Below are 230,686 nucleotides of genomic sequence, written 5' to 3'. Positions count from 1 at the left end.
GAACATGATCTACGACGAATCGGACTATGACTATGAAGAACCGGAAGAAGCGGATCTGGACGAAAATGAAGAAGAAGAACAAGGATAAACGGCCGGCTCAAAAAGCCCGATCTATTCGCGATGGCGAAAGGTCGGGCTGCTTGCTTTCGAGCTGATCGTACTGTTGACGAGAGGCTATCGACCCTGTCCAATCGCAGCTTGTTGCTCATCCGTTGTTTTCTGTGCGCGTTCCTGCAACATCTCGTAGAATAAATCTTCGTCGAACGGGAAGTCCACCCAGCCATCCGTCCAAGTTGACAGCAGCATGGCGTTGGATAGCAAGAGCCCGTTGATGCCTTCTTCGCCGGGAGCGAGAAGCGGTTTTCCATACAGAATCGCATTAACCCAGTTTTGGGTTACGCCCTGGTAGCCCGTAATCGGCCCGTTCGTCGGGATTTCGCATTTCCAGCATTCCGGAGCTCCCCACATTTCCTTTTGCTCCCGATTGAACTGCGATTCCGGCGTACGAAGGCGCCAGAACGTAAGTATTCCGTTTTCGACGACCAACTTGCCTCTGTCTCCTACGATTTCAAAACGATTAGAGCCGGGAGTTTCGCCTGTTGTCGTAATAAATACGCCCGTGGCGCCATTTTCATACTCGACAAATGCCGTGACCTCGTCCTCCACCTCGATATTGCGATACTTGCCAAAATAACAGAACGCCCGCATCCGCTTTGGCATAAGTCCGGTTGTCCACTGCCATAAATCCAGATTATGGGGAGCCTGATTGATCAGAACGCCGCCGCCTTCCCCTTCCCAAGTCGCTCTCCAGGTCCCGGAGTCGTAATAGCTTTGGGTACGGTACCAGTCCGTAATAATCCAGTTCGTGCGCCGTATTTCTCCAACTTCCCCGGACATGACCAGATCCCGCAGCTTCTGATAAACCGGAAAGGTGCGTTGGTTGTACATCATGCTGAATGTTTTCCCGGACTCGCGGGCAACTTCATTCATCTGCCTCACGTGTTTGGTATATACGCCGGCCGGCTTCTCGCATAGGACATGCAGCCCGGAACGGAATGCTTCAATGGCGATTTCGGGATGGGCATAATGCGGTGTTGCTATGACTACGGCATCGATGACGTTGTCGCGAAGCATGCTTCGCCAATCGGAGTAAAGCTTAAGCTCGTCGTTCAAATTTTCTTTTGCCCAGAGCAGACGCTCTTCGCGAACATCGGAAACCGCCGAAAGGACGGCCCCGGCGACTTCGCCTTTTGACAAATAGGTTGCGTGGTTCGTACCCATGCCCCCCAAGCCTACAACACCGATTCTAACCTGATTCATAATGTTTCTCCTCTCGGTTTTTCTCTTGATTCTCCAACGCGGAAGCTTGCTTGCGCTGTACCAGCATAGCATTTTTGACAATCAGCCACTTCTCTGGTATTAATGGTTTTGACCGCCTATTTTACTTAGGTTGGTATCCTCAAGGATAAACGGCTGGCGCCGTCCTATCGGTGCATCGCCGGGAGATGGTTAGATGACGCATCGCTACACGACTTCGTATCCGATTCAAGTCGGGTATTCCGAAACGATGATTCACGAAGCTGCATTTCACGCGCATACCGAATATGAAATTTATTATTTTCATCAGGGCAAATGCACCTACTTGATCGGCGATCAGATCTATGTGCTGGCCCCCGGCGATTTAATCTTGATGCACGGCATGACCCTGCATTGTCCTAAAGTGGATCCCGAATTGCCTTACCGGCGAACGATCATCCATTTTGACGCAAAATATGTCCAATCGATGCTGCACGCCCCTTTTTCGTTAAATGCGCTTGAACCGTTTGAAAAATTGCGGAACCACCGGTTCCATTTGACGGAGAGCGAGCAGGCGTACGTGAAGCAATCGCTTGAGCTGCTTGAAAATTTGCAAGGACAGGCGCAAGGCGTAAGCCAGCATCGTTTTCACGCCCTGTTTCTGGACCTTCTGTATTTTATCTACGGCTTATCCCAGAAGCCTATGGAAAATCAAATCAGCAGCTTTTCCCAGAAGGAACATTATGTGCAGCAAATTGTCGCGTATTTGGAACGCCAATACCAGGAAGACATCGACTTGGATATGCTGCAGGAGCACCTCCATATCTCCAAATATTACTTGGTGAAATTATTCAAGGAAGTAACGGGGTTTACGATTTTTAATTATTTGTACCAAAAAAGGATCAATCAAGCCAAAGTACTGTTCATGATCGAAAAAGGGATCACCGTATCCGAGGTTTGCTATCGGACAGGCTTCAAAAACCCGGCTCACTTCAGCCGGCTCTTCAAACAGATCGCAGGGTGCACGCCGGATCAATTTCGCAAAAGCTCGAATCCGCCCCTAAAGAACAATGCGAGATAAGCCTGGCGGGATAATAAACAATTTCAAACAAGCTTCCTTTCTCGGTATCTTGCTACAATAGGAGAGAATGACACTGGGGAGGGATGATGGACGTTGAGAACAAAATTCGCGGCTCAATTATTCACGCTGCGCGCCGAACTGGAAAAGGATTTTATCGGCACGCTTCGCACGCTAAGGGGAATGGGATGGCACGCCGTGCAAATATCCGGTCTATACGGAAACGATCCTGCCGATATCGCCAAGGTTCTTCAGGAAACGGGACTGCAAACGGCGGGCATGCATATCGCGCTCGCCGAGCTGCAAAACAATCTGGAAGAAATACTGCGAAGAGCGGAGCTGTTCCGTACGAAGGATCTGGTCGTTCCTTATTTTCCGGCGGACCAGCATCATGAAGAGGGCTACAGGAAGCTTAGACGGGACATGAATGAAATTGCCGCGGGGCTTGCCGGCCAAGGATATCGGATCAGCTACCATAACCATGCTTTTGAATTCGATACCGTAATTGACGGCAAATCCGCGTTGGAATATTTGCTTGAGCCTGCTCCGGATAACCGGATACTCGCCGAGGTTGACGTGTATTGGGTGAAGCGGGGAGGGCAGGATCCCCTTTCTTTCATACAGCCGTATGCGAACCGGATGCCGATCATTCATCTGAAGGATATGTCGGATGACGGAAACCAATCGACCGTAGAGGTTGGCACCGGGCAAATCGACTTTATGCCGATTCTCAGCTGGGGGGAACAAAACGGGATCGAGTGGTACGCAGTCGAACAAGACGAGTGCAGAAGAAATCCGCTCGACTGTCTTGCAACTAGCCTCGAAAACCTCTGCGCCTTGGCCGGAAAAATGTAATTTCGCTTCATGGTGCGTTAACGCTGCGAGGCGGCCGCAGGTTCATGCTGGCCGCCTTTTATGCTCCTTAAATGCCGTTTTTCGCCCGTAGTTCGCGAAGTCGGGAATTATGCAAGGTCGATTGCGAAATTGTCGATGACTAGCGAGCCCCGGTCCCCGTTATTTTTGACAATCGCGATGTAATAATCACCGTAATCTCCCGTAGCAGCTTCGGCCGTGAACCGGTTCAAGCCCGCCTGAAGCGCCACATTCAGCTTCTCCTCTTCGGAACCGCCTTCCGCCGTTCGGACAACGATCGAATATTGCCCGTTCCGTTCGGCCTTATAGTCAAAAGCAAACCGGTATCGGGTATTCGGTTCAAGCTTGATCGTCGACGGCAGCGTGCGATATACTTCGCCGGCCTGCTCATCCATCGTCTTCAGCGACCATCGTCCTTCGATCGTATCGTCGGTATATCCCTCATGCCGCTCCGACAAGTGCGTCCTTCCGATTCGCATTCCGGCGCTGACGAACGGCCACCAGCCTTCATCGACATGCTCGAAGTCTTGGAAGAACCAATGATTGTGTTTCGTTGGAGGTTCAATCTCCCGTACTCGCACGTCGTCGAAGTTGACATAGGAACCGGTTGTTCCCGCTTCCGCCTTCAAATAAAGCAAAGGCGTGCTTGATTTGCCGCTGATGTCTTGCGGCACGCTGAATATGACCCGAAGGCGTTCGTAATTTGTGCCGCGCTTATCGGAGTCGACATTACAATTAAGCACCTCCGTAAAGTCCGTGCCGCTCGACACCTCCGCTCCGCCGTATCCGCTAACGCCGATCGACGCTTTGCGCCCTTTCGACACTTCGACCCAGACGGACGCAGCGTACGTTTTACCCGGTTCCAGCCCTTCAAGCTTCTGGCTCACGATCCCGTCAGCGCCTTCGTTGCCGGCGATCGACAAATACGATTGGCCGTAGTCCGTCGCCCGTATTTGAATGTGATCGCAATCGGCATACGTTGACGACTTGCTCCATGCCTGGAAGCTATGGCTGTCAAAGCCCGGGTCGCGGACGAACCCGCCCTCGCCCCAATGCATCTCGCTTAAGGCAGGCGCTTCCGTCTTGTAGATGACATATGCAAAATTGGCCTCGGCTTCGATGCCGATTGTGTCGTTCGTTACGGGGATATCCCGCAGGAATTGACGGCCTGTTGCCGTCAACCGGTACAGCTTCACGCAGGCCAGGTCGGACCAGCTCGCAGGGAGCACCCATTCGCTGCGCCCGCCTTCCGAATTCCAATGGTACACTTTATCCTCCCGATGCGGGTCCCAAGGAATGAACATCGTATCTCCGTCGGCGATTTTGCGGCCATGGCGATATATTTTCGCGACGCCGTCTTCCATCTTGCTGACGACTCCGCCGGCGAATTGCGCCTCATGCTCCGTCCATTTCGACAGCGGGAAGTGCATCAAATACCGGTAAGGCAGCTGCTTCGTATAGAACGATTGCACGACCGCATACAGATCCTTCTCCTTCTGCCAGCCCATGAATCCGTTGTCGCCGTACCGCGGATAACCGCCGCGAAGCAGCGGATCATGCTCGTATGCGTCTTTCTGATGATGATGAACGAATCGGGAGATGCGGCTATCGCCGCTCGAATCGTGCTGCCACATCGAATCGCGGTCGAGCGAGTCGGCATCCTCCGTCCAGATCGCAAAGTCTCGTTCGCGCAAATGCCGGACGAGCTCGTACGCCGTCCAATGATCGTCTCGATACGTGTCGACGTAGACGAAGCCCAAATTCGGCACTTTGGCCTTCAGCTCGTCGAGTCGGGCGGCAAACCGATCGGTCAGCATATCGGCCTCGCGGTCGATGTGCACCGACTGATCGAGCCAGCGCCAACCGTCGATGTCGGATATAATCGCTTCTTCATAGGCCTTCGCTTCGGGGTAGGTTTCCGTATGGTTGATATGAGCCCCGATTACTGTGTTGTATTGCCTCGCGCGGTCTACCAATACGTTGAGATCCCGGGTACCCCCCGCCCGTTCGTTGATTTTCCCGTAGTCAGGGTGTCCGCTATCATGGCCTTCCGACTGATACCCTTTCAATTCGATCATCTGCCCGAACCCGTCGGTATACAGATACAGCTTCTTCACGTTGTCGAGAATGCGCAAGAAAGGAAATTGCGCCAAGCTGCCGAAGTTCATGGCGATATGCGCATAGCTTTGTCGCAACTGCTCCGCTCCCGGAATAACAGGAATCAAGTCACGCAACGCGATCGCGCCGTCCTGCCAATCGACGACGCCGTCGCCGTTCAAGTCGTCGGCGATGGCCACTTTCGCCCAAGGCAGCTCCAGCAATTCGCCATCCGGCCTGCGGTACGTCCAGTAACTGCTCCACAAGCCGGTACTCCGGTAATCGCCGCAGTCCATCGTTCGCACCGCGATTTGCTTTCGGTTCATGATCGCATTCGTGTCGATGGCGGCGGCCAATAAGTCGGTGTTCATAATCGCGATGCCTCTGTTCCGCTCGACAGGGTCTGCCGGTTTTTCGGCCAACGTAACGAATTCATCGCGCAAAACACCTTCGCAAGAGCTAAGATGAGCGCCGGATTGCGTGCTGCGGCAGGACACGAGGCTGTGACCGGGAAATTCGACGGTATAGACGCGAAACAAGCCATGTTCACGTATGCCGGCGATGCGCAGCTGCAGCACGTTGTGCGCAAGCTCGAATACGATAGTCATCTCCACTGCCAGCTGAGGGAAGATGAGCACATATTCAACCGTCGAGCCGCTTGTTGCCGTGAGCGCCACTTCCGGCATATAAGGCTCTCCGTTCAGCTCCACGTCGGAACGCTTTAATTCTTGGCCGAACAACTGAGCGCCGTTCGAATTCCAGCGGTACGCCTCAACTCGGGGGAATGCAGCGTCAAGTGTGACGTCAAGCACCGACGACGATAGCTGCACCGGCGCAAGCGCCATCGCTGGAGGGGCTTCCGCAATGCGAGTGATGCTGCTGTGTGTTTCGATGTGCTCAAAGCGGCCATGTCCGTCTCCGATCGTGTGTTCGAATTCCCCGCCGCGCCAAGCGATAAAACCGGTCTGCCCCGCCGTCGCTTCAGCCAGCTCGGGAACGTGTACGCTGAACGATTTGTATCCGTTGACCGATACAGTGACAACGTCGCCCTCGTATCGGATCTTGATCCGATATGGCTTGCCGGTGAACATGCGCGGGGCATGGGTGTACAGCTTACCGGTTAGTCCGCCGGCGGTTCGCCATACCCATACGCTGCGCCCCCACATGTCGACCAGCGTCTCGCAAGCAATTGCCGTCCACGCGTCAGGCGACGCGTATCGGATGACCGCGCCGATGCAGCCCGCGTTGTTAAGCGGCGTCATCGTAAACTCCAGCTGCCCGGCGACTGCCGTTGGCGAGTTCTCATCCACCGCGATCGCGACGCCGCCGCCGGCTTGCAACTCGATAGCTGCTTCTGTATTTGCTTCGTCTGCCGATCCATTGAACCGGCGAAAGCTGATTTGCTGGTTCTCCATTGTGCCTACACTTCCTTGCTTAAGGTTGTCATCCTTATACCTTCTCGCTTATTTCATTCAGCGATACGCCGCAAACTTCCGCACAAGCGGAGTATCGACCGATTTGGTTACGGCAAATCGCAGCTTCTCTGCAACAACCGGCTCGAACCGCTGGATACGCTTATGACCGATGGAGATGCCTCCGCACAAATTGATCCATTCGCCGTTGACCCAGGCATCGATCGCATATTCGCGCACTCGTTCGCCTTCGGCGATTTGTTCCATCACTACGACGGTGTCGACTTCCGTCGGCGCCGTCAGCTCCAGAATCGTCTCCGCGCCGGATCCGCTCGTTTCCGCAACCGCCTGGTCGAATTTGCGCTTGATTTCTTCGCCGAACGCAGTAAACTGCTTCACGTCGGCATCGGGAACAAGCCCCCGATTGTCGATGACCATGCCAATCAGCAAATTCGTATTGCAGCCGACCGAATTTAAATAACAATCCGTCAACTCCTCCACCGGGTAGAGCAAGTCGTCTTCGTTCGGCGCCCAGAACCATTGGTTCGGCTTCCGGTTCGGCATATCCGCTTCGGCCGGCGCCCAGACGGCTCCGTCGGGATTGCCATTGCCGAACAGAGGACACTCCGCATGCCCGGCATAATTGGTTACGATATCAGTCGTGCTCCAGCACGGATGCGGCGCGACACCGTCCTCGTTGCCGATCCAGCGCAGCAGCGACGGGAACTCCTTCGGCCCCTGGAAGCAAACCGCCTGCGGCTGCAGCCGCAGGAGCACCGAACGGACATCCGGTCCGCCTTGCTCGGGCGGCAGCGTACCTCCGTCGAACCAAATTTCGAACAGCTCGCCGTAATTCGACCACAGCTCGGTTACTTGCTTAATGACCATCTCGTTGTAGAGGCGCTGCTCTTCGGCATCACCCGATTTCACGAGCCCCGGATTGTCTACGCCAAAATAGGCGTTGGCGGCCACACTGTAATACAATCCCGGCCGCACGCCGTACTTCCGGCACGACGCAATGAAGTCGCCGACGATATCGCCTTGGCCGTCTCGCCAAGGCGAGCTTTTGACGCTATAGCCGTGCGCCTCGGTCGGCCACAGGCTGAAGCCGCTGCAGTGCTTCGCGACAAGCACGGCATAACCCGCGCCGGCAGCCTTGGCAGTGAGAATCCATTGATCGGTGTCGAGCTCGGTCGGGTTGAACACGGAAGGGGACGGCTGGTAACCCCATTGTTCCCGCCATTCGTATCCCGGTTCGAACACCTGCACATCATAATGGATAAGCACGCCCAGTTCGGCGTCCGCCCACTCCAGCTGCTCCTTGGTCGGACGCGGGCTTCTGCTGCCGCCGATCCCGTTAGCCGCATTTTGTTCCATCGCCCTCGTCATATCAAATCCTCCTATCGCTTTAACGAATAAATGTCCATAATATTACGAAAGGAATTGCCCAGCAGCTTCTATCGTCTTGTTTGAGTTTCTCCTATGTCGAAGAGCTATCGAAGATAGATACTCATAACCAAGACTCGCTGCTAAGCAATTCCCTTTCTCTAATGCATTGAGTATTTATTGACGTCGCTAAATTTCACGATCGCTTAATTCGCTTTCACCGTTTCCGCCTCGCCGCGCATGAACACTCTTACGCTCACGGAAGGTTTCGGATCGCCTTCGAACTTGCAGCTGAACGACACCGTCTGACCGCCGTTTCGAACCGTAGGCGCATCGGCGGATGCTTGCACCGTGCGAATCAGGTTCCAGTTCTGGTCATAGACCTTTCCGATTCGATCTCCGTCGCACACCAGGTATTGGTTCGCATGAATTTCGGTATCGAAAGTCATATAAACGCCGCCCGTATTGAACGAAGGACGCTTGACCGACGCGTCCTCGTTGCCGTAGGACGGCTGCACGCGCAGGATGAATCTGAGCGGCTGGTCGGCATACTTGTTGAAGAACGCCCAGTCCGATCCTCCCGGTTGTCCAGGCTGAAGTTCAGTCGGGCTGCAAACAAGCGGCTTCGTAATGTTGACCGGGTACAACTTCCACTCGCCTTCGCCAACCTGCTCCAAATGCCAGTCGCCCTTCGGATCGCGCAGCCGCTCGCGCTGCTCCGGCGTAAACGCTTTGGCTCTCCGCGCCGATTCCCAGATGCGCACAGCCGTAAACAAGTCTTCAATATTGCCATTGCGCTTCATCACCGGCATATCGGCAACCAGGGCGAAGCCTGCGTTAAATCCTGCCGCCTTGGACAGCACCCACTCGATTTCATCCAGCGTCGTTGCTTCAAACTGATCGGAAACAGAACGAACGAGGAACCAGCCAAGCATGGAAGGAATGAAGTTGCGGGCAAAATAACGCTGGTTGCTAAGTCTCCACTCCAGCTGCCCTTCGCGCGTCGAAGCGCCCCACGGCTCTCCCCAGTTGAAGCGGGTGAACACATGCCACAAATAATTAGGGCCTACAATGCTCGCATCATTGATGACGCCATCGCCCCAATTGTCGTAGCACATCTTAACGAAGCGGCCGACTCCGTAATCGTCATGCCCTGTTGCATACAAGCCTTCCAGCCCGTCAAATGAAATTTGCTTCAAGCCGGTCTTGGTGAAAAGCTCGACGATGCGTTGGCTATACTCGTCCTGCAACACGATATCCGGGAAGAATACATCGTACCCGTGATCCCATAGTCTGCCGATTTCCGCGCCGGCCTCGTGCGCCGAAACGGCAGTGCCGTTCACGCCTCGACGTACGCCGACAAGCTTCCATGGAGCGCTTTCGGTTACGCCGTCGTATTCGATCAGCTCACTGCCGATCTTGGCCGAGCGGCGGAACAAATTGGCGGTGAACGGCTTCGGATCGCTCACTTCGATCTCATCAGCCGCCTCGCCGATCGTTGCAACCAGGCTCGCTTTGCCTGCCAGCTGAAGCCGCTCATGGGGCACCGGCGTCACATAAGGATCGTTCAACGTTGTAAAGTTGGACAGCGTATGAACGCCGACATGCACGCCTTCGCTCTCCGCAAGCTCAACGCAGCTTCGCATTCCCTCGTCGCCGCTCGGGAAGTCGTTTTTCTTAAGCGTAAAATGCCCCCATTGGCCGAACGGATCCGGATGATATACATATTTCAAGCCGGCCATCTTCGTAAAACGCACGGCATCGGCCATTGTCGCTTCCGTGAAATGAGTGATCAAATACGATTGGTTTGCCGCTGGCGATGTTTTGCCCCATTCCCCTTCAATCATCGGATGAGGGAGACCTTCCCCGAGCTCAATCGCTTCAATCGTAGGCAATACATGATCGAGAGAACAGCCGAACAACGCGATGCTCGACCCGGCGATGAACGCGTCGTCACCGCTAATCGGGGCCACCTCGATTTCAGGCATGTTCCATGCCGCACGGTGAGCCGCGACCGAGCGATTTCTCGAGAAGGCTTGCAGCATGCCGCCGAGTCTTGTCGGCCATGCGGTACTCACGCAATATTCGAATTTCGTCTCAGCGGGCATTTCGGTATAATAATCCATGCCTGACCCGATTAACGAATTCTCATGCCGGACAACCTCCAGCCTTTCGATTTCTACTGGCCAGCCACCGACCGTCTTCAAATTAAGCGATTGAATGCCGATTGCAAATTCGCCGTTATGCACGACGCCAACCGACTCGCCGACCGATCCGGTAATCGAAGTCATGAAGGGACCCCAGACGACAGCATCGACATCCGCGCCTTCCACGCGCAAAATTTCAAACATTGCATACTGCGTTTTGCTTTCGACTACAACATCCACAACCGCCCCGGATGCATACTTCAGCGTTACGACCCGAGACATCTCGTCATAATGCGCATTCGAAGGCAACTCCGTACTGCCGCCGATCACAACCCGCACTAGCGGCATCGCATGCTGTGCCGATTCGTACCGCTTACCGGCAGCTCCATCGACAAGCCCCGCAACGATTCCTCTATCATTCAATTGAAGTGTTAAATTGCCCGCTTGAAAATTCCACATGTCCATCCATCTCCTTGACTGAAATCATCCTAATCATGATCATTATCTCAAATCGATCTCTCGCTTGATTTGCATAAATCGAAGATACATTTACAAATTTTAAAGACGATGTGTCCCCACGGGTGTAACAGTAACTTAAGCAAAAGTGCCCTTTCAGCGAAGAAAGGGCACTTCGAACAACGCGCGCATTGACATTTCCTCGCCGCAGCAAGACCGTTCAACGCGTTTATTTCAAGTTTTCGTCGTATACTTTTTGCGCTTCTTCCAGAACCGCGTCGCCACCCATCTTTCTCCACTCGGCCACGAAGTTGTCGAACTCGCTGAGCGACTTGCGTCCGGTGATGAAATCGATGTAGGTGCCCAGCGTAAACTGTTGCAATTTGTCCTGTGTTTCGTTATAGACCGGTTTGTTGAACGGGGCGAGAATATCGATATTCCGCGTCCCTTTCGCACGGGTATCCTTCGCCAGCTGCCGCATGCTTTCGTCCGACGTATACGACGTCTGGAATTCATAATCGTTGAAGGAGCCGGCCATCGAGTAACCGCCAATGCCCGCTTTTTTGCGCTCCTTCTCATCGTTATACGGCGGGATCATTTCGACCGTCCCTTTGTCGCTAACTTTCCAATGCTTGCCCTTCTCGCCGAACTGCATCAGCTCGTAAATTTCCGGATCAAATTGAGTTGCTTCGAATACTTGCATATATTTGATCATTTTATCCCGGTCTTTCTCGAGCTGCTTGCCGAACATGACGCCGGACGCATACGCCGGGTTATATTGGGACATGCCGTATTTTCCATCCGGACCCTTCACGCCGCCGACAATCGCGAAATTGAAGTCCGGATGCTGCTTCTTCAGCTTGTCGTACCACTGCTCGCCGCCGAGGAACGCGTTGCCCGGCAGGAACGCCCACCAATAGAACTCGACCGACCCGACTTTGTCGGTCAACACTTTGTCCTCGACGTTGTTGCCTTTGTTCACGACGAATTCGGGGTCGATCAATTCGTTCTTGTACCAGCGGTTCAGCACTTCGAGCGCCTGCTTCGCGCCCGGTTCGATTTCACCGCGTACGATTTTGCCGTCCTTCTCAACGAAAATGTTCGGATATGCATCGAATGCGCCGAATACCGAGCTGAACATGCTTTCAACACTTCCGGCCGATCCGGTGATGCCGTACGTATCCTTCTTGCTGTTGCCATCCGGATCGTCATTGCGGAATTTCGTTAAAGCGGCTTCCATCTCCTCAAGCGTTTCAGGTGTTTTATCGATACCGACTTTCTTCAGCCAATCCTCGCGAAAAGCGAGCTGCATGCCGTCAATGCCGATATCCCAAATGACCGGCAAGCCGTAAATTTTGCCGTCCCTGCGCACATATTTGAACGGATCGTCACCGAGGAATCGTTTCAGCCAGCTAACGTATTTCGGCATATTTTGTTCGATGAGCTCTTGTGGAATTTCGGCGGCAACGTCCTGCTGCAAAAACTTGTCATAGTCCGGAAAAGACGGTTCCTTCCACCAGTCGGGAATATCGCCCGAAGAAATCATCAAATTGAGCTTTTCTTTCATCCCTTCGCGTGTCGCCGCGATAAAATCGATGTCGATGCCGAATTTCTTCTTCAACGCGTCGATGCCTGGCGATTGCATAGCTGCGTTATCGTCCAGATTCCAAAACGTCAGCTTCGCAGGGGCTTGCGTTTTTTGTTCGCCGTCTTTCGTTTCGGCAGCTTGCTTGTCCCCGTTTTCCGTACCGGATGATTCGCTTTTGCCGCAACCCGCCAGCAGCGATACGAGCAGCACGGCAGCGAGCGCTCCATTTAGCCATCTTTTCTTTTTCAATCGAACCAGCCCTTTCTTATTTTATTTATCTATTTAAAGGGGTTACCCTTTAATAGCACCGATCATGACGCCTTTCACAAAATATTTCTGAATAAACGGATAGACGACCAGCATCGGTATGATCGAGAACATGATCACCGTCGACTGCAGCTGCCTGCCGGAAAACTCCGTTTTGTTGCCGATATTTTGGATGACGCTGTTAATGTCAGCCATGTTGTTTTGAATGATGATTTTGCGCAAAACGATTTGCAGCACTTGTTTCGTCGGATCGGAAATATAAATCATACTGTCGAACCAGGCGTTCCAATGGCCTACCCCAACCCACAGCGCAATCGTCGCCAGCACCGGCTTCGATAACGGCATGACGATTTGGGTGAATATCCTTACGTACCCGGCGCCGTCAACGCGCGCGGACTCTTCCAGTTCATCCGGAATCGAGCGGAAAAAGTTACGCATAATCATCACGTTAAACGCGCCGATCATCCCCGGCAAAACAAGCGACCATATCGTATTGAGCAAATGCAGCTCCTTGATCAGCAAATACGAGGGGATCGTCCCGCCGCCGAACAGCATCGTGAACAGAATGATGCTCGTAAACGTCCGGTTCCAGGGCAAATCCTTTTTTGCAAGCGGATAAGCGGTAATCGCCGTAAAGAAAACCGATAGTCCCACGCCAAGCACCGTACGGATAATCGTGTTGAAATAACCGGACCACAAGGCGTCGAACTTGAACGCCAGCTTGTAGCTCTCAAAGGAAAGCTGTGTCGGCAGCAGCACGATGCCCGAGGAATAAGCCGTGCTGTCCGTCCCCGCTCCGTCCAGCGAAATGACGACCTGCGACCAGAACGGATACAACGTGCATAACACGATGACGGTTAGAATCAAGTACAATATGGCGTCGAATATTTTGTCACCCGTTGATTTTTTTACGTTAATCATTGCCCTCGCCTTCCTTCGTCCGCCGTATTACCATAAAGCATGCTCCTTGCCGCCGATCCATTTCACGATCCGGTTGACCACGATGATCAGGACGAGCGCGACAACCGATTTGGACAACCCGACCGCCGTCGCATAGCTGTAGTTCATATCGATAAGGCCTTTGCGGTAGACGTAAGTGTCGATAATGTCGGATACGTTATACACTTGGACATTGTACATGTTGAAAATTTGGTCGAAACCCGCGTCCAGTATGCCGGACATCGACAGGATCAGCATGATGGCAATGACCGGCACAAGCATCGGGATCGATATATACCACATCCGTTTGAAACGGCCCGCACCGTCGATGACCGCCGCCTCGTACAGCTGCGGGTCAATGCTCGATATTGCCGCAAAATAAATGATCGACCCCCAGCCGAAGCCTTGGAATATACTCGTCACCACGAGAATCGTTCGAAAATAGCGAGGGTCTGCAAGGAACAAAGTCGGCTCTCCGCCAAACACTTTGATGAGTGCGTTAACCGGACCTTCCAGCGAAAATATCGTGAAGAAAATGCCCGCCATTACAACCCATGAAATAAAATGCGGCAAATACGATATCGTTTGCACGACTTTTTTGAATTTCATATTCGTTACTTCGCTAAGCAGCAGAGCGAAAAGTATCGGCACCGGAAAGCCGAAGATCAGCTTGTATAAGCTGATGACGATCGTATTTTTCAGTACGGTGTAAAAATACGAGTCATGGAATATTTTTTCGAAATGCGTAAAACCCGCCCAAGGGCTGCCAAGTATGCCTTGGGTTATTTTGAAATCCTTGAACGCCAGCAGCACGCCGTACATCGGAAGATAATGAAAAACGATGTAATAGATGAGCGCCGGAACCATCATGACTAGCAGCACGCGATATTGCTTATATTTTTTGCGCTTTTCTTTTTTGAGTGAATATTTCGCATTCACGGCCGCCACAGGTTCGTTCATTGCTGTTGTTCCCTCCCTCATGTAAGTGCTTCCGTTTGGATAATCAACACTATAGCACGGGGTTTCGCAAAAAGAATTATCAAATATTTTCGAAACGATTCAATATTTTATGATGTTGAAAAAAGCCCGTCCGGCGGGCGGATCAGGTTGGGGGCATGGCGTGGCGGGGTAAAAAATTGAAAAAAAATTGCAACGTAAGTCTTTGGGCAATTTGGTATCTACCTCCGTCCGCTGTTCAAATCGTGTTCCGATGAATGGATCAAGTGGTAACAACACGATTTGAAAAGGCGGATCGTAAACTCTCCGGCACATACCAAATTTGCTACTCTACGTTGCAATTTTTTTAAAACCACCGCCAACGAATGCACAGCACCGCCTGACCGCCCGGCGGGCGGGCTGAGGAGGGAGGGGCCAAGAACCGGAGGGCCGAGGCATGGGCGGCCGGATCATGAGGGTAGGTCAAGGGCCAGTTTCGGGATCGTGACGGTCATGACGGTGCCCTCGCCCGGCTTGCTGCTGATGGAGATGCCGTATTCGGCGCCGAAGCGCAGCTGCAGCCGCTCGTTGACGTTCTTCAGGCCGTAGCCGGCCGACGTCTGCGTAAGTATCGAATCGGCCGTTTCCTGCACCATGCCGGGTCCGTTGTCCTCGATCGCGAATACGATCGTCTCTTCGCGCACCCAGGCACCGACCTGCAGCAAGCCGCGCCCCGACGGCTTCTGGTTGATGCCGTGCTTGATCGCATTTTCGGCGAGCGGCTGCAAGATCAGGTTAATCGTCGTAAAGCCGTACACCGTTTCATCGATCTCGTACATCACGTCGAAACTATATTCGCTCATCACTTGGATGATCTCGATGTACGATTTGATGTTCTCCAGCTCATCCCGCACGGGAATGATGTTGTTGCCCCGGTTCAGCGCGGTCCGGTAAAACCTCGACATCGAGGTGACGACATGGCTGATGTCGTGCGCATCGCTCTTCAGCGCTTTCCAGTTAATAAACGACAGCGTGTTGTACAAAAAGTGTGGGTTGATCTGCCACTGCAGCGCCTTCAGCTCCGCTTCTTTCTGCACGATTTTGCTGCGGTACGACTCGTCGATCAGCTCGTTCAGCCGGATCAGCATATTGCCGAACCGGTTCGTGAGCTCGCCGATTTCATCCTTCGACCGGCTGTGCACTTGCAAGTCGAGTTCCCCCGTTTCGACCCGCTTCATCATCGCGTTCAACCTATAAATACGCCGAATCATCGTTTTGGAGAAAATCGAAATAATGACGAGCAAGCTGACGATGCAGACGAGGATCACGATCATCGTGGCGTTAATAATTGTCCCGGCATTCGGCGACACCTGCGCCGCCGGAACGAAGCAATAAATCGTCCAATTCGCCTGCGGCACCTTCTTCTTCACGAGCAAATAATCCGTCGCCCCGATTTGCACCGTTCCTTCGCTCAATTGCTGCATGGGGATGGACTCGAAAGCCGACGCCCGCGCCGCATTCGGATTGGCATAAATTGTCCGACCTTGTGCGTCCGCGATAACGATCCCGTAATCGCCGGCCATGTCCGCCACGTTTTTGAAGAAGCTCTCTCCGTTAATTTGCATATATACGATATTGCGATGTGCGGTAAACAAATTCGGAAACATCCCCGTCACGAACAAATTTTCGTCGTAAAACCAGTGATTTTCGCTGCTTGCTCCTTTGATCGCTTCGGCGTACCACGGCTCTTGCTTTACCCGTTCAGCCGAAAGCACCGATTCTCCGTACTCGGGTACATAATTTTGCGTGTAGAACGTAACTTGCTCGATATCATTGTCCAAATTCGTCATCATCGTGAAATACGGCGTCAAATATTCCTTCAAATCGCGGGACAAATTGACAAGATCGAGATAATCGTTGTCCACGATTTTCTGAAACGTTTTGTTGAACACGATGGAACGGATCGTCCGATTGTACCGTTCGATCGAGTTGTTCATGCTTTCAGACAATGTATTCAAGTTTTTATCGATGCCTTGAAGCGCTTGCAAATTCAGCATTTCCTTCGACTGGTCGTACGCATAGATGCCCAGCACCAGAACCGGAATGAGGATCACGGTCAAATACGATAAAAAAAGCTTATGCTTGAACCGCAGCCGGTTAAACATCCCATAGATCGCCCGCTGCATGCGTTAAGCCTCTTCCCTGAACTGGGACGGCGTCTTGCCGTAATGGTTTTTGAACAGCGAGCTGAAGTACGGGAAGTTGACGTATCCGACATCTTTGCCGATGTCGACGATCTTGCGGTTCGTCGTCAGCAGCAATTGTTTCGCTTGCTCCATCCGGAACAGCGTAATGTACTTGTTGATGCTGATTCCTTTTTGCTTCTTGAACAAATAACTCAAGTAGCTGGGCGATAAAAATACTTTTTCCGCGAGTGAATCCAGCGACAAATCGGAAGCATACTCGCGCTCGATCGTCCTGACGACTTCTTCGATCGCCTTGGACGTCGAGTCCCCCGCCGATTCAACGGGCACCTCGTTCTCTTCCAAGATCGACAGCACGACTTTGCGCAAATCGCTCAGTTTTGTCGTTCTATATATTTTTTCCAAATTATCCTTAAACTGATTCGCGTTCTTCTTGGCGGAAGCGTCGAAAATCGCTTTGACGATTTCCGTACAGACGTATTTGACGTAGATAACGGAAAAATGATCGCTGTTCTGCAGCATATCGAACAACTGGTCGAACCGGAGTCTTGCCATATCGTAACGGTTGCGCTGCAAATTACCCACCAGCTCCTCCAGCGCTTCGGTCACTGCCGTCGTCATGTCGGTTGAAGCGAATGAGGCCCTGTTCGCCAGCAGTACCGTGCTTTCGTCGAAGAAAAACTTGTTTTCGAGCATCGTTTCCATCGCGTTATATTCCTTGTACAGCTGCTTCGCATCTTCAACCAAACCGCTGACGACGACTGTCATGTCGCGGCTGTACATTTCGCGGAACCACCGAATCAGATGTTGGCCAAGCTCCGTCAGCGTTTCCTTCGATTCCTCCTCATAAGCTTCCACAAGCAGCAAGCTCTGAAATTCGTTCAGATGAACCAGGTCGAAGCCGCGCCGGATCAAGCCCGAAATCTGCCGTTCGAAATCAAGATCGAGCCGGTCGAAAAATCGGCCGCGTGAGTCGAGCATCAGCATGCGTACGTAACGGTACCCGTCGAACCCGGCGACCGGGATCGGCAGCTCGTGTTCTTGCTCCTCCACCTCAGTTTTGCCGATGATGAGGTCAGTCAGCAGCTTCTGCTTCTCGTAGCGCACTTCCTTGCGGTACGATTCCTCCAGCCGTTCCTGCTGCGCCTTCGTTTGCCGTTCTTCTTCGCACAATTGGATGACCTGGGATACGACTTTAATAAACTCGCTCACCTGTACGGGTTTCAGAATATACCGGATCGCCTTTAGATCGATCGCACGCTGCGCATATTCGAATTCGCCGTAAGCGCTCATGAAGATGACCTTGATCGGCCGTCCCATCTCCCGCACCTTCTCAGCCAGCTGGAGACCGTCCATCCCCTTCATCCGGATGTCGGAAAATAAAATGTCGACTTCATGCCTCTCGATATAATCAAGCGCGCTCTCTCCGCTGTCCGCCTCGGCGATTGCCAGGTCGAAGCCGTATTTATCGACCAGGAACTTGACCCCGTCCCGTTCGAACTTATCGTCGTCCACGACGAGCATGTTCAGCATACCGCGTCCCCCCTATCCCCGTAATCGTTTACATCTGGAGTCTATCACAGGTGGCCGCATGAAAAAAAGCCCCGATTCGGCGGGGCCGAATCCGGGACTATGCGAGTCGTTTTAAACGCGCAACAACTCGGATATAAATATTTTCATGCACCTTTGACGTTAATACTAACCTTCTTGCTGCGAATCGTTTGTTATGCTTCCACTTCGCCGACCATACACGATGGCGAATACAAAGCCACCGATCAAAATAACCGCCATAAACAGCAGCATCATATTGCTGTACAGCATCGCGGCTGCATCCGTCACGCTTGGGAGCGCCGGAAAATCGAGCCATCGCCTCGTCAGCAAGCCTCCGACGGCGGCAACGCCGATCCCTTCCGCCAAGAAGCAGGCAAGGTTCAGCAAGCCCATGCCGGAGCCGGCTTCCTCGGGGCTCAATGCTTCGGCGACGCTTGCGGAAACGACTGTTTTCACAAAAGAAAGCCCGCCGAACGTCACGATGAGCGCTGCGGAAATTAGCCACGGCGTTCGATCCGCGAACAACGCGGCACCAAGCAAGCTAGCCCCGATCATGCCAACGCCGATCAGCAGCACGAAGCGGTATCCCAGCTTGTCGACGAGCGTCCCTCCGACGATGCCGAACAAGATAACGCTCACGGTGCCGGGAAACAGGACGCCGCCGCCGATGACGCTTGTCGCCATCTGATGCACGTCTCTCATCATGTACGGCACCATGGAAATGTAACCCGCCACCGTTCCCAATAGGACGGCGCCGGCTGCTACGCCCGCGATATACTTTTTCCTATTGAACAAGGCAGGCTCGATAAAAGGCGAGCTTGCACGGCAGATGTGCCATGTGAATCCGCCGAAGATCAGCGTGCTTGCGGCGAGGAATAGCCAATGGGACAGCGACGCGAATAACGTAAACGCCACGATTCCGGCAGTCAATAGCGAAGCACCTACCACGTCGAATCGCCCTTTCCGCGAAGGTTCCTCGGGCAACGAACGAAGGATGAAAGGAAGCGACAGCAGCGCCATGAGCGGCAGCACGAACAGGAAGGACCAATGCATGAAGTCCGACACGGCGCCTCCGATGACCGGCCCTGCCGCTTCGCCGAACGCAACGGTCGATCCGATCATGCCGAAAGCTCTGCCTTGTCGGCTCGGCTCGACATATCGCGCGACCATCACCATGATAAGCGCCGGGATGGCCGATGCCCCCGCTCCCTGGACAAATCGCGCAAGCAGCACGAAGCCGTAGGAGGCATGCAGCAAAGCGCCGAGCAGCGATCCTCCTCCGTAAACGAACAGGCCGATCACGAGCAGTTTTTTCGTTCCGGTTCGGTCCGAAATTTGCCCGTATAATGCCGTTCCGACGGCAAAGGAAAGCATAAAGCTCGCATTGATCCAGTTGGCCGCCGAAGGCGTTATGCCGAGCTCCGCCGCAATATCGGGCAGCGAAACGTTAAATACCGTTTCGTTGAGCACGCTGAAAAATGCGAGAAAGCTAAGCCAAACGATTGATTTCGAAAAATTGCCTGTAATTGATCTTTTCAACTCCATATTCCCCTTCATCTAGGGGAATCGCGCAGTTTACCGGGCCAACGATGCGTTTTCCCCTATGAAATGGGCCCTCTTTCGACTTTGTACCTCATCCTAACGCCTCCAAAATGAAATTAACATCGATGATACTCATGTTCATCGTCATCATCTTCTTAATCTTACCGCAACCGGGTCGGCTAGGTTGGTAATTTTTCGCTATAATCATTTTGCGACTTCCTTATTTCGCCGCTTGGGCTAATTTTGCGCTTCCCAAGGCTGCACCGGCCAGCAGACTAACGAAAACGAATAAGGCTGCAATGAGAAAAACTTCGCTTAGCGCATGGCTGAATACCGCTTGGAGCACCTTTAAATCCGCTGCGGACAGGGATGAGCGGAGCCCTTGGTCCAACAGCGATTGCGGATTCGATAAGCCGTGCAACGAATCGGAGCCTGATGCGCCTGACTGCTGCAGTCCGGAAGCCATGCTCCGCGTCATGAGCCCTCCCAATACGCTGACCCCAAGCGTCCCGCCGATTGAGCGGAAAAATTGGTTCGAGGAGGTTGCCACCCCGCGTTGATGCCAGTCCACCGCATGCTGCGCCGCCGTTCCAAGCGTGGGAAAAACGGCGCCCATGCCGAGTCCCGCAACGATCATGAATATGACGATTTCGAGCCGACTCGTGTCCAAGCTCATCTGGGAGAAGAGCAGAAACCCGGCCAATGTAAGCGCCAAGCTCGGTACGAGGATCGCCCGATACGAGACCTTCGTCATCCATCGCCTACATCCCATCGTGGTGACCACCGTCGCGAGCATAAACGGGGTCAGGATGTACCCGGTCACGGACGAGCTCACGCCGATGACGCCTTGCACGAACAGCGGCAAATACGCAATGGCGCCGAACATGCCCGCGCTGACGAAAAATCCGGCGATATTGCTAATCGAGATCGTTCGAATCGCGAACAGCCGAAGCGGGATGATCGGCTCCTTCGCTCTCGTTTCCGCCCAAATGAATATTCCGAGAAGCGGCGCTCCTGCTGCGAACAGTCCTGCAATCGGCGCAGAATCCCATGCGTATTCATTCCCGCCCATGACTAGGGCTAGCAGCAAAGCGACAATCGCTCCGGTAAGCGTAACTGCGCCGAACCAATCGATGTGGCGTTTGCCGGCGGCGTCCCGCTTTTCTTCGAGCGATAGGGCTAGGATCAGAATTGCAGCTGCGCCAAAAGGAATGTTGATGAGGAAAATCAAGCTCCAATTCCAGCCGACAAGCAGGCCCCCAATGGCCGGGCCGCAAATCGTAGACGCCGCGAACACGGTGCTGAACAAACCCATAAACTTCACCCGCTGCTCAGGCGGGTAGATGTCCGCAATGATCGTGAAGGCGATCGGCATGAGCGCGCCTGCCCCCAATCCTTGCACGCCGCGGAACACGACTAGCTCCATCATCGATCCGGCCAAGCCGCAGAGCAGCGACCCGATCAGGAACAGCAGCAGGCCGATGAGGAAAATCCTTTTGCGGCCGAACAGATCGGCGATTTTCCCGTAGATCGGCATCGCGGCCGTAGAAGCCAGCATGTAAACGGAAAATACCCAGCTGTACAACGACAGACCTCCTAGCTCTTGCGCTATGGTCGGCATCGCCGAAGCTACGATCGTTTGGTCCAACGAAGCCAAAACCAATCCGATAAGCAGCCCCGCCGTAATCCGTTTGGCTTTACTTTTTTCAATCGACAAAATCGCCACCTCCGCATATAATCGACACTGTGTTGTTTTTGCAATGCTGCGTTGATTATGTTAAGCGTCATGGCGGAAAGCGGCAACCGGCAATAATTCCGAATCCGTCGCATATTCGACAGATCGTCGTGATTTGTCGTTGTAAACCAAAATGTTAGACGAAGGAGACCGTTATGTCGACCAAGGAAACGACGACAGACCTGCGGGTTCAACGGACGCACCAGCTTATCAAAGAAGCCTTGATCTCCCTTATGGAAGAACAAGGCTTCGATCGTACGACCGTACGAGACATTACGGCGCGCGCCGCGATTAACCGGGCAACGTTTTATTTGCACTATCAGGACAAATTTGATTTGCTTCAAAAAACCGTCGACGGGATGATGCGGCAATTGGAACAAGCGATGCAGCTGCCCCCTGATTTTTCGGCAGACCAGCTCAATATGGACGCGGATGTCCCGCCACAATCGTTCATACGCCAGTTCGAGCATTTGGCCGCCAACTCGAAATTTTATAAAGTGATGCTAGGTCCGAACGGCGTTCCCGGGTTTGCGGGCCGCATGGAACACGTCATTCAGGACGCGCTGTTCGAGCGGCTATCGTTAACCCAGCCGAGCGAGCAGAACTTGAGCTTGCCGCGCGAGCTCATCATCCGCTATGCGACGTCCGCCCATATCGGCCTCATGAAGCATTGGCTGGAAAGCGACATGCCTTATTCGCCACGGTACATGGCGACGCAGTTGAAGCGGCTTCATATGCTTGGGCCGACGCGTGTCAGCATTCAGACGCTACCGGGCGATACCTCCGTAAAATAACGCTCGGAGCGCCGCGGTTGCCCGCTATTTCAATTTGCTGAAAAATCCGTTGGAAGAACCGATATATACGCCATCCTCCATGCTTGTCACGAAGCCGAACGTGCTTAAGCGCCCTTGTGTATCGAGATAGTCGAACCGATGGTCGGCAATGCGGGCCGCGGTCAAATTTTGCGGATCGATTTCATAGAGCGCTTGTTCAACAGAAAACAGCAGCTTGCCTCTGCTTATGGCCGGTTGGGAGAATGGCTGATATGGTCTTTTGATGCCGGGGCTCATTGTCGAAGATATAGGTTGGCCTGTTTTGACGCTCAGCGTGCGAATTTGTCCATCGACAGCGACAGTCAGAACGTCACCTGTCAAGCTGCCGACATTCACTCGGCCGTCCAACTGCCATAAGATTTTGCCCGTTTGCAGATCCAGCAGAGACGTCTTAAATTTAGAATCGTTGCCGTTATCCTCCCGATCCACCAGCAAGAACAACTTCTCGGTCAGCGGGATCACCTGCCGGTTATCGTTCAGCCGAACCTTTGCAGCCGAGACTATCCCGGTGTTCAAGTCCACGCGGGAGAGGCCAAGCCCAAATGGCAACCACCTATAGGCTGGCTTATGCCGCCGCAAATCCCGTTCGTCAAAGGCAAAACTTACATTGAAATTAATGGAATACAACAATGTATCCCTATTGACCTGTTCTTCATGGCGCCATTTCCGCTTGCCCGTTGCGGGATCGTAAGCCGCGAGTCCCCTCTCCAGGCCTTCATTGATCAAAATGACCGGGGAAGACAGTCGATCGGGAATCAGCGTTTCGCCCGCACCCAGCTTCCGGCTCCATAATAGCTTGCCGTCCGTTTCACGGTACACAAGCAGTTGCGCATCTTCTGCCCGCTCAAAGTGGCGTTTTTCGATTACAACAACACCAGCGGCCTTGGATACGATCAACTCGTAACCGTTGTATTTCGGATCTTGAGAGTTGTATGTTCTGCTCCACGACACATTGCCAGTTGTGGCATTCTTAGCGGCAATCGTTTTTATCCCTCCTTTACTGTTGTACACGATGACATGCTTCCGGTCGCCGGAAATAAATGCGTCCAACAATTCCGGACCGGCATCGAATGCCCAACGCTTCTTCCCGGTCGCAGCATCCAAGGCGTATATTTTGCTATCGTAATGCATGCCGCTGAAGCCGCCGTCATCGGCGAGAACGATCAAACTATCGCCCGCCCGGCCAAGCAAAAAGTTGTAGGCAAGCTCACTCTGGAAGCGCCAAGCTTCCGGGAGTTGCTTCACGGGTGATAGTGTCTTGTCGGTTTTAGCAAAGCTAATTAAGCCCTCTTCGTTCAGCAAGTATTCCGTTGCGCCGTCCTGTATTCCTCCTGCCGCTTCCAAGTACTTCACCCGATACACGGTTCCATCCTCTTTCCACGTAACGACGGCTTGCTCGGAGCCTTTACCGTATCGCCACTCCTTCAGCACTCTCAGCGGATCGCCGGAGGAATTTACCGCTTCAGAGTATTCGGTCGCTTCAGGGTCACCCAGCAGCTTCCGCACTTTCGCTTGCGGATCGCCGAGTCCTATATTGCCCAGCACCGCCGCTCTCATATATGACGTAGAGTTCGGCTGATTTTTGGCAGCTTCGACGTCGCTTGCACGCAGCCATGCCTCTTGCAATTCATGACCATAACCTACGCTGACCTTCAGCCAATCGCCGTATCGTTTCAACGCATGCACCCGTTCGCCTTCGCTCACTTTACCTATCATCGCGTAGTCATACGGATACAGGGCTAACGGCGCCGTTTTTTTCGTTATGTACTCCGCCGCCGACAATACGTCCATTGTTTTGGCCGCTTCCGGTGTCAAATACCAAATCGGCACCCAGCCAAGTTTGTATTGATTTTCGATACGGGCAAAATGCTCCGTTAATGCCGTGACCCGGTACGTATTGCGAGGCTGTGCCATGAAGATGACGTCCTCTCCCAAGGCAATTGGCGCAACATGCGCCGCTGCCGCGCGCGTTGGCTTGACCGTATCGCCGATACGGATTCCGTACTGCTCCGCTAACTTGTTGTCTTCCGACGCGAGTGGTTTAGCGTCCGGCTGATCACCGGATACGTACGATTGAATGACGCCTTGCTCGTCCCGGTACAAAGCGATCCAGCGGGTTGCTTTTTCATCGACCCACTCCACGAACAGCTGCACCGTCACCTCCCCTTGGCGCAAGCCTTCGTAATCCGCATCCGTCGTATACCCTTCTCCGTCCGCCGAAGGCGTAAAAGTATAGCCGGCTTTGGCGAAATCATAACGCGAATAAGGGCGTACGATCAGCTTGCCGTCGTCGAACCAATCCTTCTGAAACGAATAGCCGGCATAACCGATGACGGCGTCGATGCTGCTTTTATTCATACCTCCGCGAATATCGCGCATAATAAGCTGTAATGCTTGTTCCAGCGGCAGCTCGACAGGCTTCATTTTAACGACCTGCGCATGTTCGGACTCCTGAATGCCACGATCGGCTCCGGCACCCCGATTCGTCTGAGCTCCGCTCGGTTCGCCGTTCAAGCTTTGCTCCTTCGCCCCGGGAGAAACCGGCGCAGCTTGTTTCATTGCCGTTTCTCCGCTGCATCCGGCCATTGCCGCGCCGATTAACGCTGCCGCCACCGCCGCTGCCGTATAACGGAACACCTTCATCATATCGACCTCCAACCGATGGAGTATACAACATTTTACATATATATTTGACGAAGGTATCAGACGATCGGTTGCGCAGGAACAAATAACTTGACGAATGAACATTGTAATTATATACTTACATTAATTTAGTAACTATATTTTAAGGAGGTAACAAAAGATGATTCCTGCATTGTTTCTGGCCCACGGTTCCCCGATGCTGGCCATCCAAGACTCGGAATATACCGAATTCCTTACCCGGCTCGCCAAACAATATACGCCCAAAGCGATCGTTATTTTCACGGCCCATTGGGAAAACGAAACGACCACGATCTCGTCCACGGATGATACGTACGAGACGATTTACGATTTCGGCGGGTTCCCCGACGAATTGTATCAAATCCAGTACCGCGCCAAAGGTTCCACGGAGCTGGCGGCACGAGTAGGCAAGCTGCTGGAGAGCAAAGGCATCCCTTCCCGGACGAACGCAACAAGAGGACTTGACCACGGTTCATGGACGCTGCTGCACCGCATGTACCCGGAAGCGAACATTCCGGTTGTGCAAATTTCGGTCAATCCATATCTTCCTCCGCAGCAGCAATATGAAATCGGAGCTGCCTTGCGAGAGCTCGGCGCGGAAGACATTATGGTCATCGGCAGCGGCGTGACGGTCCATAACCTGCGCATCATCAAATGGGGCCAAACGACGCCGGAGCCATGGTCCGTCGAATTCGACGACTGGTTGATCGACCGGATCGAGCACCGGGATCTGGACTCGCTGTTCCGCTACGATGCGCTGGCGCCGCACGCCCGCATGGCCGTACCGCGCGCCGAGCACTTTGTCCCGCTGTTCATCGCGATGGGGGCCGGCGCGTCGCAGCCGCAAGTCATCCACCGCAGCTACGAGTTCGGCACGCTCAGCTACCTGTGCTACCAGTTCTGATCAAGGACCATCCTTCCGTGATTCGATTGAAAAAATAACTGGAAAATATGCATCTAATTCGTGATAGATCAGAGGGTGGACAAAAATAACTGGAAAACATGTATGTAAATTTACGATATTCCATCGGAATCTCCTATTCCCCAGAAAATAGATACATGTTTTCCAGTTAATTGCCCCAAATCGGCCGAGATGGCCAAAATTAACGGCATGTTTTGCAGTTATTGTTAAGGTGCGTGAGGAGTCGTGACTCTGAAGTTTATGCTTGGCTTGTTCCGCAGAAACCTCCAAAAAAAGCCGCTTCGCAGGCATTACGCCCGCGCAAGCGGCTTTTTTAATGGTTCGTCGTCGAAAGGGCTTCGGTCAGAAGCTCTTTTCTTATTCTTTCACGGAACCTAGCATGATGCCGTGGATAAAATATTTTTGCAGGAAAGGGTAAACGAGCAGGATCGGTACCATCGAAATGACGATTTTCGCCGCATCGAGCGTTTTGTTCGACAGCTGTCCGATCATCTTCAGTTCCTCGGTCGTCAAGCTGCTAATGTTGACCTGCACGACGAGTTGCTGGATGTACGTTTGCAGCGGATAGTTTTCCGCTTTGGTCATTAGGATCAAGCCGTCAAAGAACGAGTTCCAATGCCCGACGATGCTGAACAGCGTAATCGTCGCCAGAGCCGGAACGGAAAGCGGCAAGTACAACCGGAACAGCGTGTACCAAGGGCCCGCTCCGTCCATGAGCGCCGCCTCGTCCAGGTCCTTCGGGATGCTGCGGAAAAAGTTGACGAGCAGGATGACGTTGAACACGGGCACGGCCGTGGGCAGCACAAGCGCCCAAATCGTGTTGAGCAGCCCGTAAGATTTGATCGTAATGAACCACGGAATTAATCCTCCGCTGAACAGCATCGTCACGATCAGAAACCACATGTAGACGCTTCGCATCCGGAACTGCTTCGTGCTGCGCGACAGCGGATAAGCCATGAGCGCCGTCAGGATGAAGTTGAGGCTGCCTCCCAGCAGCACCCGCTCCAGCGACACGCCGAACGCATGGAAAAAACGGTTGTCGGCGAGCAGCTTCTCGTAAGCGGTTAGCGTGAACTCGACGGGATGCCAGGTGACCATACCCGCCGCCACGACCGACTTGTCGCTGAACGATACGGATATCGTATACCATAACGGCGCGACGCATAATAAGGAAACGGCCGCAAGGACGAGCACGATGGCGGTGTCGGCAATGCGGGACGATAATGTTCGATTGATAACCATCAAATCACCAACTTTGCGATTAGAAAATGCGGTAATTGGCGAATCGGGACGCCAAGCCGTAAGAGACCATGATCAGAATGAAGCTGATGACCGATTTCAGCAAGCCCACCGCCGTTGCCAAGCTGTACTGGGCATCGACGAGACCGGCACGGTACACGTAAGTATCGATAATATCGGCCGATTCATATACGACCGGATTGTACATGTTGAAAATTTGGTCGAAGCCTGCGTTCAGCACGTTCCCCAAGCTTAGCGTAGCCAGCAGGACGACCGTCGATTTCAAGCCCGGCAGCGTAATATACCGCGTTTGCTGCCAGCGAGTCGCTCCGTCGATGACCGCCGACTCATACAGCGACGGGTTGATGCCGGTGAGCGCCGCCAAATAAATGATCGTGCCGAAGCCGAATTCCTTCCAGACGTCGCTGCCGACAATGATTGCCGGGAACCAGCTGTTGCTCGCCATGAACATGATCGGCTCCACGCCGAACACGCCGAGCAGCTGGTTAATAATGCCTTGCGTCGAGAACATGTCCACGACGATGTTCGCGAGAATAACCCAGGACAAGAAGTGAGGCAAATAAACGAGCGTTTGCACGCTCCGCTTGAACCATTTGACGCGTGCTTCGTTCAGCAGCAAGGCGAAGGTGAGCGGTACGATCATGCCCGCAATGATTTTCATCAAGGCGATAAACACCGTGTTTACGAAGATCGTCCGGGAATCCGGCAGGTTGAACAAAAATTGAAAATGCTCGAAGCCAACCCATTCCGAGCCCCAAATCCCGCGACGGGGCAAAAAGTCTTTAAACGCGATGACAATGCCGAACATCGGCACGATGCTGAACAGAATCAATAAAACGATGCCTGGCAGCAGCATGACATGGTAATGTAACGCCGTATTGTCTCTTTTCATCATTTCACCGACCCGTTAACGTCGGACATGCGGCACCGGACGTTACGCCCGGCGCCTCCATGTCTTTCGATTTATTTGCTGATGGCATCCGTCACTTCTTGCGTAATGACGTCCCCGCCCAGCTTGTTGAACTGGCTCACGTAGTCGTCGAACGCTTCGAGCGGCAAGTTGCCCATAATGATTTTCAGGAACGTTTCCGTTTGCAGCTTCGAAATCGACGTCCATTTCGTTTCCATCGATTTGGTTTTGCCGTAATACAGGTTGCGAATCTTGTTCATCGGCTCAAGCAAGGCTCCGCCGCCGACTAGATAGGAGTGCGACGGCTGCCACACTTCAAGCTCGGAGGTCGGATTTTCCTTATATTTCTTCACGATGTCAAGCAGGCGAAGCGCCTCCATATCGAACTGCGACGTATCGGTGTTGCCCTCGAAATATTGGCGGAATTGCGCCGTCCGGCGCGTTACGGCATCGGACCAGTCGACGACAAGACGAATCGGTTCGTAGCTTGGGTTCAGCGTGTTGCTGATGTTGACGAACTCGTCGTCGAAGTTGGCGTTCAGCACAAGCATCAGCGCTTCCGGATGAGCGAAGCCTTTTTTGAGCACGACGTACGAAGGCGAAATATTCGTCATTTTGCCGTTGAATTGGCCTTGATCGTCAAGCGGTACCGGGAAAGCCTGCCAATCCGCTTTCGGGTCGACCTTCACCGCGTCGGCGATCGGTCCGCCCCACGGCGACCACCATTCGCCGAAGAACATGCCGGCTTTACCTCCGGCTACAAGCTCGTTCGTATCTTTGCGAAGCGCGAACTCCTTGTCGAGAATGCCGTCCGCGTACCACTGGCGCAGCTTCTCCAAACCTTTTTTCGTTTCCGGCGTCGTTGATCCGTTGACCACTTTCCCGGAAGCATCCTTCACCCAAAAATCGGGATAAGCGTGATATGCGCTGAAGATGCTGCCGAAGCCATGCGTATAATACAAATCAGGAGAGCCGGTCAAACCGATCGTATCGGCTTTTCCGTTGCCGTCCGGATCTTGCCCAATGAACGCTTTGGCGACTTTTTCGAGATCGTCGACCGTCTTCGGCACTTCCAGATTAAGCTTCTTCAGCCAATCCATGCGAATCCACAGCAGTTCCACGCTGTCGGCTTCGAAGACGGAACCCGGAATGGCCATCAGCTTACCTTCGAACGTGGCGTTTTTTAGCGCCTGGTTGTCGCCGCTTTGATAAATATCTTTGTAAACCTTGCTGGCGTATTTGTCGTAAACATCCGTCAAATCTTCGACCATATCGGATTCGACCAGCTGCTTCAGCTGCATCTCGTTGACGATCATCACATCGGGGATATCGTCGCTCGCGATCGCCACCTGCAGCTTCTGATTGTACGAATCGCCCGCTGCGCCGGTTAACGTCGCCTGGAAGCTGACGTTCGTTTTTTGCTGGAGATACCTAGTGAAGGCGTTGTTGTCGATCGTATCGCCCTCCGGCAAGCTTTTATCCTGCGGATTGACCGATTTGGCGATCGTCATCGTGACCGGCTCTTTCATTTTGCCGTCAACGACCGAGCTTTCGTCCGCTTTCGTTCCTCCGCCATCAGTACCTTGACTCGCGTCGGCGTTCTTCTGATCCGCGTTTTTGTTTTCTTCGGCTTTGCCGCATGCCGTAACGAACAGCATGGTCACCAGAAGCACCGCCGTCAACCATTTGCTCATTGCTTTCATGACCGAACCCCTTCCTTAACGGTGAATGTAATGTTGCAACTTCATTGTAGTCCGGAATTGTCCCGGCGAAGGATTCATTCGGTTGCCGGGCAGGTGCACATTCGATTTGTTTTTCTTCGCACGATGCCGCACAATACCGCGCAATGCCGGCTAAACCTCGAAATAAACGATCAAATATGTACCGATCAGACGATGAAAAATAGACTCCGCTTCGGCAGAGCCATGTTATTTTGATAAGTTGGCGCCCGCCCGGTATTCGCTGGGCAGCACCCCCGTTTGTTCGCGGAACAGCTTGCTGAAATATTTTTCGTTCGGATAACCGACCTGAGAAGCGATCCAATAAACCGGCTTGTTCGTTTCCTTGAGCAGTGTCTGCGCCCGGCTTATGCGCATGCTGCGCACGTAATCGTTGAAGAACGTCCCGACGATGTCCCGGAAGCATTGGCTGAAATAACTGGGGCTCAAATGAACCTCGCCGGCGACATCCTTCAGCGTCAGCTCAAGGCTCAAATCGCGCTCGATCAGGTCGACCGCCTTCATGACGCTCGTTACGATTTCGTCCGAATACGCCGACTTCATCAGCCTGCCTTGCAAGTACGTCCGAACGTGCTGGAACCATGATTTCCAGTCGGCCCAATATAACGCCGGTTCGGTGCGCCCCACGGACGACGTGTCGGCGAAGACGTCCCACTTCGACTGTGCGAACTGGAACAGCCCTTCCACCTTGGATAGCGGAAGCCGCAGCGTCTCGAACCGCTCAATCGCGTGTTGAAACAACGTGTCGTCCGTCACCCATTGAAGAGACGATGCAAGGTCGCGCAGCTCCCGGACCGATGCTTCATCGGCCGGCGCTTGCTCCGCCGCATCCTGCAGCAGCACCTTGTAGGCCGACTGCCCCGGCTTGTAGTCGTAGCAGAACGCCCCTGCGCGATATTTCCGCAGCTTGCCGGACACCGAAGGATCGCCGATGCTTACGTCCTTGTCCAGCACTTCGATCCATAACCACTGCTCGTAGCTCCGTTCCGATTGAAACCACGGCAGCACATCGCCAGGGCGACTCTCATGCTCCGCATAAAGCCAGAAGTCCTCATCAAGCGGGATGAGCGTATCGCGTTCCTCCGCTTCCGGCTTGAGCATTGCCTGATCGCCCCGACTCCGCGGATTGGGCAGGATGCCGAACAAGCGCCCGTTCGCAGCGCACGATGCCATGTCCGGTTCAACTGCAGGAGCGCGAACAGGAGCCTGCACCTCTGCAAACGCCATCCTGCCATTCCGTTCAAAGCGAATCCGGTTCGTAATCCGGGCCAGCACCTCGCTCATCTGCTCCTTCTGCAGCTGCACCTTGGCGATATAGTCGATCGCCCCAAGGCGAAGCGCCTCCTGCACATATTCGAAATCCTGGTGGAACGTCAGCACGACGATCCAGACATGCGGGTAATGCTCCCGAACATGCCGCATCAGGTCGATGCCGGACATTTTCGGCATGGCCAAGTCGGTAATAAGCAGCTCCACCTCGTGATCCTGCATAAATTGAACCGCTTCCTCCCCATTGGCGGCCTCCCCGACGACGTCCATGCCGAAGTTCGCCCACGGCATCATGAGCAGAAGCCCTTTGCGCACCAGATGATCGTCTTCAACGAGCAGTACTTTCATGCCCGATCTCCTCCTTGTTCGTCGCCGGCCGTTACCGGCAAAATAATAATCATCGCCGTTCCTTCCCCTTTGCCGCTCTCGATGCGGAATTCCGCTTCTTCGCCGTACTGGAACCGCAGCATCCGCAGCACATACTGCACGCCGATCCCCATGCCGGACTTCTTCCGCTCCCCTTCGGATTCGCTCAATAGCCGTTCGATCTCATCCTCGGCGAGTCCGACTCCGTTATCGGTCACCTTGATCATGATCGACGATTCCCCTTGGCGTCCGACCTCCACCTTGATGACGCCGTCGTCTCCGACGCCGTGGTACAATGCATTTTCTACGATCGGCTGCAAAATAAAACGCGGAATGTGCAGCGCAAGCACCGACGGCTCGGCATCGATCCGGACGTTAAACGTGAAGTTGTAGCGAATGCCCTGCAGCTTGACATAATCTTTAAGCGCGTCGATTTCGTCGCGCAGCGTGGACGTTTCGCCTTTGCCAAGGTTGTAATAAACGAGTCGATTCAGTGTGGAAACGAGCCGATCGATCTCGTCCTGGCCGTTCATGCGGGCGATCCAGCGGATCGTGTCCAGCGTATTATGGATGAAATGCGGGTTGATTTGCAGCAGCAGCTTATCAACCTCCAGCCTTGCCTTGCGCTTCTCCTTCTCGCGGATGTCGCTCATCAGCTCGGCGATTTTAGCCCGCATGTACGTAAATTGACTCAAGATCACGTCAAATTCGATGAGCCGCGTTAATTTCGGCTCCGTCGGACGATCGTTGTCAAGCGATAGAACCGCTTTTCCGATTCGCGTTAACGGCCTATATACGGTACGCCAAATGATCCAAACGAACAACAAGCTGATGCCAAGCGTCACGCAGGAGAACAAGACGATTCGTGCGAACCATGTCCTCGCCTCCTTCTCGAACAGCTCCTTCCGTATAAGGCCGACAATCGTCCAGCCGAGCTCGCTTCGCTCCTCGAAGGCATAATAACCTGCTTGCTCGATCGTTTTTTTGCTTTGCTCCCCATACAACGAGCCGACCGGAAAGCGCTCTCTATTCTCGCTGTAAGCGACCTCGCCCGAATTGTTTACAAGTACGTAATCGATGTCCATGCCGGATTGCGTATCTTGAAACGTTTGCTCGACAACCTGGTTGTTCGACTCGATGTAAATATAAATATCGTTCAGTTCATACAGATTGACCTTGCGCGACAAAGACAGCACGAAATGGTCGTCGACGCCGCTCCCGGTCCGGTGCGGGCCATAATAAGTCATATCCTTCTGCTGCGACAGAACGGGCAGCTTTTGTATCGCGAACTTGCTGCGGATCGGATAATTCTGGAACATATATTGTCCCGAATCGGCATTGAAGTACACCATGAGCGAAATATTCGGATTCGTCGAAAAAATAAAGCTCAATTCTTCGCCGACTTCGTTCTCCGCAAACTTGCGGTCGAGAATGCCATTTGCGGTCAAAGAGTTGTACAGGCTCCGCCCGACCTTGCCTTCAAGCGCCAACTGTTGCGATACATGCTTCAAATTGCTTAAACTATTCTCAAGCGTCATTTTCACTTTCACGAGATTGTCTTGGATGCCTCCCCGCACTTTGTTGTTCTGCAAGGAGTTCAAGGACAAATATGAAGTCCAGCTAATCAATAAAATGGGTACAATTGAAATAAATAACAAAATCACGATCAACCGCTGCTTGAGCGAATCGATCCATCGGTACCTGACCCCTTGTATATGGTCGGACATGCTTGCGATCACCGTTCCTCGTCGTCAAGATTGCCTATAATTATAAAACAACATGCGGCACAATCAACATTTATTTGATATCCGCAACGGAGGGGCCTCATGAAGCATTATAAATTGCGCACCCATCTCACCTGGGCTTTCGCCGTCATCGCGATCATTCCGGTTCTCGTGCTGGGCGCCATTCAAATCAAACAGATTTATGATTTTACGCGGCAAAATAACATTACGCAAATGAACGCCACCCAACGGCTGGCCGATGCGGTCGAAACGTACGTCCAATACCGCCGCAACGCCGTCGAAACGCTGGCGACGACGATCAGCGCCTCCCGCACGCCTTACCGGGACAGGCCGGGCATTACTCTCAAGCTCGAATCTGTCCATCAAAGCTTGGCCGGCTTCCGGAACCTGTACGTCACCGGCCGGGACGGCATCGTAACGGCGGCTTCGCCGGAAACGGACGCCGCGGGGCAATCGCTGATCGGCGCCGATCTTGGCCGGGACGTCGGTCAGTCTAGCACCGACGGCGGGCCGAAGACGATCATATCGCCGCTCTTTCTCGGGAGAGAAGGCGGCAAAGACCCGATCGTTGCGATCACGACGCCGCTCTACAGCGAAGAAGGGCGCCACGACGGATACGTCGTCGGCATTCTCGACATCCGGCAGTTGGAGCAGCTCGTCGTCAAATACGATTACGGCCCGGACGCCTACCCTGTCGTGCTCGACGGCCAAGGACGGCCGGTCTACCATCCGGACGGGGCGCTGGTCCGGTCGCTCGCCGACCTGTCGGAGGAACCGGCGGCACGGCAAGCGGCTCAGGAGCGGACCGGCACGGGCAAGTTCCTTTCCGCCGTCTACGGCCGGGACGAGCTTGTTACGTACCGGGCCGTCGACAGCCTGAACTGGACCGTATGGGTCGCCCGCTCCTACGGCTCCGTCAATGCCGCGTTCATGCAGACGTTGACCTCGGCGGCGGCGCTGCTGCTGCTGACGCTGCTCGTGACGATCGCGCTCGGCTCCTATTTGGCGAAGCGGCTGAACGGCACGATTCACGAGCTGGTCGAGTATTCCGACCGGCTCGCGAACAACGATTTTGCCGCGCCGCAGCAGCGGAACGGCATCGGATCGCGCGGCTCCCCGTACGAGCTCAACCTGCTGGCGGGCCGGTTCTTCCGGATGGCCGAGCAGATCAGCGAGCATCGCCAGGCGCTTCTGTCGCTGAACGCCGGTCTGGAGCAGCGGGTCGAGGAGCGCACCCGGCAAAACGAACAGCTGCTGCGCAGCATACGTCAAGAGCATGCGACGCTGCAAGCCGTGCTGGAGAGCATGTCGGACGCGATCGTGCTCGTCGACGACGCCAAGCAGGTCGTCTACGCCAACCGGAGGCTCGCCGACATCTTCGGCATCCCGGCCGACAGCCTTGCGGAGCTGGACGAGGAGCGCCTGTTCCGGGCGATTGCCGACAGGCGGATCGCGCCTGAGGAAGAGAACGGAGCGCCTCTGTTCCGGATTCGCACCCTGGACGGCAAAGAAAAATATATTTACGGCGCGACTTTCTTCGTAAAGGGCGAAAACGGCGTGTTCGGACGGGGGTATGTCTGGCGCGACATGACGAAGGAGCACGAGGTCGACCGGCTCAAAACCGACTTGATCTCGCTCGCCTCCCACGAGTTCAAGACGCCGCTGACGAGCATCCGCGGCAACGTCGAAACGCTGCTGCGGCCGGACGCCGAGTGGGACGAGATCTTTAAACGCGAATTGCTCGAGGGCATTCGTGAGGATACCGCCATCATCCAGCGGCTGATCGAGGAATGGCTTGACATCTCCCGGATCGAGGCCGGCGTGCTGCAAATCCAGCGCGGGCCTGCGCGGCTTTCACCGATCGTAGAGAACGCCTGGAAGCGGCTGCCGCACGATATCGCGGACAATGCCACGCTCCAATTGGAGCTGGACGAACAGCTCCCGATCATCGACGCGGATAAAAGCCGGCTGGAGCAAGTTTTCGTCAACCTGTTCACGAACGCGATCCGTTACAATGCGAGCCTTCCCGTCATACGCGTCTCAGCCGCCGTGAATGACGGTTTTGTCGCCGTCCGCGTTCAAGACAACGGCATCGGCATCGGCGCGGAGCATCTTGGCCGCATCTTCGACCGGTTCTACCGGGTCGACGTCTCGGCAAGCCGCCAAACAGGCGGAACGGGTCTCGGTCTTGCGATCTGCAAGGGAATCATGGAAGCGCACGGGGGCACAATCACGGTGGAGAGCACGGAAGGCAAAGGCAGCGTCTTTACCGTGTCCGTGCCGATTTACGATATGAATACGGGGGAAGCGTGATGAAAAAACATAAAATCATGATCGTCGACGACGAGCCAAAAATCGTCCGGTTCATCTCCGCCAACATGAAATCGCTTGGCTACGAAACGATCTCTTGCGCAAGCGGAGCCCAGGCGCTCGAGCAAATCGACCTGTTCGACCCCGATCTCATCCTGCTCGATCTGAACATGCCGCAGATGGACGGACTCGAGACGCTTCGCCGGCTGCGCGAATTTTCGAGTGCGGCCGTCGTCATCTTGACCGCGTGTGGCGACGCCACCGACAAAGTCACCGGGCTGAATCTCGGCGCCGACGACTACTTGACGAAGCCGTTTGCGCTGGACGAGCTGTTCGCCCGCGTGAATGCCGTCTTGCGCAGAACGGACGGACGCCAGACTGCGACCGGCTTCGGGGCGAGCGAAATCGGGGTCGGGCCGCTAACGGTCAACCTGGCGCAGAGGCGGATCTTTCATGGCGCGGAGGAAATCAAGCTGACCGACACCGAATATAAGCTGTTCGCTTTGCTGCTTCAGCATGCCGGCAAAGTGATGACGCACGAGCAGCTGCTAAGCGAAGTATGGGGCAGCGAATACCGCGACGACGTCGAATATTTGCGAGTCGCGATCGCGCGCATCCGCCAGAAGCTGAAGCAGGCCGATCCGACGCTGCAAGCGATCGTGACTTATCCCGGCGTCGGCTACATGCTGGAGGCTTGAACGCCGCTTCTGGCTCGCCTCCTGCAAGAAAAAAGCCGTTCAACAAGCGTATTCGCATGTTGAACGGCTTTTCCATATATCGTTGCTTTGCGTGTTATTTCCCCGTTACGGTAACTTGCTGCGCGGTCGCCCAGCCGCCGACCGGCTCAACCGTATAGGTCGCACCTGGCGTCAGCTTGCCGCCGTTCGTCAGCTCGAACGTGCCCGTCGCGCCCTTGCGGGTCGTTACCTTGTAGGCGGCAGTCAGCTTCGTGCCGTCCTGCGCTGTCAGTGTAATGCTGCGTCCGCCGAACAGCTCGTCTTGCGGGTCCTGCGCAAGCGTTACGGTCAGCGTCGTTTCGCTTACCACATCCACGGATTGAATGACGAGCGGCGCGATTTCTTTCGCCGTAAACGTCGGGCTGGCAATGGTCGCCCATTCGGACGTCACCGTATATTTCACGCCCGGTTTCAGCGTCTGTCCGGCCGGCAAGCGGAATTTCGGCGTTTGACGGCCGTCGGTCGCTTGCGTGAACGGCACGTACGAAGCGATAATCGGCTCGCCGCCCTCCGGCGTGACGGTCACCTTTTTGTCGCGCATCGACGAGAGGATTTCGTATTTTTTGCCTTTGTACATATTATTTTCATCCAAAGCGAATTCTAATCCGCCCCGAGTACCGGCATACGCTTGAATCACGTTGCCGTAATCCGTTACGCCATCTTCCAGACGGGATTCCACCTGAATCGTATCGTTTGTCGTTTGCGCCGCCGAACGGAGCGGAATTTTCACGTCGCTTCCTTTGAACGAAGCCGCCTTCTTCCCTTTGTAGGTCAGCGTGTATTCCGTACCGGCCTGATGCGGCGTCGTCGGTACGATATAGGTTGCTTTCGCCCCCGTTTTCAGCTGCGGCACGTTCAAAATCGCCATGCCGTTGTCGAATACGAAGTTTTGCTTCGCTTGCGCCAGATCGACATCCGCTTTCGTTAACGGCGCGGAAAACGTCACTTCCAGCGTAATGGCGTTCAACACTTTAACGTTGGTTACTTCTGCGTGGATGGACTTGTTCAGCTGCATCGCTTGATAGATGATGTAGGCCGTTTCCGCACGAGTCGCATTTTTGTCGGCTGCATAATTTTCTCCTAGCATGGCCTGCAATTCAGCGGCATCCACCTGGAGTACAGCGGCTACCGTTTTAACCAACAGCTCTTGGGTGATCGAAGCTTTAGGCGAAAATGCTCCCTTGTCCGCCGCGATGGCCCCGTTGCCGATTAATCCGGTCGCATAGCTGTAATACCAGTCCTTCTTCGTGACGTCGGTTAACGTAACGCCTTGCCCTTTCGACAAATCAAGGCCTAGTCCAAGCGAAACCATCTTGGCGAACTCGGCGCGGTTTACCGTATTGTTCGGCTGGAACCGGTTTTTGTAGCCGGAAACGACGTTTTGCTTCGCCAGCTCGACGATCGCCGATTCGTATTTGCCCGTTTGCTGCAAGTCGGTAAAGCCCGCCGCCGCATACGATACATTAGCCGCTAGCGGCGACAATACGAAAGTTGCGGCGATGGCTGCCGCGACGATGGATTTGGTTCTGACCTGCTTGTTTTTTGTCATGTTCGACACTCGCTTTCTGTATGGTGGATTGTTGTTGAGGAACATCTTGATTTCTTGCCTGAATCCAGAATACTTCGTCCCCCGTTGCAATGTAATAAAAATGCGAAACGCGACATTACAAAAACATAACAGGCCGAATAATCGATCGAGCTTGTCCCACTGGAGAAGCGAGACTGCCTCTTGTCGATTCGGATCACGCTCGCGACCGCAGTGGCTTCTTAAACCGATAGCACGACAAAGTCCCCGTCCGGCATATACCGGCGGGGTCCATTTATTCCGCGAGCGTCTGCCGGCGGAGTTCATTCTATTCCGCGAGCGATCTGCCGGCGGGGTCCATTTATTCCGCGAGCGATCTGCTAGCGAAGAAGTCTTGGGGGAAGATCTTTTTGTCAATATCCCCTTCGCTCAGAAGGAATGTTTTACATTTTTATACAGACGGTTTGTGAAGGGCAGTTAAGATCCCCCTTTTGTCGATATCCCCTTGACTCAGGAATCTTCCATGGACATAGTGAGCATTCTTAGTCCCAAGTCAAATCTCATGATGCGACTTTACATCGTAATTCTGAGCAACCCCCCCTCGGCAATCTTAGAGGTTGCCCAGTGTCGACACACACACCTCGCTGTACGGGTCCAGAGTATGAAACGTACATTTTTTCGCTTACCTGAAAATCTAATGATGTTACGTTTCCGTTTCCTGAACGAAAGGGATTTCGACAAAAGAGATTCACTGCAGATAGTTTCCTGAACGAAAGGGATATCGACAAAAGAGATTCATCGTAGATATTTTTATTAGTTGTTTGTAAAATATTGTATTTATTATTCACAGTCTGCCCCGCCATCGTAAAAAAAGACCCGCCGCGGATTTCGCCGGGCGAGTCTTGGTTATATGAGTGCATTAAACGACCTTGGATGCGATCTCGCGTTTGAATTGCTCGATGGCCTCGTCCGTGTCGATCGTGTAGCCGCATTCGAGGCCGATAAAACCGTCAAATCCGGTATTGCGGATCGCCTGCAAAATGTTGACGTAATTCAGCTCGCCGGTGCCCGGCTGCTTCCGCCCCGGATTGTCGGCGATGTGGTAATGGTTGATGCGTCCGATATAATTCGTTGCATTGCGGATGACGTTGCCTTCGGTAATTTGCTGATGGTATACGTCGAACACGAGCTTCACATGCGGGCTGTCGACCTGGTCGATGACATCGACCGACTCGTCGCTGCGCTGCAGGAAGTGCCCTACGTGATCGACAAGACCGTTGAGCGGCTCGACCTCCAGGACGACGCCGGCTTGCTCGCACAGCGGCGCAACTTGCTTGAGCGTCTCGACCATGTTGGCCCGCTGCACTTCGCGCGGCACGCCCGGCATTTCGTTGCCCGTTTGCGTAATGATCGATTTGACGTTTAATATTTTGCACGCCTCGATCGTTTGTTTGATGCCGTCGATGTACTGCTCGCGCAGCGATGCGTCCACCAGGTTGAAGTAACGGGCGCATGTGCCGGAAATGCCCACGCCGATACGTTCCTGCTCCTTGGCGATTTTGGCTAGGTCGAGGTCCCACCAGCCGTAGTATTCAAGCCCGTGAAAGCCGTGCTCCTTGATTTTCTCCAAATGGTAAACGGCGTCCTTGCCCGGATATGCGCCGATACAAAGCGAATATTTCATGAGAAGTTCCTCCTCTTCGTACAATGGTTTGCCGTTAACCCAGCCGTACCGGTTGACCCGTTACAGCGGAGACGTTGGCCGCGATCGTTAATTCATGCGTTTTCAGCGAGTCGGCGTAATCCGATAGAATACGCGATGCATCTCCCGTACGAAGGGCGTGCACGAACGCTTCGTCCTCGACGGCATACGGATTGTTGTCGTTGCGTACTTCTTTTGTGTCCCCCGGAACGATATCCTTCAAGGAATCGCCGCGGATTTCCAATACGCCTGCATCCGTGTACAAATCCAACCCGACGTGATGCCCGATCGGCAGCAGGCACGTATTCGAGATGGTCGCCACGCTGCCGCTTGCCAGCTTCATCGTAACGGTCGCCACGTCGGCGACTGTAGTGCCTTCCACTTTGCCTGCCATAACGCGCCGGCCTTCCGCCGCATAAACCTCCGTTACCTCGCCGCACAAATAGCGGAGCAGGTCGGCAATATGCGTCGTTTGCTCGACGAATTGCCCGCCGGAGCCATCCTGCTTACGCCACCATGGAACCATCGGCATGCCACCCATCCAATAGCCCAGCGCCATGCCGAGCGTGCGCTCCTTCAGCAATTCGCGCGCTTGCTGCACAGTGGACGAATAACGCCAGTGGTAGCCGACCGACGTAATCAGCTTCTTCGCGCTAACCGCCGCCGCGATGCTCCGCGGCACTTCGTTGTCGATGCCCAGCGGCTTCTCGACCAGAAACGGAAGTCCGCGCTCGACGACGAGCGACTCCGCTTCTCCGTGCGCCATCGGCGGCACGCATATGTAAACGCCATCAAGTTTCCGATCGTCAAGCATATCCGTCACTTTGTCGTAGGCTCTCGCATCCGTCCAAGCCGCTGCGGCCGATTCGGCGCGGTCCTTGGCAACGTCGTAGAAAGCGCTTACCGTCACGCCATCCATTTTCGCCAAGTTGTTCAAGTGGGCATGTGCAATGCCGCCGGTCCCGATAAATCCGAGTTTCACGCTCATGAAAAAACTCCTCCTTCGGACTCCTCTAATAAATGGTTTGATGAGACAGGTACAACTTTCCAACCAAATTATAACCTCGCCTCCGGGGGCTGAATATAACAATATATTTGCCTCGGGTAACACGATATTGTCATGAGCGCACATCTGAAACGCTCGCTTTCCCCTAGGGTACGATGCATGCCCGTCGCATTTACGAAACAATCACAAATGGGTATTGAACCAATCTAAGATTCGCCGAAGATAATCTTTCTTGTTTGTCTCCTTCCACCCGATCGGGGCATGGCCTTCCCCGTGGTAAAGCACGTATTCGGCGGTTTTGCCGAGCCTGCGTAGAGCGGCATACATCGGTCCCGCCTGAGCCGAGCAAACCTCGTCTTCCGTTCCTTGCAGGATGAGCACAGGCGCTTGAATGCGATCGAATTCGAAGATCGGCGAGTTGCGTACGTACTTTTTGGGATTTTGCCAAAGCGTCTCTTGAAGGCCAGGCTGCCCGCCTTCCACATATCCAAAAAAATAATCCTGCGCCCGCGGATCAAAATGTGTCGCCTTACTGATTAGATTCGCAAAACCGGCCGAAACGACCGCCGCTTTAAACCAGCGTAGACGGGTAATCGCGACCATCGTATTGTATCCGCCGAACGAATGACCGATGATGCCGATTCGTTCCGAATCGATTTCGGCATGCGATACGAGCGCCTGCATCGCGGCATCTAACCCTCTTGCGATCGCGTCGGCAGGTTCGTCTCCCGTAACGGGCACCTCGGGTAGAAATACGGCATAGCCATGCGAGGTCAACAGATGATGATTTTCAAGCGAGAAGGGCGAGCATCCGAAATACCGAAGCCGCTCCGACATCCTCTCTCCAGCGTAAACCCGAACGATGACGGGAACCGGTCCTTTGACCCTGTTAGGCAGCATCAATACTCCCTTCACTTGCACATCTCCGAGCTGCCATTGCAAAAGCTTGACTGAGCTCAAACGGTCCGAGGGAATGCCCGGATTGAGCTCCCACGCCAGCTCGATTTGTTTCGTCTCCATATCCAGCATGCCTGCGAACACCGGCTCATTTTCGGACTCGGCAAAATAAATCAATTTTTCTTTGTCATCCACCCTGCCCATTGTCGCTCCCCCGACCATCCACGAATAAATCTTCCGCGGCTGCTCCAAAATGCATTCCCGCTGTCCGCTTAAAAGATCAACCCGGTAAAAGCCGCACAGCATCTCTCCAGGCTCGAGAGTTTGAACGATAACGCACGTTTCATCCATGGTGACTGGCGCCGAAACAATGTTCATCACATGATGATCCCACTCCGGCTCAACCTGCGTGATATCACCCGTCTGATGGTGATAATGCCATAAACGCCTCCGTCCTAACAAAAGAACGTCGCCATCTCGCAACGGAATGGGCGGGCAATGCGGATGAAACTGTATTTTCTCCGAATAAGCCAGCCTTCTAGGAGCAGACGCCCCGGTATGGACGGATACCGCCCACAAACCCCCATCAGCGAGCGCCCCCGAAGTGGTGTAGATGATGGACCGGTCGTCGACCCAAGCGAACGTGGGATGCTCCATTTTTACGCCTTGCGCAATACATCGGGGACTTCCGGTTAATGTCGAATGAATCGGCGTTACCCATAGGTCGTAAGTCAATTGTTGACTGCCCATCGATTCTTGGACAGCCCTACTTGCAAAGGCCAGCATCGTACCGTCAGGCGAAATCGCCATTTCTATAGGGTGGAGGCCTTCGGCGAGAACTTGAATCTCCCCCGACATGATGTTGACTTTGACAATATCCGCCCGGTAGCGGTTCACAAACGTAAGCGGCGAAGCATCCGAGTCCGCCGTTTGCCCCTTTTCCGATCTATACACCGAAATCGGATCGATTCCACGGGGCTCTATCGATGGCGGGCCAAACACCGATTCATCGACCTCTTCCGAAGGCATCGCCTTCAAGATTAGAGCATCGCCTTCAAGCGTCCATACCGGGTACTCGAAGCCATAAAAAGGGCGAGCGACGCACTCGCCGACTCGCCTTGCTCCCGTCTCTTCGCTCCAAATCCATATGCCTGCCTCGCCGCCCAAATCGCAATAAAAAGCGAGCTTATTCCCGCTCGGCGACCATACCCCGGACCAACTGCTGCAATGGGGATCAGGGATGATTTCAAATCCAGTTTTTTGCCGTAAGTCGTACAGCCATTGCGAGCACCCGGCATTTACCGACGAAACTCCTTTCGAACCCGAGTGGGGCCTGGACGAGGAAAGCGTGACCGACAACCATCGCCCGTCCGGCGATAATCGCGGCGGCAAGCCAATCGCCGGGGTTTTCATTTGTATCAAGCTTTCGATGGATAAAGATGACATGCAAATAACCTCCTACATTCATTTTTTTATAACAAAAAAAACCGGCCGACACACATCCAAGATGTGTTCGACTGGTTTTTTATGCCACCTTATTTAAAAATGCTTCGGAATAACGCCTTCCGGGATTTCCCCGTCCATGTCTAAATAATAATGCCGAATCGGCTTCAAATTGTCGTCAAGCTCGTAGACAAGCGGCGTGCCGGTCGGAATGTTCAGATCGACAATGCCGTCCCCGGAGACGTTGTCCAAATATTGGATCAATGCTCTTAAGCTGTTGCCGTGCGCCGAGACAATCGCTTTTTTGCCCTGTTTCAGAACGGGTACGACATGTTCGTTCCAGTAGGCCACGACGCGTTGCTCCGTGTCGAGAAGATTTTCCGTAAGCGGAACCTTGATGCCATTATACTTCGGGCTTGAAGCCTCGTATCTAGCGTCGTTTGGTTCCAGCTCGGGAGGCCGAGTGTCAACGGATCTTCTCCACAGCTGAACTTGGTCATCGCCGTACTGCCGGGCCGTCTCCGCTTTGTTGAGTCCTTGGAGCGCGCCGTAATGCCGCTCGTTCAGCATCCACGATTTATGTACGGGAATCCACATCAAATCCATTTCGTGCAGCACAATCCATAACGTGCGGATCGCTCTTTTGAGAAGTGAAGTAAAGGCTACATCGAACGCATACCCGTTATTCTTCAAAATTTCGCCCGCTTGCCTCGCTTCCTTCAGACCTTGCTCGGACAAATCGACGTCGGTCCAGCCGGTAAACCGGTTTTCCAGATTCCACACGCTTTGTCCGTGACGGATGAGTACAATTTTGATCATTGTACATCCCCCTTCCAGAACGATGATGTTTGGATGTGACGGACTGTTTCTTCTTTACTATTTTACCACACCTGTCAAGTTATTCAAGTTGCCGCTGCGGGCCAACGTGGATTTCCCGATTCGCCAGAACGGGTATACATGATTTTGTTCATCGGATCCCCTCTTCCTTTTTCATGTTGCTCACAATGTCTCCGCACATTTCCACGCATTCCGAGCAGATGTATGCTCCATGTCCCCTAATAAGTCGCCAAACATCATCCTGATGCATGCCGCAAAAAGAGCAGCGCACTCCCGGCCTACCTTCAACTCTGGTTACGATGTCTCTCGTGCCGATCACTTTTTCAGTTCCGAATAACGAATCGATCGAACAACGAAACAATGCGGAAAGCTTCGGCAGTAGGGCAATATCCGGGGTAGCAAGCCCGGTTTCCCATTTGGAAACGGCTTGTGCTGTAACGCCCAATAAATCTCCCAGTTCTTGCTGCGTCCAGTTTCGTTCGGTTCGTAGCGTTCTTATGCGCTCATTCACTTTATTGACATCCTGCATGCGGCCACCTTCTTTAATGTAATGTATTGCTTTCATCATTACATAAGTGGTATTGCCTGACAACATAAGCAAAGTTGTATGTATTCAACTGCTGGTTGAAGGCAGTTGTTCTATACCTCCGTTTTCCGACCAAAAACAAAAAACCGCGTTCTCCCGCGGCTTTACGATAGTCCTTATTTCTTTTTTGCTGAATCCGGGCTTTTTCGTTTGGTGAAAGAGTAGAACAGCGCAATGCGCCGGTCCCTCTCTGTTTGTTTGGTTACTAGATATTTGCGAAACGGGATTGAATGTCCCGAAACTCGTGCACGAAATCGACCGGTATCATCGGATCCTCCGTTTCAATTTCACGTTGATGCTGTTTCAGCAACCGGCTGGCTTCTTCGTTCAATCGGGTTACATCGTTGGTTTGGTGAAAAATGATATAGTTGAGCGTGTGACGCAGCTTAATGAAATCCTGCAAATAGGCGATCTCATCTTCAGTCACCGTGTTCGCTCCCAAATAACCCTTCATAAAACAGCGAAACAACGTTGTGCAGTATTCCGCTTTATTCTCGAATTCCCTGGGAGGGAAGCACAATGCATAATATAACGCAATCCCGATATCGTTAACAAAATAAGTGTAGCTGCAATCGTCAAAATCAAATAGATGGATGATTCCTTCATGCAAGTAAAAGTTTCGATTGTGGATATCCGCATGGACGAGCCCGTAAGTATCCTTCGTTCTAGGCAAGGCATGAAGCCGTTGCATTCTTTGCTTTACAAGAGGTTTCATCACGTCGCCGGGCTGAAGATATTTATCGGCTTTGAGTTGTTCTTCATCTTCCCATTCCTGGCGTTTGTACGCCGGGGAACTTAACGTATACTCCTTGGTAGCATGGTGGATTTTCCCCAGTAGTTCCCCCCATTTTTCGAAAAGCGATTCATCCCAAACTTCGGCTGTGATCGGTGTTCCCGGCGCTTTTTCGTAAGAAATCGCCAGAAACGAGCCTTGTCCCGCCGGGATCTCTTCTACCATTTGACCTCTCGTTGAGGGAACTGCTCGGGAAACGGACAGTCCTTGGTCCGCCAAATGGTTCAGCCATTCGATTTCGCCTAAAATGTATGGAATCGACCTTCTCAGAGTGTGCGTGATCTTGAGAATATATGATTTGCCGTTCTTCCTGTACTCGTAAACAAAGCTTTCAAAACCGCCAACGGAACGGACTTGATCTGCCGGAATGCCGTATCTTTGTATCGCTTCAAGCCGTATTTGCTCGGTGAACTGCTTTTGAATGGCTGGTATCATGCGGAATCGGATCTCCTTAAGTCGATTGTTCGTTTAGTTTATCAGACTTCATTGATCAAGAAGTACGGGAAGAATGTAATATACAAAAACAATCCCAAGGAGTAACGCCCGATCCCGACAAAAAGAAAACCTTTCCCGCATCCATCGGGAAAGGCCTTGAAAAGTATCATCTACGCAAAAGCAAGCTCAAAACGCTGTCCCGCCGCCACTGGCAATACGATTAGCCTACGGCACTCCGACTCGGTCGGAATCCCGGCATCGGTGCCGTCGCATAAAATGCTGACCACCTTTTGCCCTTGCGGTATGCGGATACGATGAGCGTTGTCGNACTGGCAATACGATTAGCCTACGGCACTCCGACTCGGTCGGAATCCCGGCATCGGTGCCGTCGCATAAAATGCTGACCACCTTTTGCCCTTGCGGTATGCGGATACGATGAGCGTTGTCGACATCCGCCCGCAGGACGAGCCGTCTGGCACGGCCGCCGCGCCAGACGAGATCGAGCTCGGCGCCGCCGCGTGCGCGCAGGCCGGTAAATTCGCCGTCCTGCCACGCCTCCGGTAGCGCGGGCAGCAGCTCGATTTCGCCGGCGTGGCTCTGCAGCAGCATCTCGGCGATACCCGCCGTACCGCCGAAGTTGCCGTCGATCTGGAACGGCGGATGCAGGTCGAGCAAGCTCGGAAGCGTCGATTTGCGCAGCAGCGTTAATACGTTCGCATAAGCTTGCTGCCCGTCGGCAAGTCTCGCCCAGAAGTTGACGATCCACGCGCAGCTCCAGCCCGTATGGCCGCCGCCGTAAGCAAGCCGGCGCTCCAGCGTGCGCCGCGCGGCTTGCGCCAGCTCCGGCGTATGCCGCAGCGTTATCGCATCCCCGGGATGCAGCGCATACAGATGCGAGATGTGCCGATGTCCGGGCTCGGCTTCCTCGTAGTCCTCGAACCATTCCAACAGCTGGCCGTGCTTGCCGATGCCCTGCTCCGGCAGGCGGCCGAGCGCATCCGACCACGCCGCGCGCAGCTCCGCGTCCAACCCAAGCCGTTCGCCGGCTTCGATGCATTGGCCGAACAAGCCGCGGATGAGCTGCGTGTCCATCGACGGGCCCATGCATACAACCGCCTTCTCGCCGTTCGGCAAAATGTATTCGTTCTCCGGCGAAATCGAAGGTCCGCTAAGCAAAAGCCCCTCCGGCGTTTCGTGCAGGTAATCGAGGTAGAACAGCGCCGCTTCGCGCATGATCGGGTACGCCTTGTCACGTAGAAACCGAACGTCCCGCGAGAACGAATAACGCTCCCACAGATGCGCGCATAACCACGCCGCCCCCATCGGCCAGAGGCCGTAGCGAACGGCGGCTCCCGGCGTCGTAAAGCCCCATATATCGGTGATGTGATGCGCAACGAAGCCGCGGCAGCCGTAATGCACTTCTGCGGTTCGCCTGCCCGGTTCGACAAGCGTTTCGATAAAATCGAACAACGGCTCATGACATTCAGCAAGGTTGCACGTCTCCGCATGCCAGTAATTCATTTGCAAATTGATATTCAGGTGGAAATCGCTCTCCCACGGCGGCGTCATGCTCTCGTTCCAAATGCCTTGCAGATTGGCGGGCAACGTTCCTCGTCGACTGCTAGAGATTAGCAGGTAGCGGCCGAACTGAAAGTACAATTCGACCAGCCCCGCATCCTCGCCGCCTTGCTGCATCCGATGCAGCCGTTCATCGGTCGGCAGCTGTGCGGGCTGCCCGCCGGTTCCCGGCTGACCTGCGCCGATGCCCGACGCGGCTTCAAGCTCGCCGAGCCGCAGCTCGCACCGCGCATACAGCGCGCGGTAATCGCGCACGTGCGCATCCAGCAGCTGCGCGTACGGCTGCGCCGCGGCCCGCTCCAGCGTCGCTCGCGACGCCGCTTGCGGGTCGCCGCCGCGGAAATCGCTCGCCGCGCTCAGTAGCAGCGTCGCCGCATCGGCTCCGCAGACGACGACTGCGCCGTCCGCGGCTATAGCGGTGCCGCCCTCCGCGGCGACCGCCAGCTCGGCGCAGAAGGCGAGCCCGGCGCCGCCGTCAACGCGGCCGCGCAAGGCAAGCCGCGAGGCTCCGGCGACGGTGCAGGCGGCATCGCGTTCGCGCGCAAGCGAGACGCGGAACGTTAGCGCGCCGGGCTCGCTGGCGGTGAGCCGCACCGCGATGACCCCGTCCGCGGCGCTGGCGAAATATTCGCGGCGGTACGACACTCCGCCCGCGCGGAAGCTCATACATGCGACCGCACGCTCCAGGTCCAGCTCGCGCTCATATTCGCTCGCCTCCACATCATCCAAGCGATCCCATTCCATGACGAGCTCGCCTAACGGCTCATACGGCTTGATCCGCTTCGGCTTGCTGATCAAAGTCTCCTCGGCGAGCGCCCCCGCTTCGGTTAATCGGCCCTCCAGCAGCAGCCGGCGCACTTCGCGCAAATGAGCAGGCCCTTCCGGATTGTTCCGATCCATCGGGCCGCCGCTCCATATCGTTTCCTCGTTCAGAGGCACTACGTCTTTGACGATACCGCCCAATATCATCGCACCCAACCGGCCGTTGCCGATCGGCATGCCGTGATCCCATTGCGGTGCAGGCGAACGGTACCATAATCGCCTGCCTTCCTTTCTGCTCTTTTTCATTCGGCTGCTTCCCCTCTTCCATGCTATTCGGAAGTAATTGTAACAACCGCAGCTGCCGAACCATATGCATATTTCTTATTTGTTTTTGTACAAAATGAAGAATTAGTCACTGTAATGTTTGTATGTAGCTTTCTTTCCCAACCGACAATGTCGCTTGCAGCGGCAAATGATCCGATGCGAAGGGGATTGTCCGCACGGCTTCGACAGTATCGATTTCGATTGCGGAGCTTGCAAACACGTAATCCAATTGAAAGATCGGACGAAACGACGGAAAAGTGCAGCATGGCGACTTTCCTGCGGCATAGCATATATCGGTCATATGAGATGACATTTGCCTCCACCTGGCAGTCCCCGGCCGCATATTCATGTCCCCCATCACAATAGCCGGTTGCGGGCCGTTTTTGATTTTGTTTCGGATATATTCCGTTTGTTTTTTATGCAGCAACGGGTTCAGGCTAAGATGCGTAACATAAACTTTCACCGGCTGGTCGTGTATGAGTACGTCGGTTTCCAGAAGGGCACGTCCTTCAATGATTTTGATATAAAAATCCATCGGATGATTGTGAGCCGACGTAATCGGATAACGGGACAACAAAGCGTTTCCGTATTGCCTAACCGTCATGCCCTTCCTAGGTCGAAAACTTACCGTCTCACCAAAAGCAAAGTACATCCCTAACCTTTCCGCGAGCCATGAGGCCTGATCGACATAAGCGCTTCTCCTCATGAAGCATCGGTCCACTTCATTTAATCCGACAAGCTCCGCACCGTTCTCTTCGATCATGCCGGCGGTACGTTCCAAATCCAACTTGCCGTCGGTTCCTTTTCCGTGGTGCATATTGAATGTCATGACCTTGAATTTCAACGCCGATTCCCCCTTCGCCCCGCAATGAAAAGACTCTAACCGCCGTACAAGTGTTAGAGTCTTATTTTGCATCAATGTTCAGCTATATTCAACGATCATTGATTTTTTTGTTGCGATTGCGATTGCGAAGTTAGAATGGACGATTGCAGTTGGCTGCCGATTGTTCGATCGCCGACGTTAACATTTCTTTTGCGATGGTCGCTGCCGCTTCTGCTTTTTTGAGCAAATTTGCGTCAATTTGCGGCAATGTTGACCTCCGGTTGGTAGTGCTTCGCAATATTGTTGTATTGTTGTCGAATATCAAGCCTTTTATGTACCCAATAAATCCCCCCGTATCTTACTCCCCCATAAAATCGTGATTTTGAAGGATTGGATTGTGCGGTTGGTTGGGAATCGTTAACCGGAATGTTGAAGCGAATTCAAATGCACAATAAAAACTGCTGTCTAACAAAAAACAAGGTGGTGATTCCTGTGCAATGGATTGCTTCATTATTTAACGGTACGAATAGGCGTAGAACAATTTGGTCTTTATTGGCCATAGGCGGATTAGGTGCCACCGCTATTGGGATGTCAAGACGTCGCTTGAATGGGGCCAAAAGGCGGCAAATGTTCCAGCCATTCAAAAGATTGCTACAAAACCGCTAAAAATCGTCGTCGACAACAAAACGGACGCTCGTTCCGAATCTGTACGGGATAAGGTATAATGGAAACGACAACGAATCCCGTGGAGATCCGCTATGAACTCGATGAATCAAGCGCTGTTATTAAAACAATACATGTCCAACATGCAAACCAACGTCCTTATGGCCGATCTCAGCAAAGTACCGCGCCATTGGGGGAATTCAGGGTATGTGCCGGACTACCATAAATTTTATTTCTTTCTTGGCGGCGAGGGGGAAATCGCGATTAACGGCGTCGGTTACGATCCGAAGCCGGGAGATCTGATGCTTATCCCTTCCGGCGTGCAGCAGGCGCATGGGACGATCAGCGACGATACGTACTATAAATATTGGTGCCATTTCTCCGCTGCCGTCGGCGATTTGAGCATCTTTGAATTGATTCGCGGGCCTATTTTACTGACGATGCATGAACCTGAACGGATCGAGGCGCTGTTCGCGGAGCTTGTCCGCTATCATTACAAAGAAGAAGCGACCGCTGTCTGGAAGGTTAATGCGCTGCTGCTCGATTTGTTGTACTGCTATTTCGAGCAGGGCGGCATGGAACATGTTCCTTTGGAAGGGTCGCTGACGCTGGACAAGATGGAATCGGTCGTCCGTTACATGGAGGCACATTTGGCGGAACCGGTTGCGATGGACGATCTAGCCAAGATCGTCCACCTGCATCCGAATTATTTCAGCCAATTGTTCCGCAGCATGCTGGGCATCCCTCCGCTGCAATACTTGAATCAGCTGCGCATTAAGAAGGCGCAGTCCTTGCTGCTCGGCACCGAACTTTCGGTTACGCAAGTCGCCTCCGAAGTCGGCATGGAGCTGCACTATTTCAGCCGGACGTTCCGTAACCGGGTCGGGTTCACCCCTTCAGATTACCGCAAGGCCGTGCGGCCGTAGACAAAAGTGCCACGATGCGTCACGGGAATACCCGCATTCCGTCGTCCCATCGTTCATCATGGGCTATGCTATGCAACCGGCGATGCCGGCCATGCCGATCCCATTTCTTCAGATCGAATATACCAGCGCTTCGGCCATGTCATATTTCCGGGAGCCGTTCAAGTTCGGCGTATAGATATGGAAGCTGACCGCCCTGCTGCGGTTCGGATTGCTCATCTTATGAATTTGATGCTTCGTAGCGTAGAAGAACCCATTTTTGCCGATCCGCCTCTCGCAAATGACCGACGGTATTCCGCGCTCGTTCAGCGCGTATTCCGTGTTGATCATTTCTCCTTCCAGCACCATCGCGCAGCCGATCGACTCCCCGTGATCGTGCACGAACGTTTCTCCGTAAGCGGGAAGGTGGATGACGGCGACCTCGATATCGTCCGTCTTGAGCAGCATATTTTTCCCGTATGGCAGCTCCTTCGGTTCCGTGACGGATTTTTGGATGAATTCATCCGTGAACTGAATCGATTCGATCACTTTCCGCAGCTGCTGCGGTTTTTTTTCTCCCATCCTGTCTAAATTCTCCTTGATCCATTCCTGCAATGTCATATCCTCTTGCTCCTCCTTTGTTAAGTAAGCCGCCGAAACTTGCTTTTGCCTGTTGGAAAGAAGTCTTTCAAAGATCTGATATTATTACAAAACCTTTGGTTTTCCATAAAAAAAACTTATATATTGCTCATGGAATATGCAGATCACTCTTCCAATGTATGATCGGGAGGAGGAAACGGTTACGGCATCACGCTCTGTATTTCCAAATATTCGCAACCTATTTTGAAGATGCTTCGTTTGTTAAAACATAAGCATTGTATCGGGGGGCGATCGTTTGAAGCGTTTCTGTTCCATCCTACTGTTTGTTTTCCTTCTAGGTTGTACGGAACGTCACGAATTGTCGGAGAAACAAATTGTCTCACAGCATTTCCCCATGACGATGTTTCCGACGGCGGATACTGGTCATTGGACGGGAAAACTTTAGAGGAACTTCAGCCCTTGCCATTCCTAGAGTGGAGACAGTCATGGGTAAAGAAATATTCGGGATAAAAAAAGCTCCTATTCGAAGCCCCCTCCACGAAGATATTAAAACAAAAAAACGGCATACGCCGTTTTCTTGATTCATCATGATTGCCGATCAATCATGTCCCGTTGAACGTCCCTTTCAGGAACGAATACATATCGTCCTCCCCTGGGGAATATATTCACTGAACGCCTCACTATTGTTGACCAACCGTCTTCGCCTCGCAATTCGTTTTGACTCTGACAGCTTGCTTCTTATAGTAAGAAGGCGACACGCCCGTATACTTCTTGAACATTCGCGAGAAATACGTCACGTCTCCAAGTCCGACCTGAAAGCAAACTTCCGTTATGGATAGATCCGATCGCGTGAGGAGCTCGGTTGCTTTCTCGATGCGCAGTTCAATCAAATAATCGTTGTACGTTCTGCCCGTAAATTGCTTGAACAAGTCGCAAAAACGCGTTTTCGAGAGCAAAGCGATCTTGCATGCGTGATCCAGGCGGATCTCCTTGTTATAGTTTTGATGAATATAATCCATCGCGGCGGCGATGAGCGGCCGGAATTTATCCGACTTATCGATCATCTCCCGCACTTCGTCTTCCCGGTAGGCCCGAATGATAATGGACAATAGCTTCAGCAGGTTGCCTTTAATCATCAGCTCGTAATACGGCTTGCGCGTGTTAAATTCCCGGTTCATCTCGCGCAGCAATTGATTGACCTGGTAGTCGACGTTGTCCGTTAAGGTAATTTTGGGCTTGACCTTGTCCTCCGTCGTCAGAAACTGCTCCAGATAGGCGTAGTCGAAAAAATCGTTTTGCAATGGCAATTGCCCAAAGCGGTCGTTGATGAAATCGGGCATAAATTCACAGCCGATGATCTCGTACCCGTTGCCTGGCGTCGTTTCGATGCGGTGTACCGAAAAAGGCGGAATAATGAACAGGTTTCCTTTCACCATCTTGTGCCTCTCGTTATTCACGCAATGGATGAGTTCCCCCTTGCTCACATACAAAATTTGAATATAGTCGTGGTAATAATCTTCCGTAACCGACTCGAAATTTTCATTGATGCTGTATATTTTGCAAGGGAGATTGCTGCTCATTTCCCGCCCCGAATAAAAAAACCGGTAGCCGTTGTAGTACAGCACTTGTTCCGCTTTGGCAACGAACGGAATCATGGAAACACTCCTTTCGGCTTATTACCTCCATCACCTGTTATTCTTAAGTATAAAGGGTTGCAAAAGGGAACATTGGGATTTTTGTTCGGCATTGTTGAAATATAGTACGAGAATGATCAACCTCCCCGACTGGTTTGAATAATCAACCTATTTTCTTTAGCATACTTTTTTTCGATTTCAATAAATTTGTTAATTGTCCGCGATTTTTGGATAATATTACGCAATCTTCCGCACCGGGCCATTGTTCCGGGAACGCAAAAGAACCCCCCGCAAAGCGGAGCCTGGCTTCGAAGCTGCACTGACAACTAGACCTTTCCGATACATGCAAAAAAAGAGCCTTTCGGCTCTTTTTTCGGTCCTTCTTCTCGCTTATTTGCTCGAGTACACTTCGATCGCGGCCAAGGTCGGGCACCAGCGGGATGCCGTAATGTTTACGCGGAGATTGCGGGTCGTAACTTCGTCGAACTTGCAGATGCGCTTGCGGCCGATGATCGTGTTCGAGAGCAGCGGCTTCCACTCGCCGCCTGCTTTGTATTCGATCGTGAAGCTTTCGACCCGTTGACTCATGCGGTGTTCCTTCAGCACGATATGGTCGAACGAAGCTTCCTGCGCCAGCTCGATTTCGATCGTCGCTTGCTCGGTGCCTTCGTTCGGCGCCCAATACGTGTCCGGATTGCCGTCGACGATGCTGGCCGCCTCATGGCCGCTCTGCGTTTCAGAAGCGGTGACGGTTGCGCCCGCCGCCAGATCGTTGCTGAAAATGCGGCGGATCGTATCACCCAGTTCCTGCAGCCGTTGCATGTCGTTTTCGTGGAACAGGCCGCGCCTGTCCGGCGGGATGTTGAGCAGGAACGACGCGTTGCCGCCGACCGATCCGTAATAAACGTGCATGAGTTGCTCCAGCGATTTCACTTGGTCGTCCTGTGAAGCATGGTAGAACCAGCCCGGGCGAATCGACGTGTTGACTTCCGCCGGATACCAGATCAAATTATTCTCGTGCTGAATAATCGCGCGGCTGCCAAGATCCTCGTCTTCCGAGCTGTAGCGCTTCGCGAACTCGGCGTTGTCCTCCTGCTGGGATTCGGAATGGATCTTCTCGTTGTCTCTAAGCGATCCCGGCACGACGCTCCATTCCGATTTGCGGCAATGGCCCGCTTCGTTACCGCACCAGCGGATGTCCGGTCCGCACACGTTGATCACCGCGTTCGGCTGCAGCTCGCGAATGACGGAGTAATAAGCGTCCCAATCGTACACTTGGCGTTTGCCGTTCGGGCCTTCGCCGCAGGCGCCGTCAAACCAGACGCAAAAAATATCGCCGTAATTCGTCAGCAGCTCCCTTAGCTGGTTCACGAAAAACGCATTGTAAGCCGGCGAATCGCCGTAGGTCGGCTCGTGGCGATCCCATGGCGACAAATAAACGCCGAACTTGATGCCGCCTTTGCGGCAAGCATCCGCGACTTCCTTCACGATGTCGCCTTGCCCGTTTTTCCATGGGCTGTTCTTGACCGTATGCTCCGTATATTGGCTTGGCCACAAGCAGAAGCCGTCATGGTGCTTGCACGTCAGAATGAGCCCTTTCATCCCTGCGGCAAGACAACCTTGTACCCATTGATCGGCGTCGAATTCGGTCGGGTTGAAGATCGAAGGGCTCTCGGTTCCATGCCCCCATTCTTCGTCCGTGAACGTGTTGACGGTAAAATGGACAAACGAATAAAATTCCATGTCCTGCAGAGCGAGCTGACGCTCCGAAGGCTTCACATTGGCGGCTTTATAAATGATATCGTTCAAGCTCATCCTAAGTTCCTCCCTAGTAAATCCACGCGAAGATTATGATATAGTCCTCTGCATTATACTGAAACCGCTAGGCCACCACAATGCACAAAACTAAGGTGAATATGTACGATTCAAAGCAATTTACGCTTGTAAAAAATCACATATAGTCCTGATCCGAGGTGAAAGAGTCCGTAGAACAGCGGCCTAACGTAAAAAGCGCCTCTCGCTCGTTCGCATGAACGGGAGAAGCGCTTTGCCACATAATCACCAAGTAATCCAAGGCTTCGAGCCGAACGCGTCGCCGTTCAGCAGATCCGCGAACGGAATCGTATAAGCGAACAGGATGAGCACGACGAGGATGCCGACCCATACGCCCCAACGCTCGAACAGCTTCGGCGTCGCTTCCGCCGTTTCGGCGGTTTCGCCGACCGGGTATTCGGTAACGCCTTTCGGCGAACGCAGCAAGGAGATCACGTTCCAGATCATTAGGATGACCCCGACGAACAGAATCGTGCCGCCGATCGCCATCGCGACATAATACGGCATCCACATGACGGTTTCGGGACTATCGTTGTACGTCGTAAAGGCCGTACGGCGCGGTGCGCCAAGCAAGCCGACGGTGTGCATCGGGCCGGACATGAACAGCATGCCGATCAGCCAGACGACCGTTTGCACAATGCCGCGTCGGTTCAGCTCGCGCGTCAGCACGCGGCCGGTGATGTGCGGGATGAGCCAGTACGTCACGCCGAAGAACGTCAGCGCTACGCTTGTGGCTACGGTCAGATGGAAGTGGCCTGTCACCCACAGCGTATTGTGCACGACCTGGTTCATCTGGTTGCTCGCATTGATGATGCCGCCTGCGCCGGCCGGAATAAAGACGAGCATGCCCATGAACGGAGCGAAGAAGCGGACGTCCTTCCATGGCAGCTTCTTCACCCAGCCGAACAAGCCTCTCGCCCCTTGGGAGCGGCCGTACAGCTCGAAGGTCGCGAACATGGAGAACGCGGTCATGAGCGACGGCACGATAACCATAAACGTCAGCACGACTTGAATGTATTTCCACGTCGAGGAAATGCCAGGCTCCATGAGCTGGTGGTGGAAGCCGACCGGAATCGAGAAGAGCAGGAACAGCAGGAACGACAGGCGCGCCAGCGCGTCGCTGAATATTTTGCCGCCGATGACTTTCGGGATGACGACATACCAGCACATATAAGCCGGCAGCAGCCAGAAGTATACGAGCGGGTGGCCGAAATACCAGAATAATGTCCGGCTCACCATGACATTGATCGTATCGACCCAACCTAGCGACCACGGAATGAACTGCAATACGACGGTTGCGGCCACGCCAAGCGTCGCGATGATCCATAAGAGCATCGTTACGACGGCCATGAAGGTGAAAAGCGGCGACATTTTGCCTTGATGGTTTTTGCGCCACCAACGGTATTGGGTGAAGATGCCTAAGCCGCTCATCCAGCTGCCGATCACGACTAGAGCAAGCGCGATGTAGAACAGCGGCGAAGCTTTCATCGGCGCATAGAACGTATATAACACCGTCGCCTGATTGAGCAGAATCATGACGGTGCCGATCGCGGTGCCGACCGACATAAGCCAGAAGCCGATCCAGCCGAGCCTACGGACTCCCGGCAGCAGTTGGCCGCCCGCGGTTTTCGCCACGCCGGAGATCAGGAACCCGATGATGAAATAGGTGGTAAAAATAAGCGCCATTAACACGCCGTGCGCGGTGAGCAGCTGGTAATATCCGATGCCTGCGGGCAGCGTAATCATGCCGCCCCGGACGAGCCCTTGCAGCACGCCCGCAATGCCGCCAAGCAGCAGCGCCCCGAAGGCGAACAAAATATGCGCAAGCACGAGCGATGCATCCTTGCGGTCAAAGCTTTGTTCTTTCTGCTCCGCTCGTTCCTTCGGCGCGGTTTGCTCCGTTACGAGCTTCATATTCGCGTTTGCGATTGCCATCGCCTTCATCCCCTCATTTAACGATTACGGTCGTCGACATGTACTCATGGCCGATCCCGCAATATTCGTTGCACAAAATCAAGTATTTGCCCGGCTTGTCGAACTTGTGCGTCAAGTGGTTGACCTCGCCCGGCACGACCATCATGTTGACGTTTGTTCCCGGAATTTCGAAGCCGTGGACAACGTCGGTGCTCGTTACCTGAAAATGCACCGTCGAGCCTGCCGGTATTTCCATCTCGGACTGATTGTAGCCGAACGCGTACGCGACCATCGTTGCCGTATATTCGTGATCGCCTGTTTTCTCCAGACCCGGCTTGTCAAAAGGCGCAGTTTCGGTGACCCGCTCGGGATTGATCGTATGATGGTCCCCGGTCGGCGGTTCCATGCCCATCGCAAACGCGCTGACCCCGATGACGGACAAAAACACGACAAGCATCCCGATCCCGAAGATGAGCCATATTTTCTCCAAACGATGTAAATGCATCTTTTTGTTTCCTCCCCTTTATGTTCGTTTACGATGCCGAACCATTAGCTGCGGGCGATGAATAAAACAAATACGCCGATCCAGGTCAGCGCCAAAAATCCTCCCAGCAGCATGACGGATACGAATGTCCCTTTGAGCGATTGCTCTTCTCCGGACTTTTCCTTGCGTTTATCGGCCATATTGCGACTCTCTCCTTTCCCGGCGGGTGGCTGATTCGCTCATTCATGCTGCCATTGTACGCCGAAATCCGCGCCGCTACTGTGAGCGATATCACAGAAAGGTTAGCCCCATTGTTACTACATTGTGACAACATCATTGCTAAAGACTCAGCATTGCATGGCTTCAATTCGGATATTTTTCATAAAAAACCTTAGTATTTCTTTTTTGGTCAATATTCCTGATACTGAAGGTAATACGAAGGATAAGGAGATGGTTTTGTGAACCAACACTCACCAACCATAAGGGAAGTTAATGAGAACGATGATTTTGATTACCTTTTGGAGCTAATGAACGACACTTTTAGCAGACATTTTAAAAACACGGTATGTAGTGTAATCTTTTCTCCGGATGAGTTGAAAAATCAATATGCCGAACAAAAAGCTTATGTCGCCGTTTGCGATGGGAAATTCATTGCGGTAACCCATGTCCGCTTGACAACAATGTTAAAAAACGGATATTTAAATTACGGATATTTAGAAGGGTACGAAACGGCCTTGACTGCATTGGTTGAAAATTGTGGATCTTACGTACAATCCAATCAAGGACATAAACTGCTTGCGTTCGCTAGAACAAAATTCGGGCAGGTCAGAAATAAAGAAATCGCTTTTTTGGAAAGCTTGGGATTTGTTTCCGATGAGTACAGCTATATTACATGTCAGCTTTCTTTGGAGAGCTGGAGCGCCCCAGACCCTTTGGACACAACGGATATTGAACCTATTGCCGATATGGAGACAAATGAAATATATAATCTATTGCTCGAGGACGGAGAGGATGAGATGGCCGAACTGTTCATTAGACAGTTCCCTTCCGGGCAGCGGAGGAACCGGGTCGTCCTCTGCACTCGAGATCAAGCAACCGGAGAAATCGCAGGTATTGCGTATTACGAAGTCTATGTATATCGCCCTACCCCGGAGGAATCCATTCTTCACGCAAGCGCATTCGGGCTCCATTTCAGACCTGAACATGTTGTAAATGCATCCGATAAAAAGCGGTTGCTTCAAGCAGCTCTTCAGTCGATGAAACAGTTAAACGTACAGCATGTGATGACCAAAATGACTTTAAACCATTTCGACGTATTTGCGGCCATGGCGGCAGAAGGGTTCACGAATGACGGCCTCGAAGAACTGAATTCATTGCGGTTAACAAAAAGCGTATAGGGTGATTCGATGAAAAAATACGTGAATGCCCGGGATGTACTGCCAAAGGAGTTAATCGAAGAAATCCAAAAATACGTGGCAGGGCAGCATTTATACATTCCACAATCGAACCGTCAGCCGTGGGGGACTTCAACAGGAAGTCAAGACGAGTTTCAAATGCGGAATGCAGAAATTAGGCGGAAACACGCCGGCGGTGTCCCGATCAAACAATTAGCCGTCATGTTCAGCCTGAGTGAAGAAAGAATTCGTGGAATTATTTACGAAAAGCTTATCGAAGAGTAAAAAAGCGGCAATCCGGATGAAAAAAATCATTCCCGGATTGCCGCTTTCATCGTTCATATCGTCTGTGCGGTGCTCCTTCAAGCTTTCGGCTGGGCCGCTGCTTGACGGCCTTGTTCTACCAGCCGCATGGCCCGGACCATCTCCTTGTCGCCCGGCGTCGGAACACCTTCTAGCTCATAGGCTCGGCCGAGTTGCTGCCACTTGTAAACGCCCATGCGATGGTACGGCAGCAGTTCCAGCTTCTCCACCGATTGCATGCTGCCGATAAATTCGCCTAACGCCCGGAGGTCCTGCTCGTGATCCGTAACGCCGGGCACGACGACGTGGCGAATCCACATCGGCTTGCGCAGCTCCGACAGCCGTCTGGCGAAACGGAGGATACGCTCGTTCGGCTGGCTGGTGAGCCACGCATGCTTGTCCGCGTCCATCAGCTTCAGGTCGAGCAGGACAAGATCGGTCGCCTCAAGCAAGCCGGAAGCGTGATCGGGCTCGCAGAAGCCCGACGAGTCGAGCGCCGTATGGAGGCCGAAGCGCCGCTTCGCTTCGCGGAACAGCGCTTCAACGAACGGCGCCTGCAGCGTCGGCTCGCCTCCCGTTACGGTAATCCCCCCTCCGGAACGGCGGTAATAGTCTACATACGGTTTGATCCGTTCCAAGACTTCGTCGACGTTCATCGGCGTGCCCGTACCGGTATCCCAGGTGTCGGGGTTGTGGCAATACTTGCACTGCAGCGCACATCCCTGAAGGAAGAGGACAAAGCGTATGCCCGGGCCGTCAACGGTACCGAATGTATCCATGGAATGAATACGGCCTATCATACGGAATCCCCCTTGTGTTGTTCTGTTACATCGCCCCGTGGAACGTTCGGTTTATGACGTCGAGCTGCTGTTCGCGCGTCAGCTTAATGAAGTTGACGGCATATCCGGAGACGCGGATCGTCAGCTGCGGATACTGTTCCGGATGCTCCATCGCGTCAAGCAGCTGCTCCCGGTTGAACACGTTGACGTTCAGATGGTGCGCGCCTTGCGCGAAGTATCCGTCCATCAGCGACGCCAGGTTGCTGACTCGCACTTCCGGCTCGCGGCCGAGCGCCTTCGGCACGATCGAGAACGTGTTCGAGATGCCGTCGAGGCTGTGCTCGTAAGGCAGCTTGGCGACCGACGCGAGCGATGCGAGCGCGCCCATCCGGTCGCGGCCGTGCATCGGGTTCGCTCCCGGCGCAAACGGTTCGCCCGCGTGGCGTCCGTCCGGCGTCGAGCCGGTCTTCTTGCCGTAAACGACGTTGGACGTGATCGTCAGCACCGACATCGTCGGTACCGCGTTCCGGTACGTCTTATGCTTGCGCAGCATATTCATGAACGTCTCGACCAGCTCCACCGCGATATCGTCGACGCGGTCGTCGTTGTTGCCGTATTGCGGGTATTCGCCCGTAATCTCGAAATCGACGGCGATGCCTTTGTCGTTCCGAATCGGCTTAACGGTTGCGTATTTGATCGCGCTTAAGCTATCGGCGACAACCGACAAACCGGCGATGCCGCAGGCCATCGTCCGCACGATCTCCCGGTCGTGCAGCGCCATCTCCAGGCGCTCGTAGCAGTATTTATCATGCATGTAGTGGATGACGTTCAGTGTGTTCATGTACAGTCCGGCGAGCCATTCCAACATAACCGTGTAGCGCTTCATGACTTCCCCGTATTCCAGCACCTCGGAGGTGATCGGCGCGGCCGCCGGTCCGACTTGGACGCCCAGCTTCTCGTCGACGCCGCCGTTGATCGCGTACAGCAGCGCCTTCGCCATGTTAGCCCGGGCTCCGAAAAATTGCATTTGCTTGCCGATCCGCATCGCCGACACGCAGCAGGCGATTCCGTAATCGTCGCCGTAATATGGCCGCATCAGATCGTCGTTTTCGTATTGGATCGAGCTCGTTTCGATCGATACTTTGGCGCAAAACTTCTTGAACGCTTTCGGCAGCTGCTCGGACCAGAGCACGGTCAAGTTCGGTTCTGGCGCCGGCCCCAGATTGTAGAGCGTGTGCAGGAACCGGAACGACGTTTTCGTTACGCGCGTTTGGCCGCTCAGGGCCATGCCGCCGATCGACTCCGTCACCCATGTCGGGTCGCCGCTGAACAGCTCGTTATAGTCCGGCGTCCGCAGAAACTTGACGAAGCGAAGCTTCATAACGAAATGGTCGACCAGCTCCTGCGCTTCCTCCTCGGTCAATGTCCCCTCCGCGATGTCCCGCTCGAGGTAAATGTCGAGGAAGGAGGAGACGCGGCCGAGGCTCATCGCGGCCCCGTTCTGTTCTTTGATCGCCGCAAGGTAGGCGAGGTAAAGCCACTGCACCGCTTCGCGGGCGTTAGCCGCAGGCTCCGATACGTCGAAGCCGTACGTTGCGGCCATCGCCTTCAGCTCCTGCAAGGCGCGAATCTGCTCGGACAGCTCCTCGCGGGCGCGGATAACGTCCTCGTTCATCTCGCCCACTTCAAGCTGCAGCAAGTCCCGCTTCTTCGCTTCGATCAGCCGGTTCGCGCCGTACAGCGGAAGGCGACGATAGTCGCCGATGATCCGGCCTCGGCCGTAAGCGTCTGGCAGCCCCGTAATGATGCCTGCCCTGCGCGCCGCGCGCATCTCTGTCGTATAAGCGTCGAACACGCCTTGGTTGTGCGTCTTGCGGATGTCCGTGAACAGCCGCTTCATGTCCTCCGGCAGCTTGTAGCCGTAAGCCTCACAGGCGTCGTCCACCATCTTGATGCCGCCGAACGGCTGCACGGACCGCTTGAGCGGCGCGTCCGTCTGGAAGCCGACGATTTTCTCCAGCTCCCGGTCGAGATACCCGGGGCCATGGGACGTAATCGTCGAAACGGTATGAACGTCCACGTCGAGGACGCCTCCGTTCTCCCTTTCCTTCCGGAACAGCTCGCTCGCCTCGCGCCATAACGCCGTCGTAGCCTCGGTCGGGCCGGCCAGAAAAGCGTCGTCGCCTTCATACGGGGATATGTTCCGGTCCAGAAAATCTTTCGTGTCGATATGCTTCTGCCACTTGCCCTCGCGGTAGCCGCGCCAGCCGGCCGGAGCCGATGGCTCGGTTCCGGCGGCGAGGGCGGCTTGCTTGACGTTCGCTTCTTGTACTGACATGGTTGTTCTCCCTCCTGATAGAAGTTAATCCACTGGATTGTTTAGCTATTCAAATTGACCGTAGAACGCTTTGCGATATACGTCGGCAAGCTCGGTGACGAGCGGCATCCGCGGATTCGCGGTCGTGCATTGGTCCTCGAACGCCCGGTCCGCAAGTTCGTCCACGCGAGCTTCGAAGTCCTTCGGATCGAAGCCGAGGTCGGCGAATTTCTCCGGAATGCCAAGCGACTGGTTCAGCTTGCGGATCGCCGCGATGAGGCTGTTCACGCCTTCTTGCGTCGTTTTGGCAGGCAGACCGAGCATTCTGGCGATTTCCGCATACCGCTCGTCGGCGACGAAATGATCGTATTTCGGGAACGATGCGAATTTCGTCGGCTTCTGCGCGTTGTACCGGATGACGTGCGGCATCAGGATCGCATTCGTGCGGCCGTGCGCCGTATGATATTGGCCGCCCCACTTGTGCGCCAAACTGTGGTTGATGCCAAGGAACGCATTTGCGAACGCCATGCCGGCAATCGTCGAAGCGTTGTGCATTTTTTCCCGGGCGACCGGATCGGCCTCGTGGTACGATTTCTCAAGATATTTGAACACAAGCCGGATCGCTTGGAGCGCAAGGCCGTCCGTGTAGTCGTTCGCCATGACGGAAACGTAAGCCTCGATCGCGTGCGTCAGCACGTCCATGCCGGTGTCAGCGACGGCCGTTTTCGGCAAGCTGTATACGAACTCGGGATCGATGATCGCCACGTCCGGCGTCAGCTCGTAATCGGCCAGCGGGTACTTGGTATTCCCTTTTTCCTTATCCGTAATGACGGCGAACGAAGTGACCTCGGAGCCTGTGCCCGATGTCGTCGGAATCGCGACGAATTTCGCCTTGCGGCCGAGCCGCGGATATTTGTATACCCGCTTGCGGATATCCAGGAACTTCATCTTGAGCGAGTCGAAGCTCGTTTCCGGATATTCGTAGAACAGCCACATCGCTTTGGCCGCGTCCATCGGGGAACCGCCGCCGAGCGCAATGATGCAGTCCGGCTGGAACGATTCCATCATCGCCGTGCCGCGGCGCACCGTTTCGACGGAAGGATCGGGCTCCACGTCGGAGAAAATTTCGATATGCACCGGCTTCTGCCGCTTGCGGAGATAATACTCCAGCTTGTCGGCATAACCGAGTTTGACCATCATTGCATCGGTCACGATCATGACGCGGGAAATATCCGGCATTTTCTCGAGATATTGCGAAGCGCCGCGTTCGAAATACACTTTCGGCGGTATTTTGAACCATTGCATGTTCACCGTGCGATAAGCGACGCGCTTCACGTTGATCAGGTTGACCGCCGTTACGTTCGCCGTCGTGGAGTTATGTCCGTACGAGCCGCAGCCGAGTGTCAAGGACGGCAGGTTCGTATTGTAAATATCGCCGATCGCGCCGTGCGTCGACGGCGAGTTGACGATGACGCGGCCCGTCTTCAGCCGGGCGGAAAAAGCGGCAATGACGGCTTTGTCCTTGGAATGGATGACCGAGGAGTGGCCCATGCCGCCGAATTCGACGACCTGCGCCGCGCGCTCGATGCCTTGCTCCGGCGTTTTCACCTTGTAGCAGGCGAGAACCGGGCTCAGCTTCTCCGCGGACAGCGGGTAATCCTCGCCGACGCCTTCCAGCTCGGCAACAAGCACCTTCGTTTGTGCAGGGACCGTGATGCCTGCCATCTGAGCGATTTTTTCGGCGGATTGGCCGACGATGACCGCATTCACCGCGCATTTATCTTTGTTGATCACGAGCTTCGATACCGCCGCGATTTCATCGGCATTCAGGAAGTAGCAGCCGAGGTCGGTCATCAGCTTTTTCGTTTGCTCGTAAATCGGCTCTTCGATAATGACGGATTGCTCGGATGCGCAAATCATGCCGTTGTCGAACGTTTTGGACAGGATCAAATCGGTTACCGCTTGCTGCAAATCGGCCGTTTTTTCGATAAAGCAAGGCACGTTGCCCGGACCTACGCCAAGCGCCGGCTTGCCGGTGCTGTACGCCGCCTTGACCATCGCGGAACCGCCCGTCGCGAGCACCAGCGCCACGTCAGGGTGATTCATCAGCAGCCCTGTCGCTTCCACGGATGGGTGCTCGACCCATTGGATGCAGTTTTTCGGCGCGCCTTCCTTGACGGCCGCCTCCAGCAGCGTCTTCGCCGCGGCAACGCTTGAGCGCTGTGCGGACGGATGGAATGCGAAGATGATCGGGTTTCTCGTTTTGGCCGCGATCAGCGACTTGAACATCGTCGTCGACGTCGGGTTCGTGACCGGCGTTACGCCGGCGATGATGCCGACAGGCTCGGCGACCATCTGGTAATTTTCGTGCGGATTTTCTTCGATGACGCCTACCGTCTTGTTGTGCTTGATGCTGTGATAAATATATTCGGTTGCGAAAAGATTTTTCGTAATTTTATCTTCATAAACGCCGCGTCCCGTTTCCTCGTGAGCCAGTTTCGCAAGCTGCATATGTTTGTCCAGTCCGGCCAGGGCCATCGCTTGGACGATGCGGTCCACCTGGCTTTGATCGAGCTGCAGGTAGGCCTCTTGCGCTTTTTTCGCTTTGGCCACCAGTTCGTTTACTTCATCCTGTGATGTGTTTCGCTCCATGACCGGTTTGCTTTCTTTGACCGCCATTCTCCTCATCCTCCTTGAATGTCCGCCGGCGTATGCCCCGCGGTAAATCATTCCACATCTCTATCGTAAGCCGTGTTCATGACGTCTGCTGTGAGTTTTGTCACTCCTTGGAAAGTACGCCGGCTGAAACTTGGTTATGCTGCTGCTGCAATATTTTTTCGTAATGGTCCTGGGTGTGAAAACAATCGACAAAGGAAGTATCGATCCCTTCGTCTTGAAATGCCTTGTCGTCCAGCTCCCCCCAGCCGATTTCCTGCAGCAAGCTCGTTATCCTCGACTCGCCGCTCTGCAGCAGCATCATCGCAAGCTCCGCGTTGGAACGGTCGTACACGCCGTGAAGCGGGTAAGCTCTGCCTTGAATACTCGGCAGCACCGCTCGGTAGCCTTCCCGCTTCTTCCATTGCAGCAGCTTGGCCGCTTCGGCGGAGACGAACGGCATGTGGCTGCCGACGATCCAGACGTCGCGGTTCTCGGCCAAGCTAAGCCCGGCATGCACGCCGCCAAGCGTGCCCTGGTTGGACATGAAGTCCGTAATGATGCGAACTTCCGGGTCCAGCAGGCGCAGGAACGGCTTCGGGTCATTGGTGACCACGATCAGCTCGCTGCACGCCGGTTGCATGAGCCGGAGCTGGCGCACGACCAGCCGTTCGCCGCCGAACGGCAGCAGCCCTTTGGGCTGCCCATCCATCCTGGAATTGTCTCCTCCCGCCAGAATAACTCCTGTCAACATCGCGATTCCCCCCCTCGAAACCTTTCTTAATCGAAGCTCTTCTTGATGCGTTACTTGTCCTTGTCCTTGTCCTCGGGTAGAAAGTCATCTTCCTTCGGCTCTACGTTTGCTGCCGGATCAGGCTCTGCTCGGCAATCCTCGCATATCCAGCTGTCGCCCCTAACCTCAGTCCCGTTCATTCTGCCGCATCGATCGCATGAAATCATCGTTACCACCTCTTTGCCATCATGGATTGTCTTCCGCTTTGATTAGTGCCTTTGCATGATTCATGCTTTGCTACTTCCATTAAACACCCGCCGTCACCGCCTTGCTGTGAGCAAAATCACGGCCATAAGGCAAATAAGGATAATCGGCAAAAGCGATTAACCGGCATATTCGTTTACCGCTTGGAAAAGGAGCAGAGCGGAATGTACGCCATGAACCTGCCTTCTTCGCCAAAAAAAGAGCAACCCGTCGTTCCGCAGGGAACCGGTTGCCCGTTGATCCATCTAGGTGGTGATCAGCCCATAGGTGCCGTCTACACGTTTATATACCACTTCAGTGGCATTCGTATGCCGGTTGACATAAACGTAGAAGTTGTGGTCCATTAAATTCATTTCGAGAATCGCATCCTCCACGTCGATCGGCTTCAAATTCAACTGCTTCACCCGCGCGATCGCAAAAGGATCCTGCTCCTCTTCAGGCTCGGCATTTGCTGCGAGCTCCTTCACGCCCCCCCGGCGGTACCGTCTGCGCAGCTTCTCCTTCAGTTTGCGCAGCCTGCGCACCAGCTTGTCGGCTACCGCGTCGATGGAAGCGTACATGTCCTCCGTCCGCTCCTCGGCCCGTACCGTGCCGCCTTCCAGGCGCAGCATGACCTCGACTTTGTGCATATCGTCGTCCTTATGGCCTCTGACGGTAAACGTAACGACCGCTTCCTCCACCGGCTCGACGGTTTCCACGCGACTGATTTTTTGCTCGGCGTATTGCTTCAGCGCTTCCGTAACTTCCATATGTTTGCCGTGAAAAATAAACCGCATCTTCACCCACACCTTTCCTATAGCGTGTATTCTTCGATCATGTCGGCTTGCAGCGCTTTCCTTTCACGCTTTTCCTCTTTCGGCTGAATCGGATAAAACGTTCTGCCGGCACACGCCGGACACTCCGTCGGATAACATTCCGCCATCACGGGAAGCTCGGCGCCGCACTTCCGACAAACCGCCGCTCCGTACGTTTCCACTTGTTCCGCTTCATTTTCACGCTGCTGCATGTTTTTTTGCTCCAGGCACATCGTCAATCCCTCCTAAATTCGAGATACGTAATAACCTTATTTGATGATTAATACCGGAATCGGGGACTTCTGAACGACCGCGTGGCTGACGCTGCCGAGCATAAGCTCCTTCAAGCCGCTTAACCCCCGGCTGCCCATCATGATCAAGTCGCAGCCTTTCTCCTCGGCCGCCTCCAAAATCGTTTCCGCAGGGGAGCCTTGGCGTATTTCGACAGTCGCATACAGCAAATCCTTAAGCGCCGACTTGACCTCCTCCAGCGACGATTCCGCATATTCAACGAACGCCTCGTCCGTTCCTGCGGGTACCGAATATAAGACATCCCCTACGTACACCTTCGGGAAATGAAGCACGTGCAGAACAGTCAGCTTCGTAATCGGCCGTTCCTCTACGATATTGATCGCTTTAGCCAACACCGCCTTGGACAGGTCGGACCCGTCATATGCGGCCATTATGTGTCGGTATACCATGAACATCTCCTCCTTCTTGCCCTCATTGTATACCGAACGGGAGCCTTGGATTGTGAAATAAATCACTTTGAAACGCAAAAAAGGATGCTACGCTTTTCATGGCAGGAATTTTCTTCTATGGAGTGAAACGTCATGCATAAGCCTGTTGCCGCCGTGGTCAACAACCTCAAATTTATTCTGATCGCGCTTGTTGTCGCCAATAATGCGATCGAACCGCTGATCGGCAGCCATGCCGGGCTGCGTACCCTATATCAAAGCATCTACACGTTTCATATCCCGATGTTCGTATTCGCCATGGGGCTGCTTGCGCAGCGCGGCCGCAAATCGACAGGTCGTGAGCTTGGCGCCGCGACACATACCGCGATAGGCATCAGCTGGGAAAAGCCAGATCAAGCCGACATGCGCTCGCTGCTGAATTTGGCTTGGCAATACTTGCTGTTCCAATCGCTATATTCGCTGGCCGACGTCTTTTTATTTCACGCGCCTCATGTCATCCATTCTTTTTTCATGCCGTATTCGCTGTTATGGTTTTTGTGCAGCCACTTCTGCTGGCGATTCATGCTTGGGTTGTTCGTTCAATTGAACCGCCCGGCGGTTGCGGTACCGGTGGCTGTGCTTCTCGGCATCTTGGTCGGCTTTCTCCCGCTGCCGGGAGCGCTGCTTAGCATATCGCGGACCTTTGTCTTCTTTCCTTTTTTTCTGGCGGGTTATTATTGCAGGATGGATGAGCATCGGATGCTGCAGCTTCGTCGATGGCGCCTGCCGGCAACCGTCTTCGCCGTCGCATGGTTCGTCGGACTCGCTTTATACGGGCATCGGCTTCCTTTCGCCTGGCAATACGGCAACGCTACCAACGCCGAGCTGCACATGAACGGGTGGGCGGCCGGCTTACGCCTTGCCTATTACGGCGTTCAAGCTGTCGTATCGGTCGCGTTCCTGAGCTGGATTCCGTGGACGAACCGCCGTTGGACCGCCCTGGGCGGGCGCACGGTATTCGTGTTCCTGCTCCACGGCTTGCTGCTGAAAGCGCTGATCGCCGCCGGCGTTTATGAGCCGTTCGCTTTGCCGATGCAGATCGTCTTGGCTTTGGCCATTGCCGCCGCGCTTGTCGCCGCGTTATCGCAAAGCTGCGTGCAGCGCTGGGTGCACTCCGTCATCGAACCACCGTTTCCAGAGGTTCCGCTGTTCCGCCATTGTGGCAATCGAGAAGAAATATGATTTCGTACGAAATGGTACAATGGGGACAGTGATTTCTTGAAAATGAATGAGCCTGGAAGGGGATGAACTAGATGGGCAGCGTATTGTTAGACATCTCAATGTCGCTGGATGGATTTATTGCTGGAAGGGAGGATGACGTAGAGCGGCTGCACGATTGGATTCTGGATTTCAAAACCGGTATTTTTAAGAAAAGCGAAGTCCTGAGCGAGCTGTTCGAAAGGACGGGAGCCATTGTTGCCGGCAGACGAGTCTATGAGATCGCATCCGGGTGGGGTGGAAATCATCCGATCGGCGGCGTACCCGTATATGTGCTTTCCCACGACATCCCGGAAAACGTTCCTCAAGGCGGGACTGCATTTACCTTCGTTTCCGAAGGCATTGAAGTTGCAATACGAAAAGCCAAGGTGTCGGCAGGCGATAAAGACGTATATGTGCTGGGTGGGGCGACGGTAGCCCAACAGTGCCTCAAAGCGTCGCTCCTTGACGAAATACATGTGCATATTGCCCCTGTACTGCTTACAGAGGGGATTCGTTTGTTTGATCATATCGGATCCGAGTACATCCAGCTTGAAACGATTGGAATCTTGGAATCTCACGGGACAACCCACATTAGATATCGCATTATCAAATAAATAAAAACAGCAAGTCGATGACGACCTGCTGTTTCTGCTATTTACCGGGCTCTATACATTCTGCATCCGATCCGGTTTCGGCTTCGGTACGTTAAGCACAACGCGAGTTCCCTCTCCCGGAGAGGAAGCGACTTCAAGCTGTCCTCCGATGGACTTGGCCCGCTCCTCCATGCTGAACAGCCCGACGCCTTTGCCCTTCGTTTCCTTGGAAAAGCCTCTCCCGCGGTCTTCGACCTGAACCTCCACCGCATCGCCGCGGTCCAAGATCCGGACGGCCGCTTCGTCGGCCTGCGAATATTTCATGACGTTGGTCAGCGCTTCTTGGATGATCCGGTAAACGACCGTTTCCGTCTGAATGCCTAGCCGCCCGCGCAGCTCATTTTCGAAGCGGATTTGAATTCCGCTATATTTCGTGTAATTGTCGAGATATGTGCGAATGGCCGGAACGACGCCTAAATCGTCGAGAACGGAAGGCCGCAGCTCCCAAGCGAGTGTCCGAACCTCTTCCATAATGCCGGATATGTTTGAGCGCAGCTTCTGTAAATCCTCCCTTGGCTCATTGCTCAAGATGCCGTCCAGCTGAATCAGCAGCGAAAACAAGCTTTGCCCGATGCCGTCATGCAATTCGCGGGAAAACCGCCGGCGCTCCTCCTCTTGAATATGCATCATATCGTTCATCATCTGCTGCAGGTCTTCCTCCACCTGCTTCAGCCGGGTAACGTCGTTTCGGATAGCGAGGTACTGGTAGGGCTTGCCGTTCGCGTCAAGGAACGGAACGATCGTCGTATGGACCCAATAATACGATCCGTCCTTCGCCCGGTTCTTAATATCCCCTTGCCAGACGGAGCCCGATCCGATCGTCGCCCACAGCTGCTTCATGAAGCTATTGTCGTGATGCCCGGAGTTGATGATCCGGTGGTCTTCGTTCAGCAGCTCTTCCCTTGAATAACGGGAGATCTCGCAAAACTTGTCGTTTACGTATTGGATCGTGCCCTTCCGGTCGGTTAACGCAACGATGGATGATTCGTCGAGAGCGAACTTGACGTCGGAGAGCTGCTTCAGCGAGCCGCGCAGCTCCTCCTTCAGCCTCGGATCGACCGGTTCTCCTACAAGACGGCCTAGCAGCGACTCTACGTTTTCGCCGATCAGCAGCGGTGCAGCGTTCGATTCCGAGTTTTTACTCAAAGTTCAACAATCCTTTCTTCAAGGCGTATTTGATCAGATCCGGCCGGGTTTTCAAACCGAGCTTCTCCATGAGATTCGCTTTATGGGTTTCGACGGTTTTGACGCTGATTACAAAATGCTCGGCGATTTCTTTATTGGAATACCCTTTGGCCGCCCAGCTCAAAATTTCTTTTTCCCGTTCGGTCAAAACGTCGAATGTACTCGCATTGCTCCCGTTTTTCATCCGCTCCAAATATTCGTTCATCAGCCGCTTCGTCGCCGTCGGGTACAAATAAGCTTTGCCTTCGGCTACCGATTGGATCGCGGACACAAGCTCATCGTGCGGCGCGCTCTTCAAAATGTATCCCGAAGCGCCGACATGAATCGACCGAAACAAATATTCGTCGTCATCATGCATCGTCAGGATCAGAACCGCGATATCGGGCGCCAGCTCCTTCAGCTCCGCGGTCGCTGCCAAACCGTCCTTGCCGTGCGGCATGCTGAGATCCATCAGCACGACGTCCGGCGCAAGCTCCAGCGCTTTGGCGATCCCTTCGTCGCCGTCCGCGGCTTCGCCGACCACTTCGATGCCATGCTTGCCGTTCAGCAGCGAGGCCAAGCCGGAACGGACGACGGCATGATCGTCGACAATCATCAATCTCATCGATAACCTCTCCTCGTCTGCGTTCAATATAACCATATTCTAACACAATTAAAGGAACCTCACCATGGAGATTCCTTCAAGTGTTATGTTATATGAACGCAACCCCGGCGGCCGCAAGAAGGGACGAAGCCTGCACGAGAAGCTGCATCGCTTCCGCATCGTAATCTTTGGGCGTCCGGGCGCCGACAAGCAGTATGCCGACCGTCGCGCCGTCACGTTCGACCGGGGCCGCCGCGACCGCGGCCAGCTGCTCCGCGTGCAGCAGAGAGGCGTCCTCTTTGCGCAGGTCGGCTGCATTGCGGTGATGGTCGAGCGCAACCGCTCTGCCGGTACGCAGCACGGCTCCGGCGATTCCGCGGCCGGGCTGTATGGCCAGCCGCAAAAAGCGCTCGCTCGTATTTCCGGCTGCCTCCACCCAATGCCAGCCCCGTCCGGCCGAAGCGGCAAAAGCGGCGATATCGCTGCCGGTCCGTTCGCGAACCTGCTCCAGCGCATCGCGCAAACGGCTATCGCTAGCGTCCATTCCTCTCCCCCCTTCCCACCCTATACTAGGCTTATATTTCCCGGTAAACGATGCGCCGAGTAAGACGGCGCTAGCCGTTTATCCTTAATGCATTCCGTTTTCCGTGCTTCTGATTCATATCTATATTGTAGCTCGAATCCTCTCCTATTGCATTCGGGGAATACCATGAGAATGCGATAGGGAATTCCCCCCTTCCGGAATGCGATATTTCCGAAACCCCGACGATGCCGCCGTCTTTGGCACCGAGCACCCTCAGGCAAGGTTAGGGGATCGCGGCCGGCAAATTCAGGGGATTACCCGATAGGATACCCCAGCCAAAGAAGGTAAGATGAAGTCAACAAGAAATAACCGAGAGGGGAACGACATAAATGGCGACGACGACAAAAGGAATGCCAACCTGCGCGGCGGAGGGCTGCGGCGGCAAGGAAGCATGGGGGGCGGACGCGTTTTTTACCGCAGACCATCGCAAGCTGCTGGAAGGGCTGATGTATCCGAAAAAAGCGGAGGCCGGCTCGTACTTGTTCATGGAAGGCGATACGTCCGGCAAGCTGTTTTATGTTCGTTCCGGACGCGTCAAGTTAACGAAAACGACCGACGAAGGCCGTAACATCAACCTTACGATTCAGCGGCAGGGCGACCTGATCGGCGACTTGTCCGTGACCGGAGACGGCGTATACCCTTATAGCGCGGAAGTGCTCGAGGATGCCGAATTCGGCGTCATTCAGGAGAAGGACCTGGAAATTTTGCTGTACCGCCATGGCGATTTCGCCGTTGCGTTCACGAAATGGATGTCGCTTCAGCACCGGGCCACCCAATCGAAATTCCGCGACCTGCTGCTGTTCGGCAAGCCCGGCGCGCTTGCGTCGACGCTGATTCGGCTTTGCAACACCTGCGGCGTCGCCACGAAAGACGGCATCCGCCTGACGGCGAAGCTGACCAATACGGAGCTGGCCGAATTTATCGGCTCCACCCGCGAGAGCGTCAACCGCCTGCTCAGCGATTTCAAATCGGACGGCATCATCGATATGTCCGGCGGGATCATTACGGTCAAATCGCTGAACGAGCTGAAAGCGATTTGCCAGTGCCCTTCCTATCCGGCTTGTCCGCGCGAGGTTTGCCGCATCTGATCGCTGCGACAGACATCCAAGCAAGAGAGCAGCGCATTTCATAAGGAGCGATCCGACATGCTAAAAGACTTCATTTCCAATCTTGCATTGATGCTCTCTTTCGCTTTCTTATTCGATCTCTTGATCCGAAGAAGGGATCCGGCGCAGCGCACGAATATCTCCTATAAAATCATTACCGGCCTGCTGCACGGATTGTTCGGCATCGTGCTTATGTTTTTCAGCGTTCACGTCACCGAAACGACGATCTTGGATTTTCGCCAAATCGTCATCGTCGGATCCGCTTATTTCGGCGGCATATACGCCTCCGTTGGCGCAAGCCTCCTCATCGCGGCAGGCCGCATCCTGTTGTTCCCGGCCTGGAATCCTTCCTCCGTCATGGCGGTCGTTTCGGCGCTATGCGTTGGAATCGGCTCCGGCTTTATTTTCCGCGCTTCGTTGAGTTATTGGCGGAAATGGCTGGCAGCGCTTGCTTATGTCCTGACGATCGTCGTCGGCAGTTTATTATACTTGCTGAAAGTACACGATTACGCGGTCATCCCGATTTTCGCAAGCTTCGTCTGCATAGGCGGGTTGTTCAAAGCATATCTCATCCGGTATTTCAGCGAGACAAAGCGGCTTTCCGACGCATTAAAGAACAGCGAAGAAAAATACCGGGCGCTGCATACGTTCGAACAAGCGATTTTTCAATCGGCAACGGGCGTATCGATCATAGCGACAGGGCTGAACGGAACCATTACGATGTTCAACCGAGGCGCTGAGCTCATGCTCGGGTACAACGCGGGCGAAGTGATCCATAAGCATACTCCCCTGATCTTTCACGCGAAAAAGGAGATTGAGGAGCGGAGCAGCGAGCTCAAGCAGCATGTTCATCGTTCGCTCGGCGGCTTCGATGTTCTCGTGGAATATTCCAAACGAGGCGAAACGGACGAACGGGAATGGACCTATATCCGAAAAGGGGGACAGCGGCTGACGGTCAACCTGAGCGTAACGGCGCTTAAGGACGAGCGCGGCCAAATTACCGGCTTCCTCGGCATAGCAACCGACATCACGGAAAGGATCAAGGCCGAGGAAAAAATTATGGAGGCGAACGCAGCCCTGCTCCGATTATCGTCCATCGATGGGTTAACCAATATACCGAACCGGCGGCATTTTGACGAAATAGTGCTTAAGGAATGGGAGCTGGCGCATAAACAGCGATCCGACGTATCGTTAATCATGCTGGATATCGATTATTTCAAAGTATATAACGACAACTACGGGCATCAGCAAGGAGACGAGTGCTTGAAAACGGTTGCGTCCGCTTTGAAAACTTCATTAAAACGTTCCTCCGATCTCGTCGCTCGGTACGGCGGAGAGGAGTTTGCCGTTATCCTGCCCGATACCGATCTGCAAGGAGCGCTTGTCGTTGCCGAACAGCTGCGGAGCCGTATTGAGGCGATCTCCATCCCGCATGAACAGTCCAAAGCCCTTCCCGTCGTAACGGTCAGCCTAGGCGTCGCATCTTCTTCGCAAGGACAAGCCCTGTCCGTGGAAGAGCTCATCCTTAAGGCGGACCAAGCTCTCTATGCTGCCAAACAATCGGGTCGCAACCGGGTTTATGCCGAAACGGCCTATGACAAAAATCACACCCGGACCGGAGCGGATATGCTAGCATAACGGCATATAAACTCGGTGCTTGGGGGAATTGCGATGAGGAATACAAGCTGTTTCTCGGAAGAGAGCTTCGCCAAGCTGCGCGGCATCATGACCGATCTTACGATTCCTGCGGGAGCGAATCTATTCTGGGAAGACGATAAGGCCGACAAATTTCATTACATTCATCAAGGCAGTCTGAAAGTCAGCAAATCCAACAATGAAGGCAAAGAGTTCGTCCTTTACTTGTATCGGGCGGGCGACATGATGGGCCGCATGGACGGAAACGGCTTTTCCAAGCAAATCTTCAACGCGTACGCGGTGGAGGATTGCACGATCGGCGTCATCGACAATGCCGATTTGGAGCTGCTGCTGTGGCAGAACGGGGAACTCGCGATCGAATTCATGAAATGGATGAGCTTGTCCCACCGGACGACGCAAACGAAGTTTCGCGACTTGATGCTGTACGGCAAGCCGGGAGCGTTATGCTCAAGCCTCATTCGCATGGCGAATTCGTTCGGCATTCCTGGCGATAACGGTACAACGACGATCGGCGTCAAGCTGACGAATGCCGAAATCGCCGATTACATCGGCGCCGCACGTGAAAGCGTGAACCGGATGCTCAGCGATTTGAAAAAAGCGGGTGCGATCGCCATCGAAGGTGGGTACATTACGCTCACAGACATCGACTACTTGCGCAGCGTATGCCATTGCGAGCTGTGCCCGAAGGAGATATGCCGGATGTAGCGCCCCTTTGGTAGACCAATTCAAATCAAGACCGGATACCATTTGCCGTGATCCGGCTACATCGGCATCATTGGCTGCGTCTGCTGCATCATTGGCTGCGTCTGCTGCATCATTGGCTGCATCGGCTGCATGATCAGCATCGCCTGCTGCATCATTGGCTGCATCGGCTGCATGATCGGCATCGCTTGCTGCATCATTGGCTGCGTCGGCTGCATGATCGGCATCGCCTGCTGCATCATTGGCTGCGTCGGCTGCATGATCGGCATCGCCTGCTGCATCATTGGCTGTGTCGGCTCCATGATTGGCATCGTCGGCTGCATCATCGGCTGTATCGGCTGCATGATCGGCATCGCCTGCTGCATCATTGACTGCATCGGGTTATACATCGGCGCAACGGGGTCATACACCTCAACCTCGAGGTACATTTTGTGACAGTACATTTGGTCCATTCGCGGAATGTAGACGGTGCTCCCGGGCGGGAGTGCCTGAAAGTTCTGGATGTGCGGATTCGACAGCTCCATGATCGATTGCGGAATGTTATACATGGTAGCGATTTTCTCCGCGGAATCCCCCTCCTTCACGGGATGCTCGGCATATACATCATCCCTTAATTCCCCATCATCCCTGGCGAACTGAAAGAAAAACGGGGAAATGAAAAAAAGCGGAAAAAAACGGCGCTGCGGTACGAAGGGCTGGATCGGCTGCGCAAACAAAGACGGCTGCGGCTGCTCCAGAAAAGATGGCTGCGGCTGCGGGAAAAAAGGAGATTGCGCGAATTGGCGGTCTTCCATAGTTGATCCTCCATGACGGTATAGTCATTTGACTCTATATACATATGCCTATCGGAAAATACGGTTCCCCCCGCCCGCACAAATGGGCTTATAAGAAGAAAAAAACCGGACGTAAGGTTCCCCTCGTCCGGCTTTCCGATGTTCTTTTCCCTCAGTACCCATTCCCGTTATGACGGGACGATCAACCTTTGACCGCCCCGGCCGTCATGCCTTGAATGATTTTTTTGTAGAACAGCAAATAGGTGAGAATGACCGGCAACACGACGATCACCATTGCCGCCATCATCTGCGGGTAGTTGACCGTAAATTGGCCGTTGAAATTCGTCAGTCCGACAGGCAGCGTCCTTAGCTCCGGACTTTTCAAGAGTACGAGCGCAAACGGGAACTCGTTCCATGCGCCGAGGAAGAACAAAATGATTCCAGTCGACAGAACGGGCATACACATCGGCATAACGATGCGGAGCAGCGTACTGGTCGGAGAACTGCCGTCGATGCATGCCGCTTCCTCCACCTCGACCGGAATCGTGCGGATGAAGTTTTCGAACAGGAAGATAGCCATCGACAAGTTGAACGCTACGTATGGGAATACAAGCGTAAACCGGTTGTCCAGCATGCCGATCGACTTAAATTCCACGAACACCGGAATAAGCAGCCCGTGAATAGGCAGCAGCATGCCGGCAAGAAACATGAAATAGATCGCGTTGCGCCCCCGGAACGAAAACCGCGCAAGCAAATAAGCAGCGAAAAAGCTGACGAGAATCGTAAGGACAACGGTAAGAATGCTAACGAACACGCTGTTGAAAAAGTATAAGTTCATCTTCCCGACGACAAATGCGTCCACATAATTTCGAAACTGGAGAGAACTCGGCAGCGAAATGATGTTCAAGTTGAATTCCTGCTGCGTCTTGAGCGAGGAATAGATCATCCATACAATGGGGAAAATGCAAGACAAAGAAAGGATCAGCATCACCGCGTTCACCGTGATTTTCCCTGTGCGCGAAGCCCATTTAGGCATCTTTATTCCCCCCAATCAGACGGCTGAGCAGAATCATTACCAAGCTAAGCACCATGATGCCTACCGATATGGCGCTGCCGTAGCCCAGCTTGAACGATTTGAACGACATGTCGTAAGCGTACTGCGCCATGACGGTCGAACTGGTGCCCGGACCTCCTCCGGTCATGACGAAAATATGGTCGAACGCTTTCATATTGCCGGCGATACAGAGCATAACCGCCAGCTGCACCGTGCTTTTCATGAGCGGCAGCGTAATGTACCATGCTTTTTTGAAGCCGGTGGCGCCGTCGATCTCCGCCATTTCATATACTTCCGAGCTGATGCTTTGCATCGAAGCCATAAAAATAATGAGATAAAAGCCGATGAACTGCCAAATGATCGGCACCGTTACGGAATACATAACGATGGACGGATCGTCAAGCCACGGTTTAATCCACGATTCCAACCCGACCGATTGCAACAGGAAGTTCAGCAGACCCGAGTCGTTGTTATAAATAATCGACCAAAGAAAGCCGATGACGACCGAGGAAAGCACGACCGGAATGAACATGACCGTGCGGTGAAACTCTCTCCACTTGACCCAGCGGCCCATCAGCAGGATCGCGATCGCAAACGCGATGCCGATCTGTCCGACGACGCTGAACAAAACGATAATCAAGTTGTTGGCAAACGCGTGCCAAAATTTCTCGTCGCTTGCAAGCCGGATGAAATTGTCCAAGCCGACGAACGTCATTTTCGGTCCGCCCGACCAATTGAAGAAGCTGTACCGAAGCGCCATAAATGTTGGTACGAGCACCATAAACGCATAGAGCAGGACGGACGGCACAAGATAAAGAGTAAATGTGAACCGTTTCGGACGTATCGAGGCGTTTTGCATCATATCTCTCCTTTCTTCCCCAATAAGAAAAGCTTCGTTAAAAAACCGTCTCCCGAGCGAAGGCTCAGGAGACCGGCATCTTCAATATTGCGATTATTGCTTCTCTGCCTCATATTCCTTCTGCATTTGCTCGGCGGCTTGCTGCGGCGTAATTTGCCCGATGATCATGTTCTGCATTGCCGTGTTCATTTCTTCCGTCAAAGCAGGGGACAGCTGAGAATCGTAAATCGGCACGTATTTCGTCGTTTCAAGCAGCTTGATCAGCTTCTGCATAAGCGGCGTCAATTCAATTTTGCTCATGTCCTCGATTTTGCTCGAAGGCATGTCGCCGTATTTCAATATGACTTCCGCCGCATGTTTATCGGACAACGACTTGAGCAAGAGCGCAATATCTTTCAGCTTCGATTTATCGACGTTCGCGTTCACCGCATACGCCCAACCGCCGCCGCCGGATACGGAATTCTGCTCGCCTTTGGCGCCGGAGATGGCCGGGAATACCGCAAGCTCGGTCTTGTCGACGATTTCTTTTGGCGCGCCCGCTTCCATCGCGGAAATCGCCCATGCGCCCTCGATGAACATGGCCGCTTTTTCGTTGTAATACAATGTCTTCATCTGGTTGTTGTCGATGCTGTTCATGTCGCTGTTGAAGGCGCCATGCTTGTTCAGATCCTGCAACGCCGTGAGCGCCTGCACGAACTCCGGATCGGTGAATTTCGCGCCGCCGTAATCTTTCAAGCTGTTGAACCATTCCGTTCCCGTGAACCGGTCGCCCAGCGTGGACAAGTAGCTGGAGTTGGCCAGCCATTTGCCTTTGTTGCCGAATGCGATCGGGGTAATGCCTTTCGCCTTCAGCGCGTCGATCAGCTTGATGAAGTCGTCCCACGATTTCGGGAATTCGCTATAGCCGGCTTTGGCCAGCAGGTCTTTATTGTAGAAAATCGTATGCGTAGGGCCGCCGGAAAACTGGATGCCATACACTTTGTTATCGACCGTATACGTATCGAGCGCACCGCTGACGAAGCCGTTCTTCCAGTCCGCGTCGCCGTTCAACATATCGTCCAGCGGCAGCACAAGGCCGTTGTCGACGAACGTCTTAACCATGGACGATTTCATCAGGAAAACATCGGGCAGCTCGTTGCCGGCTGCGAGCGTTTTGATTTTTGTTTCGTACGCATCATGCGATTGGATTTCTTCAGTAAGCTTAATTTCCGGATGATCTTTCTTGAATTTCTCGATCAACTCGCTTTGATGGCTCGGGCCTTGGTCCGAGTTTTTATCGTACATATGCATAAATTTGATCGGCTCGCTTGCTTTTTGCCCGCCGTCCGTTTCGCTTCCGCTGTCCGTTGATGCGCTGCTTCCGCAGCCTGCGGCAACGAGCGCCATCGATGCGACGAGAAGCGACGCCATCCATTTTTTCGTACTGCTTTTCATCCTATAGACACTCCCTTTTTGTCCGTGATAGTATAATTCACCTTGCCTGGATCCATTTTAATCAAAAGGGGGCCCGAAAGAGGTAGAGTATTTTATGAAAATGTCCAAAATACTATCGACTTATGCGCCCGAGGAAAACCCATGCCTTTTACAGAAAAAAAATATTTAAAGTATTCCTTGACGGGAATATTCCTATTGATGTATATTAAAGGTGTTCGAACTACACTTTATTATCGTGAGGTGGGTGTTTCAAATGGAAACAAATAATAATGTTACAATAACGGTGGAAACCACGGTTCAAAAACCGGTCGGAGAAGTGTGGAAATATTGGACGGAGCCGCAGCATATAACAAAATGGTCCTTTGCTTCCGATGACTGGCATGCGCCAAACGCCGAAAATGACTTAAGGGTTGGCGGGAGATTTGCTACAAGAATGGAAGCTAAGGATGGCAGTTTTGGATTTGACTTCGGCGGCGTTTATGATGAAGTGCGGATAAACGAGTTTATTGCTTATACTTTGGACGATGGAAGAAAAGTTACGATTAGTTTTAATAGCCAAGAAAACGGGACGAAAGTAATTGAAACTTTTGAAGCGGAAAAGACCAATCCCATTGATATGCAAAAAGCAGGCTGGCAGGCTTTTATGGACAATTTTAAAAAATATAGCGAAACCTCCAAATAAGATTACGATCAAAAAATACAAAGGCCTTCGTCGAATGACTAATAAGCCCATTTGACGAAGGTCTCTTATTTATTCCGTTGCCTTCCTTTAATTGTCAGCTCTTTGCTCCGCGATTCCGGTATTCCTTCGGTGCGAGGCCGGTATATTTTTTGAAAATAAGCGTGAAATATTTGTAATCGCTGTAACCGACCCGCTCGGCTACCTCGTACACCTTGAACGAGACGTCGTCCAGCAGCGCTTTCGCTTTCTCCACGCGGAATTTGTTCAGCCATTCGGTGAAATGCTCGCCGGTTTCTTCCTTAAACACCCGGCTAAAATAATTCGGCGTCACGAACGCGCTGTTCGCAACGTCCTCCAGCTTGATCTTTTCTCCATAGTGCTCGTTCACGTACTGCATGGCAACGGCGACGATGCTCTTATACCGCGATTGCTTGTACGCCTCCATCGCATCGAACAGCGAGCGGAATTTGTTTTGCAGCCAGCCTTTGACATCCTCTACCGTTTCATACTTCTCGATCTCGTCGTATAGAAGGTCCAGTCCCGGCGAAATGCCGGACGTGCCAATCCCCATTTGCTCCAGCAGACCGGCCGCCTGGAGCAGCCACTTGACGGAAAGCGTCCGGACTTGCTCGAAAGGAACCCTTGCGCTCAAAAAATGGCGGAAAGCCGATTCCAAACGTTCATGCAATCGTTCCCGGTCCATCGCCTTTAGATCGAGCAGCAATTCCTTCTCTTCTTCGATCGGCATCGGGACGGCCGGTTCCACGGCAGTGACGTCCTTGTCTTCGTAGCGGATGATTTGGCCTTTGCCGCGATATACTTTGCTTTGCAGCGCGGACAACGCCTGCCGGTACGACAGCGACGCTTGCTCAAGAGTCGTTACGGGCATGCCGACGGCGACGGTAACGGACAGCTTAATGTACCTTCGGACGTTCAAACGGATTTCATCGCATACTTCCATGATCCGGTGCTTATTTATTGTTCCGACATTAAGCAGCGCGACGATGCCGTCGAACTCTCCGATGATAACCGAGCATGGGAATACGGCCTCAAGCAGCTCCTCGGCGATATTGGAGACGGAGAATAGCAGCCATTCTTTTTCCTTGTCGGGCGCATTTTCTGTCAGAAGCAGCAGATCGTCGATATCGATGACCAGCACCTGATATTCCGGCCCCTGCAAAGGGATTTTCAGTTTCAGCGCCTTTTCGTCGCGGTCCGCTTGCCACCTATTGTCTCCGCGCAGCAGCCCGTTAATGAATTTCGCCCGGATGAGCGGCAAGTTTTCGTTCCAAAGCAGCTGTGACCGAAGCTCCTCCTCCAGCTGCCGTTCCTCAAGGCGGATGTCGTCCGACAGTTTGACCACCAGCTTGATCAGCTCTTCGGCTCCGACCGGCTTCGTCAAATATTCGCTGACCCCAACCTTGAGCGCTTGGCGGGCATAAGCGAAATCGTCGTACCCGCTCAAAATGACGACTCTTGCATGCGGCAGCTCCCGCTTCAGCGCTTCGGCCAATTGCAACCCGTCCATCACCGGCATACGGACATCGGTCAAAACGATGTGCGGCTTTAGCGCTAAAGCCATGTCCAAGCCTTCCTGGCCGTTGCGGGCTTCGCCTGCGATCTCGACGCCGAACTGCGCCCAATCGATCGAGGTGCGGATGCCTTTGCGAATCATCGCTTCGTCATCCACGATCATCATGCGGATCATGCGGTTTGTCCACCTCCCAAGGCTGTCTGACGAATACGGTCGTTCCGCCGGTATCGTTCCGTACGAACTCGAGGCCGTATCGTTCTCCGAAATATAATTGAATGCGGTCGTTGACGTTTTTGATGCCGAAGCCCCGGTTTTGTTCTTCCGCCTGGACAAGCAACCGTTCAAGCTCCGCGAGATCGGCGCCGGCTCCGTCGTCGGCTACCTCGAAAACAAGCTGCTCGTTCTCCCTGTATACCGCGACGCGCACCGTTCCGTCCCCGCCTTTCTTCTCGATGCCATGCACGATGGCGTTCTCGACGAGCGGCTGCAGGATCAGCTTGACGGTTTGGCACGGCAGCGCCTCTTCCGCGACATCCAATTGAAACGCGATCATATCCTCGTAACGCTTTTGCTGGATCACCATATAATGGCGCAAATGCTCCGTTTCCTGCCGAACGGTCGTCAATTCGCGCCCGCTGTTCAAGCTGAGCCGGAACAGCTTGGACAACGATTCGACAAGCTGCGCCGTTCCGAATGCTCGCTCCATCCGGCTCATCCAATAGATCGTATCGAGCGTGTTATACAGAAAATGCGGGTTGATCTGCGCCTGCAGCGCCTTCAGCTCCGCTTCCTTCCGCCTGATCTTGGCGGTATACACTTCGCTCACAAGCTCCTTCAGCCGCTCCACCATCTTATTGAAGCTTCGGCCGAGCTGTGCGATTTCGTCGTTGCCGGATACGTTCGCCTGCATGTCGAAGTTTTCTTCTTCGACGAAACCCATGAGCGTACCTAATCTTTTGACCGGCAAAATAATCCGTTTCGAGAACAGGTAGGCAAACGTGGCGCAAACAAGGAACGTAACGATAGCCGTAACCAATAAAAGCTGCGGGATGACGGTATTATCCTTCAGCAGCTCTTTTAACGGTACCTGATGAATGACGTTCCAGCCGAGTCCTTCGATGCGGTAAGACGTGAGCAGGTAGGTTTCACCTTGGACGGATACAGTCTCGTAGCCCTGCTTCGCTTGCAGCGTGCTGACCCGTTCCGCCAGCTCCGCGCTTAGCGGCGTGCCTGCGGCGTCCGGAGCGGAAGCGGCAATCACATTATGCTTTTCATCAGTTAAGTAAAAGGTTTCTCTTCGGCCGACTTGTTGGTTGGCGAACAGTCCGGCGAGCTCGTCCACGTTCAAGTTGATCTTCAGCACGCCCAGATCGTCCGATAGATTGTTAATATCTTTGACGACCCGCATATAGGAAAGAACCCGAACCGGCTTGCCGTCGAACTTCACGACTTCCCCGGCCTCCCATACGCCCCCGCCTTTCCGCTGCGCCAGCCGTTCGACCGTCCCGGGCTCGAGCTCTTTGCGCGCGGCTTTCGTATCGATCGCGACACCGTTAAAGCCTTGAATGTACACGGAGTCGACATACGCTTTGTTGCTAAGCAGGTGGGCAAGCAGCTGCTCAGTATTCGCCTTCGCGCGATCGACGGCATCCCGCGGCGCGGAAGCGGGGAGTTTCAGGAAGCCGCGCATCTCTTCGTTCTGGATCAGGAAGAGCGAAGTATCCTGAATATAAGCGATCATGAGCTCCAGATTGTTGCCGATTTGTCCGACGGTATTCAGATCGGAGACGCCCACCTTCTGCGTGACGATTTCCGACGATTTCACGTAAGAGATCAGCCCGAGCGCGAATAGCGGAACCATGACAAGCAGGAGGGTAAATGCTAATATTTTGTGCTGCAGGCTTATAAATCTCGGTTTCTTTGGTTTGCCTTTAGTATTAAAATTTCCGCGAATATTAGTCATGGCAGCACATGAAGCAAAATGGCGAAGAAATGGAACACCGAACCGCCCAGCACGAACAGATGCCATACGGCGTGGTGATACGGAAAGCTGCGCCATACATAAAAGACGGTGCCGACCGTGTAGAGCACACCGCCGACGATGAGCAGCATCAACCCGCCCTGCGGAAGATTGTGGATAAGCGGCCCCCACGCGAAGACGATGATCCACCCCATCGCGATATAGATGAGCGTTGACGTGAACAAAAACCTTTTGGCGAAAAACGATTTGAACACGACGCCGACAAGCGCGACGCCCCAAACGATGCCGAACAGCGTCCATCCGAGCGTCCCTTGAATGACGTTAAGCAGAATCGGCGTGTACGTTCCGGCGATAAATATATAAATGAACGAGTGGTCCAAAATTTCGAAGACATCTTTGGCCTTCCCTTCCGGAAAGCTGTGCACCAAAGTCGAAGCCACATACAGCATGAGCATCGTCGCTCCATAAATCGCAAAGCTAACCACATGCCACGCGGAGCCTTTCATCACGGCAAATACGACAAGCAGCACAAGCGCCGCCACACTCAGCAAGCTTCCGATGCCGTGCGTAATTGCGTTGGCGACTTCTTCTTTTTTGGAATACGTATACGTTTGCGCCATACCTGAAACCTCTCTTCCATCCCTTGGTTTCTTCATTATACGCTCCATCCGCCCAATTTGCCAAAATGACGGGCGCTTTGCACCGGCGGGCTTTAGGCCTCATGATGGGCCATGCAAGCACTCCCGCGAGCGGCCGTAGTGCCCTGAGCATGACCGCAAGCCACGCGGAGAGCCCCGAGATATGCCGCTAGCCACGCAAAAAACGCGCGAAGTTACCGGAGTAGACCAAAAAAGCTGCCCTCAAACTGCCGGAGAAGGTCGTAAGCACGCAAAAAACTGCCCCCGAACCGCCGGTGAAGGCGGAGGAGACAGCTTTTCTATGCTTTAGCGTATTATTGTTTTTTCATCATGTTGTACAGCATGACGGCCGCTTCCGCTCTTGTTAGCGTAGCTTGCGGATGGACGGAAACGCCGTCGCCCTGGATCAGCCCGCTCTGCACGAGCGCAGCAACGCTGTCCTTGGCATAAGCGGCGATCCGCTCGCGGTCGGCGAACCGGTCCAGCACGGCGGCCGATGTGACATCCACCCGAATACCGGCTGCTTTCATCGCCTTATGCAGCAGGACGAGCGCTTCTTGCCTCTTGATCGGATCCATCGGATTAAAATTGCCGTTCCCTGTTCCATTCGCAATGCCGAGCTGCTTGGCAATCGCAAGTTCTTGGGCATAATAGGCGGTTTCCTTCACGTCGTCAAAGTTCCCGCCGGATCCTTCGGCCGTAAGCTCCAACGCGCGTACGAGCAAGGCGACATAATCGGCTCTCGTGATCGTTTCTGAAGGAGCGTACGTTGTTGCCGAGGTTCCGTTAATGATGCCTTTTGAAGCCATCGCTTCGATTTGTTTGTTCGCCCATGTTAGCTTCGAGATGTCTTCGAAGGTTTTGCGGACGAACGCGACTGCATACTTGCTGAAATGACTCGTCTTGAACGTCACCGTGCCCGTTGCCGGATCGTATTTGCCGTTCGGTACCGGCACCGCGGCGCCGGAGCCGTCGATATACCACACGACAATGTGTTCCGGATCGGCCAGTTCTTCCTTCGTCGGAACGTATGGGATCGATATGCCTACCGGCGCTTTCGGATTGTTCCAGGACACCGTTTTGCCGTCCGCCACGACATGAAGCTCTACGACCGGACGGCTGCCGATCGCCGCCTTGGTCGCCGGATCAAGATCCGACGTATCCGCGGAGCCGATATACAACGCCAATTTGGCGTCCTTCGCCAAATCCATGCCGTCCAGCATATTGGCCGGCGCGGAGATCGTTCCGAACTCGGTCGTTATCTCAACCGTCGTTGCTGCTTTCTCGGAAGCCAGCGCCGCTGGAGGCAGCTCCACGACGTAGCCCTTCGCCCCGTCCGCTCTCGGCACCTCGACTTTGATCACTTTCACCCCGGTTGCGCTTGCAGCCGCCGACTCGACGGCTTTGTTCCAGTCGTCGGCTTTAACCACGGCTTTCGCTTCTCCTGTGGCGGCGTCCACCTTCGGAGCAGCTAACTTGATTGTGCCTTTATCGATAACGGCCGAAGGCGGCGTTACTTGCGGCACCGTGACCTGACCCGAATCGACGGCAGGCGGATCCGGGTTCGGATCGACAGGCGTCACCGGAGTGTGCACGGTCAACTGAGGCGCTTCGGTTGCTTCCTGCTCGTTGTACAACTCGAGTTCGGATATCGCGTATTTGTCAACCTCGTCCAGGTTGGCTTTCCACAACAGCAGATACAAGCCTTTCAGACCCTTGTACCCCTCGCCGTAATGTTCTTTATAGTCCGGCAGGTCGATCGTGATCCGTTCGTATTTGTCCTCGCTATCGGTTTGCCAAGTCAAATAGACGCTGGACAAGGTCTCTTCCCAGTTTTTTCCATCTTCCGTCGTTGAGATGTCCAGAACGGTCAGCCCTTGCTGCTGCGCTTTGTTGACGACCAGCACGAGCTTGTTGAAATCTTGCAGATCGTTCTCGCCCCACTCCAGCAAGATGCGGTGAGGCGGCGCAAACTCGCCCTTATCGTTTAATACCGGGATGCTTGCGCTTTGGAAATACGTATGGACATCGCCGTCGATCATCCGTAACGGCGAATGCTCGCTCTTCGGATCATAATCGTTCGCGCTCCAGTCCTGCCCATGGTCCGTATAAACCGCGCGGGCGTCCTTCGCTTTGCGGGCAAGGTTTACGTTCCGCTTTACCGTCAGCGTATACGTTTTGACAGTGGCTCCATCGTTTGCCGTCACGACGATTTCGATTTTGCTGTTGCCCATCGGCACTTTGGCGGTGATCCATTGCCCGGCGGCGATCTTCAGCCCGTTCACCTTCATCGTGCTGTCGGCTTTTTTCATCGTCGGCTTCACCATAATCGTGTCCACGTTAGGATCGACGTCCACCGAGTAATCCGTTTTGCCGCTATCGAACGCAATACTTGACATTCCGCCGCTGACATCAAGCGCCGAAAGCGAAGCGTCGCTATTCGGATTCGTTACTTGAATCGTGCTGGAAGCGGTAAAATGCCCTTCCTCGGTCACAGCCGTTATAACGGCCGTTCCCGCTCCGACCGCGGTGACGACACCGCTTCGGCTAACCTTCGCCACGCGCTCGTCGCTGCTGCTCCATTCCAGCGCGACGTTGCTAGCGTCCATCGGTTCGAACGCGGCATTCAGCTTCAATGTATCGTACACGAGCAGATCGGCCGCCGGTGGATTTAATTGGATGCCGGTTACTGGAATATCCGTAACGGCCAGCTTAACCGATTCTGTTGCGTCCTGTTCGTTATACAGCTCAAGCTCGGAAAGTGCATAGCGATTGTCGCTGGTCATATTTGAAGCCCATAACAGGATGTAGATGCCTTTGAGCCCTTTGTACTCATGCTCCGGCGTGCCGTAGTATTGCTTGTAGTCGATTAACTCGAATGGTTGTTCCTCGTAAACGTCCGGGCTGTCCGTCTTCCAGACCGGCTTGCCGTGGTCCGTTTCCGGCCAGTCGATGCCGTTCTCGGACGTTGAGATGTCGAATACCTTGAACCCTTGCTGCTGCGCATTATTTACGACGAGCACAAGTTTGTTGAAGTCTTGCGGTTCGTCCCATTTCAGCAAGATGCGGTGCGGCGGTTCGAACTCACCCTTTGCATTCAACTCCGGAATGCTCGCGCTTTGAAAATACGTAGTAACGTCGCCGTCGATGATCTGGATCGGGGAATGTTTGTCTGCATTGTCGTAATCGCTCGCACCCCAATCCTGGCCATGCTCCTTATACGTCGCATTGACGACCGACGCTTTCAGCGCAATGTTTTCGTTCCGTTTCACCGTCACGGTATACGTTTTCGACGTATTGCCGTCCTGCGATTTGGTTACGATAACGATTTTGCTGTTGCCCATCGGAATCTTAGCCGTAATCAGTTGGCCGCTGTTCACCGGCATCCCGTTGACGGTCATCTCGCCTTTGATGTTTCTTAGCCGGGGCTGCAGCGTAATCGTATCGACCGTTTCCTTCAGCTTGACGGTATACTCGAACGTATTGCTGTCGAACGCGATGTTCGGGGCCCCTCCGCCAACGATCAGATCGGACAACGAAGCTTCGTTGGAAAAGTCCAGCACCGTGATGACACTCGTCGCTTTGAAGCCTCCGTCGGCGGTTGTCGCCGCGATCGCCGCCGTACCCGGTGTGATCGCCGTCACGAACCCCGCCTGGTCGACCTTCGCGACTCCCTCGTTGCTGCTGGACCAAACGACCGACTTGTTCGTGGCACTGGACGGCATGATCGCCGCCGTCAGCTTGATCGTGTCTTCGGCGTAGAGCGATGCAGCCGGCGGATTAACCTCAACGCCTGTAACCGGCACGTTCACCGAAGTGACCGTAACCTTCGTGCGTGCCATGAAGGCGCCATCGACGGTCGTCGCCGTGACGAAGGCGGTTCCTCCCCCGATTGCAGTCACCTTGCCGGCCGTATCGACCTTAACGATCGCTTCGTTCGAGGAAGACCATTCCACCCCTTGCTCCGTCGCATCGACAGGCGTTACCGTCGCAACAAGCGGCTTCGATTCCCCTGCATTCATGCTCAGCGTACTCGGGAGCTCTACAGAAGACGTCGCGACATAACTTGGCTTGACCTTTGTTTTGTCGAGTCGGAACAAGTCGGCCACACCGCCGTTTAACGTCACCTCCAGCTCATAGCGGTTTCCGCCGAGCGGCTTCAATTCGACCGACTCACGCTCCCCCGTATCCCTGCTGACGCGCTCGATCGCGCTCGGGTCGTATTGCGCCAAGTTCAACTCGACCTTGATGTTTTGCTTCGTATCGGCTCCCGTCCCGTGCTGCTGCTCCGGCAGCACGCCGTTGCCCGTCGTCAAGCCGTTCATGACCATAAAATATTCGACGTCGGACGATCCGAAGAACTCTTTCGTCCCCGGCAGCGGCTCGAAAAATCCGATCATGGCGTCGCCGTTCAAGCCGTTGTTCTGCGTGCCAAGATTGCGGACCGACATGCTTCGCAAGTAAGGGTGCGCGAGCCGGTTATACCGATCCAGCACGGGGGTTTCCCGCGGTGTTTTGTTGTTTTCGATATTCCCGTTTTCCATATGCTGCCCCGGGACGATGAACACGTCCGTGCTGTTCAAACGAACGAGGTGCGGCCCCAAATTCCGGATTTGACGGGCCATCTCCGCATATTGGGCGTACTGCGGCGTCGTCTTACCGTCTTTGTCGAAGAACAAGAAGCTGTTGCTGTCATATTCCCACCGGAACATGCTCAGCCATTTGCCGCCCATCGTCAGCGTGGCGAACGGAACGCCGTAAGTTTGCGATTCGCTGATGATATATGGCCCGACGTCCGCCGGCAGCTTATTCGTCTTAAAGCCAAGTAAATATTGGCCGAACGCGATCGGGCTCCGGCCCGTTCTATCGTAGCCGCCAAGCGCGATAGTCCGTTGATCGTTCACGTTATTGACGATCGTCGTGAACATGTTCGCATCCGTGCCGCCAAGCGAGAACAAATAATCGTCGAACGTGAGCAAATCCGGCTCGGCCGTGCGAATGTACGTCTCGTAGTTGTCCCTTTGCCATTGGCGGGACTGCTGATTGCTGTGTACCAGCACGTTCGGGTAGAGCTGGTGGCTCAGCTTGAACCATTCAGTGTATACGTTTAACATTTTCTCACTGTAGCTCTCTTCGTCGCCGATCGAGATTGTGATTAGGTTATCGACGTTTTCCACCTGCTGCGGCGAAAGAAATCCGCCCTTATCGCTTTCCGTCGGGCCCTCCAATTTTCCGCCAAATGCACTCTTAACGAGCGACCATTGTAGATTCTTGATGCTTCCCTGTAACGTCTGGTTGTAAAAAGGATATTCGTAATACGTAGCTGTCGTAAAATGGCTTCCTTCCCATTCCTCGGCCGATGCGTATTTTCTTCCGGTATCCTCCGTTGTCATCCACGTCTGCATTTGCAGCCCCTTGTCGATCAGCACCCGGCTGGCGCGGGACAACGTTTTCGGCGGCAAAACGGTTACCGTCCGCACCTTGGTTACGGAATCGCCCTTGCTGTTCGTAACGGTGTATTTCACCGGGTAGATGCCACCATTACTCGTATCGACCGAACCTGTCGTCTGAACGCTGCCGCTCAAGTCGCCGTCAACGGCGTCCGATGCCGACGCCCCGGCTTCCGTATACGTCTCGTTCAGCTGAAGCGTCATCTCAGACGGCCCGTTCAGCGTGATGACCGGCCAGTTCAGCCCAGGTGCCTGTCGCATCTGTTCATCCGTCAAAGCCCGGTCGTAGATTTGGAATTCGTCGATGTATCCGGGCCATGCATTGGACGAATCCGGGAACCGGTCCGCACCGAGGCGGAGCTCCGCTGTATTCGAGTCCATATGCGTGTCGACCGTCGCCTTGTCCAGCGCCCCGTTTACATACAGCTTCACTGCCGCTCCTTCCCGGACGAGCGCGACATGATACCACTTTTTCGGCTCGATCAGCGTTTCCCCGATCGTCTTCACGCCGCCAAGCATCGATTGCAGACGGCCATCCGGCCTGCGCGCAAGCAGCGTCGTCCCGTTAGCCCCTTGCTGCTGAACAAGAACTACGGTCCGGTTCGTATAGGTCGAGTTGAAGTTGACAAGCATGCTGATCGCAAAATCGCTACCCGTATTGATCAGATCTTTATTCGGTATCGTGGCATAGCTGTCATAGCCGTTTAATAACAGCGCTTTGCCGAACTTGCCGCTGCCGAATGCAGCTTTGGAGACGACGGCGTCATTGCGCATGAACGTGTCCGGCGTTACATCCCCATTTACATTCTCGAATTTCCATTCGCCGACTAATCCCGGTACGGCAGCAGCCGAGTAAGATACCTCCGGACTGGCTTCATCCGCGGAAGCCGTCATGACCGGCAAACCGATGCAGTTGATCCATAAGCAAACAACGGTCAGCAGGCTTGCCCACTTTTTGTTTCGTTTCGTTAACATCCCAATCCTCCCCATTCATCATCGTTTGCGATATTCCGGTTTTTTTCTCCTCTCACGAACGTTTGTTTATGCAATACATCCAAATTATTTGTCGAATTTAGGAAAGCGCTTAACTTTGCATGACAAAAAATACTCTTGTTAAAGGCAGCTTTACAATTCCAAAATTATGCTGTCGGATTACAAGAATATTTACAATTCCTTATCTTGAGTATGCGCTTCCATTTCTGTGAATCATGACTGCGTTTCCCTACCGTATAAACATATTCCCTCCTATTCGCTAGCATATTAATAACAAAGCGGCGACGCTTTTCTTCGATGGAAACATATAACGAAACGCCGTATTAAACTCAAATGTGTGGGTGATCGGAACGGGTATCATTACATCCTTCACGCTGACTGTGGGAGTAAAAAGTAATTTTAGAGAAAGCGCTTCCCCTTTTGTTGCACCCATTATAACGTGCCATGAATGGGTATGCAACCACTGCGGACGTATAATTATACGACACAAAAAACGAAGACGGACATGCTTTCGCTGTCCGCCCGCGTTTCGTGACAAGGTATTTTCAGGATTATTCCAATACATCGAAAGACTCCATTTTTGTCGCATATTTGAAGTAAATGTTCATGAACAATGGCTTATTTTTCTATAACGATGCCGTTTAACTTCAATTGAACCGGATTAGCAATCGTGTCGCCTACAGGACATGTCCTCTCCAAAAATTGAATGAATTCCTCAACCTGTTCCCGGGAAGCGTCGGTTTTGATATGAAAGGTATACCGAATCTCGGAATATCCACGGCGGACATCGGATTTGTTCATGAAGCCATCCGTATCGAGGTCACCCTCCACCTCAACCCAGAAGTCTTCCAGCGTAACGTTAAACTTTCTTGCATAAGCCCGGGCTACGATCGATTGGCATGCGCCTAATGCGCAAAGCACGGCTTCTACCGGATTCATCGCCGTATCCGTTCCGCCCAAGCTCCGAGGCTCATCGATCATCATTTCGAAATTTCTTGAGCTTGCTTTGACAACCATTCCTTTTTGCAAATGTGCGGTAGCTTTAAATGTTTCAACTGGCATCCGGTCCACTTCCCCTTCTGGTTTATTTATACAATCGGATCATAGCATATAATTCCGATAATGTTAATATGAATTGAACCTCTTGCACGAAAAATTGAAGCGGCTTGTCCATTTTATCGGCCCCTATTTCATCATCCAAAAAATCCATGTAATTAGTTTCCTATCTCCTACACCCGAAAAATCCAAGTAACTTACCTCCCTATCTCCACCATCCGAAAAATCCAAGTAACTTGTCTCCCTATCTCCACCATCCGAAAAATCCAAGTAACTTGTCTCCCTATCTCCACCATCCGAAAAATACAATTAACTTGCGTCCTATCTCCAACATCCGAAAGTCCAAGTAACTTGTCTCCTATCGGACCATTCAGAAAATTTTGGCTGAAATTCAGCTAATAATTTCTGAATATGATGTAGATTCCGCATGTTCGAAGCAGATTCAGAAAATATTTTCTGAAAAACAGAAAATTTTGGCTAATAACAGAAAATTTTTTCTGAATTTCGCTTTGTCCCCTCTTTTGCCCGGGATAAAAAGAAAATAGTTTCTGAATTTCAGAAACTATTTTCTGAACGCAATATTTCGGCGGCTCGGCTCACCTTTAACGTTGCAGCATGCATCACATACTGATTTTCAGCATACACCACAAACAGACGAATTCCGAGCATTTCAACCTTTTAGTGAATCCGAAGGTACTATCAACTATACTTTACTTAGCCAATTAGCCAATCAGCCCTCCACCAACCCAACTACCTGCCACCCCGCCAAGCCACCAATTCATCCATTTTATCAAGAAGTTTCTCGAGAAGTTTCCCGTTATCGAAGTCCCCCCGCACCCGCAAATAAGCCAGGTCCCGCGGAAAAAGCTAACTCCTCAACCGTGCAAACCTCCCTGCAATCTTGCCCGAGGACGGTAATGGCCGATCGGGATTTGGATCAGGCACGTTTTCCCGCGCGGCTCGATGCCGTAAATTTCATCGCACGGCTTCGTATCGTAACCGAGTAGCGGATGGCCCCCCAGCCCAAGCGCGGAGGCCGCGAGCAGCAAATGCTGTGTAAGTATGCCTGCTTCCATCTGGGCGATGCGGTAGCCTCTGTATCCGAGCGCCGTCCGAAGGTAATCCCTATACCCTACCACATGCAGGCAGACCGGCACTTGAAACAAATTCACATTATGCAGCGACATCGCATGCTGGAGCCGGAGCCGCTGGTCCCCGGAACGTACCAGATGCAGCCTATGGGTCGTGCTGTCGTAACGGTATGCGCCGTCCGGAATGCCCGGAATGCCGTACAAGCAGCCGTACACCTCGACGCGGGGTACAGGCTCCATGAGCGTGCCGTCCAAATCGTTCCGATAAGCGAAGGCAGCCGTCGCCTCTTGCAGCAAAGCGGCGAGCTGCTCCGCGCTGACCTCGCGCAGCACAAAATCCATGTCCGGCGAATCCCGATTCCTGGAAGCCTCCGCCAGATCATACGCCATTCGCGTAACAGGGGGGAGAGCAATCTCCATCCCTCCGAAGCCTGCGACGCTGACGCTGTTTGTTCTGACCAGCCGGAACGATTGCGCCGAGTCCAGCAACGACGCTTCGTTCATCCTGACAAGCATCGGATATTCCTTGATCCTCCTCGAGCGGACGTACGTCTCGTGCCGGACCTCAGGAAGCTCGCGGAATAGTTCAGCCGTCGTATCTGCGCCGCGGAGGACGCCATCGGCTGCAAACCATTCATTCGCGGGGCGGTCCGACAGCGGAATAACCGCATATACACTTTCCTCCTGACCGGATAACCCGAGCAGGCGGTTAACGGCATGATCGAGAAATTGAAAGTATACCCCGGCCTCATAACCAAACCGTCCGGACGTTTCCAGCAGCTGTCCGGTAAGCACGCCGGCATCCAACCCTTGAAGGCGGTAGGAGAAGTTATTGTATTTGAAATAATTTTTCCAGAATAAGGTCGATACGAACACGACGCCAAAACAACCCGACACATCGCAGCGCCGGCCAAGAGCCCGCCCGACACAATCGTCGAACTCTCCTTCTCGCAGCAATGTCAGACGATGATGCGCCGCGTCGTAATGATAGATCCCGTAAGGCAAATCTTCCACTTTCAAATACGCATACAACTCGCTTGGATATAATCCTCCGCCGGAGGGGATAAACCGTCTGCACCATTGTACGGTCGTTTCCCCCGGGTCCGCCAAGCCCGGCATATTATCGGATTGGCACATCTGGGCAAAGCCGAATGCATACCATAACAGATGTCCAATGCTTCGGGAATCCGGCTTCTCAGGCTCTTCCCGATATCCAAGCGTCAGCGGCACTTCCGGCGACAACGGGAACACAGGCAGTCCCCTGTAAAGTTTCACTTTAAGCGGGGCGTCCTCCCAATCCGCCTCCCAATCCGGCGGTTTGGCCTTATCCGTGTCGAAATGCAGATAGTGCACAAATAGATCCAGACTCATGTCGTCCCTCCCGGTCGCGGCTTATGGAAACGGATGCGGATGCGGATTCAGCTGTTCCGGCGTCAATGGCTGCTTGGCATATCCGAGCTGCATCGGCACGTTCAGTACTCGATCTAGTCCGGTCAGACGAGTCAGGTGGTAGCCGAACGTCATCGGCAGCGTGCCGGGAATGAGCGCCTTTACGCAATGCAGGCCATTGCGGGCAAGCTCAGGCGTCGTCTGCTCGACGACGATGACGTCGAGATGAGCTTGGCGGAGCGCCTGAAGCATATCTCGCAAATCGTCGGTCAAATCCGCATGCCGCGCCGCCGGCTTGAACTCCTCCTCGAACGTGCGCAGCGGACGATGGTCATCCAGCAGGAACCGGAGCCGTTCCTCCGCCTCCGGCAACGCATACAGCATGGAATGGTCTTCCATGTGCCGCACCTGAAACGGATCGTGAAGCATGTGTTCATAGGTTTCGCGGTTCTTCTCGAGCTTATCGTCGAACGCGAGCAGCATGCCCGACAGTTCATGGATCGAGCTTTTCGCCGCCCGGACCGGATCGGGGTGGGCTCCGGCCGCGCAGATGAGATTGACCCCTTGCGGCCTCTTGTTCTTCGCGATCGACCAGATGCTTGGAATCCCATGCTCCATCGTCGAGTTGTACAGACTTACCTCGTATCCCGCGACGGTCCGCAGACGATCGATCATCATACACAGCTCCGAGTCGTTCGCGGAATAAGGGTCGAGGCGCGGCAGCGGCAATTGCGCATACCATGTCAGCAAGAACGAATCCCGTTCCAGCACCTCCAGCATGGCGTAAAAAATAGCCTCCTCCAAGCTTCCGCCGAGCGCACACCCATTGGAGGTTTCGAACACAAAGCTGTCGCCGCAGCCCATGCCGTAATAAGCCAGAAGCTCCGGCACAAGAATCGGGCGCTCCTGCATGAGCGAATAGCCCCACACCCAATCGATCGGCCGGTCGGGATGGAACGGCTGGAACGGAAAGCTTTCCCGCGCATATTGTTCATCCGCATGGACGCCGACCAGAAGGGGATTTAGCGCTTGATCTTTCAAATTGCGGAAGCTGTCCCGAACGACCGTCTTTTTGCCCCGGGGAGACATACCGCAATATCGCTCCAGGCTTTCCAGCATGGCGGTCAGCTCGCTTTGGGCATAGGAATGCGTCCGTCCCGCCGTTGGCTCGTCATCGGTGAACAGCGGCAAGTTCACGCTCACGTCCGCGAACGTGGTGTTCAAATCGCGCATTTTGCCGTTCAGAAAGCCGGTCCGGCTGTCCAAATAATCGTGAGCCAAAAATTGCTTCAGCTCATCGATCGAACGGCTCCGGTAGCTGCCCGAATTCTTCAAACTCGGCTCAAGCGTAATGCGGGCCAGTTCCGGCGAATCGTCGGGCAGTGAACCGCAAACCGGGCAGAGCGGGTCGGGCAGGAAGAAATGGCGCGAGCTTCTCAGCGTGTTCAGATCAACCAGCAGCAAGCGGCCTTCCGAATCGGATCGATGGCCATGCAGCGCCGTTCGCACTTCATTCGCAAGCAGAAGGCTCATGTGCATTAGCCCTGTACGCGATGCCCACGCATCCGCGGGTGGTCCCCCTTGTTCCGCGAATTGCCGCTGCAGCGCCCGCATCTCCTTGCGGTCGCGACCCGCCTTGAGCCGTCTCGAGTCCGCGCATTGGGAACAGCCCGGTACACCGGGGCGAACGAGCGGCCCTACCACGCCTTCGCCGAACGCAACAAATCCGGGCAACCAAGGAATGCCAGCCTTTCGCATCGCCGTCTCCGTCTCATGATGTGCGGAAGGTTGCCAGCCGTCATGGAGCACAACAGCCAAACCGGCCCCTTCCGGCACCCCCGCCTTCAGGTCGCTTCGGCGAACGACCGAACATTCGGAGAGCCGATCCAGTTCGCCGCAAACGAGTTCTGCGAGCGCCCCTGTTCCGACAACCGCAACAATTACGCTCATCGGGTTTCCTCCTCTCGCAGCAGCACGCCGAATACGCCCGCGAGCTGCTCGCGCATGAACGGCTCCAAGGTCAGATCGAAGATCAATGGAGGCTTGCCGTTACGTTGCAAAACCTGCATCGCATACTGAAGGGTTGCCGGCTGCTCCGTCTCCTCATACGGAGAGATTCTAAGGCGAAGCGGCGTTTCTTCCAGCAGCGCCACGGAGGAAACTTCCAATCCTTGCGCAGGCGGGAAGGCCGCATGATTCTGCTGCTTGAGCAGCGCTTGCTGCAGCGAATTTCGCAAAGCCAAGGTCATGTTCAAGCCGGCATTGCCATGCCAGCAGCCATCCGTGCCGACCCAAACGACAGGGAAGCCGGACACGTCGTCTCCGAGACCGATGGCAGGCGCTCCCCGCAGCGTCGTTAACGCCTGCAAATAAAACCGGCAGGTTTCGTCTTCTACTTTGACATCCGGCACCCAGAAGACGTTAGGCTTGCGGAATTTATGCCTGCTTCGCAGTTCCTCGTCCAAGCATTTCTGCAAACCGCGGCAAACGCCCTCCGCGAAAGTCTCGCCCGCACCGACGCCGATATAGGCCGTCTTGTTGCCGACACCCGGATCGCCGGTCACGCGTCCAGCGGTCGCAGTGTTTGGCAGCGGAATCGCCTCTACAAGCGAAACGGCCAATCGGGACGCATACGATTCGAGCCCGGAAAGTCCCGCTTCCCGCCGGGCGTCCTGATGGGTCATACCCATACAGACGATGCCCGGCAGCAATTCGGCAGGTCCTTCCGACAGCGGATCAACCGCTTGGATCCGGCACTGGGATAACGGCAGCTGCACGAGCTCCTCTTCGTCCCACACATGAAAAATTCCCGTAACCGGAGAAGTCAATTGATCGAATAAAGCCAGCAGACTGCCGTTCGCCCTGTCGGAGCTTGTGTTCTGCAGTAACCTGGCATCCGCATCCTGAATGACGCCGACGGTCGTTTCCCCGGCGGCAAGCGGATGGGCAAGCCATGAATGCCATTGCCCTTCCAATGATTCCAGATCAAGCAGGAAAAATCGATTGTTCTGCTCCGGCCCGGCCGTTACCCCCGAGGATGTTTTCAGCCACTGGAATGCAAGCACATTCGATAGCATCGCTCCCGCCGTGGAGGAGAAGGCGTGCTGCTGCGGATCTTTGCGAAGCGCGGATTGATGAATGCGACGCCACATCGATTCCCAGCTTCCATCTGCGTCATCCGGCCGCACGAACGGCCCCGCCACCCCTGCTTGCTGCAAGCAAAAAGCCGGGAGCAGCACTTTCTCCGCCACTCGGCAGGCCTTCTGAAGCTCCCGCAGCTCCTCGATATCTACCTCTTGCGACACGTATAGGATCGAATCGAACGGCTGAACGGCTTCCAGCCAGCCTTGATTCGTAGCTTGAGGCGAGGCGATCTCCTGAACCTCAACCTCCGGATCGCTCTGCCGGGCATGGGCTGCGATCTCCACGATCCGCTCCCGGTTGGTCGGCGCCGAGTCCGTCACGATGACATGGAGCTTGGGCAACCCGGATTCAAGCAAAGCGGATACTAACGAAACCAGAAAAGGACCGGAGCCCACCGCCAGCACGTTTGAACTGCGATAAGACTGAAAACGGTACGCACCCGAGCCGATGAAGCCGTCCAAATATTCAATTTGGGAGGCATACTTTCGGAGTACGGCTTCCGGTAATTGGTGCGGGAGGTCTTCGCTTACGTCCCGAACGAACCCGTTCTGGTACAAGCTTTCGGCAATTTCATACACCCGGTCCCGATAAGGGGCCGACAGGCCGTTCGTCAGAACCTCCATGGAGTGCTCCCCGTTGAACATGGGCATTAATTTTTCAACCCACTGGTCGATCGTTTTGCCCTCCATCCGGTTCGAGACCAGGTTATTACGGAAATACACGCTGCTGCTGCTAGGATCAGGAAGATAAAACGTGTCCCCCTTCACCTTTAGGCGCATTGACGGTTTCAGCTTCTCCATTCCGTACCTCCTTGCGGTTTTATCAATTTCGAAACTGTCGCTATAAGTCAGTTTATGTAACGATATTTGTCCTTCATGCCTGCTCTAAACAAGAAGCTGCCCCTGCAGCGGTCCAAAGACCGGCACAGGGGCAGCTTCTTGTCATCCGTGCATCGTCAGAAATTAACGGCACCGAGCACAGCGGTGGCAGGAGCAGGAGCAGGAACAAGAGCAAGAGCAGGAGCAGGAGCAGGAGCAAGAGCAAGAGCAAGAGCAGGAACATGAACAGGAGCAGGAACAGGAACAGCTGAAGCAGCGGAAGCAGTTGAAGCAGCGGAAGAAGCAGAAGCCTATCCCGCCAATGCCGAATCCGACGCACAACCGAGCCGGATCTGCGCCTTGCTGCGCTTGAGCGTCCCATGGGGTCGCTTCGCTTGTCTGAAAACCTCCCATCTCTAAATTTTGAATTTGATTGTGAAAATCAGTCATTGTAGTCGTCCTCCATTATGTTGGAATCATGTCAAGTTGAATCCGCTCATGGATTCCTTGACAAGAGATACCACAACATATGAGGAATTTTCCGCACTTGTTACTGATTCATATGCCTAAGCGACAAATCTTTCGTAAACACCAAGAAGAGAGCCGCCCCTCCCTCCTGCGAGGGAAAGACGGCTCGGACGCCGTGCCATAAGGCAACAGGTTGCGCCATACCTTATTGGCCGGCTCCTGTATAAATATGAATCGCGTCGCGCAAAAATTCGGCCATGCCCGGCTGCTTCTCGTAATAAGCTTTGAACCGCTCATCGTCCACGTACATTTGGGCCAAGCCCGCGTGCGCTTCTTTGTTGTATTCGCTCCAGTAGTACGTCAACCACTGCTTGTGCAAATCGGCCGTTTTCTGAGCCAGCTCGCCGGCCGGATCGCCGGTTTGGAACGCTTCCGCGAGCGAGTCGATGACTGCATCCGTCAGGCGCGTTACTTCGTCGTGCTGCTCCTGCGTCATGTTCTTCACCTTCTCGTTCGACTTATTCACAACGTCGTCCCCATATTTTTGACGAATTTCTTGGCCGTATTTTTTCTCGTTATCTTCGATCATCTTCGTTTTGAATCCTTCGAATTTTTCTTTATCGGTCATCGTTATTCTCCCTTCGGATAAGGCAATCGTTTTGTCTACGTTCGCTATCAGCAAATCCAGCTGCTTGCGCCGGTCAAGAAGTTGCTCGCGATGCTCCTTCAAGGCTAGGATCGGATCGAAGGCTTTTGATGTAACGATTTCTTTGATCGTATCCAGGTTGAACCCCAGCTCCCGGTAAAATAAAATTTGCTGCAGCCGGTCAACCTCAGCCTGGCCGTAGATCCGGTATCCCGACGAGTTCATTCTTGCCGGCTTAAGAATGTCGATCTCATCGTAAAACCGCAGCGTTCTGGTACTGATCCCGGCCAACCTGCCTAGCTTCTGCACGGTATATTCCACGCGAATCTCCTCCTGACAACTACAATGTACACCTTCACGTAACGTAAAGGTCAATCCCTTTTTATGATGGAAAATTTTATGATGGGAAATGCCCCAAATTTATCGTTTTGTTTTTTTACAAAATCTTCATTTCCGCATGACTCCCGATTAACAAGCCATTGCTACAATCGCTGATAGAAGAAAAGCTTCGGAACGGACCTACTAGAAGCAAGCCAACAAGTACAACAAATGGAGCTTTCTCTCTTGAGCATAAAACATGGAAAGGGAGAATTACAAATGATGAAAAAAACTTGCCTAATCGCCGCCACAGCCACACTAGCGCTGACGTTCGGGACCGGAGCCGCATTCGCGGCGGAACTAAGCGGCAAAACAGCGGACAACGTGAAATATTCCAACAACGGACAAGCGGTTACCCCGTCTTCTCCCGCGGTTGAAATTGACGATCGCTTGTACTTGCCGATTCGCGCGCTTGGCGAAAGTATCGACAAATACGTCAACTGGGACGAGTTCCGCAGTGCTGCCGCATTTACGGATAAGCCCGTGTTGACCGGCAAATTTACGTTAAATGCCCCGAACTTGACAGGGGATATCAAGATGGGCGTCGGCTCCTCGCTGACTCACCTGCCGGGCGATCCGGACGATGTGTTCTACACGACCGCTGACCGCGGGCCGAACGGCGAAGTCGAAGTTGACGGGAAAACCCGCAGAACATTCCCGATCGTAGACTACACGCCAACGATTTATAAAATTCAAATCGGCGAAGGCGAAATCAAAATTCTCGATCGCATTCCGCTGAAAGTTGACGGCAAAGATCCTGTGACCGGCACGGCTCAAATTACCGGCTTGCCGAACATCAAGGGCCGCGACGAGGTGCCTTATGACGCCAAAGCGGAGAAAGAGCTCGCATACGATCCGTACGGCCTTGACATTGAAGGGCTCGCTTACAACGCGAAGGACGACACGTTCTGGATTTCGGACGAATACGGCCCGTCGATCGTACACGTGAAGCGGGACGGCACGATCTTGGAGCGGATCGTTCCGAAGGGCTGGGCCGCTCAGGTATCCACGCCGCTAGTCCCGGCTCGCGAAACGCTGCCCGCGGCGTACAACCAGCTTCGCCAGAACCGCGGCGCCGAGGCCGTAGGCATCACTGCCGATGGCAAGTTCATGTTCATGGCAATGCAAAGCCCGCTGCGCAACCCGGACAAGTCAACGGACAACTCGCGCCAGCTGCGCATCGTGAAGACCGATCTGGCCACACTTGCGCCGGTAGCGGAATTCGTCTACATCGCGGAAGACGCCCAGCAATACGACAAGCTGAAGCAATCGGACATCGTCATCTCCGACATGGTCGTCGTGAACGAGAACACGCTGCTCATCGACGAGCGCGACAAAAACGCGGGCGACAAGGCGCAGCTGAAGCAAATTTTCGCAATCGATCTGTCTGACGCAACGAACATTCTCGGCAAATACGACGACGCGAAAGCCGGCGGCAAAACATTGGAGCAAATGACCGTCGCCGAGCTGAAGGCAAGCGGCATCCTGCCTGCAGCTAAGCGGACGGTGCTTGATCTTGTCGCATTCGGTTACCCGTATGAGAAAATCGAAGGCTTGTCGCTCGTGAACGGCAATAAGCTGGTCATTGTCAACGATAACGACTTCGGCATCGGCAGCACCGCGAAGGAAAACGGCACCGAGCTGTGGACGTTCAAACTGCCGTATACGTTGAAGTAATCGATTGAAATGAACCTGAACAGCCCGGTATGACTTCGAGTCAGCCGGGTTGTTTTGTTGATGGGAGGTGTTTTATCCATGAGGCTTATTGTTGCGAGTTAGAGCAACCCGCATTGGAAGGGGCGCATGAAAGTAATAACTGGAAAACATGTAGTAAAATTTCGCTTAATGTGCCGTTTACGCTACAATAAATGGATTTCATGTAGTTATTTTCGCCATATCTACCGAAAGATGAACCATCCGGCTAAATTAACTACGCATTATACAGTTAATTACTAGCAATCCGCTTGATCCGTAAAATTTAAGTCATATTTTCCATCTAATTTATCCAATAAAACAATGCCCCGCTAAGTCACCGCATCCATCCTCATCCTCATCATCATCACCATTATCATCATTATCATCACCCCCATCTCCTCCTCATCCGCCTCCCTTCATACGCTCGCCCCTATTACCGACACGGTCGTCATCGGCCCGCCGAACAACTGCATCAAATATCAACCTAATGCAGCCCCGATGGCAGCATTCCAGCCCCAGCTTCGTCAGTCCGATGCCAATGCCGGTGCCGGTGCCGGTGCCGATACCGATACCGTCAACTCAGCAATTCCAAGGCTCGGGATATTATCAGCGCGAGCAAGGACATTGGCCTTACGCTTATTACCGGCTGCCCTTCATCGGAAACGGCGGAGCCGAATTCTAACCTATCACGACGAAGAGCAGGTCGCTGCGGCGCCTGCTCTTACTGTACGCGAGTCGTGTTTAGACCTTTCCATAAAAAGAATAACCTGCGAATGGGCTTTCGGCGCTTATCGTCATCTTTACCGACAAGTTTGCGAAAATTTCATTTGCGGCCGCGACATCAACCCACCTGACCTCCACAATATCCTCGTCCGGATCCGCCACCGCCATCTCCCCGCCGACGATATCGGCATGAAACGTAAAAATCATCGCATGGTGCCCCGAATTTGCGAAAAACACTTCGCTGACGGCATACAGCTCGTTTATGTGCACATCGTATCCCGATTCTTCCTTTGCCTCGCGCCTGCTTGCCTGCTCCAACGTTTCCCCGGGTTCAACCGCTCCGCCCGGCAAGCTCCAGTAGGTCTCGTCCCCTTTTTGGTTCCTAACCATAAGTACGTTCATGCGTGATTCATCGAAAATAAGCACGTTGACTACATCTACTCTTTTCAAAATGACCGCCCCCAAAACAAAACATATGTTACGATATAACATCCCGCATTCGGGTTACGATTCCTTCATCGCGGTCTATTTTTTATTGAAGCAAAAACGGCTGTCAGCAGCAACCGTTGCGATAATATTGGGTTTGTTTTAAATTGGATTTCAATTTCTATAATCTAGCTTCTATCGATTGCAGCAGCTCGTGGAGACGCTTCTTGTTATTTTCATATTCCGCCGTATTATCGTATTGGACTTTCCACACATAGGCATCGATGTAGCTGTAGATGAGCCGATACGTATCCATTTTCAAAAGATGGCTATCGTCGCCCGACAGGTCATATCCCCCGTAGCCTCTGAGGAAGGCATCGTTAATGAGCCATGGGCTCGCGAATTCATAATCGATGTCGCCGAACAAAGCTCTGTCCGCATCGATGATCGCGGCCACTTCATATTGACCTTTTGCGGGATCGATTCCTACCAATACGTTGCCGGCCCACAGATCCGTATGGACGAGATGCGGCGTCATTATTTGGTCAAAAAGCCGGCTTTGGTCCTCGAGAAGCCTGACAACTTGTGTCACGGTCGCTTCGTCGTGAACGTGATGCTGCAAGCAATGCTCCCCGATTTGGGCGGCTTGCGCCGTCAAAAAATCCCCCCACCGCTCGAAACCGCGACCCTGCTCGACGTCCGCAGCCCTGCCGAATCGGGCGCCTGTAACGCCGTGCATTCGACGGGTCCAGCTTCCGATCCCTTCGTACAGCTTGGCTTGATCTTCTTCCGGGACCGACAGATCGGTTAACGGCACGCTCGGGATAAACTCCGTGATCGTATAGTCCCGGTCGATGAAGCTTTTGGTTGTGTCCCTTGCGACAATGTGCGGACACGGGATCTGCCGGCTGGATAGCAGCTCGTAAACGTACCGTTCCGCTTTCATCAGATCCTGCTCATATGGCAGCAAAAACTGCCTGTTCACGGGGCCGACCCGAAGGACAAGCTCGCGGGAGGGCGATTCTAAAGTCAGCTTATAGGTCGTGTTGAACAATCCGCCTTTCAGCATCGTGATTTGAAGGACGGAATATGGCTGAAAATGGCGTTTAACGATTCGCTGAATTTCTTCGTCTGTCAGTTCCTTAAAGATTTTCGATCCGTTCATGTTGAGTCAGGTCTCCTTAATTGTTCGGAAATTGTTTCTCATAAGTTCGTTCTTCTCCATATAGGTTCCACAACGATCCGAACAAATCCTGTATTGGCTTGTTCCGAATGCAAATGGAAGCCGCCGGATGGTATACTTTTCACCAAGAATAATAAAGGAGATCGATAGCTTGCTGCAATTGTTCAAAGCATTCGGCGATCTTGACGAGATTGCCGTTTACGAAACGGCTGAGTTATACGGCGAAAAGGGCAATTTCCGCATCCTGCAGTTCCCCGACGGGGCCGTGCAAGGCGCGATGGACTTGAACCGGCCGGAACGGATCGTTTTTGAATATCCGAGAGCGATCATTCATTTAATGGAATACAACGATCCGTCATTCGAGAACGTATTCGTGATCGGTCACGGGATCGGGACGATCGCCGGTTATTTGAAGAGGAAACGGGTTAAGGTGGCGGAATTGGACGGCACTGTCGTGGAGTTAAGCAGGAAGTTTTTTGGGTATTGCGAGGACAATGTCGTCATCGGAGACGGCCGCGAAATTCTCGAGAACGAAGCTCCGCATACGTACGATTATGTTGTATTGGACGCCTTCACCGGGCAGGGGACGCCGAGGCATTTGACCTCCAGGGAGTTTTTCGGAATCGCGGCTGACAGGCTGAACGACCACGGAGCGATCATCCTGAATGTCTTCGGAAGAGGCGGGAACGACATGCGCATCAACGCGATCCTTACGACGCTTCGCGAACAGTTTGCTTATGCGAAGGCGTTTCTGCTGCCGGCCGAGCACGTACGGGACGTACAAAACTTCATCCTCATCGGCAGCAACAAGCCGATCGGATTCCAGGCGCGCCAAATGGCCGGTTTCGTCGAGAGGGAGTTGGACCGAGGATATTTGATCGAGGATATTTGAGGATTTGTGATTGAACGTTGTGATCGAGCGTTGTGATCGAGCGTTTGTGATCAAGCGTTTGTGATCAAGCGTTTGTGACCGAGCTTTGTGATCAAGCGTTGTGATCAAGCGTTTGTGATCAAGCGTTTGTGATCAAGCGTTTGTGATCAAGCGTTTGTGATCAAGCGTTGTGACCGAGTGATATGATCAAGGAAGGTGCTCGCGGAGGTTTACGCCCATATTCTGGATTCGTCGGCCAAGGCCCTCTTCCGCCACTAACGGATGGGGACCTCGACCGATGACCTACTCCTAATCTAAGACCGTTACACCTGTAGCAGCTTCTCCGCCAATGCTTCTCCCCACTGCACATGAAACGCCGCATCGGGATGATTGATGCCGTTGGACAAGCGCGACTCGATATCCACACCGTCCCGCTCCATCTGCTCCCACCACGCGTACACGTCGAGCAGCGGGATATCGTGGTCTGCTGCGAGGCGCCGTACGGCATCGGCATACAACGGCAAAATCCCATCCTCCGCCAATTGAACAAAAGCGGGTACGAGCGGCTTGTGCACTTCCGCCACGCGGGCGTTGTCCCGCTTCATCATCATGCACGGGGTCATCAGCACAATATCCGCCTCCGTTTCGGTTCGGATGCATTCAATAAGATCTGCGACCGCTTGCGTGAACGGCTCAAGACCGTCCTGGCGGCCGTGCGCGTCGTTATGGCCGAAGCAAATCGTCACCAGGTCGGGCTGATACATCAGCACATCCCGATCCCAGCGGGATCGCGACATCTGCGCCGTATCGCCGGCCACTCCCGAGTTGATAACGTTGAACACCGTACCATGATAACGACGCTCCACCCCGCGTCTTAGCACCTGGTGGTAAAGCCTCTCGTATTCGACTACGCCTTCCTGCATGCAGCCTTGGGTTACGCTATCGCCGATGGCAACGTAGGTAACCGCGCGAGCCCTGACGTCGCTGGCCTTGTCGCGAAGCCGGTCGTGAAGCCGTTGAAATCGGTTCATGTATTTTGCCGCTCCCTTCCATTCGCATGTCGATCGACCGCCGTCATGCGGAGCCGACCTTGCTCATCGATAACTGCATTCCGCCCAATCTAACTATTGCACTTTCACACGATCGGCATCGGCATTAGCCAATCACCAGTCAAGAACGATCCCCAGATAAGGCTCTTGCCGCTCCGCGATCATACGCCAAGCCTCATCCGCCCGTGCAACCGGGAATCGATGCGTGATCAGCTCCCCGGTCTTCAGCCAGCCCTCGCTGACCCCGCGCAGCGTCTCGTCCATCCGCGTTTTCGTCCAGCCCGCCGGGGCATGCAGCGTAACTTCCTTCGCCCGCAGCTTCTGAATGTCGATCGCCCCATGCATGCCGTAAAACCCCGCAGAAACGATATGGCTCTCATGGCCGAGCAGCGGGAACAATGCCATTACGCTGTCCATATCGCCCACCGTATCGACGACCACGGCCGCCCCGCCCGGAGCGAATCCACGCACGGCCTCCATAGCCATCGCACCGCTCTTCTTCGTGTTCACCTGCGCCGTTTCCACGGGCATCGAGCGTAGCCGGTCGTCGTGCCTGCCGAGCACGAGCACCCTCGCGCCCCGATGCAGCAGCGTCTGCGCCGTCCAGTTGGCGACCAGCCCGTCGCCGATCACGACGGCGCAATCGCCTTCCCGGACCGGCGCTCGCATGCCGCAGTTGTACCCGACCTGCGTCAGGACGAGCCCGGCATAATCGGCGGAAGGACGGCCCGGCGGCAGCTTCCATACTTGACCGGCCGGTGTCACTGCCGGGCTGACGTGGCCGCCGAATGCGTCGAACATGCCGCCCACGCGGCTGATCGTGGCGAACACGCGGTCGCCGACCTGCAAATCTGCGACATTCGCGCCCGCATGCGTGATCACCCCGACCTTCTGGTAACCGGCCACAATCGGAAACGGCCACGGCGCCCCCGCTTCATACGGCGTATCCCCGGCAATCCGCTCTCCGCGGTAATAAGACGATTCCGTGCCGTTGCTGATCCAAGAAACCTCCACGTCAATGATAACCTCATCGGGACCGGGCTCCGGTATGTCCACCTCTTGATAGGATGCCTGCAGCCGGTCCGTAAATACGACCGCTTTTCCCTTCATTCCTTTCCCCTCCCGCCATTATGCAAAATCTTGTCCCGGATAAAAATGAACCTTAATCGCCTCCTGCGACGTCAGCAATTTCACGGCCTCGTCATACCGGGTAAACGGAACATGGTGAGTTTGCAAACATTCCGTATTCAGCCCTTTGTTCGCCACCGCATCGATCAACAGCTCGCGGTCCCGTTCGTCAAACCTGCGGTACCGGTACGATTCCAGCTTCAGCCCTTTGAACCATAAGTGCTCTTCGTACTGCAGCGTTCCTTTCAGCACGCCGAATATAACGACGTGGCGATCGACGATCCGCAGCAAATTCTGCACGGATGGCGCCGCGCCAACGCAGTCGTACCCGAGATCGAAGCGGCGATCGCCAAGCTCATCCACATGCACGGCTTGCCCGAGCCCAAGCTCGCGAACGTACCGGATGCGCTGCTCATTCACGTCGATCCCGACCACTTCCGACGCGCCCCAAATCTTGGCCGCCTGAATGGCGAGCATGCCGGCCGGGCCGAGGCCGGATACGACGATCGACTTGCCGCGCAGGTCGCCGAACTGCGACAGGCCGATCATCACGCATTTCAGAAGCTCGAACGAAACCGCCTGCATGAACGAAATCGAGTCCGGCAGCTTGATCAGCTCGTGTTCCCGATAGTTCAGGTACTGGGCGTATGCGCCGTTCCCTTCGATATGCTCGAGCGCGGCCACCCGGTCGCCGACCTGGAACCCGCGCACCCCGCTGCCGACGGCCCGCACGACGCCTGCCGCTTCATGGCCCGGCCAACCGGGAACGAGCGGATACTCGGGCGATTTTGCATAATCGAACATATCTCTGCCCGCCATCATGTTCATGTCCCATCGGGGGCAAGTAGCCACAACCTCGATTTCCACCAAAATTTCGTGATCCTTCAATACCGGAACCTCCGTATCGACAATCGCAAACCGCCCGGGTCCCATAATTTGCAGCGCCTTCATATTCATCGGCTCACTACGCTCCTTCTGCATGTTCGATTTGCATTCAGAATACAGAAGTCGAGGCTCGTTGTCTTTGCATATACTAGATGATTTGCTCCGTTTCGGCAGGCAATCGATCGTTGCCCAGTCGGCTGTGTTCCGATGCATTTGCACAAAATCGACTTTGAATTCGCGGCGCCTGTTCCGTCCGAATGAAATTCTGTCAAAGCCTGTTTCCGTATGGTACAGTAAAAACAAAAAGACCGTCTGTTCGAATATTTCGGAGAAGGGAGGGATGATCGTGTACCTGCGAAAATATGACGTCGTTCGCATGGCTGCCGATCGGCAAGGGGAGAGCGGCGGAGGCATACACCCGTTTCATGAAATTCTGATCATCACGTCGGGAAGCGTCCTGCTGAAATGGATGGGCCGAGATTATGCCGCCCATGCCCCTGCAGTGTTTCTGCTCGCGCCGAATACGCCTCACCTTCTGGTCAAGCAGTCCACCGCATGCAGCTTCGCCTATATGGAGCTGGACATGCAGGATTCGGCTGCGGAGTTTCCGAACCTCGCGCAAGTGCTCGCTTGGAACGAGCTGCAATGCAGCGGCGATCGGCATGCGCCGGAACTCGCCCCCATCTACTCGACCGCAAGTTGCCTATGCGACGTTCTATCCTCGCAATTTCCGTATGAATCGGCGAGAGAACAGGCCGCCGAGCTCGACATCCGCAAAATGCTGCTGTTCATTGCCTGCAGCTTGCATGCAAGGTTCTCCCCGTTGCCACGGCTGCCGGAACCCAGCTCTCGCCACGACAAAGACGAAACGCGGAAGCATATTCAGGCGCTCATGCGCTATATGGAATCAAGCTACTTCGAGCCGATTACGGTGAAAGTGTTGGCCGATTCCGTTCATCTCGATGTCTCCTACTTCATCCGCTCGTTCCGAAACATCGCCGGCACGACGCCGCTGCAATACTTGCAGAACCTTCGCATGAACGCAGCCTCCTGCTTCCTGTCCACAACCGCAATGCACGTTCAGGAAGTTGCCGCGGCGGTCGGCATTCCAAGCATTCATTATTTCAGCCGGCTATTCAAGCAAACGTACGGCATTAGCCCCTCGCAATGGCGCGAGCGGGAACGGATTGCACCGACGGGCGAGTAACTTCACCGAATGTAGATGGACAACCTCCCCCTTTTTTACAGGTGTCAGTGCTTTTTTACATTTTCACATTGTCGATAAAGTGCCGGATATGCCACTCCACCCGCTGTTCCAGCTCGCTGGTATCCTGATCGTCGAATTTGAGCAGCAAATACTCCGTCATGACGGAAAAGATCGGGTATTGATACTCGAACGCGAGCATACGCGGATTCAGCGGCTTGATCTGCCCTTTGTCGATCATGATCCGGAACGCGGCTTCCAGGAAGTCTATCGTCCCCTTATAAATATTTTGCAAAATGATGTTACGCGCCCGTTTGTCCCGAAACTGTTCGATGTTCAGAATACGCCATATTTTGACCAGCAGCGGGTTGCCGACCGTTTTTTTGAAATTGGCGAAGCCCTGCAGGAGGAATTCCTCGGGCGACACGCTTTCGAGAATCGCGTCCAGACGATTTATCGGAGGAAGCGACTGCTGCTGCTCCGCGCGGAAGATCGCGTAAATCATCTCGAGTATCTCGTCTTTTGTCTTATAGTGATTATAAAGCGCGCTTTCCTTGATCCCTACTTGCTTCGTAAGATCGCGTACCGAAACGGCCGAGAAGCCGTTCTGGGAAAACATGTCGATGGCCGCTTCCATGATCCGCTGCTTGGTGCCGACCGTTTCTTTTGCCGGAAAAAATTGATCCATTCAAAAAACCACCCTTCGTTTATTGAGCTAGCACTTTATGAATCATCAAATCGTTGAACCGCTCCGCCTCCTCGAAGCAGGCAAGATGGCCGGACTTCTCGAACACGATCAGTTCCTTGTAAGGCGCCCGGATTGTTTCCGCGTATTGGATAACCGTATCGTGGACGATCCGATCGTGCCTCCCCATAACGAAATAGACCGGAACCTGCACTTCCTTCACCTTGTCGAATAAGTTTGTCGAGTTGAGCTCGCCCCAAAGCGCCGTTGACGAGAAGCCGAAGCCCTTCATGAAACGGGTCCGCTCCTTCCACGTCAAATGGGAGCTGAATATGTAATGCAGGTTGATCCAGAGACCGCTTTTCTCATACGTCACCCCGCCGAATTTCGTAAGCCACGTGCGCTGGGTCACAAGGTCGTTTACCGATTTGTAGCTGCCGTTGACCGGAGGGCCCACGTCCTCGAGCGCGCGGATCGCCTTGCGGATATTCCGCTTCTTCGCCTCACTCAGGGTGAACTCATACGATCGCGCTTCTTCCCGGACGCGGTCGATCGGCTGGTTGATGCCGACATAAGCATGGATCAGCTCCGGATAACGCGCGGCGAACTGCAGCCCCATAAGCGCTCCCATCGATTGTCCCATGACGTACAGCTTGTCCTTGCCGAACCGCTCCAGCAAATGTCGCGTCAGCTCCGCCGCGTCGGAAAGAAGCTGATCGACCGTAAGGCTCTCCGCCTTCATATCGGGACGATAGGATTTGCCTCCGCCGCGCTGATCCCAATTGACGACGAGGAAATGCTTCTCCAGCTCCCGGTTGAATTTATGCTGCGCTCCCGTTTGCGGACTGCCAGGCCCTCCATGCAGGAACAGAAGCACCGGCAATTCGGCGGTTTCGCCCCGGGCAACGTACCACTGCTCCTCGCCCCCTAACGTAATCTTCTGCAATATATCGATCATCGCTTTCCGCTCCTTTCTGTCATGAATTCGATTGTAAATGAACGGTCGTTAACTTGTCAATAATTAACGTTCGTTCATATCAAAAAAATAAAGCTCGCCATAAGAAAAACTTCCGTCGAAGTCCATCGAGGATTCAGCGAACTTAAACTTTCTATATCGTAAAAAAACGGGCATGCGCCGAATATGCGAAATTGCATAACGACGTTGCCCAGCTGCCCTCCTCGTACCCGCCCGGCGGGTTTCTCGGCGTCCCCTTATTTGATTTGCGTAAACAGCTTCTTCGATTCGCTCGGCAGCGCCCGGTATTTATCCCGGTAAATCTGCAACACCTTGCGGTAACCGAGCGATTCCAGCTCTTCCTGAAAATAATCCCAATCCTTCTCCATATCGAGCTCGCCCGTGACGAACTTGATCAGCTTTTCGTTCAAGATTTTTTGCAGCGGCGTCATTACTTTCGTGATCTCGATCATCTCGTCCTGCGTCAGCGAAATCGACGGACCGGAGAAATAGCCGATCTTCTGCACGTTCTTGCTATACAGCTTGAGCGCCTCGAATCCTTCCGCACCCCAATCCCTCGCATACTCCGCTTCCTGGTCCAGCGGCACCCATACCCCCGACCGGCCGTCTACGCCCGCTTCCTTCGGGGTGACGGTGCCAAGCGGATTCAGCCTCGTCCGCAAGCTGCTGACGTAATGCCGTTTGCCGTTTACCCGCACGAACGTTTCGCCTTCGATGCCCCAATTCGTCAGCTCCATAATTTCATCCGAATATTGCGCGTCCAGCATCCGAATGATTTCGTCGATATGCTTCGACGACGCATTGACCGCAATGACCCATCCGCCTTGCGAATTGGCGTATTGAACCGGCTGCAGCGCCATAAGTCCGGTGTCGGTGAGCGGCGGAACGACCGCTTTCAGGTGATATTTGCCGTCCAGCTTCTTCCCCTGCTCAATCCAATTGTCCATCTCGATAAAATATTCGCCCATCAGCACAAAAGCCTTGCCCCGCACGATCCGGTCGATAAACTGCGCTTCCGACAGCACCGCAAAATCCGGGTCGATCAGCTTCGCCGCATAAAACTTGCGCATCAGCTCGACCGCTCGCTTGTAGTTCGGTTCCACCGGCCCGAAAGCATAAGACAACGTATCGTTGTTGAAATAAATGCCGCCGCTCGTATGGTAAGCGTAGAAAAAACCGCTCATCAGATTATCCGGCCCCCACCGGTTCACGATCGGGGTCGAATCCGGGTAAATCTCCTTGAGCCGTTTCAGGCTCTCGTACAACTCGTCGAACGTCTTCGGCAGCAGCATGCCGTTGCGGTAAAACAGATCTTCCCTGTAGATGTAACCGGTCGGCATCTTGCCCTCCGTATTAAATCCGTCGATCCCGTACAGCTTGCCGTCTTCCGTCACGATGCTCGCGTAAATTTGCGGATATTTGGCCATCCACCGCCTTAAATTCGGCATCCGGTCCAGGTAAGGCTGCAGATCGAGCAGAAGTCCCTGCGGTCCGAGCTGCTGCATCATGTCCTTGTCGATGACGAATACATCCGGCTTCTCCCCGGACGATGTAAGCTGCTGCTTGATCCGTTTCAGATACTCGGAAACCGGATATTGGATCCATTGAAACTTCACGTTCAGCCGCTGTTCGAATTCGCGGTCGATCGGCGTATCCGGGCTGCGTTCGAAGGAAGGCACCGCGGCTTTCAACACGACCGGAGGCGCCGGATTCGTGCCGGATGCCAGCTTCGCATTGAACAACGCAGCAAGAAGGAGTGCCGCCGTGACGATGAAACCCGCTCCCGCGAGCAACGTTATTTTTTTATTCGGCAACGATCTTCCCTCCTTCCAGCGTTGTCATCGGCTCGGCCGTCCCTTGAATGCTCACATGCGTCACATGCGTTCTCCCGCCTTTGCGGTATTCGTTCGGCGTTGTTCCTTCCAGCTTCTTGAACATCCGAATGAACGCATTGGCGTTGTTGAAGCCTACGGTTTGGCCGATTTCATTCGCCGTAGCGCCGGTGGAAACAAGCAGCTCCTTGGCCTTCTCGATCCGCAGGCCGTTAATATAATCCGTAAAGGTGACGCCCCGGTGCTTCTTGAAATATTGGGATACGTAATTCGCGTTCATGTCGAACCGATCGGCGATCGCCGTTAAATTCGCTTCGGCCAAGTGCGCATTAATGTACTCGAGCATGCCGTCGATCGCTTGGGAAGACGGCTGGCGGCTTAGGGCATACCGGGCTGCTTTCTCGTATACGCCGATGCAATGCGCTTCGATGAGCGCGGCATGCTGCAGCGAATCGGAAAGCGAAATCAGTTCCCCCGTCGGCATGCCGAACAGCTCCATGTCGTCGATCCCCCGCGAATAAACGAACTCGACGGCGACATAGATCAAATCGCCCGCAAGCAGCTTAAATTCTTTAAAAGGGACGTTTTGTTTCCGGGCGCCGTCGAACAGCTGCTTCAGCATGCCGCCGGCACCTTCCGCATGACCGTTCTCCACATATTTGCGAAGCGTCTCCCGTTTGTCCGACGCAAGGAGGACGCTCGTTCCGGCCGGGCGGCGATCCGATTCGCCGAACAAAACCCCGCCTCCAGCAATGCCGCGCATATCAAGCGAAACGCATGCTTCTTGGTACCCCCGCCGAATATCGAGCAAATGGCCGAATACCGGGCTCACGCCAACGACCGATCCGACCGTACCGCCGTAAGCCTGTTGGAATTGTTCGATTGCGCTGCCGATCCGTTCGGCTTCCGAGGCAATCTCTTCCTCGGTTTTGGCCCGAATAAATAAGATGCTTTCGTTCGTCGACAAGCCGAGCATCGGCAGGTTCAAATCCGCCAAGTGCCGCTTGAATTCGGCCACCGTCCGCTCATCGCAGGAAGCGAGCCCATCCCGGACGACCGCAAGCGCGAAGCAGCTGCCGCCGCCGTACAGATCATAATGATCGTCCAGCCGCTCGATATCTTCCGGCTGGAGCTGGCCGTTAAGCGCGCGGTGCAGCAATACTTGCGTCAACGACGGCAAATTTTCCTGCCGGAATTGATGCAGCGACGATATGTTTTCCTTGATGAAGTCGTATTCGGAGGTGCCGCCTTCGAACGGTCTCTTCGCAAAACGCTTCACGTAATTGACCATCTCCGCCAGAGGCGAATAAATGCCAAACGTGAATACGACCGATACGATCGTTCCGACCAGCATGAATGCGGCGATAACGCTAACCGTCAGGAGCAAAAACTTGTTCGTCGAGCCGGTCAGCACTTTCTCCGGGGTCATTATCAGGAATCCGAGATTGGTCCAGGAGGAAGGCTGGAACGATAAAATATACCGGTCACCGCCCTGCGAAATTTCCGATTCGAACATTCCCTCGCTCGCGTTCAGCTTATAGGCGGCGAGATCAAGCGTGCCGCCGAGCATCTTCCGATCCGTCGCGCTGATGAGCCGGTTATGCAGCGTATCGACGATGTAAATCTCGCCTTTTTTCGTAATGTTCATGTTGTCGATCATTTGATAAATTTTCTGCTCGTCGATATTGATGATCATGTAGCTGCGCGAATGCGCGATGTTCTCGATGTTCAGCACGAGCGGAATGATCGTTTTGTACCGCTTCTCTCCCGTGATGTAATTTTGCCTGTACACGTCGGTCGCCGGAAATATAAGCGATGCGGAGCCCGCTTCGGCCTGGTCGTTCCAGTACCGCTCGGAGTAGTCTTTATAACGGTAATACCGGTTGAAATAATAGTCGGGCTCATACGTTCCGGACGCAGCAAGCACGGTATTTATGTTTTTGAAATAGATAAAGGAATCGTCCACGGCATCGTCACCCGCGTACAGCTCGTACAGCTTGCCGCTTAATTCGAAAGCGGAAGACGCGTAGCGGTTCTGATATTTGTCCTTCATCGTAATCAGATTGAGGAAGCTGGAATCGGAAGCAAGGCTGAACCCTTTGTCCTGGATTTTGTTAAACTGGCTCTCCAGCGACGACGTCACGGTGCGCAAATAATTGCGGTTCGCTTCTTTCACGTCGTCAATCATGCGATAGTTCGAATACGCGGCGATGGCAAGAGACGACAGCATGAGCAGCAGGGTAAGCGCAAAGAAACGCAAAAAAATCCGAATCAGCGTTTTTTTCTTCATGCCTGACGCGGCTTTAATAGGAAGCGCTTTCAAGTTCTTCATCATGACCCCCCAGCTTTTTTCAGGAGACACGTCCTGCGATTTCCCGGATTGCCTTCATTGTAGCATAATCTTCGCAAGCGCAGAAAGCCTCCCGGCGTCAGCCGCCGGAAGGAACATTCTGGATGCGATCGATGATTATTTGGTTACTTTGCCGTTATACATGGCAAGAACCGACTCATAGTCACCCATGCTCTTGATTTTGTTCTGGAACTCGTCCCATGCGCCGAAATCCATTTCGCCCTTGATGAACTTCACGATCGATTCGCTGACATATGTGTTGACCGGCGTCATCGTGTTGGCGTTCTGATCGCTTTCGTCCTGCGTGAACACGATGCGCGGCGCCTTCGGAGCAATCGCGTCTTTGCCGTATTCGGCGGTCGCGAACCAGAAGTTCTCGTCCGTTACTTTGCCGTCGTGGTAGAACGGCATCAGCGGCGTGCCCGAATATTTGGCGATCCGATCCTGCGGGTTGAACACGATGCCTGCACGGCAGCTGCCCGTCGTTCCGACGCAGTCCTTGGTCAATTCGCCGTATATATCTTCCGAGTTCATGATGCTATCCGCATATTCCTTCTTATCGCCCTTGACCTGATACGTCTTCCCTTCGATTCCCCAGTTCATGAGACTGACCATGTCGTCCGCATACTGGTAATCGAGCAGCTTGATCAGCAAGTCTTTGTTCTCCGCCTTCGCCGAAATGACAAGGCCGTATCCGTTGCTTAAGCCTTTGCCGGCCGGCTCGTTCCAAATGCTCCATCCTTTGCCGTATTTCGGATTGTTCGGCACCATCGCGTTCGCCCATTTGACGTTCGCTTCTTTGTTTGAATTCATGTCCTTGACGTAACCGGACCAAATTTGCGGGAAAATGAACGTTTTGCCGGTCGTCGCTTTTGCTTTCGCTTCGTCGAAGTTGTCGTTCCAGTAAGCGGGATCGATCAATTTCTCCGAATACAGCTTGTTCATGAACTGGAGCGCCTCTTTGAAGGACTCCTCGGTAGGACCGAATTTGTATTCGCTGCCGTTCCAATAAATGCCGTCGCTCGTATGGAACGAATTGAAGATGCCGACGTACCCGGTATACTGCTCGCTTTGCCCGATCGGGAACGAGTTCGGATACAGCTGCTTCAGCTGCTTGGCCGCATCGTACAATTCGTCGATCGTGTCCGGAATTTTGATGTTGTTCTTCTCGAACACGTCCGCCCGGTAGGCCGCCGTATATTGCGACGGCTGAAGCTCGGTCGGGTTGTTGTAGCCGTCGTAGAACGCGTACATTTTGTTGTCCGACGTGAACACGTACTGCTTCGCGTTGTCCGTCGCGTCGACGTAGGACTTGTAATTCGGCATTTTGTCCATCGACGGAGCGATGTCTTCGAATAAACCTTCGTTGCCGTATTTATTGATCGTATCGTTGCCACCCGTCACAAGCATGATGTCCGGGATTTCGCCGCTCGTGAGCATGACCTTCGTTTTTTCGCCGTATTCGCCCCATGGGATGCGAGTCCAATCGATTTTGAGCTTCACGCCAAGATAAGCTTCCATCGCCTTCTCCCATTCCTGCTGAATGAGCGAACCGGTCGGATCTTTGCCGAATTGCGGGATGACCACCTTCAAATTCAATTGCTTCACTTCGTCTCCGGATCCCTTCGCGTCGCCATCCTTTTTCTCTTCGCCGCCGCTTCCGGAACTTCCGCAGCCGGTTACGAGGACTACCACCATCACGATTGCAAGCAGCATCATCCAAGTCTTTTTCATACGTACGCCTCCCCTTCGAATATCGATGAACTTATACTCTCTTCAATTTGAAAATCGTACTACCTATCTTAATCGCAATCCCCGGCCGCCTTCGTACACTCCTTTCCGGACCGAGCATGAAGGGATTCCGCTTTAAGAACCTGCCAACCCGTCTGTCTATCTGTTTGTCAGTCTGTCACGCCTCAACCCTTGATCGAGCCGACCATCACGCCTTTGACGAAATATTTCTGCACGAACGGATAAATGCAGAGGATCGGCGCCATCGTGATGACGATCGCGGCCATCTGGATGTTTTTCGGATTGACCTGCCGCGTCTGAATCATATTGGCGATTTTTTCGCCTTGGCCCGTGCCTTGCTGGGAGAAGATGACGCTGCGCAGAAACATTTGCAGCGGGTATTTGTTTTCGTCCCGCAAGTAGATGAGCGCGCTGAACCATTCGTTCCAGTGGCCGACGATCGTGAACAAGGCGAATGTCGCCAGCAGCGCCTTCGACAGCGGCAGGTAGATGCGGAACAGTACGGTCAAATCGCTTGCGCCGTCCATATATGCCGATTCGCGCAGCTCGGACGGGATGTTCTGGAAAAACGTCCGGAAAATAATGACGTTGTAGGCGCTAATACAGCCGGGAACGACCATGACCCAGAACGTGTTCAGCATGTGCAAGTTTTTCATCAGCAAGTAGGTCGGGATCATGCCCCCGCTAAAAAACATCGTTACGGCCAGAAATACGGTGACGAACCGTTTGACCTGGAATTTGGCGATCGTGAGCGGATAAGCCATCAGCGAAGTCAAAAGCAGCGTCAGGAACGTGCCGACGGCCGCGTACAGCACCGTATTTTTGTAGCTGATATACAGAAGCGGCTTATCGAAAATGATCTCGTAGCCTTTCAGATTAAATCCCTTCGGGAACCAGGACACCTCACCGAGCGCGATAAAGTCGGCATGGCTGAGCGACAGCGAGATGACGTTCATGAGCGGATATACCATAACGACGATCAGCAGAAACATCGCCGCATAATTGAAAGTGTCGAACAGTCTGGAGCCTAAGCCTTGTTTGTACATCCTCTCACCTCATCTACCATAAGCTTGTCTCCGAAAATTTACGGGAGAACCGGTTCGTCACGTAAACGAACAAGAACGATACGATCGACAGCATCAGTCCGACCGCCGATGCATACTCGAACCGTCCTCCGTCGAGGCCGACCCGGTATACGTAAGTGCCGATCACGTCGGCCGTCTCGTAGACGCCCGGATTGTACATCAGCATCACCTTCATAAAGTCCGTCCCGAGGATGCCGCCTACGGACATGATGAACAGGATCATCGTCGTCGGCAAAATCGCCGGAAGCGAAATATGCTTCATCTTCTGCCAGCGGTTCGCCCCGTCGATCGAAGCGACGTCGTACAAGGTCGGATCGGCGTTGCTCAGCGCGGCGAGGTACAATATCGTACCCCAGCCGAGCCCTTGCCATATGCCCGATCCGACGAACAGCGTGCGGAAAAACTCCGGCTCGCTCATAAATTGCACCGGCTCCATGCCGAAAAATCCGGTGATTTTGTTGAACAAGCCGTCCAGCGAAGCGAATTCCTTCAGCATCCCTACGAGAATGACCGTCGAGATAAAATGCGGGAAATACGAGATCGTCTGGACAAGCTTCTTGAACCGCAGGTGGCGGATTTCATTCAGCAGCAGCGCCAGCACGATCGGTGCCGGAAATCCCCAGAGCAGCCCGTACAAGCCGAGCAGCACCGTATTCTTGATCGTGCGGAGCGCCAGCGGGTTGCGGAAAAACTCCTCGAAATATTTGAAGCCCACCCACGGGCTCCCCCAAATGCCTTTGGCAACGTTATATTTTTTGAACGCGATCAAGACGCCGTACATCGGAAAGTATGCGAAGATGAGCACGATCAGGAAGCCGGGCAAAACCAATAAATACAAATATTTTTGCCTTAGCAGCTCGCGGAAGTGCCTTTTTGCTCTGCCGACGTTTGAAAGCGGCCCCTTCGGCGCGTGAAGCGAGGGACTTGCTTGCGATTGGTTCATCGTAGGGTTGCCTCCTTGGCACAGGATGTTGTTTGCGCTTTCATGATTAACAATGTAGCGAAAACCGCGGCCGGATGGCAATTGACAAAATGTTATTTCATCATCATTTCGTTAGATATCGGGGTTTATAATTTGTTATCCGGTTCATATCGGCGGAACTTACGGGGAAAATTCATGTTCGCGGAAAAGGGAATCGCTTGTCCATGAAGAATTATATGGTAATCCATCATGATAAGGGTGATATGATGCCAAACGGGAAGTTCTATCGGTATGCCTACGGCGTAATCCTTGTTTTATTGATTTTATATTTGTCGACCAAAGTCAGCTTTCTCTTAAATCCGGTTCTTAAGGTCATTCAAACGTTATTCCTGCCGTTTATATTGGCCGGCGTGTTCTATTACCTGCTCCGGCCGTTCGTCAATTTCTTGGCGAAGCGCAAGGTGAACCGGACGCTCGGCATTTTGCTCATTTTCCTCATTCTGCTCGGCATTCTGGCGTTCATTATTCTCGAAATCGTGCCGATTGTCCGAACCCAGCTGAACAACCTGATCCAGAACATGCCGCAAATCGTCGTCCTCGTGAACAATCAGGTGAATCATTTGCTCGAAAACGGCTGGATCGCCGATCTCGTGAAGCAGAATCAGGTCGACCTTTCCGCCAAGCTGACGGAATACGCGAACCGCATCATCTCGGGCACGGGCGATGCGTTCAATACGATTCTCAGCTTTATATCCGGGTTCATCATTTTGCTGTCGACGGTGCCGTTCATCCTTTATTATTTGCTGAAGGAAGGCGAGAAGGTGCCCGGCTTCATTCTGAAGCTGCTCCCCGCCAAGCATCATGAGGAAGGCAAAAACATATTAAGCGAAATGGATGTCGCCTTAAGCGCGTATATTCAAGGCAAAATTATGGTCAGCATGATTCTGGGGCTGCTCATCTATGTCGGTTACTTGATCATCGGGCTCGACTATTCGCTCATTCTGGCCGTAGCGGCCGCCGTCATGAACGTCATTCCGTTCGTCGGGTTGTTCATCGGCATCATCCCGAGCATCGTGGTTGCTTTCATTCATTCGCCGGGCATGCTGATCCAGATGCTCATCGTCGTCATCGTCGTGCAGCAGATCGAGAGCAACTTCCTGTCCCCGCAAGTGATGGGCAAAAAACTCGACATCCATCCGCTCACGATTATTCTGCTGCTCATTATGGTCGGCAGCATCAGCGGCTTGCTCGGCATGTTCCTCGCTATTCCGGTTTACGCAATTTTGAAGGTAATCGTAACCCACGTGTACCGCATGTATGGATTGCGGAGACAAGAATGACGGAAAACGCCAAGAAGCGTAGAGCAGATGCCGCGGCATCCTTCCACGCTTCTTTCCTCATTTTATGGTAATTATTTCCTTTTTCCACTCAGCGCGACCCAGCTTTTGTAATCGTGAATCGCAAAGCCGGCGTAGCTTGCATATCGCGAGAGCTGCTGATGGGCGATTTGCAGCTCTTGTTCCATCTTGTCCGCGCTCATGGCATAAAACGACGTCCGATCGCTCTCCGTGCTTCTGGCGGTTTCTACCGCAACGACCACCTTCTTCTTCAGCGTGGAAGCTTCCCTGAGCATCGCGCCCGCGTTGTCGACGATCCCGTTTTTCCCTAATGCATGATTGCGGTAATCCATGATTACGAGGCAATCGAACTTTTCCAGCAGCCATGCGCTGATGCTATAATCGGTGCCCGGGACCTTAATTTTGTTCAGCCAATAAGGGACATCGAGCGATACGCTCAAGCCGTTTCCCCTAGTTTCGCGTTCGATAAACCTCAAATTGTCCATCCAATTTTCAAGTATGGATGTATTGTTCGTCGTCCATTCGGCGAGCAAATATGGTTCGATATCGAAATGCAAACCGACAAAACGTTCTTGCGGCTTGGCGGACGCATTATATTGATCGACCCATGCAATAAATTTATGTATCTCTTCCTGCTTCGTCTTATAAGCCCAGTCCGGCCGGCCTGCCAGCGCTTCCACCCGAATTTGCTTCGCTCCTGCGCTCCGAACGAAATCGGCGTATACATTCGGCTTTATATCCCGATTGATCTGAAGATAGATGACAGTCACATCGTGATCGCTTGCGAATTGCAGCATTTGGTCTTGTTTCGTTTCGATCATTTTGCTGTCCCAAATCCACGTTCCGATCGGGAATTGCGGCGAAGCTTTGGGTGTCGTAACGACAACCAGGTTACGTTCCGGCTTCCATTCCACTTGGGCATGGAACATTTGGCTTATCGTGCGAAGCGGAACCATCGTGCGGCCGTTCTTGACTACTGCCGGCATATCCAATTCGATCGTCTTGCCTTTCACGAGTGCCTGGCTCTTGCCGATCGCTAACTGAATCGTATCTCCTCGGTATGTAAAAGTAACTTGATTTAACTTGGCGTCCCATTTCGTACTTGCGCCGAGCTGTACGGATACGAATCGGGCAGGGACCATCGTACGGTTCGACTGACGATCGACATACGGGAGCTCGTCCGGGAAAGCCACATGATGCCCGTCCACCGCCACTTGAATTTGGGGAGCGGCATATACGGCAGAAATGAGAACAATTGCGCTTAAGGTTATCGTCAGTATGTAAATCAGCCATTTTTTCATTTTATCCCACCTTGGTGTAATTCCGCCTTTCAAATATGATAAGAAGCCACCTGGAGGACGGTTCCGATTTCACCGTCGATCCAAGTGGCTGTTAATAACTAATTCCCTAGTTTCTTCCAATATTCGTAGGAATGAACGGCGACACCGTGATACGAAGCATAAGACGACATGAGCCCGGGCAGTTTATTTAACTCGCTGTTCATATAGGCGTTTCCTTCTTCGTAGAACGTGACGAAATCTCCCTCGCTGCTCACCTTGGTTTCTACGCCGATCAACACCTTCTTCTCTAAGGAGTCCGCAACGGTCATCACCCGTGGGACAAGGCTTGATATGCTGTTCGGGCCGTCTGCGCGATCCCGGTATGCCATGACGGTGACCGAGTCGTGCTTGGAGATCAGCCATTTGCTGATCGACGTGTTCGGGTCGCTGGGGATCGGTGTCTTGTCCAGCCAGAAAGGAATGTCGCAGTTTACGGAAAGGACCGAGTTTTTCCTGATGTAATCGACATATGCTTCTACGTTCCCCATCCACTGCTTGATTATATCCGTCTGCTGATCGGTCTTCCATGCGGGCAGCGTATACGGCTCGATATCCAGATGAATGCCGCCGATCGTTTCCGCATTCGTGACGGACTGATTATACTTGATCACCCAATCGACCAGATCAAGGATCTTATTCCTGTTTTCCGTGAAAGCCCAGCTCGTTTTCCCGCCTAAAGCTTCAATTTCGATCCCGGCCGCACGCGCCCTTTTGATGAACGGCTGATAATAAGAGGCCTTTATCGTCGTATCGATCCCCAAGTACAACAGGTTCACGCCGTTGTCCTTGGCGAATGATAAGATTTGATCGGGCTCCGTAGTAATCAGGTTGGACTGCCACAGCCACATCGCTTTCCGAGGTGGATCCTGGGAAGAAAAACCGGTCAAAATAGCAGTCGCAAACATGATCAGGCAAATCACCGAAAGTTTTACAAGCCTCACATGATGTTCCTCCAGTCGACTTTTCCAGTATTCACCTCATCTTATCGCGCCTTTTCGATCAGATCAATAGTCCGTCCGATTCAGCTAGAAAACCTACACGATAGAAGTTGAAAGGAATGCAACTGTAGGTACATGGTCACAGCTTGGGCATGTCGTCTTAACGGCTCGGATGGCCTGCGGCGTTTCTTTCGTTAAAAGCCCGTTCCGCTTCGGCCAATTGCTCGCGACTGTTGATGCCCATCACTTCGACGGGATCTTCAAGCACGACGGATTCGAAGCTTTTCGATTCGTTTGTAATGCCTGCTTTGTTCATCGCTTCGATCATATCGGTCAAATAATATTCTTGCTGGGCGTTGTTATTTTGAATATACGGCAGAGCTTGGAACAAACTATGATTGTCAAAACAGAAAATTCCTGCATTAATTTCACGAATCTGTTTCTGCTCCGGCGTAGCATCCTTCTCTTCAACGATGCCGATCACCTTGCCGGTTCGATCATCCCGCACGATCCTGCCGTAACCGGTCGGATCCTCCTGCATCGTCGTCAAAACAACTCCAGCACATTGCTGTTCTTGCTGAACATTCAACAAATTGCGAATCGTCGCCGTCTCGATCAGCGGAGTGTCGCCGGTGAGCACCAAGGTAACGCCCGCTTTATCCTTCAGATCGAATTCGGCTTGACGTACCGCATGTGCGGTGCCGAGCTGTTCTGTTTGTTCCGCATACGAAACACGCGAGCCCAAATATTGTTTGACGAGATGCCCCTTGTGTCCGATCACGACGATGATCTCGTCGATATGCATGCGTTCGAGCTTGCTTACAAGATGCTCCACCATCGGCATTTGACCGATCGGGTGCAGCACTTTAGGCAATTCGGACTGCATCCGTGAACCTTTGCCTGCCGCCAAAATAATCGCATACGTCTTCAACGATAATTCCTCCTTTACGACTCCGTGGCTTTTTTCCAGCTTGCGTAGTCATGTATGGAGAAACCCTGATATCCGGCATGCCATCTAAGCATCAGATGGCTGAGCCGCATTTGCCGACGCAAGCTGGAATTCCCTTCTCCATAAAACGTCGTATGCTCTCCTTCATTCGTCGGAGCCGTTTCCAAACCGATAATAACGGGTTTACCTCGCTTGGTGCCTTCTTTCACCATCGGCATCGCATTCGCGACAATGCCGTTCTCCCCGATTGCGAAATTCCGGTAATCCATCAGCACGACGCGATCGAACCGATCGAGCATCCAAGCGCCTACGTTCGTTTCGCTATCGGGTGCGACAACCTCGTGAATCCAGAATGGGAGATCGGCCGAAACCCTTAGCGATGTCGTTCGCTTCGCGGTTTCAACCAAATCGTTCATATTGTCCATCCATTGGCGCACGATCTTGCTTTGATCCTGTTGCCATTCTTTGAGCAGATACGGCTCGATATCGACGTGAATGCCGTCAAATGCGGCACGCTTGTCTGCGGCGTTCTGGTAGTCTTCGATCCATCGGATAAACGTTTGGACTTCTTCTTGGTAACCGGTCAACCCCCAGGTCGGATCTCCCCCCAGCGCCTCCACTTCAATGCCCGAATCGTGAGCTTTTTGTACAAACGCACGATAAGGTTCGAAATCCTTCGATTTGCGGTCGATGTGCAAGTAAATGACGTTCACACCTTGCTTCTCGGCAAAATCGATCACTTTCGCTTGATCTGTGGTAATGGAGGATTGATCCCATACCCAGGTTGCCTTGACGGGCGGAGATTCGAATCCCCATTTCAGACCAAGAACCATCGCGATCAACATGACGGATACCAACACAATGACCGTAATTCGAAGAAGCGGTGCACGGGGTAAGAACCTATGCGCCAACGAGAACTTTCACTTTATTGGATTGGATTCCGGTTCCCAGTTTATGAATGTTGTCCGATTGAATATCCGCAAACGCATTGCGCGTATCGATAATCGGAACGCCCAGTTCAGCCAGCTCGTGATAGCTGAAGCTGCGATGGTTGGTGATCAATACCATGCAATCGTACCCGGCGAATGCTTTCGGATCGTATTTGACCGTATTCACGACAGCGCCGTGTTCGTCTTTAAACGAAGTTGCGTATGGATCGTAGTATTCGACTTTCGCCCCGCTCTTCTTGAACAATTCGTAAATTTCAAGCCCCGGAGATTCACGCAGATCGTCGATATCCGGCTTGTAGGACATGCCAAGAATCAATACTTTGGAGTTGCGGATCGATTTGGCGTATTCGTTCAACACTTGAGCCGTTTTGTTCAATACATATTCCGGCATGTTGTCGTTGATCGATTGAGCGAGTTCGATGAACTTGCTGTAGAACCGGAATTCTTTGGCTTTCCAAGATAAGTACATCGGATCCAACGGGATGCAGTGACCGCCGATTCCCGGACCCGGGTAAAATGGCATGAAGCCGAACGGTTTCGTGGAAGCGGCCCGAATGACCTCCCACACGTCGATTCCCATCCGATCGCACATCATCGCGAGTTCGTTGACGAAGGCGATGTTCACGCTGCGGAACGTATTCTCAAGCAGCTTCGACATTTCCGCCACCTTCGGGGAAGAAACCGGGACAACCGTTTTGACTACGTTGCTATAAAGCGCTACACCTAGCTCCTTGCATCTTTCGGTAGTTCCGCCGATGACCTTCGGCGTATTGTAAGTATTGTAATTGCGATTGCCCGGATCTACGCGCTCCGGCGAGAAGCACAAGAAGAAATCCCGGCCTACCGTGAGTCCCATAGCTTCAAGCTCATATTGGATCAATTCTTCCGTCGTTCCCGGGTATGTCGTGCTTTCAAGGACGATCAACGTTCCTTTTTTGATATATCTCTTGATCTCGCTCACGACGCTTTCGATAAAGGACGTATCCGGATCTTGGTTCTCGCTTAACGGAGTAGGCACACAAATGCTGATCGTATCCAGTTGCTGAATCGTGTTGTAGTGGACCGTAGGCACGAACTTGCCGCTGTTCACGGCATCGGCTACCACCGTGCTAGGCACGTCTTGAATATAGGATTCTCCGCTCTGAAGAGAATCCACTTTGCGGTTGTCCAAATCGATGCCGTAGACGGTAAAGCCGCCTTTCACCATTTCCATCGTTAACGGCAGCCCTACATAACCGAGACCGATGACGCCAACTTTCGCCGTTTTGTTTTGAAGCTTTTCTTTTAAGATGTTGAAGTTCATGTGTCCATTCTCCTTCGCGATTTTATCGTTTCGTAATCGATCAACAACGCATTACGCATCGTATTACGTTTCGTATTAGGCAAGCTGCATGGAAGTCAGCCGCTTGACTTTCCACTCCAATTCGGAGATCGAAAGCGGTTTGGTTACGTAATCGGCAGCCCCTAGCTCGTACGCGCGATTCATGTCCCCGGCGAGCTGCTTGTCCGTCAGAACGATTACTTTGCCTTCATTCGCATCGTTTCGCTGAATCATGCGAATCAGTTGGTATCCATCCAAGATCGGCAAATTCAACTCGGTAATGACAAGATCCGGCGTGAACCGCATGAACGCATTGTACGCCTCTTGTCCGTCTTTCGCTTCATAGACGCGATATCCCTTGAGCTCCAATCGAATCTTGATGAATTCCCGGACGATATCGTCGGTATCCGCAATGAGAACGGATGTCTCGGCATTCGCCGCCGTATAAAAGTGAATATCTTGTTCGTTCCCTTTGCTGCCCACCGCTTGTTGAACCATCTTCGCGATCGTCGATTCGGTAGGGATTCCGTTCTCCGGAAAACTGGATACGAGCAAAGTTCCTTGCAGAAGCTGCTGCTGCTGGAGAAAATCTTTGAGCGCCAAGGAAGCATAATGCGTGCTGCATAAGGTTCCTTCTTCCAATACGCCGCACAGCACCTCGTTCTGGTCATCATACACAAATTGAACTGCCAAGGACGGGTCCTTCTTGCTGATGAACGATTTTGCCAGATCGAGCGTCCTTTGGTTCACACTCGCGCAAGGGGCCAAAATAATTCCGCACGATACGTGCTTCACCCCCTCCAAATGAATGGATCGAAAGAGCTGTTGCGTAATTTCCTGAATGCTGTTGCGAACCAAAACCGCCATGTGCTCCACTCCTTTAATGAATGAATTGATTTAAAAAAAAATTTATTTATTAAAATTGGTTCGAACCATCGTACCCCAGCTGTTGTTGTTGCGCATGAAGTCGATGTGTCCGAGTAACCTCCACAGGACGCCGACCTGACGATAGCCGAGAAACATGAGGAACGAGTACAAAATCATCTTATGGAGATCGCTTAACTTAGGATAACGGCTGAACGCTTTTTCCTCGATATACAAAGCCCCCAGGCTAAGTATGAAACAGGAGAAAAAGTTCACCAGCATGAAGACGGCGACTGTTTTCCAATCCGCCATATTCAGCAGCCAATACCCGAGCATGGCGATGATCCCGCTCAAACGGAAGTAAGGATTTAACGTTTCGAAGATGATGTTGTATGGAAGCGTCAAAAGTCCGAACACTTTGTAACGGGGGCGGAATACCATATGGATTCCTTCCTCGACCATGTTCTTCAAGTTTCCGCGCCCCCAGCGCTTCCGCTGGCTGCTTAAAATCCGGTACGTATCCGGCGCTTGCGTCCAGCAAACGGCATCCGGACAAAAAGCGACGCGATACGGAATTTTGTTCTCCAGGCAATACCGGTGCAGCTTGATGACGATATTCATGTCTTCCCCGGGATACCCGCCTCGGTATCCGCCGACGGCAATGACTTTATCCTTCTGGAACACGCCGAAGGCGCCGGATACGATGATCAGTCCGTTGATGGCGCTCCAGCCGATTCGGCCGCCCAAGAAGGCTTTGATATACTCTACGTTTTGCAGAGCCGGCCACACTTTTTTCGGAAATTTGATGTTCTTCACCATGCCGTCTTCAACCGTACAGCTGTTGACGATCCGAACGTTACCGCCAACCGCAACCGTATCTTCGGGATTTTCCATATACACTCTGGCGATTCTTGTTAAAGCGTCTTTCTCCAAGAGCGAATCCGCATCGATCGTCGAGATCAGCGGATAATGAGACAGGTTGATTCCCGCATTCAGAGAGTCGGCCTTCCCGCCGTTCTCCTTGTCGATGAAGTATAAATTCGGATATTCGGGATTATGATAATAACCTCTAACCTTTTGGGTCTTAATATGGCTCGCGACTACGGGCTTGAATTGCTGCAGTTGAAACTCCTCGATCATGATTTTCGCCGTATTGTCCTTGGAACCGTCATTGACGACGATGACCTCGTATTCGGGATAGTTCAAGGCGAGCAAGGATCGTACGTTTTCCTTAATTGTTAATTCTTCGTTATAGGCCGGGACGAGCAAAGATACCGAAGGGACGTGCTCGGAGCCGGATAACTTCTTCACGCGATTGTACCGGATCCCTCGCTTTAAAGGGAACGTATGGCGAATCGAAAGACCGAAGATTAGAAAATAAATGAACGTAATCGCCATTGCATAGTACATGGCAAAATAGCCGTAGCCGAGCAAAAAGTCACGCAAGAAGTCTACTACGTGCTGAAAGTAATACTCTAGCATTCTCATGCTTGGTTTCCTCCTATATGCTATACAACACGATAAATTCGTTTATTTTTGCCGAACGTTTTTTCATACGCGTAAACCAAGGCATTATATCGTGTTAATTTTTGTAGGTCATGAAGCTGGCGCGATAGCGATTGGATCTCATCTTCGATCAACGTCTGGAGGCTCTCTCCTCGCCCAGCTCCTCTGACCTCTGCTGCTGCTCCGCACAATGCGGTTATCCCTTCTTCTCCAAGAAGCAACAACCCTTTGGCGCTGGCATCGGAAACTTGCTTACTTTGATCCAACAAGGCTTTTTTCAACCCATCGATATACGTATCCAGCTTCAAATGCGCGATCGCTTGGACCGTAAGTATACGGACTTGATCCATCGGATGCTGAAGCAGCTTCTGGACGACATTTCGCGGGATGAAATGAACGGATTTCAGATAGATCTCCACCGCCTTATGCTGAATGGTTGCATCTGGGGAGTCCATCAGGCGATAAACGGCCGATGCCACGGTCGGCTCGGTATACTCTTTTAATCCTGTTAAACCGATGTGCACGAAATCATCGTTGTTCATTTGAATATATTCGGCGAACAACGCCCCATGGTCGATATTCGCTTCTTTGATCATATCGACAAGAAGATCGTAGAACCCTTTGTTATGCTGCAGAAGCACCTGCACCATGTCCTTGATATCTTGTACGTCGCTTGTGCATTTCGCAATCGAACGGGCGACGATGAAGAGAGAAGAGTTCAATTTATGGTTTCGGAGCAGCTTGAATAAAGCCGGAACAGCCTCCTGAACCCGCATGCAGCCCAAGTGATACGCCGCATCGATTTTGGCCGAGTAGGAGCCTTTGTTCAAGCGTTCCAAATGAAACTGCACGAAGCCAAGCTTCCGGCAGAGCTCCATCCATTGTTCGCGCGGAGCCCCCGTGAAGTTTTCGATCATGTCGTTCAATCGCTCTTGCATCACTTCTCGTTCTACCCGATTCATGGAGAAAGGGGGAGCTTGCAGCGGTTCTTTGCCGTCGATATTGACCTGGACATAAGTCAAATAATCTTTGAGCTTGCCCTCGAATCGGCTTGCGATTTTCACTTTCCTCATATTGCTGATTTTCATGGAATAAATGACGATGGCGAATATAACATTTAAAGCAATCAGTACATATAAAAATTGAATCGCGACGTCGAGATTGATATACACGAACAAACTCCTTCCTTCACTTACTTCGATGCCGGCTTCTCAACCTCTTGCATCGCTTTTTGCATCAAATAATAGCTCTGTTTCGGACGTTCCACATATTTGACATCGAGATCTTCCCATCGCTTCCAAGTATACAGAGGAAGCTTCGATACCGGATAAGGGGCGTTTCCGTCCAGTCCGATGACTTTCTTCGAATCGGCTTCAACGATCCACGGAACAATGCGAATGCCGTCTACTTTGACGGACTCGAATTGCTTCGTCCCGGTATCTTCGTAGCTGATGGCACTGAGCGAGCTAGGGTCGCTGAACCCAAGCAGCATCCAAGGGATGCGGACTTCCAGAACGTCCCCTTTCGCTTGCCACATCGTCTTCGAATTATAATTCGGGTCTTGCGGATCGCTCGTTCCCCGCAGCATATTTCCGACTTCTACATCGCCGAAAGGATGGTCGAAACGGGAATCCGGCTTCTCGAGCAAATAGTTCACGACCAATTTCCAAGGATTAAATATACCGCTGTCGTCTTGCAATTCTTTTGGGTCGTACTTGATTACGCCCGAATGCTTGCCGAACACTCGAGTATGGAAATCATAATTGGAGGCAATTTTGAGTTTCCCTTTGTCTTTGTCTCCGAGTTCGAGCATCGTTTCCAATCCTTCGTCGAGCGTCTTTCCTTGGAGCTCGGGTGCATGGCGATTGCCGCCTTGCAGCGTATCGAATCCGAAATAGTACTTTTTCTTGTTATTGTCAAAATTTTCAGTTAATTTTACCATCAGATATACGTAACCTTCGTCGTGGGCGGCCCATATTTCACGGAAGCCCGGTACGTTCATATCCAATTTGGTTTTGTCCTTGCCATCAAGCTTATCCCAATCTGAAGCATCCCCATCGATGTGAATGGCGTCTTCCTTGCTAGGGTACATGCCAAGCACCCCAAAATGAGATTCGTTCGTGAGTGCATTGTACCAATAAGCCCTTCGGTCTGGAACGTCATAGTTCATCGTGTTCCATGTTTTCTTGAACCATTCGTCCTGCCAAGTAAACAAGATGGCGCCGGAATATCCTTCTTCATGGATTTGACGGAACATGTCCGCATCCATTTCCCCCTGTGTTTTTTCATCGTGCCCGCCCTGGTTGCGTCCGAGCATGCCGGTATGCGCAATGCCTTGGGAGGCTGGAACGCCAAACTCGGTAACCATAACCGGCATCTGCTTATGATATTCTTTCAGCTTGTGCAGGTAGGTTTTGTAGCTGTCCACTTCGCCCTTGTCGTTCTTCATCGTCTGAAACGATTTGTCGAAGGTAAAGAAATCGGGATAATACGGGTACACGTGATACGAGGCAAAATAACCCGCATCCCAATCGGTCGCTTCTACATACGTCGGATCGACGCTGACCATATCTTCGGCAACGAGCGGTTCACCCGGATGTTTGAGCGGGTCGGTCGTTACCCAGTTCGAAAACGCGATCGGATGCTGCCATCCGTGCTTCGCCTCCGTCACGGCCGTAATGTCGACCATCTCGGCGAGCCATTTCTCGAACGAATTGGCCCCGGGCTTGCTGCGAAAATGTTGTCCTTTATAATCAGCGACATTCGGGTTGCTGTCGTTTGTTTTTTTGACCATGACCGGATCCCATTCGGTGCCGATGATCCACCCCATGAGATAAGGCCCTGCATTAAACACGTAGTTCCCGCTGGCTTTACCGGAATGCACGCCGGCTTCAAGGTCGATATTGCCGTATACCGCTTCAACGGCCTCCCGGATCTCTCCCTCGAATTTCTGCTTCAATTTCGGGTCGAAAGCGTTCTGGCCTTCGATCAATTGCTCCTCGGGACTCCATACCCCTTGAATGAAGAAGAGCGGATTATCCTGATGCTTGGCGTTATAACGAACCAATGCTTCGTAAAACTCGGGTTTTAATATCGTATATACGCGAATGACGTTGGCGCCCATCTTCTGGATCTCGTCAAACCATCGCATATAATCCTCTTTCTTAATTTCAAGTTCGCCTGGGAAGTGTCCGGGAACCGTTGCTCCCATATTGACCCCTTTGGCAAAATATGGTTTCCAAGATTGGTCATGATATTGTTCGATTTGCGTTCCGGATGTTTTGAATTTGACTTGAAATCCATTGCCGACTTCGGCGCTTTCTACTTTTGCGACAGGGGGCATCAACCAATAAGCGACTGCTCCGCACACGATGACGGCAGCTAGTCCGAATTTGAAAAAACCGCTTTTGAATAACTTTTTCATTTTACCTTCCTCGTGTTTTTAATCTTGTTGTTCGTCCGTTGATGTATATCGCTATACAAGCATTCGGTTGGAAGGAATATTTTGTGGGGGTATCCCTATCGATCGACTCGGCAATCGGCGGGAAAACAGGTGCAGGGTGTGGTATGATGAGTGAAACGAGTGCAACAAATACAGGTGTAAAGGAGTAATACAATGGCTCACAATCGCCGTCTGGAAACCGATCAAGATTTCCATGAAGCAATGGAGAAAAAAATGAGCATACGCGTTTTTAAAGACGATCTTATCATTGATTCGGGAGGCGTCATCATCCGTTTCGACGAAGATACCGTCGTCGTCCAATCCAGTGTCAACGACTTGGCCTATCATCCGAGAAATTCGTGCGAATTTTTCGGTACAAAGGTAAAACGGTGACTCGTCCCATCATCATTTCGCGTAGAATAAATCAGCAGCTGCACACCACCAGGGAACCCTTTTTGCAAAATATCGTTCCTTTTGTAATCGCAACAATGATTGGCGCTAAAATCCGACCCTTGCATACGAATACGTGATCCAGTTCATAATTTATTGTAATCGCAGACCTATTATAGCATAGAACGGTTATATGGAACGTTGTTAACATTTAACAAGTTTCTGGCAAAGCGAACTTATGATGGGAATAACCAGCCTTGTAGCTTCCAAACCAGCCACATACATAGGATATACCCGAAGAAGGTATAGAGATGGCTCCATTCGCCGCTATGAGCGAACCAGCCCAGCCGTTCCGATATTTGTTCGGCCAGCATCCCGAATAAACCGTACAGCATTACCGCTCCTCTTCTCTGCCACCTCCCCATTCGCTGCATGAAATAAAGGCAAATGGCGGTGACGATAGGCACTACGACGAGGACAGCGACGATATTGATCGGGAAAAGTTCGGGAAACGGCCTCGCCGGAAAGGAAAACAGCTTCGTTCCGACCAGAATGATGTCCAAATACGTGCACAGCCAAGAAACGAAAATCATCGCCAAAATGTACGCTTTATAGCGGCCTCTCGAATATCGTTGTTTTGGCCACAACGGCAAGCTCGATTTTCTCCAACGTTTGGCAGTATTCATCGGCAATCCTCCCGCCAGCATCTACTTCGGGCTTGATGAGGTACGAAATGATCTTCCAGTCGTTTAACCAGTCACCGGGTTCCGCGGCCTCTTGCTTTACATCATGCCATGCATGCTGCAGTTTGGGGCTGTACAACCGGGGGACGCCGGGTTTTAACCGGCAATGTTCGATACGTTTCTTATAGGGGAATGCAGGCATCGCTTCATTGACGTCGTTGAACAAATGCGGCCAATAGTCTTTGCGCGAGCCCGTATGCGGATGGCGCTCCGCCCAGCTTACGGCGGCTTCAAGAATTTCCGGCTGTCCGAAAAGCAGGGTGTACAGCCGTTTGCCAAGCATGATGCGTTCGTGCAAGGAGCCAAAACGATGCAGCGTTTCGCCGACCAGTTCAACGGGTCCGGTACCGCCATCCGAAAGCCGGCCGCAAGGGAACACGATTTGATTTAAACTGAGCAGATCCTGCAGCTTAAACCCGATCGTCTCCAGAATCGTACGCCGGTAACGGCTGTTCTGAATGATCCGCTGCTCCAGATAGTTTTGCTCGTTGACCACAAGGGCAATGGCCAGCAAGCGCCGGTCGCCGCTCGTCCAGAAATGATTCCATATCACTTCCATAAAGGCTGAAACCCCAAAATAGGGCAAAATATGGAATAAATTCCGATCCCTCATCACGCTTTCCTCGTACAATGCAAATTGCGGGTAAGCGTCTTGAAAGATGAGCCAATTACCGCGCTCTAGAAATTGGAAAAAATCGCGCTGCTCCGTTTCCGACAACAACCGGGGCAGCAAGTCCCCCCGCAAATCCGTCATGTTCCAGCCGCCGTTTCTGGACACCATATGGCCCAAGAAAGCCCACTCCACTTCCGGATGGCGCCGGTAGTAGTCGTAATATGCAGTGGTCCGCGAAATGTTGTTCCGGTTCAGCCGTTCGGTCCGTTCCCGGATATGCCTGATCAGAAGGCGATCCTTCTCCGGAAGCTCGGAAAGGTCCGGCGGCTTGGCGGCTTCGTTTATTTTTTTCTTGAGTTGTTTTTTGATATGAAGAAGAGATGGAGCCGGGCTTAAGTTAAGCCAATTCATCACGTTCAACAGATCAAAGCCCATGCGCGTTCTCTCCTTCATTGGAGACATAAGATCAATAACGGAAAATATCTATATTAATCCTATTGCACACGCTCAGGATTGATGCCGGGGCAACGAAAAAGGGATAGTCCTTATTGGCTATCCCCGAGGCTGTATTCAACGAAGAGTACGTTAAAGATAGGCTCGATATACTTCAAGAACACCTGGCATGAAACCCATTTTGTAATAAAGATGCTCGGCATCATTTCCTTCCATGACATAAAGTCTCAAGACGGCGTACTCGTTCCGCAATGCGTCAAGAGCCTTTTTCAACATATTTTTGGCGAGTCCCCTCCCCCTATAATCAGGATGAACCGATATATTGTAAACAACAGGCCCTCCGTTCTCCAATGCAATCAGACAAACGCCAATGTACTGATTTCCGTCAAACACCAATGAAGACGCACTTAATAAGACCTCGTTCGTATACCCCGCAAAATAAGATGTCCATGATACATAATGATCCAGATGGTTTAGATTTCGATTTGTCGCTTCTACTCCACCCGTGTAGCATTTATAGAACAACTTCGAAATTTCCTCTTCAAGAACTAACTTCCCGTTTATAACGACAGGGCTTGTAACGATCAAGTCCGAACTCCAATTGACGTCGAATCGATCCGTCGGTCTTTGCATCCACCGTGATTTATATTTTTCTGGCGTAAATCCGACGTTCTTATATAATTCCAGCTGACGCGGCAGCAAACTATACGCAATAATAGGTTGCGCAGGGTCAGACCAAGTTCGAAGCAGCTTAACCAACAGTTCCAAAACCTCGGCTTCCAAGCTGAACGGCGGGATAAAAAAGAGATCTTCCACCGAATTCGGGGCCATAATAACCCCGCCTATCTTCTCATTACCTTTTAAAATCCAATAACATCGTTCGCCGCTGTAAACCTTGTACCCTTTCTCTTTAAAAAACCCATTAAGTTCCATGTTGTAGTATATGGAGTAATAAATACTCCATTGATCTCGATCAGCCGCTGCGATAAAGTAATCGTCGGATAAGGAAAATGTCTCGGCATTTTCGCGTTGCATCGTACCCCTCCATATCAACTGGTTATGCCCAAATATTACCACGCCCTCCCTCAATAATTAAGGTAAAGAACATTTACAAAAATGTAAGCCGTCATGTAACAAAAAACAAGCGATCCCAGCCATCATTTTCGATAGTTAGGATGCTTGTTTTCATGATCACATCGATCAACAATATCATTCGTAAAAAGCAAATCTTTCACCGAATCGAAACGGAATGTCGTACATATCGCCGGGACCGGTCAGGAACTTCTTGTCCAGATACGTACGTTTCTCTGCCGGAATGCCGGCAACGTAAGGCGAAAACGTCTTCAGGCGAATTTCATTCTTGTGCTCGTCAAACTCGAAAAATGAGGTCCAGCCGTTGCCGCCGGCAATATGCGATTGATAATCGGTCAACACTTGCAGAACGTCGCGGCCCTTGTCATTCCGCTTCACGTTCAAGCCAGCGCCGCTAATATGGCCGCCAACCATCATGAAGACCTGATCATGACCGCCGACAAGCTCGTTCCACAAGAGCGTGCCTTGGCCGCCTTCGCTCACCTTGCCGTTATCGTCGATGGTCATAATGTCATGCGAAAAAATGACCGTCGGGAGGTTCGGATTCGCTTCGAGCACCGTCTTCGCCCAATTGAATTCGTTCGCAACGCGCTCCGCGTTTCCGACGGAATCCACGCCAAGGAACAGATAGCGGTAGCTGCCTGCCGAAATGATGCAATACGTGCTCAAACCCGAAGGGGATGCGCCTTTAAAATAATCGGTACCGGCGAATCGATCCGGACCCATCGTATCGACATAGCAGGTTCCCCACAAATCATGGTTGCCGCGCGTAACCGCATACGGCACGTTGGCATCGTCCAAAATTCGGAACGCTTTGTCCGCTGCCGCCCATTCCTTCGCCGTTCCGTCATGGACGGAATCCCCGATATTGACCGTCATGGCGATCCGGCTGCTACGTGCATGTTCCGCAATGAATTCGAGCTGTTTCTCAAGTATTCCGGGCTTGGACTTCACCACGATTTGCGGATCGGGAATAAACGCGAACGTATACGTACCCGGCGCGAACATCGGCAAATCTTCGTTCGTTCCGGAATCGTCAAAAAAGTTAAATTCCCGCTTGAAAAACTCCGCCGGATCAAGCGCCCTGCCGGTAATCCGAATGCGCTTGATGGCGCCCGAGAATAGGCTGCTCGGCTCCCGATCCCATTCATAAGCTCCGACATTCCAGCCCATCCCGGCTTCCGCGGCAATCCCCGTAATGACGACATCGTCCCCTGGATTCCGGATCGATTCAACTCCGTTTACATACATGCGCGTTGTTGTTCCATCGTTAACGAGGGCAACATACGTATAGTCGTCCGATTGCGCCCATGCCTTGACCTGCAAAAGCGGATCCGACCAGTTGGTTTGGACGGCGGCAACGCTGTTCGGCGTGCTTGCCCATTGAATCTCGCGACTGTTCGAAATGGAGAGCGTGCTGAGCGATTCCTCTTTCTCTAAGAGGTTATTGCCCCGGCGGGTCAGGATGCCCATCCAGCTCGTAAACTGTTCGCCAAGCTTAAATTCGACCTCTATGGTGAACCCCGTATCGAACGTTTCGGAATTGATCGGGGCTTCGTCGTTTGTCGTCAAATATTGCCCCCGTCCTTTGGTTTCATCATAAGCAAATTTAAGCGCTCCATCGGGGGTAAATGACAACATCGTTTCGGTAGGATCGCCCGCTTGGGCCACTTTAAGGTCATTCCCATTGCCGCTTGCATCCTGAATAACGAGATTGCCTTCCTCAATGGAAGTGCCGCGCTTCACATAGTCTGCGGTAAATATCCAATCGGCAACGACCTCCGAAGAAGTTCCGGGGGAGGTACTGTCGGCCGAGGAACCGGCTATGGACGGCGATAGCATGGTTGATGCGGGCTTTGTCATGGTTATAACACCTCGAGTGTTTATTAAGAAAGGGTTAAGCGCTTTCCCTTCATTGATTCTATTATATCGACCCATTGAAATAGATGCAATCCATTGTAGGCAAAAGGCGCTCGTCTTCCCAACTACAAAAAATAAAGCGGCAAAGCCGTCTCCAGCCTTGCCGCCGTCTATCCTCATTCATTCCTGCCGCTTATAGCGCAGTAATATCGTACAGATGTCCCCCGCTTCCAGAGCTACGCTGAAAATGTCCCGTTCCTTGCACGTCATTTCCTCCGTGCTATCGCCGATCCGAATTTGCAGCCGTTCGCCCGAGAAATCGTTCTGCACGCAGAACGAACCGCTTCTCTCGGCCCGCAGCCCGATATATTCGAGCCGGTCCGCCTGCATTCGCGCCGAAACCAGTATACCCATCTCGCCGCGAAAATCGCGGAATTCGACCGTTTGTTCCGCCCAGCTCGCGGGAATCGCCGGGAACGCGCGAACGGTTTCCCCGTCCGTATGCAGCAGCATTTCCTGCAACCCGCAAACGGCTGCGAAGTTCCCCTCCAGCGTAAACGGGCGGTAATGAAACATGCAAACGCCGGCTTTTTTGTAGTCGCCGTTCAGATGAAATCCGTTCGGCGAACACGTATAACGCCACATTTGCTGCAGATGATGCAGCGCCGCTTCGCCATTGCCTTGCAGGGCATACATATTCGCCGCCCAAGCGAACGAATAGCCGACCCATTGGCCCTTGCCGAGCACCTCCAAATTGTACATCGTCGCGTCGATGATGCCGCGGTCGCGCTCCGAGCCCCTCACATCAAGCAGCTGCAGCGGATATATCGCCATCATATGCGACATATGGCGATGACTCGCCGTCAGCGATTCCTTCGGGTTCACCATCAATACGCCGCGTTCATTCACGGCGAGCTCCGGCAGCTTCGCCAGCACGTCCGCCCAGCGGCCGGCGTCCGCTTCGTAACCTAGCCGGCCGGCCATATCCTGTAAACGGCGGAACAAATAAATCAGCAGCGCCAGATCATAATTGCTCATCGGCTCAAGCCACGCATCAAGCGTGTTGTCGTGGATTTCCGGCGAGCTCGACACCGGCAGCCTTAGCTTGCCGTCTTCCCCGGGCGCCAGCCAGCGCTGCACGCAATCCGCCGTTTCCTTGAAATAGACATACGCCTTGTCACGCAGAAAATCGCCATCCCCGGTATACAGCCAATAGTGATCGAACGCCTGGCACAGCCAGATCGGGTTCGTGATGCTGAGGCTGTACATCGGCCACCCGCCCATCGCTCCGCCGTTCAGCGTCATCACCGACGGCAGGCTGATGCCCGGGGCATCGAAGAACTTCTGCGCGAAGCGTCTGCCCTCGGAACGCAGGTTCCACAGGAAATCGAGGAAGCTCTCTCCTTCTTCAAGGTGGTTTGCCTTCAAGTAATGCCAATAGCTAAGCTGCGTATTCAGGTCATGGTGGTAATCGCCCTTCCACGGCGGAAGCGTCCCTTCGTCCGCGGTCCATACCCCTTGCAGCGGCATTGGCGGCGCGCCCTTGCGCGAGCAGGAGGCGAACAGGTAATTGTTCAAGTACCACATCTTCTCCGCTTCCGCGTCCGGCAAGGCGACGGAGCTCTTGCCAAAGTACCGTTCCCACCACGCGCAATGATCGCGGAAGGCGGCCTCAAACCCTGCGTCAAGCGCCGCCGCGACATCCCGCTTCGCGTCCGCGAGCCAATCTTCGCCGTCATGGTTCGCCGCGATTTTATACACCGCGACGCGTTTCCCATCCGCTGCCAGACGCTCCGCCACGACGATCGCGTATTCCAGCTCTTGTCGCGTCCGCTGGACGAACCAGCGCACGCCGCCTTCCGCCCCGATCGTGGCAGCCGGATAGCCGAGCCGGGTCAGGCTCATATGAAATACCGGATTGGCGTTATCGTCCTTCAGCTCGCCCGTATAATCGGGAGGCACGATGTCCAGCTTGGCTACCGCCGGTAATTCGCCACCGGTGATCCTTATGTAGCCGAGTCCGTTCTCAGCATGCAGAAAGCTCGATACCCGAGCGGATCGTCTACCGAATGCGAGCTCCACGTGCGCGCACGCTTCCCGCAAGACGAGACGGCTTGTCACGCGATCGGCGGCTTGGCCGAAACGCAGCTCCAGCCGCCCCGCAGGCAGCTTGGTCGGATACGGATAGTTCTCGTAAATGCTGTCGAACCTCCGCAGCAGGCCTTCCTGGTCGCCTCGCTTCACGCATTCGATCATCTCCGCGTATGTAAAACGTTCGTCCAGCACCTCCGGCACAAGCCGCAAATCCCATAAATCGCCGCGATCCAGACTAAAGCGAAGCGGCTCTCCGTTTCCCCACAGCAAGCATCCGGCCAGTCCGTTGCCAAGCGGAAGCGCCTCATCCCACCTTGCGATCGGCCGGTCAAACAAGAGATCGTGTTGATCCATCGATATGAACTCCTTTTCTCCCATATTCGTTATTAACCCTACAATAGTCGAGATTCGGCCTTCGGGCAATGCAAAATATATTAGATTATCGCCATTTCGTTAGATTCCGCGATCGTTGAAGAAAGGAGCGCGAACGTGTATCGTTATAGGATAGGGTCTAACGAAAAAAAACTCAGCCTGATTCGGCTGAGCTAAGGGAGGATCGGCCATGCTGCTCCATCGAGGAGAAGTCCTGTTTCGCCAAGGAGAAACCGGGCCGCTGTATCATATTAACAAAGGATTGTTAAAAATCGTCCGGGTCCACGAAAACGGCAACCCCGTACTTATGAATATTATCGTCGCCGACGAAACGATCCCGCATCATTCCTTGATCAGTCCGAACCCGTATCACGGAACGGCGATCGCGCTCACGGACTGCGAGATCGACGTGCTTCCCCCGAAGGAATGGTACGGCGCGCTTGCGCAAGAACCGGACAGATGCCGGGAAATCGCCCAGCTGCTGCAAAACAAGCTCCGGATGATGCAGCAGCGCATCGACCAATTGACGCAGGTGGCTCCCGCCGACAAGCTGCTCAAGCTGCAGCAATGGTTCGCGGCGTATATCGCTCCCGTTCCCTTGACCGAGCTGCTTACGCAAGATGAAATCGGGCAGCTGATCGGCCTCAGGCGGGAAACGGTCAACCGGCTGCTGCGGGCTCAAGCGAAATAGCATTTACGCCTAAAGCGGTCAAACACGGGTTGCCGCCCCTTCGGCCGGTTGCGGGGCCGCCTCTTCGTCCAAGCTTCCTGCCGGTCCGAAAAATTCGAAGTGAATGTCCGATTCCGCTGCGCCGAATTCACGCAGCATCCGTTTCATCGCCTTCATAAACGGCACCGGTCCGCAGAAATAGAAGCTGGCGTCCGTCGTAGGCACAATGCTTTGCAGCCAAGGCAAATCAATATAACCTTCCTTGTCGAAGCCCTTGGAAGCTTTATCGTTATCTGTCGGTTCCGCATAGCAATAAAATACCGCAACCTGCGGATTCGATTCGGCCAGCTCCGACACTTCTTGCTTCAGAGCGTGCACATTTCCGCTTTGCGCTGCATGGATAAAGATAACCTTGCGATCCGGTTCCGTTGCCGCCAGCGTATTCAGCATGCTGACCATCGGCGTCAATCCTACGCCGCCGCTGATCAATATGGCCGGCCTGCCGTCTCCGCGCCGCAACGTAAAGTCCCCCGCCGGAGCCGACAACCATAGAACATCGCCTTCGTTCACGCTGCGATGAAGCCATGTCGATACTTTGCCCTCGGGACGGTCCCCGGCGGCATCTTCCCGTTTGACGCTAATCCGGTAATAGGATTTCCCCGGCGCATCCGAGAGACTGTATTGACGGATATGGGTGTATTGTTCTCCCGGAAGCTCTGTTATTATGCTGATATATTGCCCAGGCTCGAAGCTTGCAATCGCTCCGCCGTCTTGCGGGATTAGATAATACGACGCGATCACGTCGCTCTCCTTCACCTTCCGGGATACGACGAACGGCCTGAAGCCTGCCCAGCCCCCGGCTTGCCGCTCGGCCTCCCCGTACATCTCGGCCTCCACGCCAATGAATGCATCCGCGATTACGCCGTATGCTTCCGCCCACGCCTGCAATATTTCGTCCGTAGCTGCATCTCCCAGAACGTCCTTGATCGCGGCGAGCAGGTTTTGTCCCACGATCGGATATTGCTCCGCTTTGATGCCGAGACTCCGGTGTTTGTGGCCGATTTGCTTGACCGCAGGCAGGATCGCGGCTAAATTGTCGATATGCAAGGCCGCGGCATATACCGCATTGGCCAGCGCTGTCTGCTGTCTCCCTTGCTTCTGGTTGGCATGGTTGAAGATGTTGAGCAGTTCCGGATGGTTCGAGAATAATAGCTGGTAAAATCGTTTCGTAATTTCCGTGCCATGCGTTTCGAGTACGGGTACCGTCGATTTTATAATTTGGATTGTTTTTTCGCTTAACATTGCCCTATCCCTCGTTTCTGTTTCATTGGCTTTGAATCCATACGCCAAGTATAGCAACGGGAAACATCCGGCCGTGTGATTTCAATCACATCAATTTCTACGATTTGACGAACCCTGCCAACAGCAAATAAACCGAGCAAATGTAAGGAATAACCCCGGATTTGCTCGGCTTTGCGTTTTTTGCGGCTCGTTATTCAACGATTTCGGCCGTTACGGTCCTTCTTGAAAAATCGTAAATAAACGTAACAACGGTGTTATCCTTGCTGATGGTTAGATTGGCCTTGGTGGAAGAGCCGCTTCTAGGATAGTTGTCGATCGAATAAGTCTGCGATAAAGTTCCGTAAGGTGCTACCGCATAGGCGTATTCGCCTTGGAACGGGAATATGCAGCTTAGCTTGTATTGCCCGTTTCCGGCATAATACATTCGCGTCACTTCACTGTTGGAGTCGTTATTGATCGCTCCGACATGGTGCTGAAAATTGCCGTAAAGGATGACCCGCGATGGCATCTTCACCCCGGTAAGCGGCTCGTATTCATCATCCCCGCCGTACTGATTCACCAGACGCGGGCTGCTTGCCTTCTCCCTTAAACGGCTTTCCGAAGCCCAAATGGCTTTGATCGCCTCTTCCTGTCCGTAACCTAGCGGGCATGCCGCACTAGGCTTGTTCGCTTGGTAGCAGTTACTAGTCATCGATTGACCCGTGCCATAAGCCGGTTTATTGATCTGGCAATTACCCAACGTTCTTCTCATCGGCATTTGGAAATGGGCATTTGCATAATGAATCGCCGTCCACTTATAGGCATATTCCAGAAATTGATTTCGGCTCTCTTCCTCTTGCGATGCAAACCACGTAATTTGGTCATATCCCCACCAATCCATCCAAGCCCGCTGCTCATCCGGGATATTATCCTCTTCGTTAAAAAATTTCCCGCCCCAGTTATCGAACTCCATCAGCAGCGGCAAGGAATCGCATGTCCAGCCTGAAGGCGTCGTTCCGCCTTCGCTGAAGCCTTCCCGCACGAGAACGATTTTGTCCCCGGACCGATCCAAGATCGGCATTCTGGAATAGGGCATCGAGTGGTAGTCGAACAACAGCTTGCCTTTCACATTGATCCCATGGGTATGGGCATCCAGAAGAACGATGCCGCGTCGTGCATGCCGCTTGGCATAACCGCGTATCATGTCGAATAAAGCAAACGTTTTCGCAAAACCGATATCATCGGCGGCATACAGGTGGATTTGTCCCATATGAATCGCTTCGAACCCGGCATCGATATATCTCACAGCTCTGTAGTAAAACCACATCCGCGCTTCGATCTTATCGATGTTCGGAATCGCACCGTTCTCATCCCACACGAATCCGGCGGGCTTATTGTCGAACAGCATTCGGTCGAATTGGAACGTTCGATCTTCGTAAGGCAGCTGGAAGGCTTCGAATACCCAGTCGGGTATCTTGATCCGATCCACCTCTCGAAATATCGCTTCAAAAATACAAGTTTGCAAAATAATATCGCTGTCCAATTCATGAACGCGTTGCGCGAGTCGCTTCGACCTCATGAAATGTTCTTCATCGTCCGGCTCCATGTCCCAAACGCCGGAGGCTCTGCCGAGAAATTTGGCGCCGATATTGCCGATCATGCGCAAATCGTCGTCCAGCGTGTCGCTATGGACCAAACCCGCGGCCGTCACTGCCCGCGATAAATAGCTTTCCAATACTTCTTGATTCATGCTCCCGTGAAACGTAGAGTTCTTCATCCTTGCCCCTCCTCTGTTAGCCATGCTGGATTTCTCAACAATACCATTAGCCTGCGAACGGAGCAAGGCGGCTTTACAAACTTTTTATTTATTTCAACCACCCGGGAACCCACCAGTTCCATCGGCCAAGCATTCGCATTAAAGACGGAACCAAAATCATTCGGACGACGGTTGCATCGATAAAAATCGCTGCGGCGATGCCAATCCCCAGTTGTTTAACCCCAACGACATCTCCGAAAGCAAACGGCACGGTGACCGCAATCATGATGGCTGCCGCCGAATTAATGACCCTGCTGATGGAGGCCAGTCCGACCAGAACCGCACGAACGTTGTCTTGGGTTTGCTGGTACGCCTCGTATATTCTCGATACGAGAAACACGCCGTAATCCATGCTGATGCCAAAAGCCAGTCCAAAAATAAAAACAGGGATCATGATCGCGATGCTTGTCGGTTCCATTCCGAAATGTCCTTCTTCAAATATCCATGTCAAAATACCGAACGAAGCCCCTAGGCTTAGAAGATTCATCACAATCGTTTTCAAGGGAATGAGAACGGACCGGAAGGCGATGAATAACACCGCATAATTGGAAACTAGGATGAATACGAGCACGAACTTAATATTTTGAAATATGGCGTCAAAAACTTCCTGCTGATACTTCGCTTCACCCCCTAACAGGAAATGAAGCTTTGAAGACTTCCCCTCTTGCTCCCAATGTCTGAGCCAGCTCATCGTTTGTTTCGATGTCGGTTCGCCGGTTATTGTAACGTGAATAAGCATTTTATTTTTTTTCACGAATTGTTGAACGACCGGTTCGAGCTTTGCTTTTGACGCCGGTTTTTGAAGTAAGAAGCTCAGTTGTTCGGGTGACATCCGCAAGCTCGAAAAAACCGAATCTACACGTTTGACGATAGGATCGGTCTCTAGTCTTTGTACAAGCGTATAGGCGTTCAGCCAATCCTCACTTTGCAAGCCGTCTGATTTACCATGAGCGACAATAAATACGTCCGAACTCGCTCGGGAAGTGAAATGGGTTTGATAAGCCTCGAAAGCAATCCGGGAGTTATAGCCTTGCGGCAAAGAGGTTGCATCCGGAATGGCGACATTCATCTTGTATAAAGGCAGGAGACAAGCGATTAACAAGAGCGAAGCGAGCAGCCCCATTCGGACAGGCCTTTTCATCGCATAAAGCGACAACGAATACAATACATTTCTTTTCCGATCCGTAGCTGGCGGCCGTTGTTTTGCTCGAATGAAAGGCGACAAAACCGATAATAGAACCGGAACTAACGTTAAAGATAACAATACCGAAACCGTTAATACCAGCATAGCTCCCATAGCAATCGAAGAAAACATGGGAAGCGGAATAAACAATATCCCGAATAAGCCCAAAAAGACGCTTGCCGCCGAAAATAAAACCGCTCTCCCCGCCGTGTTCATCGTTACGAGCAAGGCTTGTCCTGCCGGCTCTCTCCTCAGCTCCTCGCGAAACCGGCTGACCAGCATGAGGGCAAAATCGATGCTTAGAGCGAGTCCCACCATGGGAATGACGTTCAACACGAAGTTAGACAATTCAACCTTCGTCCCGAGCCAATACATCAACCCCATCGTGCCGGTAACTCCGATCATCCCGACGACAATAGGAATCATCGCGGGCACGATTCCTCCAAAAGCGAGCCAAAGAATAATAAAGGCAGCTGGGATTCCGATCAACTCCGCTTGTCTCAAATCGTGTTGGCTTGCTTGATTCACATCGGCTTGTACAACGGATTTTCCGGTCATCTTCACCGAGATGTCCCGATTGCTCGGCAGGCGTCTTTGAATTTCGTCAATGACCGGCTTCATTTCATGGGGGTTATGTTTAAAGGCAAGCAGCGCATAGGCGAAATTTCCTTTGATCATCCCCTCGTTTTTCAGCGGCGACACCGTTTCGCTCAGCCCGTCGATCCCCTTCAATTGAAGCAACGTATTCTGAATGAACCGCTGAAACTGCTTGGGGGATACAAACTCTTTTTTTTCGAACACAAGAATAACCGGGTCCTCGGGGATGCGGAAATCCGAAGATAACATATGCCGGACCTTCGCATAGTCCCCGTCTGGCATTAAGCCGTGATCCTTAAGAACCGAAGACAGCTTCGGTGCGTAACATCCAAAAAAGATCAAGAACAAGGCCCAAACGACGATGATCGTTTTGGGATAACGAAGGGAGATGACGGCAAGCTTGCTAAAGGTCATGGCCATGCTCCTTTACTCCAATGAATCGCTTTCTTGTAATCGGGTCGCTTGCACCAGCCGATATGCCGCTCCCGGCGCGAGATGTGCCGCACCTAGCAGCAGCGTCGGCAGAACGGGCATGCCGACCAGCCATTGAAGAAGCCGTCCCCACCGCAAAGGACTGTTGAATTCCCGCCGGATGGAGCGCGAGTATTCATGCTCCCACCTTGCGAGCGAAATCTTCCCGTGTAAATAACGGTCGGCAAGCCCTGCGCACAATTGGGCGGAGCGCAGCGCCATCGACATCCCGTCTCCGCAGAGCGGCGGCATCATAAGCAACGCATCCCCTACGCGGGGAATCTGATCCCATGCGAGCGGCTTGCGGTTCAGATGGACCGGGGCGACGGCTGCCTGAGTGCCGGGGACCGGAACGGCATGAGCCAATTTATGCCGAAGCTTCGGGTTTCTGCCGCAAGCGGCGTCGATCCACCCCAAGATCGTTTTTTCCGTGTTTCGAAAAGCTTTTCGCTGAAGCAGCGCCGCAACGTTGACGAGCCCGCCCTCAATCGGGGATATGCCTAAATAACCGCCGTCAAAAAAATAGAGCTCAACGACGGGCTCCATTTCGACCCCCATGTAATGGGATTTCACGCCGATATACGCATGGTTTGCGGCATCGTTAGGGCGATGACCTGGAAGACCCGAACGGCTGTTGGCGCCCCACGCGGCGATAACCGCTCGTACTTGATAGGTATGTTGTTCCTCCCCTTGTTTCGTCTCAACGGTATAACCTCTGTCATTGGGGAGCACGGATGTTACCGTTGTTGCGGTCCGTACCTGCACGCCTGAGCTTTGCGCCGCGCGATGAAGAGCGGAATCCAGCGCATACCGGCTTACTCCAAGCGCAATGCCGGGCAGAGGAATTTCCAAAGCATCCCCGTAGCTGAAGATCAAGCGAGTCCGATGGATCATGATGGGCTGCAGCGAGTTGACGGTTTCACCGAAACCAAGAGCATCCAGCATACTTTGGGATTCGGGAGATAGAAACTCTCCGCATACTTTATGCCGCGGGAATTGCTTGCGGTCGAACAATACGGTTTCAAAGCCCCGATCCGCCAAAGACTTGGCCAGACTGCTGCCGGCGATTCCCGCGCCAAGAACGGCTGCATCCCGGGTATGATTCATTCCATTCATCTCCGATGATTTGAATTAGAGCTTGCTTTTCGAGATGACGACCGCGTACCGAAACAACGGCCTCCAGGCATAGAACATCTCGGTTGCGCCGAGCTCTTTTCTCAGATCCTCCCAATCCTCCGAACGGAAACCTTTGGCCACGGACAAAGGCCCGTCGTTTACGATATACCGGTTGCTCGAGATCATTCGCGTTGTCACCCATACCGCGGCCCAAGGAATCCAATGCCGATGAATGTCATTGATCACTACGCCGAATCGCGACGCCTTTAGCATGCTTTCTACAACCTCGGGAAGCCGATTGGCATCAAAATGATGAACAAATTGCGTCCCCGTAACGGCATCCGCAGAGTCTTCCGGAAGCTCGAACAAATCAGTTTGCATCACTTGGATTCTTGGCTCGTTCGCAAAAAACAGCCTCGCTTCTTCGCAAGCTTCTTCCGTGATGTCTACCAACTTGATCGTTAAATCGATCCCGTACTCATCCGCCCATCGAAGGAGGTGCCGGTTCACATCGCCGGACCCTGATCCGATATCCAAGACGGAGAAGCGCTTCGGCTTGTCCGCTTTCACCCACAATCGCTTGATTCCGTAGAGAGTGGGCGCAGCGGCGCCGAAGATCCGATTCAACCTTCGAAGGTGCCGCAAAGCTTCCCGAAGCTCCGGTCCCCCTGTCGATAAGTCATCCATCAATTCTTGTTCGATCGCTCGCTGCTTGAAACGCCTAAACATGGAGTTCATCTAAGGGCTGCTGTTGCAGAGCGGCGGACGGGAGATAAGCGATCTTGATCATCTCGCAGGTAAGGCCCGGTCCGAATGCAATGGATACGCCGTTTGTCGGTCCGGCCCCCCGGCTTATGAGCTCCTGTCTCATTTCATGAAGCACGAATAAGATGGTGGCGGAGGACATGTTACCATACTTACGCAGTACGGTGCGGCTCGGCCGGGTTTGTTCCTCCGTTAGCCCATAAATGTCTTCCAGCGTATCGATAATTCCCTTGCCTCCAGGATGAATCGCCCATAATTCAGGCTTCTGATCCCCACTGATCAGTTGCTCGACTTGTTCCGGAATAAACCTGCCGATCAGATTCGGAATATTCGGCGAAAGATACAGATCAAAGCCGTAATTGCCTACTTCCCATACCATCTCCTCGGCAGAGTCCGGCAGAAGAATCGTATGATCGCCGCCGAGTTGATAAATTCCGGCATGGTCAGGTCCGGTAGAGCCTACAACACAAGCTGAAGCTCCATCACCGAAAAAAGAAGTGCCGTATAAGGCTTCACGCTGATTAGAGGGCTGAATGTGAAGCGTGCATAACTCGACGCAAACGACTAACACTTTGGCGGAAGGATTACCCGATACGATTTGTCGCGATAGGCAAACGGCCTTTAATCCGGCGGCACAACCTAAAAAGTTAAACGGAATCCGATTTACGGTGACAGCGAGTCCCAATTGTTGGACCAGGGCGGCATCCATCCCCGGTAGGAATTGCCCCGTACAGCTAACGGTGATCAGATGCGTAATGTCGGACACATCCACCTTTCCGTCTGACAGAGCTTTTTTCGCAGCGGTCAGCCCTAACGGAACGGACTCTCTCTTGTAGGTTTCCATCCGTTCGGCGGTCGAAGGAACGATATGATCCGACGATTGCGGAAAATAGCGGCAATTTTCGGCGGGCTCCAGCAGATTCGGTTCGCAGGTGTATCGTGATTCCACTCCGCATTGCTTGAATATTCTTCTTGCCCAGCGCGCGGAGTCGGGATTGTCGCTTAATGCTTGAACTAATCTTTGTGACGTATCGGCTTGATCAAGATGAAAATCCGGTACGGCTGTGCCGATTCCCAGGATCGCAATGACTGGATCTGTTTGTTTCATGCTATGTATCCATCTCCTCGCGCAATTCATTTCATGGCCAGAGACATTACACCTTTCTTTAAACATATGTATTCGCAGTTCGATTTCCTTATGATGGAAACCGCCCTGTACAAAACAAAAAACAGCCCCGATATTCGGAGCTGTTTCATTCATCATTCTCGTCACCTAGCGGCGGATTATCAACCCCTGCGAATGACGCTATTATTGATTTAGAACACTTCTTGTTATCAAGCAAAGCGGCAACCGGCGCAAGCCCAGCATGTTTAAACCTGAAAGAGGCTCCAAATCACCGTCTGCCGGAATATGATATTCGCTGATCCGTTCAAGAATCGCTTCTAGTGCAATGGTTGTCTCCAACCGGGCCAATGGTGCTCCCAAACAATAATGAATCCCGTGCCCAAATGAAATATGTTGATTTGCCGGACGCGTAATGTCGAACGTATTCGGATTCTCGAACTTGGCAGGATCCCGATTGGCTGCTCCCATAAACATAATTACACGGTCCCCAGCCGTCAATTGGGCGCCCCCGATTTCGACGTCATGCATGACAATTCTGGGTACGAATTGAGCGGGAGTACGATAGCGCAGCACTTCGTCAACTGCTTGAGGAAGCAGTTCTCGGGATTTGCCCAAGAGATCCCACTGGTCCGGAAATTCCGCGAAAGTGCGCATGGCATTCGATAACAAATTCGTTGTCGTTTCATTGCCGGCAACCAGCAGAAGTACGCAGAAATTCGATGCCTCCGCGTCCGTTAGACGATTTCCCTCGACTTCCGCGGTTGCAATTCGGGATATAAGATCATTTTGCGGATTGTTTCTTTTTCTGCTTATAATTTCTTCGAAGTAGGCAAGCATTTCCCGATAGCCGGCAACATGTTCGGGAAGCTCTTCCATGAACCCTTGGGTAAGCCTTTCAACTCCCTGTAGTATAATGTCGGACCAACGCTTGAAGTGCGGCCGGTCCTCCACGGGAATGCCTAGCATTTCTGCAATGACCATAACAGGGAACGGAACGGCAAAGTCCCGTACAAAATCGATGTCGTCTTTTTCAAGCATCTGATCGAGCAGGCCATTCACAATATCGCGGATCCTCGGTTCGAGGTCGGCTACCGCTTTCGGCGTAAACGCATGGGTTGCAAGCGCTCGAAGCTGCGTATGACGGGGCGGGTCCATCGCTGAAATATTATTCGTTGGAAGTTCAAGGGAAAGGCCTTCATACACTTTGGACGAAACGACCGAGGCTCGCTAAACACTCTTTTGATTTCATCAAAACGAAAGATAAGATAAGCACCAAATTGCTCGTTGTAAGTAACCGGGGTTACTTTTAGCATCTCCGTATACCATGGATATGGATCGAGTCGCAAATCACGTTCGGTTGACATTGTTAACACACTCCTATGTTTTTGACTTATTTGTTACATGGGGCGACTTCAAGCTTTTTTCGGAATTCCTGCCTTTTCCATCTTAATTGCCTGAAAGATAAGTTTGTATCGGTTAGATTACGTATTCTGTCTCGTTAAATTACGTAATTTATGTTTTGAAACGTAGAGGCGGAGTGAGAAGTGTTTGAACGCGGCTGCGAGATCACGACGGTATGTTCATATTGAACAAAAAAAAGCCTAGCATCGAATTGTGTATCATCGATGTTAGGCCTTAGTAAAGTATTGCACATGTAACAGCAGTTCATCCCGATCCGGCTCAGTATCGTTTTCATCCACTTACTGGATATCGTGGCGTAACGCAAATTTCTCCTGTGATGTTCGGTGCAACCGCAGTCCCGGCTGCGACGGTTAATAGAATGGTGTCGAATCCGGTTTTGGTAAAAGCAAAGCTAGTTCCCGGCGTAATTGTATCCGATTCTATAACGGTCCCAGTGGGGCCTCCAACAAGGAAATCTACCGTTATCGTTCTTCCGGCGGGAGCAGCACCGATCATAATGCTTCCAGAAACAAATAAACTGATCGGATTCAAGTTATTGCGATAAAGAATCTGTATAATCGCAGCGGCAGTCGGGACAATATTTAGGGATACGCACTAGTCTTGGTGATTCGCATATTTTTCGGTAATTGGGTAATTAAAGTCGCAAATGATCCATAAAAAGAACAAATCCCCGCCGTTAAGCGGGGATCGTCCCATATGCAATTTTACTGAAAAATGTGTCGCTTTCTCTTTAATCCGCATATCTCACCAGCTGATATATTCGCAGGAGGGATAAGAAGTACGGAGTATCGGGAGACGTTAAGCAAAAGGGCTCGAACCCGTTCCGTTAGAAAAAACCTCTACCCCTAGGGGCGACATGGAGTGCTTCTCGCTTTTGTTCCTGCGTGCCCTTTGAGTTGCTCCGTGCTACAGGAATAGAGCTTGGAATGTTGACGGATTCGTTTGATGGTGGTCGATAGTAAGTGGATCTCTGGGCTGGTTACTTCAAGAATCCTTCGGATCGTAACTGCACGTCGACATCTGCCTCAAATTCCAGTCGAGGGTATAGAGCCTGCCATGTCTCCCACTTTCCTTTCAGATACCAGTGTCTCGAGAGGTAGTGCAGACCGAATCCAAGCGGATCCAACCCCTTTTTTTGTATTTTCTGAAGCAGTTTCACCAGTTTGAGTCGTATTTCTTTTGCCTCTTGTGATGCGTAGGCGGATGTATTGGCCGACACGCTAACACTTTCGTTTCCGGCCTCCTCAAAGGCGCCTCTTAGGCGGACATTGAATCTAACCTTAGGTGGCTGCGTATCCTCTTTCAGAATATACCGTACCTTCGAATCGCGAAGCATGGTGACTACACGTTCTTTCTCATCTTGGGATTGGAGCTCGTAGTGGAATATCTTCGGCTTTTTAGTGATTAACTTAAAAAAACTTACTTCCTCCGGTTTGAGCTCGAGCTTCATATTCTTTTTATCGAACAGCGCCAACCGGTCAGCAGTAATCTGGCCCTCTTTTTGCTCCAAGATTGGCAAATAGGGATCGGCCCCTCGTTCGTAGAAGCGTGCATAAACCATTGATAAAGGGACCGCATCCAGATATAAAGATTGATCTCGCATATTCGTAAAAATATCATTGAGGAAAATGCTGACCGGTTTCTCCGATGTCCGCTTTACCCTCAGTAGATCTTTAGCATTCGGGCGGGCAACCGCCATCCAAGCGATCAATTGTATCCCGGGTTTACGTATGGCGTAGTCGAGCACTGGCTTCACATTTTTCCTAGCGATCTCCTCCCCCATGACGATTACTTTTGTCTGTGAGAAGTCTAATAACTTTTCACTCTTGGCTTGAAGTGCTTCCACGGCATATGCGATCGAGTTCGCTTCCTTATCTAGGATGAAAAATTCGCTTTTTGCGGCGTTAGGATCGCTTTTCGTCGTGGCTACCTTGAGCGTTATATGATATTGTGCGCTTTTTCCTGCATCGACCCCAAAACCTACGACCAGGTTGCGCTTATCGATATCTACACCTTTACAACCCGATAAACCGAACAAGCAACCGATTAAGAGTATCAGGAATACTCCAGGTTTCCTATACATAAGCTTTCCTCATCTTTCGAGCAGAGTATAGGAGAAGGGTGGTTAAACATATGCTCCCAATCATTCGACTGATTAGAAAATATCGACTCCATCGAACCCATAAGTTAAGATCCGCAATATACATGAACCCGAACGGAACAACAGTGAATATAGCCAGTAACAGCCATTCTCTTTTCTTTGAACGGTTTGTAAACAGGGACTTGGCGGATTCGAAAGCAATATACCAGCTGGTGATACTTGTGAAAACCGTAAATATGGCGAGCAGGAGTAGAAATATATAGGAAAATCTCCCTAAAATGAACCACTCCATTCTGACCGAATCAGCCACAGAAAACCAAATGAAATTAAAATGTCCTGAAGCCTCCATGCCGAAAAAACCGATAGGAACGAAATAACCCGTAAGAATGAGGAATATGCCGGAGCCCGCGGTTATCAGTAGAATATGCGTGAATCGATAGTGACCACGAGACGTCTTCCAACTAATGTCGCTTTGAAACGTAGTTAAGGAAGTAAAACCCGAGAACATGGTAACGGATGCCGCAATCCCCCCCCATGTAGGCATAGTCCGTACATAAGTAGCGGCTTCACCTATCGCATCCCAGGACAGTTGATTATGGCTTATTGCTTTAATGATAAAAAAAACCAAGAACGGAAGAACCATCACAAATAAGATTTCCAAGACAAAGAGAATGGTCAGCGGTTGCTGACGGAGCGCAAAGATAATTAATACGACGATTAAGCCAGTAATTACATAGGGAGAGTTGGCGAGCACAGGATTAAGGGAAAACAACTTGACAAACAAAAATCCCCAAAGCAAACCTTGCGCATATTCTGTAAAAATTATATACCCCTGCATGGTTATCGATACCCATCTGGATACTCCTCCTTTACTCAGAGCATCCTGTAACGTTTGTATTGGAAAGGCAGAAAGGGACAGTAGAGCCAGACTTTGGAGTAAAACACCGACTAATATTCCGATAATAATCGAGGATGGTGCTCCATTGAATCGCTCAGCGATCAGCACGGTTGGTAAAAAGCTCAGAAAGTTCACAAACTGTGGACCGAGAAGAAGATAATACAGATATCGCCTGGTTAACAAGGTCAGCCCCCTTTTCTTTCATGAATCTTTTCGCGGGTAAACAATCGAAAATAGGGCTGTCCTATACTCCGCAGTGAGGAAAGATAAACGATCAACGATAAGACCCCGATAAGAAATCCAGCTACCCCGAAAAGCGTGGTTACCAGTACCAGCGGATACCGGATTACTCGGATCGAAATGGCCATCAGGTTGATCGGGATGACAAAGCTTGTTATTGCCATGACAGCCAGTACGATAATCATAATATCCGACACGAAACCGGCTTGGGATGCCGCCTCTCCGAGGATCAGTCCTCCTACAATTGCGGCGGACTGTCCAATTGCCTTAGGCAGCCTTATTGATGCTTCCACTAGAAACTCCCCCATCAACATTATAAATACTACTTCGATAATAGCCGGATAAGGTACCCCCGAACGGCTCCCCGCAAGATGAAGGGCAAGCTGGGACTGAAGCATCTCCGGGGCGTATTGAACTAACATTACGTAGAATGGCGCCGATAGAGTCGTAAACATGAAAGCAATATAGCGCAGGGCAGACATAAATTTGCACAAAATGGATAGTTCACTCATATCGTCCATCGACACAAAGAAATCGAAGAAGACGGATGGCGCCATCAATGCAAATGGGCTTCCTTCCAGCAGGATTACCACTTTTCCATCCTGGATGTTTTTTAGAACGCGGTCTACACGTTCGGATATCATATAAAGCGGGAATAAACTCCACTTCGCCTTGCTGAACATCTGATGAAGTTGACGGATATCGAACACAATGTCTAGTTTTATTGCGTCCAAGCGTGTGTTCATCTCTTGAAGCAAAGCAGGATTAACGTGTTCTTGATCGTAAAGAAGTGTGATTTTAGTCGACTGAAGGTTTCCAACTGTGCGATTATCCACCTTGAATGTCGGCTTACGGTATGCATTGCGGAGAAGATTCAACGAAACGTTCATATTTGAACTCAATCCATGTTGTTGACCAAGCAAGACCTTTTCTGTGGTTGGCTCGGAAAGAGACATAGCTTTGAATTCCTGCATATCAACAGCCAGGAACGGATTGTGTCCAACGAAGACGAGAACATAGCCTGATAACATCTGATCGACAGCCGTCTCCGGATTAGACAAGCCCTTGTTACCCTCAAAAGATTTCACATATTTCACAAACCCGAGTGGATCTTCATAAAAGGGCCTTATAAGCTGGTCCGCGATTTTCTTCTCGTGGCATACACTTTTCATGTAAATCAATTCCACTGATTGGTTGTCGGTTTCCAGTTTACGCTCAGTATAGTCTCCATTTCTACCCAATATCTCCCGCACGGAACTTAGTAAGTCCATTGCTACCCCACCTTTTTTCTAGGGTTACCAAGATTGAGTAAATTTTATACGGGATGGCCTAACTCTTCGACACGTAATAAAAATATGCCACCGAATATCACTGCCGTCGGTAGCCTATTTTCCTCGAGGTTCTGCCATGACCCATCGTTGTAATCGATTTAATTAAATGACTTTGGTTCGGCAAAAAAAGGCGCCGACAATTTGGAACATCAATGGGATACAGCTGAGCCTAGGCTTCGAAAAATCGATAGCCAGACATGGACCCAAATTGATGGAACGATTGACGTGGTATTAGCGCAAGTTCGTTCGGCAAACCCTGATGCCGGCAAGTGCCAATCTGCACTTAACGATTCGCTTAATATCTTAAACGAAGCAAATAAATAAGAATGAAATACGGTCGCTGTCAGCTGTACCAGTGTTTAAAATTGTCCAATAGCATCTCAGTGCTGCAGACATAATCTAGTATTGGTTTAGCAAGCGTACAACAGAAAAAACCTTTACGTAATTCATTCCGTAAAGGTTTTTTCGCACGTACAATTCAACTACCGTTAGTTACCGGTGAAGATGCAAATCTTATATGCATTGTTTTGTATAATATCCTAATTCTCATTAATATGAAATTCCACTCTCAACATTTTTTAAAAAATAATCCTGTACGACCTGATAATATGCAGAGCAATTAAGTTGTTTTTAAGCCTCCCGACAGACTTTCCTATTAACAACCTATTAGCTGCTTTTAGTTCAATGTCCTCTTGCATTGTCCCGATGCACCAAGTGCGGCCCCGATCGCAATACCGATTGCTATTCCAAGAGTGAAGTTATTAAACATAAAACCAAAAGCTGCTCCTAATGCAACTCCTATTGCCAGCCAACTTGCCATCGTTTTGTTTGAATTGCTCTTATTACCCATAGGTCAACTCCTTTCTCATCCTACATAAGACGGAATACAATATTGTCTTTCCACTAATCTGCTCGTTACTTCAACGAACTGGAGAAGGTTGCCGCGGCACCTGCTAAAAAAATCTCCACTATTGTTTCCTGTTCATTTATAGACGTACTTGGTCAATTTTGTCCCAGGACAGATAAATACATAAAACTGCTAATGCGAAATAGATTACAGCAAACCGTGTATTTCTACGGAATTTGATGCCATAGGCAGAGAAAAAAATTGCCGCAGCTAATTTAGCAACACTTTGGTAATAACCTTTATCCGAGAAAAAAGAATTACTACATATTATCGCAATCAACAATGTTGAAGAAACTAGAACCTTAAACCATAAAGGTTCCCTTAAGAATTGTTTATACATAAATCTAATCACCTGCATCGCGGTCTTCCCCTTCTCATTACATTATTCAACAGCCGATGCCAGTCTACAATTTTATTTTCTCGGTCAAAAATAAAATAGACCCAAAATCAATCAATATGAATAATCGATTTTGGGTCTTACTGGTATACATCTTTATGAATAACTATTCATTTTTTCATTATGATGAGTGAGAAGCTTATTAAATCTTGTACGCCTTCATCGCTTTAATGAGCTCTTTGATCGACGGACGCTTACCGTACATCAGCACGCCCGTGCGGTAAATCTTCGCCGACAGCCAGCCGGCAGCAAGAATGGTGACGATTAGAATGCCGAAGCCAAGCGCCACTTCCCAAATTGCCGGATCGGTTAGACCGATGCGCAGGAACATGATGAACGGCGTGAAGAACGGAATGTACGAGGCGACGATAACGATCGTGCTGCCCGGGTTAGCCAATCCGAAGATGCCGATGTAGAATCCGATCATCGTCAGCATCGTAATCGGCATCACCGCTTGGCCGAGATCTTCCGTCCGGCTGACGAGCGAGCCGACCGCCGCGAACATGGTCGCATACAGGAAATACCCCAGCAAGTAGAAGATAACGGCGTAAACGATAAGCATCGTGTCCAGCTGGCTCAAGTCGATGCCAAGATTGCCCAGCGCGCCCGCGTTATGCGGCAGGTTCAGGTTGATCAGCGCAACGATGCCGAAGACGGAAAGCTGAATGATGCCGACAAGGAACATGCCGATAATTTTGCCGAACATTTGCGTGAGCGGCGATACGCTCGTAATGAGCACCTCCATGATGCGCGAGCTTTTTTCGGTCGTAATTTCGGTAGCGATCAATTGTCCGGTAATCATGATGCCCATGAACAGCACGATGATCAGTACATAAACCATGCCGCGTGCAAGCGCGATTTGCTCCGGCGTTTTGCCGGTACCGACGCTGCCTGCGCCTTGTTCTAGCGAAATTTGCACGGAATCGAGTTCAATCGGACTGTTGATGCGCGCCACTTGCTCCGCCGTCAAGCCCAGCTCTTTGGTAACCATGCCGGTTTTCAGCGTAAACAACGCGACTTGCAAGTCGTTCTGGATCGAGAAGTTCGTGCTTTCCGACTTGTATATCGCTTTCGGGAAGCCGGTTTGTTTATCTTCCGTCAGCAGCAAATACCCGTCGATTTGCTTGTCGGTCATTTGCTTGCGGAATTTCTCTTCGTTTGCGGCGACCGAACCTGCATCGTCGTTCAAGACGATTCGGACGCTTGCTTCCTTCTGCGCGGCAAAATAGCTTTCGAGCTGCTTCGGTATGCCCGTCGTATCGCTTATCATGCCGACTTTCGTCATTTCATTGCCCGACATCAGGGAAATAAAATACGGAATGTTCGCAACGATGCTCATAATAACGATCATAATAACGGAAGTCACGATGAATGCTTTGGTTCTCAGCTTGTTACGCAGCGTAAATCCAATGACAGTGCCTAAATTATTCATGGCGATCACCTACCGATTTAATAAAGATTTCGTTGAGCGTGGGCTCCATCAATTCGAAACGATCAACTGTCGCTTGCTCCATGGCCGAGCGCAAAATTTGCTGCGCCGCGTCCACCCGGTTGATGCGAATGTCATAGCTGTTTTCGTGCACCGTTACATCGGTGACGCCCGGAATTGCCTCAAGCCCTCTCAGCTGCCGGTCCGCGCGGACGATAACCCGTTCTTTCGGGAAACGGTTTTTGATCTCTTTGATGCTGCCGGACACAACCGTATTCGATTTGTGCAAAATCGTAATGTTGCGGCACAGCTCCTCGACATGCTCCATCCGGTGCGTCGAGAACAGGATCGACGTTCCTTGGTCGCGCAGCTCTTTGACCGTGCTCTTCAGCAATTCGACATTGACAGGATCAAGCCCGCTGAACGCTTCGTCGAGAATCAGAAATTGCGGATTGTGAATGACGGCCGCGATAAACTGGATTTTCTGCTGATTGCCCTTCGACAGCTCTTCGATCTTCTTCGTGTAATATTCCGGCACTTCGAACCGGTCCAGCCACTTCTTCAGGCTTGACTCCGCATCTTTGCGCGACATCCCTTTCAGCTGCGCCAAATAAACGACCTGGTCGCAGACGCGCACCTTCGGATACAAGCCGCGTTCCTCCGGCAAATAACCCAGCTGCTTCGAGAGCTCCTGCGAATAGCCTTTTCCGTTGTACATGATACTTCCTTCATCCGGCAGGATGAGGCCAAGCACCATCCGCATCGTTGTTGTTTTGCCGGCACCGTTCGCGCCGAGCAATCCGTAAATCTCGCCCCGCTGAACCTCCAACCCGATCCGGTTAACGGCCGTTTTGTCTCCGTATTGCTTCACGACATTTTCCAGCTTTAATGAAACCATATCTCTTTCTCCTCTCAGCCCATAGCCTTATCTTGTTTTCATCAAATGCAACAATATTTCGTCCAGCTCCACCGATTGGGTTCGCATAATAGTCGCCCCACAAGCTCTTAATGCTTTTTCGGTGTCCGACGCTTGTTCGGTGATTAGCCGGATCATGCCTTTGGTACCCAGCCCTTCCTGTTGTACATCCACGACGCCCGGCAGGTCCGATAGCTCGCTTGCCGTTCCGTCGATTTGCACCCACAGCATCTTCCACTGGTCGAACAGCATATCTTTTTCATAAACGCCTAAGATGCGACCTTTATTGAAGAAAATGACGTAATCGGCCAGCTTGCGTACTTCTTCCATGATGTGTGTCGCCAGAAGTACAGTCCGATTACCATGATCCATAAATTTCTGGATCTCCTCGACCATCATCCGCCAGACGATCGGGTCAAGTCCCGATGAAGGCTCGTCGAGCAGCAGCAGCTCCGGCTGATGGGCAAGCGCCAGGATGAGATCGATTTTGCGCCGCTGTCCTTTGGACATTTTTCCGAGCTTCTGCCTCGGGTCGATGTCGTATTGGACGATCAGCTGGTCGTACAGCTTCCAGTTCCAGGTCGGATACCACTGCGCCGTAAATTCGGCCAGCACGTTCGCCCGAAGGCCGTTATAATATTCATTCGATATTTCCGGCACATAACCGATCTTCGACTTCAGCTCGACATCCGTGTCAGGGCTCACCGGCTGGCCGAATATCGATGCGACGCCCCGATCCGGATGCAGCGTTTGGAGCAAAATGCGGAACAGCGAGCTTTTGCCTGAACCGTTCGGGCCTACGATGGCCGCGATGTACCCGCGTTCGACTTGCAAATCCAACGGTCCGAGCTTAAACGAACCGATGGACTTTTCAATGCCTTGCATATGGATAGCCCAATCATTCATAGGATCACCTCTATCTTGGTCAATGGCCGATACGGCCTTACGAATTGCCGGTTGAACCTGGCTCCGCTTGTTTCGCTCTCAGCACTTCCTCGAAAATGCCCCGCATTTCCTCCGCCGTGCATTGAACGCGCATTCCTGCATCCACCGCCGCCCGAAACGCCTCGACGACGGCATCGCGCCGATAGCGCTCCCGGTCGTCCGTCCCGACCTTGGCGACGAACGTTCCCGTTCCCTGTTTCGTGCGCAGTAGCCCTTCGTTCTCCAAGTCCTGATATACCCGCCGGATCGTAATGACACTGCAGCCGAGGTCGCCGGCCAGCTCCCGAATCGACGGCAGAAGCGTGCCCTCGGCCAGCTGTCCGCTCAAGATAAGCGCCCTCAGTTGAACCTCGATTTGAAAATATAACGGTTCCGCACTGTCTTCATTCGTCCGAATCGGTATCCGCACGTTATCACCTTCTTTACAGCTTCCATACGTCTATGGAAGATCGCGAGTTTTCAAATTGTTCGTTCCAAGCTTCATGGAAACCGTCATGATCACGGCCCCGATCAACAGCGCTACAAGAGGCAGCACAGGTCCGGCGGAATGAATCATGTCAATGAACCAGCCAACGAGGCTATTTTTTCCGTTAGACTGATAATAAATTGCTATCGATCCGAGTAGATATACGAAAACTAGGATTGTTGAGACGATGAAGAGCGCTTTGCCGCTTTTTGAAAGCTCGATATACAAGTACAAGCTTGTAATGACAAGTGCAAATCCAAACCAGACGACGCCAAACTCGATCAATTGCAGCGGATTTAACAATTGCCTGACTTCCCATGAAATCAAATACTGCCAGACGAAAAAAATCGATATGGCCAGCAGGCTGGACACGATCATATGTAACACGCGGGAAACGACGATATCCTGCAATCGGATCGGCAGCAGCCGAAGCGAAGTGAGCCGTCTCGTATAACCTTCCATGTTCCAGTTCAGCTTGCTCCCTTTTTGAAACATGTAGCCGCAATTGCTGAACGATACCAAAAATATAAAATCGGTCATGACACTCATTTTCCGGGTCGTTATGAAATCGTTCATCATCGCCAAAGAAATAAGTCCCAAATAGCTGTAAAACAATAGCGTTCCGATAATCCCGAGCCAATGATGCCTGAAATGCCATTTTGTTAAAATCAAGGCACTGCGCCACGAAGTCATGGACTTCACCTCTCCCCGATGTGTGTTCAACGTGTATATACTGTATATGTTCATATACACAGTATATAGTGTGCTTATCGAGAACGCAATACTTTTTTTAAAACTTTCCAATTCGCCTTGTCAGATTAGGCTAATAATGAGCGCCTTCTTAACCGATGCGTTCGTTTTCCTGGGAAATAACTTGGGTTGCGCACTGGCACAAGCGTATGATTGGAATGCTTCGATACAAAAAACCCCTGCCTTGTTTCCATGGAAACAAAGCAGGGGTTTGATCAATTCGATATTTTGTTCAGCGTATAGAACGGCGGCTCTTCTATAAGCCAAAAATCGCGTCGATCATCGGCTTCGTATGGCCGCCCGGGTACATCAGATATAGCAGAACATATACGGCTACGCCCGTAATCGCGGCAATAAACCAGATCACCGCCGTGAATCGGCCAAGCTTCTTATGTTTGGCAAACCGATTATTGAACGCATGCAGCAGCGTAATGATCCCGAACACGCCCGCCGCCGCAGCGAGTACGATATGGAACAGAAGAAACACCAGATAATAAGGCTTCAGATCATCCGGCCCGCCCCATGCCGTGTTGCCGACGAATATCGTTCGCGACAAGTAGATGATCAAGAAAATCAGTGCGGCAGCGGATGCCGCCAGCATCGTCTTCTTGTGTGCCTCTCGTTTACCTTTTACAATGAAACGCCAGCCGAAGGCGGTTAATATCGCGCTGATCGCAATAAATGCCGTGCTGATCGTCGGCAATACATTATAGCTAGACACGTAGATCCTCCTTGTTACGATCGGTTCAGCAATCCCGCATTCGGGTTAAACCGGTTTTCCTGCTCGCCGCCGTCAACGATATCGTCATCGTCGTGAGCACGTTCGCGTCTGTACCATTGGTAGAACACGTATGCCAATATCGAACCGTACATGATTTCTTGAATGAGCTTCATAATAATGCCGCCCAATTGTTGATCGTCGAGCGCCGGCATTAAGTTGAAGAAAGTCGGACCATCGAACATTTGCAGCAATAATGCCGGGTCGCCCGGCACGCAATACCCCATAGCGACCGCCCATACGCTCGGGTCGTTATAGGTTGCGTACATCGGTGAACCTGCAAAAATGATCAATGCGCAGGCCGGCGTCAGCAGCACGCCATTCAAGAAGATATAGCCGATCCGACGCATGTCGGTGAGCCGGTTCCATTCCGGCACCGGATTCACGACCGGCCACCACATCATAAAGGCGGTCACGAGCATGAGCAAATAATAGAGCGTATGAATTGTATAATGCGTCATGATCGTATCCAAAATTTGAGGGACGTGATATAGCGAGAACAGCATGTTAAACAACACGGCCGTAAAGATCGGATGCATCAGAAACGACAGCTTGCGCAGCCCTTTCCAGCTAAGCAGCTTGCGCCATAACCATTCCGGCACGCCAAGCAAGATGAGCGGCGGAACGATCAAATACGACATGGACATCGACAGCATGTGGAAGCTGAACATCATATGACCCAGCAAATCCAAAGGCCCGCCCTGCGCCATATAAAATAAAAAGACCCCGGCGATAAACCAAAACTTGCGTAATCCGCGTACCGGCGGTTCCGTGGACGCGACTCGCAAGCGCCACGGCCCGATTGCGTACAAATAAACCGCTACGACAGCCAGCAAAAAGACGAGCAGATAAGGACTCCACAGTTCCTCGAAGCCAAAATATTGCAGTCCGAACATGAGAGCCACTCCTTTCGATCCTTTATCGGTCTTACAAAAAAAGAGGGGGCAACCTGAACCTGGCCTGCCTCCCTCCGACATTTAAATTACCACCAAACCCAATATACTGCCATGATAACGCAAGTTAACGCTACAAACGCGCCTCCGAAAATGAAGATGATCGGAATCATATGGCCGCGATCCTTCATATGCATCCAGAAGCCCATTTGAATAATGACTTGCAGAATCGCCATCGTGACAAGAAGAATCAACAAGAATGTACGGTTCACATCTCCGGCGGCAACGGCCGCGAATGCGATAATCGTTAAAATGATCGAGAAGATGAACCCGACAATATGCTTTTGGGGTCCCTCGTGCTTGTGGCGCTTCGTATTGCCTTCGCCTGCAACAGAGTGATTGGCTGCCATGAGCTTAGCCCACCTTTCCCATCAGATAAACGACCGTAAAGATGAATACCCATACGACGTCGATAAAGTGCCAGTACAAACCGGCAACGTAAGCTTTCGGCGCTGTGACGACCGTCAAACCTTTTTTCAAGATTTGACCCATCAGGATGGAAATCCAGACAACACCGAACAATACGTGGGCCCCGTGGAACCCGACCAGCGTATAGAAGGACGTACTGAATGCACTTGTAGAGAACTTATGTCCTTCATGGACATATTCGTAAAACTCGTAAATTTCGAGACCCAAGAACGACAATCCAAGAATAACCGTAATGAGCAACCAGCCAAGCATAGCCTTTGGTTTATTCTGATGCAATGCTTGCGTGGCGAATACGCTCGTCAAGCTGCTTGTGAGCAGGATGAAGGTTGCGATGGCAACCGTCGAAAGCTTGAACAGTTCCGTAGCAAGCGGGCCTTCTCCGGTTTGGGAGCGGAGTGCAATGTACGATGCGAACAACGTACCGAACAACACCGACTCGCCGCCAAGGAACAACCAGAAGCCGAGTACTTTATTGCGTCCCTCTAACGTCGCTTTTTCCGGCTCGTGCGGAAGCTCGCCGTGTGCGTGATCGTGTGCGCTCATGCTTTTACCCCCTTATCTTCCAGCTCTTCAGGTTCGATATGGAAGCCGTGATCGTCGATAACCGAACGAAGAACCATGCAGCCAAGCGTGATGGCCAATCCGATAATGGCGACGATATGGTTATTGAAAATCGTGTTCATGAAAGCATTGCCGAAATCGTCTTTTGCATACATCAAGCCCAAACCGCCGATGAACAGACCAACCGACATAAAGAACGGCAAGATCGACGGAGACGGCATATGAATCGATCCGATCGGCTCTGCAGGCGTCATTTCTTTGTTGCCAGCCATCTTCTCTTTCCAGAATGCGTCCAGACCGCGTACAAGCGGCAATTGCTTGAAGTTATACTCCGGCGCAGGCGAAGGAATCGACCACTCCAGCGTACGTCCGTCTTCCCAAGGATCGTTTGTCGCAGTTTTTGGTTTAAGCGACGTTACAACCAAGTTAATCAAAAATACAATCGTACCAATCCCCATCAGGAATGCGCCGATGGAGCTGACTAAGTTCATTGAACCAAAGCCCGGTTCGTCCAAATACGTATAGATACGGCGCGGCATACCGAGCAAGCCGAGGAAATGCTGAATAAAGAATGTCATATGGAACCCGATGTAGAAGGTCCAGAACGTCACTTGGCCAAGTCCTTCGCTCAGCTTGCGGCCGAACATTTTCGGCCACCAGTAGTGAAGGCCGGAGAAAATGCCGAGCACGATACCGCCGACGATAACGTAGTGGAAATGCGCTACGACGAAATACGAGTCATGATACTGGTAGTCCGCAGGCGCCGACGCAAGCATAACCCCGGTAACGCCGCCCATGGTGAACGTAGGAACAAATCCGATTGCGAACAAATTTGCGACCGTAAAACGGATTTGTCCGCCCCACATCGTAAAGATCCAGTTGAAAATTTTGATCCCCGTAGGAACCGCGATCAGCATCGTCGCGATCGAGAACAACGCGTTCGCAACCGGCCCAAGACCAACGGCGAACATATGGTGAGCCCAAACCATGAAGCCCAAGAAGCCGATCAGAACCGTTGCGAATACCATCGAGCTGTAACCGAACAACCGTTTTCTCGCGAACGTACTGATAACTTCAGATATAATACCGAATGCCGGAAGAATCAGAATGTAAACCTCCGGATGTCCGAAAATCCAGAAGATGTGTTCCCACAATACGCTGTTGCCGCCATTTGCCGTTTCAAAGAAGTTTCCTTGGAACAAACGGTCGAACGACAACTCGACAAGACCTACCGCAAGCGCCGGGAATGCGAACAGGATCAGCGCCGAAGTAATGAATACGGTCCAAGTAAAGAGCGGCATACGCATGAAAGTCATGCCAGGCGTACGCATGTTGATGATCGTGACCAAGAAGTTGATACCGCCGACCAGCGTACCGATACCGGCAATCTGCAAACCTAAGGCATAGAAGTCCATGCCGTGCCCGGAGTTGAATTCCATTCCGGCAAGCGGTGCATATGCGGTCCATCCTCCGTTAGGAGCGTCGCCTACAAGCCAGCCTACGTTTACGAGCAATCCCCCGAAGAAAAAAGTCCAGAAACCAAGGGAGTTCACGAACGGGAACGCGACGTCGCGTGCCCCGATTTGCAGTGGAACAATCGCATTCATAAACCCGAACAATATCGGCATCGCCGCAAGGAAAATCATTGTCGTTCCGTGCATGGTCAACAATTGGTTGAACGTTTCCGCACTGACAAAATCGTTCATCGGCTTCATCAGCTGAATCCGAATCAATACCGCTTCAATACCGCCGATCAAGAAAAACAAACCGCCAGCGAGAAAATACAGGATCGCGATCTTCTTATGGTCGACCGTGGTCAGGTAGTCCATGATCCCGGTGTATCTCTTCACTGTGTGTGACGTATGTGCCAATGTCTATACCCCCTTCTCCATGAAGTTATTTATTCAACTTCAGTCCAGCTAAGTATTTTGAAATGCCCTCAAGCTCTTGCTCCGTCAAGTCAACCTTCGGCATCTTCGTGCCCGGTTTCACCTTCTGCGGATCGGCAATCCATTTTTTCAACAGATCTTCAGTTGTGTGATTCGCGTCACGATACAGGATACCGGCAATCGTTTCACGGTCACCGATGCCCGCAAGGTTCGGGAATGGCGAAGGCTTGCTTTGGTCAATCGCATGGCAAGACAAGCATTGCTTCGTGAACACTTCGTTCAGCGCGCTATCTGCCATCGGTGCGGCTGGCGCTTTGATTTGCGTCACCCAAGTATCGAATTCGGACGGAGTTACCGCCTTCACCTTAAAGTCCATCAAGGCGTGAGAGAAGCCGCAGAGCTCAGCACATTTTCCTTTATATACGCCCGGTTTCGGCGCGGATAAGTACATTTTATTCGTTATCCCCGGGTTCGTGTCCATCTTGCCGCCCAGAGAAGGAATCCAGAAGGAGTGAATGACGTCCGCGGATGTCAGTTCGAACTGGATCGTTTTGTCCGTTGGAATGACAAGGTCTTCGGAAGTCTTGATACCGTACTTCGGATACTCGAATTCCCACCAGAATTGGTGCGCCGTAACTTTAACGACAAGCGCGTTGGCATCCTTCGAATAGTCTTTGGCCAACCCGAATACGCTCTTCACCGTCGGTATGCCGATGATGATCAAGAGCAGGATCGGAATCGCCGTCCAAATGATTTCAAGCTTATGGTTACCTTCCACTTGTACCGGAATCCCGGTTTGCCCAGGCCGTCTGCGGAAGCGAATCAACACATAAACAGACAGGAAAAACACGACCAATACTACGAAAATCATGATCGTAATGGATAACTTCATCAAGTCAAGCTGTTCTTCCGCTACCGGCCCTTGCGGATTCAACGTGGATAAGTCCGCACTGCCGCAAGCCGAAAGTAATAGCGCCATTCCCATGAGCAATGGAAGCAAACGCTTTACAACATGCCACCGATTCATCTTCTGATCAACCCCATTTTTCATTTTCACAACTCGCATCATTCGGCCTATCGCGGTTGTTTTGCTGTGGATATTGCAAACCGTACCGTAAACAAATTGTCACCTTTTTTAATATAAATTCGTTACAACCTTTTGTCAATCTTCCTGCGAGAGTTCACAAATTGTTCGTAAAGCCAAAAAAACAAAGGCACTCCAAAGAAAAAATGCTTTTCTTTATTCCTTTTCCTTAACTTTGAAAAAGCTACTTCTTGGTTATTGCCATCGGGGCATGTTTTTATGCATGACGATTATGAATATGTGGCGAAATTTTGACAAACGATATCGTACAAGAACTTTCTTATATTTAAAAGGAGGAGATTGAGAATGAGAAGGCTGAAGTACGCAATCGTATCCATTGCTTTGGCCGGGGCCGCCATTACGGGGATTAGCGGATGCAATTACACGTCGCATTACGAGAAAAGCCTGAACGACTTCGGCAGCAGAAAAGTAAACGATCCGAAAATGAAGTCCCTTCAGAGGTACAATACGTTATCCGCAGATCCGCAGCAGCACGATAATAAAAGCATCGCCTACAGCGCGGAGCTTTCGAAGGCGCTCATCGATCTGGACGGGATCGGCGCCGCCATCGTCATGCTTAGCGATAAGAACGCATATGTTGCGATCGCGCTGGACGGCGCGGCAACCGGAACGAAAGCCCACGGCGGGCGCAGTACGCACGAGCAGTCCCACATCGGGCAAGTTGACTCCAACATTCATGGGCAGAGCAAGCAGCCCCTTGGAAGCCAAAATCTCGTTTCGCCGTTCAATTCGTATTACACGGTCAAAGATCCGAAGTCGCTTTCCTCGGAGCTCAAGCAGGTCGTCGCCCACAAGGTCCGGCAGCTTAAGCCGGACATCCGGGATGTCCACATTTCCGCGAACATGGATTTTATCAACCGGATGAACGACTTTGCGATGGAAGCCTGGATGGGCCGTTCGCTTGCTCCGCTGACTCCTCAGTTTAACGAGCTGGTCAAATCGCATTTCGGAAGCAACGTCCCCCCGGCGACGAAGCTCAAGTAGCGGCTTCCTATTTAGACGGCTTGTTCAAACATTTTAAATAGAAGAAATGCATCGTTTGCTTCGATTCTATGGGCTCATCTGCAGCGATGCCGCGGGATGACGGCTGAACCGGAAGTCGTCCTTTCCATCGTTACCCGCTGGATAAAGCTCGCCGTCCCATACCTTTTGCTGCAAGTACAAGCACAACTCGCCGAATATGCGAGGTTTGCCGGTAAGAAAGCGATCGTTCGGAGCAATGGCGTCGCGGATCAGCAGCTCGCACATCGCGCGCACGCTTTCTACGTCGGCATCCAAGTACCGGTCGACTGCTTGTTTTTGCGATGAGCTGAGCGGCCCTTGGGCGAGCCCCGCTATCATAATCGGCTGCTTGGACTTCGATTCGGTGACGGTAAGCGGCGAAAGCTGTACATGGGGTTCCGCCGGAGCATCGGATTGGCTTTCCGAGGAAGCTTCGGGCTCCTCCGACCAACCGAACAGATCGTCCATCGTAAACTGTACCGGCTCCTCTTTGGCCGGTTTCGATTTGGACTTGGGGGCGGTTGTGGCTGATCTTGGTTCCAACGCTTGCATCGGTTCCGGAAGCCGTGGTTCCGCAAAGCGGCGGTTCGCTTGCTGCTCGCGCTGGCGTCTGCTTGTCTCATCTCCATGCTCGCGAAAAAGCCGGCGGAGCGTTGCGACTTGCCGATCAAGCAGCGGCATGCCAAGCGCCACCGCTTCGCCAATGTCCCTAGGCATGACGAACGAATCCGGCATCATCGGAAAAGACGCTTCGAAACGCCAGCCGTCGCTCATTTTCACGAGCAATTCGTCCATTTCGTAATCTACGGATTGGAAGCCGTCGAGAATCGCTTTGACGCAATGAGCGGGAATCATCGTATGCTCCTCAAAATGCTCCTTGCCGAATCGGATTTGCTCTCCCGTCCGCTGATGCCGAACGACATATACGTGGCGCAGCGTCCGGCCGCACTGGCAGCGGTACTGCTGATGCTCGCGGTAATTCGGCCCGGCGTCGATATAATCGACGAGCAGCCAGTCGTCGATGAACTGCTCCACTTCCTTGTCGCTCATCGTCGGCGTAATTTGGACGCCTTTGCTCGCCGCGAGCTCGCGGGCGAACGCCGTTTGCTTCCCTCTTTTGACGAAATGCTGTATGTACTCCCGCTGCGGAGCCGATAATGATTCCATCAGGCGGTCTCTGTCCTGCTGCTGCAAAATAACTTTCATAGTCCATCTCTTCTTTCACTCTATTTCTTCTATTATATATAGTTCGCTACTGCATCCCCGAAGTCCTTCCTCCAGGAACGACGGCAATTGTTTCCGAACTGTGTTATACTCTAACAGATACTGTTTAGAAATCGAATCAAAAGGGGTTTGTAACTTTGTCACAGCAAACATTTCAATCGCTCGGCATTCGGCGGGAAATTGCGGACGTGCTTGCGGAGGGTGGCGTTGTTGAGCCAACGCCGATTCAAGCCGAGGCAATTCCGCTTCTATTAAAAGGCGAAGACCTGATCGCGCAAGCGCAGACCGGAACAGGCAAAACACTCGCTTTCGTGCTTCCGATTCTCGAACGAATCCGCGTTCAATCGAAGGACGTTCAAGCGCTTATCATTACGCCGACGCGGGAGCTTGCCCTGCAAATCACGGGCGAGATAAAAAAACTTGCGGCCGTCATTGGGGCTAACGTTCTCGCGGCATACGGAGGCCAAGACGTCGAACGTCAAATTCATAAGCTCAAGGGCAATATACATATCGTCATCGGAACGCCGGGACGGCTGCTCGATCATTTGCGGCGGGAAACCGTTCACTTCGGCAACATCAGCGCGCTGGTACTTGACGAAGCGGATCAAATGCTGCATATGGGTTTCCTGCAGGAAGTGGAGCAGATCATGAACGTATGCTCGTCGCGCCGTCAGACGATGCTGTTCTCGGCCACCATGCCGCAAGGAGTGCGTAACCTGGCTAGCCGATTCATGCGAAGTCCGCAGGAGGTCAGCATTCAGAGCAAAAAGGTGACGCTCGACGAAATTAAGCAAATCGCCGTCGAAACGACCGATCGCGGCAAGCAGGATGCGCTTTGCAAGATGCTGGACGAGCATCAGCCGTTTCTCGCGATTATTTTTTGCCGGACGAAACGCCGGGCCAGCACATTGTGCGAAGCATTAGTCGAGCGAGGCTACAATGCCGACGAGCTGCACGGCGACTTGTCCCAATTGAAACGGGAGCAGGTCATGAAGCGATTCCGCGAAGCGAAGCTTCACCTGCTCGTTGCAACCGATATCGCGGCGCGCGGTTTGGATATCGAGGGCATCTCTCATGTATACAACTACGACATTCCGCACGATGTCGAAAGCTATATTCATCGGATCGGCCGTACCGGCCGCGCAGGCGAAAGCGGCATTGCCGTCACGTTCGTATCGCCAAGAGACAAGGACGAGCTGGCCATGATCGAAAAAGGCATCCAGATGCGGCTTGAGAAGCGCAGCGCTTCCGGCGATGTAATCAAGACCGGCCGGAAGCGCCAAGCGGCCGGTCAGCAGGCGGGTGAGCGCCGGAGTGAACGCGCCGGAGCGAAGCGCGGCGGCGCTGGCGCAGAGCGCCGGGGCGCAGCAGGCGCTTCGCGCGGTGGCGACGCTAGCGCAGAGCGCCGGGGCGCAGCAGGCGCTTCGCGCGGTGGCGACGCTAGCGCAGAGCGCCGGGGCGCAGCAGGCGCTTCGCGCGGTGGCGACGCTAGCGCAGAGCGCCGGGGCGCAGCAGGCGCTTCGCGCGGTGGCGACGCTAGCGCAGAGCGCCGGGGCGCAGCAGGCGCTTCGCGCGGTGGCGACGCTAGCGCAGAGCGCCGGGGCGCGGCAGGCGCTTCGCGCGGCGGCGGCGGCCGCCCCGGCGGGCGCAGCGGCGGCCCGGGCGGCAACCGGGGCGGTGCCGGTGGCAGACGGCGCGGCCGGTAAGCATGACATCAACTCCTTCACCATTGATCAGGTGAAGGAGTTTTCTTTTGCCCGTATATACCCCGACACCCCTGCCGCATCCATCATTTAACACCTCGCTCCTCCCGCAAAAATACAGGAGAATTCATGACGGAATGCCGCATACATGTTATAATGTTAGACGCTGCCTGCAGGCAGCTTATTTTACGACAGAGTTCGAAATCTCCGCCTCTGTTAAAACAAAACTAGGAGGGCATCCAATGCCGAAAAAAAATGCACTAATCCCGTTTCTCCCCGTCGAGAAAAGCTCTTCGAAGCTTCTCTACTTATCGGGCCTGTTCGTTTGCTGCGTCATGGTAGCCAACATCGTAGCGACGAAAATCGCCAGCTTCGGCTTCACCTACGCAACCGTGGCGATTATTTTTTACCCGCTCACCTTCGTTATCGCCGATACCGTCTCGGAGGTTTGGGGCAAGCGCGTCGCCCAGCGCATGGTATGGACAGGGCTCGCCGCCAACATCGTCATGACCGGAATGTTCGCGATCGCCGTTTACATGCCCGGGGCACCCTTCTATCAGGACCAGTCGATGTTCCAATCCGTCCTGCTCAGCGTTCCGCGCATCGTGCTCGCATCGGTCGTCGCTTTTTCCGTCTCGCAGAACCTGGACATCTTCATGTTCCTCGGTTTGCGCCAAAAAACCGAAGGCCGTCACCTATGGCTGCGCAACAACGCCAGCACGATGGCCAGCCAGCTGATCGATACGATTATATTTTCGTTCGTCGCTTTTTTCGGAACGATGTCGGTTTCCGAGATTTGGACGATCATCGGCACCGAATATTCGCTTAAGCTCATCATGAGCGTTCTGTTCACGCCGGTTGTTTACTTATTGGTCGCTTGGGCCAGATCGAATACGAAGGAGGCTGCTCAGCATGAGCGAAAATCCGCATAACCCGATCGAAGGGCTGACCCTTCTCGGCAATCAGAAGACCGTATACGCTTCGGAATACGATCCGAACATCCTCGAAACGTTCATCAACAAGAAGCAAGACCGTGACTATTTCGTCAAATTCAATTGTCCGGAATTTACGAGCCTGTGCCCGATGACGGGACAACCCGATTTCGCGACCATTTATATAAGCTACGTTCCCGACGTCCGGATGGTGGAGAGCAAATCGCTGAAGCTGTACCTGTTCTCGTTCCGCAACCACGGCGATTTCCACGAAACGTGCGTTAATACGATCATGGACGATCTGATCGACAAGATGGATCCGAAATATATCGAGGTATGGGGCAAATTCACGCCGCGCGGCGGCATCAGCATCGACCCGTATTGCAATTACGGCAAGCCGGGAACGCCTTGGGCCGAAGTCGCACGTCAAAGACTATACAATCACGACATGTATCCGGAAAAAATCGATAACAGATAATCCGGTGCTAACCATACTACAAGGTTACCGACAACATAAAAAACAGCAGCTCCAGACAGTACATTTACTGCCCAAGCTGCTGTTTTTTCCTATATAAATATACCCATGATTACAGCTCCGTCAAAATCATCGGCCCATTCGCCGTAATCGCGATCGTATGCTCATATTGCGCCGACAAGCTGCCGTCGATCGTTCGCGCCGTCCAGCCGTCCGCATCGACCTTCGCCTGGTATGCACCGATATTCAGCATCGGCTCGATCGTAAAGACCATGCCTTCTTTCAGGCGCGGCCCTTTGCCCGCCGGCCCGTAGTGCGGCACCTGCGGCTCTTCGTGCATTTCTTGGCCGATGCCGTGGCCGATAAACTGACGGACGACCGAATATCCGCGTTCTTCCGAATATTTCTGAACCGCATTCGACACATCGCCGAGACGGTTGCCGACTACGGCTTTTTCAATCCCGACAAACAAAGCTTCCTTTGTCGTATTCAGCAGTCTTTCCGCCTCGGCGGAAACGTTGCCGATCGCGTACGACCAAGCGGAATCGGCCAACCAGCCGTTCAAATTGACAACCATATCGATCGTGACGATATCTCCGTCACGAAGCTGCTCTTTTTTGGGGAAGCCGTGGCAGATGACGTCGTTCACCGAAGCGCAGGTCGCATAAGGATAACCGTGATATCCTTTTTGCTCCGGCGTTGCGCCATGGCGGCGAATGAACGCTTCCGCGAATTCGTCGATTTCCCAAGTCGTTACGCCCGGGCCGATGCGGGCTGCGATCTCTTGATGACAGGCGGCCAAAATTTTGCCCGCTTCGCGCATTTTCGAAATTTCTTCCATCGTTTTTATAATAATCATGTCGCAATTTCCCTCCACTGCTGCAAGATCAACAATTAACTATTAAACTATACCACAAATCGTCTAGAAATATGTAGCCGGGCAAACGCCCGTTTTCCTAGCATCCTTTGGCAGCAATAACCCTTCATAACGGAAAAACGCCGCCTTGCCCGGGGGGAGACAAGACGGCGTTTCGTTATGTGCTTTTTGATTATTCAGCGGATACGGACTCGGACGTGGATGCTGATGCAAGCTTTTCTTTCAGCTGAGCAAGCCGCTCGTCGACTTTCGCTTGCTTCACGGCATCGACCTGCGTCGCGCTGACGCCGGATGTGTAAGGTCGGCGAATGACCTCGGCTTCCACTTCGAGCTGCATAATTTTTTCTTCCATGCGGTGGAATCCACGAGATGCGTTGCCGCCTTCGATCACGTTCGAAGCGCTGATCTGCGCCATTTGCTTTCTCGCGTTCGCGAGCTGAGCACGGGATACCAGCTCGTCGCGTTTGCTGCGCATTTGGGCAAACTCGCCTTTCATTTCCTCCAGCTGACGGCTGAGCTCTTCGGATTGCGCCTTCGATTGGGTGTACAATTCCGTCAGATCGACTACTTGCTGATCGAAGTAAAGCTTCTCCGACAACGCTTTGCGTGCAAGCTCCTCTTGTCCATCCTTCACCGCGGCGACCGCTTGTGCTTCGCGATCTGCGCTCAGGCGCGCAGCTTCTACGAGGCGGGCTTGAATTCTGCGTTCTTCCGTCACTTGACGCGCTACCGACGTTTCAGCCTGCGCAATTTCCTCTTCCATGTCGCGGATATATTGATTCATCATCACGACCGGATTTTCCATGCTATCCAGAACCTCGTTAACCGATGCTTTCGTCATATCTTTAATTCGCGCAAATACTCCCATTTGTTCCATCTCCTTTGTATTTTTATATGATTTGTTTATTAACAACGGCCGATTAATATGTCCGTCGTTTCGTTAACATGGAAATGCCGAATCCGATAAAAGCAATCGCGATCAGCAGCCCGATAATACCGGACAGCTTGCCGAGCAAGCCGATGGCGCCAAGTACGACCAGGATCCATCCGATAACGCCGCTTCCCCGCTTAATGGCCATCGCTCCGACAACCACCATCGCAATCGGAATAAGCAACCCGATAATCGTACCGATCAGGAATCCCATCTTCCCTAGCAAAATAATGGCGCCCAAAGCGATAAGCACGATCGCCAATCCTTTGTTTCCTCTCATGTCCCATTCCACCTTCCCTTCGCTCGGATGAAGCGACCGCTTAGCTTTCGTTTGGTGCCGTTCGTTTCATTCCGTCGTTCATGTTTTCATTGTAGGCCATTTCGAAGGCTACCAAAACAGACCGGCGACGGTTTTTGCTGCTGGACCTAGGTCCAGTACGATCTCCGACCTGCGGATCCGCGCGGCGCGGCGAGGTCGATCGTTTTTCTAACAGGAATGGATAACAACGATTCAAACAGACAGCTTGTCGGAGGCAATTTTCATAGACATCTTTGTAATAGACTTCTATAGAAGCATTCGGTATGATTGGGGTATTTAAAATAATCAAAGGGGAAATTGAAATGATCAAAGCGATCGTTTTTGATTTTGACGGATTGATTCTGGATACCGAAACCGCCGAGTACGAGACGTTCCGTGAGATTTACCGCCGGCACGGCCAGGATCTGCAGCTGGAAGAATGGGGCAAATGGATCGGGACGGACGGCAGCGGCTTTAATCCGTACGACCACCTGGATCAACTTGTCGGGCAGCCGCTCGTACGGGAAGATGTTCGCAATCTTCGCAAAGAAACCTTTGACAAGCTAATGCAAGATCGGGACATCCGTCCCGGCGTTCGCGAGATTCTGCAATCCGCACAGGGGCTTGGCCTCCGGATCGGCCTAGCCTCTAGCGCGACGCGAGCGTGGGTAACGGGTTACTTGTCCCAATACGGGATCATCGACTATTTTGAATGCATATGGACTCGAGACGACGTTGCAAACGCAAAACCCGATCCCGAGCTCTATGTACGTGCGCTCGCGTCCCTTGACGTCGCTCCTTCGGAAGCGATCGCCTTCGAGGATTCGCCGAACGGGGCTTTGGCGGCCAAACGCGCCGGGATGCACTGTATTATCGTGCCCAATCCGACAACGGATCGGCTTGTATTCGGCGAACACGATTTGAGACTCCAATCCATGCATGGCGTCGACTTGCAAGAGCTGATCGCTTCGCTGAATGCCCGATAACGAACAAATGCCGTCAACGCGAGGAGCGAAGACGGCATTCTATTTATGGATGATCGGCGAGCTACACGGACGACTTCAATTTGGCTAGTTCATTTTCCACGAGTGTTGTCAGCTCGTCCTCATAGCCTCCCGTTATACGATACTTGCGAATATATTCTTTCACAAACTTCCTCGGGTCTCTAGGTCGGAAAATTCTTGCCATCTCCTTCACGCTTTCCTTGACTTCATTGTTACCTTTCGTCGCCATACAGATCCCTCCAAAAAAGTTGGTCGTATTGCATCAATCGACTAGGGCCGGTCCGATTCGCAACGTGAAGACGAGTCCGGTGAGCTGCCATATCCGTTCCAATGTTTCGTTATTCGATTATTCAGTATCCCATTGGAACTGTTCTCCGCAAAATGGCACAAACATCAGCTTCGTTTGCCCGATTTCGATAACATCCCTTGGTTTTAGCTCCTCAGCTGTAATAATTTCCTCCTCGTTTAAATAAACGATGCCGCGGCCTTCCCCGGGAAACACACGGAATAATTGTTTCTTGGGATTGTAGCTGACGATGGCGTGATTGTCTCGCGAGACGGTATCGTCTCCGGCAATACGCACATCCATATGCTCGCCCCGGCCGATAAAATTGCGTTCGCTGCGCAAGCGGAAGTCTTTGCCGCGGTCAGGTCCGCCTATGCAAACAAGCCATCCGACGACAGGATCAATGCCAAGCTTCTTGCGGAACATGCCTACCGTCTTGCCTTCGTCGCCGCCGTTTCCCAGCGGGCGGGGCGGCATATCCGGAATGCCGGCAACATTCGGAACATTCTGACCATTTACTGCAAGGTTAGGCACCGTTTTATTGGAGTCGTATGCCTCCGGCTGCTTTGGCGTCGTAGGTTGCATCGGCAGATCGATGTTAATGCCGCAGTGAGGACATGAGCTATGTTTGGTCGGATCATAGAAATGACCATGTTGACAGCGAATATTTTGCATGGGGAAACCTCCTCATTAAACTTATTATATCAGTCCGAAGACTTGGTTGAAAGCCTTTTTCTTTCCAGTCGAGGATAAACGAAGGATAAACGGCTGACGCCGTCCTATTCGGCGTATATGCGGAAAGGCTGCAGCTATTGCTGCAGCGCTCCGTCATGGTATATCGTATACATCGTATTGTCCGCGTTTGCCGCGTCTACATCCAGCAGCATAATATCGTCGCTGCCGTCTCCGTCAAAGTCGCCGAGAACGGGGGAAGCATGGGCGCTGCTGCCCGTCATGTCGAACAGCTTCGTCAGAATGAGGTCCTGCTGAGCCGCGTCCCATTTCCATAAACGGCCTTCCATATGATTTTTCACATTGCTCACGGTAACGACCTCAAAAGCTTTGTCGCCGTCGATATCGGCCGGATAATAATTGGATAACAGTCCGTCGCCGAATGTCGTCGAAACGCTGTCTTTGAAGTTGGAGCCGTCCCACACGCAAATATGCATCTTCAGATCGTCGCCGTAATAAATCAGCTCGCTGATCCCGTTGCCGTCCAGGTCGGCCAAGAACATGTTCGTGACGCCGCCTTGTATGTCGAGCACTTTGTCCGACGGGGTTTTCGTTACGTTATAGAACACCCGGTAAGTACCGTCGTCTTTCTGCTCCAGAACGGCCAAGTCCACTTGTCCGTCGTCGTCAAGCGTGCCGACGGAAACGTTCGCGGCCTGATATTGCAAATCGACCTTGGCCACTACCGGCGTTACGCCTTGATCCAGACGCATTTCATATAGCGCCTTCGTCGAAACGGCATATACGACGTCCATATTGTTTTCTCCGGGCGACCATACGAGCTCGTACAGCGGTCCCGGAATGTCAAACACCGCCACATTCTCAAAATTGTTCCCGGCCCCGTTCCACATGAACACGTTGACCTGGGAGTTTCCGTCGTCGCCGGTGTAGCCAAGCGTAATTTCTTTCGTTCCGTCACCGTTGAAATCCGCCACTTGATAAAAGCGGAACGCGTAATTCTCGATCAAGCCTTCGCGCGCGGCAACGTACAATTGATCCATGCGCAAGCCGTCTTCGTCCTCAGATACGCCGGACGGTTCCGGTTCTGCAGGGTTTTGGGAGGGCTCATTCGGATCGGTCTGCCCGGTTCCGCCGTCTACGGGCTGTTCCTCGTTTGGCGTCAGCGTAGTGCCGGACACCTGTTGCTGCTTGCCTTTGCTAATATAGATCGTCACCAGCTGACCCTTCTCCAGCTTGGCGTCTTTGAGCGGCGATTGTTCGATAATTTTGCCCTTCTCGATCGTATCGCTAAATTTCTCCTCATCCTTGAACGTAATATTCTTATCGTATAAGACCGCTCTTGCTTCGGACGCAGTGAGTCCGACCAGATCCGGCATTTTGGTCGATCCATTGCTGAACACCAGGAATAAAGCGACCGCGCCAAGCAGTACAACGCCAAACACCGAAGCCAGAACGATCCAGATGACGGCGCTCGAGCTTTTGGGCTTCTGCGCGTGAGGCGGATACCCGTACGGTTGCCCTTGCGGGTGTACCGGAATGCCCGCATAAGGCCCTTGCCCCTGCTGCATCCCTTGCTGCGGCCAGCCGTTGCCCTGCGGCTGCTGCCCGGCGGTGGCATACGGATTCGCGCCTTGGGAAGGCTGCTGCCCGGCCGCATACACGTTCGCGCCTTGCGCCGGAGGCGTTTGATGCGGCACATGTATCGTCGCATTCGGATCCTGCGGCGCGTATACCGTCGCGTTCGGATCACGGGGCGGCTGCTGTGCCGCCTGCGCGGCTTGCGGCATCGGCACTGTGACGCCCGGATCTTGCGGCGCCGCATTTGCGCTTGCGCCAGCCGAGGCGTGGGGTACGGACGAAGGTACCGTTCCGCTTGGGAAGCCCGCATCGCTGCCGGTTAATGCCGACTGAAATTCCTGTATCGTCTGGAAGCGCTGCGGCGCCCGCAAGGCGAGCGCCTTCATCAGCGCTACCTCGGCATGCGCAGGGATTTCGATGCCCAGCTTCGACGGCGGCTCCAGCGTATCCTCGTCCATCCGATCGAGCGAGTCTGGCGGCACCTGACCCGCAATCGCGCGGTACAACGTTGCCGCCGCGGCGTACAGGTCCGTCCATGGCCCTTGCTTGCCTTTCGTCCGATATTGCTCCTCCGGGGCGTACCCCGGCTTCAGAATGACCGACAGGCTCTTGCTATGCTCCGTCACCGAATGCCGCGCCGCGCCAAAATCAAGCAGCTTCACTTGACGCTGCGTCGTAATGTAAATGTTGTCCGGGCTGATGTCCCGGTGCAGCAAGCCGTTGCGGTGCACTTCCTTCAGCGCGTCGAGCACGGGCATCATGATCGCTTGGGCCGATTCGAACGGGATTTTGCCCCCCATTTGCTCCAAGTACTGCTTGAACGTAATGCCCTCCAAATAATACATGACGAGATAAGCGGTGCCGTTTTCGCGGAAAAAGTCGCGAACCGATACGATCCCGGGCTCGTTGTTGTATTGAGCGAGTATTTTCGCTTCCTCCAAAAACTTCTCGAGACCATATTGAAAATGTTCCTTGTAGTCGCCGGAGTAGACGGACACTTGCGTTTGCTCCGCCGTCCGGGTCGCGAAATCGCGAGGCAAATATTCCTTGACGGCCAGCTTGATGTCAAGATTCATATCCCATCCCAAATACGTAATGCCGAAGCCGCCCTGACCGAGAACGCGGCCGAGCAAGTACCTGCCGTTTACGATCGTGCGGGGCGCAAGATGCTGCGGCGTTTCCGGCGGGGTTCCTTCGACAAAACCGCAGGACGGGCAAACGTCGACGTCCCCTTTGGGCGTCATGCAGCCCATGCACAGGTGCTGAAGATCCATCGTTTCACCATCTTTTCGTATAATAAACGAGCTTTTTTATTCTACAAATATCGCTATCGCCGAATAATTGTCATGCCCGGCCTTGGCCCTTCCCAGCACCCGTTCTTCCATCATGGAAAGCCATTGCCGCGGATCAGCCGATTTGGCCAAATCGATCTCCATTTCCGTCTCCGTCACGTATTCCCACAAGCCGTCGGTACATAGCAGATAGGCATCGCCAGGCTTGGCGGCTTCGGGAGGCCCGACGTCCGGCTTCGCTTCGCCTTCCGCGCCCAGCACGCGCAGCAATCGGCTGCGGTCCTCGTGATGGCGGATTTGCTCTGCCGTGATCTCGCCGATATTCACCAGGCTTTGACAGACGCTATGATCCTTCGTTTGCGTCCGGACCAAGCCGTCGCGGAACTGGTATAACCGCGAATCGCCGACGTGCGCCCAGGCGACCTTCCGGTAATCGGAGACGAGGCAAACGATCGTCGTGCGCATCGAAGCAAGCCGTTTGTCCTGCTTCTGATAGGCGTGCAGCGCTTCTTGCGCTTCCTGGATGTAGTGCCGCAGAATCGCTTCCGAATGCAGCTCCTTGCGCCCGGCCGCTTCGATAATGCGCGAGGCGGCGATGCGCGAGGCGTATTCGCCGCCTTCGTGTCCGCCGAGTCCGTCGGCGACAACCCAACAGCCGAAGCCGCCGGATTGCACGTAGTCGCAATAATCCTCGTTGATCTTGCGCCCTCCCGCTTCGCTGCTCATGGCCGCCGTAAATTTCATTTGCGTCTTCTCCTATTCGCTTATCTCACTTCGAAGTTGTATTTCGGGTTCGCCACATAAAACCGGTCCCCGGGCTGAAGAACGTAATACTTACCTGGGACGAGCCGTTCCCCGGACTGCAAATACGTGCCGTTCGAGGAGCCGTTGTCCTCCAGAATAAACTGTTTGTTCAGGCCGTCGTACTGAATCGTGCAATGCTTGCGGCTGACGTCCGTCGTGCCCGGCGAGAAAACGAGCTGGCTCTGCAGCGGATCGCGGCCGATCGCAATCGGTCCCGCCGTCAAGTCAAACGAGCCTCCGGCAAATTCGCCGGATAATCCATGCAGCGACGGCGGACCGGAAGGCACGGCCACGGCCCCTCGGCCTTGGTTCGGATCGGGCGTAGCCATATACGGCGTATTCGGCGTATTCGGCGTATTCGGCGTATTCGGCGGCGGCTGCGGAATGGAGGAACCGTGACCCGGTCCGGGACCCGGCCCGCCGCCCATGCCGAGCGCTTGCTGCTTTTTGTTGTTTTTGGCGACCGCGACGACGATGAGGACGATGATGCCGATCACGACGATGATGCCGACGACATAGCCGATTTTCTCCATGATGCTGCCGGAGGAGCTGTCAGCTGGAGCCGCGGAACGGTCCCCTCCCTTGCCGGGTTCTTCTTTGTTGCCTGTGTTGCCGGTGTTGCCCGTGCCATCCGCAAGCAAGTAGCCGATCCCGTTCTTCTCCAGCATCGGGAGCACTTCATCCACTTGAACCGCGCCGAACAATCCTTGCGCGTCCTCGCCTCGTATCGTAATCGTATTGATGCCGATGACTTCCCCGTTATCGTTGACTAAAGGACCGCCGGAGTTGCCGTGGTTAATCGCGGCATTCACTTGATACATCTTCCGTCCTTGGACTTTATCTTCGACGAATTTACTGATATTCCCTTGATTGATCGTCACGTTCTCCGGCCGGGAGTCGATATCCGTTTTCCCGAACGCCTCGTCGGCAAGTCCCGGAAAGCCTAACGTCCACACGTGCTCGACAGGGCTTACCTTATCGCTCGTCAACACTTTAAACGGATCGATATCAAGCGGCTGCTCCAGCTCCAGAATCGCCAAATCTTTTTCGTTCAAGGAAGAGAAATCGATGACTTTCGCCGGTATGAACGTATCCTGCCGATCGTCGTGGTGCACGTATATTTTGGCGGCGCCTTCGATGACATGATGATTGGTTACAAAATATTTCACCGGCGACGTTTTGCCGACCGGCCATCCCGTACCGATGAACATTTGATTGTCCGCCGTAACGTTCACGATTCGAACGACGCTATTGCGCACCTTTAATATACGGTCTTGAACCGCATCCGCGGAGACGATCGGAGCATAGCTCAAGAACAAAAATACCCCGATGATGCCGAAGCTTGCTATCTTCCGAATCATTGCCTTCATTTGCGCGTTTACCTCCTCTTACCTGTATGCTAATATCGCAACCGTCACGTTGTCCTGATTCGCCCTGCCCTTCGACAAGGCCGCTTGAACGAGCAGCTCCGCCATGCTTTGCGGATTATCGCCGCTCATCAGACACTGAATCATTTCGTGCTCGCTCACCGATCCGTACATTCCGTCGCTGCACAACACGATGCAATCGCCCGTCCGGAGCGGATACGCCCGCAAATTCTGGTCGATTTCCTGCACCTCCGCAATGCCGAGATAGCTCGTAAGCGTGTGGCGTTCGGGATGCCGCTCCGCTTCGGCGCGCGATATTACGCCTTGCTTCACCTGCTCGTTCAGCTGGCGCGCGTACACATGATCCGTCGTGAGTTGGGACAATGAACCGGCGCGGTATAAATAGATTCGGCTGTCGCCGACGGAAGCCCAGTAAAGCCCTTCGTCCCGTATGACCGCGGCAAGCAGCGTGGTGCCTAAATTCCATTCCATACCGTTATCTACCGCCAGCTGGTACACCGCCGCGTTCGTACGGTGCACCGAACGGCGCAGCGCTTCCGGGATCGGCTCGCCTTCGGTCACGGCGGCAAGCTCGGCCAGCATGGCGCGAACGGCCAAATTGCTCGTTTCGCGGCCCATGGCGAGTCCCCCCATGCCGTCCGCCAGTACGGCGTACGTACCGAATCGCCGGACCAGCGCCGCATCGTCGAAGTCGGAGAAGCCGAACGCATCCTGCTGCTCCTGCCGGGCCCCGACATGCTGGGCGTTGCCCGGCACGATTCGCCTGGCGGCTGCGGCTTCCCCTTGCCGGGTCGGCACGGCCGCGGCCGTTTGTGCCGCTGCGTCGGCGACGACGCCGGCATGCGCCGCGCTCAGCCGGCGACGCCGGCGCTGCCGCAGGATCGCCCAGCCGGCCGCCGCGCCGATCAGGACGCAGCCCGCGGCGATCGCTGCGATGACGACCGGCTGCTGCCAGCGGAAGCCGGTGCCGGTGCCGGCGTCAGCCGCCGCTGCGCCCGGCGGCATGAACTCGGCCGCCACGGCATCCTTGTCGCGCAGCCTGATGGCTTCGCCGGCCACGCAATCTTCGCAAGCGAGCCCGACTTCGGCGCGTTCGGCGAGCCGCATCATTAGCGGCTTCTTCGTACCGGCTTGATTCATCGCGAGGCTCGCAGTATGAGCCGCCCGCTCCTGCCCTTCGGCCGCCGCCGGCTCCACGCTAAACAGCGCGAGCAGCAAGAGCAGCGCGCCCGCAAGCGCCGTCAGCCTTGCAGCAAGAAGCCTTGTTCGCAATTCCAGTTCCCCCAATGCCAACACTCCCTGTTATAATCTCGATACGACAACCAATATCGCAAGAACGATGCCGATAATGGACATGATCTGGCCCGCTTTGGCATGGCCTTGGCGGCGTACGGACAACTTGCCCTTCTTCACCGCGACGAGCCCGACGATGCCGGCAATCAAGCTGATGATCGGAATCGAGGAGAATAGGATGGATACGATGCCGAGCACCATCGACGTGGTCGCCTGCTGGTCCGCATGAGCATTTTCCGTGCCCGCAAGCGGCAGCGGCGCATTCGCCTGAACCGGTCCAGGCCCTGCTTGGATCCCTTCGGCTTGTTCTCGGAAAGGGCGATCTGCCGCGAGCCGATCCCCATATCCCTCGACCGGGGCCGCGGATTGCCCGCTCCCCGCAGCCTGGCGGCGGTCGTCATTCTCTTCGCGATAGTGCCGCGCCTCGAGCGCCCCATCCGCCTGCGCGGAAACCGGCGAACCTGTAATCGCACGCTGGAACTGGCGCATCGTCTGGAAACGGTCCCCGGCCCGCACGTGAAGCGCCTTCATGATAGCCGCCTCCATGTCCGGCCGGATGACGATTCCGAACGCCGACGGGGGCGCCAACGAATCCGCCTCCAACCGCTCCAGCGCTTCCGTCGGCACTTGGCCGACAATCGCCCGATACAGCGTTGCCGCAACCGCGTACACGTCGGTCCATGGACCTTGCTTGCCGCGAGTGCGGTATTGCTCCTCCGGCGCATAACCCGGCTTCAAAATAACGGACAAGCTTTTGCTGTGCTCCCGCATCGCATGCCTGGCCGCTCCAAAATCAAGCACCTTTACCTGCTTGCCATATGTAATGTAGATGTTGTCCGGGCTTATGTCGCGATGCAGCAGCCCGGTCGAATGCACTTCTTCCAAAGCGTCCATGACCGGCATCATGATCGCAAGCGCCGTTTCGGCCGGCAAACTGCCGCCCTGTTGATCGAGATATTGTTTGAAGGTCAATCCTTCAAGGTAGTCCATAACAAGGTAAGCCGTATCGTTTTCGGCGAAAAAATCGAGCACCGAAACGATCCCCGGATGGTCCGCGAACCTTACGAGCACGTTCGCCTCATCGAGAAACTTATTCAGACCGTGCCGAAAGTCATCGGCCGAGTATACCGTTACCTGCTTTTGCTGAGATCCTCTTGTCGCAAAATCGCGAGGCAAATATTCTTTGACCGCCCGTTTCCGTCCAAGCTCAAAGTCGAAGGACAAATACGTAATCCCAAAGCCTCCGTGTCCGAGCACCCTGCCTAACACGTAACGGCCGTTGCCGACTCTCGTCCCCGGCTCCAGATGGATCGGCGATTGCGCCGGAGCCCCTTCCGGCCATCCGCAGCGCGGGCAATTCGCGATATCGCCCTTCGACTCCATGCACCCCATGCAAAGCCTGTTCATCCCGTCCCCCCCAGCCGTTTTGAACAAAAAAAACAACCCTAAAAGCATCCTTTAAGGGTTATTCGTTAACGATCCCGTCTATTCGTAACAACGGTATGGTTGAAATCAAAATGTCCGCTCCACCTTTAGCACTATTTTCCTACATCATATTATACTACGCCAGTTCCATATTACAACAGTTTTCCTTCCTAATAATGGGCTAAAACCTGCGCCGCTACAGCTTTTTTTGGGAAATCGGGGTGAATGATCCAATTCGATTGTCGCAAAAAAAATCCCCCGCGCCTTATAAGCGCGAAGGAGTTGCAGCGTTCTTCGTTGTATCCACGAGCGGCGGTTACCAAGCGTAAGCTTTTGGCGCATCTCCGCCGGGACCCGGGAAAATTTCGTCGAGCCGGGCGAGCGTCGCCGCATCCAGCTCCACCTCGACGGCGCGCAGCGAGCTTTCGAGCTGTTCCGCCGTCCGGCTGCCGATAATCGGCGCGGTGATAACCGGGTTCGCGAGCATCCAGGCAAGCGCAACGACATCCTCGCGTTCGCCGAGCTCCGCGCACAGCGCCGAGAATGCCTCCAGCTGCGGACGCAGCTTCTCGACGCGCTCCTGATTGCTGATGCCGCGCAGACCGACGCCTTTCAGCGCATTGCCGCCAAGCAAGCCGCCTTCCAGCGGGCTCCACGGAATGACGCCGAGGCCTAGTCCCTTCGCCGCAGGCAGCACTTCAAGCTCCGGCAAGCGGCACAGCAAACTATACTTGTGCTGCTCGGACACGAGACCGAGGAAACCGCGCGCTTTTGCTTCGCCTTGCGCAACGGCGAGGTCCCAGCCAGCAAAGTTACTGGAACCGACGTATCCGATTTTACCTTGCTGCACCGCCGTTTCGAAAGCGCCCCACAGCTCATCCCATCCCACTCTGCGATCCACGTGATGCATCTGGTACAGTTCGATAAAATCGGTTTGCAACCGGCGCAGCGAGCCTTCCAGATGGCGGCGGATTTTGTAAGCGGACAGCCCGACTTCATCGTTCGGCCCGTCGAGCTTATCATGCATGTCGCCGTACACTTTCGTCGCCAGCACGACCTTCTCGCGGCGTCCCCCGCCCTGCTTGAACCAGCGGCCGATGATCGTCTCCGTCAGACCGGATTTTTCGCCCCAGCCGTAAATATTCGCCGTATCAAAAAAGTTGATGCCCGCATCCAGCGCGGCGTCCATCATGCGGAACGCCTCTTTTTCTTCGGTATGCACGCCGAAATTCATCGTTCCGAGACACAAGCGGCTGACCCGCAATCCCGTTCTGCCCATTGTCGTATACTTCACGAAACATCCTCCTTAGATTCATTGTATGATCGTGCACGAAGCCTGCAGTTCAAAGTATAAAGAATGCGCCCGCAAATGGAAAGGAGTCACTCCAGCCTCCTACGCTAACGCTTCGAGGTTGGAGCTTGTCGGTAACCGGTAGTACAACCGTGCGCGCATCGCGCACTCCTACCTTTTCTCACCTAGACATCTCAGTGCACCTCAGGATCTCCCTTCGGACGAAACTTTCATGCCGGGTCGTTCGTTTTATAGACGACGAATTATGATATATAATAGACTAGGTTATTATCCAGCATTATCCACAACGCCGGAACAGAAGGAGAATCCTGTGAGTTTATTGCGGAACATATCATCCCAAAAAGAAATTATGCTGTATGCCGTCATTTTATTTATCGTCGAGTTCGTGCGGGGTGCGGCCCTTATCAGTTTTTTGCCGATTTACGGGGAAAAGGTGCTCCATATCTCGGTCGAAATTATCGGCATTGCGATCACGGCCCATTATTTGACCGACACCGCCCTTAAGATGGCGATCGGCTACCTGCTTGACCGATTTTCGATCCGTTTTATCGTCCATACCGGACTTTTCGTCTCGCTCGTCGGCGTTTTCCTGCTGCAATACGCGGATGCGGCTTGGCTGTTCATTCTGGCCTCCGCGCTGTACGGCGTCGGCATTTCGCCGATTTGGATCGTTTGCCTGAGCAAAGTTACCGAAGAGAAACGCGCCACCCAGATGGGCTTCCTGTATACGATATGGCTTGTCGGCCTCGGTTCCGGACCGGTTGTCGCCAACGTCATCATGGACCTTAGCCACGTGTTCACGTATTGGACGCTCACGATCCTGTCGCTTGCCGCATGGATCTTATCGTTGTTCGTGACGAATCAGAAAATGACGTCGATGACGTCGCTTCCCTTCCGCGAACAGCTGCATATTTTGTGGGACAGGCTCAAGGCGATGAAGCTGCTGCTGCCCGGCATGATCCTGCAGACGACCGGCGCCAGCATGCTCGTCCCGATCCTGCCGAGCTTCGCCGAGCATAGCCTTGGATTGTCCAGCACGCATTATTCGCTGCTGCTGCTCATCGGCGGCGGCTGCACGGTCGTCGCGCTCATTCCGATGGGCAAGCTGTCCGACGCCTTCGGCAAAAAATGGTTCCTCGTCGTCGGCTTCTCCATCTTCGCGCTTGCGCTGTACGCCTTGACGCAGAATCCGACGCTGGCCGTTTGCCTAATCTACGCCGTCGTGCTCGGCGTCTCCTATTCCGCCGTGCTTCCAGCCTGGAACGCGCTGCTGGCGCAATACGTCCCGAAGACGCAGCAGGGGCTCGGCTGGGGCATCTTCTCCACCGTCGAAGGCATCGGCGTCATGATCGGCCCGGTGCTCGGCGGGGTTCTTGCCGGCACGTTCGGCGAGACGAAAACCGTCTTGATCAGCGCCGTCCTGTTCGGCTTGATCGGTTTATTCTACGTCGCGTTCCCGTTCCGTATTTTCAGCGGCAACGAGAGCCGATAGGCGGCCCGCCGGCGCTATGGCGCAGCACGGGGGGACGGTACCGTGGGCACGGCACTGTCGGCACGGTATTGTCGGCTCGGTATTGTCGGCTGGCATACGGCAAGACAACCAACCATTTCGAATCGAGTCGATTCAAAATGGTTGGTTGCTTTTCTCTTGGATGCAGGATTCACGCAGTTAGAATAAAATTCTTTTGAAAAAGCGGATTTACTTACACCCCGGACTCATTCATCTTTGTGCTCGATGGCGATCCGCAGCTACTCTTCCAACTCTCCATACAGTATCACCATGGCCACCCTACATCTAACATTATCCCAGACCCAACCTTTACGCGCTATTCAGATAAACCTAGTTCCTGCCAAGTACCAACTACGATATCCAAGTTACTCTCAAGCACCTCAACACCCTGCCACTCCGCCTCAGTTAAACTAATATTACTCTTTTCCCTAGCTCAATCTACGAACTCTATTCCGATAAACCGGGTCTCTCGAGCACCTCAACCACAGCTACTTCATATCACTCAAACTAATATTACTCTTTTCCTGTTCAATCTCTGAACCCTACTCCTATATACCGGGTTACTTCAGGCATCCTAGCCCTACTTCGCCGCTTACTCCGAAAAATTAACTGGAAAACCTGTAGTTATTTTCTCTGACAACGCCGTATTGAGGATATTAACTGGAAAACATGTAGTTAATTTTTCGGTTTTCCCCTTTAATCGGAGAAACCCCTCATATTAACTACATAAAATCCATTTAATTATCGAAAATCGGCATATACGCGTTAATTTAACTACATATTTTCCAGTTGTTTGTTGAACGAAGGTGAACAGCCAGTAGGAGGCTCCGTCGACTTGACCTCCTGCCGCTACTCAACTGGCCCGCGTCCCTGGCTTGCCATCCACCTGCCTTAACGATCTACAGCCGCTCGAACCAGTCCCAACCTCACAGCCCGACCGACTGGCGCGAGGCGCGGCGGTAGTGCTGCGGGTTCATCCCGTAGACCTTCTTGAACATTTTGGAGAAGTAGGAGAAGTTGCTGTAGCCGAGCGACAACGCGATGTCGCTGACCGGCATCGTGGAGCCGACGATCAGCTCCCTCGCCTGCTTCATCCGCTCCCGCAGGATGTAGTCGGTCAGCGATTCGCCTGTTTCCTTCTTGAACAGCCGCGACAGGTACGCCGGATTGACGAACACATGCGACGCCAACTCCTCGCGGCTGATGTCCTCCCGCAGGTGGTCGGCGACGTATTGCTTCGCGCGCAGGATGATCGAGTCCTGGCCGGCAGCCTCGGCCGGCTCCTCGAGCACGGCCGCCACTACCCGGTGCGCCCACGCCTCCAGCTGCGCGACCGACCGGGTCGCCGCGGCACGCTCCGGCACGCTGGCGGCGGTTAGCCGAGCATGCGCCGACAGCCCTTTTTTCTGCAGCACGTAATGGATCATTTGCAGCAATCCGTCGTAGTATTCGCCGAGCGTCCTGGCGCTTAACCCCGTCCCTCGGCTCAACACTCCACACGTTTCGGCGATTAGCGAATCGACCTGCGATTTGTTGCCCTGCTCGATAAGCGCGGCCCATGCGGAGAACACCGGCAGCTCGACGGATGCCGCCGGCCCGTCACCGCCTCTATCTCCATCCTGCATATCATGCAAGAAATAGACGTCCTTCGCTTTATTCACGTTGTTGTACTCCATGTCCAGCAGCTTCGCGTACGTCGCGCAAGCTTCCGCAACCTGCGAAGGCAAGCCGACGTAACAAGACACCTCGCAGTAAAAATACGTTGCGCACGCCTCAATGTACTTGCGGCACCGCTCGCGCAGCTCCTCCCGCTCCGGCAGCGCCGTCGACTCGCCGCCGTACAGCACCGCTACGTTGATGCCGCTCTTCACCTGCACCACTTCGCCAGCGCCCCCGGTTAAGAGCAGCTCGGCCGCGGCATTGCGCAGCGCGTACTCCATCACTTCTTCGTCCCGCGCATCCAGATGCTTGTTCCACCGCTCGATGCTGATGAACAACGGCAGTACCCGGCTATCCTGCCTTAGCGGAAGCTGGTATTCGTCCGCAAGCTTCGGCAAATTCTCGCCCGTTACCGCGATTCGTCGCGAGAACAAGTCCTGCCAGAACTTTTCGGTGAGCACGTTTTTTTTCGTCTGCCACAAATCGTAATACGTTTTGTACTTTTCCTGATTCCGTTCGTCTTTGATGCTCTCGAGCGCAGCGGCGACAGTCGACGCTAGCACGCCGTAATCGACCGGCTTGAGCAAGTAGTCGAAGCTGTTCAGCTGTATCGCTTTTTGCGCGAACGCGAAGTCGGCGTGGCAGGTCAAGAAGATCGTTTCCGTCGCCGGCGACGTTTCGTTCACCCAGGCGGTCAGCTCCAGTCCCGTTCCCTTCGGCATTTCGATATCGCACAGCATGACGTCGATCGGCGTCGTCTCGAAGATGGCCATCGCTTCCTTGACGTTGTAGGCCACATGCACCTCATCGATGCCCAGCTTCGCCCAGTCCACGCCCGCCTTCAAGCTTTGCACGGCATACCGCTCGTCGTCGACGATCAATAATTTATACATGATGAACGCCCTCCAAATGTTGAATCGGAATCCGAATTCGCACGACCGCACCGCCTTCCTGCGCGTTCCCGAACGTCACTTCCGCCCGCGGATATTGCAGCAACAGCCGATGGTGCACGTTCCAGATGCCGAGATGAAGATCGCCTTCCCCGGCAAAATACCGCCCCGACTGCAGCTCCGCCAAAATGTCCTCCGCAAAACCGCTGCCGTTGTCTGCGATCGTCGCTTCATAATAATCTTGTCCGTCAACCTTCACGTCGACCGCAATATGGAACGGCTGGTCGCCCATTTCAAAGCCGTGCTTCATCGAATTTTCGACGAACGGCTGCAGGATGAGCGGCGGAATAAGCGCTGTCCGGAGTACCGGATCAACGGAAATGCGGTACGTCATATGGTCCGGGAACCGAAGCTGCTGAATCCGGAAATAGCTTTCCAGGTGCTCCAGCTCCTCCGCCAGTGTCACTTGGGATACGCCCGTTCGGGTGACGAACCGAAAATATTTGACGAGATGCAGCGACATTTGTTCGATCAGGTCATAATTTTTCATTTTGCTCAAACTATAAATGATGTTGATGGAATTAAGCAGGAAATGCGGGTTGATCTGCACCTGCAAATGTTTCAGCTCGGCTTTGTGCGCTTTGATCTGCTCCTCGTAAACGTCGATCGTCAGCTGCTGGATTTGCGAGGCCATTTCGTTGAACGTTTCGTTGATCAAGACGAAATCCTTCGTCTGGTCCTCCGGCAGCCGGACGTTCAAGTCACCCTGCCTGATCCGGCGCATCCCGCGCGTCAGCTCGTTGATCGGCCGCAGGATGCCGCGGTTCAGGAACAGCAGGTACAAGAGCAGAAGAATACCTCCGCCGATCGGCACGATATAGATCAATTTTTTGAAAAAAGGCAGCTGCTGCAGCAATTGGCGCTCCGGAATAAGCACGACCAGCCGCAGTCCGGCCGACGGCAACGGATTGCTGACCGCGATATACGATTCATTGGCGCCTTTGACCGTCTGGTAAAATTGCTCCGGATCATACGGGATCGCTTCGAGCTGCTCCTGGGTCAAATCGCCGGTGCTTCCACTCGCAAGCGCTTTCCCATCATCCGACACGAACACCGCGAAACCTTCGCCTTGCGCTTGAATCAAGTCCAGCGGAATCATGAGCCGGTTCAGGATGACGACCGTGCCGATATAAGAGCCGAATTCCGTCGGCACGATGCGGATGAGCGCATGTTGTCCGGCGTATTCGAGCAGATTCCACTTGTAGTACACGGAGCTCCCCTGCTTCATATGCCCAAGAATGTCCTTAATCGAAGTTTTCAGCGTTTCTTCCGCGTTATAATTGTTCAAACCGACGACCGGGGTCGAGAAAAAATCCTTTTTGTCCTTGTAATACACGAAAAACATTGACGCCGGATCATGGTAGCTGATAGCGGAAGACAATAAGCCGTATAAGGCGTTTTTGGCGTAGAAATACCGGTCGGAATCCTCCGCGCCGGCCGCGAGTGCGGCGAAATTGTAATCCTGCGTCGCCAAATTGTATAAATAGTTGCTTTGCGTGGACAACGCCGCTTCGATCCGGTTCGAGTAGAGCATCAGCAGCTTTTTGTTCGTTTCCGCGACTTGCTCCCGCACGACATCGGAGGCGTACAGATTGTTATACAGCAGCAGCACGATCAAAGGCACGGCAACCGCGACAAAACCGGCGATCAGCTTCGCTCGGAGCGATGTTCGAATGTTCATATTTCCCCACCTGACGGCGCAAAGCCCGCATTTTATAACCTCAGTGTACAACGTCCCCGCCGTCCGGCAAACCGGTAAATCCTCCTGCCGCGGCGATGCCGGCAAACGCCAAATACGGGTCAACCCCCGTTTTCGCAAAACGCATCGCGCTTACGATAACAAGGGTTACCCGTTGTCGATCTTTATTTTTTCGCGTTCTTCCACTCATCGAGCTGCTTCTGCACCTCGGCCAGCACCTTGTCGATGCCCGCTGCTTTTTGCTTGGCGAGCCACTCGGGGATCGCTTTCTCCGGATCGAGCGTGCCGGTTCTGACGCCGTTCATGTATTGCTTATCCACATTGCTGAGCGCGGCGATCTCGTTTTTGACCGGCTGCGGATTGAAGTTGAAGCCGATCGCCGGCGACATGGTCGACGTCTCGTTGAATTTGGCGAAGTTTTCCCATTTTTGCGGGTCTTCGTTTTTGAACAGGTAGCTGTTAAGCTGATTGCCGAACATCCATGCGGCGTTCTGGTAGCCAACGGAGTCGACCGTTTGGCCTTGCGGGAAATCGATCACATTGTCCGATACTTTCACGAAATGTTTGCCTTCAACGCCCCAATCGAGCATGTTCAGCAGTTTCTTGTCGGTGTACAGCATGTTCATGAACATCATTGCTCTCTCCGGATTGTCCGAAGTCCGCGAGATCGCGAGCATCGCCCCGGTAACGTCGTCCGTCGTCGTGTACGTCGAGTCGGTTGGCAGTTGCACCAGGTCGACATTGTATTGGACCGACATTTCCTTGTCCTTGCCAGGCTTCAGGTTCGAGTAGATGGCAAACGCTTTGCCTGCCGCCACCATCTTCATCGCTTGCTCATCGGTTATCGTTGCGGCGTCTTTGTTGATGTAGCCTTTATTGTACCAGTCGCGAATGTGCTTCATCCGCTCCATGTATTTTGGGTTTTCTTGCCCAATGAACGCTTTCAGGTCGCCCGTGCGGATGTCGATGCTCACTCCGGGGCCAACCGGGTCCCACAGGACGTCGTCTTCCTCGAACGACGGATTGCTCGGTCCGACAAGCGGCCAAATGCCGGGTTCGTTGTCTTTGATCGTCTTGAACATTGCTTCGACGTCGGCGCGTGTCTTCACTTTGCTCAGGTCGAACTTGTATTTGTCGATCAAATCTTTGCGGAACAGGAACCCGTTCGCTGCTCCGATTTCTTTGTTGGTTGGAACCGCATAGTTATGCCCGCCGATTTTGTTGCCGTTCATGAAGTTCGGGCCAACCGTCGTCGGGATATCTTTGCCGTATTGTGCGATCAGATCGTCAAGCTCGATGAACTGGCCTTTCGCGACATCGTCGCGGTAGCCGAACCACCCCGCCGTAAAGATGATATCGAACTTTTCGTTGGAAATTTTCATCAGGTTCGTTTTGTCGCCCCAAGCTCCCCAGTCAATCGGGCGCAGCTCGATCGTGGCGTTGATTTTTTCGGACAAATATTTGCTTAATTCCGCTTGGACGGTTTCCAAATCTTTCGTCGCCGAACCCGGGTACACGAGCACGATTTTATAAGGATCCAGCTTGCCGCCAGGCTCCGCGCCGGACTCCCCTTTCGAGCCGCTTTGGCCTTCGTCTTTTTTCGCGCCGCAACCGGCGAGCGCCGCCATCAGTAAAACCATCAACGCAGCCAGCACAATCGCCGCTTTTTTTGTTTTTAACACGTTAACCCCTCCCGAGAATCGATACAAGTTCAAACGACTTCAACATTGAATGAGTGCATGACAACCATGATTCCGCATACAAACCGTTATCCATCTATTGTACATCCTAGAGCAAGCCTCAATACAACCCGCTGCCGCCCATCACCCCTTTCAAGATAGATGCACATTTTAAGTCTTAACCTTTCACCGCGCCGACCGTAATGCCTTGAATGTAATACTTTTGGAAGAACGGATAAGCCAGAACAATCGGCCCCATGCCGATAATCGCCATCGCCATCCGCACCGTCTCCGTCGGCATCGTCGACAGCAGCTCGGATACTTGCGAGTTTTCCGATTTGGTCGCGAGAAATTGAATGTTGGTGAGCGTTTTGGTCATTAAATATTGCAGGTTGTACAACTTCGTATTATCGATGAAGATCATGGCGTTGAACCAGTCGTTCCAATACGACAGTGTATTGAACAAAGATACGGTAGCAATGACCGGCATCGACATCGGAATGACCATTTTCAGAAAAATCCGGAATTCGCCCGCGCCGTCGATCGTCGCCGACTCCAATACCGATTCCGGTATCGAGGTCGAAAAGAACGTCCGCATCATCAGCACGTTGAAGGCGCTCATAAGCAAGTTCGGCACCAACAAAGCGAATAACGTGTCCTTAATGTTAAAAACTTGCGTATATATCATGTACCAAGGAACGAGTCCGCCGCCGAACAACATGGTAAAAAAGATGAAAAAGGACAGCGTGTTCTTGAACGGCAAATCCTTCTTGGATATCGGATACGCGTACAGCGCCGTAATGAGTACGCTGATCAGCGTCCCGCCGATCGTCACGGCAAACGTGACGCCATAGGCGCGCAATATGCCGGAGAAATCGTTCCATAGGAACTGGTAGGCGGCTAAGCTGAACTGTTCCGGCCAAATGGAATACCCGTGCAGCGAGATTGATTTCTCATCGCTGATGGATACGGCAATGACTAGCAAAAACGGAAATATCGATGCGATCGTAAACAGCCAGAATACGGTGTGATTGATTTTGTTCGCGATGTTGCTCATTTCGCTGACCTCCTGATCTATGGCGTGACGGCCAAGGACGTGAAACGATAAAGTCTTGTATTTTTTAAAATAAGGCGTCGCTTTTGCTGATTTTGCGTACCGTGTAGTTGGCCACCAGAATCAGGACGAAGCATACTGCTGACTGATACAGTCCCGCCGCCGAAGACATGCCGATGTCGCCAAGCGAAATCAACGCGCGATAAACGAACGTGTCGATTGTATTCGTTACCGGGAACAACGGACCGGAGTTCATCGGCACTTGGTAGAACAAGCCGAAGTCGGAACGCATGATGCCGCTAATTTGCAGCAGCGTCATAATGATGATGACCGGCATGAGCAGCGGAATCGTGATGCGCGTTATTTGCTGCCACTTGCTTGCGCCGTCGATTTTGGCTGCCTCGTAATATTCGGTATCGATGCCGATAATCGCCGCCAGGTAGATAATGCAGAGATAACCGACGTTCTTCCATACATTGACGATGACAAGAATGTAGGGCCAATATTTCGGCTCGTTGTACCACGAGATGCCGTCCATCCCGAGCATCGGCAATATTTCGCTGTTGATAAACCCGTGTTCCATGTTCAAAAAGGCGTAAACGAGATAAGCGACGATCGCCGCCGACATCAGATGCGGGAGCAGGATCGCACTTTGGTAAAAGCGGGACATCAGCTTGCTGCGCAGCTCGTTCAGTAAAATCGCCACGCCGACCGCCAGTACCAGGTTAAGGACAATGAAGACGAAATTATACGCGAGCGTATTTCTCGTAATAATGTAGGCATCCTCGGACATGAACAAAAACTTGAAGTTGTCGAAGCCGACCCAATCGCTTCCCCAAATGCCTTTGGCATAGTTGAGGTTTTTAAAAGCTAGCACAACGCCGAACATCGGCAAGTAGTTGTTGATCAGCAAATAAATGATTCCGGGCACTGTCATGAGCAGCAAAATTTTGTACTTCTTGATTCGTTTCCATAAACCGCTGCTCCGTTTTTGCGAAATTACCGTCGCCATCGTCGCGCTCTTCCTTTCTCGGATGTATACAATTGATAAGTTCGGGATCCCCGCATAACACCTGAATCACCTTCGAACCCACTTTGCGGGTTATTTTGCGGGTATTGTAGCGTGTGATCCCATCTTACCTCGCCTCGCATCGATCCACCCACCACGACGATGACCTTTCAATAACACGATTGTGACTTTTTCAAGTGGATGTTTGTATCATTCGAGAGTACAGTTGATTTCGAAAGAACGTTGTGAGTTTGTAGAGGATGCTTGGGGTTTTCGGGAGAACAGTTGGAGTCTCGCTACCTTCAGGGACCTTGCGGAGTATGACCCCACTCGATGGCGTGAATATCTAATTTTGAAAAGAACATTTATGTAGAGGATGCTTGTGACTTTTCGGGAGAACATTTTGGAGTCATTTTGAAAGAACGTTTATGAGTTTCTAGAGGAAGTTTGTGATTTCGAGAAAACAGCTCTGGCTCTTACGAAAAACAGCCGGTGTTTATTGTTGTGTTTTCATGTTGTTTGTTGCGTTATTTTCGTTGACACTGTATTGCTTTTCCCAGTATGATAAAGATGATTTGAAACAGCTTTCTTTCGAATAGGAAAGGGGAATTTATACGATTATGAGCAACGATAAACAACTGCGTTTTCGCCAGGACGGCACTTTTAAAATCGTACAGTTTACCGACGTACACCACTCCGGCGAAGGCGAGAATAACATTCCGACTTTTGAATTGATGAAGGACGTATTGGCGAAGGAAACACCCGATCTTGTTGTATTTACCGGAGATTTGATTTGGAGCAAAGATAATCCGCATGCAAAAAGCGCATTTCGGGAAGTGACGGCCGTCGCCGAAGAAGCCGGCATTCCTTACACCTATGTGCTCGGCAATCATGACTCCGAGGGCGACATTCCTCGCGAGGAAATGTTCGCGCTGCGCGTTGGCGCGCCGTTCTCCCTTGCGGAGCCGGGACCTGCCGACATTAGCGGCGTCGGCAACTACGTGCTCAAGCTGCAAAGCGCAAACGGCGGAGACACCGAGGCGGTGCTGTACTTCCTCGATTCCGGCGATTATGCTCCGGAGCATATCGGCGGCTACGATTGGATCAAGCGCGATCAGATCGCCTGGTACGTTCGCGAATCAAGCGCCCTGACGCGCGAGAATGGCGGCAAGCCGCTGCCGGCACTGGCGTTCTTCCACATTCCGCTTCCGGAATACAACGACGTATGGGATTCCCGTACCTGCTACGGCTACAAGTACGAGGGCGTGTGTAGCCCAGTCATCAACTCCGGCTTTTTCACCGCGCTCGTCGAGATGGGCGACGTTATGGGCACGTTCGTCGGACACGACCACGTCAACGACTATGACGGCGACCTGCACGGCATCCGTCTCTGCTATGGTCGCGCGACCGGCTATAACACATACGGCCGAGACGGCTTCCCGCGCGGCGCGCGCGTCATTCAGCTGCGCGAAGGGCAGCGCGGCTTCCAGTCGTGGCTGCGCCTGGCCGACGGCACCGTCGTCGAGCAGCAAGTCGAGCATGCGCCTGCTGGACGCGTGCTGTCGGAGTAATAGGACGCGATCGATAAGATGCGACGGTCCCCGCACGGGAACGTCACGCGGAACACCCGCCGGACAATTGGTCGGCGGGTGTTTTTGTTGTGGGCGGCGGCGGACGGGCGATGCCTGCGCCGGTAGCGCTCTTATCCGCGGGCGGGCGGGGTCTTGCCGGCGGCGCTCTTATCCGCGGGCGGGGGGGCCCGCCCCGGCGTCGATTCTATCGGCAAGGTAAGGGCCTGCGGGAGGTTACGATATAAACGTTGAACACGTGATGCTTGTGTGTAGAGCCTCTTATTTTGCACTCAGAAAAAAATTTCTTAAATTCAGAAACATTTTTCTGAATTTCCCAGCCAATAAGCGGGTTTGGGAGAAATTCAGAAATTATTTTCTGATTTTAGCCAAAAATTTCTGAATTTCAGAAATTATTTTCTGAATCGATTACTGATTCGATTTAATCTACCGATTTTCAGAAATTACTTGCTGAATTTCAGCCAAAATTTTCTGAATCATCTCATCCGTCCGGTAAGCCGCTTCTGCCGCTCTTGCCGCTCTTGACGCTCTTGCCGCTTCTGCCCATTATTCGTTGAAATTCAACTCACTCCTCGCTTGCTGCAACCTCCTCCATTTCCATCCGTCCCCTCCCCGAAGCCAGAACCAACCGCGACCAAAGTCCAGTTTAAACCTCAACCTCGGACAGTACTTTCCGACCTGCGTCCTCCGGTATACTAAATCACAGCGAAACAAAAGGTGGAGGTTAAATCAATGAATGAAATGGCAGTATTGCAGCTGCGCAACGTAACGAAAAAAATCGGCCGGCGCACGATCGTCGATCATTTGTCGCTGGACGTGCCGAAAGGCGAAGTGTTCGGGTTTCTCGGACCGAACGGCGCGGGTAAAACAACAACGATCCGGATGATCGTCGGATTGATCCGAATGTCCGAAGGAGAAGTATATGTTAACGGCGTGTCCGTCCGTCGGAATTTTGAAGAGGCGATGAGCCGTGTCGGCGCCATCGTCGAAAATCCGGAAATGTACAAATATTTGACCGGCTATCAGAACCTTGTTCATTATGCCCGGATGCATAAAGGCGTGACAAAGCAGCGCATCGATGAAGTCGTCGAGCTCGTCGGTCTGAAAAACCGAATTCACGAAAAAGTAAAGCGGTATTCGCTCGGCATGCGGCAACGTCTTGGTGTCGCACAAGCGATTCTGCACAAGCCGTCCGTGCTCATTCTCGACGAGCCTACGAACGGGCTGGATCCCGCGGGCATCCGCGAGCTTCGCGATTATTTGCGCAATCTGGCGGAGAACGAAGGCATTGCGGTTGTCGTCTCCTCTCACTTGCTGTCCGAGATGGAGCTGATGTGCGACCGGGTCGCCATTATTCAAGCGGGGAAGCTGATCGATGTCCGCTCGCTCAAAGAAATGAAATCGAAATCCGCTGCGCACAACGTCTTTTTCGAGGTGAGTGATCCGGAACACGTCCGAATGCTGCTCGCGGCGGAGATGGGTCTGACGGATATGATCGTGCAAGGCGACGGCATTGAAATCCGCATCGAACGGGAACAAATCCCGGAACTGACGGAATGGTTCGTCCGCCAAGGCGTCAAAATTTACGGTATCCGTTCCATCAGCCAATCGCTTGAAGAACAATTCCTCGAAATGACAAGGAGTGAGCAAATTGTCTAGTGTTGCCGCATTGATACAAAACGAAAATATGAAAATATACCGCCGTCCCCGCACGTGGGCGATGATCGGCATTTTGATCGCCGCCATCGGGCTGATGGTCGGATTGATGAAATATTACGAACCGAAAGCAAGCACGACCGACTGGAAGCAGGAATTAACGCAAACGAATAAACACATGCAAGATGAACTCGCCAAGCTTCCTGCGGATGCCCAGCCAAACGAAAAGTCTTGGTATGAACGCTCGATCAAGAAAAACAACTATTATCTCGAACATAACATCAATCCGAACGAAAATACGTTGTGGAGCATCGTTCAATCTTCAACGAATCTGATTATGCTCGTGACGATCTTGACCGTCATCGTTGCGGCCGACATGATTGCTGCTGAATATTCATCGGGCACGATGAAGCTGCTGCTCATTCGCCCTGCGTCCCGGGCCAAAATTTTGTTGAGCAAATACGTATCCACGTTTATTTTTGCAATCGCGATGCTTGTCCTGCTGTTTTCCGTGACGTTCCTGCTCGGAGGCTTGTTCGAGGGCTTCGGCGGCTTCGACCAGCAAAACGTGTTTTTCGGCAATGACGGTGAAATTCATCAAAGCTCGATGGTTCTCGATGTCCTGCAAAAATACGGCTGGGCCGTCGTCGAGCTTGTTCTGTACGTCACATTCGCCTTTATGATTTCCGCCGCATTCCGCAGCTCGTCGATGGCGATCGCTTTTTCGCTGATGCTGATGCTGGTCGGCAACACGATAGTCGGCATTTTCCGGAACTACGATTGGATCAAATACACGCTTTTCGCCAACATCCATCTCAGCCAATATGTCGAAGGCGGCACGCCTCCTCGTCCGGACATGACGCTGATGTTCTCCATCATCGTGCTCGTATGCTACTTCGCCGTGTTCAACCTGGTGTCGTGGCTATTGTTCACGAAGCGCGACGTGACCGCGTAAGACGCGCGGAACATAGTGCGATAGCGACTGCGGCATCGATGCAATGCATACGCGATCGAAACGCCGGACCCGAATGGAAGCGAGCCGTCGGACTTAAGACACGTGGTGTGTAAGCGACCGCGGCGCTGGATGCAAGCCGTCGGACTTGAGACACGTGGTGCGTAAGCGACCGCGGCGCTGGATACGAGCCGTCGGACTTAAGACACGTGGTGCGTAAGCGACCGCGGCGCTGGATGCGAGCCGTCGGACTTAAGACACGTGGTGTGTAAGCGACCGCGGCGCTGGATGCAAGCCGTCGGACTTGAGACACGTGGTGCGTAAGCGACCGCGGCGCTGGATACGAGCCGTCGGACTTAAGACACGTGGTGCGTAAGCGACCGCGGCGCTGGATGCGAGCCGTCGGACTTAAGACACGTGGTGCGTACGCAACCACGGCGCTGGAAGCGGGCCGTCGGACAATAGACATTTGGCGTACACAACTACGGCGCTGGATGCGAGCGCGCCGAACCTAATACATGTAGTACTTGCGCGACCGCGGCGCTGGATGTGAGCGCGCCGAACCCTCATGGTTCGGTGTGCCGCCATCCGGCGCCGTTTTGCCGTTTAACGGGGGGCGAGCCGCCAAGCCCTACCGCTACAACGGCCTCTCGTCGAAAATAACTGGATTATACGTATTTATTTTTTACTCGTGTTCACCGGTCCGAACAATTACATGGATTTCCTGTATTTAATTTCTACATATTCGCCGCCAAATCGCGGATTGTTCAATTTTAACTACATGTTTTCCAGTTATTTCTCTCCAGAAAGGAATAACCCGCAAAATTAACTACATATTTTCCAGTTGTTCTGCTCCACTAGCCAATAAGCTCCTACTCTCGCCCCCCATGCCCCGCACCATCCCGCACCTATCCCGCACCATCCCGCATCATCCCGCACCTATCCCGCAACTAACCAGCAACTTACCAGTAATTAACCAGACATGGCACCTATTCTGCGCTTTCCCTGCACCAAGCACCTTTTCCGCACCTCCCCCGCACCCATTCCCGCTTCCAGCGTCCTATGTTTTTCGCGACCGAGCGTTGTCCATCCATGTCAAAAGTTGCTATACTGATCTTATTATTCATACTCGCTTGGGAGGAGTCGATCATGCTCCAGCCGCTTCCGCTAATGACGACGATGGATATTGTCGGTTATTCTATCGTAGGCGTGATCGCCGCCGCTATACTGATTACGATGTTTTTGCTGATCAAGGCAACGACAGACCAATCCGATAAACACAGCTACATGAAAGAGATCGTAGAAGCGCTGTTCGGGACACCCGCACATCTTCGCCAAGGCCAATCGGAAGAAAAAAAGACGGATGCCGCATCCGCTGCGCACCCGACGGAAGCGTTCGAAGAGGAATGCCCCGCTTGCCAGGCCAAAGTGACGCATCAAGACGCCGATTGCCCAGCCTGCGGTTTACGGTTATTGTAGTCGAGCTCATCAATCTACGAAAGCAGGTAAAATCCATGCGCAAATGGATCATCGCTCTCAGCGCATTCGCGGTTATGCTCGTCGTACCGCAAGCAGCGCAAGCCGGCGTCATGCCGGGCGCCGACAAATTGCCGCCGTACAGCGCGACAACACTCGAGAAGGCCAAGCTTCATCCCGTCCGTTATCTCACCTCGTTCAAGCATGCCGTCAATAAGCGGATTCTCGAGCTCACGCTGAATCCCGGCTTGTACAAAAACGCAGATTGGCAAAACGGGCTTGTCCCGAACGGCAAACATCTGATCGTCACCGAGCGTTATAAGGGCGACATCGTCGACCGGCTGCGCATTGGCGATTCGGTCGCCTCGGTCAAAGCACAGCTCGGCAAGCCAAGCTTTGTCGAGGAGGACTTTTTTTTCTATAAAACATCGCTATATTACATCGGCTTCAAAGGGAGCAAAACGGTTGAGCAAGCCGTCTTCGCCCAAACGCCTAAGCTGAAGGACGCCGACATTCTGAAGAAGCTCGTTGCGGCGTTGAACGCCAACGAAGACCTCGCCACAGTCGTTCGGGAGAATGCGTCCGCCAAAGCGTTTTTCGACAGCGACGGCCACATTCACGGCGGAGGATGGTACGCTAACGCGGAGGAAGGCGTCGAAGCCGTGCAATTCGATGACAATACGATTACGGTATACAATAACTTCGAAGGCAAGCTTTACGCTACTTCGGCCAAAAGCAAATACAAGATCGTGTTCGAGGACTACGATCAAACGATCCAACGCATGCAGTGGTCACTGAACGGTTACCTGGACATTCAGAACCGAATGAAAACCGAAGGACGCCCGTCACCCGGCAAAAAATATACGGCGCTGTACGAGTGGATCACCAGCGACTCGACTTACTTCATCATTCGCAGCAACGACAACAGCGCGCCGGACCAAAATATTCCCGGTATGTTTCAAAACTACTGGTGGCTGAATGACAACTACCTGATCGCCACCGAATTTATATCGCAGTACCCGTACATCATTCCGATTCGATCGGGAGCCGATGCCGAACGGATCGACGTGTTCGAGGCGGCCGGCATTAAGGCCGGCAACGATACTCTTGAAGATGTGCAGATTACGGACATCACGGCGAATGCCTTCGTCGTCAAATACGACGGAAAAACCGTTACGATCGCGTACACCATCGATAAAAACAACAAGCTGAAGCTGAGCAAAAGCAAATAAGCCGGCATAGGCAAAAAAAAAGATCTCCTTACGCTTCCAGGCGTCAGGGGATCTTTTTGCTACTATTCAGGACCGGAACGTTCTCCATCGGCATATTGCACGGTCACTTCGATATCTTGATTGTAGTTGCCGAACGATCGGCCGAACAGGCTGATTCCGCCCGCATATTTGGCCGATTCGGAGGCGGTTAGCCGAAAGGCGATTTCTTGCCCGAACGCGATGTTCAAGTCGTGAACCGTGACCGGAGATAGCTTAAGCCCATCCAGAAAAGTTCCCCGCTCATCCACGACAATCGTTTTCAGCAAACCGTGCTGCGTGCCAAGTTTGAACCATTCTGGCGTAAAAACGCCGCGGCTGGCACCATAATCGCCCGGACAAGTCCATACGCCCAGTTCCGTCCCGTTCACGCTGAAGGCGATGTCCGACGGCCACTGCTCATTGAAGCCGGGTGCCTCCGAGCAAAGCTCGAGACTGAGGCGCAAGGAACGAACCGATTGTCCGCGCAGCAAATAATTCGGTATACGGTATTCGATATACCCGCTCGCAAACCACAGATGCCCGGCCTTCACATGCTCCGGATCGGCAAAATAGCGCGGATCGTCCATTAAGCCGATCAGCTTCGTATCCGACGAAAGACCGCAGGTCGGCTTCACTTCGCATGCGGAATATTGTCCGATCGGGATCGACACCGAGTAGCTGTCCGCCGCGGCATTGACAGACCCTGACGGCGAATGTGCAGGTAGCGGGGATTGGAACAGCAGCGTCGCCTGTTCGACGGCAAGGCGGCACACTTTTTGCATCCCTCGTTTGCCTGCGGAGCTTTCGCAGCGGACGAGTCCGGCGTCCTCCAGCTTCTGTACATGCTTGGTAACGATCGCGGACGATACGCCGAGCTGTTCGGCCAACTCCTTAATATTTCTAGGCCGCTCGCCGAGCAGCTCGATGATCGTAACGCGGGTCACGGATGCGAAGCATTCCAGAACGGCGATATTGGCAGCGGTAACCTCGATGATCATGCTCCACTTCCTCAATTCGTTTTCCTCACATTATATAACCTACAAGTTAATTAATCAACTTTTCAGTTGACTTATATCCACCCTCATCCTATAGTAAAGCTGTATCATTTGCGTAATAGATCAGTTTTTGATTAACTTAAAAATTAACCAAAAGGAGCGAATCGAACGATGCAATTTCGCCCACCTGCCGTTCCGCTGGTAACGGTTGATCCTTATTTCAGCGTATGGTCCATGGCCGACAGGCTGACCGATGACGCGACCCGCCATTGGACAGGCAAACGCCACGGCATGACCGGACTCGTCCGGATTGATGGGAACGTATGGCGCTTCATCGGCCGTATGAGCGACGATGAAGAGACAGCTTCGGCAGGAAATAAATCCGATGCCGGGCATAACGGCACAGCGCCGAATCCGCAGGCAGTCGAAGAGCCGCCCGCCCTGCCGCAAACCGGCCTGAGCGTTCGCCCGACCTCGACCAAGATCACGTTCGAAGGCGGCGGTGTTCGCCTTATCGTCGAATTCACGACGCCGCTGCTGCCGGACGATCTCGAATTGTTATCGAGACCGGTCTCCTATGCGGCGGTACATATCGAGTCGATGGACGGCAAGGAGCACCGCGTAGCCGCTTATCTCGACGCCACCGGCGAATGGGCCGTCGACACGGCCGGGCAAACGGTCGTATGGGGCCGCAAGCCGCTGCCGCTGGACAGCGCCGCCGACATGCCGTATATTGGCAGCGAGCTGCAGCCGGTGCTCGGCAAAACCGGCGACGACACCCGCATCGACTGGGGCTACCTGTACCTCGCCGCGGATGCCGGCGAGCAAGCCGCCGTCGCAACGGCGATCGGCAGCGCCTCAAACCTGCGCGGCCAGTTCGTGGCAAGCGGCGCCATCGCCGACGAAAGCGGCTTCGCCATGCCCCGCGCCGTCCGGGACGGCTGCCCGGCGATCGCCGTGGCGCTCGACTTCGGCGCCGTCGGACGCCGCTCTCGGGACGGCCTGATCGCGATCGCCTACGACGATATCGCGGCGATCGAATATTTCGGCCGCCCGCTGCCGGCCTACTGGCGTCGCCACGGCGCCACGATCGAGCAGGCCGTCGCCGAAGCGCTCGGCGGCTACGCCGAAGTCAAAGCGCGCTGCGCCGCGTTCGACGAGGCCCTTATCGCCGATTCGCGCACGGCCGGCGGCGACCGCTACGCGGACATCGCCGCGCTGGCGTACCGGCAAGCGATTGCCGCGCACAAGCTCGTGGAAGACGAACAGGACGGCATCCTGTTCGTCTCCAAAGAAAACTTCAGCAACGGCTGCATCGGAACGGTCGACGTCAGCTACCCGTCGATACCGCTGTTCCTGCTCTATAATTCCGAATTCGTCAAAGGCATGATGCGGCCGATTTTCCGGTTCGCGCAGTCCGACGCTTGGCCGTTCGACTTCGCCCCGCACGACGTCGGACAATATCCGAAGGCGAACGGCCAAGTTTACGGCCTCGCAAGCGACGGCAGCCACCCGCATGAAAATCAGATGCCGGTCGAAGAATGCGGCAACATGCTCGTTATGGCCGCCGCGGTTGCCAAGGCCGACGGCAATGCCGCCTTCGCCGAGGAACATTGGCCGCTGCTGACGAAGTGGGCCGAATATTTGCTCCAGCATGGGCTGGATCCCGAGAATCAGCTGTGCACCGACGATTTTGCCGGCCATCTGGCGCATAACGCCAACCTGTCCGTCAAAGCGGTCATGGGCATCGCCGCTTATGCGCTGCTGTGCGGGCATCGAAACTTTGCCGCAGAGCAAGCACGGTACGCCGAAGCGGCTGCGTCCATGGCGAAGCAATGGCTGGAGAAGGCTCGCGACGATGAAGACGGCAGCAGCCAAGAGGAAGGCAGCCCGCTTCGCATTCGTACCAAATTAACCTTCGACAAACCCGGCACGTGGAGCCTGAAGTACAATATGGTCTGGGATACGCTGTTCGGCCTGAACCTGTTCTCGCAGGAGCTGAAGGAACAAGAGGTCGCCCGGTACGTATCGCTGCAGAACCGGTACGGCGTTCCGCTCGACAGCCGCGATACGTACACGAAGATCGATTGGATTCTGTGGGCGGCTTCGCTGACCGAACAGCCGCGGCAATTCGGAGCGCTGGTCGATCGCGTATGGACGTTCCTGAACGAATCGCCAAGCCGCGTCCCGATCACCGACTGGTATGACACCGTCTCCGGCAACCATATTCATTTCCGCAACCGCTCCGTAGTCGGCGGTTTGTACATGGAACTGCTAAAGCGGAAATGGCTCGGCCGGAATACGAGCCGTTCCGAATACCCCCGCCCGCAATTCCAGCGCGACGAATGGCTGACGCTGAACGGCAAGTGGGAATTCGAGTTCGACGACGCAGGCATCGGGTTCGCCGAGCAATGGCACCGTTCCGCAGCCCCCTTCAGCCGCACGATCGAAGTGCCATTCTGCTACCAAAGCAAGCTAAGCGGCATCGGAGACACCTCGGTGCATGACATCGTCTGGTATCGCAAACAAGTGACCGTCCCTTCCGGCTGGAACGGCAAGCGCGTGCTGCTCCATTTCGGAGCCGTCGATTATTCCGCTTGGGTATGGGTGAACGGCGAGCTCGTCAAGTTCCACGAAGGCGGACACACGCCGTTCCATGCCGACATTACCGACGTGCTGCAGGAAGGTGCCAACACCATCGTCGTCAAAGCGCAGGATTACACGTACGATCTTACGCTGCCGCGCGGTAAGCAGTATTGGAAAGAACATTCCGAAGGCATCTTCTACACGCGGACGACGGGCATCTGGCAGACCGTCTGGATGGAAGCGATCAACGATACCCATCTCGGTTATGTCAAAATAACACCGCTCCTCGCTACCGGCGAGGTTCGTCTAGACGCCAAGGTGAACGGCCTCTCCGCTTCCGCCGACACCCGGCTGAACGTCCGGATTTCCTTCCAGAGAAATCCCGTCGCGGAAGATTGTTACCGGTTCAACACATCCATCGAGTCCCGTACGATCCGGCTGCCGCTTTTTGATTCGTGGTGGAACTGTTGGACGCCGGAGCGCCCGAATCTGTATGACGTCGAATTTTCTTTGTTGGTGGATGGTACCGAGTCGGATCGGGCAACAAGCTATTTCGGCATGCGCAGCATAACGATCGAGGACGGCAAGCTTTGCTTGAACGGACAGCCTTATGCGATGAAAATGGTGCTCGATCAAGGCTACTTCCCGGAAGGCCTGCTCACGGCGCCGTCCGACGAACACCTGCGCCGCGACGTCGAGCTGACGAAGGCGATGGGCTTCAACGGAGCGCGCAAGCATCAGAAGGTCGAAGACCCGCGCTACTTGTACTGGTGCGACCGGCTAGGACTTCTCGTTTGGGGCGAAGCGGCCAACGCATACGAATACTCCGGCGAATACGTGCAGCGGTTCACCCGGGAATGGCAGGAAGCGGTGGAGCGCGACTACAATCACCCTTGCATCGTCGCTTGGGTTCCGATCAACGAAAGCTGGGGCGTGCCGAACATCAATAACGACCCGCGGACGCGGCACCATGCATGGGCGATGTACAATTTGACCAAATCGCTTGATCCGACGCGCCCCGTCATCTCAAACGACGGCTGGGAGCACGTCAAATCCGATTTGTGCACGATTCACGATTATGAATGGCAGCGTAGCACGCTGGAACAGCGTTATGTTTCTTTGGAGCCGGCGCTCTCGAACAAACCCGCTGGCAGAGCGATTTATGCGAAGGGCAGCGAATATGCCGGAGAACCGATTCTGATCACCGAATTTGGCGGCATCTCCTTCCGGCGCAGCGAGCAAGCGGGATGGGGTTATTCGAACGCCGTGAGCGAAGAGGATTTTCTGGAGCGATTGAACGCCGTCGTGAAGCCGCTGCTCGAATCCCCTGTCGTCCAAGGCTTATGCTATACGCAAATTACCGACGTCGAACAGGAGATCAACGGTTTGCTCACCTATGAGCGCAAGCCTAAAGCGCCGCTCAGCCAAATCAAAGACATCGTCGACGGGCGCTGGAGCTGACGGACAAGAGGCAGACCGGTTCGCGGGCTTTGCTTCATTCGTTCGTCGCGCCACGCCGCAACGCGAGCTGGGGATTTGCGCATATCATACTGCCTAACGGCCACGGAAGCCTGAGAATCTGCACGTATCTTCTGCCTCACAGCCACGGAAGCCGCAGAATCAACAACGCCGAACGGCGGCACAAACCGTGGCAATATGCGCATTCCCCCCTCCGCGAAGCAGCGACGGAAGCCGCAAGCAAGTTGACCTAAGTCAGCCGCTTGCGGCTTTTTTGCGTTGTGCCGATATGACGTTTGTCACCCGAGCTTCATGACAATATCTACTTAAATTGCACTTCGCGCCGCCCTATACTAAAAACATGATAATCAGATCGACGCGATACGCAATCCATTCGATACTTTAATTCCCACGAGGAGGATTCACGATGAATACAGCAATACCCGCACTTGAAATCAAATCCTTAACGAAGCAATACGGCAGCAAAACCGCTCTGCAGGACGTCACGTTAACCGTCAAAGCCGGCTCCTGCTTCGGCTTGCTCGGCCCGAACGGCGCGGGCAAATCGACCACGATGAAAATTTTGACCGGTATTCTGGAGCAGGATAACGGCACCGCCAAGCTGCTCGGCAAAGACATTCGCCAGCAAGCGGACGCCATCCGCCGGGAAGTCGGCTATGTGCCGCAAGATATTACGCTGTACGATACGCTCAGCGCTTACCAGAACCTCGTATTCTTCGGGGAAATGTACGGCGTAAGAGGAAACGAGCTGAAGACGCGGATCGACGAAGTGCTGGAGGATGTCGGCCTTGCCGACCGGGCGAAGGACGCCGTCAAAACGTTTTCCGGCGGCATGAAACGGCGGATTAATATCGCGGCCGCGCTGCTGCACCAGCCGAAAATCGTCATCCTCGACGAACCGACGGTCGGGATCGACCCGCAGTCACGGAACCATATTTTCGAAATGATCCGCAAATTGAAAAAAGACGGCGTCACGATCATCTATTCGACGCACTATATGGAAGAGGTCGAAACGCTTTGCGACGACGTCGCTATCATCGACCACGGCAAAGTGATCGTGCAGGGCAGCCTCGACCAATTGATCGACGAATACGCGATTAAAGCGGTATACGTTGAGCTGGAGAAATCGGCCGAACCGCCGAAGCTGCCGCAAGCGACCAAAACGTACGCCCAAGGACGCGGCTGGGTTATCGAAACCGACAAGCTGCTGCCTGCGATGCAGTCAATCAGCCAATCGATGCTGGAGCAAGGCGTTGCCGTCAAGGCGCTCGAAATTATGCGCCCTTCGCTCGAAAGCGTGTTTCTGAAACTGACCGGCACATCGCTGCGCGACTAGCGTTTTCCCGTTAATTGTTCCGGTCCCGATTTTATAACTATAAAGGAGCTCATATCCGATGATATTCAATATGATTCGTAAAGAAATTCAACTTTTGCTTCGCGAGAAAGGCACGTTTTTCTGGCTCATCATCCTGCCGATAATTTTCATCGTCATGTTCGCTTCGATCTTCGGCAATCAGAAAGACACGCTCACGATCCGCTATTACGACGCCGACAAGTCGGAGAGCTCGCAGCAGTTCGTTAGCGGCCTGAAGGCGATGAAAGGCTTTGATCTGGTGACGGATACCGAAACGCCGATCGCCGACCAAATCGAAAACATCAAGCAAGGCAAATCGACCTCCCTGCTCGTCATTCCGCAAGGCTTCGGCCAAACGATGCAAGCCGGCACGAAACCGGCCGATCTGGAGTTTTATCGCGATGCGGCAGCGGACACGGCCGTCGCTCCGGTCATTACCGCACTGCAGAACGTTGCTTACGGCTACCGCGAAGTGAAGCTGCAGAACGTATTGCAAGCCTCGGGCAAGTCGGAGAAAGAAGTGAAAGCAACGCTGGCCGCACCGTTCGACATTCAGGATAAAAAAGAAAGCAGCAGCAGTGTCAACGCCATTTCGCAATATGTTCCCGGCTATACCGTCATGTTCGTCTTCTTCATCTTAATTACGATGGTCCGCCGGTTCATCAAGGACAAAGAATCGGGCATGGTCGCCCGCCTTCGCAGCACGGCGATGAAGCCGATCCATTATTTGATCGGGATGTGGATACCGAACCTGCTCGTCGTTTTGATTCAATGCGCAGTCTTGCTTCTGTTCGGCAACATCGTCTATGACATGAGCTTCGGCGACCCGCTCGCCATCGCGCTGATCGTTATCTGCTTGTCCATTTGCGCAACGGGGATCGGCCTGGCGCTCTCCATGCTGGCCCGCAGCGAAAACCAAGGCGTCGGCGTGACGCAAATCGTGACGATGGGCGGCGCCGTGCTTGGCGGCTTATGGTTCCCTTATGATTTCATGCCGAAGTTCGCACAAGTTATCGGCAACTTCACCCCGCAGCACTGGGCGCAGCAAGCTTTCCAAGACGTGCTTGTGCGAGGCCAACACATTGCGGACATTTGGCTGGCGCTTATCATATTGCTCGCCATCGGCGCCGCCGGCGTCCTGATCGCGATGACCCGATTCAAACGCTTTATGCTTTCGGCAACGAACTAACCTATAGTGGAACCGACATCAACTTTCGCCAGTTGATCGGTTCCATTTTTTATTGCGAAGATCCGCCGCCATCGCATACGATCAATTTCGTAAAAAAACGATCATAAAACTACAAAATTACATACAAAAATAATCATCTTTCCTATATAATAAGGGTAAGATTACTTCATTCATGAGGACAAGGGGACAACGTTTATGAGCAAATTGCAGCAACTGAAAGACCAATTCATCGAAATGTACGGAGTTTCCGCGAATCCGATTCGCGCCTTCCATGCTCCGGGCCGCGTTAACTTGATCGGCGAGCATACCGACTACAACGGCGGCTACGTATTTCCCGGCGCGCTGACGTTCGGGACGACGCTGCTGATGCGTAAGCGCGACGACCGGACGATCCGGTTCGCTTCCACGAACTTCCCGGGACGCGCGGAAGTATCGGTTGATTCGATCGTTTATGCGAAGGAAGACGATTGGGCGAACTACCCGAAGGGCATGATTTATCATTTGCAGCAAAAAGGGTATAGCTTCGGCGGCTACGACGTGCTTTTCAGCGGCGAAATTCCGAACGGCGCAGGTTTGTCTTCGTCGGCTTCGATCGAAGTCGTCACCGGCTTCGGCTTCCTGACGATGGAAGGACAATCCGTCGATACGGTCAAGCTTGCATTAACGGCGCAAGAAGCGGAAAATAAATTTGTCGGCGTCAATTGCGGCATTATGGACCAATTCGCCGTGGCGAACGGCAAGAAGGATCATGCGATTCTACTCATGTGCGACACGCTCGAATATGAGCTTGTGCCGTTCGAAAGCGGCTCATATAAAATCGTCATCGGCAACACGAACAAACGCCGCGGATTGGTCGATTCCGCCTACAACGAGCGCAGATCGCAATGCGAGCAAGCCGTTCGTGATCTTCAGGGGAAGTTCCCGGACATCACCTTGCTGGGGCAGCTGACGCTTGCGCAATTCGAAGCGAACGCCGACCTGATCCCGGACCCGATCGTCCGGAAACGCGCCCGCCACGTCGTGGAAGAAATCGACCGAGTGCTGAAATCGGTCGAGGCGCTAAAGCAAGGCCGCTTGACCGAATTCGGGAAGCTGATGGTCGGTTCCCACGAGTCGCTGCGGGATTTATACGAAGTAACATGTCACGAGCTAGATACGATGGTCGACGCGGCGCTGCAAGTGCCGGGCGTTCTCGGTTCGCGCATGACCGGCGCCGGCTTCGGCGGCTGTACCGTATCGCTCGTTCATGAGAACAACGTTGCGGAATTTATTGAATCCGTAGGAAGCGTATATGCTGAAAAAACCGGCCTGAAAGCCGATTTCTACGTTTGCGACATCGGCGACGGCGTCAAAGAACTGGAGGGTGATTTGTAATGGCGATTCTCGTAACCGGCGGTGCCGGATATATCGGTTCCCACACCGTAGCGGAGCTGCTCGACCGCGGCGAAGACGTCGTCGTTGTCGACAACCTGTACCAAGGCCACCGGCAAGCGGTGCTTGGCGGCAAGCTGTATGTCGGCGACATTCGCGACAAGGACTTTATGGACGGCGTATTCCGCGCTCATGACATCGATGCCGTCATCCATTTTGCGGCCAACTCCCTTGTCGGCGAAAGCATGCAAAACCCTGCCAAATATTACGACAACAACGTTTACGGCACATTGTGCCTTCTTGAAAAAATGAACGAATACGGCGTGAAGCGCATTGTTTTCTCCTCCACCGCTGCCACCTACGGCGAACCGGAGCAAGTGCCGATCCTCGAATCCGACCGGACGTTGCCGACGAACGCTTATGGCGAAACGAAGCTGGCGATGGAAAAAATGATGAAATGGTTCGACGTCGCGAACGGCATTAAATATGTATCGCTTCGTTATTTCAACGCAGCGGGCGCGCATGCTAGCGGACAGATCGGCGAGGACCACGATCCGGAAACGCACCTCGTCCCGGTTACGCTTCAAGTGGCGCTCGGCAAACGCGAGCAGCTGTCCATCTTCGGCGACGATTACCCGACGGCGGACGGCACCTGCATCCGTGATTACTTGCACGTCAGCGATTTGGCGGACGCGCATATTCTGGCCGTGGATAAGCTGCGGAACGGCGGCGACAGCAGCGTGTACAACCTCGGCAGCGGCACCGGTTTTTCGGTGAAGGAGCTGCTTGAGGTGGCGCGCAAAGTAACCGGGCATCCGATCCCGGCTGTCGTGCAAGCGCGCCGTGCCGGCGACCCGGCCGTACTCATCGCTTCCAGCGATAAAATCAAAGCCGAGCTCGGCTGGAATCCGAAACGCGACAATCTTGAAGCGATTATCGCAAGCGCCTGGAACTGGCACAAGAACCATCCGAACGGATACGGGGAATAAAAGCGACAACAACATCACGGAAGGAGCCGTTCCGAACCCATGACGACGATAACGCAAGCCGAAGCGGCACAACAAATCGAACGCTTGCTGAAATACGCAATGTATCACAAACTGCTCGACAAGCTGGATCTGATTCCGACCCGGAACGCCCTGCTTGACCTGTTCGGCTTGAACGAGCCTTATGGCGGCGAGCTGGAATCCGAAATTTTGAAAGATCCGAACGATATTTTGAACCGCCTGCTCGATTACGCCGTTTCAACCGGCCTGCTGCAGGACGATACGGTAACGACGCGGGATTTGCTTGATGCGAGGATTATGGGGCTGCTCATGCCGCAGCAATCGGAGGTCGTGCGCAAGTTCCGTCAGACGTGCCACGTCAAGTCGGTGCGCGAAGCGACGAACGACTTCTACAAGCTGTCGATCGCTTCGAACTACATTCGCATGGATCGCATCAACAAGAACCAGTATTGGCTGGCGCCTACCGACTTCGGGGAGCTGGAGATTACGATCAACCTGTCCAAGCCGGAGAAGGATCCGAAGGAAATCGCCCTGCTCAAAACGATGCCGCAAACAAAAGCGAATTACCCGAAATGTCTGCTCTGCTTGGACAACGTCGGCTACGCGGGGCGGCTTGACCATCCGGCGCGGCAAAATCACCGCGTCATTCCGCTCGACCTGCGGGGAGAGCCGTGGTATTTGCAATATTCGCCTTATGTGTATTATAACGAGCATTGCATCGTTTTCCACGAGCAGCATATTCCGATGAAAATGTCGGCGCTCACGTTCGAGCGGCTGCTCGACTTCATCGATCAAATCCCGCATTATTTCATCGGCTCGAACGCGGACCTGCCGATCGTCGGCGGCTCGATTCTGAACCACGACCATTTCCAAGGCGGACGGCACGTATTCCCGATGGAAAAAGCGGGCGCCGAAGCGACGTTCATGCATCCGCGTTATGCGGGCGTGCAAGCGGCGATCGTGAAATGGCCGATGTCCGTCATCCGGCTCGCTTCGACGAACAAAGCCGAGCTGCTTGAAGCCGCTGCCGAGCTGCTCGCGCTGTGGCGCGAATACAGCGACGGCGCGTGCGACATCGCCGCGTACAGCGGGGAAGGCGACAGCCGCGTGCCGCATAACACGATCACGCCGATTGCCCGCCGCAACAGCCGCGGCGAATACGAGCTGGATCTCGTGCTGCGCAACAACCGGACGAGCGCCGAGCACCCGGACGGCATTTTCCATCCGCATCAGGAGCTGCACCACATCAAGAAGGAAAATATCGGCTTGATCGAGGTCATGGGGCTTGCCGTGCTTCCGGGACGGCTGAAGGACGAACTGGAGCAAATCGCCCGGCTTCTTGCAGGCGAAATGACTGGCTCCGACGGTGCCGCTGCGACGAGTCCGAATGCTGCCGCGGAACAAATCGCCGGCGATCCCGCTCATCCGCTGCACAAGCATGCCGCCTGGATCGACGAGCTGCTCGCCGCATATGGTGCAGGCTTGACCATCGAAACGGCCGCGGAAACGCTGCGCCGCGAGGTCGGCGTCAAATTCGCGCGCGTGCTCACCGACGCAGGTGTCTACAAACTCGACACCGCAGGCCGCGACGGCTTCCGCCGCTTCCTTGCGCACGCCGGCTTCGAAGGGCAGTAAACGGCCCTGCCTTAAACTCTCAGCAAACTATACGGACTTTTAAAGCTTTCAAAAAAGCGGCCTCCTCGGGGCCGCTTTTTCACGTTTACTTCGACTTTTTCTTCGCTGCCGATCTTCCTTGCTTCTTCGGATCGTCGGACGGCGGCGCTGCTTTCTGCGAGCCGTTCGGTCTGATGGAATCGTTCATGCGGAACACTCCTTTCCTATGGCCTTCTGTTAGTTATGCGCCAACGGAAAAGAAACTATGACGGGCGGATATGTCCCCGCCTCGGATGACAGTTCCTTACAAGTCAAGTGACAAAAATGCAAGAGTGCCCCGCAAATTGAAAGCTTAATCGATTTCCGGCTCGACCCCTCTTCGATACAATAAGGAAAGGATCAGCTCTTTACAAAATATTAATAATCCGAAAACTATGCACCGAAGGTATTCGTCAAAAGAAGTAGAACAAGGAGGAATTATTCATGCTCGAACAGATTCACCTGGAGATTTTCCGGTTCATCAATGACCTTGGCAAGCAATACGACGCCTTAAATCCCGTTGTCGTCGGCATCGCGGAGTATACTTTGTACGTTTTGGGCGCCGGCCTGCTAGTATATTGGCTCACCCGATCCCGCGCGAATCGCATGATGGTCATTCAAGCCGTATGCGCGTTTATTTTTGCGGAACTGCTCGGCAAAACGGCCGGAATGCTATACGAGCATCAGCAGCCGTTCGCCGTATTGCCGAATGTCAGTCAGTTGATCGAACACGACATCGATAACTCGTTTCCTAGCGACCATACGATTTTGTTCTTTTCGATATGCATGTCCTTCTTGCTCGTCCGCATGAAGGAAGGCTGGTTATGGCTCGCCCTTGCATGTTGTGTCGCGATTTCCCGGATCTGGGTTGGCGTACATTACCCGATCGACGTTGCCGTCGGCGCACTGCTGGGCATTTTGTCGGCTGTCGTCATGCATTTGACCCTACCTAAACTCGCTTTCGTTCGATCCTTGCTTGCGCAATACGAAAAAATCGAGCAGCGCATTTGGCCTATGCAAAATAAGAAACGTTCGCATAACTTTTAGTTCAATTATTGAAAATGCGATCCGACAATATGCTTTACGCGGCCCACTTGGCCGTCCGTCAGCCGGACTTTGATCCCGTGCGGGTGCGATGGCGAGTTGGTGAGAATGTCTTTAACGATTCCGCGGGTCAGCTTCCCCGTCCGCTGATCCGCCTTAAGCACGATGTCCACCTCCAGGCCGGCCGTAATCGCCTTGCGTGTTTGTCCATTCATGATGCTTCCCGCTCCTTATCTTCATCCTAAATCCTCAATTCCTTCTAACAAAAAGGCTGCGGCACAAGCCACAGCCTTTCCTTGAAACCTATATATCGCCAAAAATAAATCCGCGCCAAGCTAGCAACGGTTAGGACACGTTCGCTTCGTTATTCAGCCGGCGGCGTAAACGAACGTGCCGCAAATTCCGTATCGAGCATAAAAAACGCGTTGCTATCCTTGTCGATCCGCTTCAGCTTTTGAATAATGCTGTCGAACATCGCTTCCTCTTCCACCTGCTCGTCGATGAACCATTTCAAGAAGTTGATCGTTGCGTGCTCGCGCTCGTTCATGGCTACGTCGGACAGATCATAGATCCGGCGGGTAACCTCTTTTTCATGCGCATAAGCATGCTCGAATGCGTCCAATACCGACTTGTAATCGTTGTTCGGGTGCTCGAAGCCTTCAATAATGGCGCGTTTGCCGAGCGCATTGATGAAACGGAATATTTTCATCGCATGGAAACGTTCTTCCTCAGCTTGTACGATAAAGAAATTCGCGAAGCCGTCTAAGCTTTGCTCGGAGCAATAAGCTCCCATCGCCAGGTACACGTGTGCGGAGTAAAATTCGAAGTTCAGTTGTTTGTTCAACGCCTGCAGCAAGTTTTCGCTTAACATGGTTCGACCTTCCTTTACCTTATTCTTCAAAACGAGTGCGTATTCAAAGTATAACCGATTCGGCTTGAAAAAATCTACATTTTGTGCAAGCCCGCCCGAAATCGGGCATTCGCCCTCTCATGTGGATTGGAATACCACGAATAGGCCAGTATATATAAATAAAAGATTATTATGGCGGTGATGAGTTTGGGAGCCGTTGGGGAAACGTTATGGCGTGCATCGATCGGTTTTGCCGCTTTACTTGTAATCGCCCGCCTGCTGGGCGTGAAGCTGCTCGGCCAAATGACGTTTTTCACCTATATTACCGGTATAGCTATGGGCAACATGGCGTCGGAATTTGTCATTCATCCGGATATTGCAGCCACCAGGGGGATCAGCGGAATCGCCGGATGGGGTGCGCTCACGTTTATTGTCGAATACATCAGCCTGAAATCCGGCAAAGCGCGTGTCTTACTGGATAGCGAGCCGAGCATCGTCATTAAAAAAGGCGTCATTCAGCGTAAAACATTAAGCAAGCTGCGGCTGAATATGGATGATTTGCTCATGCTGCTGCGAAATAGCGATATTTTCTCGATCCGGGAGGTCCACTACGCGATTCTGGAGCCGAACGGACAAATCAGCGTTTTGAAAAAGGGGCCGGACACAGGAAAGTATTTGCCCACCGAATTGATCGTGGACGGGCGGATCGTCGCAAGCACGATCAAGGAGCTTGGACTAACCGAAAGCTGGCTGCATGACCAGCTTCGCAAGCTCGGATACAAGTCGTTCAAGGAAGTATTTTTCGCGGAGCTGCAAAACGACGGTTCGGTGTATGTCGCACAATCGGAGCAGAAATGATTGTTGCGGCGCGTTCTATTCTACTCTAAAAAAATGCCCTGCACGCATCCTTCGCGTGAACAGGGCATTTTGTGTATACGTCTTATTCGCGGGAATATACAAGAGGGTTCAGCGGACTAGCGGCGATATCGCCCGGTTTCAGCCCCGGCATCCAGTTTTCGATCTCGTGATATTGGCCGTTAAAGGTCGGCTCGGCAATCACCGTTTCGTCGGCCATATAAATGATCGTCATCACTTCGCGCATCGTATCGGTCGGGTTGCCCGGGGCGGAGTGCAGCGTCCATCCGGCATGGAATGTCGCGTCGCCCGCCGCCATCGCGCCGTAGTTGACCGTCGGCAGCTTTTTGCCTTCGATATATTGCCCGAGCGTCCGGTGGGATTCGTCCGAAATGAGCTGCCGGTTAATGAAGCCCCGCTTATGCTCGCCGGAAACGAATGTCATCGAGCCGACCGCCTCGGAAATCGGAACAAGCGGCATCCACATCGTAATCGTATTATTGGTCGCGAGCGGCCAATAGTTCTGATCCTGATGCCATGGCGTATGCCCGCCGCCGGGTTCCTTGAAGAGCGCCTGATCGTGATAAATGCGTACGCCTTTTACGCCCATCAAGTCGGCCGCGACTTTCGCGAACCGCCTCGCCAGGACGAACCGGCGAGCAATCTCATGCTTTTGCCACAGGTTGCCGATTTGGATAAACGCTTTGCCGTACGTGTCGCGTTCATGAATCGGTTTCGTATGATGATTGAGCTCAAATACAATATCGCGGATGACCGGCCGGTAAACCGCCATTTCCTCCGCCGTAGTCAAACCCCGGACTATCGTGTGCCCGTCACGGTCGTAGGAATCGATTTGGTCTTTTGTCAAAAAGAGCTCGTTATTCAGGTCAGGCAGTTGTTCACGATCAATGGATTGACTCATCGTGGATCGTCCCTTCTCTTTATGTTATGCTGCCATTATAACGAGCAAACCGAAGGATGTCTTGGTATAAGCCGACTGCACATTTTGTCAAAAACGACTGTTTAACGAGTTTTATAAAAGGGGGCATCGCTTTGCTTACACTCCAAGATCTGATGCGGCAGCATCCGTTCGTTCCGTATATTCGCCATAGCGATTACGCCGTGCGCAAGCCTTGGTACGTCCCTGTCCGCCGTCTGCTCGATTATTTGCTCATTTACGTTCAGGAGGGCGAATGTGAATTTAGCGCGGACGGCGTGAAGCATACGTTCACGAGCGGCGATTTTTGCCTCATTCAGCCGAATTCGCTGCACGAGCTTCGGGGGTTGACCGACACGATAACGCCTTACGCCCATTTGGACATCTGGTACAACCCAAACCGCGAGCAAAGCTTCATGACCGTGGCGGGCCAAACCGACCTTTCGCCGTATAAACATCTTTTGCAGCCTAGGCTGAACGACATGGAAGGCATTTCGGTACCCGTAAAATTCATGCCGAAGCGCCCGATCGAGTTCCGCGACAAACTGCTCGAACTCGTCCGGTGCTGGCAAAGCGCCGACCCGCTCAAGCAGCTGGAGGCGCAAACTTTGGCTTCGCAGCTGATGCTGTCCTTGCTGCAGGATTTCAGCCGTGCAGCACCGCAAACGCAAGCGGCGATGCCGTCATTCAACTGGATTACGTCCTATTTTTCATTTCAGCTCGGCGAGCCGCTTTCCGTCGATGCGATGGCCAAGCGCGCAAACCTGTCGCCGTCGCGGTTCCGTGATGTGTTCAAGCGGCAATTCGGCATGCCGCCGCACCGGTATTTGCTGGAGCTGCGCGTTCAACATGCGAAAGCGATGCTTGCGACGACCGAGCTGACGCTGGCGGAAATCGCCGCATATTGCGGCTTCGCAGACGTGCACCATTTCGCCAAGACGTTCAAAAGCCGAGTCGGCGAAACGCCAGGCGGCTACCGGGCAAGCCATGCTGCTCCGCTATAAAAAACATCTTGACCTTCCGGTTACTGGAAGCTTTACAATAGACCTATACACGATCAGCAGCCGGAAAGGAGCACACGCTACTTGATGACGATCGGTCAATTCAGCGAGCGAACCGGGATGAAGCCGAAGACGCTTCGTTATTACGAAGAAACCGGACTTCTCGTGCCGGCCGTACGGCTCGCCAACGGCTACCGCCAATATGCGGACGAGCAGATGGAGACGGCGCAGCTCATTCACAGCTTGCGTCAGGCCGATGTCAGCATGGCAAGCATTCAGAAGTTTTTGGCCGCATCCCCGGAGCAAAGGGAAGAGCTGCTCGCCCATTGGCGGGAGGAGGCTTCCGCCAAGCTGCTGTCGATTCAGGTCGCGAATCAGTTCTTGAACGGCCTGAACCCGCACACGAAGCGGATTCACCTCGTTCATTGGGATCGTCCGAAGCAATTGGCGTGGCGCGTGCTTCCTGAAGAGGAGATGCCCCTGGACTTTGCGAGTACTGCGGATCGGCTGCATGCCGATTTGACCACGAGCGGCTTTACGGCGGGGGAACGCTCGGCTTACGTCCGCTTTCCCGAAGATGGCGACGGCCGTATCGTCCGCAGCGAAATCGGCTTCGTGCTTGACGAGACGAAACCGCTTCCGAGCAGCATCGCGAGCCAATCGGAAGTGCATCTCGCGGCGTGGCGGCTTGAATCGCATCCGTCGACGTTGTTCGCGACAATGGAGTGCAATCCTGATATGCCGCTGCCTTGCCGGCCGATCTTCGCCGCGATCCGCCAGTTCGGCTTTCGTCCGGTCGGGACACCGCTGCGCAAATATGCCGCTTTTATGGCCAAACGTTATGTGCTGATGGTTCCTGTTGTTCGTTATGAATTCAAGGGAGAGTGAGCTCCATGTCGACGAAAACCGCTAATTTGCGAATCCACGCTTTGCACGAGTTTTATTTCCCGGTGACCGACATTTCGGCTTCGACCTCCTGGTATGCAAGCCATCTCGGCATGCAAGTCGTGAGCCAAGGCGCTGCGCGAGCCACGTTGCGGCTCGAAGAAGGGGCGCTGCTGACGCTTGTCGCGTCGGAGCAGCTCAACCGGTACGACTCCGTGCCGATCAACATGAAAGCGCACGATGCCCGCACGTTTCATGAACGTCTTGTCCGCGGCGGCGTTCGCGCGAAGGAGCCGGAAAATTGGCACCACTACGTCGATTTTGACGTCTACGATCCCGATGGCAACCCGTTCAACATCATCAGCGAACCCGCATTCCGGGTTACGCCGAACAATCTGTTCCGCATCGACGGCATCTTTCTCGGCGTCGCGGATTACGACCGTGCGCTCGCGTGGTATAGCGACATATGGGGCGCGGACCTCGAATATGCGTTCACGCACCCCACCGAATCGCTGCCCGAAGCTCGGTTTGCCTGCTTCCGCGGCGTGCCGTTTTCGCTCGTGGAATCGCCGGCATCCCGGCTCATTCACCGGGTATGCGAGTTCCGCACAAGCGACGCGGCGGCGGATCACGCGTTTCTGCGCAGCAAAGGCGTTAGAGTCAGCGATCTTCAGACGGGAGAAGGCGCGATCTCGTTTGCTTTTTACGATATGGACGAGAACGAATTAGGCGTGAAGGAGTTCGGGGACACTGCACAGTTCTAGAGGTAAAATCTATGAGCGAAAGGCGGAATTTTGTTGATCAAAGGAATCCAAGTCGTATTTATGCCCTCTCGCGATATCGAAGAATCGAAGATTTGGTATGAACGCAATTTAGGACTAACCTGGAATGAGTGGGTGATGATCGTACCTAATGGGGCACCTATATTTTTCGTGGAATCGAACGAGAACTGGAACTACAAAGACGAGAAGGGGAAAGAAATCGCCGTTCTTTCTTTCACGGTCGAGGATGCTTTGAAGCTGCATCGACAGTTGAAAGACAACGGGGTTCTAATCGAGGAACAACCCAGGAATATCCCGGGAATCGGCCTGGAGTTCACGTTTTACGATCCAAGCGGCAATTTATTGATGGTGACGCAGCCGGAATAAAAATCCGCATAGCCGCATCATATTTCTTTAAATTGAGGAGGAACATCCCATGACAGAACAAGTTAAAGCTAAAATTGAAAACTCGCTAACGGTGCTGTTAGTTTCCGACCTGGAGAAGTCAAAGGCTTATTACGAGCAAGCACTCGGCTGCGAGGTCAATGACTTCTGGGCGATCCGCGATAACTTCGGGCTTGGCTTCAAGCTGATTCAGGCGGCCGACCCGCAGGATGTCAAACCGAACAAAGGAACGTGGAATACATACGCGTACGTCCGGGATTTTCAAGAGCTTGACGCTTTGTATGCGGAATTTAAGGCAAGCGGAGCCCATATCGCCGATGAGCCTGTTGTTTCCGAATTCGATTGGGGAGCCTGGAAAGAATTTTCGGTTCGCGACCTGGACGGGTACGTCATCGGCTTTGGATCGGGCAAGAAGAACTAGAGTTTATATATCTTATCCCATCCAACCCACTCCAATCCAAAAAAAGGATCCGGTGAGCAGCAAGCATGAAACGCTTCCTGTCGCTGGATCCTTCTTTGTAGCGCCTCGGCCGTCAGCCGATCTGTTCCGCTAGATATCGCTGCCCTCCGCGCTTGGAGGCAGCTGCGGCTTCGACGCCGGCGAAGGGGCTTGCGGCGCCTCGGCCGGCAGCGCCTTGCGGGCAGCTGCGCGCGGGCTATCCGATCCGGCTGCGCCCACCTTCTGCGTCAGCCCCTTGATGATGCCCTCTACGTCGATGCCGGATACGCTCTTCAGCATTTCCGGCGCGGTCGCCATGAGCTGCGTCACGTAGTTGCTGACGCGGGCGGCGCCTTCGCCATTGCCCGTATCGACGACGGTCAGCTTGTCGATCGAAGCGAGCGGCTCCGCGATTTTGCCAGCCAGCTCAGGCAACATCTTGACGATGATGTCCAGCACGGCCGCTTCGCCGAACTTCTGGAACGCCTCGGCGAGCTTCTCCTTCGCTTCCGCTTCGGCAAGGCCGCGCAGCCGGATGACCTCCGCCTCCGCCGTACCGCGCGCCCGCTCGGCATCGGCGATCGCCTGGCCCTCGAGCCGCTTCTGCTCGGCCACGGCTTTGGCCTCCGCCTCAATCGCGTATTGCCGTGCGTCCGCTTCGCGCATTTTACGCGCTTTGTCCGCTTCCGCCGCCTGCTCGACCGCATAACGGTCGGCGTCGGCCTTCTTCTTCACTTCCGCGTCGTATTGCTTCTGACGAACTTGGATTTCCTTCTCCTGCAGGTCGATTTCGCGTTCCTTGCGGACGAGCTCCACCTTCATCTGCTCCTCGACCATCGTTTGCTTCGCGCGAGCTTCTTGAATGTGATACGCCTGATCCGCTTCCGCTTTGGCGGTATCCTGCTCCCGCTTGAAGGACGCTACCTTCAGCTCCTTCTCCTTCGCCGCTTCGGCGATGTTCGTGTCGCGAAGCAGCTCCGCCTTCTGCCCTTCCTCTTCGGCGCGCGCCTTCTGGATCCGCGAGTCCCGCACCGCCTCCGCCTCGGCAATGTCCGCGTCCCGCTTCACCGCGGCGATTCGCGGCTTACCGAGCGCGTCGAGATATCCGTGCTTGTCGCGGACGTCTTTGATCGTGAAGGAGACGATCTGCAGCCCCATTTTCTTCAAATCGCGCGCCGCCACGCCTTGCACTTCCTGCGCGAATTTATCGCGGTTGCGGTACACTTCCTCCACCGTCATCGAGCCTAGAATGGACCGAAGGTGGCCCTCAAGCACTTCCTGCGCTTCCGCTTTGAGCGATTCGATCGGCTTGCCCATGAATTGCTCGGCCGCGGTCGCGACATCCTCGACGGAGCTGCCGACCTTGATGATCGCCACCCCATCGGCGAGCACCGGCACCCCTTGCTCGGTGTACACTTCCGGCGTTGACACATCCAGCTTCAGCGACTGCAAGGAGACGAGCTCCACCCGCTGAAAAATCGGCCAAATGAACGCCCCGCCGCCGCGTACGATTTTGATTTTGCGGCCGGATTCGTCACGCGAAATATTTTTGCCGCCAAGAAACGAACCCGTAATGATCATTGCCGCGTCAGGCCCCACCGTTTTGTAACGGGCCCAGAACGCAAGTCCAAGAACGATAATGACGCCAACGACAATCAGTGGAACGAGTAAAAAATCCGGAATTTCTGACATACTGCTCATCCTCCTTTGATTGGATCGCCGAGAGCGGAAACGTAGAGAGTGTCGTCCTTCACTTCAACGACGACAACGCGGGTACCGGTGTCAATGTACTGACGCTCGAAGCTGGCCGCGATTTGGTTCGTATTGCCCGCGCCGACCCGTACCAGCACCTCGCCATACCCGCTTGACGGAATGGCTACCGTCACCTCTCCGATTTTTCCGCTTAGCTCGTAAATCGAGAACCCGGTTGAATTTTCGCTGTTTTCCATCGGTTTAACATAGAAGAAATAAATGAGCGCAGCAATGAAGACAGCAATGACGATCGACAGCAGCAGCGTAAGCGCCGGTCCGATGGAAGCGTATTCCGTCAGCAGCACGCCCGCGCCGCCGAATCCGGCTATTCCGCTCATCAGCACCATCGGCTTCAGCACGTCCAGCGACAAAAAGTCTAGCACACCGTCGAGCACATGACTGATCAAATCGCCGAATACGACGCTGACTAACGCATACAACCCGCCTATGGCGAGGCACGACCAGAACAGTCCGACCATAATACTCCTCCTGTCCCAAAATTCAACTCTTCAGTAGTTTATACGCCAATTTCGGCTAATCGTTTCACAGAAAATTAACGGACCGGCATATAATGAAGCTCGTTATCGATCTCCCACCGATCCCGAAAAATCAGCCTATCGTTTCGTTCACTCTGTTCGCTCCGTGCAGCCACCGGCTCCCGCCAATCGGTATCTTCAATAGCTCCGTTAATCAGATTAAGCTTTTTATACAAAGGGTGCAGCTTGACCGGCGCCGCTTCCACCTGCTTGTGCAGCTCGTACTCCCGCAGTACGACTTGAGCTTCATCCGGCAGCCACTGCACGATTTCGATATGTCGGTTCGATTTAGGCTTTACCTTGACGCGGTGAAGAAGCTTACCTCGCGAATCGAAAAAATCAAAGCCTTGCGGCGCGATTTCGACGTATTCTCCGCCATTGGCGCTGACGATATGGTCTTCGCTTTCGTCAAACGTATAACCGTGCGCGGTATATTTGCTGTCCGGACTCCATTCCAGCGGATAATAAAAGTCGTATTGTTTTCCGTTCGGAATCGGTTTCCGGTTTAGCTGCATGCCGTCCAGATCATACAGATTGGCACGGTATTCAACAATTTCGCCGTTCGGAGAAACATGTACGTCAATAAATGGCCAATCGTTTGGAAACAGGCGCTCAAGCTTTTTGGATGTTCGGTTTTTTAAGTCGAATTTCCAAGCACTTCCTTTGTACATAAAAAGCATCATTACGTCTTTTGATTCGTTCAGCCAGGAGTTTGCCAAATGATCTGCCGGTTCTCCGCGAAATATATCGTCAAACAAAACCTCCTGTTGTCCGTCGGTTACGTCCAGCGTTTGAATCGAGTACTTCAGGGTGTTATCCGCTTCGCTCCCGCGTGCCGAGATATAAATCAATCGCCGGTCATCGATATAGCCAAACACGCCAACGATCGAATCGATATCGTAATCGTCTCGGACATCCGCTCTTGCAAGCAAATATTGCCGCAGCTCTTTTGTTTCCGGGTTAAAAACGACCGCATCCTTCCGGTATGGTGCCGGTTCGTTTGACCGTAATGACCGCCGAATGACATGTACGATGAAATTCGAATTATTGTCTGCCGGAAAGACGGATTGGGTCACCGCCTCGCCATCATGCACAATTTGCATATCTTGCTCCGATTCGGCAAGCGAAAGCTTTAACTCTTGCTCCAATGTGCTTCTCGAAGGATTCGAGGAATCCTCCGGATTTGGTTCGGCTGCTTTATCCGGCGGATGGTCCGGTTGCATGGAAGGTTTTGTTGTTTCGTGGACCAGGAGTTTTCCATCTGTCCGCTGATCCGTTGCCGCAGGCAGCATGGCATAAACTGTTACCCCGATCGCTACTGCGGCCAAAGCCGCAAGCCACAAGACCCGTCTTTTGTTATTTTCCAAGCATCTTTCTCTCCTTTGCCCTTGAGACGACCATAATATGGTATTATACGTCAAATAGATGGTCTGATGGGAAAATTCATTATATTTTTACGGTGGCGTGGAAAACATAAGAAAAGCTTCTATCGAAGTCCTTCCAAGGATGAGCGAACGCGTTATAGCGGAAGCTTATTCTTGGTAAAGAAAGTTCTCTTTCGCTTGAATGCTTCAGCGAACTAAAGCTTTCTTTATCGTTAAGAAACGCGTTCTAATCTCAATCCCATTTTCGGAGAAAGGGGGAGCAACACGCCATGGTCGGAAAAAATCCATCCAAGCAGCAAGAAGAAGCGCGGGCCGCGCAAGCGCTGGCAGACCGTACCGGAAGAAACAAAGAGGCGGCAAGAGACATGCAGTCTGACGCCGACCGAGCTGCCGTACCTAAACACGGCCAATAAATAAACGGGTTCGTGCAGCGTGAAGCTTTCGAAGCCGTTTTGCAGACGCAAAACGTGGAGGAGGAATGAACTTGAGCAACGGCAAAGACAGAATGCTTCCGATATCGGGCGAAAACGTCGATGTCGACGGAATATACAAAAACGACTGGGGCCGGGAAGAAGAGCTGATGCGCGGTCAAGTGTTCCCTGCCGATCCCCAGCTGGGGACGACCGCATGGGAGCTTGTCCGTTTCACGTACGACAACCACCACATGGGCGAAACGGACATCCGGCTGCGCCACGAAAAAGCCGAAGGCCAAGCCGGAGGCGGCGGGGAAAGCCCCCGCAAACATATCGACCGCGGAGACAAATAAACCGCGCTTATTGTCGGAGCAAGCACGCGCTGCCAACACGACATGTGCGGCACGGAAACGGGACAAGCTTAGTGCCAGAGATGCACAGCTTGTCCTGTTCGGCGTTGAAATGCATTCTCTGGTAATATGACCACGAGATGTAATTTCATGACCTTGCGCATGACCCGGCTCACTGGGGCATATGACTGTTTTTCAATTATGATGGTCGTGTACGTCATTATTGAAAGGAGAGTCTTCATGCCAGTCCGTTCACCAGCTCGTAAAAAAACGTTTCGCGCGCTGCTCGGCGCGCTGCTTGTTTCCTCGATTGTCGCAGCGCCGATGACTTACGCCGCAAGCCCGGATGCCAAAACGTCCGCGTCCGGACCAACCGATCCCAAAGAGGTGGAAGCGTTCGCCGACCAATTTTTCAACCAGCCTCAGATCAAAGATCAATTAACCGGAGCAACGTTCGTCGTCGTGAAAGACGATCAAGTGCTGCTCAAGAAAGGTTACGGCTACGCCGACATAGCGAAAAAAACGCCGGTTGATCCCGACTCCACCGTATTTCGAATCGCGTCCATTTCCAAATCGTTTACGGCGACGGCAGTCATGCAGCTTGCCGAACAAGGCAAGATCGACCTGGACCAAGACATTCAGTCGTACTTGGGCGATTTGCGGATCACGAACAAAACGGATCAACCGCTCGCAATGAAGCATTTGCTGACCCATACAACCGGGTTCGATTATACGGAAGCCGCTTTCCTCGACAATATCCCGACCGATTTCGATTATCCGCTGGATCGGTTCGTGAAATCGTACGCGCCGACCGTCGTACGCAAACCGGGCGAAGCATACCGATACGACAACTACGGCTTCTCCCTGCAAGGATACATCGTCCAGAACGTCTCCGGCCAGCCCTTCCAGCAGTATGTGGCAGATCATATTTTCAAGCCGCTTGGCATGAACAGCACTTATTTTCAAATTACGCCTGAAAATCGCGATCGGCTGGCCGTCCCTTATAATGCGATCAAACAACCGATCGACCAATACGGGTCCGCACCGACAATTTCGCCGGGCGGGGGCATGTTATCCACCGGCGGCGACATGGCGAAGTTTATGATCGCGCACCTGAACGGCGGAAAGTTCGGAAATGAGCGAATACTGAAAGAAGAGACCGCCAAAACGATGCACCAATTGCAGCATGGGATCCATCCGAAGCTGCCGGACGGGGCCTACGGCTTCGAGACGTTTTACCAAAGCCATAACAACGGCCAGCTCGTCATCGGCAAAGGAGGAGATTTGCCGGGCTTCCATTCGTGGATGTGGCTGATGCCGGAGAAGAAGGTCGGCGGGTTTATCGTCTTCAATAGAGACGGCTTCGATTTCCGCGAGGCGTTGTATCAAGCCTTCATGGATCATTATTACCCGAAACCGGCGGAAACAAAAACGGATTTCAAATTATCCGATCGGGAGCTGGCGCGTTTCACGGGGGTTTACAGGGATCTGCGCGTACCGCTTTGGACGTTCCAGGTTAAGGCGTCCAAGGACGGCCAGCTGATTGTCGATGATTTGTTCGGCAATCATAAACTTCGCCCGATCGAGCCGCTGCTGTTCGAAGACGAGGATGGGAAACAAGCGGGCTTCAAGGAAAACCCGGACGGCACCGTCGCTTTTATGTACTACAACAAACCGGACAGCTGGGCGGAAAAGCTGCCGGAGCCGATACCGTTCCGCGATGTCAAGCAAGACAACCCTTATGCCGAATCGATTTATCTCATGCTGCAACTCGGCTTTATTGGCGAGTCCGAGGACGGCTTATTCCATCCCGGGCAGCCGATCACGCGAGCGGAATTTATCGCTTGGATCATGCGCGCTACGGGGATATCCCCTTCCGCGCAGCCGGGCGCATTCGCCGATCTGGCCGGCAGTCCATACGCCGCAGCCGTTCAAAGCGCGGCTGCTCTCGGGATTGTGAAGGGTACGTCGGAGCAAGCGTTTGAGCCGGACAAACCGATTTCCCGCCAAGAAGCGGCGACGATCGTATGGAGGGTGGCCCAATATTTCGTTGGCCTGCCGCCGCACGAAGCATCGCTGGGCGGCGAAACGGATGCTTGGGCCGTCGAGGGCGTCAAATTTGTTGTCGCCAAAGGGATGTATGGCCCTGAAGTCAAACCGGGCGAAGGCGGATCGGTCGATTACAAGTCCAAGCAGCCGATGCTTCGGCAGGAAGCGGCCGCCATGCTGAACCTGTTTTCCAAAAACCTGCTTTTGGGCGGTTAAGCGGCTTGAGCTGAATTGAAGTAAAGCCGCAGCGCATTGTGAAGTACTGTGGCTTACTTTATGGGCGCATCCCAAAATAATCGTTGACGTTATCCCAATATGCAGCGCACGTTTCTTGTTTCTGCGCCGTCAGTTGGTTCAAATCCCACCCGCCTACGCCGCCCCGTTCGATATCCCCTTCGATCAGGAGCAGCATCCAGGCCGAAAAGACGGCGGCGAACAAATGGTACCGCCTAAGGAAATCGTCGGAGTATCCTTTCCATCCGTGCACTTCGCGGGCCTTGACGTAAACGAGTATCGCCCGGCGCCGCGAGCCCGGCGTCATCGTCTTGCGGTACAATGGGTGCGTCATATCGATCAAATGATACAAATCCCAAAACGCCGAATTGCGATGGGCGTGCTCCCAATCGAGCACGACGAGCTCGCCTGTATCCGGCGCGAGTGCGTAATTGCCTTGATGAAAGTCGCCGTGCGACACGACGATTTCCCCGATGAGCTGTTTGCCCTGATCATGCACCGCAGCCATAAACGATTCAAATCCGCGCTCGCATCCACCCTCCGCACATCCGGACAAAACGCGGCGCAGCTGTTCCTCTTGCCGCAGCACAGTGTCCGCTACGGCGGATACTGAAGGCTTGTGTCCCGCATAATGCCCGGGAACCGCTTCTAGTGGAAGCCGGTGCCATTCTGCAATGGCCCGTGCCGCTTGAAGCAGCGCTTCCTCGGAGCCGTCGTGCTCGAGCCGTCCTACATCCTCGAATAACTGCCAGTAGCTGGCCGGCTCCTCGTGCGGGGCATGAGCCAACAGTGCGGGATAACGGATCGAGGGAGCGAGCCGCGGCAGCAGATGGCGGTAAAGCCAAGGCTCTCTTCCCAACGTCTCCGCATTCGTCAGCGGCTTGAATATATAAGAACACACCGGGCCCTTCGATATCAGCTTGATGCGCTCCACTGTTTTTCCGTTCATCCCCGTGTACAGCGGCTCCCTGTCCGATAACAACCGTTCATCCAAGGTGCCGTCCGGCAGCACAAAAGAAGCGTCGAATTCCGTATTCATGCGGCCTTACCCTCGCTTCTTCATGAGCGAGAGCAGCCACCAGCGCCACTCCGAACGCCGCTTGTACTTCGGCAGCATGCGGTACACCTGGACGCATTCCTGGTACGCACGCGCTGCGTCCGCACCGCGCCCGAGCTGTTCATAGAGCTGCCCTAGACGATAATAGGCCTCGCAAGAGGACGACTGGATCGCACGAAACTTCTCGAGATAATCGAGCGCACGCGCCACATCGGTTTTTGCCAGCGCTTCCGCCAGGCGCAAATACGGCTCGCCGTAACGGACCCTCTCGTTCAGCTTTAAGCTGTCCAGAATCAAAGCTTCCCCCTGCTGCAAATCGCCCAGCTTGAGCCGGCACAAGCCGGTTTCATACAGTACCTCCGGCGATTCGTCCATGACGGGAAGCGCTTGCTCCAAATACGGCAGCGCTTCGGCGTAACGTTTTTTCTCGATCAGAAGATGAGCAAGCTCTACCTTCGCGGACGTGTCATGCGGACTCAATTGAAGTTGCTGCTTCAGCTTTGCGATGCGCCGCCCCACTTGAAACGGGCGAAACAAATTCGGGAGCAGCCCAACGTACCTTCGATCTATGAAATATAAAATGACAAGCAGAACGAGCAATGCAATAAAAGGATTGCCGAGAATGCGCCATAACAAAATAAAAATAAAAAACTTGAACATGCCGTCCCTCCACGATCAACATCTCGTATAAACCCACTTTACCAAAAAAAGGAGCCCACCGCTACAAATTGGACTTTCGGATCGCCTGATTGATGATTTCCGACAAAACAAGCCCGATCGCAATCGCCCCGGAAATCATAAAAGCTTTGGCTCCGAGCTGCACCGCCGCATCGTAACGGTTTTCCACCACATTCCGCATCGCGTCGTATGCAATGCCCCCGGGCACAAGCGGGATAATTCCCGCTACGCTGAAGACGATGATCGGCGTCCGGTACAATTTCGCGAAAATTTGGCTGACGACCGTGACCAACACGGCGGCGACCAACGTCGCAATTACGGCGTTCCCCGAAACCAGCATCAGCAACGTGTACGCCAACCACCCGAGCATGCCGACCAGACCGCTTTGCACGAAAGTCCGCCTCGGCACATTAAACATAATGCCGTAAGCGGCGCAGGCGATTAAGCTTACTGCAAGCTGTTCTACGATCATAGCATGTCCTCCTTGCCCCATTTACAAGTAAAAAGAAATGACAAAGGCAATCCCTGCGCCTATCGCAAAGGCGGTCAAAAACGCTTCCGCCCCCTTCGATATGCCGGATACGAGATGGCCGGCCATCAGATCCCGAACCGCATTCGTAATAAGCAAGCCCGGTACAAGAGGCATGACGGAGCCGATTATAATTTTATCCAAATCGCGCCCGAGTCCCGTTTTCACGAACAAAAACGACACCGTTCCGATCACCAGCGAAGCAAAAAACTCGGCAAAAAACTTGATCCGCATAAGACGCTGAACATAAATCAAAAAGGTATACCCGCATCCGCCCGCAAATAAGGCCGGGATCACATCGCCCCACGTACCCTGGAACATGATCAAAAAACTTCCGCTCGCGACCGCCGCCGCCAGGATTTGGACCCAAATCGGATAAGCCAGGTTGGCGGATTCGATACTTTGAAGCTGCTTGTACGCTTCGGCAGCCGACAATTCCCCGCTGCTGATTTTCCGTGAAATGTCGTTGACGAGCGTGACCTTCTGCAAATCGGTCGACCGCTCCGAAATGCGGATTAACCGGGTTGTCGAAGCCGGCGCGTCCATCGCAAAAAGGATTCCCGTCGGCATGACGAAGCTATGGGAATCCCGAATGCCGTACGAGGCCGCTATGCGCATCATCGTATCCTCGACACGGTACGTTTCGCCGCCGCTTTGCAGCATGATTTTTCCCGCCAATAAACAAATTTGCGCAATTTGATCGTAATCATGAACCGGTTGATCCGTCGCTTGGTCCATCGCCGCTCTCTCCTCATGCCAAGGTTCTCAAGATGTTCGCTATAGTTCAAGTATAGCACGGACGGACCTGCTTATTCTGCCGCAAATCCGATATCCGCGAATTTTGGCGGCCGTCCGGTTAAAAAAGGGTATTCCCAGCCTTGCTTGGCTCTAGGAATACCCTTAAGTTTATTGAATGTTATTGCCTGTCATGTATAGCAGATCGAGCATCTTGCCGATCATCGCCGCGGCTTCCTCGCGGGTGATACGGTCGTCCGGCCGGAACGTGCCGTCCGGGTAGCCGCTCAAAATGCCGCTTGCCTGAAGCGATAAAACGTGCGCTTTGGCCCATGCCGGGATTTTGGCTTCGTCCGCGAACGGCCTCCGCCCTGCTGCGTCAGGCGTTTCGAGCATGCCTTCCAGCATACGCCCGATGACCGCTGCCGCTTCGGCCCGTGTAATCGGACGCTGCGGTTCCAGGTACGACGCGCCGTTCTTCGTCGTGCCGCCGAACCATTGCTTGCCGACCGCAGTCGCCATGTACGCCCGTGCCCATGTCCCGACCTTGCCTCTGTCCGCGATCGTATCCGCCAGCGGCTCCGTCGTTACGGGCACATCGCTCGCAGCAACGAGCAACTTGGCGAATTCCTGGCGCGTAATCGCACGCATCGGCTGGAACAAGTAGTCTCCGGCTTTCGCCTCCCCGCTCACGATGCCGATCGAGGCGAGACGGTATACGGCATCGTTCGACCACCGTTCCTTCATGTCGGCGAACGTCCGCAGCTTGCCGTTCGTGGCCAGCGCGTACTTACTGAAATGCGGCAGCTTCGCTGTGATCGTGCCCTCGATCGGGTTGATTTGCCCGCCGATGCACTCCCAGCGCGCCTTCCGGTCGTTGAACCAGTAGATGGCGAGCTGATTCAAATCCCCAACCGAGGCCAAATCGAACTTGATCGTTAATGTCGCCGGCTGGTCAAGCCGAACCGGCTTATCGAACTTGAACTCGTAAATGTTGCCCGCGATATGAAGCCCGCCGGATTCGTATTTGGCCGTGTCTTCGATAACGCCTGCGCCTACCCCGGTCGAATCCTTGAACTTTTGTTTGCGAATTCTCAGCGTTGCCTTGCCGTCGATCGAAAGAACAGTATCCTTGTCCTCCGACAATCCGGCGAAGGCAACAAACTTCACGTCCCGCTCGCGTTCGATGATCGACTTGAGCAGCTCCATCAGCGGATCGGTCTGCTGTCCGGTCCCGCCTGATGCCGTTCCGCCGGCAGCGCCGCCGGTAACGCCGCCGCCATTGCCCGTACCGGGACCGCTGCCGTTATTCCCGCCGTCGTTACCTCCGCCTCCGGGCGGCTTGTACCATTCGTTGTATTCATCGTCTGTCGGCTTGCCCGGATCAACGGGACCGGTCGATACCGCTTTGACGATCATCGTATTTTCCAGCGCATAATCCTTGGACAGGTGATAAGCCGCCTTCACGACAAGCTCGCCCGGCTCCGCGGCGGTCAATCGGCCGTCCTTCGTCAGCGTGCCGTTGTTCTCCCCGAACAGGATGCTCCAATCAGCCAATTGCTCGTCGATCACGTAGGAGTTACCCTTCGCATCGTATCCGACGAGCTCGAATGCTTGCTTCTGCCCGACCGGAAGCTCCATCCGGCCTGCCGACGCGCCGCTTCCTGACGTCGCAAGGGTACTTGTTCCGGACACAGCCGCGGAAGCTTTGGCTGGATCGACGGCGCGGATTTCCACCCTTGTGAGCTCCTTAACCGCCTGATTGAAAGCTTTGGACTCGTACACGGACACATTGCCCGCCGCATCCTCGGCGGCGACGGTTATCGTCTTGTTCAAATATCCGTCCGTCGGCAGCTCCTTCATGAACGACCCCGTCGGGTCCGGTTCCGCCGGCTCTCCGTTCACGGTAACATGGCTGCCCGGCTCCGACGTTCCTTTCACGACGATGACTTGCTTGCCGCCGGGTCCGATTTCGACGGTTTCCATGCTTTCGATTTTTAAATCGGGCGCTTGGGTGTCGGATATGATGCGGACGCTGGAAACCGACGAATCGCCGTCCTTGTTGATGCCGGCAACCGATACGATGTTGGCGCCCTCTGCCAAGTCAATCGTTTCCCGCCATCCCGACTCAAGCTGCCGCTCGCCCCGGCTCTTCACGATGTCGCCGCCCACGCTCACCGTCGAGCGGATCGACTGGTCGGACTTCATGACGAGCTCGGCCGCATTCGCGCTCACGATATACGCCGTTTGCCCTTGGGCATCCTTCGTCGTCCGCGCGGGTTCACCGTTTGCGCCAAGCACACTGAGCACGATTTTCGCCGGTTTCGCTTCCGGCAAGTACGCCGCCGCGGATGTCGTCGGCTCGCCGAACACTTTGACACCGTTCACGATCGTATAAGGGGCAACGGCGATTCGATACTTGCCGCCTGGCTTGATGCCGATCGTCTGCCCGGTGTTGTCGTCGTCGACCGTTCCGCCGATGATCGCTTCGGTCCTGTCCCCGCCTTCCGCTTCGATGGCTCCCGCGTCCTT

General features: G+C 53.3%; 185 protein-coding genes and 1 pseudogene (2 of these 186 only partly in view). 50 read left to right on the top strand and 136 right to left on the bottom strand.

Annotated features, from left to right (window positions below):
- A protein-coding gene (locus AC0LWM_RS17055) for a YheC/YheD family endospore coat-associated protein (RefSeq protein WP_474676172.1) crosses the window boundary here: on the top strand, positions 1 to 88 show its 3' end. Its footprint begins 1,106 nt before the window's first position; 88 of the gene's 1,194 nt are visible here — the last part of the coding sequence; the start codon falls outside the window, past its left edge; it ends in the stop codon at positions 86 to 88.
- An 86-nt stretch (positions 89 to 174) separates the two neighbouring features.
- On the opposite strand, the gene AC0LWM_RS17050 is transcribed toward AC0LWM_RS17055, so the two are convergent.
- A complete protein-coding gene (locus tag AC0LWM_RS17050) occupies positions 175 to 1,320 on the bottom strand; it encodes a Gfo/Idh/MocA family protein (protein ID WP_474676171.1) in 1,146 nt (381 codons plus the stop codon).
- A gap of 193 nt (positions 1,321 to 1,513) precedes the next feature.
- On the opposite strand from AC0LWM_RS17050, the gene AC0LWM_RS17045 reads away from it, so the two are divergent.
- Both AC0LWM_RS17045 and AC0LWM_RS17040 read left to right on the top strand, forming a co-directional pair.
- Entirely contained in the window at positions 1,514 to 2,377 is an 864-nt protein-coding gene (locus tag AC0LWM_RS17045) for a helix-turn-helix domain-containing protein (protein WP_474676170.1), read from the top strand.
- A 93-nt stretch (positions 2,378 to 2,470) separates the two neighbouring features.
- Positions 2,471 to 3,229, top strand: coding sequence for a sugar phosphate isomerase/epimerase family protein (locus tag AC0LWM_RS17040; protein WP_474676169.1), 759 nt, complete (start codon positions 2,471 to 2,473; stop codon positions 3,227 to 3,229).
- A 107-nt stretch (positions 3,230 to 3,336) separates the two neighbouring features.
- Here AC0LWM_RS17040 and AC0LWM_RS17035 read toward each other — a convergent pair whose 3' ends face one another.
- The 10 genes from AC0LWM_RS17035 to AC0LWM_RS16990 all read right to left on the bottom strand — a co-directional run bounded on the left by AC0LWM_RS17035 (position 3,337) and on the right by AC0LWM_RS16990 (position 21,489).
- Positions 3,337 to 6,759 carry an endo-alpha-N-acetylgalactosaminidase family protein gene (locus AC0LWM_RS17035; protein WP_474676168.1) on the bottom strand — a complete coding sequence of 1,141 codons (3,423 nt, stop codon included), beginning with the start codon at positions 6,757 to 6,759 and terminating at the stop codon, positions 3,337 to 3,339.
- 57 nt (positions 6,760 to 6,816) lie between these two features.
- Entirely contained in the window at positions 6,817 to 8,145 is a 1,329-nt protein-coding gene (locus tag AC0LWM_RS17030) for an alpha-L-fucosidase (RefSeq protein WP_474676167.1), read from the bottom strand.
- A 203-nt stretch (positions 8,146 to 8,348) separates the two neighbouring features.
- Positions 8,349 to 10,748, bottom strand: coding sequence for a hypothetical protein (locus AC0LWM_RS17025; RefSeq protein WP_474676166.1), 2,400 nt, complete (start codon positions 10,746 to 10,748; stop codon positions 8,349 to 8,351).
- Positions 10,749 to 10,974: 226 nt separating this feature from the next.
- The gene (locus AC0LWM_RS17020; RefSeq protein ID WP_474676165.1) at positions 10,975 to 12,582 is read right to left on the bottom strand and encodes an extracellular solute-binding protein; all 1,608 of its coding nucleotides are present in this window, start codon (positions 12,580 to 12,582) and stop codon (positions 10,975 to 10,977) included.
- Positions 12,583 to 12,624: 42 nt separating this feature from the next.
- On the bottom strand, positions 12,625 to 13,521 hold the full coding sequence (locus AC0LWM_RS17015; RefSeq protein ID WP_474676164.1) for a carbohydrate ABC transporter permease: 897 nt from the start codon (positions 13,519 to 13,521) through the stop codon (positions 12,625 to 12,627).
- Between the two features lie 27 nt (positions 13,522 to 13,548).
- Positions 13,549 to 14,499, bottom strand: a complete 951-nt coding sequence (locus AC0LWM_RS17010; protein ID WP_474676163.1) for an ABC transporter permease — start codon at positions 14,497 to 14,499, stop codon at positions 13,549 to 13,551.
- 446 nt (positions 14,500 to 14,945) lie between these two features.
- Positions 14,946 to 16,661: a cache domain-containing sensor histidine kinase gene (locus tag AC0LWM_RS17005; protein WP_474676162.1), complete on the bottom strand. Its 1,716-nt coding sequence runs from the start codon at positions 16,659 to 16,661 to the stop codon at positions 14,946 to 14,948.
- Positions 16,662 to 16,664: 3 nt separating this feature from the next.
- Positions 16,665 to 18,212, bottom strand: a complete 1,548-nt coding sequence (locus AC0LWM_RS17000) for a response regulator transcription factor (protein WP_474676161.1) — start codon at positions 18,210 to 18,212, stop codon at positions 16,665 to 16,667.
- 165 nt (positions 18,213 to 18,377) lie between these two features.
- Positions 18,378 to 19,769: an MFS transporter gene (locus AC0LWM_RS16995; protein ID WP_474676160.1), complete on the bottom strand. Its 1,392-nt coding sequence runs from the start codon at positions 19,767 to 19,769 to the stop codon at positions 18,378 to 18,380.
- Between the two features lie 223 nt (positions 19,770 to 19,992).
- Entirely contained in the window at positions 19,993 to 21,489 is a 1,497-nt protein-coding gene (locus tag AC0LWM_RS16990; RefSeq protein WP_474676159.1) for an MDR family MFS transporter, read from the bottom strand.
- Positions 21,490 to 21,662: 173 nt separating this feature from the next.
- Here AC0LWM_RS16990 and AC0LWM_RS16985 point away from each other — a divergent pair, with 173 nt between their 5' ends.
- Positions 21,663 to 22,301, top strand: a complete 639-nt coding sequence (locus AC0LWM_RS16985) for a TetR/AcrR family transcriptional regulator (protein ID WP_474676158.1) — start codon at positions 21,663 to 21,665, stop codon at positions 22,299 to 22,301.
- Positions 22,302 to 22,325: 24 nt separating this feature from the next.
- Here AC0LWM_RS16985 and AC0LWM_RS16980 read toward each other — a convergent pair whose 3' ends face one another.
- Positions 22,326 to 24,986, bottom strand: a complete 2,661-nt coding sequence (locus AC0LWM_RS16980) for an outer membrane protein assembly factor BamB family protein (RefSeq protein WP_474676157.1) — start codon at positions 24,984 to 24,986, stop codon at positions 22,326 to 22,328.
- Between the two features lie 157 nt (positions 24,987 to 25,143).
- On the opposite strand from AC0LWM_RS16980, the gene AC0LWM_RS16975 reads away from it, so the two are divergent.
- On the top strand, positions 25,144 to 25,905 hold the full coding sequence (locus tag AC0LWM_RS16975) for a DODA-type extradiol aromatic ring-opening family dioxygenase (protein ID WP_474676156.1): 762 nt from the start codon (positions 25,144 to 25,146) through the stop codon (positions 25,903 to 25,905).
- Between the two features lie 375 nt (positions 25,906 to 26,280).
- Here the strand turns inward: AC0LWM_RS16975 and AC0LWM_RS16970 are convergent, their stop codons facing one another.
- The 5 genes from AC0LWM_RS16970 to AC0LWM_RS16950 all read right to left on the bottom strand — a co-directional run bounded on the left by AC0LWM_RS16970 (position 26,281) and on the right by AC0LWM_RS16950 (position 33,194).
- The gene (locus AC0LWM_RS16970; RefSeq protein WP_474676155.1) at positions 26,281 to 27,165 is read right to left on the bottom strand and encodes a carbohydrate ABC transporter permease; all 885 of its coding nucleotides are present in this window, start codon (positions 27,163 to 27,165) and stop codon (positions 26,281 to 26,283) included.
- Positions 27,166 to 27,184: 19 nt separating this feature from the next.
- Entirely contained in the window at positions 27,185 to 28,075 is an 891-nt protein-coding gene (locus AC0LWM_RS16965) for an ABC transporter permease (RefSeq protein ID WP_474676198.1), read from the bottom strand.
- 71 nt (positions 28,076 to 28,146) lie between these two features.
- Entirely contained in the window at positions 28,147 to 29,796 is a 1,650-nt protein-coding gene (locus AC0LWM_RS16960) for an extracellular solute-binding protein (protein WP_474676154.1), read from the bottom strand.
- Between the two features lie 225 nt (positions 29,797 to 30,021).
- On the bottom strand, positions 30,022 to 31,449 hold the full coding sequence (locus tag AC0LWM_RS16955; protein ID WP_474676153.1) for a response regulator transcription factor: 1,428 nt from the start codon (positions 31,447 to 31,449) through the stop codon (positions 30,022 to 30,024).
- Positions 31,446 to 33,194, bottom strand: a complete 1,749-nt coding sequence (locus tag AC0LWM_RS16950) for a sensor histidine kinase (RefSeq protein WP_474676152.1) — start codon at positions 33,192 to 33,194, stop codon at positions 31,446 to 31,448. The genes AC0LWM_RS16955 and AC0LWM_RS16950 overlap by 4 nt, the downstream gene beginning before the upstream one ends.
- Positions 33,195 to 33,293: 99 nt before the next feature.
- Between AC0LWM_RS16950 and AC0LWM_RS16945 the strand changes: the two genes are divergently transcribed.
- Together AC0LWM_RS16945 and AC0LWM_RS16940 are read left to right on the top strand one after the other, a co-directional pair.
- Positions 33,294 to 35,525, top strand: a complete 2,232-nt coding sequence (locus AC0LWM_RS16945; RefSeq protein ID WP_474676151.1) for a sensor histidine kinase — start codon at positions 33,294 to 33,296, stop codon at positions 35,523 to 35,525.
- Positions 35,525 to 36,220 carry a response regulator transcription factor gene (locus AC0LWM_RS16940; protein ID WP_474676150.1) on the top strand — a complete coding sequence of 232 codons (696 nt, stop codon included), beginning with the start codon at positions 35,525 to 35,527 and terminating at the stop codon, positions 36,218 to 36,220. The genes AC0LWM_RS16945 and AC0LWM_RS16940 overlap by 1 nt, the downstream gene beginning before the upstream one ends.
- A 94-nt stretch (positions 36,221 to 36,314) precedes the next feature.
- Here the strand turns inward: AC0LWM_RS16940 and AC0LWM_RS16935 are convergent, their stop codons facing one another.
- The 9 genes from AC0LWM_RS16935 to AC0LWM_RS16895 form a co-directional block, all read right to left on the bottom strand.
- Entirely contained in the window at positions 36,315 to 37,808 is a 1,494-nt protein-coding gene (locus AC0LWM_RS16935; protein ID WP_474676149.1) for an S-layer homology domain-containing protein, read from the bottom strand.
- 895 nt (positions 37,809 to 38,703) lie between these two features.
- The gene (locus AC0LWM_RS16930; protein WP_474676148.1) at positions 38,704 to 39,468 is read right to left on the bottom strand and encodes a hydroxypyruvate isomerase family protein; all 765 of its coding nucleotides are present in this window, start codon (positions 39,466 to 39,468) and stop codon (positions 38,704 to 38,706) included.
- Between the two features lie 34 nt (positions 39,469 to 39,502).
- Entirely contained in the window at positions 39,503 to 40,474 is a 972-nt protein-coding gene (locus AC0LWM_RS16925; protein WP_474676147.1) for a Gfo/Idh/MocA family protein, read from the bottom strand.
- 201 nt (positions 40,475 to 40,675) lie between these two features.
- Positions 40,676 to 42,835 (bottom strand): S9 family peptidase, encoded by a 2,160-nt coding sequence (locus tag AC0LWM_RS16920; protein WP_474676146.1) that lies wholly within the window; start codon positions 42,833 to 42,835, stop codon positions 40,676 to 40,678.
- 93 nt (positions 42,836 to 42,928) lie between these two features.
- Positions 42,929 to 43,651 carry a 2,3-diphosphoglycerate-dependent phosphoglycerate mutase gene (gpmA, locus tag AC0LWM_RS16915; protein ID WP_474676145.1) on the bottom strand — a complete coding sequence of 241 codons (723 nt, stop codon included), beginning with the start codon at positions 43,649 to 43,651 and terminating at the stop codon, positions 42,929 to 42,931.
- 148 nt (positions 43,652 to 43,799) lie between these two features.
- Complete coding sequence (locus AC0LWM_RS16910) at positions 43,800 to 44,198, bottom strand: helix-turn-helix domain-containing protein (protein WP_474676144.1); 399 nt, start codon at positions 44,196 to 44,198, stop codon at positions 43,800 to 43,802.
- Between the two features lie 262 nt (positions 44,199 to 44,460).
- On the bottom strand, positions 44,461 to 45,483 hold the full coding sequence (locus AC0LWM_RS16905; RefSeq protein WP_474676143.1) for a phosphotransferase enzyme family protein: 1,023 nt from the start codon (positions 45,481 to 45,483) through the stop codon (positions 44,461 to 44,463).
- A gap of 225 nt (positions 45,484 to 45,708) precedes the next feature.
- The gene (locus AC0LWM_RS16900; protein ID WP_474676142.1) at positions 45,709 to 48,129 is read right to left on the bottom strand and encodes a glycoside hydrolase family 95 protein; all 2,421 of its coding nucleotides are present in this window, start codon (positions 48,127 to 48,129) and stop codon (positions 45,709 to 45,711) included.
- Positions 48,130 to 48,235: 106 nt separating this feature from the next.
- On the bottom strand, positions 48,236 to 48,991 hold the full coding sequence (locus AC0LWM_RS16895; RefSeq protein ID WP_474676141.1) for an endonuclease/exonuclease/phosphatase family protein: 756 nt from the start codon (positions 48,989 to 48,991) through the stop codon (positions 48,236 to 48,238).
- Between the two features lie 737 nt (positions 48,992 to 49,728).
- Between AC0LWM_RS16895 and AC0LWM_RS16890 the strand changes: the two genes are divergently transcribed.
- On the top strand, positions 49,729 to 50,559 hold the full coding sequence (locus tag AC0LWM_RS16890; protein ID WP_474676140.1) for a helix-turn-helix domain-containing protein: 831 nt from the start codon (positions 49,729 to 49,731) through the stop codon (positions 50,557 to 50,559).
- A 108-nt stretch (positions 50,560 to 50,667) separates the two neighbouring features.
- Here AC0LWM_RS16890 and AC0LWM_RS16885 read toward each other — a convergent pair whose 3' ends face one another.
- The 6 genes from AC0LWM_RS16885 to AC0LWM_RS16860 form a co-directional block, all read right to left on the bottom strand.
- Entirely contained in the window at positions 50,668 to 51,117 is a 450-nt protein-coding gene (locus tag AC0LWM_RS16885) for a cysteine dioxygenase (RefSeq protein ID WP_474676139.1), read from the bottom strand.
- Between the two features lie 698 nt (positions 51,118 to 51,815).
- Positions 51,816 to 52,790 (bottom strand): AraC family transcriptional regulator, encoded by a 975-nt coding sequence (locus AC0LWM_RS16880; RefSeq protein WP_474676138.1) that lies wholly within the window; start codon positions 52,788 to 52,790, stop codon positions 51,816 to 51,818.
- 369 nt (positions 52,791 to 53,159) lie between these two features.
- Entirely contained in the window at positions 53,160 to 54,584 is a 1,425-nt protein-coding gene (locus AC0LWM_RS16875; protein ID WP_474676137.1) for an alpha-L-fucosidase, read from the bottom strand.
- Between the two features lie 243 nt (positions 54,585 to 54,827).
- On the bottom strand, positions 54,828 to 56,516 hold the full coding sequence (locus AC0LWM_RS16870) for a b(o/a)3-type cytochrome-c oxidase subunit 1 (protein WP_474676197.1): 1,689 nt from the start codon (positions 56,514 to 56,516) through the stop codon (positions 54,828 to 54,830).
- Positions 56,517 to 56,550: 34 nt separating this feature from the next.
- On the bottom strand, positions 56,551 to 57,021 hold the full coding sequence (locus AC0LWM_RS16865) for a cytochrome c oxidase subunit II (protein WP_474676136.1): 471 nt from the start codon (positions 57,019 to 57,021) through the stop codon (positions 56,551 to 56,553).
- A 44-nt stretch (positions 57,022 to 57,065) separates the two neighbouring features.
- Positions 57,066 to 57,200: a cytochrome c oxidase subunit 2A gene (locus AC0LWM_RS16860; RefSeq protein ID WP_474676135.1), complete on the bottom strand. Its 135-nt coding sequence runs from the start codon at positions 57,198 to 57,200 to the stop codon at positions 57,066 to 57,068.
- 258 nt (positions 57,201 to 57,458) lie between these two features.
- Between AC0LWM_RS16860 and AC0LWM_RS16855 the strand changes: the two genes are divergently transcribed.
- Both AC0LWM_RS16855 and AC0LWM_RS16850 read left to right on the top strand, forming a co-directional pair.
- Positions 57,459 to 58,397: a hypothetical protein gene (locus AC0LWM_RS16855; protein WP_474676134.1), complete on the top strand. Its 939-nt coding sequence runs from the start codon at positions 57,459 to 57,461 to the stop codon at positions 58,395 to 58,397.
- Positions 58,398 to 58,406: 9 nt separating this feature from the next.
- Positions 58,407 to 58,679: a CD3324 family protein gene (locus tag AC0LWM_RS16850; protein ID WP_474676133.1), complete on the top strand. Its 273-nt coding sequence runs from the start codon at positions 58,407 to 58,409 to the stop codon at positions 58,677 to 58,679.
- Between the two features lie 77 nt (positions 58,680 to 58,756).
- Here AC0LWM_RS16850 and pflA read toward each other — a convergent pair whose 3' ends face one another.
- The 8 genes from pflA to AC0LWM_RS16810 all read right to left on the bottom strand — a co-directional run bounded on the left by pflA (position 58,757) and on the right by AC0LWM_RS16810 (position 66,940).
- Positions 58,757 to 59,497: a pyruvate formate-lyase-activating protein gene (gene pflA / locus AC0LWM_RS16845; RefSeq protein ID WP_474676132.1), complete on the bottom strand. Its 741-nt coding sequence runs from the start codon at positions 59,495 to 59,497 to the stop codon at positions 58,757 to 58,759.
- A 25-nt stretch (positions 59,498 to 59,522) separates the two neighbouring features.
- Positions 59,523 to 61,814 carry a formate C-acetyltransferase gene (pflB, locus tag AC0LWM_RS16840; RefSeq protein ID WP_474676131.1) on the bottom strand — a complete coding sequence of 764 codons (2,292 nt, stop codon included), beginning with the start codon at positions 61,812 to 61,814 and terminating at the stop codon, positions 59,523 to 59,525.
- Positions 61,815 to 61,859: 45 nt separating this feature from the next.
- Positions 61,860 to 64,472 carry a bifunctional acetaldehyde-CoA/alcohol dehydrogenase gene (gene adhE / locus AC0LWM_RS16835; RefSeq protein ID WP_474676130.1) on the bottom strand — a complete coding sequence of 871 codons (2,613 nt, stop codon included), beginning with the start codon at positions 64,470 to 64,472 and terminating at the stop codon, positions 61,860 to 61,862.
- A gap of 100 nt (positions 64,473 to 64,572) precedes the next feature.
- Complete coding sequence (gene mobA / locus AC0LWM_RS16830; RefSeq protein ID WP_474676129.1) at positions 64,573 to 65,202, bottom strand: molybdenum cofactor guanylyltransferase; 630 nt, start codon at positions 65,200 to 65,202, stop codon at positions 64,573 to 64,575.
- Between the two features lie 50 nt (positions 65,203 to 65,252).
- A complete protein-coding gene (locus tag AC0LWM_RS16825) occupies positions 65,253 to 65,408 on the bottom strand; it encodes a hypothetical protein (protein ID WP_474676128.1) in 156 nt (51 codons plus the stop codon).
- 282 nt (positions 65,409 to 65,690) lie between these two features.
- Entirely contained in the window at positions 65,691 to 66,221 is a 531-nt protein-coding gene (hpf, locus tag AC0LWM_RS16820; protein WP_474676127.1) for a ribosome hibernation-promoting factor, HPF/YfiA family, read from the bottom strand.
- Positions 66,222 to 66,238: 17 nt separating this feature from the next.
- Positions 66,239 to 66,472, bottom strand: coding sequence for a hypothetical protein (locus AC0LWM_RS16815; protein WP_474676126.1), 234 nt, complete (start codon positions 66,470 to 66,472; stop codon positions 66,239 to 66,241).
- A 36-nt stretch (positions 66,473 to 66,508) separates the two neighbouring features.
- The gene (locus tag AC0LWM_RS16810) at positions 66,509 to 66,940 is read right to left on the bottom strand and encodes a universal stress protein (RefSeq protein WP_474676125.1); all 432 of its coding nucleotides are present in this window, start codon (positions 66,938 to 66,940) and stop codon (positions 66,509 to 66,511) included.
- A gap of 132 nt (positions 66,941 to 67,072) precedes the next feature.
- Between AC0LWM_RS16810 and AC0LWM_RS16805 the strand changes: the two genes are divergently transcribed.
- On the top strand, positions 67,073 to 68,158 hold the full coding sequence (locus AC0LWM_RS16805) for an acyltransferase family protein (protein ID WP_474676124.1): 1,086 nt from the start codon (positions 67,073 to 67,075) through the stop codon (positions 68,156 to 68,158).
- Between the two features lie 71 nt (positions 68,159 to 68,229).
- Complete coding sequence (locus AC0LWM_RS16800; RefSeq protein WP_474676123.1) at positions 68,230 to 68,790, top strand: dihydrofolate reductase family protein; 561 nt, start codon at positions 68,230 to 68,232, stop codon at positions 68,788 to 68,790.
- 51 nt (positions 68,791 to 68,841) lie between these two features.
- Here the strand turns inward: AC0LWM_RS16800 and AC0LWM_RS16795 are convergent, their stop codons facing one another.
- The 3 genes from AC0LWM_RS16795 to AC0LWM_RS16785 all read right to left on the bottom strand — a co-directional run bounded on the left by AC0LWM_RS16795 (position 68,842) and on the right by AC0LWM_RS16785 (position 71,141).
- Entirely contained in the window at positions 68,842 to 69,975 is a 1,134-nt protein-coding gene (locus tag AC0LWM_RS16795; RefSeq protein WP_474676122.1) for a PAS domain-containing sensor histidine kinase, read from the bottom strand.
- Positions 69,968 to 70,618: a response regulator transcription factor gene (locus tag AC0LWM_RS16790; protein WP_474676121.1), complete on the bottom strand. Its 651-nt coding sequence runs from the start codon at positions 70,616 to 70,618 to the stop codon at positions 69,968 to 69,970. Before AC0LWM_RS16790 ends, AC0LWM_RS16795 begins: the two co-directional genes overlap by 8 nt.
- Positions 70,619 to 70,706: 88 nt before the next feature.
- Positions 70,707 to 71,141 carry a GAF domain-containing protein gene (locus AC0LWM_RS16785; RefSeq protein WP_474676120.1) on the bottom strand — a complete coding sequence of 145 codons (435 nt, stop codon included), beginning with the start codon at positions 71,139 to 71,141 and terminating at the stop codon, positions 70,707 to 70,709.
- A 368-nt stretch (positions 71,142 to 71,509) separates the two neighbouring features.
- Here AC0LWM_RS16785 and AC0LWM_RS16780 point away from each other — a divergent pair, with 368 nt between their 5' ends.
- Genes AC0LWM_RS16780 through AC0LWM_RS16770 form a run of 3 tightly spaced genes read left to right on the top strand, consistent with a single transcriptional unit; the run spans position 71,510 to position 74,647 of the window.
- On the top strand, positions 71,510 to 72,268 hold the full coding sequence (locus AC0LWM_RS16780) for a Crp/Fnr family transcriptional regulator (RefSeq protein WP_474676119.1): 759 nt from the start codon (positions 71,510 to 71,512) through the stop codon (positions 72,266 to 72,268).
- 57 nt (positions 72,269 to 72,325) lie between these two features.
- On the top strand, positions 72,326 to 73,924 hold the full coding sequence (locus tag AC0LWM_RS16775) for a GGDEF domain-containing protein (protein WP_474676118.1): 1,599 nt from the start codon (positions 72,326 to 72,328) through the stop codon (positions 73,922 to 73,924).
- Between the two features lie 33 nt (positions 73,925 to 73,957).
- A complete protein-coding gene (locus tag AC0LWM_RS16770) occupies positions 73,958 to 74,647 on the top strand; it encodes a Crp/Fnr family transcriptional regulator (protein ID WP_474676117.1) in 690 nt (229 codons plus the stop codon).
- A 56-nt stretch (positions 74,648 to 74,703) separates the two neighbouring features.
- Here the strand turns inward: AC0LWM_RS16770 and AC0LWM_RS16765 are convergent, their stop codons facing one another.
- The 4 genes from AC0LWM_RS16765 to AC0LWM_RS16750 all read right to left on the bottom strand — a co-directional run bounded on the left by AC0LWM_RS16765 (position 74,704) and on the right by AC0LWM_RS16750 (position 78,764).
- Entirely contained in the window at positions 74,704 to 75,438 is a 735-nt protein-coding gene (locus tag AC0LWM_RS16765) for a LysM peptidoglycan-binding domain-containing protein (RefSeq protein WP_474676116.1), read from the bottom strand.
- Between the two features lie 181 nt (positions 75,439 to 75,619).
- Positions 75,620 to 76,453, bottom strand: coding sequence for a carbohydrate ABC transporter permease (locus tag AC0LWM_RS16760; protein ID WP_474676115.1), 834 nt, complete (start codon positions 76,451 to 76,453; stop codon positions 75,620 to 75,622).
- A complete protein-coding gene (locus AC0LWM_RS16755; RefSeq protein WP_474676114.1) occupies positions 76,446 to 77,330 on the bottom strand; it encodes a carbohydrate ABC transporter permease in 885 nt (294 codons plus the stop codon). Before AC0LWM_RS16755 ends, AC0LWM_RS16760 begins: the two co-directional genes overlap by 8 nt.
- A gap of 93 nt (positions 77,331 to 77,423) precedes the next feature.
- Entirely contained in the window at positions 77,424 to 78,764 is a 1,341-nt protein-coding gene (locus AC0LWM_RS16750) for an extracellular solute-binding protein (protein ID WP_474676113.1), read from the bottom strand.
- A 253-nt stretch (positions 78,765 to 79,017) separates the two neighbouring features.
- Here AC0LWM_RS16750 and AC0LWM_RS16745 point away from each other — a divergent pair, with 253 nt between their 5' ends.
- The gene (locus AC0LWM_RS16745) at positions 79,018 to 79,446 is read left to right on the top strand and encodes an SRPBCC family protein (protein WP_474676112.1); all 429 of its coding nucleotides are present in this window, start codon (positions 79,018 to 79,020) and stop codon (positions 79,444 to 79,446) included.
- Between the two features lie 94 nt (positions 79,447 to 79,540).
- Here the strand turns inward: AC0LWM_RS16745 and AC0LWM_RS16740 are convergent, their stop codons facing one another.
- From AC0LWM_RS16740 to AC0LWM_RS16695, 10 genes are all read right to left on the bottom strand, one after another.
- Entirely contained in the window at positions 79,541 to 81,154 is a 1,614-nt protein-coding gene (locus AC0LWM_RS16740) for a response regulator (RefSeq protein WP_474676111.1), read from the bottom strand.
- Positions 81,129 to 82,805: a sensor histidine kinase gene (locus AC0LWM_RS16735; RefSeq protein WP_474676110.1), complete on the bottom strand. Its 1,677-nt coding sequence runs from the start codon at positions 82,803 to 82,805 to the stop codon at positions 81,129 to 81,131. Before AC0LWM_RS16735 ends, AC0LWM_RS16740 begins: the two co-directional genes overlap by 26 nt.
- A 134-nt stretch (positions 82,806 to 82,939) precedes the next feature.
- Positions 82,940 to 83,581, bottom strand: a complete 642-nt coding sequence (gene trhA / locus AC0LWM_RS16730) for a PAQR family membrane homeostasis protein TrhA (RefSeq protein WP_474676109.1) — start codon at positions 83,579 to 83,581, stop codon at positions 82,940 to 82,942.
- Between the two features lie 332 nt (positions 83,582 to 83,913).
- Positions 83,914 to 90,024, bottom strand: coding sequence for an Ig-like domain-containing protein (locus AC0LWM_RS16725; protein WP_474676108.1), 6,111 nt, complete (start codon positions 90,022 to 90,024; stop codon positions 83,914 to 83,916).
- A 636-nt stretch (positions 90,025 to 90,660) separates the two neighbouring features.
- Positions 90,661 to 91,104, bottom strand: coding sequence for an OsmC family protein (locus tag AC0LWM_RS16720; RefSeq protein ID WP_474676107.1), 444 nt, complete (start codon positions 91,102 to 91,104; stop codon positions 90,661 to 90,663).
- A gap of 869 nt (positions 91,105 to 91,973) precedes the next feature.
- Positions 91,974 to 93,560, bottom strand: coding sequence for a SagB family peptide dehydrogenase (locus AC0LWM_RS16715; protein ID WP_474676106.1), 1,587 nt, complete (start codon positions 93,558 to 93,560; stop codon positions 91,974 to 91,976).
- Positions 93,561 to 93,581: 21 nt separating this feature from the next.
- Positions 93,582 to 95,528, bottom strand: coding sequence for a TOMM precursor leader peptide-binding protein (locus AC0LWM_RS16710; protein WP_474676105.1), 1,947 nt, complete (start codon positions 95,526 to 95,528; stop codon positions 93,582 to 93,584).
- The gene (locus tag AC0LWM_RS16705) at positions 95,525 to 97,522 is read right to left on the bottom strand and encodes a putative thiazole-containing bacteriocin maturation protein (protein ID WP_474676104.1); all 1,998 of its coding nucleotides are present in this window, start codon (positions 97,520 to 97,522) and stop codon (positions 95,525 to 95,527) included. The genes AC0LWM_RS16710 and AC0LWM_RS16705 overlap by 4 nt, the downstream gene beginning before the upstream one ends.
- Positions 97,523 to 97,595: 73 nt before the next feature.
- A complete protein-coding gene (locus AC0LWM_RS16700; protein WP_474676103.1) occupies positions 97,596 to 97,922 on the bottom strand; it encodes a hypothetical protein in 327 nt (108 codons plus the stop codon).
- Positions 97,923 to 98,213: 291 nt separating this feature from the next.
- The gene (locus AC0LWM_RS16695) at positions 98,214 to 98,975 is read right to left on the bottom strand and encodes a MerR family transcriptional regulator (RefSeq protein WP_474676102.1); all 762 of its coding nucleotides are present in this window, start codon (positions 98,973 to 98,975) and stop codon (positions 98,214 to 98,216) included.
- 276 nt (positions 98,976 to 99,251) lie between these two features.
- On the opposite strand from AC0LWM_RS16695, the gene AC0LWM_RS16690 reads away from it, so the two are divergent.
- Together AC0LWM_RS16690 and AC0LWM_RS16685 are read left to right on the top strand one after the other, a co-directional pair.
- On the top strand, positions 99,252 to 100,709 hold the full coding sequence (locus AC0LWM_RS16690) for an esterase-like activity of phytase family protein (RefSeq protein WP_474676101.1): 1,458 nt from the start codon (positions 99,252 to 99,254) through the stop codon (positions 100,707 to 100,709).
- A gap of 574 nt (positions 100,710 to 101,283) precedes the next feature.
- Positions 101,284 to 101,409, top strand: coding sequence for a hypothetical protein (locus AC0LWM_RS16685; protein WP_474676100.1), 126 nt, complete (start codon positions 101,284 to 101,286; stop codon positions 101,407 to 101,409).
- 59 nt (positions 101,410 to 101,468) lie between these two features.
- Here the strand turns inward: AC0LWM_RS16685 and AC0LWM_RS16680 are convergent, their stop codons facing one another.
- Both AC0LWM_RS16680 and AC0LWM_RS16675 read right to left on the bottom strand, forming a co-directional pair.
- On the bottom strand, positions 101,469 to 101,900 hold the full coding sequence (locus tag AC0LWM_RS16680) for an NUDIX domain-containing protein (RefSeq protein ID WP_474676099.1): 432 nt from the start codon (positions 101,898 to 101,900) through the stop codon (positions 101,469 to 101,471).
- Between the two features lie 157 nt (positions 101,901 to 102,057).
- Positions 102,058 to 103,041 carry a phosphotransferase family protein gene (locus tag AC0LWM_RS16675; RefSeq protein ID WP_474676098.1) on the bottom strand — a complete coding sequence of 328 codons (984 nt, stop codon included), beginning with the start codon at positions 103,039 to 103,041 and terminating at the stop codon, positions 102,058 to 102,060.
- Positions 103,042 to 103,192: 151 nt separating this feature from the next.
- Between AC0LWM_RS16675 and AC0LWM_RS16670 the strand changes: the two genes are divergently transcribed.
- On the top strand, positions 103,193 to 103,951 hold the full coding sequence (locus AC0LWM_RS16670) for a spermidine synthase (protein ID WP_474676196.1): 759 nt from the start codon (positions 103,193 to 103,195) through the stop codon (positions 103,949 to 103,951).
- Between the two features lie 302 nt (positions 103,952 to 104,253).
- Here the strand turns inward: AC0LWM_RS16670 and AC0LWM_RS16665 are convergent, their stop codons facing one another.
- The 3 genes from AC0LWM_RS16665 to AC0LWM_RS16655 all read right to left on the bottom strand — a co-directional run bounded on the left by AC0LWM_RS16665 (position 104,254) and on the right by AC0LWM_RS16655 (position 107,064).
- A complete protein-coding gene (locus AC0LWM_RS16665; RefSeq protein WP_474676097.1) occupies positions 104,254 to 104,961 on the bottom strand; it encodes an SGNH/GDSL hydrolase family protein in 708 nt (235 codons plus the stop codon).
- 132 nt (positions 104,962 to 105,093) lie between these two features.
- Positions 105,094 to 106,089, bottom strand: a complete 996-nt coding sequence (locus AC0LWM_RS16660) for an alcohol dehydrogenase catalytic domain-containing protein (protein WP_474676096.1) — start codon at positions 106,087 to 106,089, stop codon at positions 105,094 to 105,096.
- A gap of 18 nt (positions 106,090 to 106,107) precedes the next feature.
- A complete protein-coding gene (locus tag AC0LWM_RS16655) occupies positions 106,108 to 107,064 on the bottom strand; it encodes a zinc-dependent alcohol dehydrogenase (protein ID WP_474676095.1) in 957 nt (318 codons plus the stop codon).
- Positions 107,065 to 107,338: 274 nt separating this feature from the next.
- Between AC0LWM_RS16655 and AC0LWM_RS16650 the strand changes: the two genes are divergently transcribed.
- Entirely contained in the window at positions 107,339 to 108,199 is an 861-nt protein-coding gene (locus tag AC0LWM_RS16650) for an AraC family transcriptional regulator (RefSeq protein WP_474676094.1), read from the top strand.
- Between the two features lie 55 nt (positions 108,200 to 108,254).
- Here AC0LWM_RS16650 and AC0LWM_RS16645 read toward each other — a convergent pair whose 3' ends face one another.
- The 7 genes from AC0LWM_RS16645 to AC0LWM_RS16615 form a co-directional block, all read right to left on the bottom strand.
- Positions 108,255 to 108,884, bottom strand: coding sequence for a TetR/AcrR family transcriptional regulator (locus AC0LWM_RS16645; RefSeq protein ID WP_474676093.1), 630 nt, complete (start codon positions 108,882 to 108,884; stop codon positions 108,255 to 108,257).
- Between the two features lie 19 nt (positions 108,885 to 108,903).
- Positions 108,904 to 109,839 carry an alpha/beta fold hydrolase gene (locus AC0LWM_RS16640; protein ID WP_474676092.1) on the bottom strand — a complete coding sequence of 312 codons (936 nt, stop codon included), beginning with the start codon at positions 109,837 to 109,839 and terminating at the stop codon, positions 108,904 to 108,906.
- Between the two features lie 254 nt (positions 109,840 to 110,093).
- Positions 110,094 to 111,671 (bottom strand): extracellular solute-binding protein, encoded by a 1,578-nt coding sequence (locus AC0LWM_RS16635; protein ID WP_474676091.1) that lies wholly within the window; start codon positions 111,669 to 111,671, stop codon positions 110,094 to 110,096.
- A complete protein-coding gene (locus tag AC0LWM_RS16630) occupies positions 111,661 to 114,021 on the bottom strand; it encodes an AraC family transcriptional regulator (RefSeq protein ID WP_474676090.1) in 2,361 nt (786 codons plus the stop codon). Before AC0LWM_RS16630 ends, AC0LWM_RS16635 begins: the two co-directional genes overlap by 11 nt.
- A 135-nt stretch (positions 114,022 to 114,156) precedes the next feature.
- Positions 114,157 to 115,773, bottom strand: a complete 1,617-nt coding sequence (locus tag AC0LWM_RS16625; RefSeq protein WP_474676089.1) for an extracellular solute-binding protein — start codon at positions 115,771 to 115,773, stop codon at positions 114,157 to 114,159.
- A gap of 182 nt (positions 115,774 to 115,955) precedes the next feature.
- The gene (locus AC0LWM_RS16620) at positions 115,956 to 116,837 is read right to left on the bottom strand and encodes a carbohydrate ABC transporter permease (RefSeq protein ID WP_474676088.1); all 882 of its coding nucleotides are present in this window, start codon (positions 116,835 to 116,837) and stop codon (positions 115,956 to 115,958) included.
- Between the two features lie 13 nt (positions 116,838 to 116,850).
- Complete coding sequence (locus AC0LWM_RS16615) at positions 116,851 to 117,819, bottom strand: ABC transporter permease (protein WP_474676087.1); 969 nt, start codon at positions 117,817 to 117,819, stop codon at positions 116,851 to 116,853.
- A gap of 203 nt (positions 117,820 to 118,022) precedes the next feature.
- Between AC0LWM_RS16615 and AC0LWM_RS16610 the strand changes: the two genes are divergently transcribed.
- Entirely contained in the window at positions 118,023 to 119,138 is a 1,116-nt protein-coding gene (locus AC0LWM_RS16610; protein ID WP_474676086.1) for an AI-2E family transporter, read from the top strand.
- A 71-nt stretch (positions 119,139 to 119,209) separates the two neighbouring features.
- Here the strand turns inward: AC0LWM_RS16610 and AC0LWM_RS16605 are convergent, their stop codons facing one another.
- The 9 genes from AC0LWM_RS16605 to AC0LWM_RS16565 form a co-directional block, all read right to left on the bottom strand.
- Entirely contained in the window at positions 119,210 to 120,457 is a 1,248-nt protein-coding gene (locus AC0LWM_RS16605) for a copper amine oxidase N-terminal domain-containing protein (protein WP_474676085.1), read from the bottom strand.
- Positions 120,458 to 120,555: 98 nt separating this feature from the next.
- Positions 120,556 to 121,437, bottom strand: a complete 882-nt coding sequence (locus AC0LWM_RS16600) for a hypothetical protein (RefSeq protein ID WP_474676084.1) — start codon at positions 121,435 to 121,437, stop codon at positions 120,556 to 120,558.
- Positions 121,438 to 121,594: 157 nt separating this feature from the next.
- The gene (locus AC0LWM_RS16595) at positions 121,595 to 122,365 is read right to left on the bottom strand and encodes a sugar phosphate nucleotidyltransferase (RefSeq protein ID WP_474676083.1); all 771 of its coding nucleotides are present in this window, start codon (positions 122,363 to 122,365) and stop codon (positions 121,595 to 121,597) included.
- 14 nt (positions 122,366 to 122,379) lie between these two features.
- The gene (locus AC0LWM_RS16590) at positions 122,380 to 123,294 is read right to left on the bottom strand and encodes a hypothetical protein (protein WP_474676082.1); all 915 of its coding nucleotides are present in this window, start codon (positions 123,292 to 123,294) and stop codon (positions 122,380 to 122,382) included.
- Positions 123,284 to 124,636, bottom strand: coding sequence for a nucleotide sugar dehydrogenase (locus tag AC0LWM_RS16585; protein ID WP_474676081.1), 1,353 nt, complete (start codon positions 124,634 to 124,636; stop codon positions 123,284 to 123,286). Before AC0LWM_RS16585 ends, AC0LWM_RS16590 begins: the two co-directional genes overlap by 11 nt.
- Positions 124,637 to 124,711: 75 nt before the next feature.
- Positions 124,712 to 125,521, bottom strand: a complete 810-nt coding sequence (locus AC0LWM_RS16580; protein ID WP_474676080.1) for a response regulator transcription factor — start codon at positions 125,519 to 125,521, stop codon at positions 124,712 to 124,714.
- Between the two features lie 42 nt (positions 125,522 to 125,563).
- Positions 125,564 to 126,964: a glycosyltransferase family 2 protein gene (locus AC0LWM_RS16575; protein WP_474676195.1), complete on the bottom strand. Its 1,401-nt coding sequence runs from the start codon at positions 126,962 to 126,964 to the stop codon at positions 125,564 to 125,566.
- Positions 126,965 to 127,026: 62 nt separating this feature from the next.
- Positions 127,027 to 128,196, bottom strand: a complete 1,170-nt coding sequence (locus tag AC0LWM_RS16570; RefSeq protein WP_474676079.1) for a HEAT repeat domain-containing protein — start codon at positions 128,194 to 128,196, stop codon at positions 127,027 to 127,029.
- A 20-nt stretch (positions 128,197 to 128,216) separates the two neighbouring features.
- Positions 128,217 to 130,448 (bottom strand): hypothetical protein, encoded by a 2,232-nt coding sequence (locus tag AC0LWM_RS16565; RefSeq protein WP_474676078.1) that lies wholly within the window; start codon positions 130,446 to 130,448, stop codon positions 128,217 to 128,219.
- A gap of 192 nt (positions 130,449 to 130,640) precedes the next feature.
- Here AC0LWM_RS16565 and AC0LWM_RS16560 point away from each other — a divergent pair, with 192 nt between their 5' ends.
- Positions 130,641 to 130,859, top strand: a complete 219-nt coding sequence (locus AC0LWM_RS16560) for a hypothetical protein (protein WP_474676077.1) — start codon at positions 130,641 to 130,643, stop codon at positions 130,857 to 130,859.
- Between the two features lie 233 nt (positions 130,860 to 131,092).
- Here AC0LWM_RS16560 and AC0LWM_RS16555 read toward each other — a convergent pair whose 3' ends face one another.
- From AC0LWM_RS16555 to AC0LWM_RS16535, 5 genes are all read right to left on the bottom strand, one after another.
- Complete coding sequence (locus tag AC0LWM_RS16555; protein ID WP_474676076.1) at positions 131,093 to 131,542, bottom strand: CBO0543 family protein; 450 nt, start codon at positions 131,540 to 131,542, stop codon at positions 131,093 to 131,095.
- Positions 131,466 to 132,647, bottom strand: a complete 1,182-nt coding sequence (locus tag AC0LWM_RS16550) for a DUF2515 domain-containing protein (RefSeq protein WP_474676075.1) — start codon at positions 132,645 to 132,647, stop codon at positions 131,466 to 131,468. Before AC0LWM_RS16550 ends, AC0LWM_RS16555 begins: the two co-directional genes overlap by 77 nt.
- Positions 132,648 to 132,797: 150 nt before the next feature.
- Positions 132,798 to 133,700 (bottom strand): GNAT family N-acetyltransferase, encoded by a 903-nt coding sequence (locus AC0LWM_RS16545; protein WP_474676074.1) that lies wholly within the window; start codon positions 133,698 to 133,700, stop codon positions 132,798 to 132,800.
- Between the two features lie 174 nt (positions 133,701 to 133,874).
- The gene (locus AC0LWM_RS16540; RefSeq protein ID WP_474676073.1) at positions 133,875 to 135,620 is read right to left on the bottom strand and encodes a LamG-like jellyroll fold domain-containing protein; all 1,746 of its coding nucleotides are present in this window, start codon (positions 135,618 to 135,620) and stop codon (positions 133,875 to 133,877) included.
- A gap of 177 nt (positions 135,621 to 135,797) precedes the next feature.
- Positions 135,798 to 138,065, bottom strand: a complete 2,268-nt coding sequence (locus AC0LWM_RS16535; protein WP_474676072.1) for a glycosyl hydrolase family 95 catalytic domain-containing protein — start codon at positions 138,063 to 138,065, stop codon at positions 135,798 to 135,800.
- Positions 138,066 to 138,273: 208 nt separating this feature from the next.
- On the opposite strand from AC0LWM_RS16535, the gene AC0LWM_RS16530 reads away from it, so the two are divergent.
- Positions 138,274 to 138,774 (top strand): Crp/Fnr family transcriptional regulator, encoded by a 501-nt coding sequence (locus tag AC0LWM_RS16530; RefSeq protein ID WP_474676071.1) that lies wholly within the window; start codon positions 138,274 to 138,276, stop codon positions 138,772 to 138,774.
- An 18-nt stretch (positions 138,775 to 138,792) separates the two neighbouring features.
- On the opposite strand, the gene hmpA is transcribed toward AC0LWM_RS16530, so the two are convergent.
- From hmpA to coxB, 23 genes are all read right to left on the bottom strand, one after another.
- On the bottom strand, positions 138,793 to 140,055 hold the full coding sequence (gene hmpA, locus AC0LWM_RS16525) for an NO-inducible flavohemoprotein (RefSeq protein WP_474676070.1): 1,263 nt from the start codon (positions 140,053 to 140,055) through the stop codon (positions 138,793 to 138,795).
- A 190-nt stretch (positions 140,056 to 140,245) separates the two neighbouring features.
- Positions 140,246 to 141,811, bottom strand: a complete 1,566-nt coding sequence (locus tag AC0LWM_RS16520) for a hypothetical protein (protein ID WP_474676069.1) — start codon at positions 141,809 to 141,811, stop codon at positions 140,246 to 140,248.
- An 88-nt stretch (positions 141,812 to 141,899) separates the two neighbouring features.
- Entirely contained in the window at positions 141,900 to 144,044 is a 2,145-nt protein-coding gene (locus AC0LWM_RS16515) for an MMPL family transporter (RefSeq protein ID WP_474676068.1), read from the bottom strand.
- 12 nt (positions 144,045 to 144,056) lie between these two features.
- The gene (locus tag AC0LWM_RS16510) at positions 144,057 to 145,208 is read right to left on the bottom strand and encodes an NAD(P)/FAD-dependent oxidoreductase (protein WP_474676067.1); all 1,152 of its coding nucleotides are present in this window, start codon (positions 145,206 to 145,208) and stop codon (positions 144,057 to 144,059) included.
- Between the two features lie 24 nt (positions 145,209 to 145,232).
- Positions 145,233 to 145,946, bottom strand: a complete 714-nt coding sequence (locus tag AC0LWM_RS16505; protein ID WP_474676194.1) for a methyltransferase domain-containing protein — start codon at positions 145,944 to 145,946, stop codon at positions 145,233 to 145,235.
- Positions 145,939 to 147,090: a type III polyketide synthase gene (locus AC0LWM_RS16500; protein ID WP_474676065.1), complete on the bottom strand. Its 1,152-nt coding sequence runs from the start codon at positions 147,088 to 147,090 to the stop codon at positions 145,939 to 145,941. The genes AC0LWM_RS16505 and AC0LWM_RS16500 overlap by 8 nt, the downstream gene beginning before the upstream one ends.
- 201 nt (positions 147,091 to 147,291) lie before the next feature.
- The gene (locus AC0LWM_RS16495; protein ID WP_474676064.1) at positions 147,292 to 148,263 is read right to left on the bottom strand and encodes a cytochrome P450; all 972 of its coding nucleotides are present in this window, start codon (positions 148,261 to 148,263) and stop codon (positions 147,292 to 147,294) included.
- Positions 148,264 to 148,800: 537 nt separating this feature from the next.
- A complete protein-coding gene (locus tag AC0LWM_RS16490; RefSeq protein ID WP_474676193.1) occupies positions 148,801 to 149,109 on the bottom strand; it encodes an S-Ena type endospore appendage in 309 nt (102 codons plus the stop codon).
- A 400-nt stretch (positions 149,110 to 149,509) separates the two neighbouring features.
- The gene (locus tag AC0LWM_RS16485; protein ID WP_474676062.1) at positions 149,510 to 150,613 is read right to left on the bottom strand and encodes a Ger(x)C family spore germination protein; all 1,104 of its coding nucleotides are present in this window, start codon (positions 150,611 to 150,613) and stop codon (positions 149,510 to 149,512) included.
- Positions 150,606 to 151,712, bottom strand: coding sequence for a hypothetical protein (locus AC0LWM_RS16480; protein WP_474676061.1), 1,107 nt, complete (start codon positions 151,710 to 151,712; stop codon positions 150,606 to 150,608). Before AC0LWM_RS16480 ends, AC0LWM_RS16485 begins: the two co-directional genes overlap by 8 nt.
- 2 nt (positions 151,713 to 151,714) lie before the next feature.
- Entirely contained in the window at positions 151,715 to 153,040 is a 1,326-nt protein-coding gene (locus tag AC0LWM_RS16475; RefSeq protein WP_474676060.1) for a spore germination protein, read from the bottom strand.
- A gap of 736 nt (positions 153,041 to 153,776) precedes the next feature.
- The gene (locus tag AC0LWM_RS16470) at positions 153,777 to 153,950 is read right to left on the bottom strand and encodes a glycine zipper domain-containing protein (RefSeq protein WP_474676058.1); all 174 of its coding nucleotides are present in this window, start codon (positions 153,948 to 153,950) and stop codon (positions 153,777 to 153,779) included.
- A 596-nt stretch (positions 153,951 to 154,546) separates the two neighbouring features.
- Entirely contained in the window at positions 154,547 to 155,836 is a 1,290-nt protein-coding gene (locus tag AC0LWM_RS16465; RefSeq protein ID WP_474676057.1) for an ABC transporter permease, read from the bottom strand.
- Entirely contained in the window at positions 155,829 to 156,731 is a 903-nt protein-coding gene (locus tag AC0LWM_RS16460) for an ABC transporter ATP-binding protein (protein ID WP_474676056.1), read from the bottom strand. Before AC0LWM_RS16460 ends, AC0LWM_RS16465 begins: the two co-directional genes overlap by 8 nt.
- Positions 156,732 to 156,758: 27 nt before the next feature.
- Complete coding sequence (locus AC0LWM_RS16455; RefSeq protein ID WP_474676055.1) at positions 156,759 to 157,655, bottom strand: ABC transporter ATP-binding protein; 897 nt, start codon at positions 157,653 to 157,655, stop codon at positions 156,759 to 156,761.
- Positions 157,656 to 157,692: 37 nt separating this feature from the next.
- Entirely contained in the window at positions 157,693 to 158,103 is a 411-nt protein-coding gene (locus tag AC0LWM_RS16450) for a GntR family transcriptional regulator (protein ID WP_474676054.1), read from the bottom strand.
- A 30-nt stretch (positions 158,104 to 158,133) separates the two neighbouring features.
- Entirely contained in the window at positions 158,134 to 158,853 is a 720-nt protein-coding gene (locus tag AC0LWM_RS16445) for a hypothetical protein (protein ID WP_474676053.1), read from the bottom strand.
- Positions 158,854 to 159,166: 313 nt separating this feature from the next.
- Entirely contained in the window at positions 159,167 to 159,631 is a 465-nt protein-coding gene (locus AC0LWM_RS16440) for a DUF420 domain-containing protein (protein WP_474676052.1), read from the bottom strand.
- A 14-nt stretch (positions 159,632 to 159,645) separates the two neighbouring features.
- Positions 159,646 to 160,584, bottom strand: a complete 939-nt coding sequence (gene ctaG / locus AC0LWM_RS16435) for a cytochrome c oxidase assembly factor CtaG (RefSeq protein ID WP_474676051.1) — start codon at positions 160,582 to 160,584, stop codon at positions 159,646 to 159,648.
- 86 nt (positions 160,585 to 160,670) lie between these two features.
- Entirely contained in the window at positions 160,671 to 160,991 is a 321-nt protein-coding gene (locus AC0LWM_RS16430) for a cytochrome C oxidase subunit IV family protein (protein ID WP_474676050.1), read from the bottom strand.
- A 4-nt stretch (positions 160,992 to 160,995) separates the two neighbouring features.
- Positions 160,996 to 161,613 carry a cytochrome (ubi)quinol oxidase subunit III gene (locus AC0LWM_RS16425; RefSeq protein WP_474676049.1) on the bottom strand — a complete coding sequence of 206 codons (618 nt, stop codon included), beginning with the start codon at positions 161,611 to 161,613 and terminating at the stop codon, positions 160,996 to 160,998.
- A complete protein-coding gene (gene ctaD, locus AC0LWM_RS16420; RefSeq protein WP_474676192.1) occupies positions 161,610 to 163,460 on the bottom strand; it encodes a cytochrome c oxidase subunit I in 1,851 nt (616 codons plus the stop codon). The genes AC0LWM_RS16425 and ctaD overlap by 4 nt, the downstream gene beginning before the upstream one ends.
- Before the next feature lie 67 nt (positions 163,461 to 163,527).
- Complete coding sequence (coxB, locus tag AC0LWM_RS16415) at positions 163,528 to 164,547, bottom strand: cytochrome c oxidase subunit II (RefSeq protein ID WP_474676048.1); 1,020 nt, start codon at positions 164,545 to 164,547, stop codon at positions 163,528 to 163,530.
- A 363-nt stretch (positions 164,548 to 164,910) separates the two neighbouring features.
- Here coxB and AC0LWM_RS16410 point away from each other — a divergent pair, with 363 nt between their 5' ends.
- Entirely contained in the window at positions 164,911 to 165,609 is a 699-nt protein-coding gene (locus tag AC0LWM_RS16410) for a YhcN/YlaJ family sporulation lipoprotein (RefSeq protein ID WP_474676047.1), read from the top strand.
- Between the two features lie 66 nt (positions 165,610 to 165,675).
- Here AC0LWM_RS16410 and AC0LWM_RS16405 read toward each other — a convergent pair whose 3' ends face one another.
- Positions 165,676 to 166,833: a DUF3895 domain-containing protein gene (locus tag AC0LWM_RS16405; RefSeq protein WP_474676046.1), complete on the bottom strand. Its 1,158-nt coding sequence runs from the start codon at positions 166,831 to 166,833 to the stop codon at positions 165,676 to 165,678.
- A gap of 155 nt (positions 166,834 to 166,988) precedes the next feature.
- Here AC0LWM_RS16405 and AC0LWM_RS16400 point away from each other — a divergent pair, with 155 nt between their 5' ends.
- The 3 genes from AC0LWM_RS16400 to queF all read left to right on the top strand — a co-directional run bounded on the left by AC0LWM_RS16400 (position 166,989) and on the right by queF (position 169,964).
- The gene (locus tag AC0LWM_RS16400; RefSeq protein WP_474676044.1) at positions 166,989 to 168,557 is read left to right on the top strand and encodes a DEAD/DEAH box helicase; all 1,569 of its coding nucleotides are present in this window, start codon (positions 166,989 to 166,991) and stop codon (positions 168,555 to 168,557) included.
- 239 nt (positions 168,558 to 168,796) lie between these two features.
- Positions 168,797 to 169,486, top strand: a complete 690-nt coding sequence (locus AC0LWM_RS16395) for a queuosine precursor transporter (RefSeq protein ID WP_474676042.1) — start codon at positions 168,797 to 168,799, stop codon at positions 169,484 to 169,486.
- Positions 169,467 to 169,964 carry a preQ(1) synthase gene (queF, locus tag AC0LWM_RS16390; protein WP_474676040.1) on the top strand — a complete coding sequence of 166 codons (498 nt, stop codon included), beginning with the start codon at positions 169,467 to 169,469 and terminating at the stop codon, positions 169,962 to 169,964. The genes AC0LWM_RS16395 and queF overlap by 20 nt, the downstream gene beginning before the upstream one ends.
- Positions 169,965 to 170,073: 109 nt before the next feature.
- On the opposite strand, the gene map is transcribed toward queF, so the two are convergent.
- The 3 genes from map to AC0LWM_RS16375 all read right to left on the bottom strand — a co-directional run bounded on the left by map (position 170,074) and on the right by AC0LWM_RS16375 (position 172,049).
- On the bottom strand, positions 170,074 to 170,820 hold the full coding sequence (map, locus tag AC0LWM_RS16385; RefSeq protein WP_474676039.1) for a type I methionyl aminopeptidase: 747 nt from the start codon (positions 170,818 to 170,820) through the stop codon (positions 170,074 to 170,076).
- 190 nt (positions 170,821 to 171,010) lie between these two features.
- Positions 171,011 to 171,706, bottom strand: a complete 696-nt coding sequence (locus AC0LWM_RS16380) for a PspA/IM30 family protein (protein WP_474676038.1) — start codon at positions 171,704 to 171,706, stop codon at positions 171,011 to 171,013.
- Positions 171,707 to 171,758: 52 nt separating this feature from the next.
- The gene (locus tag AC0LWM_RS16375) at positions 171,759 to 172,049 is read right to left on the bottom strand and encodes a LiaF transmembrane domain-containing protein (RefSeq protein ID WP_474676037.1); all 291 of its coding nucleotides are present in this window, start codon (positions 172,047 to 172,049) and stop codon (positions 171,759 to 171,761) included.
- A 341-nt stretch (positions 172,050 to 172,390) separates the two neighbouring features.
- On the opposite strand from AC0LWM_RS16375, the gene AC0LWM_RS16370 reads away from it, so the two are divergent.
- Positions 172,391 to 173,053, top strand: coding sequence for an HAD family hydrolase (locus AC0LWM_RS16370; RefSeq protein WP_474676036.1), 663 nt, complete (start codon positions 172,391 to 172,393; stop codon positions 173,051 to 173,053).
- A 61-nt stretch (positions 173,054 to 173,114) separates the two neighbouring features.
- Here the strand turns inward: AC0LWM_RS16370 and AC0LWM_RS16365 are convergent, their stop codons facing one another.
- From AC0LWM_RS16365 to AC0LWM_RS16330, 8 genes and pseudogenes are all read right to left on the bottom strand, one after another.
- Positions 173,115 to 173,300 (bottom strand): hypothetical protein, encoded by a 186-nt coding sequence (locus AC0LWM_RS16365; protein WP_474676035.1) that lies wholly within the window; start codon positions 173,298 to 173,300, stop codon positions 173,115 to 173,117.
- Positions 173,301 to 173,417: 117 nt separating this feature from the next.
- Entirely contained in the window at positions 173,418 to 174,032 is a 615-nt protein-coding gene (locus tag AC0LWM_RS16360) for an FHA domain-containing protein (RefSeq protein ID WP_474676034.1), read from the bottom strand.
- Positions 174,033 to 174,166: 134 nt separating this feature from the next.
- A complete protein-coding gene (locus AC0LWM_RS16355; protein ID WP_474676033.1) occupies positions 174,167 to 176,902 on the bottom strand; it encodes a protein kinase domain-containing protein in 2,736 nt (911 codons plus the stop codon).
- 36 nt (positions 176,903 to 176,938) lie between these two features.
- Entirely contained in the window at positions 176,939 to 177,664 is a 726-nt protein-coding gene (locus tag AC0LWM_RS16350; protein ID WP_474676032.1) for a PP2C family protein-serine/threonine phosphatase, read from the bottom strand.
- Between the two features lie 20 nt (positions 177,665 to 177,684).
- Positions 177,685 to 178,914: pseudogene (locus AC0LWM_RS16345) on the bottom strand (trypsin-like peptidase domain-containing protein); the annotation flags it as partial.
- Positions 178,915 to 179,112: 198 nt separating this feature from the next.
- Positions 179,113 to 180,399 (bottom strand): PP2C family protein-serine/threonine phosphatase, encoded by a 1,287-nt coding sequence (locus AC0LWM_RS16340; RefSeq protein ID WP_474676031.1) that lies wholly within the window; start codon positions 180,397 to 180,399, stop codon positions 179,113 to 179,115.
- 15 nt (positions 180,400 to 180,414) lie between these two features.
- Entirely contained in the window at positions 180,415 to 181,812 is a 1,398-nt protein-coding gene (locus AC0LWM_RS16335) for a protein kinase domain-containing protein (protein ID WP_474676030.1), read from the bottom strand.
- A gap of 334 nt (positions 181,813 to 182,146) precedes the next feature.
- Entirely contained in the window at positions 182,147 to 183,109 is a 963-nt protein-coding gene (locus AC0LWM_RS16330; RefSeq protein ID WP_474676191.1) for an aldo/keto reductase, read from the bottom strand.
- 343 nt (positions 183,110 to 183,452) lie between these two features.
- On the opposite strand from AC0LWM_RS16330, the gene AC0LWM_RS16325 reads away from it, so the two are divergent.
- Positions 183,453 to 184,634, top strand: coding sequence for an MFS transporter (locus AC0LWM_RS16325; RefSeq protein ID WP_474676029.1), 1,182 nt, complete (start codon positions 183,453 to 183,455; stop codon positions 184,632 to 184,634).
- A 944-nt stretch (positions 184,635 to 185,578) separates the two neighbouring features.
- Here the strand turns inward: AC0LWM_RS16325 and AC0LWM_RS16320 are convergent.
- From AC0LWM_RS16320 to AC0LWM_RS16295, 6 genes are all read right to left on the bottom strand, one after another.
- Positions 185,579 to 187,204, bottom strand: a complete 1,626-nt coding sequence (locus AC0LWM_RS16320; protein ID WP_474676028.1) for a response regulator transcription factor — start codon at positions 187,202 to 187,204, stop codon at positions 185,579 to 185,581.
- Positions 187,197 to 188,942 (bottom strand): cache domain-containing sensor histidine kinase, encoded by a 1,746-nt coding sequence (locus AC0LWM_RS16315; RefSeq protein WP_474676026.1) that lies wholly within the window; start codon positions 188,940 to 188,942, stop codon positions 187,197 to 187,199. The genes AC0LWM_RS16320 and AC0LWM_RS16315 overlap by 8 nt, the downstream gene beginning before the upstream one ends.
- Before the next feature lie 40 nt (positions 188,943 to 188,982).
- The gene (locus AC0LWM_RS16310; RefSeq protein ID WP_474676025.1) at positions 188,983 to 189,150 is read right to left on the bottom strand and encodes a hypothetical protein; all 168 of its coding nucleotides are present in this window, start codon (positions 189,148 to 189,150) and stop codon (positions 188,983 to 188,985) included.
- Entirely contained in the window at positions 189,125 to 190,642 is a 1,518-nt protein-coding gene (locus AC0LWM_RS16305; protein WP_474676024.1) for an ABC transporter substrate-binding protein, read from the bottom strand. The genes AC0LWM_RS16310 and AC0LWM_RS16305 overlap by 26 nt, the downstream gene beginning before the upstream one ends.
- 175 nt (positions 190,643 to 190,817) lie before the next feature.
- The gene (locus AC0LWM_RS16300; RefSeq protein ID WP_474676023.1) at positions 190,818 to 191,696 is read right to left on the bottom strand and encodes a carbohydrate ABC transporter permease; all 879 of its coding nucleotides are present in this window, start codon (positions 191,694 to 191,696) and stop codon (positions 190,818 to 190,820) included.
- Between the two features lie 64 nt (positions 191,697 to 191,760).
- Positions 191,761 to 192,705: an ABC transporter permease gene (locus AC0LWM_RS16295; RefSeq protein WP_474676022.1), complete on the bottom strand. Its 945-nt coding sequence runs from the start codon at positions 192,703 to 192,705 to the stop codon at positions 191,761 to 191,763.
- Between the two features lie 617 nt (positions 192,706 to 193,322).
- Between AC0LWM_RS16295 and AC0LWM_RS16290 the strand changes: the two genes are divergently transcribed.
- The 5 genes from AC0LWM_RS16290 (at position 193,323) to AC0LWM_RS16270 (ending at position 199,607) form a co-directional block, all read left to right on the top strand.
- Complete coding sequence (locus AC0LWM_RS16290) at positions 193,323 to 194,273, top strand: metallophosphoesterase family protein (RefSeq protein ID WP_474676021.1); 951 nt, start codon at positions 193,323 to 193,325, stop codon at positions 194,271 to 194,273.
- A gap of 750 nt (positions 194,274 to 195,023) precedes the next feature.
- A complete protein-coding gene (locus tag AC0LWM_RS16285) occupies positions 195,024 to 195,950 on the top strand; it encodes an ABC transporter ATP-binding protein (protein WP_474676020.1) in 927 nt (308 codons plus the stop codon).
- Entirely contained in the window at positions 195,943 to 196,902 is a 960-nt protein-coding gene (locus AC0LWM_RS16280; RefSeq protein WP_474676018.1) for an ABC transporter permease, read from the top strand. The genes AC0LWM_RS16285 and AC0LWM_RS16280 overlap by 8 nt, the downstream gene beginning before the upstream one ends.
- Before the next feature lie 1,146 nt (positions 196,903 to 198,048).
- Positions 198,049 to 198,378: a hypothetical protein gene (locus AC0LWM_RS16275; protein ID WP_474676017.1), complete on the top strand. Its 330-nt coding sequence runs from the start codon at positions 198,049 to 198,051 to the stop codon at positions 198,376 to 198,378.
- Positions 198,379 to 198,413: 35 nt separating this feature from the next.
- The gene (locus AC0LWM_RS16270; RefSeq protein ID WP_474676016.1) at positions 198,414 to 199,607 is read left to right on the top strand and encodes a hypothetical protein; all 1,194 of its coding nucleotides are present in this window, start codon (positions 198,414 to 198,416) and stop codon (positions 199,605 to 199,607) included.
- Positions 199,608 to 199,669: 62 nt separating this feature from the next.
- Here the strand turns inward: AC0LWM_RS16270 and AC0LWM_RS16265 are convergent, their stop codons facing one another.
- Positions 199,670 to 200,623, bottom strand: a complete 954-nt coding sequence (locus AC0LWM_RS16265; protein WP_474676015.1) for an ArsR/SmtB family transcription factor — start codon at positions 200,621 to 200,623, stop codon at positions 199,670 to 199,672.
- A gap of 168 nt (positions 200,624 to 200,791) precedes the next feature.
- On the opposite strand from AC0LWM_RS16265, the gene AC0LWM_RS16260 reads away from it, so the two are divergent.
- The 7 genes from AC0LWM_RS16260 to AC0LWM_RS16230 all read left to right on the top strand — a co-directional run bounded on the left by AC0LWM_RS16260 (position 200,792) and on the right by AC0LWM_RS16230 (position 212,306).
- A complete protein-coding gene (locus AC0LWM_RS16260) occupies positions 200,792 to 204,667 on the top strand; it encodes a glutaminase domain-containing protein (protein WP_474676014.1) in 3,876 nt (1,291 codons plus the stop codon).
- Positions 204,668 to 205,091: 424 nt separating this feature from the next.
- Positions 205,092 to 206,021, top strand: a complete 930-nt coding sequence (locus AC0LWM_RS16255; protein WP_474676013.1) for an ABC transporter ATP-binding protein — start codon at positions 205,092 to 205,094, stop codon at positions 206,019 to 206,021.
- A 58-nt stretch (positions 206,022 to 206,079) separates the two neighbouring features.
- Positions 206,080 to 207,228: an ABC transporter permease gene (locus AC0LWM_RS16250; RefSeq protein WP_474676012.1), complete on the top strand. Its 1,149-nt coding sequence runs from the start codon at positions 206,080 to 206,082 to the stop codon at positions 207,226 to 207,228.
- Positions 207,229 to 207,423: 195 nt separating this feature from the next.
- Positions 207,424 to 208,602: a galactokinase gene (locus AC0LWM_RS16245; protein ID WP_474676011.1), complete on the top strand. Its 1,179-nt coding sequence runs from the start codon at positions 207,424 to 207,426 to the stop codon at positions 208,600 to 208,602.
- Complete coding sequence (galE, locus tag AC0LWM_RS16240; RefSeq protein WP_474676010.1) at positions 208,602 to 209,588, top strand: UDP-glucose 4-epimerase GalE; 987 nt, start codon at positions 208,602 to 208,604, stop codon at positions 209,586 to 209,588. The genes AC0LWM_RS16245 and galE overlap by 1 nt, the downstream gene beginning before the upstream one ends.
- A 39-nt stretch (positions 209,589 to 209,627) precedes the next feature.
- Positions 209,628 to 211,241, top strand: coding sequence for a UDP-glucose--hexose-1-phosphate uridylyltransferase (locus AC0LWM_RS16235; RefSeq protein WP_474676009.1), 1,614 nt, complete (start codon positions 209,628 to 209,630; stop codon positions 211,239 to 211,241).
- Between the two features lie 462 nt (positions 211,242 to 211,703).
- On the top strand, positions 211,704 to 212,306 hold the full coding sequence (locus AC0LWM_RS16230) for an undecaprenyl-diphosphatase (protein ID WP_474676008.1): 603 nt from the start codon (positions 211,704 to 211,706) through the stop codon (positions 212,304 to 212,306).
- 5 nt (positions 212,307 to 212,311) lie between these two features.
- Here AC0LWM_RS16230 and AC0LWM_RS16225 read toward each other — a convergent pair whose 3' ends face one another.
- Positions 212,312 to 212,518: a YwbE family protein gene (locus AC0LWM_RS16225; RefSeq protein WP_474676007.1), complete on the bottom strand. Its 207-nt coding sequence runs from the start codon at positions 212,516 to 212,518 to the stop codon at positions 212,312 to 212,314.
- 149 nt (positions 212,519 to 212,667) lie between these two features.
- Positions 212,668 to 213,174, bottom strand: coding sequence for a ferritin (locus tag AC0LWM_RS16220; protein WP_474676006.1), 507 nt, complete (start codon positions 213,172 to 213,174; stop codon positions 212,668 to 212,670).
- A gap of 180 nt (positions 213,175 to 213,354) precedes the next feature.
- Between AC0LWM_RS16220 and AC0LWM_RS16215 the strand changes: the two genes are divergently transcribed.
- Positions 213,355 to 214,011 carry a YetF domain-containing protein gene (locus AC0LWM_RS16215; protein ID WP_474676190.1) on the top strand — a complete coding sequence of 219 codons (657 nt, stop codon included), beginning with the start codon at positions 213,355 to 213,357 and terminating at the stop codon, positions 214,009 to 214,011.
- An 82-nt stretch (positions 214,012 to 214,093) separates the two neighbouring features.
- On the opposite strand, the gene AC0LWM_RS16210 is transcribed toward AC0LWM_RS16215, so the two are convergent.
- Positions 214,094 to 214,930, bottom strand: a complete 837-nt coding sequence (locus AC0LWM_RS16210) for a phytanoyl-CoA dioxygenase family protein (RefSeq protein ID WP_474676005.1) — start codon at positions 214,928 to 214,930, stop codon at positions 214,094 to 214,096.
- Between the two features lie 131 nt (positions 214,931 to 215,061).
- On the opposite strand from AC0LWM_RS16210, the gene AC0LWM_RS16205 reads away from it, so the two are divergent.
- The 5 genes from AC0LWM_RS16205 (at position 215,062) to AC0LWM_RS16185 (ending at position 218,418) form a co-directional block, all read left to right on the top strand.
- Positions 215,062 to 215,949, top strand: a complete 888-nt coding sequence (locus AC0LWM_RS16205; protein ID WP_474676004.1) for an AraC family transcriptional regulator — start codon at positions 215,062 to 215,064, stop codon at positions 215,947 to 215,949.
- Between the two features lie 84 nt (positions 215,950 to 216,033).
- Positions 216,034 to 216,834, top strand: coding sequence for a MerR family transcriptional regulator (locus AC0LWM_RS16200; RefSeq protein WP_474676189.1), 801 nt, complete (start codon positions 216,034 to 216,036; stop codon positions 216,832 to 216,834).
- 5 nt (positions 216,835 to 216,839) lie between these two features.
- Positions 216,840 to 217,595, top strand: coding sequence for a VOC family protein (locus tag AC0LWM_RS16195; RefSeq protein ID WP_474676003.1), 756 nt, complete (start codon positions 216,840 to 216,842; stop codon positions 217,593 to 217,595).
- A 33-nt stretch (positions 217,596 to 217,628) separates the two neighbouring features.
- Entirely contained in the window at positions 217,629 to 217,979 is a 351-nt protein-coding gene (locus AC0LWM_RS16190) for a VOC family protein (RefSeq protein ID WP_474676002.1), read from the top strand.
- Positions 217,980 to 218,028: 49 nt separating this feature from the next.
- Positions 218,029 to 218,418: a VOC family protein gene (locus AC0LWM_RS16185; RefSeq protein WP_474676001.1), complete on the top strand. Its 390-nt coding sequence runs from the start codon at positions 218,029 to 218,031 to the stop codon at positions 218,416 to 218,418.
- 129 nt (positions 218,419 to 218,547) lie between these two features.
- On the opposite strand, the gene floT is transcribed toward AC0LWM_RS16185, so the two are convergent.
- From floT to AC0LWM_RS16170, 3 genes are all read right to left on the bottom strand, one after another.
- The gene (floT, locus tag AC0LWM_RS16180) at positions 218,548 to 220,128 is read right to left on the bottom strand and encodes a flotillin lipid rafts scaffold protein FloT (protein ID WP_474676000.1); all 1,581 of its coding nucleotides are present in this window, start codon (positions 220,126 to 220,128) and stop codon (positions 218,548 to 218,550) included.
- Between the two features lie 5 nt (positions 220,129 to 220,133).
- Positions 220,134 to 220,667 (bottom strand): NfeD family membrane protein, encoded by a 534-nt coding sequence (locus tag AC0LWM_RS16175; protein ID WP_474675999.1) that lies wholly within the window; start codon positions 220,665 to 220,667, stop codon positions 220,134 to 220,136.
- Positions 220,668 to 220,741: 74 nt separating this feature from the next.
- Complete coding sequence (locus AC0LWM_RS16170; RefSeq protein WP_474675998.1) at positions 220,742 to 222,091, bottom strand: hypothetical protein; 1,350 nt, start codon at positions 222,089 to 222,091, stop codon at positions 220,742 to 220,744.
- Between the two features lie 287 nt (positions 222,092 to 222,378).
- Between AC0LWM_RS16170 and AC0LWM_RS16165 the strand changes: the two genes are divergently transcribed.
- The 3 genes from AC0LWM_RS16165 (at position 222,379) to AC0LWM_RS16155 (ending at position 225,137) form a co-directional block, all read left to right on the top strand.
- A complete protein-coding gene (locus tag AC0LWM_RS16165; protein WP_474675997.1) occupies positions 222,379 to 222,522 on the top strand; it encodes a hypothetical protein in 144 nt (47 codons plus the stop codon).
- A gap of 71 nt (positions 222,523 to 222,593) precedes the next feature.
- Positions 222,594 to 222,875, top strand: a complete 282-nt coding sequence (locus AC0LWM_RS16160) for a transposase (RefSeq protein WP_474675996.1) — start codon at positions 222,594 to 222,596, stop codon at positions 222,873 to 222,875.
- Between the two features lie 237 nt (positions 222,876 to 223,112).
- A complete protein-coding gene (locus AC0LWM_RS16155; RefSeq protein ID WP_474675995.1) occupies positions 223,113 to 225,137 on the top strand; it encodes a serine hydrolase domain-containing protein in 2,025 nt (674 codons plus the stop codon).
- A gap of 58 nt (positions 225,138 to 225,195) precedes the next feature.
- On the opposite strand, the gene AC0LWM_RS16150 is transcribed toward AC0LWM_RS16155, so the two are convergent.
- From AC0LWM_RS16150 to AC0LWM_RS16130, 5 genes are all read right to left on the bottom strand, one after another.
- Positions 225,196 to 226,194 (bottom strand): phosphotransferase, encoded by a 999-nt coding sequence (locus AC0LWM_RS16150; protein ID WP_474675994.1) that lies wholly within the window; start codon positions 226,192 to 226,194, stop codon positions 225,196 to 225,198.
- Positions 226,195 to 226,200: 6 nt separating this feature from the next.
- Positions 226,201 to 226,872, bottom strand: a complete 672-nt coding sequence (locus AC0LWM_RS16145; protein ID WP_474675993.1) for a tetratricopeptide repeat protein — start codon at positions 226,870 to 226,872, stop codon at positions 226,201 to 226,203.
- Positions 226,873 to 226,933: 61 nt separating this feature from the next.
- Positions 226,934 to 227,362 (bottom strand): threonine/serine exporter family protein, encoded by a 429-nt coding sequence (locus AC0LWM_RS16140; RefSeq protein ID WP_474675992.1) that lies wholly within the window; start codon positions 227,360 to 227,362, stop codon positions 226,934 to 226,936.
- Positions 227,363 to 227,383: 21 nt separating this feature from the next.
- Complete coding sequence (locus AC0LWM_RS16135) at positions 227,384 to 228,157, bottom strand: threonine/serine exporter family protein (RefSeq protein WP_474675991.1); 774 nt, start codon at positions 228,155 to 228,157, stop codon at positions 227,384 to 227,386.
- A 168-nt stretch (positions 228,158 to 228,325) separates the two neighbouring features.
- On the bottom strand, positions 228,326 to 230,686 hold the 3' portion of the coding sequence (locus AC0LWM_RS16130; RefSeq protein ID WP_474675990.1) for an S-layer homology domain-containing protein. 4,050 nt of this gene lie beyond the right edge of the window; only the last 2,361 of its 6,411 coding nucleotides appear in the window; the start codon falls outside the window, past its right edge — the gene reads right to left on this strand; its stop codon occupies positions 228,326 to 228,328.

This window comes from Paenibacillus sp. sgz302148 (assembly GCF_056120465.1).
The sequence above is the reverse complement of the archived record's forward strand: the minus strand, read 5'-3'. Positions and strand labels throughout refer to the sequence as shown.

What these genes read in the sequence shown, in the direction of transcription:
- AC0LWM_RS16710 (WP_474676105.1), bottom strand. Translation starts at nt 95,528, where the DNA reads ATGAGCGTAATTGTTGCGGTTGTCGGAACAGGGGCGCTCGCAGAACTC.
- AC0LWM_RS16210 (WP_474676005.1), bottom strand. Translation starts at nt 214,930, where the DNA reads ATGAGTCAATCCATTGATCGTGAACAACTGCCTGACCTGAATAACGAG.
- pflA (WP_474676132.1), bottom strand. Translation starts at nt 59,497, where the DNA reads ATGATAGGCCGTATTCATTCCATGGATACATTCGGTACCGTTGACGGC.
- AC0LWM_RS16690 (WP_474676101.1), top strand. Translation starts at nt 99,252, where the DNA reads ATGATGAAAAAAACTTGCCTAATCGCCGCCACAGCCACACTAGCGCTG.
- ctaG (WP_474676051.1), bottom strand. Translation starts at nt 160,584, where the DNA reads ATGTTCGGACTGCAATATTTTGGCTTCGAGGAACTGTGGAGTCCTTAT.
- AC0LWM_RS16875 (WP_474676137.1), bottom strand. Translation starts at nt 54,584, where the DNA reads ATGAGCTTGAACGATATCATTTATAAAGCCGCCAATGTGAAGCCTTCG.
- AC0LWM_RS16905 (WP_474676143.1), bottom strand. Translation starts at nt 45,483, where the DNA reads ATGATACCAGCCATTCAAAAGCAGTTCACCGAGCAAATACGGCTTGAA.
- AC0LWM_RS16720 (WP_474676107.1), bottom strand. Translation starts at nt 91,104, where the DNA reads ATGCCAGTTGAAACATTTAAAGCTACCGCACATTTGCAAAAAGGAATG.
- AC0LWM_RS17005 (WP_474676162.1), bottom strand. Translation starts at nt 16,661, where the DNA reads ATGCAGCGGGCGATCTATGGGATGTTTAACCGGCTGCGGTTCAAGCAT.
- AC0LWM_RS16935 (WP_474676149.1), bottom strand. Translation starts at nt 37,808, where the DNA reads ATGACAAAAAACAAGCAGGTCAGAACCAAATCCATCGTCGCGGCAGCC.
- AC0LWM_RS17025 (WP_474676166.1), bottom strand. Translation starts at nt 10,748, where the DNA reads ATGTGGAATTTTCAAGCGGGCAATTTAACACTTCAATTGAATGATAGA.
- hpf (WP_474676127.1), bottom strand. Translation starts at nt 66,221, where the DNA reads ATGCGGTTTATTTTTCACGGCAAACATATGGAAGTTACGGAAGCGCTG.
- AC0LWM_RS16295 (WP_474676022.1), bottom strand. Translation starts at nt 192,705, where the DNA reads ATGGCGACGGTAATTTCGCAAAAACGGAGCAGCGGTTTATGGAAACGA.
- AC0LWM_RS16665 (WP_474676097.1), bottom strand. Translation starts at nt 104,961, where the DNA reads ATGAACCGATTTCAACGGCTTCACGACCGGCTTCGCGACAAGGCCAGC.
- AC0LWM_RS16140 (WP_474675992.1), bottom strand. Translation starts at nt 227,362, where the DNA reads ATGATCGTAGAACAGCTTGCAGTAAGCTTAATCGCCTGCGCCGCTTAC.
- mobA (WP_474676129.1), bottom strand. Translation starts at nt 65,202, where the DNA reads ATGTTGACAGGAGTTATTCTGGCGGGAGGAGACAATTCCAGGATGGAT.
- AC0LWM_RS16985 (WP_474676158.1), top strand. Translation starts at nt 21,663, where the DNA reads ATGTCGACCAAGGAAACGACGACAGACCTGCGGGTTCAACGGACGCAC.
- AC0LWM_RS16930 (WP_474676148.1), bottom strand. Translation starts at nt 39,468, where the DNA reads ATGAAATATTCGCTTTGTATCGGCGCATATCCGGGCAAGGACGCCGTT.
- hmpA (WP_474676070.1), bottom strand. Translation starts at nt 140,055, where the DNA reads ATGTTAAGCGAAAAAACAATCCAAATTATAAAATCGACGGTACCCGTA.
- AC0LWM_RS16615 (WP_474676087.1), bottom strand. Translation starts at nt 117,819, where the DNA reads ATGAACCAATCGCAAGCAAGTCCCTCGCTTCACGCGCCGAAGGGGCCG.
- AC0LWM_RS16315 (WP_474676026.1), bottom strand. Translation starts at nt 188,942, where the DNA reads ATGAACATTCGAACATCGCTCCGAGCGAAGCTGATCGCCGGTTTTGTC.
- AC0LWM_RS16620 (WP_474676088.1), bottom strand. Translation starts at nt 116,837, where the DNA reads ATGTACAAACAAGGCTTAGGCTCCAGACTGTTCGACACTTTCAATTAT.
- AC0LWM_RS16815 (WP_474676126.1), bottom strand. Translation starts at nt 66,472, where the DNA reads ATGTGCCTGGAGCAAAAAAACATGCAGCAGCGTGAAAATGAAGCGGAA.
- AC0LWM_RS16870 (WP_474676197.1), bottom strand. Translation starts at nt 56,516, where the DNA reads ATGAAGCTCGTAACGGAGCAAACCGCGCCGAAGGAACGAGCGGAGCAG.
- AC0LWM_RS16215 (WP_474676190.1), top strand. Translation starts at nt 213,355, where the DNA reads ATGAGTTTGGGAGCCGTTGGGGAAACGTTATGGCGTGCATCGATCGGT.
- AC0LWM_RS16970 (WP_474676155.1), bottom strand. Translation starts at nt 27,165, where the DNA reads ATGGTTATCAATCGAACATTATCGTCCCGCATTGCCGACACCGCCATC.
- AC0LWM_RS16850 (WP_474676133.1), top strand. Translation starts at nt 58,407, where the DNA reads ATGAAAAAATACGTGAATGCCCGGGATGTACTGCCAAAGGAGTTAATC.
- AC0LWM_RS16960 (WP_474676154.1), bottom strand. Translation starts at nt 29,796, where the DNA reads ATGAAAGCAATGAGCAAATGGTTGACGGCGGTGCTTCTGGTGACCATG.
- AC0LWM_RS16470 (WP_474676058.1), bottom strand. Translation starts at nt 153,950, where the DNA reads ATGGGTAATAAGAGCAATTCAAACAAAACGATGGCAAGTTGGCTGGCA.
- AC0LWM_RS16805 (WP_474676124.1), top strand. Translation starts at nt 67,073, where the DNA reads ATGCATAAGCCTGTTGCCGCCGTGGTCAACAACCTCAAATTTATTCTG.
- AC0LWM_RS16655 (WP_474676095.1), bottom strand. Translation starts at nt 107,064, where the DNA reads ATGAATATGAAGGCGCTGCAAATTATGGGACCCGGGCGGTTTGCGATT.
- trhA (WP_474676109.1), bottom strand. Translation starts at nt 83,581, where the DNA reads ATGGCGCAAACGTATACGTATTCCAAAAAAGAAGAAGTCGCCAACGCA.
- AC0LWM_RS16865 (WP_474676136.1), bottom strand. Translation starts at nt 57,021, where the DNA reads ATGCATTTACATCGTTTGGAGAAAATATGGCTCATCTTCGGGATCGGG.
- AC0LWM_RS16550 (WP_474676075.1), bottom strand. Translation starts at nt 132,647, where the DNA reads ATGGGCTTTGATCTGTTGAACGTGATGAATTGGCTTAACTTAAGCCCG.
- AC0LWM_RS16580 (WP_474676080.1), bottom strand. Translation starts at nt 125,521, where the DNA reads ATGGCGGTTTTGGTTCGCAACAGCATTCAGGAAATTACGCAACAGCTC.
- AC0LWM_RS16785 (WP_474676120.1), bottom strand. Translation starts at nt 71,141, where the DNA reads ATGGACGCTAGCGATAGCCGTTTGCGCGATGCGCTGGAGCAGGTTCGC.
- AC0LWM_RS16955 (WP_474676153.1), bottom strand. Translation starts at nt 31,449, where the DNA reads ATGAAAGTACTGCTCGTTGAAGACGATCATCTGGTGCGCAAAGGGCTT.
- AC0LWM_RS16355 (WP_474676033.1), bottom strand. Translation starts at nt 176,902, where the DNA reads ATGGATCTTCAGCACCTGTGCATGGGCTGCATGACGCCCAAAGGGGAC.
- AC0LWM_RS16725 (WP_474676108.1), bottom strand. Translation starts at nt 90,024, where the DNA reads ATGTTAACGAAACGAAACAAAAAGTGGGCAAGCCTGCTGACCGTTGTT.
- AC0LWM_RS16380 (WP_474676038.1), bottom strand. Translation starts at nt 171,706, where the DNA reads ATGGGAGTATTTGCGCGAATTAAAGATATGACGAAAGCATCGGTTAAC.
- AC0LWM_RS16320 (WP_474676028.1), bottom strand. Translation starts at nt 187,204, where the DNA reads ATGTATAAATTATTGATCGTCGACGACGAGCGGTATGCCGTGCAAAGC.
- AC0LWM_RS16185 (WP_474676001.1), top strand. Translation starts at nt 218,029, where the DNA reads ATGACAGAACAAGTTAAAGCTAAAATTGAAAACTCGCTAACGGTGCTG.
- AC0LWM_RS16740 (WP_474676111.1), bottom strand. Translation starts at nt 81,154, where the DNA reads ATGATCCGCATGATGATCGTGGATGACGAAGCGATGATTCGCAAAGGC.
- AC0LWM_RS16300 (WP_474676023.1), bottom strand. Translation starts at nt 191,696, where the DNA reads ATGAGCAACATCGCGAACAAAATCAATCACACCGTATTCTGGCTGTTT.
- AC0LWM_RS16790 (WP_474676121.1), bottom strand. Translation starts at nt 70,618, where the DNA reads ATGAGATTGATGATTGTCGACGATCATGCCGTCGTCCGTTCCGGCTTG.
- AC0LWM_RS16195 (WP_474676003.1), top strand. Translation starts at nt 216,840, where the DNA reads ATGTCGACGAAAACCGCTAATTTGCGAATCCACGCTTTGCACGAGTTT.
- AC0LWM_RS16980 (WP_474676157.1), bottom strand. Translation starts at nt 24,986, where the DNA reads ATGATGAAGGTGTTCCGTTATACGGCAGCGGCGGTGGCGGCAGCGTTA.
- AC0LWM_RS16925 (WP_474676147.1), bottom strand. Translation starts at nt 40,474, where the DNA reads ATGAGCGTGAAACTCGGATTTATCGGGACCGGCGGCATTGCACATGCC.
- AC0LWM_RS16460 (WP_474676056.1), bottom strand. Translation starts at nt 156,731, where the DNA reads ATGGTTTCATTAAAGCTGGAAAATGTCGTGAAGCAATACGGAGACAAA.
- AC0LWM_RS17015 (WP_474676164.1), bottom strand. Translation starts at nt 13,521, where the DNA reads ATGATTAACGTAAAAAAATCAACGGGTGACAAAATATTCGACGCCATA.
- AC0LWM_RS16445 (WP_474676053.1), bottom strand. Translation starts at nt 158,853, where the DNA reads ATGACTTCGTGGCGCAGTGCCTTGATTTTAACAAAATGGCATTTCAGG.
- AC0LWM_RS16530 (WP_474676071.1), top strand. Translation starts at nt 138,274, where the DNA reads ATGCTGCTCCATCGAGGAGAAGTCCTGTTTCGCCAAGGAGAAACCGGG.
- AC0LWM_RS16395 (WP_474676042.1), top strand. Translation starts at nt 168,797, where the DNA reads ATGCCGAAAAAAAATGCACTAATCCCGTTTCTCCCCGTCGAGAAAAGC.
- AC0LWM_RS16155 (WP_474675995.1), top strand. Translation starts at nt 223,113, where the DNA reads ATGCCAGTCCGTTCACCAGCTCGTAAAAAAACGTTTCGCGCGCTGCTC.
- AC0LWM_RS16540 (WP_474676073.1), bottom strand. Translation starts at nt 135,620, where the DNA reads ATGACAAAGCCCGCATCAACCATGCTATCGCCGTCCATAGCCGGTTCC.
- AC0LWM_RS16745 (WP_474676112.1), top strand. Translation starts at nt 79,018, where the DNA reads ATGGAAACAAATAATAATGTTACAATAACGGTGGAAACCACGGTTCAA.
- AC0LWM_RS16880 (WP_474676138.1), bottom strand. Translation starts at nt 52,790, where the DNA reads ATGATTCCGTTCGTTGCCAAAGCGGAACAAGTGCTGTACTACAACGGC.
- AC0LWM_RS16715 (WP_474676106.1), bottom strand. Translation starts at nt 93,560, where the DNA reads ATGAGTCTGGATCTATTTGTGCACTATCTGCATTTCGACACGGATAAG.
- galE (WP_474676010.1), top strand. Translation starts at nt 208,602, where the DNA reads ATGGCGATTCTCGTAACCGGCGGTGCCGGATATATCGGTTCCCACACC.
- AC0LWM_RS16405 (WP_474676046.1), bottom strand. Translation starts at nt 166,833, where the DNA reads ATGAAAGTTATTTTGCAGCAGCAGGACAGAGACCGCCTGATGGAATCA.
- AC0LWM_RS16375 (WP_474676037.1), bottom strand. Translation starts at nt 172,049, where the DNA reads ATGAGAGGAAACAAAGGATTGGCGATCGTGCTTATCGCTTTGGGCGCC.
- AC0LWM_RS16700 (WP_474676103.1), bottom strand. Translation starts at nt 97,922, where the DNA reads ATGGGACGCTCAAGCGCAGCAAGGCGCAGATCCGGCTCGGTTGTGCGT.
- AC0LWM_RS16780 (WP_474676119.1), top strand. Translation starts at nt 71,510, where the DNA reads ATGGCGACGACGACAAAAGGAATGCCAACCTGCGCGGCGGAGGGCTGC.
- AC0LWM_RS16145 (WP_474675993.1), bottom strand. Translation starts at nt 226,872, where the DNA reads ATGTTCAAGTTTTTTATTTTTATTTTGTTATGGCGCATTCTCGGCAAT.
- AC0LWM_RS16505 (WP_474676194.1), bottom strand. Translation starts at nt 145,946, where the DNA reads ATGTTTAGGCGTTTCAAGCAGCGAGCGATCGAACAAGAATTGATGGAT.
- AC0LWM_RS16755 (WP_474676114.1), bottom strand. Translation starts at nt 77,330, where the DNA reads ATGCAAAACGCCTCGATACGTCCGAAACGGTTCACATTTACTCTTTAT.
- AC0LWM_RS16770 (WP_474676117.1), top strand. Translation starts at nt 73,958, where the DNA reads ATGAGGAATACAAGCTGTTTCTCGGAAGAGAGCTTCGCCAAGCTGCGC.
- AC0LWM_RS16350 (WP_474676032.1), bottom strand. Translation starts at nt 177,664, where the DNA reads ATGAAATTTACGGCGGCCATGAGCAGCGAAGCGGGAGGGCGCAAGATC.
- AC0LWM_RS16705 (WP_474676104.1), bottom strand. Translation starts at nt 97,522, where the DNA reads ATGGAGAAGCTGAAACCGTCAATGCGCCTAAAGGTGAAGGGGGACACG.
- AC0LWM_RS16225 (WP_474676007.1), bottom strand. Translation starts at nt 212,518, where the DNA reads ATGAATGGACAAACACGCAAGGCGATTACGGCCGGCCTGGAGGTGGAC.
- AC0LWM_RS16535 (WP_474676072.1), bottom strand. Translation starts at nt 138,065, where the DNA reads ATGGATCAACACGATCTCTTGTTTGACCGGCCGATCGCAAGGTGGGAT.
- AC0LWM_RS16675 (WP_474676098.1), bottom strand. Translation starts at nt 103,041, where the DNA reads ATGAACGGATCGAAAATCTTTAAGGAACTGACAGACGAAGAAATTCAG.
- AC0LWM_RS16495 (WP_474676064.1), bottom strand. Translation starts at nt 148,263, where the DNA reads ATGGACCCGCCCCGTCATACGCAGCTTCGAGCGCTTGCAACCCATGCG.
- AC0LWM_RS16475 (WP_474676060.1), bottom strand. Translation starts at nt 153,040, where the DNA reads ATGGACTTACTAAGTTCCGTGCGGGAGATATTGGGTAGAAATGGAGAC.
- AC0LWM_RS16150 (WP_474675994.1), bottom strand. Translation starts at nt 226,194, where the DNA reads ATGAATACGGAATTCGACGCTTCTTTTGTGCTGCCGGACGGCACCTTG.
- AC0LWM_RS16945 (WP_474676151.1), top strand. Translation starts at nt 33,294, where the DNA reads ATGAAGCATTATAAATTGCGCACCCATCTCACCTGGGCTTTCGCCGTC.
- AC0LWM_RS17000 (WP_474676161.1), bottom strand. Translation starts at nt 18,212, where the DNA reads ATGCTGAACATGCTCGTCGTGGACGACGATAAGTTCGAACGGGACGGG.
- AC0LWM_RS16500 (WP_474676065.1), bottom strand. Translation starts at nt 147,090, where the DNA reads ATGAAACAAACAGATCCAGTCATTGCGATCCTGGGAATCGGCACAGCC.
- AC0LWM_RS16610 (WP_474676086.1), top strand. Translation starts at nt 118,023, where the DNA reads ATGAAGAATTATATGGTAATCCATCATGATAAGGGTGATATGATGCCA.
- AC0LWM_RS16630 (WP_474676090.1), bottom strand. Translation starts at nt 114,021, where the DNA reads ATGAAGAACTTGAAAGCGCTTCCTATTAAAGCCGCGTCAGGCATGAAG.
- AC0LWM_RS16765 (WP_474676116.1), bottom strand. Translation starts at nt 75,438, where the DNA reads ATGGAAGACCGCCAATTCGCGCAATCTCCTTTTTTCCCGCAGCCGCAG.
- AC0LWM_RS16360 (WP_474676034.1), bottom strand. Translation starts at nt 174,032, where the DNA reads ATGCAAAATATTCGCTGTCAACATGGTCATTTCTATGATCCGACCAAA.
- AC0LWM_RS16245 (WP_474676011.1), top strand. Translation starts at nt 207,424, where the DNA reads ATGAGCAAATTGCAGCAACTGAAAGACCAATTCATCGAAATGTACGGA.
- map (WP_474676039.1), bottom strand. Translation starts at nt 170,820, where the DNA reads ATGATTATTATAAAAACGATGGAAGAAATTTCGAAAATGCGCGAAGCG.
- AC0LWM_RS16555 (WP_474676076.1), bottom strand. Translation starts at nt 131,542, where the DNA reads ATGAATACTGCCAAACGTTGGAGAAAATCGAGCTTGCCGTTGTGGCCA.
- AC0LWM_RS16950 (WP_474676152.1), bottom strand. Translation starts at nt 33,194, where the DNA reads ATGTCCGACCATATACAAGGGGTCAGGTACCGATGGATCGATTCGCTC.
- AC0LWM_RS16885 (WP_474676139.1), bottom strand. Translation starts at nt 51,117, where the DNA reads ATGGGAGAAAAAAAACCGCAGCAGCTGCGGAAAGTGATCGAATCGATT.
- AC0LWM_RS16920 (WP_474676146.1), bottom strand. Translation starts at nt 42,835, where the DNA reads ATGTCATCTTTATCCATCGAAAGCTTGATACAAATGAAAACCCCGGCG.
- AC0LWM_RS16965 (WP_474676198.1), bottom strand. Translation starts at nt 28,075, where the DNA reads ATGAAAAGAGACAATACGGCGTTACATTACCATGTCATGCTGCTGCCA.
- AC0LWM_RS16510 (WP_474676067.1), bottom strand. Translation starts at nt 145,208, where the DNA reads ATGAATCATACCCGGGATGCAGCCGTTCTTGGCGCGGGAATCGCCGGC.
- coxB (WP_474676048.1), bottom strand. Translation starts at nt 164,547, where the DNA reads ATGAATCGGTGGCATGTTGTAAAGCGTTTGCTTCCATTGCTCATGGGA.
- gpmA (WP_474676145.1), bottom strand. Translation starts at nt 43,651, where the DNA reads ATGATCAAAATTGTACTCATCCGTCACGGACAAAGCGTGTGGAATCTG.
- AC0LWM_RS16585 (WP_474676081.1), bottom strand. Translation starts at nt 124,636, where the DNA reads ATGAACTTCAACATCTTAAAAGAAAAGCTTCAAAACAAAACGGCGAAA.
- AC0LWM_RS16520 (WP_474676069.1), bottom strand. Translation starts at nt 141,811, where the DNA reads ATGAAGAACTCTACGTTTCACGGGAGCATGAATCAAGAAGTATTGGAA.
- AC0LWM_RS16645 (WP_474676093.1), bottom strand. Translation starts at nt 108,884, where the DNA reads ATGGATCAATTTTTTCCGGCAAAAGAAACGGTCGGCACCAAGCAGCGG.
- AC0LWM_RS16370 (WP_474676036.1), top strand. Translation starts at nt 172,391, where the DNA reads ATGATCAAAGCGATCGTTTTTGATTTTGACGGATTGATTCTGGATACC.
- AC0LWM_RS16940 (WP_474676150.1), top strand. Translation starts at nt 35,525, where the DNA reads ATGAAAAAACATAAAATCATGATCGTCGACGACGAGCCAAAAATCGTC.
- AC0LWM_RS16560 (WP_474676077.1), top strand. Translation starts at nt 130,641, where the DNA reads ATGGCTCACAATCGCCGTCTGGAAACCGATCAAGATTTCCATGAAGCA.
- AC0LWM_RS16455 (WP_474676055.1), bottom strand. Translation starts at nt 157,655, where the DNA reads ATGAATGATTGGGCTATCCATATGCAAGGCATTGAAAAGTCCATCGGT.
- AC0LWM_RS16545 (WP_474676074.1), bottom strand. Translation starts at nt 133,700, where the DNA reads ATGCAACGCGAAAATGCCGAGACATTTTCCTTATCCGACGATTACTTT.
- AC0LWM_RS16605 (WP_474676085.1), bottom strand. Translation starts at nt 120,457, where the DNA reads ATGAAAAAATGGCTGATTTACATACTGACGATAACCTTAAGCGCAATT.
- AC0LWM_RS16660 (WP_474676096.1), bottom strand. Translation starts at nt 106,089, where the DNA reads ATGAAGGGAAAAGCGGTCGTATTTACGGACCGGCTGCAGGCATCCTAT.
- AC0LWM_RS17045 (WP_474676170.1), top strand. Translation starts at nt 1,514, where the DNA reads ATGACGCATCGCTACACGACTTCGTATCCGATTCAAGTCGGGTATTCC.
- AC0LWM_RS16310 (WP_474676025.1), bottom strand. Translation starts at nt 189,150, where the DNA reads ATGAGTGGAAGAACGCGAAAAAATAAAGATCGACAACGGGTAACCCTT.
- AC0LWM_RS16135 (WP_474675991.1), bottom strand. Translation starts at nt 228,157, where the DNA reads ATGGACCAAGCGACGGATCAACCGGTTCATGATTACGATCAAATTGCG.
- AC0LWM_RS16465 (WP_474676057.1), bottom strand. Translation starts at nt 155,836, where the DNA reads ATGAATAATTTAGGCACTGTCATTGGATTTACGCTGCGTAACAAGCTG.
- AC0LWM_RS16410 (WP_474676047.1), top strand. Translation starts at nt 164,911, where the DNA reads ATGAGAAGGCTGAAGTACGCAATCGTATCCATTGCTTTGGCCGGGGCC.
- AC0LWM_RS16860 (WP_474676135.1), bottom strand. Translation starts at nt 57,200, where the DNA reads ATGGCCGATAAACGCAAGGAAAAGTCCGGAGAAGAGCAATCGCTCAAA.
- AC0LWM_RS17035 (WP_474676168.1), bottom strand. Translation starts at nt 6,759, where the DNA reads ATGGAGAACCAGCAAATCAGCTTTCGCCGGTTCAATGGATCGGCAGAC.
- AC0LWM_RS16775 (WP_474676118.1), top strand. Translation starts at nt 72,326, where the DNA reads ATGCTAAAAGACTTCATTTCCAATCTTGCATTGATGCTCTCTTTCGCT.
- AC0LWM_RS16910 (WP_474676144.1), bottom strand. Translation starts at nt 44,198, where the DNA reads ATGCAGGATGTCAATAAAGTGAATGAGCGCATAAGAACGCTACGAACC.
- AC0LWM_RS16430 (WP_474676050.1), bottom strand. Translation starts at nt 160,991, where the DNA reads ATGGCAGCCAATCACTCTGTTGCAGGCGAAGGCAATACGAAGCGCCAC.
- AC0LWM_RS16220 (WP_474676006.1), bottom strand. Translation starts at nt 213,174, where the DNA reads ATGTTAAGCGAAAACTTGCTGCAGGCGTTGAACAAACAACTGAACTTC.
- AC0LWM_RS16200 (WP_474676189.1), top strand. Translation starts at nt 216,034, where the DNA reads ATGACGATCGGTCAATTCAGCGAGCGAACCGGGATGAAGCCGAAGACG.
- AC0LWM_RS16275 (WP_474676017.1), top strand. Translation starts at nt 198,049, where the DNA reads ATGCTCCAGCCGCTTCCGCTAATGACGACGATGGATATTGTCGGTTAT.
- AC0LWM_RS16750 (WP_474676113.1), bottom strand. Translation starts at nt 78,764, where the DNA reads ATGAAAAGCAGTACGAAAAAATGGATGGCGTCGCTTCTCGTCGCATCG.
- AC0LWM_RS16330 (WP_474676191.1), bottom strand. Translation starts at nt 183,109, where the DNA reads ATGGGCAGAACGGGATTGCGGGTCAGCCGCTTGTGTCTCGGAACGATG.
- AC0LWM_RS16890 (WP_474676140.1), top strand. Translation starts at nt 49,729, where the DNA reads ATGAACTCGATGAATCAAGCGCTGTTATTAAAACAATACATGTCCAAC.
- AC0LWM_RS16285 (WP_474676020.1), top strand. Translation starts at nt 195,024, where the DNA reads ATGAATGAAATGGCAGTATTGCAGCTGCGCAACGTAACGAAAAAAATC.
- AC0LWM_RS16165 (WP_474675997.1), top strand. Translation starts at nt 222,379, where the DNA reads ATGGTCGGAAAAAATCCATCCAAGCAGCAAGAAGAAGCGCGGGCCGCG.
- AC0LWM_RS16825 (WP_474676128.1), bottom strand. Translation starts at nt 65,408, where the DNA reads ATGATTTCATGCGATCGATGCGGCAGAATGAACGGGACTGAGGTTAGG.
- AC0LWM_RS16365 (WP_474676035.1), bottom strand. Translation starts at nt 173,300, where the DNA reads ATGGCGACGAAAGGTAACAATGAAGTCAAGGAAAGCGTGAAGGAGATG.
- AC0LWM_RS16255 (WP_474676013.1), top strand. Translation starts at nt 205,092, where the DNA reads ATGAATACAGCAATACCCGCACTTGAAATCAAATCCTTAACGAAGCAA.
- AC0LWM_RS16515 (WP_474676068.1), bottom strand. Translation starts at nt 144,044, where the DNA reads ATGACCTTTAGCAAGCTTGCCGTCATCTCCCTTCGTTATCCCAAAACG.
- AC0LWM_RS16290 (WP_474676021.1), top strand. Translation starts at nt 193,323, where the DNA reads ATGAGCAACGATAAACAACTGCGTTTTCGCCAGGACGGCACTTTTAAA.
- AC0LWM_RS16260 (WP_474676014.1), top strand. Translation starts at nt 200,792, where the DNA reads ATGCAATTTCGCCCACCTGCCGTTCCGCTGGTAACGGTTGATCCTTAT.
- AC0LWM_RS16265 (WP_474676015.1), bottom strand. Translation starts at nt 200,623, where the DNA reads ATGATCATCGAGGTTACCGCTGCCAATATCGCCGTTCTGGAATGCTTC.
- AC0LWM_RS16335 (WP_474676030.1), bottom strand. Translation starts at nt 181,812, where the DNA reads ATGAACAGGCTTTGCATGGGGTGCATGGAGTCGAAGGGCGATATCGCG.
- pflB (WP_474676131.1), bottom strand. Translation starts at nt 61,814, where the DNA reads ATGTCAGTACAAGAAGCGAACGTCAAGCAAGCCGCCCTCGCCGCCGGA.
- AC0LWM_RS16250 (WP_474676012.1), top strand. Translation starts at nt 206,080, where the DNA reads ATGATATTCAATATGATTCGTAAAGAAATTCAACTTTTGCTTCGCGAG.
- AC0LWM_RS16800 (WP_474676123.1), top strand. Translation starts at nt 68,230, where the DNA reads ATGGGCAGCGTATTGTTAGACATCTCAATGTCGCTGGATGGATTTATT.
- AC0LWM_RS16810 (WP_474676125.1), bottom strand. Translation starts at nt 66,940, where the DNA reads ATGGTATACCGACACATAATGGCCGCATATGACGGGTCCGACCTGTCC.
- ctaD (WP_474676192.1), bottom strand. Translation starts at nt 163,460, where the DNA reads ATGGACTACCTGACCACGGTCGACCATAAGAAGATCGCGATCCTGTAT.
- AC0LWM_RS16230 (WP_474676008.1), top strand. Translation starts at nt 211,704, where the DNA reads ATGCTCGAACAGATTCACCTGGAGATTTTCCGGTTCATCAATGACCTT.
- AC0LWM_RS16640 (WP_474676092.1), bottom strand. Translation starts at nt 109,839, where the DNA reads ATGATCGATATATTGCAGAAGATTACGTTAGGGGGCGAGGAGCAGTGG.
- floT (WP_474676000.1), bottom strand. Translation starts at nt 220,128, where the DNA reads ATGTCAGAAATTCCGGATTTTTTACTCGTTCCACTGATTGTCGTTGGC.
- AC0LWM_RS16270 (WP_474676016.1), top strand. Translation starts at nt 198,414, where the DNA reads ATGCGCAAATGGATCATCGCTCTCAGCGCATTCGCGGTTATGCTCGTC.
- AC0LWM_RS16625 (WP_474676089.1), bottom strand. Translation starts at nt 115,773, where the DNA reads ATGAAAAAGACTTGGATGATGCTGCTTGCAATCGTGATGGTGGTAGTC.
- AC0LWM_RS16565 (WP_474676078.1), bottom strand. Translation starts at nt 130,448, where the DNA reads ATGAAAAAGTTATTCAAAAGCGGTTTTTTCAAATTCGGACTAGCTGCC.
- AC0LWM_RS17030 (WP_474676167.1), bottom strand. Translation starts at nt 8,145, where the DNA reads ATGACGAGGGCGATGGAACAAAATGCGGCTAACGGGATCGGCGGCAGC.
- AC0LWM_RS16425 (WP_474676049.1), bottom strand. Translation starts at nt 161,613, where the DNA reads ATGAGCGCACACGATCACGCACACGGCGAGCTTCCGCACGAGCCGGAA.
- AC0LWM_RS17010 (WP_474676163.1), bottom strand. Translation starts at nt 14,499, where the DNA reads ATGAACGAACCTGTGGCGGCCGTGAATGCGAAATATTCACTCAAAAAA.
- AC0LWM_RS16235 (WP_474676009.1), top strand. Translation starts at nt 209,628, where the DNA reads ATGACGACGATAACGCAAGCCGAAGCGGCACAACAAATCGAACGCTTG.
- adhE (WP_474676130.1), bottom strand. Translation starts at nt 64,472, where the DNA reads ATGGCGGTCAAAGAAAGCAAACCGGTCATGGAGCGAAACACATCACAG.
- AC0LWM_RS16485 (WP_474676062.1), bottom strand. Translation starts at nt 150,613, where the DNA reads ATGTATAGGAAACCTGGAGTATTCCTGATACTCTTAATCGGTTGCTTG.
- AC0LWM_RS16975 (WP_474676156.1), top strand. Translation starts at nt 25,144, where the DNA reads ATGATTCCTGCATTGTTTCTGGCCCACGGTTCCCCGATGCTGGCCATC.
- queF (WP_474676040.1), top strand. Translation starts at nt 169,467, where the DNA reads ATGAGCGAAAATCCGCATAACCCGATCGAAGGGCTGACCCTTCTCGGC.
- AC0LWM_RS16175 (WP_474675999.1), bottom strand. Translation starts at nt 220,667, where the DNA reads ATGGTCGGACTGTTCTGGTCGTGCCTCGCCATAGGCGGGTTGTATGCG.
- AC0LWM_RS16760 (WP_474676115.1), bottom strand. Translation starts at nt 76,453, where the DNA reads ATGCCTAAATGGGCTTCGCGCACAGGGAAAATCACGGTGAACGCGGTG.
- AC0LWM_RS17050 (WP_474676171.1), bottom strand. Translation starts at nt 1,320, where the DNA reads ATGAATCAGGTTAGAATCGGTGTTGTAGGCTTGGGGGGCATGGGTACG.